195 protein-coding genes, 5 tRNA genes and 5 pseudogenes are annotated in these 192804 nt (G+C 69.8%); 85 read left to right on the top strand and 120 right to left on the bottom strand.

What is annotated here, in order from left to right; translation table 11 throughout:
• Together A5696_RS18605 and A5696_RS18610 are read right to left on the bottom strand one after the other, a co-directional pair.
• A partial coding sequence (locus tag A5696_RS18605; RefSeq protein WP_231964377.1) for a wax ester/triacylglycerol synthase family O-acyltransferase occupies positions 1-583 on the bottom strand: 583 nt, incomplete at its 3' end.
• A gap of 10 nt (positions 584-593) precedes the next feature.
• The gene (locus A5696_RS18610; RefSeq protein ID WP_067882264.1) at positions 594-1844 is read right to left on the bottom strand and encodes a S9 family peptidase; all 1251 of its coding nucleotides are present in this window, start codon (positions 1842-1844) and stop codon (positions 594-596) included.
• A 238-nt stretch (positions 1845-2082) separates the two neighbouring features.
• On the opposite strand from A5696_RS18610, the gene A5696_RS18615 reads away from it, so the two are divergent.
• On the top strand, positions 2083-2349 hold the full coding sequence (locus A5696_RS18615) for a hypothetical protein (protein ID WP_067882267.1): 267 nt from the start codon (positions 2083-2085) through the stop codon (positions 2347-2349).
• An 82-nt stretch (positions 2350-2431) separates the two neighbouring features.
• Here A5696_RS18615 and A5696_RS18620 read toward each other — a convergent pair whose 3' ends face one another.
• The 3 genes from A5696_RS18620 to A5696_RS18630 form a co-directional block, all read right to left on the bottom strand.
• Positions 2432-5182 carry an AMP-binding protein gene (locus A5696_RS18620; RefSeq protein WP_231964378.1) on the bottom strand — a complete coding sequence of 917 codons (2751 nt, stop codon included), beginning with the start codon at positions 5180-5182 and terminating at the stop codon, positions 2432-2434.
• A gap of 42 nt (positions 5183-5224) precedes the next feature.
• A complete protein-coding gene (locus A5696_RS18625; RefSeq protein WP_067882273.1) occupies positions 5225-5707 on the bottom strand; it encodes a flavodoxin family protein in 483 nt (160 codons plus the stop codon).
• 92 nt (positions 5708-5799) lie between these two features.
• A complete protein-coding gene (locus A5696_RS18630) occupies positions 5800-6786 on the bottom strand; it encodes a GNAT family N-acetyltransferase (protein ID WP_369803370.1) in 987 nt (328 codons plus the stop codon).
• Between the two features lie 215 nt (positions 6787-7001).
• On the opposite strand from A5696_RS18630, the gene A5696_RS18635 reads away from it, so the two are divergent.
• The 5 genes and pseudogenes from A5696_RS18635 to A5696_RS18655 form a co-directional block, all read left to right on the top strand.
• Positions 7002-7265 carry a hypothetical protein gene (locus A5696_RS18635; protein ID WP_067882279.1) on the top strand — a complete coding sequence of 88 codons (264 nt, stop codon included), beginning with the start codon at positions 7002-7004 and terminating at the stop codon, positions 7263-7265.
• Positions 7266-7349: 84 nt separating this feature from the next.
• Positions 7350-9200 (top strand): long-chain fatty acid--CoA ligase, encoded by a 1851-nt coding sequence (locus A5696_RS18640; protein ID WP_067882282.1) that lies wholly within the window; start codon positions 7350-7352, stop codon positions 9198-9200.
• Positions 9197-10546 carry a nicotinate phosphoribosyltransferase gene (locus A5696_RS18645; RefSeq protein WP_067882284.1) on the top strand — a complete coding sequence of 450 codons (1350 nt, stop codon included), beginning with the start codon at positions 9197-9199 and terminating at the stop codon, positions 10544-10546. The genes A5696_RS18640 and A5696_RS18645 overlap by 4 nt, the downstream gene beginning before the upstream one ends.
• A gap of 90 nt (positions 10547-10636) precedes the next feature.
• The gene (locus A5696_RS28040; RefSeq protein WP_067882287.1) at positions 10637-11761 is read left to right on the top strand and encodes a Vms1/Ankzf1 family peptidyl-tRNA hydrolase; all 1125 of its coding nucleotides are present in this window, start codon (positions 10637-10639) and stop codon (positions 11759-11761) included.
• Between the two features lie 61 nt (positions 11762-11822).
• Positions 11823-12467 (top strand): annotated as a pseudogene (locus tag A5696_RS18655) (dienelactone hydrolase family protein); the annotation flags it as partial.
• 57 nt (positions 12468-12524) lie between these two features.
• Here the strand turns inward: A5696_RS18655 and A5696_RS18660 are convergent.
• Positions 12525-13328 (bottom strand): HPF/RaiA family ribosome-associated protein, encoded by an 804-nt coding sequence (locus A5696_RS18660; RefSeq protein WP_067882293.1) that lies wholly within the window; start codon positions 13326-13328, stop codon positions 12525-12527.
• A gap of 76 nt (positions 13329-13404) precedes the next feature.
• Positions 13405-13686 carry a DUF1876 domain-containing protein gene (locus A5696_RS18665; RefSeq protein WP_067882296.1) on the bottom strand — a complete coding sequence of 94 codons (282 nt, stop codon included), beginning with the start codon at positions 13684-13686 and terminating at the stop codon, positions 13405-13407.
• Positions 13687-13956: 270 nt separating this feature from the next.
• Here A5696_RS18665 and A5696_RS18670 point away from each other — a divergent pair, with 270 nt between their 5' ends.
• Positions 13957-14604, top strand: coding sequence for a TetR/AcrR family transcriptional regulator (locus tag A5696_RS18670; RefSeq protein ID WP_067882299.1), 648 nt, complete (start codon positions 13957-13959; stop codon positions 14602-14604).
• Here A5696_RS18670 and A5696_RS18675 read toward each other — a convergent pair.
• The 5 genes from A5696_RS18675 to A5696_RS18695 form a co-directional block, all read right to left on the bottom strand.
• Positions 14591-15817 carry a lyase family protein gene (locus A5696_RS18675; protein ID WP_067882302.1) on the bottom strand — a complete coding sequence of 409 codons (1227 nt, stop codon included), beginning with the start codon at positions 15815-15817 and terminating at the stop codon, positions 14591-14593. The genes A5696_RS18670 and A5696_RS18675 overlap by 14 nt on opposite strands.
• On the bottom strand, positions 15814-16341 hold the full coding sequence (gene pcaG, locus A5696_RS18680) for a protocatechuate 3,4-dioxygenase subunit alpha (protein ID WP_067882306.1): 528 nt from the start codon (positions 16339-16341) through the stop codon (positions 15814-15816). Before pcaG ends, A5696_RS18675 begins: the two co-directional genes overlap by 4 nt.
• Positions 16334-17089 carry a protocatechuate 3,4-dioxygenase subunit beta gene (pcaH, locus tag A5696_RS18685; RefSeq protein WP_067882309.1) on the bottom strand — a complete coding sequence of 252 codons (756 nt, stop codon included), beginning with the start codon at positions 17087-17089 and terminating at the stop codon, positions 16334-16336. The genes pcaG and pcaH overlap by 8 nt, the downstream gene beginning before the upstream one ends.
• 61 nt (positions 17090-17150) lie before the next feature.
• Entirely contained in the window at positions 17151-17636 is a 486-nt protein-coding gene (locus A5696_RS18690; RefSeq protein ID WP_067882311.1) for a hemerythrin domain-containing protein, read from the bottom strand.
• The gene (locus A5696_RS18695) at positions 17633-18571 is read right to left on the bottom strand and encodes a Rieske 2Fe-2S domain-containing protein (RefSeq protein ID WP_067882659.1); all 939 of its coding nucleotides are present in this window, start codon (positions 18569-18571) and stop codon (positions 17633-17635) included. Before A5696_RS18695 ends, A5696_RS18690 begins: the two co-directional genes overlap by 4 nt.
• A 302-nt stretch (positions 18572-18873) precedes the next feature.
• On the opposite strand from A5696_RS18695, the gene A5696_RS18700 reads away from it, so the two are divergent.
• The 6 genes from A5696_RS18700 to A5696_RS18725 all read left to right on the top strand — a co-directional run bounded on the left by A5696_RS18700 (position 18874) and on the right by A5696_RS18725 (position 23319).
• On the top strand, positions 18874-20154 hold the full coding sequence (locus A5696_RS18700) for a Rieske 2Fe-2S domain-containing protein (RefSeq protein WP_231964510.1): 1281 nt from the start codon (positions 18874-18876) through the stop codon (positions 20152-20154).
• The gene (locus A5696_RS18705) at positions 20151-20678 is read left to right on the top strand and encodes a 3-phenylpropionate/cinnamic acid dioxygenase subunit beta (protein ID WP_067882317.1); all 528 of its coding nucleotides are present in this window, start codon (positions 20151-20153) and stop codon (positions 20676-20678) included. Before A5696_RS18700 ends, A5696_RS18705 begins: the two co-directional genes overlap by 4 nt.
• Complete coding sequence (locus A5696_RS18710) at positions 20675-20917, top strand: dihydrodiol dehydrogenase (RefSeq protein ID WP_067882320.1); 243 nt, start codon at positions 20675-20677, stop codon at positions 20915-20917. Before A5696_RS18705 ends, A5696_RS18710 begins: the two co-directional genes overlap by 4 nt.
• Positions 20901-21698, top strand: a complete 798-nt coding sequence (gene hcaB, locus A5696_RS18715) for a 3-(cis-5,6-dihydroxycyclohexa-1,3-dien-1-yl)propanoate dehydrogenase (RefSeq protein WP_067882323.1) — start codon at positions 20901-20903, stop codon at positions 21696-21698. The genes A5696_RS18710 and hcaB overlap by 17 nt, the downstream gene beginning before the upstream one ends.
• On the top strand, positions 21682-22404 hold the full coding sequence (locus A5696_RS18720) for a class II aldolase/adducin family protein (protein WP_067882326.1): 723 nt from the start codon (positions 21682-21684) through the stop codon (positions 22402-22404). Before hcaB ends, A5696_RS18720 begins: the two co-directional genes overlap by 17 nt.
• An 84-nt stretch (positions 22405-22488) precedes the next feature.
• On the top strand, positions 22489-23319 hold the full coding sequence (locus A5696_RS18725; protein WP_067882660.1) for a polysaccharide deacetylase family protein: 831 nt from the start codon (positions 22489-22491) through the stop codon (positions 23317-23319).
• On the opposite strand, the gene A5696_RS18730 is transcribed toward A5696_RS18725, so the two are convergent.
• The 4 genes and pseudogenes from A5696_RS18730 to A5696_RS18740 all read right to left on the bottom strand — a co-directional run bounded on the left by A5696_RS18730 (position 23307) and on the right by A5696_RS18740 (position 26831).
• Positions 23307-24098, bottom strand: a complete 792-nt coding sequence (locus A5696_RS18730) for an IclR family transcriptional regulator (protein WP_067882329.1) — start codon at positions 24096-24098, stop codon at positions 23307-23309. The genes A5696_RS18725 and A5696_RS18730 overlap by 13 nt on opposite strands.
• 21 nt (positions 24099-24119) lie before the next feature.
• Positions 24120-24476 (bottom strand): hypothetical protein, encoded by a 357-nt coding sequence (locus A5696_RS28440; RefSeq protein WP_231964520.1) that lies wholly within the window; start codon positions 24474-24476, stop codon positions 24120-24122.
• A 136-nt stretch (positions 24477-24612) separates the two neighbouring features.
• Positions 24613-25227 (bottom strand): annotated as a pseudogene (locus tag A5696_RS29215) (permease); the annotation flags it as partial.
• Positions 25194-26831, bottom strand: coding sequence for an acyl-CoA synthetase (locus tag A5696_RS18740; RefSeq protein ID WP_067882332.1), 1638 nt, complete (start codon positions 26829-26831; stop codon positions 25194-25196). The pseudogene A5696_RS29215 and the gene A5696_RS18740, both read right to left, overlap by 34 nt.
• 71 nt (positions 26832-26902) lie before the next feature.
• Between A5696_RS18740 and A5696_RS18745 the strand changes: the two genes are divergently transcribed.
• Together A5696_RS18745 and A5696_RS18750 are read left to right on the top strand one after the other, a co-directional pair.
• Positions 26903-27742 (top strand): SGNH/GDSL hydrolase family protein, encoded by an 840-nt coding sequence (locus A5696_RS18745; protein WP_067882336.1) that lies wholly within the window; start codon positions 26903-26905, stop codon positions 27740-27742.
• Complete coding sequence (locus tag A5696_RS18750) at positions 27739-28404, top strand: DedA family protein (protein WP_067882342.1); 666 nt, start codon at positions 27739-27741, stop codon at positions 28402-28404. The genes A5696_RS18745 and A5696_RS18750 overlap by 4 nt, the downstream gene beginning before the upstream one ends.
• A gap of 8 nt (positions 28405-28412) precedes the next feature.
• On the opposite strand, the gene A5696_RS18755 is transcribed toward A5696_RS18750, so the two are convergent.
• The gene (locus tag A5696_RS18755) at positions 28413-29033 is read right to left on the bottom strand and encodes a TetR/AcrR family transcriptional regulator (RefSeq protein WP_067882344.1); all 621 of its coding nucleotides are present in this window, start codon (positions 29031-29033) and stop codon (positions 28413-28415) included.
• A gap of 152 nt (positions 29034-29185) precedes the next feature.
• On the opposite strand from A5696_RS18755, the gene A5696_RS18760 reads away from it, so the two are divergent.
• Complete coding sequence (locus A5696_RS18760) at positions 29186-29629, top strand: anti-sigma factor antagonist (protein WP_067882346.1); 444 nt, start codon at positions 29186-29188, stop codon at positions 29627-29629.
• 31 nt (positions 29630-29660) lie between these two features.
• A complete protein-coding gene (locus tag A5696_RS18765) occupies positions 29661-30758 on the top strand; it encodes a glutamate--cysteine ligase (protein WP_067882349.1) in 1098 nt (365 codons plus the stop codon).
• Here the strand turns inward: A5696_RS18765 and A5696_RS18770 are convergent.
• The 3 genes from A5696_RS18770 to A5696_RS18780 are packed head-to-tail and all read right to left on the bottom strand — an operon-like array spanning position 30745 to position 33312.
• The gene (locus A5696_RS18770; protein WP_067882352.1) at positions 30745-31515 is read right to left on the bottom strand and encodes a sulfite exporter TauE/SafE family protein; all 771 of its coding nucleotides are present in this window, start codon (positions 31513-31515) and stop codon (positions 30745-30747) included. The two genes, A5696_RS18765 and A5696_RS18770, sit on opposite strands and share 14 nt — an antisense overlap.
• 58 nt (positions 31516-31573) lie before the next feature.
• Complete coding sequence (locus tag A5696_RS18775) at positions 31574-32506, bottom strand: catalase family peroxidase (RefSeq protein WP_067882355.1); 933 nt, start codon at positions 32504-32506, stop codon at positions 31574-31576.
• A 17-nt stretch (positions 32507-32523) separates the two neighbouring features.
• Positions 32524-33312, bottom strand: a complete 789-nt coding sequence (locus A5696_RS18780) for an SDR family NAD(P)-dependent oxidoreductase (RefSeq protein ID WP_067882358.1) — start codon at positions 33310-33312, stop codon at positions 32524-32526.
• Positions 33313-33435: 123 nt separating this feature from the next.
• Here A5696_RS18780 and A5696_RS18785 point away from each other — a divergent pair, with 123 nt between their 5' ends.
• Positions 33436-34971: a long-chain-fatty-acid--CoA ligase gene (locus tag A5696_RS18785; protein WP_067882361.1), complete on the top strand. Its 1536-nt coding sequence runs from the start codon at positions 33436-33438 to the stop codon at positions 34969-34971.
• Positions 34964-35752 carry an MBL fold metallo-hydrolase gene (locus A5696_RS18790; protein WP_067882364.1) on the top strand — a complete coding sequence of 263 codons (789 nt, stop codon included), beginning with the start codon at positions 34964-34966 and terminating at the stop codon, positions 35750-35752. The genes A5696_RS18785 and A5696_RS18790 overlap by 8 nt, the downstream gene beginning before the upstream one ends.
• Here the strand turns inward: A5696_RS18790 and A5696_RS18795 are convergent.
• Positions 35747-36574 (bottom strand): enoyl-CoA hydratase/isomerase family protein, encoded by an 828-nt coding sequence (locus A5696_RS18795; protein WP_067882366.1) that lies wholly within the window; start codon positions 36572-36574, stop codon positions 35747-35749. The two genes, A5696_RS18790 and A5696_RS18795, sit on opposite strands and share 6 nt — an antisense overlap.
• Positions 36575-36623: 49 nt before the next feature.
• The gene (locus A5696_RS18800) at positions 36624-36917 is read right to left on the bottom strand and encodes a hypothetical protein (protein WP_067882661.1); all 294 of its coding nucleotides are present in this window, start codon (positions 36915-36917) and stop codon (positions 36624-36626) included.
• A 488-nt stretch (positions 36918-37405) separates the two neighbouring features.
• Here A5696_RS18800 and A5696_RS18805 point away from each other — a divergent pair, with 488 nt between their 5' ends.
• Positions 37406-37711: a WhiB family transcriptional regulator gene (locus A5696_RS18805; RefSeq protein WP_255382361.1), complete on the top strand. Its 306-nt coding sequence runs from the start codon at positions 37406-37408 to the stop codon at positions 37709-37711.
• A 180-nt stretch (positions 37712-37891) separates the two neighbouring features.
• On the opposite strand, the gene A5696_RS18810 is transcribed toward A5696_RS18805, so the two are convergent.
• The 6 genes from A5696_RS18810 to A5696_RS27730 all read right to left on the bottom strand — a co-directional run bounded on the left by A5696_RS18810 (position 37892) and on the right by A5696_RS27730 (position 42530).
• On the bottom strand, positions 37892-39445 hold the full coding sequence (locus A5696_RS18810; protein WP_082969061.1) for a GMC family oxidoreductase: 1554 nt from the start codon (positions 39443-39445) through the stop codon (positions 37892-37894).
• A 126-nt stretch (positions 39446-39571) separates the two neighbouring features.
• Entirely contained in the window at positions 39572-39892 is a 321-nt protein-coding gene (locus A5696_RS18815) for an amidase family protein (RefSeq protein ID WP_067882375.1), read from the bottom strand.
• 4 nt (positions 39893-39896) lie between these two features.
• On the bottom strand, positions 39897-40820 hold the full coding sequence (locus tag A5696_RS28450; protein WP_067882378.1) for an alpha/beta hydrolase fold domain-containing protein: 924 nt from the start codon (positions 40818-40820) through the stop codon (positions 39897-39899).
• Between the two features lie 305 nt (positions 40821-41125).
• Complete coding sequence (locus A5696_RS18825) at positions 41126-41569, bottom strand: nuclear transport factor 2 family protein (protein WP_067882381.1); 444 nt, start codon at positions 41567-41569, stop codon at positions 41126-41128.
• Positions 41570-41631: 62 nt separating this feature from the next.
• Positions 41632-42216 (bottom strand): TetR/AcrR family transcriptional regulator, encoded by a 585-nt coding sequence (locus A5696_RS18830; RefSeq protein ID WP_067882384.1) that lies wholly within the window; start codon positions 42214-42216, stop codon positions 41632-41634.
• 224 nt (positions 42217-42440) lie between these two features.
• A tRNA-Val gene (locus tag A5696_RS27730) sits at positions 42441-42530 on the bottom strand.
• Between the two features lie 331 nt (positions 42531-42861).
• Between A5696_RS27730 and A5696_RS18835 the strand changes: the two genes are divergently transcribed.
• Positions 42862-43314 (top strand): DUF1931 family protein, encoded by a 453-nt coding sequence (locus A5696_RS18835; protein WP_067882387.1) that lies wholly within the window; start codon positions 42862-42864, stop codon positions 43312-43314.
• Positions 43315-43625: 311 nt separating this feature from the next.
• On the opposite strand, the gene A5696_RS18840 is transcribed toward A5696_RS18835, so the two are convergent.
• The gene (locus A5696_RS18840) at positions 43626-45233 is read right to left on the bottom strand and encodes a CdaR family transcriptional regulator (RefSeq protein WP_231964379.1); all 1608 of its coding nucleotides are present in this window, start codon (positions 45231-45233) and stop codon (positions 43626-43628) included.
• Between the two features lie 496 nt (positions 45234-45729).
• On the opposite strand from A5696_RS18840, the gene dnaK reads away from it, so the two are divergent.
• The 9 genes from dnaK to A5696_RS18880 all read left to right on the top strand — a co-directional run bounded on the left by dnaK (position 45730) and on the right by A5696_RS18880 (position 55609).
• Positions 45730-47613, top strand: coding sequence for a molecular chaperone DnaK (gene dnaK / locus A5696_RS18845; protein ID WP_067882393.1), 1884 nt, complete (start codon positions 45730-45732; stop codon positions 47611-47613).
• Positions 47614-47619: 6 nt separating this feature from the next.
• Positions 47620-48144 (top strand): nucleotide exchange factor GrpE, encoded by a 525-nt coding sequence (locus A5696_RS18850; RefSeq protein ID WP_067882396.1) that lies wholly within the window; start codon positions 47620-47622, stop codon positions 48142-48144.
• A gap of 6 nt (positions 48145-48150) precedes the next feature.
• Positions 48151-49065, top strand: a complete 915-nt coding sequence (locus tag A5696_RS18855; RefSeq protein ID WP_067882399.1) for a DnaJ C-terminal domain-containing protein — start codon at positions 48151-48153, stop codon at positions 49063-49065.
• Entirely contained in the window at positions 49062-49379 is a 318-nt protein-coding gene (locus A5696_RS18860; RefSeq protein ID WP_067882402.1) for a chaperone modulator CbpM, read from the top strand. Before A5696_RS18855 ends, A5696_RS18860 begins: the two co-directional genes overlap by 4 nt.
• Positions 49361-51985, top strand: coding sequence for an ATP-dependent chaperone ClpB (clpB, locus tag A5696_RS18865; RefSeq protein ID WP_067882405.1), 2625 nt, complete (start codon positions 49361-49363; stop codon positions 51983-51985). The genes A5696_RS18860 and clpB overlap by 19 nt, the downstream gene beginning before the upstream one ends.
• Before the next feature lie 13 nt (positions 51986-51998).
• Positions 51999-52448 (top strand): thioredoxin, encoded by a 450-nt coding sequence (trxA, locus tag A5696_RS18870; RefSeq protein ID WP_067882408.1) that lies wholly within the window; start codon positions 51999-52001, stop codon positions 52446-52448.
• The gene (locus A5696_RS27230; RefSeq protein ID WP_082956400.1) at positions 52445-52711 is read left to right on the top strand and encodes a UBP-type zinc finger domain-containing protein; all 267 of its coding nucleotides are present in this window, start codon (positions 52445-52447) and stop codon (positions 52709-52711) included. Before trxA ends, A5696_RS27230 begins: the two co-directional genes overlap by 4 nt.
• 8 nt (positions 52712-52719) lie before the next feature.
• A complete protein-coding gene (locus A5696_RS18875; RefSeq protein WP_067882412.1) occupies positions 52720-54417 on the top strand; it encodes a cyclic nucleotide-binding domain-containing thioredoxin-disulfide reductase in 1698 nt (565 codons plus the stop codon).
• 157 nt (positions 54418-54574) lie between these two features.
• Positions 54575-55609 carry a hypothetical protein gene (locus A5696_RS18880; RefSeq protein ID WP_067882415.1) on the top strand — a complete coding sequence of 345 codons (1035 nt, stop codon included), beginning with the start codon at positions 54575-54577 and terminating at the stop codon, positions 55607-55609.
• A 592-nt stretch (positions 55610-56201) separates the two neighbouring features.
• Here the strand turns inward: A5696_RS18880 and A5696_RS18885 are convergent.
• Positions 56202-56273, bottom strand: a tRNA-Val gene (locus tag A5696_RS18885).
• A 176-nt stretch (positions 56274-56449) separates the two neighbouring features.
• Here A5696_RS18885 and A5696_RS18890 point away from each other — a divergent pair.
• The 4 genes from A5696_RS18890 to A5696_RS27735 all read left to right on the top strand — a co-directional run bounded on the left by A5696_RS18890 (position 56450) and on the right by A5696_RS27735 (position 57044).
• A tRNA-Gly gene (locus A5696_RS18890) sits at positions 56450-56522 on the top strand.
• Between the two features lie 29 nt (positions 56523-56551).
• Positions 56552-56625: transfer RNA gene (locus A5696_RS18895), tRNA-Cys, on the top strand.
• A 13-nt stretch (positions 56626-56638) separates the two neighbouring features.
• Positions 56639-56713 (top strand) — tRNA-Val (locus A5696_RS18900).
• Positions 56714-56876: 163 nt separating this feature from the next.
• Positions 56877-57044, top strand: a complete 168-nt coding sequence (locus A5696_RS27735; protein ID WP_156738480.1) for a hypothetical protein — start codon at positions 56877-56879, stop codon at positions 57042-57044.
• A gap of 26 nt (positions 57045-57070) precedes the next feature.
• Here A5696_RS27735 and A5696_RS18905 read toward each other — a convergent pair whose 3' ends face one another.
• The 4 genes from A5696_RS18905 to A5696_RS18920 all read right to left on the bottom strand — a co-directional run bounded on the left by A5696_RS18905 (position 57071) and on the right by A5696_RS18920 (position 61027).
• Entirely contained in the window at positions 57071-58528 is a 1458-nt protein-coding gene (locus A5696_RS18905) for a PecA family PE domain-processing aspartic protease (RefSeq protein WP_067882662.1), read from the bottom strand.
• A 223-nt stretch (positions 58529-58751) separates the two neighbouring features.
• Positions 58752-59045 carry a hypothetical protein gene (locus A5696_RS18910; RefSeq protein WP_067882420.1) on the bottom strand — a complete coding sequence of 98 codons (294 nt, stop codon included), beginning with the start codon at positions 59043-59045 and terminating at the stop codon, positions 58752-58754.
• Between the two features lie 151 nt (positions 59046-59196).
• Positions 59197-59697 carry a hypothetical protein gene (locus A5696_RS18915; protein WP_067882423.1) on the bottom strand — a complete coding sequence of 167 codons (501 nt, stop codon included), beginning with the start codon at positions 59695-59697 and terminating at the stop codon, positions 59197-59199.
• Positions 59698-59851: 154 nt separating this feature from the next.
• On the bottom strand, positions 59852-61027 hold the full coding sequence (locus A5696_RS18920) for a glycosyltransferase (RefSeq protein WP_067882426.1): 1176 nt from the start codon (positions 61025-61027) through the stop codon (positions 59852-59854).
• Between the two features lie 88 nt (positions 61028-61115).
• Here A5696_RS18920 and A5696_RS18925 point away from each other — a divergent pair, with 88 nt between their 5' ends.
• Complete coding sequence (locus A5696_RS18925; RefSeq protein ID WP_067882429.1) at positions 61116-62042, top strand: cation diffusion facilitator family transporter; 927 nt, start codon at positions 61116-61118, stop codon at positions 62040-62042.
• On the opposite strand, the gene A5696_RS18930 is transcribed toward A5696_RS18925, so the two are convergent.
• From A5696_RS18930 to A5696_RS18950, 5 genes are all read right to left on the bottom strand, one after another.
• Positions 62036-62914: an alpha/beta fold hydrolase gene (locus A5696_RS18930; protein WP_231964380.1), complete on the bottom strand. Its 879-nt coding sequence runs from the start codon at positions 62912-62914 to the stop codon at positions 62036-62038. The genes A5696_RS18925 and A5696_RS18930 overlap by 7 nt on opposite strands.
• A 59-nt stretch (positions 62915-62973) precedes the next feature.
• A complete protein-coding gene (locus A5696_RS18935) occupies positions 62974-63687 on the bottom strand; it encodes a hypothetical protein (RefSeq protein WP_231964381.1) in 714 nt (237 codons plus the stop codon).
• Between the two features lie 51 nt (positions 63688-63738).
• Entirely contained in the window at positions 63739-64098 is a 360-nt protein-coding gene (locus A5696_RS18940) for a DUF732 domain-containing protein (protein WP_067882435.1), read from the bottom strand.
• 12 nt (positions 64099-64110) lie between these two features.
• A complete protein-coding gene (locus tag A5696_RS18945) occupies positions 64111-65049 on the bottom strand; it encodes a cytochrome c oxidase assembly protein (protein WP_067882437.1) in 939 nt (312 codons plus the stop codon).
• A 473-nt stretch (positions 65050-65522) separates the two neighbouring features.
• On the bottom strand, positions 65523-65855 hold the full coding sequence (locus A5696_RS18950; protein WP_369803367.1) for a DUF732 domain-containing protein: 333 nt from the start codon (positions 65853-65855) through the stop codon (positions 65523-65525).
• Positions 65856-65956: 101 nt separating this feature from the next.
• Here A5696_RS18950 and A5696_RS18955 point away from each other — a divergent pair, with 101 nt between their 5' ends.
• The 3 genes and pseudogenes from A5696_RS18955 to A5696_RS18965 form a co-directional block, all read left to right on the top strand.
• Positions 65957-66694, top strand: coding sequence for a Clp protease N-terminal domain-containing protein (locus A5696_RS18955; RefSeq protein ID WP_067882439.1), 738 nt, complete (start codon positions 65957-65959; stop codon positions 66692-66694).
• Positions 66695-66715: 21 nt separating this feature from the next.
• Entirely contained in the window at positions 66716-67225 is a 510-nt protein-coding gene (locus A5696_RS18960) for a hypothetical protein (RefSeq protein ID WP_067882441.1), read from the top strand.
• Positions 67213-67725, top strand: a pseudogene (locus tag A5696_RS18965) (GNAT family N-acetyltransferase); the annotation flags it as partial. The gene A5696_RS18960 and the pseudogene A5696_RS18965, both read left to right, overlap by 13 nt.
• Here the strand turns inward: A5696_RS18965 and zapE are convergent.
• Positions 67709-68795 (bottom strand): annotated as a pseudogene (gene zapE / locus A5696_RS18970) (cell division protein ZapE). The pseudogenes A5696_RS18965 and zapE sit on opposite strands and share 17 nt — an antisense overlap.
• Between zapE and A5696_RS18975 the strand changes: the two are divergent.
• From A5696_RS18975 to msrB, 4 genes are all read left to right on the top strand, one after another.
• Entirely contained in the window at positions 68794-69537 is a 744-nt protein-coding gene (locus A5696_RS18975) for a pyrimidine reductase family protein (protein WP_067882446.1), read from the top strand. The pseudogene zapE and the gene A5696_RS18975 overlap by 2 nt on opposite strands.
• A gap of 24 nt (positions 69538-69561) precedes the next feature.
• Positions 69562-71121: an alpha/beta fold hydrolase gene (locus A5696_RS18980; RefSeq protein WP_067882449.1), complete on the top strand. Its 1560-nt coding sequence runs from the start codon at positions 69562-69564 to the stop codon at positions 71119-71121.
• A 74-nt stretch (positions 71122-71195) separates the two neighbouring features.
• Positions 71196-72506: an arabinofuranan 3-O-arabinosyltransferase gene (gene aftC / locus A5696_RS18985; RefSeq protein WP_067882451.1), complete on the top strand. Its 1311-nt coding sequence runs from the start codon at positions 71196-71198 to the stop codon at positions 72504-72506.
• Positions 72507-72517: 11 nt separating this feature from the next.
• A complete protein-coding gene (msrB, locus tag A5696_RS18990) occupies positions 72518-72928 on the top strand; it encodes a peptide-methionine (R)-S-oxide reductase MsrB (RefSeq protein WP_156738484.1) in 411 nt (136 codons plus the stop codon).
• 64 nt (positions 72929-72992) lie between these two features.
• Here msrB and A5696_RS18995 read toward each other — a convergent pair whose 3' ends face one another.
• The 5 genes from A5696_RS18995 to hemE form a co-directional block, all read right to left on the bottom strand.
• Positions 72993-73841: an endonuclease domain-containing protein gene (locus A5696_RS18995; protein ID WP_067882455.1), complete on the bottom strand. Its 849-nt coding sequence runs from the start codon at positions 73839-73841 to the stop codon at positions 72993-72995.
• Between the two features lie 109 nt (positions 73842-73950).
• On the bottom strand, positions 73951-74706 hold the full coding sequence (locus A5696_RS19000) for a class I SAM-dependent methyltransferase (protein WP_067882457.1): 756 nt from the start codon (positions 74704-74706) through the stop codon (positions 73951-73953).
• The gene (gene hemQ, locus A5696_RS19005; protein ID WP_067882459.1) at positions 74703-75410 is read right to left on the bottom strand and encodes a hydrogen peroxide-dependent heme synthase; all 708 of its coding nucleotides are present in this window, start codon (positions 75408-75410) and stop codon (positions 74703-74705) included. The genes A5696_RS19000 and hemQ overlap by 4 nt, the downstream gene beginning before the upstream one ends.
• A gap of 5 nt (positions 75411-75415) precedes the next feature.
• On the bottom strand, positions 75416-76768 hold the full coding sequence (locus tag A5696_RS19010; RefSeq protein WP_067882461.1) for a protoporphyrinogen oxidase: 1353 nt from the start codon (positions 76766-76768) through the stop codon (positions 75416-75418).
• Entirely contained in the window at positions 76765-77847 is a 1083-nt protein-coding gene (gene hemE, locus A5696_RS19015; protein WP_067882463.1) for a uroporphyrinogen decarboxylase, read from the bottom strand. Before hemE ends, A5696_RS19010 begins: the two co-directional genes overlap by 4 nt.
• A gap of 52 nt (positions 77848-77899) precedes the next feature.
• Here hemE and A5696_RS19020 point away from each other — a divergent pair, with 52 nt between their 5' ends.
• From A5696_RS19020 to A5696_RS19030, 3 genes are all read left to right on the top strand, one after another.
• Positions 77900-78706, top strand: coding sequence for an enoyl-CoA hydratase/isomerase family protein (locus tag A5696_RS19020; RefSeq protein ID WP_067882665.1), 807 nt, complete (start codon positions 77900-77902; stop codon positions 78704-78706).
• Positions 78707-78825: 119 nt separating this feature from the next.
• Positions 78826-79410, top strand: a complete 585-nt coding sequence (locus tag A5696_RS19025) for a DUF3000 domain-containing protein (protein ID WP_231964505.1) — start codon at positions 78826-78828, stop codon at positions 79408-79410.
• Between the two features lies 1 nt (position 79411).
• Positions 79412-80707, top strand: a complete 1296-nt coding sequence (locus A5696_RS19030; protein ID WP_067882466.1) for a ribonuclease D — start codon at positions 79412-79414, stop codon at positions 80705-80707.
• A 165-nt stretch (positions 80708-80872) separates the two neighbouring features.
• On the opposite strand, the gene dxs is transcribed toward A5696_RS19030, so the two are convergent.
• Complete coding sequence (gene dxs / locus A5696_RS19035; RefSeq protein ID WP_067882468.1) at positions 80873-82798, bottom strand: 1-deoxy-D-xylulose-5-phosphate synthase; 1926 nt, start codon at positions 82796-82798, stop codon at positions 80873-80875.
• A gap of 175 nt (positions 82799-82973) precedes the next feature.
• Here dxs and A5696_RS19040 point away from each other — a divergent pair, with 175 nt between their 5' ends.
• Together A5696_RS19040 and A5696_RS19045 are read left to right on the top strand one after the other, a co-directional pair.
• Positions 82974-83417 carry a CBS domain-containing protein gene (locus A5696_RS19040; RefSeq protein ID WP_067882470.1) on the top strand — a complete coding sequence of 148 codons (444 nt, stop codon included), beginning with the start codon at positions 82974-82976 and terminating at the stop codon, positions 83415-83417.
• 52 nt (positions 83418-83469) lie between these two features.
• Positions 83470-84762, top strand: a complete 1293-nt coding sequence (locus A5696_RS19045) for an ArsB/NhaD family transporter (protein WP_067882472.1) — start codon at positions 83470-83472, stop codon at positions 84760-84762.
• A gap of 3 nt (positions 84763-84765) precedes the next feature.
• Here A5696_RS19045 and A5696_RS19050 read toward each other — a convergent pair whose 3' ends face one another.
• On the bottom strand, positions 84766-85959 hold the full coding sequence (locus A5696_RS19050; RefSeq protein ID WP_067882474.1) for a class I SAM-dependent RNA methyltransferase: 1194 nt from the start codon (positions 85957-85959) through the stop codon (positions 84766-84768).
• Complete coding sequence (locus A5696_RS19055) at positions 85956-87950, bottom strand: APC family permease (RefSeq protein WP_067882476.1); 1995 nt, start codon at positions 87948-87950, stop codon at positions 85956-85958. Before A5696_RS19055 ends, A5696_RS19050 begins: the two co-directional genes overlap by 4 nt.
• 130 nt (positions 87951-88080) lie before the next feature.
• On the opposite strand from A5696_RS19055, the gene A5696_RS19060 reads away from it, so the two are divergent.
• Both A5696_RS19060 and A5696_RS19065 read left to right on the top strand, forming a co-directional pair.
• Entirely contained in the window at positions 88081-88764 is a 684-nt protein-coding gene (locus A5696_RS19060) for a TrkA family potassium uptake protein (protein WP_067882478.1), read from the top strand.
• The gene (locus A5696_RS19065) at positions 88761-89435 is read left to right on the top strand and encodes a TrkA family potassium uptake protein (protein ID WP_067882480.1); all 675 of its coding nucleotides are present in this window, start codon (positions 88761-88763) and stop codon (positions 89433-89435) included. Before A5696_RS19060 ends, A5696_RS19065 begins: the two co-directional genes overlap by 4 nt.
• Here A5696_RS19065 and A5696_RS19070 read toward each other — a convergent pair whose 3' ends face one another.
• Together A5696_RS19070 and A5696_RS19075 are read right to left on the bottom strand one after the other, a co-directional pair.
• The gene (locus A5696_RS19070) at positions 89436-90071 is read right to left on the bottom strand and encodes a DUF3159 domain-containing protein (RefSeq protein ID WP_067882482.1); all 636 of its coding nucleotides are present in this window, start codon (positions 90069-90071) and stop codon (positions 89436-89438) included. It lies immediately after the preceding gene.
• Positions 90068-90436 carry an OB-fold nucleic acid binding domain-containing protein gene (locus A5696_RS19075; protein WP_067882483.1) on the bottom strand — a complete coding sequence of 123 codons (369 nt, stop codon included), beginning with the start codon at positions 90434-90436 and terminating at the stop codon, positions 90068-90070. Before A5696_RS19075 ends, A5696_RS19070 begins: the two co-directional genes overlap by 4 nt.
• 136 nt (positions 90437-90572) lie before the next feature.
• On the opposite strand from A5696_RS19075, the gene A5696_RS19080 reads away from it, so the two are divergent.
• Positions 90573-91271: a hypothetical protein gene (locus A5696_RS19080; RefSeq protein ID WP_067882485.1), complete on the top strand. Its 699-nt coding sequence runs from the start codon at positions 90573-90575 to the stop codon at positions 91269-91271.
• 4 nt (positions 91272-91275) lie between these two features.
• On the opposite strand, the gene A5696_RS19085 is transcribed toward A5696_RS19080, so the two are convergent.
• Together A5696_RS19085 and dut are read right to left on the bottom strand one after the other, a co-directional pair.
• On the bottom strand, positions 91276-92016 hold the full coding sequence (locus A5696_RS19085; RefSeq protein WP_067882487.1) for a DUF3710 domain-containing protein: 741 nt from the start codon (positions 92014-92016) through the stop codon (positions 91276-91278).
• Entirely contained in the window at positions 92016-92492 is a 477-nt protein-coding gene (gene dut, locus A5696_RS19090; RefSeq protein ID WP_067882489.1) for a dUTP diphosphatase, read from the bottom strand. Before dut ends, A5696_RS19085 begins: the two co-directional genes overlap by 1 nt.
• Before the next feature lie 25 nt (positions 92493-92517).
• Between dut and A5696_RS19095 the strand changes: the two genes are divergently transcribed.
• Complete coding sequence (locus A5696_RS19095; RefSeq protein ID WP_067882491.1) at positions 92518-93003, top strand: DUF3093 domain-containing protein; 486 nt, start codon at positions 92518-92520, stop codon at positions 93001-93003.
• A gap of 9 nt (positions 93004-93012) precedes the next feature.
• On the opposite strand, the gene A5696_RS19100 is transcribed toward A5696_RS19095, so the two are convergent.
• Entirely contained in the window at positions 93013-93315 is a 303-nt protein-coding gene (locus A5696_RS19100; RefSeq protein ID WP_003919098.1) for a DUF4193 domain-containing protein, read from the bottom strand.
• A gap of 182 nt (positions 93316-93497) precedes the next feature.
• Here A5696_RS19100 and cei point away from each other — a divergent pair, with 182 nt between their 5' ends.
• Positions 93498-94148, top strand: coding sequence for an envelope integrity protein Cei (gene cei, locus A5696_RS19105; RefSeq protein WP_067882493.1), 651 nt, complete (start codon positions 93498-93500; stop codon positions 94146-94148).
• A gap of 5 nt (positions 94149-94153) precedes the next feature.
• Here the strand turns inward: cei and A5696_RS19110 are convergent, their stop codons facing one another.
• On the bottom strand, positions 94154-95047 hold the full coding sequence (locus tag A5696_RS19110; RefSeq protein ID WP_231964506.1) for an inositol monophosphatase family protein: 894 nt from the start codon (positions 95045-95047) through the stop codon (positions 94154-94156).
• 104 nt (positions 95048-95151) lie between these two features.
• Between A5696_RS19110 and ppgK the strand changes: the two genes are divergently transcribed.
• The 3 genes from ppgK (at position 95152) to A5696_RS28715 (ending at position 98385) form a co-directional block, all read left to right on the top strand.
• The gene (gene ppgK, locus A5696_RS19115) at positions 95152-95958 is read left to right on the top strand and encodes a polyphosphate--glucose phosphotransferase (RefSeq protein WP_067882497.1); all 807 of its coding nucleotides are present in this window, start codon (positions 95152-95154) and stop codon (positions 95956-95958) included.
• Between the two features lie 179 nt (positions 95959-96137).
• Positions 96138-97703 (top strand): RNA polymerase sigma factor, encoded by a 1566-nt coding sequence (locus A5696_RS19120; protein WP_082956405.1) that lies wholly within the window; start codon positions 96138-96140, stop codon positions 97701-97703.
• Positions 97704-97734: 31 nt separating this feature from the next.
• Positions 97735-98385 (top strand): cutinase family protein, encoded by a 651-nt coding sequence (locus A5696_RS28715; RefSeq protein ID WP_067882501.1) that lies wholly within the window; start codon positions 97735-97737, stop codon positions 98383-98385.
• A 116-nt stretch (positions 98386-98501) separates the two neighbouring features.
• On the opposite strand, the gene A5696_RS19130 is transcribed toward A5696_RS28715, so the two are convergent.
• Positions 98502-98918 (bottom strand): nuclear transport factor 2 family protein, encoded by a 417-nt coding sequence (locus tag A5696_RS19130; RefSeq protein ID WP_067882503.1) that lies wholly within the window; start codon positions 98916-98918, stop codon positions 98502-98504.
• Positions 98915-99397, bottom strand: a complete 483-nt coding sequence (locus tag A5696_RS19135; RefSeq protein WP_082956407.1) for a DUF4352 domain-containing protein — start codon at positions 99395-99397, stop codon at positions 98915-98917. Before A5696_RS19135 ends, A5696_RS19130 begins: the two co-directional genes overlap by 4 nt.
• Positions 99398-99480: 83 nt before the next feature.
• Between A5696_RS19135 and A5696_RS19140 the strand changes: the two genes are divergently transcribed.
• Positions 99481-99897 carry a RidA family protein gene (locus A5696_RS19140; protein ID WP_067882506.1) on the top strand — a complete coding sequence of 139 codons (417 nt, stop codon included), beginning with the start codon at positions 99481-99483 and terminating at the stop codon, positions 99895-99897.
• Here the strand turns inward: A5696_RS19140 and A5696_RS19145 are convergent.
• Positions 99843-100205, bottom strand: coding sequence for a DUF952 domain-containing protein (locus A5696_RS19145; protein ID WP_067882508.1), 363 nt, complete (start codon positions 100203-100205; stop codon positions 99843-99845). The two genes, A5696_RS19140 and A5696_RS19145, sit on opposite strands and share 55 nt — an antisense overlap.
• Positions 100206-100337: 132 nt before the next feature.
• Here A5696_RS19145 and A5696_RS19150 point away from each other — a divergent pair, with 132 nt between their 5' ends.
• Positions 100338-100523, top strand: a complete 186-nt coding sequence (locus A5696_RS19150; RefSeq protein ID WP_067882666.1) for a hypothetical protein — start codon at positions 100338-100340, stop codon at positions 100521-100523.
• Positions 100524-100588: 65 nt separating this feature from the next.
• The gene (locus A5696_RS19155) at positions 100589-101551 is read left to right on the top strand and encodes a YihY/virulence factor BrkB family protein (protein WP_067882510.1); all 963 of its coding nucleotides are present in this window, start codon (positions 100589-100591) and stop codon (positions 101549-101551) included.
• Here the strand turns inward: A5696_RS19155 and A5696_RS19160 are convergent.
• Entirely contained in the window at positions 101538-101777 is a 240-nt protein-coding gene (locus A5696_RS19160) for a DUF3039 domain-containing protein (RefSeq protein ID WP_067882512.1), read from the bottom strand. The genes A5696_RS19155 and A5696_RS19160 overlap by 14 nt on opposite strands.
• Before the next feature lie 45 nt (positions 101778-101822).
• Here A5696_RS19160 and A5696_RS19165 point away from each other — a divergent pair, with 45 nt between their 5' ends.
• The 3 genes from A5696_RS19165 (at position 101823) to A5696_RS19175 (ending at position 104200) form a co-directional block, all read left to right on the top strand.
• The gene (locus tag A5696_RS19165) at positions 101823-102260 is read left to right on the top strand and encodes a DUF3099 domain-containing protein (RefSeq protein WP_156738481.1); all 438 of its coding nucleotides are present in this window, start codon (positions 101823-101825) and stop codon (positions 102258-102260) included.
• Positions 102261-102409: 149 nt separating this feature from the next.
• Positions 102410-103369, top strand: a complete 960-nt coding sequence (sigB, locus tag A5696_RS19170) for a sigma-70 family RNA polymerase sigma factor SigB (RefSeq protein ID WP_067882516.1) — start codon at positions 102410-102412, stop codon at positions 103367-103369.
• Between the two features lie 135 nt (positions 103370-103504).
• On the top strand, positions 103505-104200 hold the full coding sequence (locus tag A5696_RS19175; RefSeq protein WP_067882518.1) for a metal-dependent transcriptional regulator: 696 nt from the start codon (positions 103505-103507) through the stop codon (positions 104198-104200).
• A 58-nt stretch (positions 104201-104258) separates the two neighbouring features.
• Here A5696_RS19175 and A5696_RS19180 read toward each other — a convergent pair whose 3' ends face one another.
• Positions 104259-105314: a DUF4192 domain-containing protein gene (locus A5696_RS19180; protein ID WP_067882521.1), complete on the bottom strand. Its 1056-nt coding sequence runs from the start codon at positions 105312-105314 to the stop codon at positions 104259-104261.
• A gap of 113 nt (positions 105315-105427) precedes the next feature.
• Between A5696_RS19180 and sthA the strand changes: the two genes are divergently transcribed.
• Positions 105428-106834: a Si-specific NAD(P)(+) transhydrogenase gene (gene sthA / locus A5696_RS19185; protein WP_156738486.1), complete on the top strand. Its 1407-nt coding sequence runs from the start codon at positions 105428-105430 to the stop codon at positions 106832-106834.
• A 13-nt stretch (positions 106835-106847) separates the two neighbouring features.
• On the opposite strand, the gene A5696_RS19190 is transcribed toward sthA, so the two are convergent.
• The gene (locus tag A5696_RS19190; RefSeq protein ID WP_369803368.1) at positions 106848-107672 is read right to left on the bottom strand and encodes a serine protease; all 825 of its coding nucleotides are present in this window, start codon (positions 107670-107672) and stop codon (positions 106848-106850) included.
• A gap of 141 nt (positions 107673-107813) precedes the next feature.
• Here A5696_RS19190 and A5696_RS19195 point away from each other — a divergent pair, with 141 nt between their 5' ends.
• Genes A5696_RS19195 through A5696_RS19205 form a run of 3 tightly spaced genes read left to right on the top strand, consistent with a single transcriptional unit; the run spans position 107814 to position 110584 of the window.
• Positions 107814-108785: a proteasome assembly chaperone family protein gene (locus A5696_RS19195; protein ID WP_067882527.1), complete on the top strand. Its 972-nt coding sequence runs from the start codon at positions 107814-107816 to the stop codon at positions 108783-108785.
• 47 nt (positions 108786-108832) lie between these two features.
• Positions 108833-109864, top strand: a complete 1032-nt coding sequence (locus tag A5696_RS19200) for an alpha/beta fold hydrolase (protein ID WP_067882667.1) — start codon at positions 108833-108835, stop codon at positions 109862-109864.
• Positions 109865-109897: 33 nt separating this feature from the next.
• Positions 109898-110584, top strand: coding sequence for a PhzF family phenazine biosynthesis protein (locus A5696_RS19205; RefSeq protein ID WP_067882529.1), 687 nt, complete (start codon positions 109898-109900; stop codon positions 110582-110584).
• A 5-nt stretch (positions 110585-110589) separates the two neighbouring features.
• On the opposite strand, the gene A5696_RS19210 is transcribed toward A5696_RS19205, so the two are convergent.
• From A5696_RS19210 to A5696_RS19220, 3 genes are all read right to left on the bottom strand, one after another.
• Positions 110590-111084 (bottom strand): peroxynitrite isomerase, encoded by a 495-nt coding sequence (locus A5696_RS19210; protein WP_067882531.1) that lies wholly within the window; start codon positions 111082-111084, stop codon positions 110590-110592.
• A gap of 9 nt (positions 111085-111093) precedes the next feature.
• Entirely contained in the window at positions 111094-111573 is a 480-nt protein-coding gene (gene nrdR / locus A5696_RS19215) for a transcriptional regulator NrdR (RefSeq protein WP_067882533.1), read from the bottom strand.
• A gap of 101 nt (positions 111574-111674) precedes the next feature.
• Positions 111675-112172: a LysM peptidoglycan-binding domain-containing protein gene (locus tag A5696_RS19220; RefSeq protein ID WP_067882535.1), complete on the bottom strand. Its 498-nt coding sequence runs from the start codon at positions 112170-112172 to the stop codon at positions 111675-111677.
• Positions 112173-112464: 292 nt separating this feature from the next.
• Here A5696_RS19220 and lexA point away from each other — a divergent pair, with 292 nt between their 5' ends.
• Positions 112465-113154, top strand: coding sequence for a transcriptional repressor LexA (gene lexA, locus A5696_RS19225; RefSeq protein WP_067882537.1), 690 nt, complete (start codon positions 112465-112467; stop codon positions 113152-113154).
• A 21-nt stretch (positions 113155-113175) separates the two neighbouring features.
• Here the strand turns inward: lexA and A5696_RS19230 are convergent, their stop codons facing one another.
• From A5696_RS19230 to A5696_RS19260, 7 genes are all read right to left on the bottom strand, one after another.
• Positions 113176-115353, bottom strand: coding sequence for an LGFP repeat-containing protein (locus tag A5696_RS19230; RefSeq protein WP_067882539.1), 2178 nt, complete (start codon positions 115351-115353; stop codon positions 113176-113178).
• Positions 115354-115839: 486 nt separating this feature from the next.
• Complete coding sequence (locus A5696_RS19235) at positions 115840-117000, bottom strand: acyl-CoA dehydrogenase family protein (protein ID WP_067882541.1); 1161 nt, start codon at positions 116998-117000, stop codon at positions 115840-115842.
• Positions 117001-117092: 92 nt separating this feature from the next.
• Positions 117093-118529 (bottom strand): GTPase HflX, encoded by a 1437-nt coding sequence (hflX, locus tag A5696_RS19240; RefSeq protein ID WP_067882543.1) that lies wholly within the window; start codon positions 118527-118529, stop codon positions 117093-117095.
• 46 nt (positions 118530-118575) lie between these two features.
• A complete protein-coding gene (dapF, locus tag A5696_RS19245; protein WP_067882545.1) occupies positions 118576-119448 on the bottom strand; it encodes a diaminopimelate epimerase in 873 nt (290 codons plus the stop codon).
• Positions 119449-119452: 4 nt separating this feature from the next.
• Complete coding sequence (gene miaA, locus A5696_RS19250) at positions 119453-120376, bottom strand: tRNA (adenosine(37)-N6)-dimethylallyltransferase MiaA (protein ID WP_067882547.1); 924 nt, start codon at positions 120374-120376, stop codon at positions 119453-119455.
• On the bottom strand, positions 120373-121056 hold the full coding sequence (locus A5696_RS19255; protein WP_067882549.1) for a hypothetical protein: 684 nt from the start codon (positions 121054-121056) through the stop codon (positions 120373-120375). The genes miaA and A5696_RS19255 overlap by 4 nt, the downstream gene beginning before the upstream one ends.
• A 29-nt stretch (positions 121057-121085) precedes the next feature.
• Positions 121086-122048 (bottom strand): DMT family transporter, encoded by a 963-nt coding sequence (locus A5696_RS19260; RefSeq protein WP_067882668.1) that lies wholly within the window; start codon positions 122046-122048, stop codon positions 121086-121088.
• A gap of 444 nt (positions 122049-122492) precedes the next feature.
• On the opposite strand from A5696_RS19260, the gene A5696_RS19265 reads away from it, so the two are divergent.
• Positions 122493-123830, top strand: coding sequence for a DUF349 domain-containing protein (locus tag A5696_RS19265; protein ID WP_067882551.1), 1338 nt, complete (start codon positions 122493-122495; stop codon positions 123828-123830).
• Between the two features lie 100 nt (positions 123831-123930).
• Here the strand turns inward: A5696_RS19265 and A5696_RS19270 are convergent, their stop codons facing one another.
• The 6 genes from A5696_RS19270 to A5696_RS19295 form a co-directional block, all read right to left on the bottom strand.
• Positions 123931-124533 carry a hypothetical protein gene (locus A5696_RS19270; RefSeq protein WP_369803369.1) on the bottom strand — a complete coding sequence of 201 codons (603 nt, stop codon included), beginning with the start codon at positions 124531-124533 and terminating at the stop codon, positions 123931-123933.
• Positions 124530-126038 (bottom strand): tRNA (N6-isopentenyl adenosine(37)-C2)-methylthiotransferase MiaB, encoded by a 1509-nt coding sequence (miaB, locus tag A5696_RS19275; protein ID WP_067882554.1) that lies wholly within the window; start codon positions 126036-126038, stop codon positions 124530-124532. Before miaB ends, A5696_RS19270 begins: the two co-directional genes overlap by 4 nt.
• Before the next feature lie 144 nt (positions 126039-126182).
• On the bottom strand, positions 126183-126695 hold the full coding sequence (recX, locus tag A5696_RS19280) for a recombination regulator RecX (protein WP_067882556.1): 513 nt from the start codon (positions 126693-126695) through the stop codon (positions 126183-126185).
• Positions 126667-127716 carry a recombinase RecA gene (gene recA, locus A5696_RS19285; RefSeq protein ID WP_067882558.1) on the bottom strand — a complete coding sequence of 350 codons (1050 nt, stop codon included), beginning with the start codon at positions 127714-127716 and terminating at the stop codon, positions 126667-126669. Before recA ends, recX begins: the two co-directional genes overlap by 29 nt.
• 262 nt (positions 127717-127978) lie before the next feature.
• The gene (locus A5696_RS19290) at positions 127979-128185 is read right to left on the bottom strand and encodes a DUF3046 domain-containing protein (RefSeq protein ID WP_067882560.1); all 207 of its coding nucleotides are present in this window, start codon (positions 128183-128185) and stop codon (positions 127979-127981) included.
• Between the two features lie 10 nt (positions 128186-128195).
• Positions 128196-129362 carry a glycosyltransferase gene (locus tag A5696_RS19295; protein ID WP_067882562.1) on the bottom strand — a complete coding sequence of 389 codons (1167 nt, stop codon included), beginning with the start codon at positions 129360-129362 and terminating at the stop codon, positions 128196-128198.
• A 52-nt stretch (positions 129363-129414) separates the two neighbouring features.
• Between A5696_RS19295 and A5696_RS19300 the strand changes: the two genes are divergently transcribed.
• On the top strand, positions 129415-129846 hold the full coding sequence (locus tag A5696_RS19300) for a limonene-1,2-epoxide hydrolase family protein (RefSeq protein WP_067882564.1): 432 nt from the start codon (positions 129415-129417) through the stop codon (positions 129844-129846).
• On the opposite strand, the gene A5696_RS19305 is transcribed toward A5696_RS19300, so the two are convergent.
• From A5696_RS19305 to pgsA, 4 genes are all read right to left on the bottom strand, one after another.
• A complete protein-coding gene (locus A5696_RS19305; RefSeq protein ID WP_067882566.1) occupies positions 129843-130652 on the bottom strand; it encodes a hypothetical protein in 810 nt (269 codons plus the stop codon). The genes A5696_RS19300 and A5696_RS19305 overlap by 4 nt on opposite strands.
• A gap of 18 nt (positions 130653-130670) precedes the next feature.
• The gene (gene pspA / locus A5696_RS19310; protein WP_067882568.1) at positions 130671-131501 is read right to left on the bottom strand and encodes a phage shock protein PspA; all 831 of its coding nucleotides are present in this window, start codon (positions 131499-131501) and stop codon (positions 130671-130673) included.
• Positions 131502-131622: 121 nt separating this feature from the next.
• A complete protein-coding gene (clgR, locus tag A5696_RS19315; protein ID WP_067882570.1) occupies positions 131623-131949 on the bottom strand; it encodes a transcriptional regulator ClgR in 327 nt (108 codons plus the stop codon).
• Between the two features lie 103 nt (positions 131950-132052).
• Positions 132053-132643 carry a CDP-diacylglycerol--glycerol-3-phosphate 3-phosphatidyltransferase gene (pgsA, locus tag A5696_RS19320; RefSeq protein ID WP_067882572.1) on the bottom strand — a complete coding sequence of 197 codons (591 nt, stop codon included), beginning with the start codon at positions 132641-132643 and terminating at the stop codon, positions 132053-132055.
• A 56-nt stretch (positions 132644-132699) separates the two neighbouring features.
• Here pgsA and A5696_RS19325 point away from each other — a divergent pair, with 56 nt between their 5' ends.
• Entirely contained in the window at positions 132700-133215 is a 516-nt protein-coding gene (locus A5696_RS19325; protein ID WP_156738482.1) for an amino-acid N-acetyltransferase, read from the top strand.
• Positions 133216-133280: 65 nt separating this feature from the next.
• On the opposite strand, the pseudogene A5696_RS19330 reads toward A5696_RS19325, so the two are convergent.
• Positions 133281-135903 (bottom strand): annotated as a pseudogene (locus A5696_RS19330) (DNA translocase FtsK 4TM domain-containing protein).
• Here A5696_RS19330 and A5696_RS19335 point away from each other — a divergent pair.
• The 3 genes from A5696_RS19335 to A5696_RS19345 are packed head-to-tail and all read left to right on the top strand — an operon-like array spanning position 135902 to position 137913.
• Complete coding sequence (locus A5696_RS19335) at positions 135902-136216, top strand: putative quinol monooxygenase (protein ID WP_067882577.1); 315 nt, start codon at positions 135902-135904, stop codon at positions 136214-136216. The pseudogene A5696_RS19330 and the gene A5696_RS19335 sit on opposite strands and share 2 nt — an antisense overlap.
• Positions 136216-137037 carry a mycofactocin-coupled SDR family oxidoreductase gene (locus A5696_RS19340; protein WP_067882579.1) on the top strand — a complete coding sequence of 274 codons (822 nt, stop codon included), beginning with the start codon at positions 136216-136218 and terminating at the stop codon, positions 137035-137037. Before A5696_RS19335 ends, A5696_RS19340 begins: the two co-directional genes overlap by 1 nt.
• A gap of 3 nt (positions 137038-137040) precedes the next feature.
• Positions 137041-137913, top strand: coding sequence for an SAM-dependent methyltransferase (locus A5696_RS19345; protein WP_067882581.1), 873 nt, complete (start codon positions 137041-137043; stop codon positions 137911-137913).
• A 73-nt stretch (positions 137914-137986) separates the two neighbouring features.
• On the opposite strand, the gene A5696_RS19350 is transcribed toward A5696_RS19345, so the two are convergent.
• The 9 genes from A5696_RS19350 to A5696_RS19390 form a co-directional block, all read right to left on the bottom strand.
• Positions 137987-139663: a ribonuclease J gene (locus A5696_RS19350; RefSeq protein ID WP_067882582.1), complete on the bottom strand. Its 1677-nt coding sequence runs from the start codon at positions 139661-139663 to the stop codon at positions 137987-137989.
• 19 nt (positions 139664-139682) lie between these two features.
• Positions 139683-140585 (bottom strand): 4-hydroxy-tetrahydrodipicolinate synthase, encoded by a 903-nt coding sequence (gene dapA / locus A5696_RS19355; protein WP_067882584.1) that lies wholly within the window; start codon positions 140583-140585, stop codon positions 139683-139685.
• A 117-nt stretch (positions 140586-140702) separates the two neighbouring features.
• A complete protein-coding gene (thyX, locus tag A5696_RS19360; protein WP_067882670.1) occupies positions 140703-141464 on the bottom strand; it encodes an FAD-dependent thymidylate synthase in 762 nt (253 codons plus the stop codon).
• Positions 141465-141474: 10 nt separating this feature from the next.
• Complete coding sequence (locus A5696_RS19365) at positions 141475-142536, bottom strand: restriction endonuclease subunit S (RefSeq protein ID WP_067882586.1); 1062 nt, start codon at positions 142534-142536, stop codon at positions 141475-141477.
• Positions 142533-143912 (bottom strand): N-6 DNA methylase, encoded by a 1380-nt coding sequence (locus A5696_RS19370; protein ID WP_067882588.1) that lies wholly within the window; start codon positions 143910-143912, stop codon positions 142533-142535. Before A5696_RS19370 ends, A5696_RS19365 begins: the two co-directional genes overlap by 4 nt.
• Positions 143912-145120: a winged helix-turn-helix domain-containing protein gene (locus A5696_RS19375; RefSeq protein WP_067882671.1), complete on the bottom strand. Its 1209-nt coding sequence runs from the start codon at positions 145118-145120 to the stop codon at positions 143912-143914. The genes A5696_RS19370 and A5696_RS19375 overlap by 1 nt, the downstream gene beginning before the upstream one ends.
• A 57-nt stretch (positions 145121-145177) precedes the next feature.
• Positions 145178-145879, bottom strand: a complete 702-nt coding sequence (locus A5696_RS19380; RefSeq protein WP_067882590.1) for a DivIVA domain-containing protein — start codon at positions 145877-145879, stop codon at positions 145178-145180.
• A gap of 88 nt (positions 145880-145967) precedes the next feature.
• A complete protein-coding gene (locus tag A5696_RS19385) occupies positions 145968-146453 on the bottom strand; it encodes a dihydrofolate reductase (protein WP_067882592.1) in 486 nt (161 codons plus the stop codon).
• A 7-nt stretch (positions 146454-146460) separates the two neighbouring features.
• Positions 146461-147261 carry a thymidylate synthase gene (locus tag A5696_RS19390; RefSeq protein ID WP_067882594.1) on the bottom strand — a complete coding sequence of 267 codons (801 nt, stop codon included), beginning with the start codon at positions 147259-147261 and terminating at the stop codon, positions 146461-146463.
• Positions 147262-147303: 42 nt separating this feature from the next.
• Here A5696_RS19390 and A5696_RS19395 point away from each other — a divergent pair, with 42 nt between their 5' ends.
• On the top strand, positions 147304-148038 hold the full coding sequence (locus A5696_RS19395; RefSeq protein WP_067882597.1) for a dienelactone hydrolase family protein: 735 nt from the start codon (positions 147304-147306) through the stop codon (positions 148036-148038).
• Here A5696_RS19395 and A5696_RS19400 read toward each other — a convergent pair.
• Entirely contained in the window at positions 148033-149277 is a 1245-nt protein-coding gene (locus A5696_RS19400; protein ID WP_067882598.1) for a glycosyltransferase, read from the bottom strand. The two genes, A5696_RS19395 and A5696_RS19400, sit on opposite strands and share 6 nt — an antisense overlap.
• A 457-nt stretch (positions 149278-149734) precedes the next feature.
• Between A5696_RS19400 and A5696_RS19405 the strand changes: the two genes are divergently transcribed.
• Positions 149735-150232: a PAS domain S-box protein gene (locus A5696_RS19405; protein ID WP_067882600.1), complete on the top strand. Its 498-nt coding sequence runs from the start codon at positions 149735-149737 to the stop codon at positions 150230-150232.
• Here A5696_RS19405 and A5696_RS19410 read toward each other — a convergent pair.
• Genes A5696_RS19410 through A5696_RS19420 form a run of 3 tightly spaced genes read right to left on the bottom strand, consistent with a single transcriptional unit; the run spans position 150181 to position 153244 of the window.
• Positions 150181-151287 carry an acyl-CoA dehydrogenase family protein gene (locus A5696_RS19410; RefSeq protein WP_067882602.1) on the bottom strand — a complete coding sequence of 369 codons (1107 nt, stop codon included), beginning with the start codon at positions 151285-151287 and terminating at the stop codon, positions 150181-150183. The two genes, A5696_RS19405 and A5696_RS19410, sit on opposite strands and share 52 nt — an antisense overlap.
• Positions 151284-152480, bottom strand: a complete 1197-nt coding sequence (locus tag A5696_RS19415) for an acyl-CoA dehydrogenase family protein (protein WP_067882604.1) — start codon at positions 152478-152480, stop codon at positions 151284-151286. The genes A5696_RS19410 and A5696_RS19415 overlap by 4 nt, the downstream gene beginning before the upstream one ends.
• Positions 152477-153244 (bottom strand): SDR family oxidoreductase, encoded by a 768-nt coding sequence (locus tag A5696_RS19420; RefSeq protein WP_067882606.1) that lies wholly within the window; start codon positions 153242-153244, stop codon positions 152477-152479. The genes A5696_RS19415 and A5696_RS19420 overlap by 4 nt, the downstream gene beginning before the upstream one ends.
• 78 nt (positions 153245-153322) lie before the next feature.
• On the opposite strand from A5696_RS19420, the gene A5696_RS19425 reads away from it, so the two are divergent.
• Entirely contained in the window at positions 153323-153670 is a 348-nt protein-coding gene (locus A5696_RS19425; protein WP_067882609.1) for a PE-PGRS family protein, read from the top strand.
• Positions 153671-153683: 13 nt separating this feature from the next.
• Here the strand turns inward: A5696_RS19425 and A5696_RS19430 are convergent, their stop codons facing one another.
• Together A5696_RS19430 and A5696_RS19435 are read right to left on the bottom strand one after the other, a co-directional pair.
• Positions 153684-156890, bottom strand: coding sequence for a carboxyl transferase domain-containing protein (locus tag A5696_RS19430; RefSeq protein WP_067882612.1), 3207 nt, complete (start codon positions 156888-156890; stop codon positions 153684-153686).
• Positions 156887-158431 (bottom strand): class I adenylate-forming enzyme family protein, encoded by a 1545-nt coding sequence (locus A5696_RS19435; RefSeq protein WP_197517019.1) that lies wholly within the window; start codon positions 158429-158431, stop codon positions 156887-156889. The genes A5696_RS19430 and A5696_RS19435 overlap by 4 nt, the downstream gene beginning before the upstream one ends.
• A 39-nt stretch (positions 158432-158470) precedes the next feature.
• Here A5696_RS19435 and A5696_RS19440 point away from each other — a divergent pair, with 39 nt between their 5' ends.
• Positions 158471-159304: a thioesterase family protein gene (locus A5696_RS19440; protein ID WP_197517020.1), complete on the top strand. Its 834-nt coding sequence runs from the start codon at positions 158471-158473 to the stop codon at positions 159302-159304.
• Position 159305: 1 nt separating this feature from the next.
• On the opposite strand, the gene A5696_RS19445 is transcribed toward A5696_RS19440, so the two are convergent.
• The 3 genes from A5696_RS19445 to dapB are packed head-to-tail and all read right to left on the bottom strand — an operon-like array spanning position 159306 to position 160950.
• On the bottom strand, positions 159306-159764 hold the full coding sequence (locus A5696_RS19445; protein ID WP_067882616.1) for a flavodoxin family protein: 459 nt from the start codon (positions 159762-159764) through the stop codon (positions 159306-159308).
• On the bottom strand, positions 159761-160216 hold the full coding sequence (locus A5696_RS19450) for a hypothetical protein (RefSeq protein WP_067882618.1): 456 nt from the start codon (positions 160214-160216) through the stop codon (positions 159761-159763). The genes A5696_RS19445 and A5696_RS19450 overlap by 4 nt, the downstream gene beginning before the upstream one ends.
• Positions 160213-160950 carry a 4-hydroxy-tetrahydrodipicolinate reductase gene (dapB, locus tag A5696_RS19455; protein WP_067882620.1) on the bottom strand — a complete coding sequence of 246 codons (738 nt, stop codon included), beginning with the start codon at positions 160948-160950 and terminating at the stop codon, positions 160213-160215. Before dapB ends, A5696_RS19450 begins: the two co-directional genes overlap by 4 nt.
• Before the next feature lie 102 nt (positions 160951-161052).
• Between dapB and A5696_RS19460 the strand changes: the two genes are divergently transcribed.
• Positions 161053-162417 carry an HNH endonuclease signature motif containing protein gene (locus A5696_RS19460; RefSeq protein ID WP_067882673.1) on the top strand — a complete coding sequence of 455 codons (1365 nt, stop codon included), beginning with the start codon at positions 161053-161055 and terminating at the stop codon, positions 162415-162417.
• Between the two features lie 20 nt (positions 162418-162437).
• Here the strand turns inward: A5696_RS19460 and A5696_RS19465 are convergent, their stop codons facing one another.
• Both A5696_RS19465 and A5696_RS19470 read right to left on the bottom strand, forming a co-directional pair.
• Positions 162438-163520 carry a dihydrodipicolinate reductase gene (locus A5696_RS19465; protein ID WP_067882623.1) on the bottom strand — a complete coding sequence of 361 codons (1083 nt, stop codon included), beginning with the start codon at positions 163518-163520 and terminating at the stop codon, positions 162438-162440.
• On the bottom strand, positions 163517-164533 hold the full coding sequence (locus A5696_RS19470; protein WP_067882624.1) for a Rieske 2Fe-2S domain-containing protein: 1017 nt from the start codon (positions 164531-164533) through the stop codon (positions 163517-163519). Before A5696_RS19470 ends, A5696_RS19465 begins: the two co-directional genes overlap by 4 nt.
• A 129-nt stretch (positions 164534-164662) precedes the next feature.
• On the opposite strand from A5696_RS19470, the gene A5696_RS19475 reads away from it, so the two are divergent.
• Together A5696_RS19475 and A5696_RS19480 are read left to right on the top strand one after the other, a co-directional pair.
• Entirely contained in the window at positions 164663-165226 is a 564-nt protein-coding gene (locus A5696_RS19475) for a TetR family transcriptional regulator (protein ID WP_067882674.1), read from the top strand.
• Positions 165227-165286: 60 nt separating this feature from the next.
• Positions 165287-165745: a GNAT family N-acetyltransferase gene (locus tag A5696_RS19480; RefSeq protein WP_067882675.1), complete on the top strand. Its 459-nt coding sequence runs from the start codon at positions 165287-165289 to the stop codon at positions 165743-165745.
• 4 nt (positions 165746-165749) lie between these two features.
• Here A5696_RS19480 and A5696_RS19485 read toward each other — a convergent pair whose 3' ends face one another.
• Genes A5696_RS19485 through A5696_RS19495 form a run of 3 tightly spaced genes read right to left on the bottom strand, consistent with a single transcriptional unit; the run spans position 165750 to position 169928 of the window.
• Positions 165750-167528 (bottom strand): SDR family oxidoreductase, encoded by a 1779-nt coding sequence (locus A5696_RS19485; protein WP_067882626.1) that lies wholly within the window; start codon positions 167526-167528, stop codon positions 165750-165752.
• A 3-nt stretch (positions 167529-167531) separates the two neighbouring features.
• Positions 167532-168440, bottom strand: coding sequence for a metal-dependent hydrolase (locus A5696_RS19490; protein WP_067882627.1), 909 nt, complete (start codon positions 168438-168440; stop codon positions 167532-167534).
• Between the two features lie 15 nt (positions 168441-168455).
• Positions 168456-169928 carry an NAD(P)/FAD-dependent oxidoreductase gene (locus tag A5696_RS19495; protein WP_255382334.1) on the bottom strand — a complete coding sequence of 491 codons (1473 nt, stop codon included), beginning with the start codon at positions 169926-169928 and terminating at the stop codon, positions 168456-168458.
• Between the two features lie 213 nt (positions 169929-170141).
• Between A5696_RS19495 and ald the strand changes: the two genes are divergently transcribed.
• Entirely contained in the window at positions 170142-171257 is a 1116-nt protein-coding gene (gene ald, locus A5696_RS19500) for an alanine dehydrogenase (protein WP_067882629.1), read from the top strand.
• A gap of 30 nt (positions 171258-171287) precedes the next feature.
• On the opposite strand, the gene A5696_RS19505 is transcribed toward ald, so the two are convergent.
• The 5 genes from A5696_RS19505 to A5696_RS19525 form a co-directional block, all read right to left on the bottom strand.
• The gene (locus A5696_RS19505) at positions 171288-172310 is read right to left on the bottom strand and encodes a nitronate monooxygenase (protein ID WP_067882630.1); all 1023 of its coding nucleotides are present in this window, start codon (positions 172308-172310) and stop codon (positions 171288-171290) included.
• A 4-nt stretch (positions 172311-172314) separates the two neighbouring features.
• Entirely contained in the window at positions 172315-173676 is a 1362-nt protein-coding gene (locus A5696_RS19510) for a pitrilysin family protein (protein WP_067882632.1), read from the bottom strand.
• On the bottom strand, positions 173657-175939 hold the full coding sequence (locus tag A5696_RS19515) for a polyribonucleotide nucleotidyltransferase (protein WP_067882634.1): 2283 nt from the start codon (positions 175937-175939) through the stop codon (positions 173657-173659). Before A5696_RS19515 ends, A5696_RS19510 begins: the two co-directional genes overlap by 20 nt.
• Before the next feature lie 316 nt (positions 175940-176255).
• Positions 176256-176525 carry a 30S ribosomal protein S15 gene (gene rpsO, locus A5696_RS19520; protein WP_066909705.1) on the bottom strand — a complete coding sequence of 90 codons (270 nt, stop codon included), beginning with the start codon at positions 176523-176525 and terminating at the stop codon, positions 176256-176258.
• A 129-nt stretch (positions 176526-176654) separates the two neighbouring features.
• On the bottom strand, positions 176655-177626 hold the full coding sequence (locus A5696_RS19525; protein ID WP_067882636.1) for a bifunctional riboflavin kinase/FAD synthetase: 972 nt from the start codon (positions 177624-177626) through the stop codon (positions 176655-176657).
• Between the two features lie 92 nt (positions 177627-177718).
• Between A5696_RS19525 and mntR the strand changes: the two genes are divergently transcribed.
• Entirely contained in the window at positions 177719-178423 is a 705-nt protein-coding gene (gene mntR, locus A5696_RS19530) for a manganese-binding transcriptional regulator MntR (RefSeq protein ID WP_067882639.1), read from the top strand.
• Positions 178424-178501: 78 nt separating this feature from the next.
• On the opposite strand, the gene A5696_RS19535 is transcribed toward mntR, so the two are convergent.
• The 6 genes from A5696_RS19535 to A5696_RS19560 all read right to left on the bottom strand — a co-directional run bounded on the left by A5696_RS19535 (position 178502) and on the right by A5696_RS19560 (position 184395).
• Entirely contained in the window at positions 178502-179725 is a 1224-nt protein-coding gene (locus tag A5696_RS19535) for an acyl-CoA dehydrogenase family protein (RefSeq protein WP_067882641.1), read from the bottom strand.
• A gap of 3 nt (positions 179726-179728) precedes the next feature.
• Complete coding sequence (locus tag A5696_RS19540) at positions 179729-180919, bottom strand: lipid-transfer protein (RefSeq protein ID WP_067882643.1); 1191 nt, start codon at positions 180917-180919, stop codon at positions 179729-179731.
• 105 nt (positions 180920-181024) lie between these two features.
• The gene (locus A5696_RS19545; RefSeq protein WP_067882645.1) at positions 181025-181828 is read right to left on the bottom strand and encodes a crotonase/enoyl-CoA hydratase family protein; all 804 of its coding nucleotides are present in this window, start codon (positions 181826-181828) and stop codon (positions 181025-181027) included.
• A gap of 10 nt (positions 181829-181838) precedes the next feature.
• Positions 181839-182726 carry a tRNA pseudouridine(55) synthase TruB gene (gene truB, locus A5696_RS19550; protein WP_067882647.1) on the bottom strand — a complete coding sequence of 296 codons (888 nt, stop codon included), beginning with the start codon at positions 182724-182726 and terminating at the stop codon, positions 181839-181841.
• Positions 182723-183421 carry a 4'-phosphopantetheinyl transferase gene (locus tag A5696_RS19555; RefSeq protein WP_067882649.1) on the bottom strand — a complete coding sequence of 233 codons (699 nt, stop codon included), beginning with the start codon at positions 183419-183421 and terminating at the stop codon, positions 182723-182725. Before A5696_RS19555 ends, truB begins: the two co-directional genes overlap by 4 nt.
• Positions 183418-184395 (bottom strand): metallophosphoesterase, encoded by a 978-nt coding sequence (locus tag A5696_RS19560; RefSeq protein ID WP_067882651.1) that lies wholly within the window; start codon positions 184393-184395, stop codon positions 183418-183420. Before A5696_RS19560 ends, A5696_RS19555 begins: the two co-directional genes overlap by 4 nt.
• 162 nt (positions 184396-184557) lie before the next feature.
• Between A5696_RS19560 and A5696_RS19565 the strand changes: the two genes are divergently transcribed.
• Complete coding sequence (locus tag A5696_RS19565) at positions 184558-185133, top strand: DUF3558 domain-containing protein (protein WP_067882652.1); 576 nt, start codon at positions 184558-184560, stop codon at positions 185131-185133.
• A gap of 25 nt (positions 185134-185158) precedes the next feature.
• Complete coding sequence (locus A5696_RS19570) at positions 185159-186838, top strand: CocE/NonD family hydrolase (RefSeq protein ID WP_067882653.1); 1680 nt, start codon at positions 185159-185161, stop codon at positions 186836-186838.
• Between the two features lies 1 nt (position 186839).
• Here the strand turns inward: A5696_RS19570 and A5696_RS19575 are convergent, their stop codons facing one another.
• Together A5696_RS19575 and A5696_RS19580 are read right to left on the bottom strand one after the other, a co-directional pair.
• Positions 186840-187403 carry a DUF1802 family protein gene (locus A5696_RS19575; RefSeq protein ID WP_067882654.1) on the bottom strand — a complete coding sequence of 188 codons (564 nt, stop codon included), beginning with the start codon at positions 187401-187403 and terminating at the stop codon, positions 186840-186842.
• Positions 187400-187669: a DUF2277 domain-containing protein gene (locus tag A5696_RS19580; RefSeq protein ID WP_067882655.1), complete on the bottom strand. Its 270-nt coding sequence runs from the start codon at positions 187667-187669 to the stop codon at positions 187400-187402. The genes A5696_RS19575 and A5696_RS19580 overlap by 4 nt, the downstream gene beginning before the upstream one ends.
• Before the next feature lie 43 nt (positions 187670-187712).
• On the opposite strand from A5696_RS19580, the gene A5696_RS19585 reads away from it, so the two are divergent.
• Together A5696_RS19585 and A5696_RS19590 are read left to right on the top strand one after the other, a co-directional pair.
• The gene (locus A5696_RS19585; protein WP_067882656.1) at positions 187713-188462 is read left to right on the top strand and encodes an enoyl-CoA hydratase; all 750 of its coding nucleotides are present in this window, start codon (positions 187713-187715) and stop codon (positions 188460-188462) included.
• 9 nt (positions 188463-188471) lie between these two features.
• Positions 188472-189035, top strand: coding sequence for a hypothetical protein (locus tag A5696_RS19590; protein ID WP_067882657.1), 564 nt, complete (start codon positions 188472-188474; stop codon positions 189033-189035).
• Here the strand turns inward: A5696_RS19590 and A5696_RS19595 are convergent.
• From A5696_RS19595 to infB, 3 genes are all read right to left on the bottom strand, one after another.
• A complete protein-coding gene (locus A5696_RS19595) occupies positions 189032-190042 on the bottom strand; it encodes a bifunctional oligoribonuclease/PAP phosphatase NrnA (protein WP_067882677.1) in 1011 nt (336 codons plus the stop codon). The two genes, A5696_RS19590 and A5696_RS19595, sit on opposite strands and share 4 nt — an antisense overlap.
• Positions 190017-190499, bottom strand: coding sequence for a 30S ribosome-binding factor RbfA (gene rbfA / locus A5696_RS19600; RefSeq protein WP_067882658.1), 483 nt, complete (start codon positions 190497-190499; stop codon positions 190017-190019). The genes A5696_RS19595 and rbfA overlap by 26 nt, the downstream gene beginning before the upstream one ends.
• A partial coding sequence (infB, locus tag A5696_RS19605) for a translation initiation factor IF-2 (RefSeq protein WP_067882678.1) occupies positions 190499-192804 on the bottom strand: 2306 nt, incomplete at its 5' end. The genes infB and rbfA, both read right to left, overlap by 1 nt.

Consider the following 192804-nt stretch of genomic DNA (forward strand, 5'->3'; position numbering starts at 1 on the left):
GCAACGAGCGCACCGGGGCCACCACGCGTGACGCCAGCCCGCCCGCCGCCGCGCGGGGCGAGGAGGCATGACGGCGGTCGGCGTAGAAGGGCGGCATCGACCGGCGTTGCGGGTCGGTGCTCAGCGCGTCGGCGATCATCTGGAAGCCGGCCACGCCGTCGATGACGGTGTGGTGCACCTTGATGTAGAACGCGAAGCGGCCACCGTCGAGGCCGTCGATCAGGTACGACATCCACATCGGCCGGCACCGGTCGAGCCGCTCGGCGTCCAGCTCGCCGATGAGCCGCCAGAACTCGTTGCGGTCCGCCGACACGGTCCTGCGCCGGCAATGTTGGCTGAGGTCAAGATCTTCCGCCTGGCGCCAGACCCACACGCCGCCGGTGTCCACGCCGCGGTGCGGGTACCGGCACAGCCTGGGGTCGATCGGGTCGTTGCCGGCGAGCGCCTCACGGTACAGGGCGTCGACGTAGTCCGGGCCCGCGTCCTGCGGCGGCGTCAGGATCAGCACGGCGCCGACGTGCATCGGGCTGGCCACCATCTCCGCGGCCATCATCGCCACGTCCAGCGGGTCCAGCGGATCCATTTCCGCGCGCCTAGGCCGGGCGGTCGCGCCGCGTCGACGGTTCGTCGAGGAGTCCGGACTGCCGCAGCGCGTCCCGGACGAAGTTCTGCACCGGGCGCGACCGGAAGAATCCGGTGTGACCGCCGGGATACCAGACGATTTCGGGTTTACCCCAGTGTTCCCAGAGGCGCACCACCTGCTCACGCGGATGCACGACCCGGTCGGCGACGCCGGCGTAGATGAACCGGCCCCGCCTCGGCACGAGTGGCGTCAGCGACAGCGGCGACGTCATCCGGCCGATGGGTTCGGCCAGTTCCATCGTGCGCCGGCGCGGGTCGTGCTCGCTGAGGCCGGAATGGCGCCCCAGCAGCTGCACCAGGTCCGCCACCGGCACGCCGAGGATCGCGCACGTGAGGCCCTTTTCGAGGCTCGCGACCAGCGCCGCGATGTAGCCGCCGAGCGAAAGGCTGTTCAACCCGATCGGCGACTCGGGCTCCTGCAACCGGATCCAGGACAGCAGCCGCCGGATGTCCCACACCGCCTGACCGGTGGCGTGCACGTCGTCGAGGATGTCCTCGCCGGGAAAGATGGCGCTCTTGGGCAGGCCGCGGGCCCGGGGGCCGTGCATCGGCAGAACCGGCATCACGACGTTCAGGCCGAGGTCGTCGTGCAGCTTCCAGGACCGAAACAGCGCGAGGTCCAGCGCGGCCCGACCCATTTCCGTGCCGTGCACGCACACCAGCCAGGGCCGCGGTTCGGGGTGGCGGAGCACCAGGGCGTATTCGCGGTCGTTCGAGGTGTAGCTCATCCACCGCTGCGCGCCAGGTTCGCCCGGCCGCGGCAGGTACCCGCTGTCGAAGGAGATTCGATAGAGAGATCGGGTGCGCCCCTTCACCTTTCGGACCGTGACGTCGGAGAGCGGCGGCGGCGCGCCGAAGAATCGCTTCGGGTGATCGAGCCATCCCCGCTTGCCGTAGAACTCCAGCCCCGCGAGCACCTCACCGGTGATGCGCTCGAACACCTCGGGCCGGCTGACCGGGCGGCGGGCCTTGAGACCCATCAGGACGATCTCGTCACGAAACGCCTGTGCGGCCAGGGCGAGGGTGGGGCGTGCGATGGGAAGTTCGCCGGGTGTCCCGTCGAGGTAGTCGCGCCACGACTGCGCGACGTACCGACCGGTGCCGGTGAGCGGTTCGACGGCCTTGCCCAGGCCATTGACGACCGGCGGATTCCAGCGCGGAGCGCCCGGTCCGCCGGGACCATGGCTGTCGGGTGTGGCCATGGCGGCACGCTAACACCCGGCCGATCGGGCGCGTTAGGGACCTACGGCCCGGCCGAAGGCGCGAAAGTCCTTGACCGGCAGGCGCAGATCATCGGGCGGTTCGGGACGAATGAAGGGGCGCGCAGGGACTTTAGTCACTCGTGCCGGTGGCCTCAGCGTCGTACGGTCGGTGCGTCGGCGCAGCGCCGACGACCGCCCACCAGGACCTCAAACCAGGACCTCAAACCAGGAGTTGACCATGACAGCACCCGAAAAATCCGAGCCGCGCTGGGCAGAACTCTCCGACGACGTGCTCGAATCCGTCGACAGCGGCCGCAAGCAGGCCATCGAGGCCGTCCGCAAGTTCGTCGACCAGATCAGTCCCGTGCTCCCGGAGCAGTCGCGCCGCAAGACCGTCGTCGACGCCGCCCTGGACCTGGCCGAGGAGTTGAGCGCGGCCCGCATCGAGTTCTTCCGCAGCGTGGTGCACAGCGCCGGTCAGGCGGTAAGCAAGCACGGCGAGTGAACCGGCGTCTCGACGACGGTTCAACCATGGCCGGGCGGCTGCGACGAGGCACCGCCCGGCCATTTGGTTTTCTGGGTGTGGATCATTCGACGTCCGCCTCCCCCGACAGATCCAGGACGACCTTGCGCGCGGCGCGCTGCAAGCCGACCGCAGCCGTCCAGTCAGCGCCCGAAGACCGGATCGGCCCGGCAACCGCGATGTCGACGGCTCCCCTCCGCGGAAAGTGGTGTTCCGGCCGCAGTATCGTCCGGGTTCCGCGGATGGCCATCGGGACGACGGGCACGCCGGTTTGGGCGGCCACCGCGAACGCCCCCATGTGGAAAGGCCGCAAACCTGGCGCACGGGCCAGCCGGCCCTCGGGGAAAATGACGAGCGACTGCCCGGCTCGCACCAGGGCGGCGAGCCGGCCGACGTCGGCCACCCCGTGTTCGCGCTCATGTCGCTCCACGAACTGGTGGCCGAGCCTCCTGAGCACGAATCCATTGAGCCCCTGGTGTTCAAGCACTTCAGCCGCGACGAACCGGTACCGCTCCGGCAGCACCGACGCCAGTGCCAGCGGGTCGATCCAGCTGGGATGGTTGGCCACCGCGATGGCGGTGCCCGCGGGCAGGTGGTCGAGGCCGTGCACGGTGATGGCCGTTCCGGTGAGCCGGGCCAGTAGCCGCACCGCCGCCCGGGCCACCTTCCAGCGCGACCGCGGCCGCGGCAGCACCAGCAACGACACGACCACCGCCAAGCCGAGGACCGTGTATACCGCCCACGCGTAGGCGGCGAAGCACATGGCACCCGCGGCGCGCCCGGCGCGGCGCATCGAAGGCGCCGCGCCGCGCAGCCGAAGGCGGGCCAATTCCCACCACACCGCTCGCGGGCGCGCGCCCACCTTCCCAGCCTGATAGAGCTGCCGGCTCGCCGCCCGCCGGATCTTGCCGCTCGAGGTCTTCAGCACCGTGCGCGGCGGCGCCAGTACCACGTCGTCCGGTGCCACGCCCAGCAAATCGACCGCGGTGGAGGCGATTTCGGAGCGCAATGCGGCGCGGGCGTCGTCCCCGACGGCTCGGGTCTCGGCCATGACGACCAGGCGTTCGGCGCCCCCCGCCGAGTCCGGCGAAGCGAACACCGCGACGCACCCCTTGCGGACGCCCGCCAGGTTGCCCACGGCCTCTTCGAGCTCCGCCGGGTGCAGGTTGCGCCCGGCCCGGATGATCACGTCCTTGACCCGGCCGGTGATGTAGAGGTCGGCGTCGGCCATGTACCCGAGGTCGCCCGTGTCCAGCCAGTCGTCGTGGAACAGCGCCCGCGTCGCGGGCGTGTTGTTGAGATAGCCGGCGGTGGCCGACGGACCGCGGAACTCGACGCGGCCTTCGCGGCGGTCGCCCAGCTCGTTGCCGGCGGCGTCGACGACGCGGATCTCGTGGCCCGGCAGGGGCCGGCCGCACGCGACAAAACGCAAGTCCCGCTCGCCCGGCGTCGCCGGCTCGGCCCGCCCGGAGCGCACGAACGCGTCCCGACGGATTCGGTCGATCAGCGGGCCGCGCCCCAACGGCGGGAAGGCCAGCCCCACGGAGGACTCGGCCAGCCCGTACACGGGTGTCATGGCCTCACGGCGAAAACCGTAGGGGGCGAACCGATCACCGAACCGCTCGATGGTCGTGGCGCTGACCGGCTCGGCGCCGTTGTAGGCCAATCGCCACGAGCTCAGATCGAGCCCGTGGATCTCGTCGTCGCGGATCTTGGTGAGGCACAGCTCGTAGGCGAAGTTCGGGCCGGCCGACATGGTCGCCCGGTTGGCGTGGATCTGCCAGAGCCACCCCGAGGGTCGGATCAAAAACGACTGCGGGCTCATCACCACCAGCGGGACGCCGAAATACATGCAACCGAGCCACGCGCAGATCAGACCCATGTCGTGATACAGCGGCAGCCAGCTGACGAAAGTGTCCGACCCGGAAGCCGCCGCGGCCCGACCCATCACGCGGATGTTGGCCAGCAGGTTCCGATGCGTCAGCGCGACCCCCTTGGGCGCTCCGGTGCTGCCCGAGGTGTACTGCACCAGCGCAAGATCGTCGGGCCGCGGCGCCGGGAAGGACGGGAGCGGGTCTTCGCCTGCGCCGGAGAGCGATTCGGGGACGACGACGTGGCGCAGGCTTTCGACGTTCGCGCGCAACAGGTGCCCGAGGGTGACTGCCTCCGGCACGGTGACCAGCAGGGTGGCGCGGGCGTTGGCGAGGATGCCGGTCGTGCGCCGCAGGTGGTCGGCCAGCTGCGAGGGCCGCGCCGGTGGGTAGACGGGAACCGGGACGGCCCCCGCGAGCACCACCCCGGCGAAGGTGACGAAATACGCGCGGCACGTGGGCAACATGATGGCCACCGTCTCGCCCGGCATCACCTCGTGCGCGATCAGGCCGGCCGCCAGGGCAGCCGCCTCCCGGTACAGCGCGGCATAGGTGACGTCGGTGCCGTTCGGGGGGCCGTCGGCGTCGTCGAGGACGCGGATGTGCGTGCGGCCCGGAGTCGCGCCGACGTGCCAGGCCAGGGCCTCGTTCAGGGTCGCCGCCGTTTCGGGCAGCAGGCCGGCCGGCCCGGTGACCGGCGGTGACACCGGGCCCCGGTCCGTTTCCGCGGCGGGGCGGCTCCGCGCCACGGCCGCCACGAGGTCACGCGGCGTCTCCGCGGTCGCCAGGATGTGCGGCGGCAGCACCACCCCGAACTTGTCCTGCACGCGCAGCAGCAACTCGCCCAGCTCCAGGCTGCCGATGCCCAGGTTGTCGAAAGCGCTGTCGAGCGTTACCGGGGGCGGTGTGGCGTGCGGGTGCACCTCGGCAACGAGGCCGCGCACCAACGCGAGGATGTCAGCGGGGCACTCTTGAGTTGCCATCGGTCACGACGCGGCGGCCGACCCCCCGGCCCGTTCGCGCATGCGGGCCGCGAAGGCCGCGGCCCGATCCAGGTCGTGGTCGTTCGGCCGTCCCCTGTTGATCCCGCCGATGAAGCCGAACGGCCCGACGGTGTCGAAGCCCCGGCAGGAAAACGAACCGATCACCTCAAAGCCCTTGGCTTCCAGGTGGTTCCGCACCGGCTTGTGGTAGTCCAGCAGCGGGATTTCCCGGGCGCCGCTGGTGAAGAAGGTGAACGCGCGCACGCCTGCGACGGTCGGCAGGCGTCGCATCAACTTGCGCAGCCTGTCGTCGACCGCCATGTAGTAGATCCCGGAGCCGAAGCCGACGAGGTCGTATTGGTGCAGGGCTTCGGGGTCCACCGACTCCGGTTCGACGACCTCGGCGTCCAGCACCTCAGCCATCCGCTCGGCCACGCGGCGGGTGTTGCCGTGCGATTTGGACACGCAGACGATGAGCGACTTCATAGGCCCATGCTGGCCGCGCACCGCACCGCCCGGAAGGGCGCAAAGGCACGAAACGCGCGGGGCATAAGTCACCTCGGGGTCACCCGGTCGCCTCAGTCGAACGCGTGGATCACCTGGCGCGCCACGCGCTGAATCTTCAGGCGCGTCTGCCGATCGAGGGGCAACCGTGCGGCGTCCGGAATTTTGCCGGTCGTGGTGATCACCCCGGGTTCCTCATGCTCCCACCGGGCGTTGACCTTGTCGCCCAACACCCGCGCGGGCGGGTTGTCGGCGAGCACCCGGGCGTGAAAGCGCTCGATGCCGTCGACCCGCGCGGCGACCGCCAGCGCGACGAGCAGCAGAGTCCCGATCCCGCGGTTCTGATAGGCGTCCGCCACCGTGAGCGCGACCTCCGCCGAGGTCGGGTCGTCCTCGTCGCGGATGAAGCGGGCGTCGGCGACGACCGGCCCGTCCGCGCAGGTGGTGACGACCCAGACGAAATGGTCGAGGTAATCGACCTCGAACAGGTAGGCCAGCCCCGACGCGCTGGGGGCGCCACCCTGGTAGCGCCGGTACAGCGTCTCCCGCGAGAATGCGCCTTCGCTGGTGAACCGCTCGGCGTCGCCCGGCAGCACGGGGCGCAGCAGGAACCCGGTGCCGTCTTTGGCCGACACCGGGATGGGGTCGATGTAGGCGATCAACCGCTGGCGCGCCGTGCGCACCATCCGGTCGGCGACGACGGGCGTGGCCAGCATGCGCTCGAAGGCGCCGTGATAGCCGATGTAACCCCGCACATCGTCCTTCGCGATCACCGTGGCCGTCCTGGGTTTGCCTCGCAGCAAAGCGATTTCGCCGATGATCGTCCCGGGTGACAGCTCGGCGACCGTCACCTGGCCGCGCGGTCCGGCGTGCCGGATCTCCACCCGGCCCGACGTGATGATCGCGAACGACAACGCGTTTTCGCCCTGGCGCATCAACACCTCGCCGGCGGACGCGCGCAGCGGTTGCAGCTGAGCGGCCAATGGCGCGAGGTCCCGCGCCGGAATGCCGGCGAACACGTCCAGCTCCGACAACTCCCCGCGGCCCGTCATCACCCCGATGTACGGTACGCGACCGGCGCCGCGCCCGCCCGGGCAATTCGCGGGTAAGCGCGGTGACAAAAGGCCCTGTCGCGCCGGGACTTCGGCAAGTCCCACGCGAGACCAAAGCACCGCGGCAGTCGTGCTGTTGGCCTCTAGGGCGCGGCCATGCGCGGTGGTCGGATGGACCGATACGGCTAAGCCGGGGAGACGACGGAGACGACGGGGAGACGACGATGTACGCAGCGACATGGCGGCCCCATTGGCCACAGCGCAGGCCGGCGAGCACGGTCTATCAGCTGACCGATTGCCTGCACGACGGGCATACCGCACGGGTGGCCGCCGACGAGATCACGAGCACGGTCTCCGGGTGGTTGGCCGAACTGGGCGCCCACAGCCCGTTGGTCGACGACCTCGAGCGCGCGGTGCGCGGCGGCGATTGGGCCGGCGCGAGTGCCATCGGTGAGCGCTTGTCCATTCGGGTCGCTGTCGCCGGCTGAGCGCCCCGCCGGCGAGCCACCATTCCGGGACTTTCGACACTATCCGCGACACACGGGCCCACAGCAGGATCGGGGGTTGACACCATGAACACGCCCCTCGCCTCGCTGGAGAGGCCCGACCTCAGCAAGATCGAGAACCGCGCGCCTTCGGTGGCGCACCTGTTCCTCGACCGCGTCTCCGCGACCCCGGACGCGGAGGCGTTTCGCTATCCGCAGGACCACAGCTGGGAGAGCGTGACCTGGCGGCAGGTCGGTGACCGCGTCCACAACATCGCCGGCGGGCTGATCTCGCTCGGGATCGCCTCGGAGGATCGGGTGGCGCTGGCGTCGTCGACGCGCTACGAGTGGGTGCTCGTCGATTTCGCGGTGATGTGCGCCGGCGCGGCGACCACCACGGTGTACCCGACCACCAACGCCGGCGACGTCGCGTACATCGTCGCCAATTCGGGAAGCCGGGTGGTGGTCGCCGAAAACCAAAGCCAGGTCGACAAATTGCTGCAGCACCGCGCCGAACTGCCCGACGTGGGCAAGGTGGTGATCATCGACGGCAACGGCGACGGCGACTGGGTGATGACGCTGGCCGAACTGGAGCAGATGGGCAAGCAGCTGCTGGCCGACTCCCCCGATGTCATCGACGAGCGCGTCGCGACCATCGGTCCCGACCAGCTCGCCAGCCTCATCTACACCTCCGGGACCACCGGGCGGCCGAAGGGCGTGCGGCTCACCCACGGCGCCTGGACGTACACCGCGGCGGCCATCGACGCGCTGGGCATCCTCGGCCCCGACGACCTGAACTTCCTGTGGCTGCCGTTGGCGCACGCGTTCGGCAAGGTGATGCTGGCGCTGGCGCTGCAGATCGGCTACGCGACCGCGATCGACGGCCGCGTCGACCGGATCGTCGACAACCTGGCGACGCTGCGGCCCACCTTCATGGGCGCGGCCCCACGCATCTTCGAGAAGGCACACGCCCACATCGAGGACATGGTCGCCCGGCGGGGCAGGCTCAGCAAGCAGGTGTTCGACTGGGCGATCGGGCTGGGTGTGAAGGTGTCGGAAACCCGGCAAGCCGGCAAGAAGCCGTCGGCGCTGGCCGCGCTGGCCTACCAGGTGGCCGACCGGGTGTTCTTCTCCACGATCCGCGAGCGGTTCGGCGGCCGGCTGAGGTTCTTCGTCTCCGCGGCCGCCGCCCTGGACCGTGACGTCGCGCGATGGTTCGACGCCGTCGGCATCATCGTGCTGGAGGGCTACGGGCTGACGGAGACCGCGGCGGCGTCATTCATCAACCGCCCCGACGCGTACCGGTTCGGAACCGTCGGATGGCCGTTCCCGGCCACCGAGGCCAGGATTGCCGACGACGGCGAAATCCTGCTCAGGGGGCCGGGTTTGATGACCTCGTACCACGATCTCCCCGACGCCACCGCCGAGGCGCTCGACGCCGACGGCTGGTTTCACACCGGCGACATCGGCGAGATCGACGACGACGGCTACCTGCGGATCACCGACCGCAAGAAGGACATGTTCAAGACCTCACAGGGCAAGTACGTGGCACCGTCGGCGATCGATGCGAAATTCAAGGGCCTGTGCCCGTACGCCAGCGAACTGCTCGTCTACGGCGAGGGGAAGCCATATTGCGTCGCGCTGGTCAGCCTCGACGGCGAAGCGATCGCCGAGTGGGCAGCAAGGAACGGCCTGGCCGGCAAGTCGCTCGCCGAGATCGCTTGCGACGACAAGACGCAGGAACTGATCGCCGGCTACGTCGATGCCCTCAACCTGGAGCTGAACCGCTGGGAGCAGATCAAGAGGTTCACCATCCTCGACCGCGAGCTCACCGTCGAATCCGGCGATCTCACGCCGAGCCTGAAGCTTCGCCGCAAGGTCGTCATCGAAAAGTTCGAGGACCGCCTCAGCGACCTCTACGACCGCCCGTCGGGATGAGCAACCGCGCGCCCGACGAACCGGAGCGCTTTTCCGCCCTGTTCACCGACCTTTACGAGGTCACCATGGCACAGGCCTACATGGCCGAACGCATGACGGGAACGGCCGTCTTCGAGGCCGTGTTTCGCAAGCTGCCGCCCGGGCGATCGTTCGTGATGGCCGCCGGCCTGTCCGATGTGCTCGACTTCCTCGAAGCGTTCCGGTTCCAGCCGGAGGACATCGACTACCTGCGCGGGTTGGGCTTGTTCGCCGACGAATTCCTCCGCTGCCTCGCGGCGCTGCGTTTCACCGGCAACGTGTGGGCGGTGCCGGAAGGGACGATCGTCTTTCCCAACGAGCCGATCGTGCAGGTGATCGCCCCGATCGTGGAGGCTCAGCTCGTAGAAACGTTCGTGGTCAACCAAATTCACCTGCAAAGCGTCATCGCGAGCAAGGCCGCCCGCGTGTTCGAAGCGGCCCGCGGCCGGCAGGTGGTGGATTTCGGTGCGCGGCGCGCGCACGGCACCGACGCGGCGCTCAAGGCGGCGCGGGCCGGCTACCTCGCCGGCATGGCGGGCACGTCGAACCTGCTCGCGGCCCGTAGGTACGGAATCCCGGCGTTCGGCACCATGGCCCACAGCTTCATCCAGGCGTTCGACAGCGAGCCCGACGCGTTCGAGGCGTTCGCCCGGCTCTACCCGGACACCACGCTGCTCGTCGACACCTACGACACGTTGCGCGGCGTGGACCGGGTCATCGAGCTGACGAGGAAGCGGGAGCGCCTCCCCATCGCCGGGATCCGGCTCGACTCCGGGGATCTCGGCGCGCTGTCGCGGGCGGCCCGGGAAAAGCTCGACGCGGCGGGATTGACCAGGGTCGAGATCCTCGCCTCCTCGGGTCTCGACGAGTACCGCATTGCCAAGCTGCTCGACGACGGCTGCCCCATCGACGCCTTCGCGGTCGGCACCAAATTCGTTGTGGCCCAAGATGCCCCCGCCCTCGACATGGCGTACAAGCTGGTGGAGTACGACGGCGTGGGGCGGACCAAGTTCGCCAAGGGCAAGGTGATCTATCCGGGGCGCAAGCAGGTGCGGCGGCTCAATCACGGGACCTTCGGCGGCGACACGATCGGGCGGGCCGACGAAGACCTCCCCGGCGAGCCGCTGCTGGTGCAGGTCATGAAAGACGGCCGGCGCGTTCACGATGCCGGGCTGCAGGCGGCGCGAATCTGGGCACGCTGGCAGCTCGACCGGCTGCCGCCCTACCTTCGTTGGCTGGACGCCACCGGCTGGTCCTACCCCGTGGACGTCAGCCCCGGGATCGCGTCCGAGCTGACACGGCTCCGCCGCGCCGCCTCGGTGACCTAAGACCCGCAGCTGGGGGCTAATGACCCTGCCGCGGGCCGCGGTGGGTTCATACGGTTGCCAGCATCGTGGCGCGACGGCGAAAGGGATGGCATGCGATCGGATCGCCTCAAGTGGCTGGTAAAAGCGCAGGGGCCGTTTGCCTCGGTCTATTTCGACGACTCGCACGACACCCAGGATGCCGTCGAGCAGCTCGAGACCACCTGGGACGACATCCGCAAGCAGCTCGAGGACCTGGGCGCGGCCGCGGCGCTCATCGACAACATCGAGGGGGCCGTGCTGCACAACCGACCGGCCGTCGGCCGGCGCGGCCGCGCGGTGATCGCGACCGGCGATGAGGTGCTGATCAACGAGCCGCTCGACGGGCCGCCGCCGGCGATGGTGGTTCGCCTGTCCGATTACCCGTACGTCGTGCCGCTGATCGAGTTCGAGATGCAGCGCCCCACCTACGTTTTCGCCGCCGTCGATCACACCGGCGCCGACATCACCCTCTATCAGGGCGACACCGTCAGCTCGACGAGCGTCGAGGGCGACGGGTATCCGGTGCACAAGCCGGCCAGCGCCGGCTGGAACGGCTACGGCGACTTCCAGCACACGACCGAGGAAGCCATCCGCATGAACTGCCGCGCGGTCGCCGACGAACTCACGCGACTGGTGGACGGCGCCGACCCCGAGGTGGTGTTCCTGTGCGGCGAGGTCCGTTCGCGGGCGGACGTCATCGCGCAGTTGCCACGGCGGGTGGCCGACCGGATTTCGGAGTTGCACGCCGGGTCCCGCAAGAGCGGAATCGACGAGGATGAGGTCCACCGGTCGACAGCCGCCGAGTTCGCTCGGCGCCGCGAAGCCGGGCTGGCCGGGCTCGCCGATCGGTTCCAGGCCGAACTCGGCCGCGGCTCGGGCCTGGCCGCCCAGGGCGTTGCCGCCGTGTGCGCGGCGCTGCGCGAGGGCGACGTCGACACGCTGCTGATCGGCGAACTGGGCGACGCGACCGTCGTCTCCGGCCGGGCGCTCACCACCGTGGCGCCCGATGCCGACGCGCTGTCCGACTTCGGCGAACCGGTGCAGCGGGTGGCGCGGGCCGACGAGGCGTTGCCGTTCGCCGCGATCGCGGTGGGTGCCGCGCTGGTGCTGGCCGGCGACCGGATCGGGCCCGCGGAAGGCGTCGCCGCGTTGCTGCGATATGTCGCGAGCGACGCGGTCGGCCGCCGGGGCGCATGACTTCCTTTGGAACAGACTTCCTTTGGGAACAGAGCAGTGTCAGGAGCGTGCAATGACTCAACGTGACGAAGAAATCCAGGTGAGCACGGGGCCGGTCTCCGTGGCCGGCCACCTCGTCATCCCTGAGCATCCCAAGGGTGTCATCGCCTTCGCGCACGGCAGCGGAAGCAGCCGGCACAGCCCGCGGAATCGATTCGTCGCCGAGGTCCTCAACAAGGCCGGATTCGCCACCGTGCTCTTCGACCTGCTGACGCCCGGTGAGGAACGCGACCGCGCCAACGTCTTCGACGTAGGGTTGCTTGCGCGCCGACTGGTCGACGTCACGGCCTGGCTGGCGGCCCAACCCGACACCGCGTCACTGCCGGTCGGCTACTTCGGGGCCAGCACCGGCGCGGGCGCGGCGCTGGTGGCGGCCGCACACCCGGGGGTCAAGGTGGCGGCCGTGGTATCCCGCGGCGGGCGGCCCGATTTGGCCGGTGAGGCGCTGCGCAGCGTGCATGCCCCGACCCTGCTGATAGTGGGCGGACACGACCAGACGGTGCTGCGGCTCAACCGGCAGGCGCAGGCCGTGATCCCGGGCGAGTGTGAGGTCGCCGTCATTCCGGGTGCCACCCACCTCTTCCAGGAGCCGGGCGCGCTCGGGCGAGTGGCCGCGCTGGCCAGCGACTGGTTCACCGACCGCCTGGCGGTACAGGTTCAGGTTTAGGGCGGCGGTCCCGGATGGGGGGGTTTTCCGGGACCGCCGCGGCTCGGGAGTGGCTCCTCAGTCGGCCGGTGTGATCAGGCCGTAGTGCCCGTCGTAGCGGTGATACAACACGGTGCCGCGGTCCCGGGCGGCGTCGACGAAGAACAGGAACGGCAGGCCGAGCAGGCCTATCCGCTCGATCGCCTCGTCCACGGTGAGCCGCGGAGCCGGCTGCGGGCTGATGGTCAGCGGCAGGTCGAACGGCGCCAGTTCGTCCGACAGTTCCGGAATCACCTGCGCCAGGCGATATTCCGTGGGACCGTGCCGGTACAGCACACTGTCCTGCTGGCTGCCGCGCTCCGTGAAGAGGTGGAAGTCGTAGTCGAGCAGCTCCATCTCGAGCGCGGCCTCGTCGATGGTGCAATCGGGGAGGCTGTACGACTTGTGCCGGATGATGCGGCGTTCGCTTTCGGGCCTCGGAAAGTAGTTCGGCCGGTGGGTGGGTTCGGATTCATGGCGCCATTCGTGCGGGGCGGCCTTGGGCATGCCGCCTCGCCTGGCTTCCCAGTTCTCGGCGGCGCGTTCGAGTCGACGACGCAGCCGCGCCTCGAGCCGATCGATCGCCTCCCGCTCGGTGACGCCCTCCACCTGGGCGCGGATCGGCCGGCCGTTGACGTCGAGGTTCGCCTGCGCGATGACGCGGCGGGCCACCGCCGGATCGCCGTGCTCGCTCAGCCGCACGTGCGCGTGCAGCACCGGTTCATGGGCGAAGCGTCCGAGCTCGCCGATCTTCGTCCGCGCGTAGTCTTCGGCCTCGGGCAGCTGACCATGCGTCGTCACCTCGACATCCAGGACGGCCGGTAAATCGGGTCGGTGTCTCATGATTCGTTGCTACGCTCCTTCCAAATCGTTGCTGTAGGGCCGAAGGTCACCGCGGGCGCGGTACTCGGTCGCACGTTCAGCGGTGCAGACCGGTGACCGGCTGGTGGGTGTTGGCCTGGATATCGGTGGAAGTCAACGCCATTAGCTGATTGGACAAATCCGACAGGGCTCGGGCAATCGCCAGTTCGTCGCCGATCCGGGCCACCGGCTCGTCGGCGGGGTCAAGTCGCGCCAAACCGATCCCGACGAAATCCTTGCCAGCCCACGACAGCCGGGCCTTCGCCCGGGTGCGCTCTTCGTGCTCTTCGATCAGCACATCGATCCGGCAGGTCTTGCCGCCGTCGTCCTTGCCCGTCATCGCCGGTCTCCTTGTCTTGGCGATTGATTTGCCCGATTAGATGCGACCATCACGTGCCGGTCGGTAAGTAGGGGCGAAAGTCATCAGGTTCCGGGCAAAGGAAACCGCCAGAGGCCGAAGCGCGCCGTAAAGAAATCCCGAATTAGTCGACGATTAAAGAACCACCGATATTAATCGATAATATTGCTGGTTTTAATCAATAATTTCGTTGACATATATCGACGCGTCCATAAAGTAACTGACGTGTCCTACCCCAGGCAGGGCGAGTAGATGCACGCCTCTCGAGGCCGCCGTGCGTCGCACCATTCGGGTGACGATCGCGAACAAGCCATCCTGGCCACCGCCGAGCGCCTCCTGCAGGAACGACCGCTGGCCGACTTCTCCGTCGACGACCTGGCGAAAGGTGCGGGCATCTCCCGTCCCACCTTCTACTTCTACTTCCAATCCAAAAATGCGGTGTTGCTGTCGCTGCTGGACCAGATGAACGGCAAGGCGCACGCGGCGCTGACCGCGCTGGGCGGCAAGCTGTTCGGCGACCCCGCGACGCATTGGCGGGCGCGCATCGAGGCCTTCTTCGAGGTGTCGGGATCGCATCGGGCGGTCGCGGTGGCCGGGGCCGCGGCGAAGGCCACCAACCCCGAAGTCCGGCAGCTGTGGTCGACGCTCATGCAGAAGTGGATCTCCCACACCACGGCGGCGATCAAGGCCGAACGCCGGCGCGGCGCCGCCCCGGAGACCTACCCGGCCGAGGATCTGTCCGTCGCGCTGAACATGCTGAGCGAGCGGGTGATGGCCGCGACGTTCACCACCGAGGAGCCGGCGATCCCCGAAGACCGCGTGATCGACACGCTGGTGCACATCTGGCTGGCCAGCATCTACGAAGCCGACGGCACGGCGCTGGCCACTAGCGGCCCCTGAGTATCCGCCGCGCGCGGTCGATGCTCTCGTCGACCAAGCGGTCCGTTTCGCCGAGATAGCCGGCCGACGGGGCCCTGCCCGCCAGCTCGGCGATCGCCCGTTGCTCGCCGAGAACGTCGGCGCTGCTGAGGTTTTCGGCCATCCGCGCGGCGTCGACCCGCAGTCCGGCCAGCAGCTCTGCGCACTGGGAACCCGCAACGAGCGTGCGCCGGCCCAGGGTGCGCAGCGTGTCCCACTCGGCATGCCAGGGACCGTCGGGCCGTTCGTCGTTGGCCAGCGCCGCGGCGGTGTGCAGGGTGGCCGCCAGTTGCGGCGCCGCGAGCGCGGCCCGCCGGATCAGGATCGACAGGACCGGGTTGCGCTTGTGCGGCATCGACGACGATCCCCCGCGGTTCTCGCCTGCCGGCTCGGCGAGTTCGCCGATCTCGGGACGGGCCAGGGTCACCACGTCCGAGGCGACGCGGCCCCAGGCGTCGGTGCAGCCGACGAAGGCGTCCGCGGCCGCGGTGACCGGCGTGCGCGTCGTGTGCCACGGCGGGCGGACGGGCAGCGCCAAAGCGATTGCCGCGCTTGCCACCAGCCGATCGGAGAGTTCACCCGGATCGTTGGCCGCGCCCATCAGCGTCGCCAGCTCGGTGGCGGCGGCCCGGGTCCCGGCCGCACCGCCGACCTGAATCGGGGTGACCAGCCCCTGCAGCCGCTCGAACGCGTCGGCGACCCCGTTCAGCCAGACGGCCGCCTTGGCGCCGAAGGTGGTGGGCGCCGCGTGCTGGGTGAGGGTGCGGGCCACCATCGGGGTGCCCCGGTGGGCCGCGGCGAGGGCGGACAGCGCCGAAAGTTGTTGTGTCAGTTGCGCGGTGAGCTCGTCCGCGACGGCGCGCACGCCCAGCATGAGGGCGGTGTCGAGGACGTCCTGGCTGGTGAGTCCGCGGTGGATCCACGGCGCGACGGCCGGGGCGGCGCGACCGCGCAGCAGTTCGACCAGCCCGATGACCGGGTTGCCGCCGCCCTCCGCGGCGACGGCGAGCGACTCGCGGTCGTCGTCACCCACCAGGGTGGACAGGTCTGCGCCGGAGCCTGCGCCGGGCGCCAGGCCGGCGGCGGCCAGCGCGCCCAGCCACGCGGATTCCACCGCGACCATCGCGGTCAGCAGCGACCGGTCCGTCATGTGCTCGCCGGCCCGCTGGTCGCCGGGCCACAGGAGATTGGTCATCGGCGGTACTCCAGGAACACGGTCTCGTCTGGCCCCTGCAGGTGGATATCGAAACGGTATGCCGCGCCGCCGCTTTCGGGGATGCACACCAGAGGTGCGAGCGCCGGGTCGGCGTTCACGGCGTCGTGGGGCAGGTAGGCGCGGGTGAACAACCGGTCCAGCAACCCGCGCGCGAAGACGGCGATGGCGAAAAACGGGGCTCGCCCGCGGTCCGAGCCGGGCGCGACGGTGGTGAAGCCGTAGTACCCGGCCGCGTCTGTCGCGCACCGGCCCCAGCCGGTGAACGCCGTATCGTCGCGGCGCAGCGACCCGGGCTGCGCCGGGATGCGCCCGTCGCCGTCGCGCTGCCAGAGTTCGACCAGCGCGTCCGGGACCGGCTCCCCTGCGCCGTCGTACACCGTGCCGTGCAACCGGACGGCCCGCGGATGCTCGGCGCCGACCAGCTCGCCGTCACCGGGATATGGCAATCCGAGGCTCAAGAAGGGGCCCACCGTTTGCCCCGGGGTGCAAGGCAATTCAGCCATCTTCGTCAGTCCAGGTTCGACGGGCGCCGCACAGCACGATGTCCCAGCGGTAGCCTGTCGCGTACTCGGGCTGGGTGACGCCGTGGTCGTAGCGGGCGATCAGCCGTTGCCGGGCGGCCGGATCGGGGATCGATTGGAAAATGGGATCCAGGTCGAACAGCGGATCGCCCGGGAAGTACATCTGGGTGACCAGCCGCTGCGTGAAAGCCGTTCCGAAGACCGAGAAGTGGATATGGGCCGGGCGCCAGGCGTTGTGGTGATTGCGCCACGGATAGGGGCCGGGCTTGATCGTCAGGAAGCGGTAGGACCCGTCGGCTCCGGTGAGGCAGCGGCCGGCGCCGACGAAGTTCGGGTCCAGCGGGGCCGGGTGCTGGTCGCGCTGGTGACGATAACGGCCGCCCGCGTTGGCCTGCCAGATCTCGACCAGCTGCCCCGCCACCGCAGCGCCGGCGTCGTCGAGCACCCGCCCGGTCACGATGATCCGCTCCCCGAGCGGCTCACCCGGATGGCCGGCCGTCAGGTCGGCGTCGAGCGGGCCGACGTCTCCAGGGCCGAAGCACGGTGCCCCGCGTTCGAGCTCGTCGGGGTCGACGACGAGTGGGGGCCGGTTGGGGTGGCGCAGGACGGTGCTGCGATAGGGCGGGTAGTCGAGCCGCGGCAGCGTCGGATCCCCGGCGGCCTCACCGCGGCTCAGGGCGGCAATCTCCGCCGTGATGTCCTCCTGGGACGCGACAGCCTCGGCGCTCATCAGCCGTGAGGCTACTCCCGATCGCGCGGCTGACCCCCCGTCAGCCGCGTGATGTCGTCCGTTAGAGACCCCGGACCAACGCGGCCCGGCCCTTGGTGCGCATCCGGTGCAGCGCGGAGCTGCGGTACTGCTCCATCTTGGCGGCCATCTGGTTGCCCAGCTCCTCGAGCTCGGCGTCGGTGATCTTCACCTCGGGCGGAGCCGGAATCAGGTCGCGCTCCTCCTCGTCGGCGTGCGCCTCCAGCACGGTCTTGAAGGAGTTCCACTCGACCTCGTAGTCCGGCGCGCTCTGCGGCGTCTTGAGCAGCACGGAAAGCTGGTCCACCACCTGACGATGCTCGGCGTGCGCGACGGCGATCAACTTGCTGGCATCCTTGAGCGCCGGGTAGTACAGGTCGTCCTCGATGCGGAAGTGGATGTCGAGTTCGACGAGGAAGTCATCGAAAAGGGCATGCCTCTCTTCGCTGTTCACCGGCGCCTCGCTGATCTTGCGGCCGAGGCCCTTGATCACGATGTGGTGTTCCTTCAACACGTCATAGGCGTTCACTTCGCTACCTCCTCGGCACGCACCTCAACCATTCCGTCGACCAACCTGGCCTCGTAGCACGGCAGCGGGGCCGCCGCCGGGCCCCGCAGGACCTCTCCCGACTCGGCCGCGAACCACGAGCCGTGCCAGGGGCACACGACCCGGCCGCGGTCGACCCAGCCGTCGGCCATCGGGGCCGCCAGGTGTGGGCAGAACTCACCGAACGCCGACACCTCGCCCGGCTTCGTCTGGCAGACAACCACTCCCACGCCGTCGACCTCGACGCGCACCGGCTTGCCGTTCAGCGAGTTCGCCGGCAGCACCGGGGTCCACTCCGTGGTGCGCAGCCGCTCGCCCGACTGGTCGATCCCGATGCCGGACTCGAACACCAGGGCCCCGCCGAGGTAGCTGCCAGAGAGGGTGATGGCGTAGCCGAGCGTGGTCAGGGCGATGCCGCGGCCGTGTCGGCCGTGCCGGCGGTCCCACCAGGACTGCGCGTAGAGCCCGGTGGCGACCAGGTTCACCAGGCCGTGCACCAGGCCCACCCGGCGGTCCTCGGAGTGGGTGTGTTGCCAGTCGGTGGTGCCGGTGATCGCGGACCCGATGCTCGCCAGGATCCCCACCCCCAGCGCGCGGGTGGCAAACCGGGACGCGTCGCGCACCTCGCTGGGCCGCTGACCGGGCAGCAGGCTGAGCGCGTCCAGCGCCACCGTCGTGCCCAGCGCCCCGCTCGTCAGCGACGCCAGCGGCGGATGAACCGGGTGCCCGAGCCAGACGCCGTGCAGCGCGTTGGTGACGGTGTTGCGCGCGCCGCCCAGCGCGTTGTAGCCGAAGCTGAGCAGGTGCTCGAACCGATAGCTCGGCCGATCCAGCCACTCCTGCCGCCCGATTGCTGACAACACTCGCGGTCCGAGTCCCCGCAACCCACGGCCGGCCCCCCGGGACCGATCCACCATGACACCTTCCTTCCTCAGATGCAGCACTATACGGCAGCAATCCACGCAAAATCGGCGATAACCCGTGTGTTAATTCGCGCTCACAGGCGCACCGGGTCCGACGTGACCACCGTAGCCGCGGACCGTGAATCCTCGGTTGTCAGGCACCTGTGAGTTAGCCAAAAGGATGCTCCGAAGTCGCTGGCCGTGGGCATTGACCAGGCGCGCCGGGTGCGCGATTCTACTTAGCGGAAGTAATTTCTGTACAGCAGAGGATGCGGGTGACGGATTTTCGCAACGTTTTCGACCAGGTCCGGCGGGGGATGATCCCCGCCCACATCTACAACGACCGCGAGTTGTTCGCGCGGGAGCGGGAGCGATTGTTCAGCCGCGCATGGACGTTCGTGGGCCACGAATCGGAGGTCCCGCACGACGGCGACTACGTGGTGCGCCGGGTGCTCGACGATTCCTTCATCATCAGCCGCGATGCCGACGGACGGGTGCGTGCCCTGTTCAACATGTGCCTGCATCGCGGCATGCAGCTGTGCCGAGCCGAGATGGGCAACGCCTCCAACTTCCGCTGCCCGTACCACGGCTGGACCTACCGCAACGACGGCCGGCTCACCGGGCTGCCGTTTCATCGCGAGGCCTACGGCGGCGACGAGGGGCTGCCCCGCGACGCCCAAAGCCTGCTTCCCGCACCGAGTTTCGCGAGTTACAACGGCCTGTTGTTCGTCAGCCTGGACCCGGCGGCCGAACCGCTGGAGGATTTCCTCGGCGACTTCAGGTTCTACCTGGATTTCTACACCAAGCAGAGCGCCGGCGGCCTGGAGGTGCGGGGGCCGCAGCGCTGGCGGATCAAGGCCAACTGGAAGATCGGCGCCGAGAACTTCGCCGGCGACATGTACCACACCCCGCACACGCACGCGTCGATCGTCGACATCGGCCTGTTCCGCGAGCCGAAAGCCCAGAAGCGCAAGGACGGAGCGACCTATTGGGCGGGTCGCGGCGGTGGCACCACCTACAAGCTTCCGCCGGGCGACTTCGACGAGCGGATGCGCTACGTCGGCTATCCCGACGAGATGATCGCCCGGATCAAACACACCTGGACACCCGAGCAACGGCGGGTGGTCGGCGAGGACGGGTTCATGATCTCGGCGGCCACCTGTTTTCCGAACCTGAGCTTCGTGCACAACTGGCCCAAGTTGCCCGGCGGCCAGCAGGTGCTGCCGTTCATCTCGATCCGGCTGTGGCAGCCCATCAGCGAGAACGAAACCGAGGTGTGCTCGTGGTTCGCGGTGGATTCCGCCGCTCCCCTGCAATACAAACGTGATTCGTACCAGGCATATTTGATGTGCTTCGGATCGACCGGAATGTTCGAACAAGACGACGTGGAGAACTGGGTGTCGCTGACCACCACCGCGGGCGGGTCGATGGCGCGCCGCCTGCTGCTCAACAGCCGGATGGGCCTGCTCTGCGACGATCGCCCCGTCATCGAGGCGCTGCCCGCCGAGTCCTTCCACGGTCCGGGGCGCGCCCAGGTCGGCTACAACGAGTACAACCAGCGCGCGCTGCTCGGCTTGTGGGCGGACTACCTGTCATGAGAAAAGCCCTCCCATTCAACGACTTTCGCCACCTTCAGGCCCATCAGTTCCTGGTCGACGAGGCCTACCTGCTCGATGCCCAGGACTACGAGGCGTGGCTGAACACCCTGACCGACGATATCCGCTACCTGATGCCGGTCCGGGTCACCACGGCGCGCGGTGCCGGGTTCGACGCCGAGCCGGAAAGGGGGCCGGGGATGGCGCATTTCGACGAGGACAAGTACTCGCTGCGCCAGCGGGTCGCCCGCTTTGCCACCGAGCACGCCTGGACCGAGGATCCGCCGTCGCGGCTGCGGCACTTCATCACCAACGTGCGCACGTTCGTCGAAGATGACGCGCACCTGGCCGTCGAATCGGCCGAGTTGCTCTTCCGCAGCCGCGGCGACGTCAACGACGCCGCGCTGGTGTCCTGCGGGCGCGAGGACCTGCTGCGGCGCTGCACGGATGGCTGGAAGCTGGCACGCCGCACCATCTTTGTCGACGAGTCGGTGCTGCGGATGCAGAACCTGGCGGTGTTCCTGTGAACGAACCCCTCACGGTGGCAAACGAATTCGCCGAGGTCGAGGTGCGGCGGGTGGACACCCGCAACGGGTCGCGGTTGCTGATCAGCGCCCCCAAGACCGGGCGGTCGATCAGCCTGGACGCGCTCGAGCTGGAGGCGCTGACCTGGCAGAACGCCCGCACGCTGGCCACCATGGTCGGCAAGGCCGGCGCGCCGCTGGTGCCCGACGAGCCGGAGGTCGGCGATGACCGGCTGGCTTGAGGGCAAGCGCGCCCTGATCGTCGGCGCCGGATCAGGCATCGGCCGCGCCGTGCTGGACGCGTTTCGTACCGAGGGAGCCAAAGTTGCTGCGCTGGAACGCGATTCGGCAAAGTGCGAACGGTTGCGGGACGAGTTGGCCGGCGTCCCGGTGGTCGACGGCGACGCGGTCACCCGTGCGGCCAACGAGCGCGCCGTCGCCGCCGCAGTGGACGCCTTGGGCGGGCTGGACACCCTGGTCAACTGCGTCGGGGTCTTCGATTTCTACCGGGGCGTCGGCGACATCGACGCCGGTGACCTGTCGTCCGCCTTCGACGAGATGTTCCGCACCAATGTGCTGAGCCACCTGCAGTCGGTCAAGGCGGCCCTGCCCGCGCTGCAGGCCGGCACCGGGTCGTCGATCGTCTTGTGCGAGTCCACGTCGTCGTATCACCCCGGGCGCGGCGGCGCGCTGTACGTGTCGTCGAAGTTCGCCGTGCGCGGACTGGTGGCGACGCTGGCCCGCGAACTGGCGCCGCGGATCCGGGTCAACGGCGTGGCGCCGGGCGGCACGCTGGGCACCGATCTGCGCGGCCTCGCCAGCCTGGGCCTCGAGGGCGTCCGCCTGGACGACACCCCCGATCGGGCAAGCGATCTGGCGGCGCGCACCCCGCTGGGCGTCGCGCTCACCGGAGAGGACCACGCCTGGAGTTTCGTGTTCCTGGCGTCCGACCGGTCCCGCGGCATCACCGGCGAAACCGTCCACCCCGACGGCGGATTCGGGCTGGGTGGAACGCGTGTTTGATCAACAGCGCGCCTTGGTGGCGCAGGCCTGCCGGGTCGCGGCGGCGCGCGGTCTGGTCGACGGCATCCTCGGCCACCTGAGCCTGCGCGTCGATGACGACCGGCTGCTCGTCCGGTGCCGCAGCGACACCGACACCGGGGTGGCGTTCACCCAACCCGGCAACATAAGGCTCATCAAATTCGACGGAAGCGCCGGCGCCGCAGGCGAGCTCGACGGCTACCGGGTTCCCAACGAGCTGCCCATCCACGTCGAGACGATGCTCGCCGATCCGGCGCACCGGGCCGTCGCGCACCTGCACCCGCCCGCCGTCGTCGCCGCCGACCTCGCCGGGATCACGCTGAGGCCGATCTACGGCGCCTACGACATTCCCGGCGCGTGGCTCGCGCGCGGCGGCGTGCCGGTCTACGAACGCGCAGTGCTGATCCGAACCCCGGCGCTGGGCAAGGACATGGTGGCCGCGATGCACGGCCGGCCGGTGCTGATCCTACGCGGGCACGGAATCACCAGCGCCGCCAACACCATTCAGCAGGCCGTGCTGCGGGCGATCGGCGTGAACGAGCTGGCGCGGATGTCGTTGCGGGTGCGCGCGGCCGGCGCCGCGCTGCGCGACATCGACGACGCCGACTGGGACGACCTGCCCGACCTGGGGCCGGGATTCAACACCGACGCGGCCTGGCGACACGAGGTCGCGCGGCTGGGTGACTGAAAGCCAATGTCACAGGTTCATATCCGGCGCGCGCCGCGCGACCGGGACGGCGCGCGCCGGCATTAGCCTGCCCGGGTGAGCGAACTGGACCGGCGGCGATTCCTGGTCGCGGTGGCCGCGACGGTCGCGGTCACCGGGATCTCGTGGTCCTCCGCCGGGGGCTCCAGGGAGACGGTGGCCCACGCCGAGGTGCCCGCGCCGCGCCCGGCCGCCCCGGGGTTGCCGCCGATGCTGTCCCCGCCGGATCCCCGGTCGCGCGTCGCGTTGCCCGGTGGCGGGGTGCTGAGGAAGCTGCCCGGCAACGGCGACCTGCTGGCGTGGACGGTCGATGACGGCGCCGACACCGAGGTGGTGCGGCTCTACACACAGTTCGCCAAGGACACCGGGGTGCGGCTCACCTATTTCGTCAGCGGCGCCTATCACTCGTGGACCGACAATGCCGCGTTGCTTCGGCCGCTGGTGGAATCGGGGCAGATTCAGCTGGCCAACCACACGTGGACGCATCCCGACCTGACGATGCTGTCGAAGGCCCAGATCGCCGATGAGCTCGGTCGCACCGACCAGTTCCTGCGGAGCGCCTACGGAGTGGACGCCACCCCGTACTTCCGGCCGCCCTATGGCCATCACAACGCCGTGGTGGACTCGGTGGCCGCCGAGCTCGGCTACCACGCGACCACGCTGTGGTCCGGCGACATACGCGATTCCGCGGTGCTGTCCGAAAACCAGATCGTCAGGACGGCGTACGAGGCCTTCGCCCCGCAGAACATCGTGATCGGCCACCTCAATCACCCGGCGGTCACCCGTGTTTACGGACAGTTGGTGGACATCATCCGGGAACGCAGGCTGCGCACCGTCACGCTCAACGACGTCTTCCTGCGACCCGAGATCCCGCGCCGGATATCTCAGCCGACCTGATCGCCAATCTCCTTGGCGGCCTTGACAAGAGCGGCGGCCACGGCCGGGCAGCGCGCGCCGTCGAGCCGATTCTGCGGTGCCGCGGCGTTGAGCGCGAGCCGCAGGCCCGGCGCCCGGGTCGGGATGGCCACCGCCACCGAGGCGACGCCCTCCTCGCTCTCCTCGCGATTGACCGCGTAGCCCCGCTCCCGGATGCGCGCCAGCTCGGCCTCCAGTTCGGTGCGGCTGCCAATCGAGTGAGCGGTGACGCGCTCCAAGTCCTCCGCCGGAAACAACTGGGACAGTTCGGCTTCCGCGAGCTGGGCGAGCATGACCTTGCCCGTCGAGGTGCAGTGCGCCGGCATGGTTCGGCCCAGCCGCGAGGCCACCCGCACGGCCGCGGGCCCCTCGACCGCGGCGACGAAACGGACGTTCGCGCCGTCGAGCATCCCGACGTGAATCGATTCCCGCAGTTGCTCGCTCAGGCTTCGCATGATCGGCGCGGCGCTGCGCTGAAGGTCGAGGCGGCCGAGGATCGCAAACGCCACGCCGGTCAACGAGGGACCCGGCAGGTACGCCTTGGACACCGGGTCTTGCCGGACGAACCCGCGATAGTTCAGCATCGCCAGCAGTCGGTGCGCCGTCGAGGCCGCGACACCCAGGTATCGGGTGGCCTCGGTCAACCGGATCTCCGGCCGCTCCCCCAGCAACAGCAGCAGCTTCAGCGCGTTGTCGACCGACTCGATCGGATACTGGGGCGCAAGCGAATCGGCGGCGTCCTGCTGCCTCTTGTTCGCCATGACAGTGACGTTACTCGCCACTCAGAGCGCGCTGAGGACCGTCGCTCCCAGTAGGCCCGCCGCGATCACCGCGACGGTGGTGGCCGCGGTGGCCTTCCACCCGAAGCTGCGCGCAACCATCGCGATTCCGGGTGCGCTGACCGCGGGCAGCGTGATCAGCAGCGCGCCGAGCGTCCCCGACGAGACGCCGAGCAACGCCAGTCCGTGCAGGATCGGGATCTCCCCCGCCGTCGGGATGACGAGCAACGTGCCGACCACCGCCGCGAGCACCACCATCAGCAGACCCGTCAGCGGGCCCCGGTGCGGGAGGCCGGTCAGGGTCAGCAGCCAGCCCCGGAAAGCCCCGACCAGGAGCACCAGAATCGCGTACTCGGGCAACAGGAACAGGCCCAGCCGCAGCAGCGCGCGGGCGAATCCGACGGCCGGCGGTGCCGCCGCCGCGGCGGTCGGCGGCGCCCACCACGGCCCGTGTCAGCGTCCACTGCCAGGGAGCGACGAAGAGCAAGAACACGAGCACCGCCGGATTCAGCAACGGGTTGCCGAGCCAGTAGGCGACGGCGGCGACGCGGCCGATCCCGTTGCGCCGCAACGTGACCGCGACCGGGGCGGCGCAGCAGGTGCACATCATCGACGGCATACCGGCCACCCCGCCGGCCAGCGCGCTCGTCAGCGGGCCGCGCCTATTCAACAGGCGCGGCAGCCACGCCCGCGGCAGCAACGCCTGCACCGAAGCGCTGAGGAGCAGCGCCACCACCAGCGCCTGCCAAATCGACAGCAAATAGGCATGGAAAAACGTCGTGGCGGCGTGCCAGGTGGGCGCGTCCCCGGCGCGCACCCCGCCGACCGACAGGATGTTCGACGCCGGCCAGCGATGGGTCCGGTGGGCCTTGAGGGCCTTGGCCGCGTACGGCGTCCACTTGGCCCAGGTCAGCCCCGCCACGAAGACGGCCAGCGTGACGGCGACGCCGATGGTGGCGGCGGCCCGCCCCGGTGTGCGAATCGCGTTGACACTCAGCGGTGCGGCCACGGTCACCGACGCTAACGCAGTTGTCACGGCGGTCACGGCGTGGGGTCGGACACACTTCGGCCACCCGGTCAGCTGCCCTGCGCCACTTGCGCTTTCGCCCACCGGTAGTCGGCCTTGCCGGATGGCGAGCGCTGCAACCGGTCACAGAACACGATCGCCTTCGGCAGTTTGTAGCGCGCGATGTGGCGGGCCGCCTCGGCGATGATGCCGTCGGCGTCGACGGGCGCGCCGTCGGAAAGTTGAACCAGCGCGACGACTTCGTTGCCCCACCGGGCGCTGGGCCGGCTCGTCACCACGACGTCGTAGACGGCGGGGTGCTCGGCGATCGCGGCCTCCACCTCCTCGGCGAAGATCTTCTCGCCGCCGGAGTTGATCGTGACCGAATCGCGGCCGAGCAGCTCGATCTGGCCGTCGGCGTGCCAGCGGGCCCGGTCGCCGGGCACCGAGTGCCGGATGCCCCCGATCACCGGGAACGTGCGCGCCGTCTTCTCCGGATCGCCCAGGTAGCCCAGCGGGATCGGTCCCTGCTGGGCCAGCCACCCGATCTCGTCGTCGCCCGGCGACAGGATCCGGGTGAGGTCCTCGCTGACCACCACGGCGCCCGGATTGGGCACGAAGCGCCCGGTCGCGCCCTGCGCCCGGCTGGAGGCCTGGATCATCTGCGCGCCGGATTCCGACGCGCCGCCCGCGTCCAGGATCGTCACCTGGGGTAGCAGCTCGACGAAGCGCTGCTTGAGCGGGGCGCTGAGCGCGGCCCCGCCGGTGACCAGCGCCAGCAGCCCGGACAGGTCGTAATCGCCGGCCTCGAGTTCGTCGGCCAGCGGCCGCCCGAAGGCGTCGCCGACCATCGACAGCGACATCACCCTTTCTCGGCTGGCCAGCGCCAACGCCTCGGCCGGATCGAAATGCGTGGTCGTCGGCGCCATCACGAACGGCCGGCCCCCGCACAGGCTGATGAAGGCGGCCCACTGCGCGGCGCCGTGCATGAGCGGCGCCAGGGTCATCGAGCCCGGCCCCGCAAGCCGCGACCGCTCGACGATCTCGTCCAGGCTGGACACCGCCTCGCCGGTGCCCAACGCCCGCCCGCCCATGGCGTTCACGTAGATGTCGTGCTGCCGCCACAGCACCGCCTTGGGCATCCCGGTGGTGCCGCCGGTGTAGAGCACGTACAGGTCGTCGGGCGACGGCACCACGTCGAGCGGCTCGTCGGACACCGACGCCAGCAGCTCGTCGTAGCGCACCGCACCCGGCAGCGGGTCGTTGCCCGACCCGTCGTCGACGTGGATCAGCCGCACCGGACCGGGCATCCTGGCCAGCGCCTCGGCCAGCGTGGGCGCGAACCGCGCGTGATACATGACGGCCTCGGCGCCGGCGTTGCCGAGCAGGTACACCAGCTCGTCGGCCACGTAGCGGTAGTTCACGTTGAACGGGGCGACCCGCGCGCCGTACGCGCCGAGCATCGCCTCGAGGAATTCGTTGCAGTTCGCCAGGTACAGCCCGAGGTGGCTCTGGCCCGATTCGTAGGGCGCGAGCTCCGCGCGTTCGCGATGCGCGCCCAGCCCCCACCCGTGCAGCGCCCGGGCGAAGCGTCGGGCACGTTCGGCGGTTTGCGCGAAGGTGAAGCGCCGATCGCCGAACACGATGCAGTCCCGGTCCGGGTTGGCCGCCGCGACCGCCGCGAACACCTGGGCAAGGTTGAATTCCACAGAATCTCCTAACCTGAAGCCAGCGCCACGCTACAACGACGGAAGCGGCGATAGCGGTTAGTCTCTGCATCGTGTGCGGGGCTACCCAGACCGGATACAGCCGATACGTCGCCATCGGGGACAGCCAGACCGAGGGGTTGTGGGATGGCAACGACGCGATCGGCTGCCTCGGGTTTGCCGACCGGCTCGCGGCGATGATCGATTCGCACTACCCGGGCCTGCACTACGCCAACCTGGCGATCCGCGGCAAGCTGGTGGCCGACGTGCTGCGCGAGCAGGTCCCGCCGACGCTGGCGATGCGACCCGACCTGGTCACCGTGTGCATCGGCATGAACGACGTGATCCAGCCGGGAAACTCGTTCGGCCGTGCCCTCACCGACCTCGCGGAGCTGTATGCCGCGCTCGCCGGATCGGGTGCGACGGTGGTGACCACCACCTTCCCGAACGTCGCGCAATTCCTGCCACTCGGGCGGCTGGTGTCCGGGCGGCTCACCCGCATCAACGACGCCATCCGGGCGGCCGCCGGCCGATACGGCTTCCGGCTGGTGGACCTCTACGACGTGCCTTCGATGCGGGACCTGGACACCTGGGACATCGACCGCGTGCACGCGTCCACCAAGGGACACATCCTGTTCGCCGAGGCCGCCGCCGAGGCCCTCAATTTGCCTGGCAGCAACCATGATTGGGCCGAAGCGAGCGGCAGCCCGACGCGGCTGTCGTTCAAATCCCGCACCTATGGCCAGCTGCGCTGGACGCAGCAGAAGTTCATGCCGTGGGTGTGGCGCCGGCTGCGCGGCATGTCTTCGGCCGACGGGCGGGTGCCCAAGCGTCCGCGGCTCGAGCCGCTCAGCGCGCCCAGCGAGGACATAGCGGCGCGGTTCCTGCGCCGGTCAGGCATCCTTGACCCATGAGTGTGGAGGCTCTGCTGCAGTCCATCCCGCCACTGCTGGTCTACCTGGTGGTCGGCGGTGTGGTCGGCGTGGAAAGCCTGGGCGTTCCCCTTCCCGGCGAGATCGTGCTGGTCAGCGCCGCGCTGATGTCGTCGCACCATGACCTGGCCGTCAACCCCGTCGGTGTGGGCGTCGCCGCGGTGATCGGTGCAGTCATCGGCGACTCGATCGGCTACGCGATCGGTCGCCGGTTCGGCCTGCCGCTGTTCGACCGGCTCGGCCGGCGGTTCCCCAGGCACTTCGGGCCCGGACACGTCGCGCTCGCCGAGAAGCTGTTCAACCGCTGGGGGGTTCGGGCGGTGTTCTTCGGCCGCTTCATCGCGCTGCTGCGGATCTTCGCCGGGCCGCTGGCCGGCGCGCTGAAGATGCATTACCGACGGTTCCTGGCGGCCAACGTGTCGGGGGCGATCTGCTGGGCGGGCGGCACCACCGCCCTGGTCTATTTCGCCGGCGTGGCCGCCGAACGCTGGATGCAGCGGTTCTCCTGGGTCGCGCTGGTCGTCGCGATCGTGTGCGGCCTCATCGCCGCCTTCGCGTTGCGGGAGCGCACGTCGCGCATGATCGCCGAGCTCGAGGAAGAGCACTACCGAAAAACCGGCACCACGGCCGCCGACGCCGCCTGAGGCCGCGGCTAACCGACCGCCTCGCCGACGTCCTCCGGCGCCACCGGCCGATGCTCCTCGATCAGCGCGCAGGCCATCCTGCGGGCCCGCACGGCGGCGTCCAGGTCACCCACCGCGGCCAGCACGATGGCGCCCTTCATCAGGATGTGCCACGACGAGGCGAAGTCCTCCACGTCGATCAGCCCGGCCGCGACGGCGCGCTGCCGCACGATGTCGCGGACGTGTTCGATGTGGACGATGCAGGCCTGCCCGGCCGGGTGATCAACCCCCAACTCGAGCAGCACGTTGATGAACGAGCAGCCTTCGTATGCGTCGTGGTGCTGGAACCATTCGTGCAGGACGTCGAACATGGCGAGCAACTGCTGCTCGGGCGTCGCGCCCCGCTGCCGCGACTGCTCCTCGATCAGGCCGTGCGTCCAGACCTCCTCCCGCCGTTGCAGCACGGCCAGGACGAGGTCGTCCTTGGTCGCGAAATGACGGTAGAGGGTGGCCCTGGCCACGCCGGCCCGCTCGATGACCTCGTCGGTGCCGACAGCGCGGATCCCGCGCCGGCTGAACAACTCGTAAGCCGCGGTCAGGATCCGTTCACGGGCCGAGGCGACCTGCGTCGGGACATCGTGGCTGGTCATACGCGCCTTACCATACTCTTAGGCGCCCGCATGTAGACAGACCGCCCTGTCTCGTTATACAAATGAGATTCGCACGTCGCGAAGAATTCGTCTTAAGTCAGCAGGACGGGCACCATCCCGACGCCCCGCGTCGGTCGATTAGGGAGTCCACCATGAGCCCCGTTATTGTTGCCGAACAGATGTCCAGCCCACCACCTCTGACGCTCAGCACGCGGCTGGTTTACGAGCTGGGCGATCCCCACAGCACCCTGCGGGCGACCACCGACCGCAACGGCGCGGCCGTGCTGATCAACGCCGGCGGCGAGGTCGACGCCTGCAACGAGCACACCTGGCGCCGGCTGGTCAGCGAGGCGGCCGGCGTGGTCATTCCGCCCGGCCCCTTCGTGGTCGACGTGACGGGGCTGGATTTCATGGGCTGCTGCGCCTTCGCGGTGCTCGCCGACGAGGCGCAACGGTGTCGAGACCGCGGCATCGAGTTGCGCCTGGTGAGCCACGAGCCGATCGTCGCCCGGATCGTCGACGCGTGCGGGCTCAACGCCATCCTGCCCATCTACCCGACCGCGGACGCCGCGCTGGCGTCGGCCGCTCGCTGGTGAGCTGAGCGACTCCGGATTTTCAGGGCCTGACTTGGGGCCCACCGTCGGTGTGGAGGAGGAGTTCCTCCTCGTCGACCCGCGGACGGGCGAACCGGCCCCCCGCAACGCCGCCGTCGCCGCGGAGGCGAAGCGGCGGGGCGTCGAGCTGCAGCTGGAACTGAGCAGCTGCCAGGTGGAGACCGCCACCGGCGTGGCGGCGAGCAGCGCGGAACTCGCCGAGGAGCTCGACCGGCTGCGGCGCGCCGCGGCGCAGGCCGCCGAGGCCGCCGGCGTTCGGCTGCTGGCCTCGGGCCTGCCGCCCGCCACCCCGCACGAATTTCCCGTCACCGACACGCCGCGCTACCGCCGGATCGGCGCGCAGTTCGGGATGATCGCCCACGAGCAGGGCATCTGCGGATGCCATGTGCACGTGCAGGTGCCCGACCGCGCGGCCGCCATCCACGTCAGCAACTGGCTGCGGCCGTGGCTGCCGTCTTTGCTTGCGCTGTCGGCCAATTCGCCGGTGTACCGCAACGCCGACAGCGGTCACGCGAGTTGGCGCAGCGTGCTGTGGCGACGCTGGCCGGCCGCCGGGCCGCCGCCGTTCTTCCCCACGCCCGACGACTACGACCGCGCGGTGGCCATGCTGGTCGACACCGGGGTGATCCTGGATCGGGACATGATCTATTGGGACGTGCGCCCATCGGCGGACTTCCCGACCGTCGAGGTGCGCGTCGCGGACGTGCCGGCGACGGTCGAGGAGACCGTGCTGCTCGCCACGCTGGTCCGGGCAGCGGTGATGACGGCGCTGAGCGCGCGCGACGAAGGCCCCCGAGAAGGTGACGTGCTGGGGCGCCTGCCGCCCGGTGCGCTGCGGGCCGCCTACTGGAAGGCCGCCCACGACGGGCTGGCGGGGCGCTCGCTCGATCTGATCCACGGCCGCGGGGCGGTGCCGGCGCACGAGCTGCTGGGCGCGCTGGTGCAGCGGGTGCGCCCGGCGCTGGAGGCGCTGGGCGAATACGACCGCGCCGCAGCCGAACTGGACCGCATCGCCGCCCGGGGCAACGGCGCGATGCGGCAGCTGCGGGCGTGGCGGAGGCGCCACGACGTGCTGGACGTGGTCGCCGAGGCCACCGTCAGGCCACGCTGAGCAGGCGATACAGCCCGATCAGCCCGACCACCACGATGGTGGAGCGCAACGCGGTCGGCGACAGCCGGCGCCCGTAGCGCGCCCCGACCACTCCCCCGAGCAGCGAGCCCGCCGCGATCAGCCCGGCCACCGGCCAGCTGATCCGGTGGTATGCCACCAGCGAATAGCTCACCGCCGCAACGACATTCACCACCAACGTCAGCAGGTTCTTGGCCGCGTTCATGCGCTGCACCGACTCGGGCAGCAGCGCGCCCATGATGCCGACCAGCAGGATGCCCTGCGCGGCGGTGAAGTAGCCGCCGTAGACCCCGACCGCGAAGGTCCCCAGCACCAGCACCGCCATCCGGGCCGGCGTGATGTGTTCGGGCGAACGCCCGGCCTCCTCCGCGCGCCGGGCGGCCCAGGACTGCAGCTTCGGTCCGATCACCACCAGCACCAGGGCCAGCACCAACAGCACCGGGACGATCTCGGTGAACACCTTCGCGGGGAGATGCAGCAGCAGGAACGCGCCCAGTACCGCGCCGGCCAGCGACGCGGGCAGCTGCCAGCGCAACCGGTTCCACTGCCCGGCCAGCTCGGCGCGATACCCCCAGGTGCCCGACACGTTGCCGGCCACCAGGCCGACCGCGTTGGACATGGTGGCGGTGACCGGCGGGTAGCCGAGCGCGACGAGCGTCGGGAACGTGACCAGGGTGCCCGAGCCGACGAGGGCGTTGATGGCGCCGGCGGCGAAACCGGCCAGGGCGATCAAAACCATATGGGAGAGCAGCACTTCCGCACAGCCTAGTCGGCCGGCGGGCCGATCGCCCTATCCGTCAGACGTGAGGTGCCTCTCGTCCACGGTCGACGCCGGTGCGCAGCTTGACCGACGCCGAGTACGCGAGGCTGCGAAAGCGCAGCACCGGGTCGTCGGAGGGTTCGATGCCGTCGGTCACCCGCATCGGGTCGAACACGACGATGTCGCCGCCGTGCTCGCGCTCGGTGTCCAGGCCGGTGATCTCCAGGGTGCCGACGAGGACGGTGTCGGAACTGCGCCAGGCCGCCGACGGGTCGACGGTCGAGTCCTCCGGCCCGGCGACCTGCACGCGGAAGTCGAACAGGACCGGGCCGCCCGCTAGCCGGTGGTTGAGCTCGCGGTGCAGAAAGTCGGGATCTTTGCCCTTGGCGGCCGACGCCGACAAAAACTGCTGACCCGCCGCCGGGACCAGGTGGTAGCGCACGAATCGTGAGCTGCCGTCGGCGGCGACCCAGCGGAACGCGTGCAGCCCGTGGTACTCGGTGGTGGCGTAGCTTGCCGGAATCCTGTTGGCGTCGCGCAGGATCGGCAGCGCGCCGATCAGCCGCGGGTGGGTGAGGAAGTATCCGGCCATCCGCAGCGGCATCGCCGGACCGGGCCGCATGGCCTTGAGCAGGTCGACGAACCCGTCAGGCGTGCCCGAGACGAACAGCCGCGCGGTCTGCGTCGACACGTCGGTGGTGGAGCCGTCGGGCAGCGTCAGCTTCACCGCCATCCCCCGCACCCCGGGCAGGCCGTCCGGCTGCTTCGGGTTGCCCGACCCGTTGGAGAACCGGAACAGCGCCGGCACCGGCGAACCGTCGAGGTGCCTGGCGCGGGAGAGCGTGGCCGCGTCGGGGGTGGCGGTGAACCTGCCGCGGTACAGCGTGCCTTTGGCGTGCAACGCGCGAGCGCCGGGCTGCGCGCCGCCGGTGCCGCGGATCGCGTCGATCGCCTCGTCGGGAGTGACCATGCGCGAATCTTAAGGCGCTAGTCGGGGAAGCCGAAGAGTTTGACGACGCCGTGATCGCGACCCGCGGTGTAGCCGCCGTCGACGGCGATGGCCTGGCCGCTGACGAACGAGGCGTCGGGCGACAGCAGGAACGCCGCCATCGCCGCCACCTCCTCGGGTTGGCCCAGGCGCTGCAGCGCGTGCTCCTCGGTGATCGAGGCCAGCGGGCCTTCCATCCCCGGCAGCCCGAAAACGTTTCGGGCCATGGGGGTTTCGATGAAGCCGGGGCAGATGGAGTTGGCGCGGATTCCGCTCGGCCCGTAGTCCAGGGCGATGTTCTTGGTCAGCAGGACGACGCCGCCCTTGGCCGCGTTGTACGAGCTCCCGCCCGCCGTGCCCTCCAGGCCCTCGATGCTGGCCACGGTGACGATCGAGCCGCGTTCGCCGTCGACGCGGGGTTGCTCGATCATCTTGGCCAGCGCCGCCTTGGCCATCAGGAAGGTCCCGGTGAGGTTGATCCCGATCACCCGATCCCATTCCTTGCGGTCGAGCAGGTGCACCGGGCCGCCGCCGGCCACCCCGGCCGCGTGGAAGAGGCCGTCGAGGCGGTCGGGCACGGCGGCCAGCACCGCGGCGATGGCGTCCTCGTCGGTGACGTCGGCGGTGACGAACCGGAACTGCGGGCCGAGGTCGGGCGGGTCGGCGAGGTCGGCGCCGACGACGGTGCCGCCCTCGGCCAGCAGGCGCCGCGCGGTGGCCAGCCCGATGCCCGACGCCGCGCCCGTCACGACGAAGGTGCGGGACCGCGCTCGATCGGCGTTGATCATGGCAGTGATAGTGGCACAGACGCCGCAGGGTGTGCGTCAGCGGCGTCGCGTGTGGCCCCAGGGCGGGAAAGCCGAATTTCCGCCGTGTGCGCACACTCAAAGCCCTCAGGGCACACTCATTGTGTGGAACACACACGCACCGCGACCGAAACGCTCGCCGGGTTCGTCGAGCGACACGCCCACCGACGACCCGACGACGTCGCGATGCGCTTCGGCGATCGGCAGTGGTCCTGGGCGCAGTGGGCGTCACGCATTCGGCGCGCGGCGGGGGCGCTCCTCGAGGCCGGCGTACGCCGCGGCGACTGCGTGGCGTTCCTCGACAAGAATCACCCGGCCTGCCTGGAGATCCTGTTCGGTGCGGCGTCGATCGGCGCGGTCACCACCGTCGTCAACTGGCGCCTGACCGGCGACGAGCTCGCCCACGTGCTCGAGGACAGCCGTCCCCGTTTGCTTTTCGTCGGCGCCGAGCTGCGTCCGGTGATCGAGGCGACCGCTTCCGCGGAACGGATCGTGGTGGTCGACGACGAGTACGAATCCCTGCTCGCCGCGGCAACTCCGGTGGCGCCCGAGGCCGTCGACGAGGACGACATCGCGCTGATCATCTACAGCTCCGGCACCACCGGGCGGCCAAAGGGTGTGCTGCTGAGCCAGCGGGCCCTGGCCAACCACGCGGCCAACCTCGCACCGGCGTTCCCCTTCGACGACGGCGACGCAAACCTGGTGTGCATGCCCCTGTTCCACGTCGGTGGCATCGGCTATGCCCTGTTCGGCATCCGGGCGGGCGCCCCGACGATCATGACCCGCGAGCCCGACGCCGCCGCGTTGATCGGTGCCGTGCGGGCCGGCGCGACGCACGCGTTCTTCGTGCCGCCGGTGATCGCGCGATTCCTTCAGGCCGGCGACACGGCGACCGCGGCCGTCGCCGGCCTGCGCTACATCGTGTACGGGGCCGCGCCCATGCCGCTGCCGTTGCTGCACCGCGCGCTCGAGACCTGGCCGGAGACGAACTTCGTGCAGGTGTACGGGCAGACCGAAGTGTGCGGGGCGGTCACCGCGCTCGGCGACGCCGACCACCGCGACCCCGACCGGCCGCATCTGCAACTGGCGGCCGGAAAGGCCGTGCTGGGCTGCGAGATTCGGGTGGTCCATCCCGAGACCGGTGACGTGCTGCCGCCCGGGGAGCCGGGCGAGATCTGGGTGCGCAGCAACCAGAACATGACCGGCTACCTGAATCGGCCCGACGCGACCGCCGAGACGATCACCGCCGACGACTGGGTGCGCACCGGCGACATCGGGCGCCTGGACGCCGACGGCTACGTCTACATCGAGGACCGGCTCAAGGACATGATCATCACCGGCGGCGAGAACGTGTACGGGCCGGAAGTGGAGAGCGTGTTGATCGAGCACCCCGCCGTCGCCGACGCGGCGATCATCGGCGTTCCCGACGACTACTGGGGTGAATCGGTCAAGGCGATCGTCGTTCCCAGCGCGGAGGTCGATGCCGATGACATCATCGCGTTCTGCCGCCGGCACCTGGCCGGTTACAAATGCCCGCGGACGGTGGACTTCGTGCCGTCGCTGCCGCGTAACCCCAGCGGTAAGATCCTCAAAGCAGCGCTGCGGGAACCATTTTGGCGAGGGAGGGCGCGCAATGTTTGACGCGGGGCGGCGCGATTGCGCGATCAGCGTGCTGGGCGGTCCCACGACCGTCGTCGACATCGCGGGCCGCCGGCTGGTGATGGACCCGACGTTCGATCCGCCGGGCGAACACGCCTACCTGACCAAGCTGACCGGGCCCGCGGTGGGCGCCGAGGAGCTGGGCCCGGTGGACGCCGTCCTGATCAGCCACGATCAGCATCCCGACAACCTCGACGACGACGGCCGCCGGATGGCGCTGGCGGCGCCGCTGGTGCTGACCCATCCCGGCGCCGCCGGGCGGTTGGGGCCACCGGCGGTCGGTGTGCCGGCGTGGGAGTCCTACGACCTGCCCGGTGGATCGGGACGCCTTGCGGCGCAGGCGGTTCCGGCGGTGCACGGCCCGGCCGACGGGCAGCGCGACGCCGGCGGCCACGTCAACTGCGAGGTGACGGGGTTCGTGCTGTCCGGGCCGGGTCTGCCGACCGTGTACCTCAGCGGCGACAACGCCTCGTTGAGCGCGGTCAAGGACGTCGCCGACCGGGTCGGCGCGATCGACGTCGCCGTGCTGTTCGCCGGGGCGGCGACCGTGCCGGCCAAGGAGCGGGGCCGGCCGTTGACGCTGACCTCGGCGCGCGCGGCCGCGGCCGCCGAGGTGCTCGGCGCGAAGGTGGTGATCCCGGCCCACGTCGACGGCTGGGCCCATTTCAGCGAGGGCGTCGACGACTTCGCCGCGGCATTCGACGCAGCCGGGATCGGTAACCTGCTGCGGGTGGCCGCCCACGGCGAGTGGATCGACCTATAGCCGCCCCTCGGCGCGCAGCTCCGGATGCACCCAGTCCGGCGAGCGCCGCTCCTTGAAGGCGCGGAAGCCCTCCCGGGCCTCGGCATCGCTGAGGCTGGCGGTCATGCCGATGCGGTCGTACAGGCCGAGGTAGTTGTCGATGCTGGACTTGATCACGCCGCGGGCGCGCGGCGCGGTCCGGCAGGCTTGGGCCAGTAGATCTTTCGCCGCGGTGAGCAGGGTCTCGTGCGGGACCACCCGGGTGACCAGGCCCCAGTCGAGGGCTTCGACCGCGGTGAGCACCCGGCCGGTGAACATCAGGTCACGGGTGCGGACCGGCCCGATCAGCCGGGCGAGCATCTGGCTGTAGTAGGTGTCGGCGTAGCCGCGGAACAACTCGGGCACCCGGAAGGTGGCCCGCTCGCTGACCACGGACAGGTCGCTGCACAGCGCGATCTGCATGCCGCCGCCCTGGCACAGCCCGTTGACCGCCGAGACGACGGGCTTGGCCGAGGTCCGCACCGCGTCGAACGGCGTGACGTCCATGCCCAGGGCGGAGCCGAAGGTCATCCAGTCGTCGGTTCCTCCCCCGCCGCCCATGTCGCCGCCGGGCGCGAAGATCTCGCCCGTTCCGGTGATCAGCAGCCCGGCCAGGTCAGGGTCCTCGTTGACCCGACCTACGGCGCAACGAATCCCGAAGTACATCGCGGGCGTGAAGGCGTTCTTGGCTTCCGGGCGGTCGATCGTGCACAGCGCGATCGGCCCCTGCCGCTCGAATCTCAGGTACGGGGTGCCCAGCCAGTCGCCCTCGGGAGGGCGGGGGCTACTGTCCTGGGTGGCCACGGGGCTCCTCTCGTCGGCGTGACATCGCGCCCCAAGACTGTAACGCCCGCTATGCGTACTGCAGCGTCGCGGTTCGGATGGTCTGCGCGGCGTCGGCGACCAGGGTGGCCAGCTGGTTCTGCAGGGCGGACGTGGCCTCGGCCACCGATTTGTCGCAGAAACGACAGTGGATCTTGAACTGCGGCTGGTCGTCTTCGTCCGGCCAGAAGCGGCGCGCGCCGACTTGGGCACCGGGGTCGAATTGAACCGCCTGATGCGGGGCTTCCTTCACGATCCTGCCCACGGGGTGGCGCTGCGGGCATTCGAGCTTCAGCACGCCGATCCCCTCTTGGTTGGCTGCCATGTTCGCCATCCTTTGCGTCTTGGTCCGGTACTGCCGATTGCACATTAAAGCGTTGCAGCGGCGGGAACAGTCGATCACGTTTGGACACGGCGTCGCACCGCTCGGGTCGCACTTTGCGCGGGGCGGGAACCGCCGGCGCAGAAACGCGACCTCCTCGTCGGTGGATCCGCAGGAGCTCCGGCTGCGGGGGCGAACGTCCAGGGGGCCGTTTCTTAACGGCGTGCCAACGCTGGCTGACGGGCGCACGACGTCACGGGCGCGTCCTAGCCGGTTCACCGGAAAAAGGTACATGCGTGCCACAAAAACGTTGCGCAATCGATACCGAATCGCTTAACTTGAGCACGGGGGGATTCACGTCACACGCGCGGGCACGATGTGGCGCATATCCCGGCATGGCCAGGGAGGCGGTCGCAACATGATGCGGCCGGCCTGAAGGAAGGGATAGCTCGTTGTCAGGACCAGAACCGGCCGCGCGGCCGGTCAGCCTTGTGCCCGTACACCGCACGTCGCGCACCGTCGACGACGATCGCGGTTGGGTCTCGAAGGCGCTGTGCCGAAAAATGGATCCCGACGAGATGTTCGTCCGGGGGGCTGCACAACGTAGGGCCGCGGTGTTGTGCCGCCACTGCCCTGTGCTGCAAGAGTGCGGGGCGGATGCGCTCGACAACAAGGTCGAGTTCGGGATCTGGGGAGGCATGACCGAGCGCCAGCGCAGGGCATTGCTCAAGCGGCACCCGGAGGTCGTCTCGTGGACTGACTTCTTCGACAAGCGCAACTCCCGCTCCGTCGGGTAGGCGGCCCCGGCCGCCGCAAGCCTGGCGGCGTTTGAATTCCTCGTTACGAAATTATTACAGCTGGCGGCGGTGCTCATTTACGATGCGCCACGGCACATGAAGGTCATCGAGGGCCGTTTGGGGCTGCCTGCCTGATTGGACGAGTCGCCGCCCCGCCGGCTGATGCGTGGCGACCCCGGGTCAGATTCGGTGCGCGGCTTGGATGAATTGTGCGGCGCGTTCGCCGATGACGACGCAGGGCGCCATGGTGTTGGCGGTGCTGATGCGGGGCATGATCGATGCGTCGGCGACGCGCAGGCCCTCGATGCCGTACACCTTGAGGTGTCCGTCGACCACCGACATCGGGTCGCGGCCCATCTTCGCCGTACCGCACTCGTGCCAGTAGGTGGTGACGGCGTCACGCAAATAGGTCTCCAACTCGGCGCCGCGCAGGTCGCCCGGCATGACCTCGCGCACGACGAACGGCCGCAGCTCCGGGGAGTTTCCGATCTCGCGCAGGGTTTCGACGCAGGCGATGGCGGTCTTGAGGTCTTCGGGGTCCGCGAGCGCGTTGGCTTCGATTCGAATGGGATCGGTCGGGTCGGGACCTGACAGCCTTAGCCGACCGCGGCTGTACGGGTGCGCGGGCGAGCCGAACAGGACCCAGCTGTTTTGCGGGAGGCCGTATTCCGCGGCGTTTTCCGCGGTGGCTTTCGGGAATGGGCCTGAACATGCGAACAGGTCCGGCCCCTGGGCGTCGGCCGCCCCGGAGTCCCAGAACATCGTCGCCCCGACCTGAGTGCTGCCCTGGATGTTCTCGGGAAACTCCCACACGCAGTCGAACCCGAAGTGGTCCTGAAGGTTGCGCCCGACGCCGGGCAGGTGCTGGCGCACGGTGAGGCCTACTCGGCGCAATTCGTCTTGGTCTCCGATGCCGGACTGCATCAGCACCTTTGGTGTGTGAATGGCGCCGAGCGACAGGACGACCTCGGCGTCGGCGGCTACCCGGTGCACGGTGCCGCCATGGACGACCTCGACACCGGCGGCCCGGTTGCCTTCCAGGATCACGCGGGTGACCAGTGCGTGCGGGACCACGGCCAGGTTCGGCTGCTGCCGGCGTGGGGCGGTGTAGGTGCGAAACACCGACAGGCGTTCCTGGTCGCGCCAGCGCAGGTCGGCGATGGCGGCGCCGCGGGTCTCCTCCATCAGGGGCCCGTTGGGGCTTTGGTAACTGGGGATCCCCAGTGCCCGCGCCGCTTCCAACGTCGCCGCCGCGAGCGGATGCGCGCCGGGTGCCGGTTGTACGAACACCGGGCCGCCCCTGCCCCGATGGTTTGGCTCGCCGGTGCCGCGCCAATCCTCGATCCGCCGGTACAGATCGAGGGTCGCCTCGTATCCCCAGACCGGTTCACCGGATTCGGCAGCGTAGTGGTCCCAGTCGCTGCGGTGTCCGCGCGCCCAGATCATCAGGTTGATGCTGGATCCGCCGCCGAGCACTTTACCCATCGAAAACGCGATCGCGCGGCCATGAAGCCGCGGGTCCGGCTCGGAGATGAATCCCCAATCGCGTTCGCTGCCAAGGTTGGACGGCCATTGGTTTGCGTCGGTCACGCTGGGGACGTCGTCGCTGCCGCCGGCCTCCAAAAGTAAGACCTTGATGTCGGGGTTCTCGGCCAGCCGGCCGGCGATCACCGATCCTGACGACCCAGCACCACACACGACGATGTCGTAACGCGGCTCCAACACAGTATCCACAAAGACCTCCTGACTCACCAGCTGGGTATATGGGCAGATACCTAGATTCACGCACGGAAAAGACGCGCGGTTCAATCACACTCGAAAAATGTGCCGCGGCCACTGAACGCGTACGCCCGCAACGCTTTACGCGGGTACCGCCCGCGGGTCGAACCGCGGCGGCCACGATGGCCAATCGGCCGCGGATTGGTAGGCGTGGCCGACGCGCAGCACGGTGGCCTCGTCGAAGGGCCCGCCCACCACCTGCAGACCGATCGGTAGCCCGGCGGCGGTGAAACCGCAGGGCACCGACAACGCCGGCAGGCCGGCAAGGTTCGCGGGGGCGGAGTATCGGATGTACGCCTGCACCGGGTCCTCGGTGACCCCGTCCGGCCACGTCACCTCCGGCTTGCCGGCGTCCATCGCCGCGACCGGCACCGTCGGCAGCGTCAGTTCGAACGGTTGCATGTGCTCAGGCCGCCGCCGTCTGGAGCCCGAGCGTGGCGCGCAGCCAGCGGCCCATCTCGGCGATCGCGCGGTCGACCTCCTCGACGCGGCCCGCCCCCATGATGAAGGAGTGCTGCCCCTCGTCGACCCGCCGGACGAGGACGTCATTGCCCGCGTCCTTCGCGCGCCGGGAGAAGGCGACGGCGTCGGAGGCGAGCAGTTCGTATTCGCCGTAGTACACCGCCGTCGGGGGCAGCCCGGACAGGTCGGCCCCGAGCAGATGCACTCGCGGATCGGTGAATTCCAGGCCGGTTCCATCAAGCCAGCACGACCGGAACAGTTCCAGTAGTCCGCGCGTGAGCAGCTTGTCCCGCTCGGCGTTGGTCTCGATGGATTCGCCCGACAGCGTGACGTCGGTCCACGGCGAGATGGACAGCACGGCGCCGGGCAGCGCCTCACCCCGATCACGCAGCCGCAGCGCGAGTTCGACCGCGAGATAGCCGCCGATCGAGTGGCCGACACTGCCGATCTTGTCGGGCCGGTAGCCCTGGTCGAGCAGCCAGCGGTAGGCGGTGTCCACGTCGTCGACCTGCGCCGGGTACTTGTGCTCCGGGGACCGCCGGAAGTTCAGCACCAGCGACCGCACGCCGGCCGCTTTCGCGATGTGCGCGGCAGCTTTTCGGTCCGAATGCATGGACATCAGCACGCTGCCGCCCATGTGCGTGTGCAGCAGCACCGATTCGGGGTCGCTGTCGAGCGGTATGCACCACAGGGCCTCGACTCCGCCGGCGTCCACCTCGGCGTAGGTCACGCCTTCGGGCTCCTTGGTCGCCAGGTGGATGTTCTCGGTGACGTCACGGATCGTCTCCAGCTCGAAGTTGGGATTCGAGGATCGCCGGCCGATCTCGGCGTAGAAGTCGGCGAACTCGACCGCCTGCTGGCTTGCCATGCTTTTTCCTTCCGTCGGACTATAGAATAACGATCACTATATAACGATCGCTATCCCATGGCTAGTCCCTGAGCGATCCCGGAAAGTGTCTGCCGCGCTTCCGATTCGGTTCCCGCCGCGGACGCACTAGGTGGTCACTTGCCTGCCTGGCCCCGCCGTTGCTGATGGTCAGCCGCAAAGAAGGGTCCCCGGCGGGAACCGCGTAGCCGCGGCGTACCGGACGGCCGAATTTAAGGTGGATCGCCTTCGCCCCCGGCAGTCACTTCGCGGCCCACTCCGCCGCCGGGTTCGCGACGCTACCTCGATTAGGAGAAGTACGCGTCGAACGCGCCGACGTCGGTCAAATGCGCTGTGACCTCTGAGATCTTGTCGCCACGGATGGTGAGCACGTTGACCACGTCCTGGTCGAGCCGCTTGCCATTGTGCTCACCGGTGTCGTGCAACGTGACCGCGACGGTGTCCAGGCCGAAAGCGAATCCCTTCGGGGAGATATGCAGCCCGTACTGGGCGAAGGTGTCGGCCAGCCTCGTGACGTCGTCGATTCCGGTCGCCCGGCCAGACACCACGCTGGAACCCGGGATCGTCCAGGCAACGTCGGGCGTGGCGTGTTCGGCGATCCCCGCATGGTCGTCGTGCACGATGGCCGTCGCGAACGCGCCGACGATGGCACGCTGGCGCTGCGTGGCCGCAGCGTCATCGTCCGGCGTGGCGCTCGAATTGCCGCCCGGGACAACGCAAATCAAGGCCATGGCGACAGCGGGGCCTGCCAGGACAGGTTTCCAAGCACTCGGAGCCCGCATGCCGTCCCTCGTTATTTGCGCTTGCCGGGTGAAATGAGCCTGCCCGCGGTCTCACTCGCGGCGTCAAGCACCTCTGCCTGCGTGGCGGGGTCGGACATCGCGCGCGAGATCGACACCGCCCCCACCATCAGCGCGACGACGCTCCACGCCCGGCGCTCCCGGTCGGCACCGTCGAGCACCTCGGCCACCCGCCCCGCCAGCGCCGCGATCTTGTGTTCGTAGGCTTTGCGAGTGGACAGCCCCGCCCGTGCCACATCAGCACTCAGCGTCGGCATCACACAGCCGTCGCCCGGGTTTTCCACGTGGTAGGCGCTGAGGTACTCCGCGAGAAAGTCCTTCAGCTTCGACAGGCGCTCGGCCTTAGTTCCGGACTCCGTCTCGGAAACGAACGGCTCACCGACGGCGGCATCGATGATCGCCTCGAGCATCGCTTCCTTGTTGGCGAAGTTCGAATAGAACGCCCCGGAGGTCACGTCCGCCGCGGCGGCGAGCCCGTCCACCCCGATCCCGTTGAAGCCGGCGACCTTCATCGACCGCGTGCCGGCCCGCAGCAGCGCGGCGCGCGCCTTTATCTTCTGGTCTGCCGGATATCTCATAGCAAGACCTTTATAGCATAACTATCGCTATCATATGATCGAATGGCCGGACGCCAGGATTCGTCAACGGTCTTTGCGGTCCGACCATCGCCTCGCGCCGGCGTGAGCTTCCGCCGACGGCCGGCACGAAGCGGCAGGTCAAGACACATGGATTTTGCCCGTTCAGATGCGATCTGGAACCCGCCAAGATCGCAGAACGCGTGCCTGACCTGTACTGATGCGTGTGGTCCCGGCTGGGATCGAACCAGCGACCTTCCGCGTGTGAAGCTGAAGCGATGTCGGAAGCGAGACGTTCATGCTGGACGAACTGGACCAATCTTTGGGGTTCAGAACACGCGATACGAGCGGCGCGGCGGATGCGCAGCGGATGAATTCTTGCCTTCCGGCCTAACCCGCGCCACACCGGCCCAGCGGATCGATAACACCGTAGAGGCACCGTAGAGGGTGGGCACCCCGGAACAACGTGCCCGCCGCAGTGGCTGCCCGCCACTCGTCCGACGTGCATTGCCTGGTGCGCCTTGACCTGTTAGGCCGAACCGGCCCGGCGAGATTGCGCCTGCGGGTCCGGTTCGGTGTCACCGACGACCTGCCAACGTTGAGTTTGGCCCGCCCGGGCGGTCTTGATCGTTGGAACGGAGGTATCGAGTGACTCATCCGTCGGGTATTCCGGTGTTCGAAAGGTTCTTTCGCTCGGTCGCAGGCATCAAGATCGACAAAAACGACGTCCGTCGCTTCCGGGAGTTCGTCGATGAGCAGATCGATGACATTGCTGTCGCCGGGCGCAACTCGGCCAAGTGGAACAGGCGTGACATGGTTATGGTGCAGGACCTTCCGATCACCAAGGGCGTCCAGGAGCGAATGCGCGAATTCGATAAGCTCCAGGAGGCCGAGGAGATCCGTGAGCTGCTGCGCCAGGTGACGCGGCAACCACCGGGGGACGTCGCGTTCGCTGAGGACACAGAGCGGCTGCTGCCAGAGTTGTTCGGCGGGTTGAGTATCGCGCTGGCCCGTTCCTTTCGCGTGGTCGACGCGACGGTGTCCAACCCGTCGACTGAGCACTGGAATCGGGTGTTCACGCTATTTCGGCTGGTGTTCTGACGTCCGGCGGTCTCTCGCTTGTCGTGACTGACCCAGGGGAGGGAAGTCGCGGGCCCGCAATCGTCTCGACAGTGCAGACGTTCGGCCGCGCGGTTGAGGCATTCTTGCTCCGCCGCCGTACAGAACAGTGGGTAAGTTCAAGTTTCGTGTCACGTTGCCGGGCTACCTGCGTGCGGGCGGCATTGAGGCGTCTCGGCGTATGGCGTGCTGAAAGTTCATGTGCTGCAAGCGGAAGGCGCCAAGTCAAGCAGGATCATCGTGAGTGAGTCGGCCAACGGACCACCTCAGACACCGTTGCGCCGGGCTGCCGGTCAGCCATCGGGGTTGAGGAATCGCCACGCCCTTGTCGCGGCATGGAGGTTGAACCGGGTATCGACGTTGCGGAGGTCGTGGCCGGTGAGTTCGGCGATGCGCGCCAGCCGGTAGCGCAGCGTGCTGCGATGGATGTGCAGTGCTGCTGCGGATTCGTCATAGTTTCCGCCGCATTCCAGATAATCGCTGAGGGTCGGGACCAATTCGGAGTTCTTGCTCTCGTCGTAGTCCAGGAGTGTGCCCAGCCATTCGCGCACGAAGGCTTCGACCGTGCCGCCGCCGTGGGCAGCGTCGATGAGGCGGTAGAAACCAAGCTCGTCGAACGCCGCTGCGCCTTCCGGATTGGCCGAGCGCAGCCGGATGTTCAGGGCGCGAAGCGCCTCGGTGAAGGACCGCGGCAAGTCATCGGGCACTTCGCAACGAGTGCCGATGCCGATCACGGTGGGCGTCCCGTCGAGACGCTCATTGATAGCGTTGTGCAACGCGCGCGGGTCCGGGCGTCCGTCAGTGAGCAGGACAATCAGAGTCCCGTGGCGCCCTTGCAGGTAGTTCAGATGCAACGCGGTCACAGCGCGCCCGGCGGCGGTTGCCAGTCCGTTCTCTGCGCGACCGCCACCTTGGACCACCACCACATAGTGCGGGCGCCGCAGGTCATGGCCCAGGGCATCGGCGCGAGCGTAGGCCCCATCCCGGTCGGTGCCGGCCAACAGATCGTCGACCAACTCGCGTCGCAGATTGAGCTCGATCTCGGCGAGACTTCGCTTGTGGGAAAGCTCCGACGCTAACACCGTAGTGCCGTAGCGCAGGGCGAACAGGCTGTCCTCGGCCACCGTGTTGTCCGGGTCGTGGAACGCCAGGACCCCAAGAATCTCAGCTCGGGGCTGGACGAGCATGAGCACCCGGCCCCCAATCCGCGCCGGACCGTTCTGTGCCGATAGCTCGTGTAGCAATAGCTCGCGCTCGTCGGTGGTCTGTTTGGGGTACGGGTGGAGTTGTTTAGGGCCGCCCCAGCAGCGTAGGTTGCCAAACCTGTCCTCGAGCCCCACCGGCAATGCCGCCAGGTCATAGAGCGCATTCACGATGCCCTGCTCGCCCATTCCCGCCGCCGCGCTCAGAACCTCGTATATGTTCGTTCGCACTTGCAACTCCGAAACCGTTGTGGCGAGTTCGCGATTGGTTTCCTCCAGATCGCTGTTGGCCTGTCGCAGCTGCCCCGCGTGACCGACTTCGCGCTCGTGCATTGCAACGTATGCCAAGGCGGCACCGGCTTGTTGGGCAAGGATTCTCAGCAACAGGATCTGATTTTCCGGCGGTGCACTGACGGCACTAAGCACCAGGCAACCGTAGACGGTGCTGAGGTGGCTCAGCGAAAGCGCCCACCCCCACCCTCCGCCTTGTACATCGACCGGTCCATCGCAGCCGGACACGCGAAGGTGCCGTTCGATTTCGGGATGTTCGGGTTGGGAGGCTGGAATGCGAACGAACCCATCATCCGCGGACCGGTAGCTGGCGGCGACCTGACAGGACGCCAGGTCGCCAACGGCCGCGGCGGCCGCCTGGAAGATCTCGCCGACGTCGCAATCACTAAAGGCGACGCGCGAGAGCACAGCCAGACTCGCTGGCGAAACCTGTCCGGCTTGCCAGCTGCGTCCTCGTGGTCTCGGTGATCCGCCGTTCATGTTGAATTGGCCGTGCCGAGCTACTCCAGCTCTCGGGCAAAGGCGGAGTGTCCGCTGATGCGCTACTGGCGATGGCGTACCCACCGTAAGCGATCCGAACTGGTGTTCCCAGTCCAGAAGTGTCCACCCCGCAGCTGGTACCGACAGCCTACGCCCATTGTGGTGCCGCCAGGACGAATCACAGCCGAAAATTTCGGCTGTCCAGGCGCACGCGACAGTCGCTGCAGATTGCCACACTCCTTATTTGGGAGCGAAGTACGACACGGGTCTCGGCTCGTGATCACGGCCGGCCGATGTCAGCGCCGCGGTGAAACACGTTCCGGCCTAGGCGAATAGGTGGTTTTGATGTGTCGTGGTCACCGACTTTGAGATAGCCGATCGCGCGCTGCAAATCCTCACCAGCGACAACCGAAGGGGATAGACGATGGCAACAGCGGTAGGCATCGATCTTGGGACAACAAACTCTGTAATCGCCGCCTGGCAGGGCGGGGAACCGATCGTGATACCCAATGCCGAAGGGGCGCGCACCACTCCCTCGGTGGTGGCGTTCACCGAAAGCGGCGAGCGCCTGGTCGGGCAACTGGCTCGGCGCCAGTCGATTATGAACCCAAAGGGCACCATCTATTCGGCGAAGCGATTCATCGGCCGCCGCTTCGATGAGATATCGGAGGAAGCCAAGGCGGTCAGCTTCGATGTCGTCGAGGGTGAGGGTGGCGCCGCTCGATTCGACGTGCGCGGCAAGCAGTATGCGCCTGAGGAGATCAGCGCACAGGTGCTGCGCAAACTCGTTGACGATGCCAGCAAGTTCCTCGGTGAGCGGGTCAAGGAGGCGGTGATTACCGTTCCGGCGTATTTCAACGACGCCCAGCGCAACGCCACCAAGGATGCCGGCCGGATCGCCGGCCTCGACGTGCTGCGCATCATCAACGAGCCCACGGCCGCGGCACTGGCCTACGGGCTGGACAAGAAGGGGCACGAGACTGTGCTCGTTTTCGACCTCGGCGGCGGCACGTTCGACGTCAGCCTGCTCGACGTGGGTGATGGGGTGGTCGAGGTCCGCGCCACGGCCGGTGATTCGCATCTGGGTGGCGACGACTTCGACCGTCGGCTCGTCGACTACCTCGCCGAGGAGTTCCAGCGTGAGAACAACATCGATCTGCGGAAAGATCCGCAGGCGCTGCAGCGGCTGTTCGAGGCGGCCGAGAAGGCCAAGGTCGAATTGTCGTCGGTGGCGCAGACCCAGGTCAATCTGCCGTTCATCACCGCCGACGCCAGCGGACCGAAGCATTTGACCACCGCGATCATGCGATCGAAGTTCGAGGACCTGACCGCGGACCTGGTTGAGCGAACGATGGGCCCGGTCAAGCAGGCGATGAGTGACGCCAAGGTGAGCGCGAACGACATCGACGAGGTGATCCTGGTGGGCGGTTCCACTCGTATCCCCGCAGTCCAGGCTTTAGTCCGCCGGCTCACCGGCGGCAAGGACCCCAACATGAGCGTGAACCCCGACGAGGTCGTTGCGCTCGGCGCCGCGATCCAGGCCGGTGTGCTCAAGGGCGAGGTCTCCGACGTCCTGCTGCTCGACGTCACGCCGTTGTCGCTGGGCGTGGAGACCGCTGGCGGGCTGATGACCAAGATCATCGAGCGCAACACCACCATTCCGGCACGCCGCAGCGAGGTGTTCACTACCGCCGCGGATAACCAGCCGGCCGTGGATGTGGTTGTCCTACAGGGTGAACGGGAGCTGGCCGGGGACAACCGGGTACTCGGTCGATTCAAGTTGGAGCACATCCGCCCGGCCCCCAGGGGTGAGCCGCAGATCGAGGTCATCTTCGATATCGACGCCAACGGCATCCTGCACGTCACGGCACGCGATAAGGACACCGGTGCCGAGCAGGGCATCACCATCAGCGAGCAGTCGAACCTCGATAAGAGCGAGGTGGAGCGGATGCTCGCCGAGGCCGAGGCCAACCGCCGTGAGGACGAGCAACTGCGCAAGGCCGTCGAGGCGCGCAACGCGCTCGACTCGGCGGCTTACCAGGTGGAGCGCCGGCTTGCCGAACTGGGCGATTCGGCGGCGCCGCACGATCGCGCACGGGCCGAGATGCTGGTCGCCGACGCGCGCCAAGCCGTCAAGGAAAATGCACCGATGGACCGGGTGCAGTCGCTGACCTCGGAACTGCAGCAAGTGCTTTATGGGCTGCAACCCACGCCGTCCGGTGGCGGCAACGGGCAACCGACAGGCGACGGCCAGGGCTCGCCGGTGCGCGATGACGACGTGGTCGACGCCGAGTTCGATCGGGGATGAGCCGTGATGGTCAGCCCCGTAGAGCGTTCCAAGACCGAAGAGGACGGTGGCCGGGTCGACGAAAGCCCGCCCGAAGCGGTTGCTTCTCAGTCTGATTCAGACAAGGAGCGCGCCCAACTCGAGGACCGCTGGCGGCGCGCTGTCGCCGATCTGGACAATGTGCGCAAGCGGTATGCCCGCGAACTGGACCGCGAACGAGCAGCGGAAAGATCCAGGGTGGCCGGCGCGTGGCTGCCCGTCGTGGACAACCTGGAGTTGGCGATCAGTCATGCTGGCGACCGGTCCGACGCGGTCCTCGACGGCGTGCGGAGCATTCTCGAGCATGCGCTACAGATCCTGGAGCAGCTCGGCTATCCGCGCGATGCGGAGGCAGGGGTGCCCTTCGACCCCGAGCGTCATGAGGTGGTCAGTGTGGTGGACCAGCCGGACAGCGCGCCGGGGACGGTTCTCGAAGTGCTTCGACCGGGCTACGGCGAAGGTTCGAGGCAACTGCGGCCGGCGGCCGTGGTGGTCAGCCGACGCGGGGAGTGACGCTCCGTGGCCCGCGACTACTACGAAGTGCTCGGGGTGTCGCGGGACGCGACCGCCGATCAGATCCAACGGGCGTTCCGCACATTGGCCCGCAAGCATCATCCCGACGTCAATAAGGACCCTTCGGCCGAAGAACGGTTCAAGGAGGTCAACGAGGCTTATCACGTGCTGTCGGACCCTGAAACCCGCAAGCGCTACGACCGATTCGGCGAAGACTTCCGGAAGGTGCCCGAGGACTGGGAGGAGCGGGTGGGCGCCGGTGCCGGTGGCGTCCGCGGCGCAGGGCCCTCCGGCGCGCGGGTGCGCTACGGCCAGGGCTTCGGCGGCGCCGGCGGCATCAACATCGAAGACCTTTTCGGCGACATGTTCGGCGGCAGTGGCGGATTCGGACCGATTCCGGGCGCCGACCAGGAAGCGGTGCTGGAGCTGACCGTTGAGGAGGCCTATCGGGGCGGCAAACGGCAGATCTCACTGGATGGCCGCAACTACGGGGTCAACATTCCCGCCGGTGTCATCGACGATCAGCGGATACGGCTGGCGGGAGAGGGCGGCCGAGGTAGCGGCGATGGACCGGCCGGAGATCTGTACCTGCGGGTGCGCATCAAGTCGCATCCCCGATTCCGGCTCGACGGACGCGACGTCACCGTCGATCTGCCGCTGTCACCGTGGGAGGCGGTGCTGGGAACCACTGTCGCTATTCGAACTCCCGGCGGGGAAGCGAAAGTCAAGGTGCCGCAGGGGTCGTCGACCGGTCGGCGGTTGCGGCTGCGCGGCGAAGGCATGCCCAACCCGCGCGGTACCGCCGGCGACCTGTACACGGAAATCAAGGTGATGGTGCCGCCCAAACCCACGGCGCGGGAACGCGAGCTGTTCGAGCAACTAGCGGCGGAGTCCACCTTCGACCCGAGGAGGCGACGATGACCACCTCTCGCTACGTCCTAGCGCGGCGGCCCCGAATTCAACTCGACGTCTTCGCAACACGCTGCGCGTTGCATCCCGACATGGTGCGTCGACTGGTGGCGCTCGGCCTCATCGCCTGCCAGCAGGATGCCCGCGGCGATCTCTGGTTCGAACCGTCTGCGTTGGCGACGGTCGCCCGCATCCAGCGGTTGAGGACCGGTCTGGGACTGAACTACGCGGCGATCGGGCTCGTGCTCGATCTGCTGGACCACATCGAAGAGCTGGAATCCGCTTCTCGCCGAGGGAGGACCCCGCCGTGGACGTCAACAAGCTGACGCAGAAGTCACAGGAGGCGTTGGCCGAAGCGCAGAGCATTGCGACCCGAATGGGTCATACCGAGGTCGACGGCGAACACCTGTTGATGGCGCTGATCGACCAGCCCGAGGGGCTCGTACCGCGGCTGCTGGATCAAACGGGCGCCGACACTGCGGCCCTGCGCGCGGACCTGGAACGCGAGCTGAATCGCCGGCCGAAGGTAAGCGGCCCGGGCGCCGCGCCGGGTCAGGTGTCTGTCACCCGGCGCCTGGCGACGTTGTTGGAGGCCGCCGAGCGAGAAGCCAAGCGGCTCAAGGATGAATACGTGTCGGTGGAGCACCTTGTCATCGCCCTCGCCGAGGAGGGCTCGGCGAGTGCCGCCGGACGGATTCTGGCCTCCCATGGTGTTACGCGGGAATCGTTCCTCGGCGCGCTGACCAAAGTCCGCGGCAACCAGCGGGTCACGTCAGCGTCGCCCGAGGGGGCCTACGAGGCGCTGGAGAAGTACGGCCGCGACCTGGTCGCCGAGGGCCGCGCCGGCAAGCTGGACCCGGTGATCGGCCGAGACTCCGAGATCCGCAGGGTGATTCAGATCCTCAGCCGTAAGACAAAGAACAATCCGGTGCTCATCGGCGACCCGGGAGTCGGCAAGACCGCGATCGTGGAGGGCCTGGCCCAGCGGATCGTTCGCGCCGATGTCCCGGAAGGCCTGCGGGACAAAACCATTTTCTCCCTCGACATGGGTTCGCTGGTGGCAGGTGCGAAGTACCGGGGTGAATTCGAGGAACGGCTGCAGGCGGTGCTGTCAGAGGTGAAGGCGGGCGAGGGTCGAATTCTACTGTTCGTCGACGAGTTGCATACCGTGGTCGGCGCCGGGGCAACGGAGGGGTCGCTGGACGCCGGCAACATGCTCAAGCCGATGCTGGCCCGCGGCGAGCTGCACATGATCGGTGCCACCACCCTCGACGAATACCGCAAGCACATTGAAAAGGACGCCGCCCTGGAGCGCCGGTTCCAGACCGTGCTGGTCGACGAACCTGACGTCGAGGACACCGTTTCGATCCTGCGCGGGCTTCGCGAACGCCTCGAAATCTTCCACGGGGTGAAGATTCAGGATGCCGCGCTGGTCGCGGCGGCCACCCTGTCGCACCGCTACATCACCGACCGCTTCCTGCCCGACAAGGCGATCGACCTCGTGGACGAGGCGTGTGCGCGACTGCGCACCGAAATCGACTCGATGCCAGCCGAGTTGGATGAGATCACCCGTCGGGTCACCCGCCTCGAGATCGAGGAGGCGGCGCTGGCCAAGGAGACCGACGCGGCCAGCAAGTCCCGGCTGGAGGAACTTCGCAAAGAATTGGCCGATCTGCGCGCAGAGGCCGACGCCCGGCACGCCCAATGGGACGCCGAACGGCAGGCGATCCGGCGGGTACAGGAACTGCGCGGGCAACTCGAGCAGCTCCGGCACGAGGCCGAAGAAGCCGAGCGCAACTATGACCTCAACCGGGCGGCTGAGTTGCGCTACGGCCAGATCACCGAACTGGAACGCAAATTGCAAGCGGCCGAAGAACAGCTGACGTCCAAGCAGGGCGAAAAGCGGTTGCTGCGCGAGGCCGTCACCGAGGACGAGATCGCCGAAATCGTGGCCGCGTGGACCGGCATCCCGATCGCGCGATTGCAGGAAGGCGAACGTGAAAAGCTGCTGCGGCTCGACGAAATACTGCACGAGCGGGTGATCGGCCAGGATGAGGCGGTCCAGCTCGTCGCCGATGCCGTGATTCGGGCCCGCTCTGGAATCCGGGATCCGCGCCGCCCGATCGGGTCGTTCATCTTCCTGGGACCCACCGGGGTCGGTAAGACCGAACTCGCGAAGACGCTGGCCGCGGCACTGTTCGACAGCGAGGACAACATGGTCCGGCTTGACATGAGCGAGTACCAGGAGCGGCACACGGTGAGCCGGTTGGTCGGTGCGCCACCGGGATACGTCGGCTACGAGGAGGGCGGCCAGCTCACCGAAGCGGTGCGTCGCAAGCCCTACTCGGTGGTGCTGCTCGACGAGATCGAAAAGGCGCACGCCGATGTGTTCAACACCCTGCTGCAGGTGCTCGACGACGGCCGGCTCACCGATGCACAGGGCCGTCAGGTCGACTTCCGCAACACGGTGGTCATCATGACCTCCAACATCGGATCGCACTACCTGCTTGACGGCGTCACCGCGGACGGCGAGATCAAGCCCGACGCGCGCGACCGGGTGATGGCCGAGCTGCGCGGACACTTCCGGCCCGAGTTCCTCAACCGCGTCGACGACATAGTGTTGTTTACTCCGCTGTCGATGCCGCAGCTCGAACGGATCGTCGAGCTGCAGCTGGCCGAGCTGCGGGATCGATTGGCGGAAAGGCAAATCGAGCTTGACATCAGCCCGGACGCTCGCCGGATGATCGCCGAACACGGCTACGATCCGGTGTACGGGGCGCGGCCGCTGCGCCGCTACATCGCCCACGAGGTGGAGACCAAGATCGGCCGGGCGTTGCTACGCGGCGGTATCGCGGGCGGTGGCAAGATCCGCGTCACCGTGGACAATGGCGAACTCGCCGTGGCCTATTCGGAACCGGCCCTGGCGGCCTGAGGGAGGAGGCGCCATGGAAACAGACATCGTGACATGCCCGCACTGCGGAAAACGCAACCGCGTACCCGCGGCGGCCGCTGGGAAGCCCCGGTGCGCCAACTGTCGCCAGTGGCTGCCGTGGATCGCCGCGGCCGGTGACCCGGACTTCGCCGAGGTTGCCGAAAAGTCCTCGGTTCCAGTACTTGTCGACCTGTGGGCGACCTGGTGTGGACCGTGCCGCATGGTGAGTCCGGCGCTGGAGCAGCTCGCCAGCGAACGCGCCGGACAACTCAAACTGGTCAAGGTCGATGTGGACAAGGCACCGGCGATTTCGCAGCGGTTCACGGTGCGGGCGGTACCGACACTGCTGCTCCTTGACCACGGGCAAGTACTGGGGCGGCAATCGGGTGCCGCTCCCGTTGCGGCGCTGCGCAATTGGCTTGACCAGGCACTGTCAACGACAACCAAGGAGGCGCGATCATGACGTCGACATTCATCGACCCCGACTTGGCGGCTATTCGCCGGGTCACTCCGAGAACTCCCGATGGCTGCGAGGAATGTTTGCGTCTGCATACCCCGTGGCTCCATCTTCGGTTGTGTCTGAGTTGCGGGCACGTCGGGTGTTGCGATTCGTCTCCGATGCGCCACGCCCGTAAACACGCCCGCACGGTTGGCCATCCCATTGTGCAATCGTTCGAGCCCGGTGAGTCGTGGCGTTGGTGTTATGTTCACGAAATCTACGTCTGAGGTGGCTGATGTCTGACGTAACGTCCGTGGAATCGTCGGTCCCGGCATCCCAGGAGTGGGAGGAGACCCCGGACCTGTTCGGTGCATACCCACGGTTGACCGAGGACCAGATCGCGACACTGCTTCCCGGCGGCAGCAGGCGGCGGGTCGGGGTTGACGAGGTCCTGGTTCGCGAGGGGATGCGATCCGACGAGTTGTTTGTGGTGTTGTCGGGCAAAGTCGCAATCGTGACCGACGACGATTCGGGTGAGCGGCGGCTGCTGCGCGTGCACGGAGCCGGTCGATTCCTGGGGGAGCTCGGTGATCTGGAAGGCCAGCCAGCGTTCTACACCGCGATCGTTGTGGTCGATGGCGAGGTGTTGGCGGTTCCCACCAGTCGCGTGCGTGCCCTGGTCGCCCACGACCAAGTTCTGAGCGACCTGATTTTGCGTGCATATCTCGTGCGTCGTTCCCTGTTGATAGGGCAGCGCGTCGGGTTCCGGATTATCGGGTCGTGTTTCTCGCCCGACACCGCCCGTTTACGAGAGTTTGCCGCCCGCAACCGATTACCGCACCGATGGCTGGATCTGGAACGTGACCCCAACGCTGAACGGCTGCTGCACCGTTTCGGCATTCCGCCCGAGGACACGCCGGTGGTGATCTGGGGCACCAGGGTGCTGCGCAATCCCAGCAATGTCGAGCTGGCCCGGGTGGTGGGCCTCACCGTGCCCGACGTCATCACCGACGAACGCGACGTGATAGTAATCGGCGCCGGTCCGGCCGGTCTCGGTGCCGCCGTGTACGGCGCTTCAGACGGGTTGCGGACTTCGGCGATAGAGCGGATCGCCGTCGGCGGCCAGGCCGGGACGTCGTCGCGCATTGAGAACTATCTGGGCTTCCCGGCCGGAATATCCGGGTCTGACCTCGCTGAACGTGCATTTTTGCAGGCCGATAAGTTCGGCGCGCGAATTTCGGTGTCCGCAGAGGCCACCGGTCTGGAATCTGACGGCGGACAGCTCCAGATCAGGTTCGCCGACGAGACCGTGGCCGTCGGCCGCTCCGCGGTGCTGGCGACCGGAGCACGTTACCGCCGCCTGGCCGCCTCGGGGATCGATGCATTCCATGGCAACGGCGTGTATTACGCCGCAACCTATCAGGAAGCGCTGCTGTGCGGTGACGGCCCAGTCGTCATCGTCGGGGCCGGTAACTCCGCCGGGCAGGCGACCGTGTTCCTGGCGACTCAGGTGTCGCGGGTATATCTGCTGGTGCGGGGAGACTCCCTCGACAAAAGCATGTCGCGCTACCTCGTCGACCAGATCGTTCAGCAGCCGCGGGTGACGGTCCGTCTCAACACCGAAGTCGGCGAAGTCCACGGCGACGAAGCATTGAATTGCGTTGTGGCCGAGAATAATCAGACCGGTGAGCGCGAGTCTATCAGGGCGCGCGCACTTTTCGTGTTCATCGGGGCGGACCCGAACACCGAGTGGTTGGCCGGCACGGTCGCGCTCGACCGCCACGGTTTCATCGAGACCGGGCAGGCCGCAGCGAATCACATGGCCGGCGCAGACGGGCTCGCGACGGCCCGCCGCCCGGTCTTCTTGGAAACCAGCGTGCCGGGTGTCTTCGCCGCCGGAGACGTACGCAGCGGGTCGGTGAAGCGAGTGGCATCCGCGGTCGGCGAGGGAGCTATGGCAATCCGCCAAATCCACGAGTACTTCGGGATCTGATCGGCTGTCGCCCCGGGGTGACCGGCCACCAGCCAACCGGGATGACGGGCCGAGGGCAGCCAATCGGGTCAGACGCGCAGACTCTCAATGTCGTGCCGGACTCAGTACGGTCACCAGGGACGTTTGGCCGTGTGGGGTACGGGTATGCCGGGGACCAATGCCAGGCGCCCCGTCATCGATCTTGCTAGTCGCCGATCCCGGTGTTCCGGAGGCGATCGCCGAACGCCTTTCGGATTCGCTCCCGAGTGCGCTGACGGGCTGTGCTGCCGCAGATGGCAAGTGGGACGTGTCCGTGCGACGCGACTTCTATCCGGTCGACGAGCATACCGAGGTCTTAGAGGTGATACGCATCATTGACCCGGCTGGCGCGCCCGAGGACATCGTTATCTACCTGACCGATCTACCGCGACGCGTCGGGACGACGCCGGTGATTGTTGATATCAGCTTGAACGACCGGTTCGGACTGATTTCTATCCCTGCAGTGGGCGGTGTGTTCATCGATCGCCGGGTGAGGAACCTGGCACAAACAGTCGTGACCGAGCTGACGTGCCAGTCGGGGAGGCAACACGGATCCATGAAGCGGCTGACGCGGACCCAGGTCGACGGTGTTGTCCGATACGTCGCGCCGACCGCCCTGTCACGTCTGCACCTTCTGATGGGAATGGTTTACGCCAACCGTCCGTGGCGATTGGCTGCTGGTTTGTCCAAGGTGCTGATGGCGGCGTTCGCCACCGGGGCTGTGAGCCTGGCATATCCGACAATGTGGCAGTTGTCCGACACGATGGGCCCGTGGCGGTTGAGCGTGGCGACAATCCTGGCGAGCGCAGCGATGATCGGGTGGCTCATCCTCCACCACAAATTATGGGAACGGCCGCCGTCGGCCGGCGGACGTGAACGCGCGGTGTTGTACAACACAGCGACTGTCATCACCCTGACCATCGGCGTCGCCATTCTCCACATCGGGCTGTTCATCCTGCTGCTGGTGACCGCCTGGTGGACGCTTCCGCCACATATGGTCGCCCGCGAGATCGGACACCCCGTCGGTCTCTCATCCTTATTGCTGATGGCCTGGCTGGTGGCAGCGGTAGCAACATTGGGCGGTGCCCTGGGATCGGGGATGGAGGACGATGAGGCCGTCAAGGCCGCGGCATATGGGGTTCGGCAACGTCAGCGATTCGACAAATCGAACTGATGCACGTCCCAGGGCAGTGCGGGGTCTCCGCCCGCCACCCCCACCGCCCTGGTCGCCGACGCCGACCACGCCAACCGTGGTGTCATGGGCCTCGAGTGGCTGGACCCCTTACCAACCGGGCTGGCGCGATTCCGGTTGCAAGACATGCGCTACCGGTGGCGCAAACGCACATTCTTGCCGGCGAACTGGAAGACCGTCATCGACGCTTTCATCGAGGGGCTACCACGCGCCCGGCACCCATCCGCAGACCATGCGATCGGCGGAAGGTCCACGGCCGTCCGCCGAGCCCGCACCGCCACAGGAGTACGTCTACGCTCCCTACACCCCAACCATCACGTACGAGAACCACTCCCGGTTCGTCTACACGCAGCGTCCCGAGTACGCCGGCCGCGCAAGGGCCGCGGCCCGATCGTCGCCTTGCGCCCAAGTGAGCTTCCGCTAACGCCCTTCACGAAACGGCGGGACCAGACCCATCGTCCGCCGGTCATCCGCCGCGAGCTACCAACAAATTGCGGGGATTTTCGCCCGTTCGGACGCCATCTCGAGCCCACCAAGATCACAGAAACGCGTACCTGACCTGCACCGTCTCAAGTGGTCCCGGCTGGGATCGAACCAGCGACCTTCCGCGTGTGAAGCGGACGCTCTTCCACTGAGCCACGGGACCGGGCGCCGGAAGGCAACGACGTCGAAGGGTAGCACGACGCGGACATCGCCGATCGCGCCACGTGCGTCGTCGGGCGCGCTAGCCTAGAGCGGCAACGTAACCAAGAGATTTGTGCAGGCCCGCTCGGGTGGACTATCGTCGTCCTTCGCAACGGGCGACGATCTCGCCCGTTGCGCGCGGACGTAGCGCAGTTGGTAGCGCATCACCTTGCCAAGGTGAGGGTCGCGGGTTCGAATCCCGTCGTCCGCTCGAGGGTGCAAGTGGCATCAATCCCCAGCGGTGGAGTGGCCGAGTGGTGAGGCAACGGCCTGCAAAGCCGTGCACACGGGTTCGATTCCCGTCTCCACCTCCAGATTTGACCCCCGGCGCGATTAGCTCAGCGGGAGAGCGCTTCCCTGACACGGAAGAGGTCACTGGTTCAATCCCAGTATCGCGCACCACGGTTCAGCACTGGCGAGCCCCGGGTGTGCCGGGGTTGCGTCGGCCCGGCGAAGCGGCGAATCATCACAACCATGACAGCGCGCCCCAAAGGGAGCCAGGCCACAGCATCAGCTGTTGCACTGGCGTTGATGGGTGAGCGTGCCCCTTAGACGTGTTGACGAATTGAAGCCCGGAGACCGGATCCGCATGAAGATCGGGCACGCCACCGTCGTAGCGACTGAACCCCTGGACGGGGACCGCACTCTGCTCACCTTCCTCTACGGGACGCAAAGGCCTGCCGACAACTCCGTCACCGTCGACGTCCTGGACGACGACGAATGGGGTTGGTGAGACGAGCGGCCCGCCCGAGGCCGCGCTCAGGTGTCGAAGTAGATCGTGCCGACGCCGCTGGGGCTGTACGAGAGGTATGTCGGTATCACCGAGAAGGGCAGATTGCCGGTATTGAAGGCGCCACCGTTGAACGTGCTCGACGTGACGTAGGGGGCGGTGGGTGATGAACCGACCGTCTCGGTGTACAGCGGGACCCCGCCGGCGGTGTCGACCTGAATGGTGTCGCCCATAGGTACGTACGAGCCGATCGGCGGGCTTCCCGGGAGCAGGTTTTGCGGGACCACCCCGTAATTGCCGCCAGAATCGACATACGCGCTGACGGTGTGGAAAGACCCGCCATTGATCGATATCGCGAGTTTGGTGACCGGCGCTCCGGAAACCGATGCGCCGACGGGCAGCGGGTTGGCGCCGAACTGCAGTACCCCGGCGGGCTCGTTGAGGAGCACGCCCTGACCGAGGACACCCGGCAACGCCTGCACGGGACTGGTCGGGAGCGGGCCCCCGGTGTTCAACCCGATGCCCATGATGGCGGGCACGTCGGAAAGCGGAATGGCGGTGGTGACGCCGAAATCCGTCTCCGTTGCGGAGGTGACGACGTCGACGGTGGTGGGCGCGGTGACGATTCCGTTTCCGAAATTCACCGGCGCCGTGTACGAGGCGAAGTATTCGGTGCTGAAAACCGGGCTTTGTCCGTACGTGACGCTACCCGACCCGATGCGGGCGCCGAGGCTCGCGACATTGACGTCCGTGGCCGGGACAACAAGACCGGTGGATCCGGTGTCAACCAACACGGACATACTTTGTCCGCCTACGGTCACGTCGATGAAAGGTTGCTGGTCCACCACCTGCAGCGCGATGGTGGAGGGCGCCATCGCGGGTCCGGCCGCGCCGGTGGCGCCGTTGATGCCCCACAGTAAGCCGCCCCTGCCACCGGCGCCGCCGGCCGCGCCGGGCCCACCGGTTCCGCCGAACCCGCCGTTGCCGATCAGGCCGGCGGACCCGCCCGCACCACCGGGCGCCCAGTTGGCGGTGCTGTCGCCTCCTCTGCCGCCGTCGCCGAACAAGAGTCCACCGGCGCCGCCGGGTGTCCCTATCCCTTGAGCGTTGGTCGTCCCGTTGGCGCCGTTGCCGATCAGTGGACGGCCCAGCAGCCCTTGGGCGGGCGCATTGACCGCCGCCAGCGCGGCCTGCAGCGGCGAGGCGTTGGCCGCCTCGGCAGCCGCATACGCGGTTCCCGCTTCCTTCAACGCCTCGACGAACCCGGTGTGAAACGCCGCCGCCTCCGCACTCAGCATCTGAAAGCCTTTGGCGTGGCCAGAAAGTAGCGATGCGATCGCCGTCGACACTTCGTCAGCGCCCGCGGCCACCACCGCCGAAGTCGGGCCCGCCGCCGCTGAGTTGGCCATGCCGATCATCGACCCGATTGTCGCCAGATCGGAAGCCGCCGACGCCACCATCTCGGGTATTGCGACCACGAACGACATCCGCACCTCCCTGAGTCCCAGGTCGGACAGCCCCACAGGCACCGGCGCAGCTCGTCATCGCGGTCGCCCAGGGGCCACGCGGCTGGTGGCTCAATACCTGCACGGTGTCGCCAGGATCCCGCTCACATCCGGCAACCGCCAGGGCACTTGTACCTTTTATTTGCGGGGCGTAGTGCCCGACGGCCGGACGGCACCGACCCGGCCGCACCACGTATCGCCGGGCCTACGGGTTCTCCTCGATGACGCACTGCACGATCGCCTGGGCGGCGCGCTGGTCGAATCCCATCCCCGCGACTTTCTGCGCTTCCGCCGCCGGGGAAACACCCGACTTGAGATCCTGCTGGATAAGCCCGACACGGTTCATGTTCTGCGGGTCGGGTTCGGTGATCGGGAGTTCCGTAATGTTCGCCACGCAGCGCCGATAGCCGCTGAGGTCGGCGTGGGCGGATGGCGCCCCCACCAGCAAGAGCGGGGCGGTAGCCATGCCGACAGCAGCGGCGACATAAGTGAAACGCATGATCGGATAATATCGCCGAACAGGCCGCAAGCAAAGTGCCATTCAACACGGCCACTCCTTGAAATGCCTTGCTGCGCAGAGCAATCCGTTAGATGAAATGCGTTGCGCCGCAACGCTTCGCCGGTTTGCTGCGGGCCGGGGCCCAGGCGCCTCACACCCGGTCGGCCGTCATGTACTCCTCGATCCAGCCCTGGCACGCGCCGCTCGAGATGTCGGCGTGCATGACGCCGGACAGCGACCCGTTGGCCTGCGGCGTGTAGCGCACCACGGCGTGGGCGGGATTCCACTGGATGCTGGTGTCGGGCATCATGCAGTCCCACTGGAAGTCGCTCTCCTGCTTCCAGGACGACCCATCCCAGGTGAATTGCACAGGTTGCGGAACGGTCGGGTTGGTCGGCGGAGGCCCGCTGACGATCGTGGCGACGCACTTTCCGCCCGAACAGCTTGAGCTGAACCCATAGGTCACAGTGTGCTGCACCTCGGGATCACCGACGGCCATGCTGGTCCCGGCCTTGGGGGCGACCATGAAGGTGACCGCGTACTGGCCGTTCCAGGACGGGTTGTCGGCCCAGGTGGGTGAGGCGAACGACAAGGCGACGACGAGCGGCGCGGCGCCTAAACCGACGAGTCCGCTCAGACGGGTCAGGGCCATCGGTTTCTCCTCTGGGTCCGCAGCAACATTGGGACGGAAGCGCCAGCCTCGTGGAGGTATACCCAATCGGCGATTTTATGCCGCGCCATCATGCCGCCGGGCAAAGACAAGGAACTCGCGAACGGCGAGCGCCTCCGGGTTTCCGTGAGCCGACTCAGCCGGCGCGCCCAGCGCGGGCTGCGTCCTCCAGGAGATCGGCCGCGCGGGCGAGGCTGTCGGCGGATGTAGTCATCTGGGCCGCCACCTCGCGGGCGCGGGTCGCGTAGTCCGGGGCGAGGATGCGGCGCAGGTCGGCGACCAGCGTCTCCTCGGTGGTGAGCGTCAACTGGCGCCCCGACCCGACCTTGAGCCGCTCGAGGCCGGCCGCCCAGAACGGCTGGTCAAGCCAGAGCCAGAGCACCAGCGCGGGGATTCCGGCCCGCAGCCCGGCGGCCGTGCTGCCGGCGCCGCCGTGGTGCACGACCGCGCGGCACGCCGGCAGGACGGCCGCGTGGTTGACCGCGCTCACCACCTTGACCTGGTCGAAGCGCGGAACCCCGGCGAAGTCGTTGGGGCCGGCGCAGATCAGCGCGCGCTGCCCCAGCTGCGCGCAGGCCGCGCCGATCATGGCGACCAGCTCCGCCCCCGACGAGATCGGCGTGCTGCCCAGCCCGAAGCAGATCGGCGGCGGCCCCTCGGCGATCCACGACGAAACCTCGTCGTCGGCGTCGGTCGGCGCCCCGAGCGTCAGCGCGCCGACGAAGGGCCGCCGGCCGCCCGGCTCCACCCATTCGGCGGCCGGACTGGGCAGACAGAGCGTGTCGTAGGCCTGGATTTCCAGCGGCTCATCCAACGATCCGGCCTCGGGCAAGCCGAGCGCGCTGCGCTGGGCCGCCGCGACGTCCTTGGTCATGCCCGAATACAGCGCGCCGGTGGACAGCAGACGCGCCGGGAAGAAGTGCAGCGCGGCCAGCGGGATGCCGCAGTACTCGGCGACGGCGGCAGCCAAGTCCTGCTCGTTGAAGCCCGCCAGGAGCAGGTCGGCGCCCTTCGCCAGCTCCGTGAGCGTCGCCGTCTTCTCCGTCCAGACCCGCGTCAGATGCTCCATGACCGCGGGCAGCGCGCCGATCGGATCCTGGGTTGTGCGGACGAACTGCGCCGCCGAGTCCATCTGCTCCCGGGTGTCCGGTCCGTAGGCCACCGCGCCGACCCCGGCCGCCTCGACGAAGGCCATCCTGTCGGGCGAGACCGCCATCCGCACGTCGTGACCCCGGCGCAGCAGCTCCCGGCCGACAGCGGCGCAGGGCTCGACGTCGCCCCGACTGCCATACCCGGCCAGCACGAACTTCACCGCCGGAACCTAGCAGGAAACCCGTTGCCGCACAGCACCGCCCGGGGCCGGCTTGAGCCGAACCGCCCGCCCGGGCATATTAGGCGGTATGCATGTGATCAGCGGAGTCCGGGACCCGGCGGGGAGTTTCCCCCTCGCCACCACCGCCGACGACGCGAACGAGCGTCGCCAGGCCAACCGGGCGGTGGCGGTCAGCGCCGTCGGCCTGGCGGTGACGGGCCTCATCGAGTTGGCCATCGCGCTGGTGTCCGGGTCGGTGGCCCTACTCGGCGACGCGCTGCACAACCTGTCGGACGTGTCGACCAGCGCCCTGGTGTTCGTGGGATTCCGGGCCTCCCGCAAGGTCCCCACCGAGCGGTACCCGTACGGCTACGAACGCGCCGAAGACCTCGCCGGAATCGGTGTCGCCCTGGTGATTTGGGGCAGCGCCGCCGTCGCCGGGTTCGAAAGCGTCACCAAGCTGCTGCGTCATGGCGGCACGGGGCACCTGGGCTGGGGCATCGCGGCGGCGGCGGTGGGCATCGCGGGCAACCAGCTGGTGGCCCGGTACAAGCTGGTGGTGGGCCGGCGGATCCGCTCGGCGACCATGGTGGCCGACGCCAAGCATTCCTGGCTCGACGCGCTGTCCTCGGCCGGGGCGATGCTGGGGCTGATCGGCGTGGCGCTCGGCTGGGGCTGGGCGGACGCGGTCGCCGGGATCGTCGTCACGGCGTTCATCTGCCACGTCGGCTGGGAGGTCACCGCGGACATCGCGCACCGCCTGCTCGACGGGGTAGACGCCGAGATCATCACGACGGCCGAAACCGCGGCCGCCGCGGTGCCGGGCGTCCTGCACGCGCACGCCCGCGCCCGCTGGACGGGGCGCACCCTGCGGGTGGAGGTGGAGGGCTTCGTCGACCCGAACACCCCGCTGGCGCAAGCCGACGGGATCGGTCGCAGCGTGGCCGCGGCGCTGACCCCGCAGATCCCCGAGATGCACAGCTTCACCTGGAGCGCGCGCGCCGCGACTCAGTGAAACGACTCGACGACCTCGATCAGCGCGTCGGGCGCTTCCCAATTCAGCAGGTGCCCGGCGTCGGGGACGCTGACCAGCCGCGCGCCGGGCACACCCGCGGCGAGCCGGCGCGAATGGCTTTGCGGCGTCGTGCGATCCGCGGTGCCGACCATGACCACGGTCGGCACCCCTATCTCGCCGAGCCGCGGATACCGGTCCTCGCGCGAGAAGGCTCGCACGATCGGCAGCAGCGGCCCGTGCTCGTCCAGGTGTTGATTGAACGCCTCCATGAACACCGAGATCATCACGGGCGACGGGCGCTTCCCGCACTGCGCGGCACCGAACAGCGCGGCGACGGTCGGATTGCGCATCAGCCGTTGCAGGATGCCGAGTTGCAGCAGCGGGATCTGCAGCCGGTTCTGCGGCGCGCCGTCCAGGATCCGGCCCGCCCAGGTCGCGAACAACACCAGCCCGCGCAGCCGCCCCTGCACGTGGGCGTGGTCGAGCATCGAACGGATGCTGACGAACCCGCCCATCGAGTGGCCGACGAGCACGCCCTCGCGTACGTCGAAGTGCTCGAGGACTGCGGCGATGTCGGCCGCCATGGGTTCGGATCCGATCCCGTCGGAGCCGAGCGTGGAGCGACCGTGCCCGCGCTGGTCGAAGGCGATGACGCGAAAGCCGCGCGCCTGCAGCTCGTCCCACACGAGGTTCCACTCGACGACGCGGGCGGTGTAGCCGTGGACCAGGATGACCGGCGGTCCCTGCCCGGCGACCAGGGCGCTGAGCACCGTCCCGTCGGGGCGCTCGATGAAGACGTGCTCACCCTCCGGCTCGGCGGTAAGGCGTTCGCGCGGAAACGGATCCGGGTTGCGCGCTATCCGCGCCGCCACCGCCCGCGCGGCACCCCAGCCGACCAGGCCGGCCGCGCCGAGCGCCGCCGCACCGGTTCTCAGGACGGCAGCCCGCTCTTGATGGCCGCATCCTGCTTGCGCCCGAGGTCCAGAACGAAGTCCGGCGGCAGCGGATCGTTTGGCGGGCTTTCGAACTCGAGGACCGTGAACACCTTGCCCTCGGTGAACATCACGATCCCCTTCGACTTCGAGCCGTCGGGAGAAGGCCCCACGGCCATCTGGCCGGCGGTGCCCACGTCGGCCGGTGACGGGGCGGCCTTGACGCTCAACTCCTGAATCCCCTTGGCGCTCTGGTCAAGCGCCTGCGACGCGGCGCCCGCGTCGGGGTAGACGTAGATGGTGTCGTCGACCTTGCGCGAGCCGCCCTGATTCATGAACACACCCTCGACACCGGCCGGGTTCGAAACGGGCAGCGTCTGAAACAGGGTGAAGGTGTCGCCCGGCACCACGATGTCGGTTGGCTTGATCAGCAGGTTGCTGTAGTCGGACGGCTGGGCGGCGGCGCTGACCGACGTCGGCGACGCCGACGACGCGGCGGATGTCGAGGACGTTGCCGACGTCGACGACGACGGGCCCGACGACTTGTTGCTTCCGCAGCCCGTGACGGCCACGCCGACCGCCAGGGTGCTCGCCGCCAAGCCGGCCGCCATCACCGATACCTTCATCTCCGTTGGCTCCTTTTGGGTGCGGTCGGCCCGCGCCGACGTCTCGCGCAACATAGCCGACCGCTCGCGCCACTGCACGGTATTCATGCGGATTTCACGTTTGCCAGAGCGGCGGGCTTCGCAAACCCCGAGCCGCGGCTAGTCGCCGACCGCGCCCTCGGGTTTGGGGCCGCGGCCGTCGCCGGTGATGTATTTGGGGCAGTAGGCGCCGACGGCGATCACCGTGAACTTGGCGGCGCCGTTGCCGGTGAAGCCGTTGCGCTGCTGCAGGTTTCCGATGATCTCGTCCTCGGATGCGCCGGTGTCCTCCAATTGGCACAGCGTCTTGGCGGCCGATACGGCGGCGTTCGGATCCTGGTAGCTGATGCCGGCGAATCTGAGCGCGGACAGGAAGTCGGCGTCGGTGGCCGGGTCGGAGTTGGGGTCCGGGTCGGCATACGCCGGCGCGGCCAGGCCGATCGCGGCGACGGCGATTGCTGCCCCCCACAGAAGTCTCATGGCCTTGCCAGCTTAACGCCGCCGGAACCGCTCGCGCAGTTCGGGATCGTTCTCCCACCACAATCCCGACGGCGCCGCGGTGTCGTCCGCGGTGGCCGCCGCCGCGTCCAGCTCGGCGTCGACCGCGACCGCGTGCGCCTTCTCGTCACGGGACAGCGCGCGCATCAGCACCAGCACGAACGGCCAGCCCACCACGTCGCCCAGGATCCACAGCACGCCGGCGCCGATGGTCTGGTCGAGCCGCTGATCCGGGCCCCAGGTGCGGTGCAGCGCAGCGTAGTACGCCGCGCCGATCAACGAGCCCTGCCAGATGATCAAGCCCAGCACGCCGTCGCCGAGCGCCTCGACGACGGTGATCAGCAACGAGATGCCCTGGGGATAGCGTCGCGGCACGGGGTCGGCTTGCAGCCGGGCGTAGAAATAGCCAAAACCGATAGCCACTAACACGATTCGAGTGGGCGCGCCGATCCATTCGTTGTCCAGCGCCGCGGTGTACCAGGGTGTCAGGTAGAGCAGCCACGGCGTGCCCAGCATCGCCAGCGACGTGGTCAACGGGTGAGCGAGCACGCGCGCGAACCGGCTCGCCAACAGCCGGTCGAGGCGGTCGCGCCCGGCGGCGCCGAGCGCGTCGCGCAGCACGCTGATCGGCTTGCCCTGCGCGAGGAAGAACGGCACGACGTAGAGCAGCAACAGCACCTGCAGCGCGCGCATCCAGAACAGGACGTAGGAGTAGGCGCCGACCGCGCTCATCGTCGCCAGGACCCACACCGCCAGGCCGACCCAGAAGCAGCCGGCCTGCGCGGGCGTTACCGGTCGTTCGGCGGTGCGGCCGCGCCGGTAACACCAGGCGTAGGCGGCGGCCACCACCACGATCGCCGCCGCTGAGGCCAGGTCCAGACGCCAGGTCTGGACCAGGGCGGCCCACGTCAGCGGCCCCGGATCGGCGCGCATAGCCCCCTAGCCTATTGCCGAATGCCGCGTCCACCGCGATCGCCTCCGGGCTTCGCGTGTAGATTGGTTGGGGAAGCCATTCGAGTCGGGATTGCCACCATCGAAATTTTCTCTGTAGATGAGCAGCTCACCATCGATTCGCCCATTCCTCATTAAGGACCCCGCCCGATGAACTCGTCGGAATTGTTTTCACATCGCTACGAGCCCGAGGTCGTGACCCGCAGCGGTCAGGATCTCGAACCGGTTCAACTTCCCACCTTTTCGGACCGCCCCAACAGCGACTCCGCGGCCACGACGCCACGCTGATCGGCGGGGCGCATCGGCAAACTGCGCTCGTTCTCGTGCGAGCGAGCCGGACGCCGGGCCAAAACGGTTGTGTGTCAGCGCTATTCGGGTAACCGGCGCGAATTTGCAGGCGCACCAGGAGTTTCGGGGGCGGCCGGGGTCTCGTCTCGGCCCGACAAGGCGCGCGGCTACCCGCCGCCGTCGACCTTGGTGCTGGTGACCGTCAGCGACTGCGGGCAGTACACGTTGGCCGCGATGGCCGTGAACCTGGCGGCGTTGTCGCCGTGCAGCCCGGGATTCTGGGCCTGGACGGTCTTGACGACGTCGGCCATCTGCGCCCCCTTTTCCACCGCCTGGCACACCCATCGGCCGGCCCCGATGGCCGGGCCGGGGTCGGGAAAGGTGATGCCGGCCGCGTGCAGCGAGGCGATGAACGTGTCGTCGCTGCTGTCGGCGCGCGCCGGCCCGGCCATGCCGACCAGCGCGGCAAGGCTCGTCATCGTCAGGAGCAGCGGTTTCACGGCCCACTGATCGTCGCAGAACGACGGCGGCGGCGCATCTCCTAGTTCTGGCGTCAACCGAAGGTTGACAACACGCGCGACGTCAACCTAGCGTTGACGGCATGTCCGAACCGACGCCCATCGCCTACCCCGTCCGCCTCGACGAGCTGATCAACGCGATCAAACGCGTGCACACCGACGTGCTCGACCAGCTCGCCGACGCGGTCCTGGCCGCCGAGCACCTCGGCGAGGTGGCCGACCACCTGATCGGGCACTTCGTCGACCAGGCCCGCCGCTCGGGGGCGTCGTGGACCGACATCGGCAAGAGCATGGGCGTCACCAAACAGGCCGCCCAGAAGCGGTTCGTCCCCCGGGCCGAGGCCACCACGCTGGACGTCGAGCAGGGCTTCGGGCGCTTCACGCCGCGGGCCCGCGGCGCGGTGGTGGCGGCCCAGAACGCCGCGCACGAGGCCCGCAACGGCGAGATCACTCCCGACCATCTGCTGCTCGGCGTGCTCAGCGACCCGGCCGGGCTGGCGACGGTGTTGCTGAACCTGCAGCACGTCGAGGCCGACACCATCCGGGCCGCGGTAACCCTGCCGCCGTCAGCCGGCGAACCCCCTGAGCTGATCCCGTTCAGCGGTCCGGCGCGCAAGGCGCTCGAGCTGACCTTCCGCGAGGCGCTTCGGTTGGGCCACAACTACATCGGCACCGAACACCTGCTGCTGGCGCTGCTCGAGCTCGAGGACGGGGCCGGCCCGCTGCACCGATCCGGCGTCGACAAGGAGCGCGTCGAGGCCGATCTTGTCGCCGCGCTCGAATCGCTGAGCGCCGGGAAGAACCCCTCCCCTTCGCCGTAGCGCGTGTGCGATCATGCGAGCATGCACCGCTGGCTGGTCGTCGTGTCCGCCTTGCTCGTCGCCGCCGCGAGCCTCGCGGCGCCCCGCGCGTGGGCCGGCGACGCACCGATCGGCCACATCGGCGACACCCTGCGGGTCGACACCGGCGACTACGTCGCCGACGTCACGGTCAGCAGCGTGGCCCCGTGCGACCCGCCCCCGGGGTTCGGCTACACGCGCAGCGGCGTCCCGATCAAGAGCTTCCCGGGGAGCACCCCCAACCGCGCCGACGTGACGGTCCGCGCGATCCGGGTGCCCAACCCGTACATCATGGCGACCGTGTTCAGCTTCGACGGGGTGACCCCCTTCGCCGACGCCTACAAACCGCGCGCCACCGACGCGCCCGACGCGCTGGACAACGTGCTCGCCAACGCGCCGAACGGGGCGATCGTGCGCGGTGGCGTGTATTGGGACGCCTACCGCGACCCGGTGTCCACCGTCGTCCTGCTGGACAAGAAGACGGGTTATCACCTCGCGCAATGGAATCTGTGACACTGGACGTCCGCGTCGTCACGGCGGGTGCGGTGGACGCCGCGCGGCTGGCTGACGTTGCCGCGCAGACCTTTCCGCTGGCCTGTCCCCCCGAGGCGGGCGCGGACGACGTCGCGTCGTTCATCGACACCAACCTGTCCGCCGGGCGCTTCGCCGAATACCTGGCCGATCCGGACCGCGCGATCATCACCGCGGCGCGGGGCGGCCGAATCATCGGCTACGCCATGCTGATTCGCGACGCCACCGACCCCACCACCGCCGAGCTGTCGAAGATCTACGTGTTGGCCGAGCACCACGGCACCGGGGCGGCGGACGCGCTGATGGGCCTGGCGCTGGCCACCGCCGAGGGCTGGGGCGCGCGACAAGTGTGGCTGGGCGTCAACCAGGCGAACCAACGCGCCCAACGCTTTTACGCCAAGAGCGGTTTTACGGTCAACGGCACCAGGACCTTTCAGGTGGGCACCCGCACCGAGAACGACTACCTCATGGTCCGCCGGCTCGGGTCAGCGCCACCAGCCGTGACGTGGCCCGCAGGTACTTCTTCCGATAGCCGCCGGCCAGCATCTCGTCGCTGAAGATCCTGTCCAGCCGCTCCCCCGAAGCCACCACCGGGATGCCGGCGTCATACAACCTGTCGGTGAGCGAGACCAACCTCAGCGCGACGTTCTGGTCGTCGAGGCGGTGCACGCCGGTGACGAACACCGCCGTCACGCCCTCGATCAGCGTCAGGTAGCGCGACGGGTGCATGGTGGCCAGGTGTGCGCACAACGCGTCGAAGTCGTCCAGCGTCGCCCCGTGCACCTTCGCGGCGCGCGCGGCCACCTCCGCGTCGGACGGCGGCGGCGGGGCCGGCGGCAGGCCACGGTGCCGGTAGTCGGGGCCGTCGATGCGCACCGTGGTGAAAATGCTTGCCAGCGTATTGATCTCGCGCAGGAAATCCTGGGCGGCGAAGCGGCCTTCGCCGAGTTGCTCGGGCAGGGTGTTGGAGGTCGCGGCCACCGACACGCCCCGCTCGACCAGCGACGAGAGCAGCCGCGAGATCAGGGTGGTGTTGCCGGGGTCGTCGAGCTCGAACTCGTCGATGCACACCGCCGTGTAGTCGGCCAGCATCTCGATGCATTCGACGAAGCCGAACACCCCGGCGAGCTGGGTCAGCTCGCCAAAAGTGGCGAACGCCTTGGGAGTTGGCGGCTCGGGTCCCCCGCCAGGCAACTGGTAATAGGCCGAGGCCAGCAGGTGGGTCTTGCCCACGCCGAAACCGCCGTCGAGATACAACCCCACCCCGGGCACGACGGCCCGCTTCCCGAACAGCTTTCGCCGGCCGGCCCGGCGCTGCACGGCCTGCCGGCAGAAGTCCCTGCACGCCTCGACGGCGGCGGCCTGCGACGGCTCCGCGGGATCGGGTCGGTAGGTGGCGAAGCTCACGTCGGCGAACGTTGGCGGCGGCCGCAATTGGGCGATCAGTCGCTCCGGAGACACGCTCGGATGCCGGTCCACCAGGTGCGCCACCCGGGCAGCGGCGGACCCATCCATGCACCGAACAGTAGCGGCGTGCTGCAATCAAGCTCATGCTGACGCAGCTGGGGTCGACGCGTGAACTCGACGACGCCGAACTCTCCCGGCTGTACGGCTACCCCGACCGCGACGGCACCTGGCTGCGGGCGAACTTCATCACCAGCCTCGACGGCGGCGCCACCGCCGACGGCAGCAGCGGCGCGATGGGCGGGCCCGGCGACCGGCAGATCTTCAACCTGCTGCGGGAACTGGCCGACGTCGTCGTGGTGGGCGCGGGCACGGTGCGGATCGAGGGCTACTCCGGCGCGCACCTGGCCGTCGCGCAACGCCAGGAGCGGCAGGCCCGGGGCCAAAGCGAGGTCCCCCAACTGGCGATCGTCACCGGGTCGGGTCGCCTCGAGCGCGACCTGGCGGTGTTCACCCGGACCGAGGTGCCGCCACTGGTGCTCACCTGCACCGCGGCGGCCGACGAGACCCGCAGCCTGATCGGCGACCTGTGCGAGGTGCTCGACTGCTCCGGCGCCGATCCCGGGAAGGTCGACGAGGCCGCCCTGCTGCGGGCGCTCGCGGCGCGGGGAATGCGCCGCATCCTGACCGAGGGCGGGCCGACCCTGCTCGGCGCGTTCATCGAGGCCGACCTGCTCGACGAGCTGTGCCTGACGATCGCGCCGTACCTCGTCGGCGGCCTGGCGCGGCGCATCGCGGCGGGCCCGGCGCAGGTGCTGACCCGCATGGGCCGCGCCCACCTGCTCACCGACGACGCCGGCTACCTGTACGGCCGCTACGTCAAGGTTTGAAAAGTCGAAGCTACTGTGGTCGGCATGAGTCGGCAGATCGCGTCCGCCACGGTGCTCCTCGCGGTGACCGCGCTGGTGGCCGGCTGCGTTCCCGGGCTGGCCGCCGACCCGCGCTTCGCGACCAATTCCGGCGCCCGACCGCAGGGCGTGGCCCCGAGCAAGCCGAAGCCGGCCGGTCCGCCACCGATCGCGGCGCCCAAGAACGACCTGGCCTGGCACGACTGCACGTCGAAGGTCTTCTCCGATGCGGCCGTCCCGGCGGCGCCGGGCGTGCAGCTGGATTGCGCGACCTACGACAGCGACCTCGACCCGGTCAACGGCCAGGGCGGGACGTTGACAATCGGTGTGGTGCGGGCGCGCTCGAACCAGACGCCGCACGACGCGGGCCCGCTGGTCTTCACCACCGGCTCGGACCTGCCGTCGTCGACGCAGTTGCCGGTGTGGCTGTCGCACGCGGGCGGCGACGTGCTGCAAACCCACCCCATCGTCGCCGTGGACCGGCGCGGCATGGGCATGTCGAGCCCGATCGACTGCCGGGATCAGCTCGACCGCCAGTCGATGCGCGACCAGGCGCAGTTCCAGCCCGGCGACGACCCGGTCGCCAACCTCTCCGACATCTCCAACACCGCCACCACGAACTGCACCGACGCCATCGCGCCCGGCGCGTCCTCCTACGACAACTCGCACGCCGCCTCCGACATCGAGCGGCTGCGCACGCTGTGGGACGTGCCCGCCGTCGCCCTGGTCGGGGTCGGCGACGGCGCCCAGGTGGCGCTGGCCTACGCCGCGTCGCGCCCCGACCGGGTCGCCCGGCTGATCCTCGACTCCCCGATTGCCTTGGGCGTCAACGCCGAAGCGGCCGCCGAGCAACAGGTCAAGGGTCAGCAGGCCGCGCTCGACGCGTTCGCCGCGCAGTGCGTCGCGGTCAATTGCGCGCTGGGGCCCGACCCCAAGGGCGCCGTCAGCGCGATGCTCGCCGACGCGCGCGGCGGCAAGGGCCCCGGCGGCGCACCGGTGGCCGCTGTCGCCGACGCCATCACCGTCGCGTTGGGCTTCCCGGCCGGAGGCCGCGTCGGCGCCACCACGAGCCTGGCCAACGCGCTGGCCGCCGCCCGGTCCGGCGACGCCGGCCAGCTGAACAACCTGATCAGCCACGCCTACGCGGTCACCGACTCGGACGGCCAGTTCGTCGGCTCCTGCAGCGACGCCATCAACCGCCCCACGCCCGACCGGGTGCGCGAGCTCGTCGTCGCGTGGGCGAAGCTCTATCCCCAATTCGGCACCGTCGCCGCGCTCAACCTGGTCAAGTGCGTGCACTGGCCCACGATTCCGCCGCCGGCGCCGCCGAAGAGCCTCAAGGTCGACGTCCTGTTGGCCGGCGTGCAGAACGACCCGATCGTCGGCACCGAGGGGGTGGCCCAGACGGCGGCCACCATCATCAACGCCAACGCGGCCAGCAAGCGGGTGATGTGGCAGGGCATCGGTCACGGCGCCAGCATCTATTCGCCCTGCGCGGTCCCGCCGCTGATCGGCTACCTCAACAGCGGCAAGCTACCCGGCACCGACACCTACTGTCCCGCCTGAGTTTCGGGGGCGCTCAGGCTCAATTGCCCGCCTCACCTTGCCCGCGACGCGGCCGCATCGTCGCCGGGCGGCCGGTGTACCGTGCGCTGGTGACCGCAGCTGACTCGACCCGAACCGGCCTGCGCGAGGGGATCCTGGCCGCCTTTCGCCCCCGCACCAGCGCACCGAGCGTCGCGACGATACTGCGATCGGTGCTGTGGCCGCTGGCGATCATGTCGGTGCTGCACCGCAGCATCATCCTGACCCTCAACGGCAACATCACCGACGACTTCAAGCCGGTCTACCGCGCGGTGCTGAACTTCCGGCACGGCTGGGACATCTACAACGAGCACTTCGACTACGTCGACCCGCACTACCTGTACCCGCCCGGCGGCACGCTGCTGATGGCGCCGTTCGGGTACCTGCCGTTCACGCCGTCGCGGTATTTGTTCATCCTGATCAACACCGTGGCCATCCTCATCGCCTGGTACCTGCTGCTGCGGATGTTCAAGTTCACCCTCTCCTCGGTGGCGGCGCCCGCCCTGCTGCTGGCGATGTTCTGCACGGAAAGCGTGACCAGCACCCTGGTGTTCACCAACATCAACGGCTGCGTGCTGCTGGCGGAGGTGCTGTTCCTGGGGTGGCTGCTGGACGGCAAAGTCGGGCACCAGTGGTGGGCCGGCCTCGTCATCGGGCTCACCCTGACGCTCAAACCCGTGCTCGGACCGCTGCTGTTGCTGCCCTTGCTGAACCGGCAATGGCGGACGCTGGTGCCCGCCATCGCGGTCCCCCTCGTCGTCAACCTGGTCGCGTGGCCCCTCGTCAGCGACCCGATGGACTTCGTCACGCGCACGCTGCCCTACATCGGCGGCACCCGGGATTACTTCAACAGCTCGATCGAGGGCAACGGGGTGTACTTCGGCCTGCCGACCTGGCTGATCGTGTTCCTGCGGATCCTGTTCACGCTGCTCGCGATCGGCGCGCTGTGGCTGCTGTACCGCTACTACCGCACCCGGGACCCGCTGTTCTGGTTCGCCAGCTCGTCGGGCGTGCTGCTGCTGTGCTCCTGGCTGGTGCTGCCGCTGGCCCAGGGCTACTACTCGATGATGCTGTTCCCGTTCGTGATGACCGTGGTGCTGCCCAACTCACTCATCCGCAACTGGCCCTCCTGGCTGGGGATCTACGGCTTCCTGACGCTGGACGACTGGCTGATCTACAAGTACATGCGGTACGGGCGCGCGCTGCACTACCTGAAGATCACCTACGGCTGGTCGCTCCTGCTGATCGTGACGTTCACCGTGCTCTACTTCCGCTACCTGGACGCCAAGGCCGAGGACCGGCTGGACGACGGCATCGATCCGGCGTGGCTGACGGCGGAACGGGAGAAGGCTAGCGTGGACGCATGACCTCTCCTGACTTGTCGCGTCCGAAGGTGCAGCTGTCCGACGACGAGTGGCGCCGAAAGCTGAACCCGCAGGAGTTCGAGGTGCTGCGCCGCGCCGGCACCGAGCGGCCGTTCACCGGCGAGTACACCGACACCAAGACCGAGGGCGTGTACCAGTGCCGGGCCTGCGGCGCCGAATTGTTCCGCAGCACAGAGAAATTCGAGTCGCACTGCGGCTGGCCCTCGTTCTTCGACCCGGCCAACTCCGACGCGGTGATTCTGCGCCCCGACCACTCGATGGGAACGACGCGCACCGAGGTGCTGTGCGCGAACTGCCACAGCCACCTGGGTCACGTGTTCGCCGGCGAGGGGTACCCCACCCCGACGGACCAGCGGTACTGCATCAACTCGATCTCGCTGCGGCTGGTGCCGGCGGGCTCGTAGCTACCCCTGCGTTCCCGCGACATATAACCAGTTGCGACGACACGCCGAAGCGCGTCGCAACCGTTTATATCTCGCGGCATCCGCGGCGGATGAGTGCATCGCGCACGCGTCGCACGACGTCTGCCGGCTTGTCCTCGGCGATCACCCGGATGACGATCCAGCCCAGCGCTTCGAGCCCGCGTATCCGCCGCTGGTCTCGGGCGTATTGGCGTCGGTCGCTGCGGTGCTGGTCACCGTCGTACTCGGCGGCGACTTTGTATCTTTCCCAGCCCATATCGAGCACGCCGACCGTTCGCCAGTTCTCGTTCACCGGTATCTGTGTCTCGGGAGCCGGCAGTCCGGCATCGATCAGCAGGAGTCGTAGCCAAGTCTCCTTTGGCGAGGCGGCGCCCGCGTCGACAAGCGGGAGTGCCGTGCGCAGCCGTCGCAGACCCCGCGCACCCGGGTACCGTTTGGCCAACTGCGACACGTCCTCGACACAAAACGGTGTTGCCCGCATCAAGGCGTCGAGTCGCGCCACCGCCTCGCCGGTGGGCAATTGCCGGGCCAGGTCGAACGCCGTGCGCGCAAGGGTGGTCACGGGCAGACCCGCGACCCGGGTGACCTCATCCGGTTGAACTCGCTGATTACGGGTGACCACGCCGATCGGCGCGTGCTGGTTACGCCAGATCAACTCGATGGGCGCGTCGTCGTCGATCCAGCGCGAGCCGTGCAGTGCCGCCGCGGCAAGGCCAGCCACCACGCCGCGTCGGCCCGACCACAGCCACGCCGCAACCGAGCGCGCTCGCAGCGACGGCGTGACATGAACCGGCAGGTGAACGCCGGGATATACGGCCCGGAACCCGCTGCGCAATTGGTAGGGAGTCAGGAGCCCCCGCCGCACCGCCTCGCTGCCGACAAACACCTCGTCCACAACCGTGGGACGTCAATGCTTGTGCGTCCGGATCCCCCAGACATAAACCGTTGCGACACATCTCGGCGTGTCGTCGCAAATGTTTACGTGTCGCGACAAGCCCCGGTGGCTAGCCCACGCGCGTGGCGTGGCATTCCCAGAACGGGGCGTGCACCCGGCCGCCCTCCAGCCACGGCTCCATCGCCCGGAACCGGTCCAGCAGCGCCTGCACCTGATCGGCCATGTCCGGGTTGCGCGCGGCCATCATCTCGATCGTCTGGGTGCTCAGGTTGACCAGATAGGTCGTCGGGCCGAGGTAAGTGATCTCCCACCCCGCGGGCGGCAGCACCTGACGAAAATCGTCCTCGGACAACGACCGCATCATTTTGAAGCCGTTGACGTCGTGCTCGCCGAACTCGAACATGTACAGCCGCGCCCCCGGCCTGGTCGCCCGGTGCAGCGCCCGCGCGTACGCATTCTGCATGTCGCGGTCGGTGCTGAAGGTGTGGTAGAAGGCGCAGTCGACGACGGTGTCGAACCGGTTGTCGAAGCCCTCCAACTTGGTGGCGTCGGCCAGCTCGAAATTGACCGTCACACCGGCCTTTTCGGCGTTTTCGCGGGCCCGCTCCAGGGCACCCGCGGACCCGTCGATGCCGGTCGCCGAGTAGCCCTTCGACGCGTAGTAGATCGCGTGGTGGCCGGGGCCGGTGCCCGGGTCGAGCACCTCGCCCTTGACCGCGCCCAGCGCAACCAGCCGCCGGACCACCGGCTGCGGGCCGCCGATGTCCCACGGCGTGGCCGCGGGCAGCCCGTGCGACAGCCGGTCGTCGCGGTACATCTCCTCGAAGCGGGTGGGATCCGTCGGGTCGAACGGCGCGGTTGTCATGGCAGCGCCGCCACCAGCTGCTCGACCGGCACCCGCGGCCCGGTGAAAAACGGCGTCTCGGCGCGGGTGTGCCGGCGCGCGTCGGTGGCGCGCAGCTCGCGCATCAGGTCGACGATGCGGTCCAGCTCGGGCGCCTCGAAGGCCAGGATCCACTCGTAGTCGCCCAGCGCGAACGCCGGGACGGTGTTGGCGCGAACGTCCTTGTACTCGCGCGCGGCCATGCCGTGCTCGGCGAGCATGCGACGACGTTCCTCGTCGGGCAGCAGGTACCACTCGTAGGACCGCACAAAGGGATACACGCAGATGTAGGCGCCGGGTTCCTCGCCGGCCAGGAACGCCGGGATGTGGCTCTTGTTGAACTCGGCCGGCCGGTGCAGCGCCACGCTGCTCCACACCGGCGCGCTGGCCCGCCCCAGCGTGGTGGTGCGCCGGAAGTCGGCGTAGGTCGCCTGCAGCGCCTCGACGCGTTCGGCGTGGGTCCAGATCATGAAGTCGGCGTCGGCGCGCAGCCCCGCCACGTCGTAGAGGCCGCGGACGACGACCCCGCGCTCCTCCTGTTGCTTGAAGAACCGGGCCGCGTCGTCGATCGCTTCCTTCCTCGTGTCACTCGAGTCCTCGCCCAGCACGCCGGGCCGCACGGAGAACACCGAGAACATCAGGTAGCGCAGCTGCGAGTTCAGGGTGTCGTAGTCGAGTTTGGCCATGGCACCTATCGTGCCACTTTCGCCCGGAGTGCCTCGACCGCGCGGCCGGCCGCCCCGACGCAGGCCGGTACACCGATCCCGTCGAGGTAGCTGCCGGCCACCGCCAGCCCCGGCGGCAGCCCGGCGCGCACCTCTGCGACCACCTCGGCGTGGCCGGGACCGTACTGCGGCATCGCCTCGATCCAGCGCTGCACGCGGGCGTCGACGGGGTCGACGGTCAGCCCGAACACGTCGACCAGGTCGCTCAGCGCCCACCCCAGCAGTTCGTCGTCGGCGACGCCGGCGGCCACATTGTCACCGAACCGCCCGAACGACAGCCGCAACAGCTGGGTGTCGCCGCGCGTGCCCCACTTGCGCGACGAGAGCGTGATCGCCTTGGCGCGCAACGGTTCCCCGCTGGCCACCAGCACGCCCGAACACTGCGGGAACGGCGTGTCGGCCGGCACCGCGAGCGCCACCACCGCCGCCGACGCGCTTTCGATCCGCCGCGCGGCGGCGCAGCTGCGCGGCGCGATTTCACCGACCAGCGACGCCAGCCGCGGGGCCGGGATGGCCAGCACCACCGCGTCGGCCTGCCACCGGGCGCCGGTGTCGTCCACCAGCGCCCAACCGGGCCCGGCCGGCTCGAGCCGCCGCACGGCGGCGCGCACCCAGCGCGGGCGGGCGCGCGCCACGAGCTCGTCGACGAGCACCCGGTAGCCGCCGTCGACCGCCCCGAACACCGGCGCGCCGGTGTTCGGGGGCAGCCCTTTGCGCACCGCGTCGGTCAGGCTGGTCGCGCCGCGGTCGAGGGCCGCCGCCACGCTGGGGGCCGCCGCGCGCAGGCCGATGGTCGCCGCGGAGCCCGCGTACACCCCGCTCAGCAGCGGGTCCACCGAACGGGCCACGACCTGCGCGCCGAACCGGTCGCCGACCAGTTCGGCCACCGCGGGATCGCTGCCCGGTTGCCAGCTGAACGCGCGGGTGGGTTCGGCGTCGATGCGCGCGACCGTGGCCTCGTCGACCAGCCCGGCCACCGAAGCCGACGACGACGGGATCCCGACGACGGTCCCCGCCGGCAGCGGGTGCAACCGCCGCTCGCTGAAGATCAGCGGCCGGGCCCCGGTGGTGCCCAGTTGGCGATCCGACAGGCCCAGCTCGGCCAGCAGCGCCGGCATCTCGGGCCGGCGCAGCACAAACGCCTCGGCGCCCACGTCCATCGCCTGCCCGCCGACCCGCTCGGTGCGCAGGATCCCGCCGAGCCGGTCGGCGGGCTCGAACAGCGTGATCGTCGCGTCCTCCCCGACCGCCGCGCGCAACCGGTACGCGGCCGTGAGACCCGAAATGCCGCCGCCCACAACACAATACGAGCGGCTCATAGCGAGTGGACCAGCGCGACCAGGTCGGTCAGGACGGCGGGATCGGTCTCGGGCAGCACCCCGTGACCGAGGTTGAACACGTGACCGGTCGCGCCGGCGTCGATCGCACGGCGCCCGTCGTCGATGACGGCCCGCGCCGCGCGCTCGACCACCGGCCAACCCGCCAGCAGGACGACCGGGTCGAGGTTGCCCTGCAGCGCCGTGCCGGGCTCCACCCGGGCGGCGGCGTCGGCCAGCGAGGTGCGCCAGTCCACCCCGACGACGGCGGCCTGGCGGGGCTGCATGCCGCACTTCAGCGCCGACGACATCGCGCCGAGCAGCTCGGCGGTCCCTACCCCGAAGTGCGTCATGGGCAGGGCGTATTGCGCCAGCGTGGCGAACACCCGCGAGCTGTGCGGCAGCACGTACTGGCGGTAGTCGGCCAGCGACAGCGTGCCGGCCCACGAGTCGAACACCTGGATCGCGTCCACCCCGGCCTCGATCTGGCCCTGCAGGAACGCGACGGTGAGGTCGGTCAGCTTCTCCATCAGCGCGTGCCAGCTGTGCGGCTCGGCCAGCATCATCGCCTTGGTGCGGGCGTGGTTGCGGCTGGGGCCGCCCTCGACGAGGTAGGACGCCAGCGTGAACGGCGCGCCGGCGAAGCCGATCAGCGGAACGTCGCCCAGCGCGGCCACCAACAGCGAAACCGCCTCGCGGATCGGCGCAATCGCCTGCGGGTCAAGCGGTTTCATCGCCTCGATGTCGGCGTCGGTGCGCACCGGGTGCGCGATCACCGGCCCGACGTCCGCGACGATGTCCAGTTCGATACCCGCCGCGCGCAGCGGCACCACGATGTCGGAGAACAGAATCGCCGCGTCGACGCCGTGGCGGCGCACCGGCTGCAGCGTGATCTCGCAGGCGACCTCCGGCTCGAAGCAGGCCGCCAGCATGCTGTGCCGCTCCCGCAGCGCCCGGTACTCGGGCAGCGAACGGCCGGCCTGCCGCATGAACCACACCGGCACGCGGCCGGGCTTGCGTCCGGTGACGGCGGCCAGATACGGCGACTCCGGCAGGTCGCGTCGGGCGTCGGGAACGTTCATCGGCCTCAATGCTGCCACGAGGCCCCAGCGGCGCCTGCGTAACATCGCGGTGGTGCCGATCAGCTACGACGAGTTCCCCAGCCTCCGCTTCGAACCCGGCGATAACGGCGTGCTGACCCTGGTGCTGGACTCCCCCGGGCTGAACTCGGTCGGGCCGCAGATGCACCGCGACCTGGCCGACGTGTGGCCGGTGCTCGACCGCGACCCCGCCGTGCGCGTCGTGCTGGTCCGCGGCGAGGGCAAGGCCTTCTCCTCCGGCGGCAGCTTCGACCTGATCGACGAGACCATCGGCGACTACGAGGGCCGGATCCGCATCATGCGCGAGGCCCGCGACCTGGTGCTCAACATGGTCAACTTCGACAAGCCCGTCGTCTCGGCGATCCGGGGACCCGCCGTCGGCGCGGGCCTGGTGGTGGCGCTGCTCGCCGACATCTCCGTCGCGGGCCGCACCGCGCGGTTCATCGACGGGCACACCAAGCTCGGGGTGGCCGCGGGCGACCACGCCGCGATCTGCTGGCCGCTGCTGGTCGGCATGGCCAAGGCCAAGTACTACCTGCTCACCTGCGAGACCCTGCTCGGCGAGGAGGCCGAGCGCATCGGCCTGGTCTCCACCTGCGTCGACGACGACGAGGTGCTGGCCACCGCCACCCGGATCGCCGAGAACCTGGCGCTGGGCGCGCAAAACGCCATCCGCTGGACCAAGCACAGCCTCAACTACTGGTACCGGATGTTCGGCCCGGCCTTCGAAACGTCGCTGGGCCTGGAATTCATCGGTTTCGGCGGCCCCGACGTTCGGGAGGGCCTCGCCGCGCACCGGGAGAAGCGCCCGGCCCGATTCACCAAAGGAACCGCGCCCTGAGCAGGCGATACGGCCTCCTCGAGGCCCCGATGAGCGCCGGTAACGGCTTGGTCGCGACGGGCGCGGGACTCGGCGCGCCTGTTTCGGCGTGTCGGGTGATGGGTCTAGCGTCGAACGCTGTGACAGCCTCAGCCGAACCGGCACCCTTCCGCGAGGCGGTGGCGGCCATGAACGCCGTGACCGTGCGGCCGGAGATCGAGCTGGGCCCGATCCGTCCGCCGCAGCGCCTGGCGCCCTACAGCTACGCGCTGGGGGCCGAGGTCAAGCATCCCGACCTCGAGATCGTCCCGGAGCGCTCCGAGGGCGACGCGTTCGGCCGGCTGATCCTGCTCTACGACCCGGAGGGCGCCGACGCCTGGGACGGCTACATCCGCCTGGTCGCCTACATCCAGGCCGACCTCGACCCCACCGAAGCCGTCGATCCCCTGCTGCCCGAGGTGGCGTGGAGCTGGCTGGTCGACGCGCTGCAGGCGCGCCTCGAACAGACCACCGCCCTGGGCGGCACCGTCACCGCCACCACGTCGGTGCGCTACGGCGACATCTCCGGGCCGCCCCGCGCCCACCAGCTGGAGCTGCGGGCGTCCTGGACGGCGACCACCCCGGCGGTCGGGGCGCACGTCGAGGCGTTTTGCGAAGTGCTCGAGCACGCCGCGGGCCTGCCGCCGACCGGGGTCACCGACCTGAGCTCGCGGTCACGCGCCTGACATGGGCGAAGCGGGGGCCGCTAGGCCCGACGACACCGCGCCCGACGACGCCGCGCCTGAACCCTGCCCGCTGCTGCAGCCTTCCGACGGGGTCCCCGATCTCGCGGTGAGCGTCAACGAGATCGAGGCGGCCGCGCGGCTGCTGGACCGCGGGCGCGGGCCGTTCGCGGTGGACGCCGAGCGGGCGTCGGGTTTCCGCTACTCCAACCGCGCCTACCTCATCCAGATCCGGCGGGCCGGGGCGGGCACCGTGCTCATCGACCCGGTCAGCCACGGCGCCGACCCGGTGACGGCGCTGCGGCCGGTCGCCGAGGTGCTGGGCAGCGACGAATGGATCCTGCACTCGGCCGACCAGGACCTGCCGTGCCTGGCCGAGGTCGGCATGCGACCCCCCGCCCTGTACGACACCGAGCTGGCCGGGCGGCTCGCCGGCTTCGACCGGGTGAACCTGGCCACCATGGTCGAGCGGCTGCTGGGGTTCGGCTTGGCCAAAGGCCACGGCGCCGCCGACTGGTCCAAGCGCCCCCTGCCCGCAGAATGGCTCAACTACGCGGCCCTGGACGTGGAATTGCTCATCGAGCTGCGCGCAGCGATCTCCGAGGTGCTCGCCGGGCAGGGCAAAACCGCTTGGGCCGCAGAGGAATTCGACTACCTGCGGGCCTTCAAGGGCGGCGACGCCGCCGGTGACGCCGCGCTCGCCCGGCGGGACCGCTGGCGCCGGACGTCCGGGATCCATCGGGTGCGCGACCGGCGCGGCCTCGCCGCGGTGCGCGAACTGTGGACCGCGCGCGACCGCATCGCCCAGCGGCGCGACATCGCCCCGCGCCGCATCCTGCCGGATTCGGCCATCATCGACGCCGCCCTCGCCGACCCGAAGACCGTCGAAGAGCTTGTCAAGTTGCCGGTGTTCGGCGGGCGCAACCAGCGCCGCAGCGCCGAGGTCTGGCTGGGGGCGCTGGAGGCGGCCCGGCGCAGCCAGGAGCCGCCGGAGGACGCCGAACCGCCCAACGGGCCGCCGCCGGCGGCGCGGTGGAGCAGGCGCAAACCGGAGGCCGCCGCCCGGCTGGAGGCGGCCCGGGCGGCGCTGGGTGAGCTGTCGGAGCGGGTCGGAGTCCCGACGGAGAACCTGGTCTCACCCGACCTGGTGCGACGGCTGTGCTGGGACTGGCAGCCCGCCGCGGACCCCGATGAGGCCGTCGACGAGTTCCTGCGGGCAGGGCAGGCGCGGGCGTGGCAGCGCGAACTCGTCGATCCCGTGCTGGCCCGGGCGTTGCAACCACCGGCCGACGACAGCTAGCACGCCCCCGTCCTGGGCCACAGCCGTTCAGCGTGAATCCTCGGCTTTGCGTGTGTATCCAGGGCGGAAAATTCGCCCGGATCCCGCCACCAGCTCACACCCAAAGCCCAGGATTCACACCCAAAAGGCCTGCAGCCGCCCGGCGACAATCGCGACCAACGCGCCCTAGTCGAGGGGCTCCCGGACCTCCGCCTCGGAGACGGACGTGCCCAGCGCCGCCGCCCAACCGGTGATGCGGCGGGCCACGTCCTGGTCGGTCAGCCCCAGGTCGGCGAGCACCTCGCCCCGAGACGCGTGCTCGTAGAACCGCTGCGGCAGCCCCACGTCGCGGCAGGGCGTGTCGACCTCCGCGCGCCGCAGCGCCGCCGAGACGGCCGACCCCACCCCGCCGTTGACGCCGTTGTCCTCGAGGGTGACGACCAGTTTGTGCTGCGCGGCCATCTCGACCACGCCGTCGGACACCGGCAACACCCAGCGCGGGTCGATCACCGTCACGCCGATGCCCTGGTTGTGCAGCCGCTTGGCCACGGCCAGGGCCATCGGCGCGAACGCGCCGACCCCGACCAGCAGCACGTCGTGGTTGAGCCCCGTCGCCGGCACCGCCAGCACGTCGACGGCCGAAACGCCCGACCCGCGCCGCTCCAGGGCCGGAATGTCTTCGCCCACATCGCCTTTGGGAAAGCGGATGGCCGTCGGGCCGTCGTTGACGTCGAGGGCCTCGCCGAGCTCCTCGCGCAGGCGGGTCGCGTCGCGCGGTGCGGCCACCCGGATGCCGGGCACGATGTTCAGCATCGACAGGTCCCACATGCCGTTGTGGCTGGCACCGTCGGAGCCGGTGATGCCGGCCCGGTCGAGGACCATCGTGACGGGCAGCTTGTGCAGCGCCACGTCCATCATGATCTGGTCGAAGGCCCGGTTGAGGAAGGTCGAATAGATCGCCACCACCGGGTGCATGCCGCCCATGGCCAGTCCGGCCGCCGACGTGATCGCGTGCTGCTCGGCGATGCCGACGTCGAACAGCCGGTCCGGGAACTGCTGCCCGAACGCCGTCAGCCCGGTGGGGCCGGGCATCGCCGCGGTGATGGCCACGATGTCGCGGCGCTTGCGCGCGTAGCCGATGAGCGCCTCGGAGAACGTGGCCGTCCAGCCCGGGCCGGGAATCTTGGTGGCCCGGCCGGTGACCGGGTCGATCACGCCGCAGGAATGCATCTGCTCGGCCTCGTCGTCCAGGGCCGGCGCGTAACCCATGCCCTTGCGGGTGACGACGTGCACGATCACCGGGCGACCGAAGCCGCGGGCGTGGCGCAGCGCGGCCTCCACCGCGCGTTCGTCGTGGCCGTCGACCGGGCCGACGTACTTCAGGCCGAGGTCGGTGAACAGCAGCTGCGGGGACAGCGAGTCCTTGATGCCGGCCTTGACGCTGTGCATGAAGCGGTAGGCGATCTGGCCGACTAGGGGCAGCGAGCGCACCGCGTCGCGCCCCCGTTCCAGCACGTGCTCGTAGGCCGGCTGCAGGCGCAGCGTGGCCAGGTGGTCGGCGACGCCGCCGATGGTCGGCGCGTAGCTGCGGCCGTTGTCGTTGACGACGATGATGACCGGCCGGTGCGAGGCGGCGATGTTGTTCAGCGCCTCCCAGCACATGCCGCCGGTGAGCGCGCCGTCGCCGACGACGGCGACCACATGACGGTTGCGGTGCCCGCTGAGCTCGAACGCCTTGGCCAGGCCGTCGGCGTAGGACAGCGCGGCGCTGGCGTGGCTGGACTCCACCCAGTCGTGCTCGCTCTCGGCGCGCGACGGATAACCCGACAGGCCGCCCTTTTTGCGCAGGCTCTCGAAGTCGTGGGCGCGGCCCGTCAGCATCTTGTGCACGTAGGCCTGGTGGCCGGTGTCGAAGATGATCGGGTCGTGCGGCGAGTCGAACACACGGTGCAGCGCCAGCGTCAGCTCGACGACGCCGAGGTTGGGCCCGAGATGTCCCCCGGTGGCAGCCACCTTGTGGATCAGGAACTCGCGGATCTCGGTCGCCAGATCGCGGAGCTGCCGTTGGGACAGGTACTGCAGATCAGCGGGCCCGCGGATCTGTTCCAGCATCCCGTCAGTCTACGCAGCGTTCGCACGGGAGACCGGAGTCCGCGTCCGGTCCTTGGTAGCCTCGGACCGCGGTGCGCCGGGAAGCCTGGTCGGCACGTTGTCCCCGAACCCGGAGTGCGCCGTGATCCTTGCCGTCGACCGACCGCGTCGACCCCCGCAGTCGTATCGTCGCACCATGCGCGCCGAGCAGATCGCCGAAGACTTTCCGATCGTCAGCATCGACGGGGACGCGCTGGACGCCGCGCGGCTGCTCGCCGAGCACCGGCTGCCGGGCCTCTTGGTCACCGACACGTCGGGAAACCCCTACGCGGTGCTGCCGGCTTCGCAGGTCGTCCGCTTCATCGTGCCGCGGTACGTGCAGGACGACCCCTCGCTGGCCGGGGTGCTCAACGAATCTACGGCCGACCGCTGCGCGGAGAAGCTGAGCGGCAAGAAGGTACGCGACGTGCTGCCGGACCACCTGCTCGACGTGCCGCCGGCCGACGCCGACGACACCATCATCGAGGTGGCGGCCCTCATGGCGCGGGAGAGAAGCCCGCTCGTCGCGGTGGTCAAGGACGGTACGTTGATCGGGGTCATCACGGCATCGCGGGTCCTCGCCGCGGCGCTGAAGCCTTGATTCCGGTGGATGTGGCGATCGAGCGGCTACGGGCGGAACCACGGGACAACCGATGAGCTTGATCGCGATCGTCGTGTTCGTCGTCGCCTACGCGCTGATCGCCAGCGACCGCGTCAACAAGACCGTCGTGGCGCTCACCGGCGCCGCGATCGTCGTCGCCTTGCTGCCGATCATCAACTCCGATGACGTCTTCTATTCCCACGAGACCGGAATCGACTGGGACGTCATCTTTTTGCTGCTGGGCATGATGATCATCGTCAGCGTGCTGCGCCAGACCGGTGTGTTCGAGTACGTCGCGATCTGGTCCGCCAAGCGCGCCCGCGGCTCCCCCCTGCGCGTCATGATCCTGCTGGTGCTGGTCACCGCGATCGGGTCGGCCCTGCTCGACAACGTCACCACGGTGTTGTTGATCGCCCCGGTGACCCTGTTGGTGTGCGACCGGCTGGACATCAATGCGGCGCCGTTCCTGATGGCCGAGGCGTTCGCCTCGAACATCGGCGGCACGGCGACGTTGATCGGTGATCCGCCCAACATCATCATCGCCAGCAGGGCGGGCTTGACGTTCAACGACTTCCTGCTGCACCTGACACCGATCGTGATCATCGTGATGGCCGTCCTGATCGCGTTGCTGCCGCGCCTGTTTCGGGGTTCCTTCTCGGTCGACCCCGAGCGCGTCGCCGACGTCATGTCGCTGGAGGAGAAGGAGGCGATTCGCGATCGCAGGCTGCTCATCGCGTGCGGCATCGTGTTGGTGGCGGTGTTCGCCGCGTTCATCGCCCACTCGGCGCTGCACATGCAGCCCTCCATCGTCGCGCTGCTGGGCGCCGGCATCCTGATCCTGGTGTCCAGGCTGGAGCATTCGGATTACCTGTCCAGCGTCGAGTGGGAAACGCTGCTGTTTTTTGCCGGGTTGTTCATCATGGTCGGGGCGTTGGTCAAGACGGGCGTCGTCAAGACACTGGCACATCTGGCGATCACCGCCACCGGCGGCAACGCGCTGCTGGCCACCATGGTGATCCTGGTGGCATCGCTGGCGATCAGCGGCGTCGTCAACAACGTTCCGTACGCCGCGACGATGGCGCCCGTCGTCGCCGACCTGGCGCCGGCCCTGGGCGGACACGTCAACGCCGGCGCCTTGTGGTGGGCGCTTGCGCTCGGCACCGATTTCGGCGGCAACCTCACCGCCGTCGGCGCCAGCGCCAACGTCGTCGTGCTCGGGATCGCCGCGCGCGCCGACAATCCCGTCTCCTTCTGGGAATTCACCCGCAAGGGCGCATTGGTGACGGCGATCTCGGCGGCGCTGTCCGCCCTGTACCTGTGGCTGCGGTACTTCGTGTTGAGCTGAGCGCTAACAGGTCAGCAGCGCAACGGATTCGGTGTGATGGGTCAGCGGGAACGCGTCGAACACCTTGATCTTCTCGACGGCGTAGCCGTGTGCCCGGTACAGGCCGACGTCCCGCGCGAAAGAGGCCGCCTCGCAACCGATGTGGACCACGCGCGGCACCCGGGCGGCGGCCAGGAGGTCGATGATCTCGCGGCCGGCACCGGCGCGCGGCGGGTCCAGCACTGCGACCCCGGCGCTCCCGCGCTGTGCGGTCAGCGCGCGGCGGACCGAGTCGGTGACGACGTCCACCTGGGGCAGGTCGAACAGCGCGGCGCGCGCGGCGCGCGTCGCCGAGCGCGAGGTGTCGACGGTCAGCACCCGCCCCGACTCCCCCACCGCGTCGGCGAGCGCCGCGGCGAAAACCCCCGCGCCGCCGTAGAGATCCCAGACGGTCATGCCGGGACTCGGTTGCGCCCAGTCGAGGACCAGAGCGCTGTAGACCCGGGCCGCGTCCCGATGCGCCTGCCAGAAGGCCGTGACCGGCACCCGCCAGCTGCGCTCACCCACCCGTTGCACCGCCTCGTAGCCGCCCTCGACCACCGTGGTGTCGGTCCGCTTGCCCTGCCGCAGGGTGCGCACCACGTGCCGCTCGCCCTCGTCGTCGACGGCGACGTGCAACTGGGCGCGCGGGGGCCAGTCGGCCCGGGACAATCCGTCCAGCATTGCGGGCGGCAGCTGCGCGCAGCGCAGGTCGGTCACCAGCCCGTCGCTGTGGTAGCGGTGGAAGCCGGGCCGGCGGTCCTCGCCCACCTCCAGCCGGACCCGGGTGCGCCAACCGGTGGGCCCGGCATCCGGCGACAATTCCTCGGCGCCCGTTTCGGGGACGCTCCAGTCGTGCCCGCCCAGCCGGGACAGCTGGTTGGCCACGACCTGGGCCTTGACCGCGCGGGCCGCCTCGGGCGTGGCGAACGCCAGATCGCAACAGCCGGCGCCGTCGGCCCCCGCGATCGGGCACAGCGAGGCGACGCGGTCGTCCGACGGCTCGATCACCTCGACAACCTTTGCGTGCCAATAGGAGTCGCGCTCGGAGGTGATGCGCACCCGCACCCGCTCGCCGGGCAACGCGTAGCGGACGAACACGACGCGGCCGTCATGATGGGCCACACAGCTGCCCCCGTTGGCCGGGGGGCCGGTGACCAGCGTCAGCTCGGTGCTCAATCGAAGATCCCGCGACGGGCGTCGCCGGGCGCCGCGTGCGGGTGGAAGGCCTTCAGCCGCTCCGACGAATTCAATTGCCAGGGAACCGAAGTCACCATCACGTTGGGCATGAACAACAACCGGCCCTTGAGCCGCAGCGCGCTCTGGTTGTGCAGCACCTGCTCCCACCAGTGGCCCACCACATACTCCGGGATGAACACCGTGACCACCGTGCGCGGCGACTCCCTGCTGACCCGCTTGACGTAATCGAGGATGGGCCGGGTGATTTCACGGTACGGCGAGGCGATGACCTTGAGCGGCACGCTGATGTCGCTTTCCTCCCACCTGTGCACCAGGTCGCGGGTTTCGGCGTCGTCGACGCTGACCGTGAGGGCCTCGAGCGCATCGGGACGGGTGGCGCGCGCGTAGGCCAGAGCGCGCAGCGTCGGCAGGTGCAGCTTGGACACCAGCACCAGGGCGTGGTTGCGGCTGGGCAGCACCACGTCGTGTTGGGCCGCCTCCTGCTCCTCCAATTCCAGGCTGACGGTGTGGTAGTGGCGGTGAATCATTTTCATGACGATGAACAGCAGGCTCATCGCGAAAAGGGCGATCCACGCACCGGCGAGAAACTTGGTGGCCAGCACGACGAGCAGCACCGCGCCGGTGGACAGCAGGCCGACCGTGTTGACCACCCGCGAGCGCATCATCTTGCGCCGCACCCGCGGATCGGTCTCGGTGCGCAGCAACCGGGTCCAGTGCCGGACCATGCCGATCTGGCTCAGCGTGAACGAGATGAACACGCCCACGATGTAGAGCTGGATCAGCGCGGTGACCTCGCCGCGGAACGCGATGATCGCCAACAGGGCCGCCCCGGACAGGAACAGGATTCCGTTGGAGAACGCCAATCTGTCACCGCGGGTGTGCAATTGGCGCGGCAGGTAGCTGTGCTGCGCCAGGATCGAGCCGAGCACGGGGAACCCGTTGAACGCGGTGTTGGCGGCCAGCACCAGGATCAGCGCGGTCACCGTGGCGATCAGCAGGAACCCGATGTGAAAGCTGCCGAACACGGTTTCGGCCAGCTGCGTGACCAACGTCTTCTGGTAATAGTTCGGCGGGGCGCCGGTCAGCTGCCTGGCGGGATCCTCGACGAGTTTCACCCCGATCTTCTCGGCCAGCACGATGATGCCCATCAGCAGGGTCACCGCGATGCCGCCCAGCATCAGCAGGGTCGTGGCAGCGTTGCGCGACTTGGGCTTCTGAAACGCCGGCACCCCGTTGCTGATCGCCTCGACCCCGGTCAGCGCCGCGCACCCGGACGAGAACGACCGCGCCACCAGGAAAGCCAACGCGAAGCCGACGATCTGGCCGTGTTCGGCGTGCATCTCGAAACCGGCCGATTCGGCCCGCAGCGGATTGCTCAGCACGAAGATCCGGAACAGACCCCAGCCGATCATGACCAGGACGCCGATGATGAACGCGTAGGTCGGGATGGCGAAGGCCAGCCCGGACTCGCGGACGCCGCGCAGGTTCAGGGCCATCACCAACAGGATCGCGCCGACGCAGAACCACACCTTGTTCTCCGCGACGATGGGGATCGCCGAGCCGATGTTCGACATCGCCGACGCCGTCGAAACGGCAACGGTCAGAACGTAATCCACCATCAGGGCGCTGGCCACCACGAGGCCGGCGGTGTCGCCGAGGTTGGTGGTGACCACCTCGTAGTCGCCGCCGCCCGACGGGTAGGCGTGCACGTTCTGTCGGTAGCTGGCCACCACGACCAGCATCACCGCGGCCACGGCCAGGCCGATCCACGGCGTCAGCGCATACGCGCTCACCCCGGCCACCGAGAGCATCAGGAAGACTTCCTCCGGCGCGTAGGCCACCGAGGACAGCGCATCGGAGGCGAACACGGGCAAGGCGATCCGCTTGGGCAGCAGCGTGTGACTCAGCCGGTCGCTGCGTTGCGGCCGCCCGATCAGCAACCGGCGCGCAGCGGTCGAAAGTTTGGACACGAGAGCCAAGAGTAAGCCCACCCGAGCTTGCTAGCGTTTCGTAGGCAAGAATGTTCGCGGACGGACCGAATCGGCTGGCCAGCCCGGGTTGCCGATTGAACAGCGCAGGACGCACCCGAGAGGACCCCAAGTGCGCGTGGTTGTGATGGGTTGCGGCCGGGTGGGCTCTTCGCTGGCCGACGCGCTCTCCCGGATCGGCCACGACGTGGCCGTCATCGACCGCGACAGCACCGCGTTCAACCGGCTGAGCCCCGAGTTCTCCGGCGAGCGGGTGCTGGGCCAGGGATTCGACCGGGACGTGCTGCTCAGCGCCGGCATCGAGGACGCCGACGCGTTCGCCGCGGTGTCGTCCGGGGACAACTCGAACATCATCTCGGCCCGGCTGGCCCGGGAGACGTTCGGCGTGCGGCGCGTCGTCGCCCGGATCTACGACGCCAAACGCGCCGAGGTTTACGAGCGCCTCGGCATTCCGACGATCGCCACGGTCCCGTGGACCACCGACCGGCTGCTCAACACGCTGACCCGGGAAAGCGAGACCGCCAAGTGGCGCGACCCGACCGGCACCGTCGCCGTGGCCGAGGTCGATCTGCACGAGGACTGGGTGGGGCACCGGGCCACCGACCTGGAGCAGGCCACCGGCGCCAGGGTCGCGTTCCTGATCCGGTTCGGCACCGGTGTGTTGCCCGAACCCAAGACCGTGATCCAGGCCGGCGACACGGTCTATATCGCGGCCATATCCGGCCGCGCCGCCGAGGCGGTCGCCATCGCGGCGCTGCCGCCCAGTGAGGACCTCGAGGCGGGACCGCGCAAATGAAAGTAGCTGTCGCCGGGGCCGGCGCCGTCGGCCGATCGGTCACCCGCGAGCTCGTGGCCAACGGCCACGACATCACCCTGATCGAGCGCAACCCCGAACACGTCGACATCGACGCCATCCCGGCAGCGCACTGGCGGCTCGGCGACGCCTGCGAACTGAGCCTGCTGCAGTCGGTTCACCTGGAGGGCTTCGACGTGGTGGTCGCCGCGACCGGCGACGACAAGGCCAACGTGGTGCTCAGCCTGCTGGCCAAGACCGAATTCGCGGTGCCGCGGGTGGTGGCCCGGGTCAACGATCCCCGCAACGAATGGCTGTTCACCGACGCCTGGGGCGTCGACGTGGCGGTGTCCACGCCGCGCATGCTGGCCTCGCTGATCGAGGAGGCCGTCGCCGTCGGTGATCTGGTGCGGCTCATGGAATTCCGCCGCGGTCAGGCCAACCTGGTGGAGATCACCCTGCCCGACGACACCCCGTGGGGCGGCAAGCCGGTGCGCCGGCTGCAGCTGCCGCGGGACGCCGCGCTGGTGACGATCCTGCGCGGCCCGCGCGTCATCGTGCCGGAGGCCGACGAGCCGCTCGAGGGTGGCGACGAGCTCCTGTTCGTCGCGGCCGCCGAGGCCGAAGAGGAGCTGCAGAAGCTGCTGCTGCCGGCCACCGAGGCGGCCGACTGATCAGTCGGCCGCCGTTTCGGCGCCCGCCTTCTCGCGGGCGGGCATCGCGCGCTGCGCGGCCCTGATCGCCGCGTAGGTCGCCAGCGCGGCCAGCAGCGTCAGCGGCCAGCCCATGCCGATGCGCGCCACGCCCAGCCAACCGGTCTGGTCGGCGTCGTAGAGGATCCGCTGGACCACGAACCGGGCGCCGAATACCAGCACCCAGCACAGCGAGGCGAAGTCGAACGCGTAGACGGCGCGGGGCACGTCGCGCCACGCCCGGTCGCGGCCGGTGGACCAGCTCCAGGCGTAGCCGACGAGCGGCCGGCGGATCAGCACCGACGCCGCGAACACCACGGCCCACAGCAACGACATCCAGATGCCCAGCAGGAAATAGCCCTTCGACTGCCCCACGGCGTAGGCGATCAGCGCGCACACGGCCACGCCGATGAACCCGGAGAACGCCGGCTGGGTGGACTCGCGGCGAAGCAGCCGCCACAGCAAGACGAGCGCGGCCGCGGCCAGCGCGGCGCCGATGGCGGGCAGCAGACCCGACAGGCCGGACACCACCACGAAGACCACCACGGGCAGCGACGAGTAGACGACGCCACTCACCCCGCCCACCTGTTCCAGCAGGCGTTCCTTCGGGTTGGTCACCGCTGAATTTCGTAGTGCGGGTTGTAGATCGCCTTGGTCCCGTTGTCCAGCTTGCCCAGCCGCCCGCGGACGCGCAGCGTGCGGCCCGAGTCGATGCCGGGAATGCGGCGCTGGCCCAACCACACCAGGGTGACGGTGTCGGTGCCGTCGAACAGTTCGGCGCGGACCCCGCCGGAACACCCCTTGCCGTTCGTCTCCACGCTGCGCAGCGTGCCGACCATGGTGACCTCCTGGCCACGCTCGCAGTCGATCGCGCGCTGCGCGCCGGTACTTGCGACTTCGTCGGACAATTCTTCGGAGTCGAGCTGCTCCGGGTCCTCCGTCAACCGACGGGTGAGCCGGCGCAAATATCCTTGGGCCCCCATGGCCACTCCTGACAGTGCTGTAAAAGCCTCGGTGCTTCCTCCATGCCAACGGACACCGTAGACCTCTTGGTTCCCCGGTGCCAATCGAATCAAACGGGAAGTTGGACCGGTGCGCACGGCCGGGCAATATCGAGGGATGGCGGTCGAGTTGCGGGGTGTCGCGACGGTGCTGCTGCCGGGCACCGGCTCCGACGACGACTACGTCTACCGGGCGTTTTCTCGCCCGCTGCGCGACGTCGGCGCGACGCTCATCGCGCCGCCGCCCCGGCCCGATCGGTTGATCGACGGCTACCTGTCCGCGTTGGACGACGCCGCGCGCGACGGCCCCATCGGGGTCGGCGGTGTCTCGATCGGCGCCGCGGTGGCGGCCGCGTGGGCGCTGGCCCATCCCGAGAGCACCGTGGCCGTCCTGGCGGCGCTGCCGGCCTGGGCCGGCGCCCCCGGCACCGCACCGGCGGCGCTGGCCGCGCGGCATTCGGCGTCCCAGTTGCGCGCCGACGGCCTGGCGGCGACGACGACGCAGATGCGCGCCTCCAGCCCGCCGTGGCTGGCCGACGAGCTGGCCCGATCCTGGCGCGCCCAATGGCCCCGATTGCCGGACGCCATGGAGGAGGCCGCCGCCTATGTCGCGCCCAGTTGCGCGGACCTGACCGGGCTGGTGCCACCGCTGGCGGTGGCGGCCGCCCTGGACGACCCGATCCATCCGCTGCAGGTGGCCGTCGACTGGGTCACCGCGGCACCGCGCGCGGCGCTGGTGACGGTGACGTTGGACCAGATCGGCGCGGACCCCGCCGCGCTGGGCGCGGCCTGCCTGGCCGCCCTCGCCGAGCTGTAGGGAGTCAACCGCCGGTCGTGGTGCGCAGCTGCTGCATGGCCGATCCCTCGGCGCTGCGGCGCGCGGCCGGCTCGTTCGGCGGCTGTTCCTGCGCCTGCTGCTGCTGCGCGGCCGCGGCCGCCCGCAGCTGTTCGGCCATCGGCTCGGGCAGCTGGACGGGCAACGGCGTGCGCACCGGCAGCGGCGTATCGCCACGGCGAACCACCGTGTCCGCCAACGCCGCTCGCGCCTCCTGCTCCAGCGCTGCCATCGTCTCGTGCGAGCCGTTGACGACGCAGCGGATCATCCAGCGGTAGCCGTCGACGCCGATGAACCGCACCACGCCGGTGGCGGCGCCGACCACCTCGCGGCCCCACGGGCCGTCCTTGATGCTGACCTTGGCCGAGTCGTTGCGCAGCGACTCGGCGAGCTCGCCGGCCACCTCCCGCCACAGGCCACCCGTCTTGGGCGCGGCGTATGCGGCGATCGTGAAACGACCGTTGGGCGTGACGACCCACACCGCGCTCGGCACCCCGGTCTCGGTCAGCTCGACCTGCAGTTGGCCGGCCTCCGGCATGGGAATCAGGACCGAACCGAGGTCGAGCCGCGCCAACTCGGCGACCGCGGGATCGTCGAAGTCGTCGATGTCGAACGGGCCCTCGAGCTCTTCGCCGTCCTCGCCGGCCGGCTCGGGGGGAGCCTGGGCCCCGACCTCGTCCGTGGGGTCGCCGCCGCCTTTGTCTGAGCGTCTACCGAATGCAGCCATCACAAACTCGCATGTCCTCCGGAGGAACCGTGACCACCATCGCCACGGGATGTTTCGGCCAGCCCGGCCTCGTCGAACGACGACACCTCGACCAGCTCGGCCAACTCGACGCGCTGCACCAGCAATTGGGCGATCCGGTCCCCCCGATGCACCACGATCGGCTCGACCGGATCGAGGTTGATCAACGCGACCTTGATCTCGCCGCGATAACCGGCGTCGATGGTGCCCGGGCTGTTCACGATCGAAAGCCCAACGCGCGCAGCCAATCCCGAACGCGGGTGCACCAGCCCCACCATCCCGAACGGGATGGCGACCGCGACCCCCGTTCGCACCAGGGCGCGCCGCCCCGGGTCCAGGGTGACGTCTTCGGCGCTGTAGAGGTCGACCCCGGCGTCGCCGTCGTGGGCGCGAGCGGGCAGCGGGAGTTCGGGGTCGAGGCGGACAACTTTGACTTGCAAGGCCAGACTGGTCGACACGGGGCCACAGACTACCCTTGACCGCGTGTCCTCTACGCGCGTCGCGCCGCACAGCGTGCGATATCGCGAACGGCTGTGGGTGCCGTGGTGGTGGTGGCCACTGGCTTTCGGGCTGGCCGCGCTGATCGCCTTCGAGGTCAACCTCGGTGTTCGCACCCTGCCCGACTGGCTGCCGTACGCAACGCTGTTCGTGGTGGCCGCGGGTGCGCTGCTGTGGCTGGGCCGGGTCGAGATCCGCGTCACCGAGGACTCGTCCGCGGCGGGCGGCGTGCAGCTGTGGGCCGCCGACGCGCACCTACCGGTCAACGTGATCGCCCGGTCCGCCGAGATAGCGCCGTCGGCGAAGTCGGCGGCTTTGGGCCGCCAGCTCGATCCGGCGGCCTACGTGCTGCACCGGGCGTGGATCGGCCCGATGGTGCTGGTGGTCCTCGATGACCCGGACGATCCCACGCCGTACTGGCTGGTGAGCTGCCGTCACCCGGAGCGGGTGCTGTCGGCGCTGACACGCTGAGCGCAGCTATCAGGCTGCGCAGTCGGTACAGATCATCACGCCGTTCTTCTCACTGGCGAGACGGCTGCGGTGTTGCACCAGAAAGCAGCTCGAGCAGGTGAACTCGTCGGCCTGCTTGGGGATGACGCGGACGGAGAGCTCTTCCCCGGAAAGGTCGGCCCCCGGCAACTCGAAAGATTCAGCTGATTCGGATTCGTCGACGTCGACCACGGCCGAGGCCGCCTCGTTGCGTCGCGCTTTGAGCTCCTCCAGCGAGTCTTCCGAGACATCGTCGGTCTCGGTGCGCCGCGGAGCGTCATAGTCGGTAGGCATATTCTCCCCTGCCCTATCCCCTCTAACAGGCCTCGTTTATCTCAAGCAACGCTTTGTACCAGCGTCGAACGCATCCACCAAACGATTCGTGCCCGTATCACGCCCCATTAACGTGTGAGTTACGTCACACACCCGGATTGACCCTTGCCTCGAGTCTCAAACGATGCATTTAGAGTGCACATGTGGTCGCACAAATTACCGAGGGTACCGCTTTCGACAAGCACGGTAGGCCATTTCGGCGGCGCAATCCCCGGCCCGCCATCGTGGTGCTCGCGCTCCTGGTGGTGGCCACCGGCGTGGTGTGGACGATGGCCCTGACGCGGCCGGCCAAGGTGCACGAGGCCGTGCTGTGCAACCCGCCGCCGCAGCCGGCCGGGTCGACGGCACCCCAGCTCGGCGAGCAGGTGTCGCGCAGCGCCATGGCCGACGTCACGCCCGCCAAACTCGCCGACACCAAGGTCCGGGTCCTCAACGCCAGCGGCCGCGGCGGCCAGGCCGGCGACGTCGCGGGCGCCATGAAGGACCTCGGCTTCGCGCAGCCCACCGCCGCCAACGACCCCGTCTACGCCGGCACCAGGCTGAACTGCCAGGGTCAGATCCGCTTCGGCACGGCCGGGCAGGCCACCGCGGCCGCCGTCTGGCTGGTGGCGCCGTGCACCGAGTTGTTCAACGACAACCGCGCCGACGATTCCGTCGACCTGGCCCTCGGCACGGAGTTCACCGCGCTGGCCCACAACGACGACGTCGACGCGGTGCTGGCCAGCCTCAAGCCCGGCGCCACCGAGCCGACTGATCCCACCCTGCTGCAAAAGATCCACGCCAGCAGCTGCTGAGGCGCTCAGTCCGGCAGCGGCTCGAGGCCGTCGAAGCGGTCCAGGGCCGCCAGCAGCTCGTCGGCGATCCCGGGCGCGGCGGCCACCACCAACCCGGCGCTGCCCGACGGGCCGTCCGGCTCGGTCACCAACACGCGGGCCCCGGCCTCGGACGCGATCAGCGCACCCGCGGCGCGGTCCCAGACCTGCAGCCCGTGCTCGTAGAAGGCGTCCAGCCGGCCGGCCGCGACCATGCACAGGTCCAGCGCCGCGGAACCGATGCGACGGACGTCGCGCACCACCGGCAGCAGCTGCGCCACCAACGCCGCCTGGCTCGCGCGGCGGCGCCGCGAGTAGCCAAAGCCGGTGCCCAGCAACGCCATCGACAAATCGTCGACCGCGGCGCACCGCAGCGATTCGGTCCCCCGCTCGTCGATGACGTGCGCGCCGAGCCCGGCCGCGGCCGAGTACACCCGGCCGGCGACGACGTCGGCGACCGCCCCCGCCACCGACACGCCGTCGATCTGGGCGCCCACCGACACCGCGTAGGCCGGGATGCCGTAGACGAAATTCACCGTGCCGTCGATGGGATCGAGCACCCAGGTGACCGCCCCGGCGGGACCGTTCGCGCCGTCGGCGGGCCCACCGCCCTCCTCGCCGAGTATCGGGTCACCGGGCCGCAGCTCGGCCAGCCGATCGCGCAGCAGCCGCTCGGTCTCGGTGTCGACCACGGTCACCGGATCGGTGGGGGTGGTCTTCGACCGCACGGCGCCGCTGCCCGCCGCGGACAAGCTCGCGGCCCGGCCGCCGAACACCTCGGCGCGGCGGCGCCGCACGAATTCTGCGGCCTCGGCGGCCAACTCTTCGGCCACCGAACGCAGCTGCGCGGGCTCGGCCTGCTTTTCGGGGGGGCGCGTCACGTAGTCCATCGCAGCACAGCCGCCACCGCCGCGCAGACCCGCCAACCGGCGTGGCCGCCCGGGCTAAGGTGGGCGGACAGGCCAATTCTCGCCGAGGAGTCTCGATGACCAGCACCGACTCGACCACGGACACGCCACCCACAACGCTCACCGGCAAGCCGCAACGGCGCGGGTTCGGCATCGACGTCGGCGGCAGCGGCATCAAGGGCGGCATCGTCGACATGGACACCGGGCTGTTGATCGGCGAACGGATCAAGCTGTTGACCCCGCAGCCGGCGACGCCGTCGGCCGTCGCCAAGACCATCGCCGAGGTGGTCCACGGGTTCGGCTGGACCGGCCCCCTGGGGGTGACCTATCCCGGCGTCGTCACCCACGGCGTCGTGCAGACCGCCGCCAACGTCGACAAGGCCTGGATCGGGACCAACGCGCGCGACGTCATCAGCGCCGAACTGGACGGCCAGGAGGTCGTGATCCTCAACGACGCCGACGCGGCCGGGCTCGCCGAGGAACACTACGGCGCGGGCAGGAACCAGTCGGGCCTGGTGGTGCTGCTGACGTTCGGCACCGGGATCGGCTCGGCGGTCATCCACAACGGGACGCTGATCCCCAACACCGAGTTCGGGCATCTCGAAGTGGGTGGCAAAGAGGCCGAGCAGCGGGCGGCGTCGTCGGTCAAGGAGCGCAACGGCTGGAGCTACGAAAAGTGGGCCACGCAGGTCACCCGGGTGCTGGTGGCCATCGAGAACGCGATCTGGCCGGACCTGTTCATCGCGGGCGGTGGCATCAGCCGCAAGGCCGACAAGTGGCTGCCGCTGCTGCAGAACCGCACCCCGGTGGTGGCCGCCGCGCTGCAGAACACCGCGGGCATCGTGGGCGCGGCGATGGCGGCCACTTCGGATGTGACTCACTGAATTTTGGCCGGTAGGCGGGTACAAGCGGCCGCTGTCGTTACAATGGTGCTCGGCGACCGCCCAGAACAAAGCGTGCAACCACACGCACGCCGATATCAACGCCGACATTCGACATAGCAGACACTTTCGGTTTCCCATGCCCATACCCACCGAAAGTGCGTCCAAACGAAGGGGTGTAAGTGGCAGCGAGCAAGGCAAGTGCGGCAACCGACGAGCCGGTGAAACGCACCGCCACGAAGTCTCCGTCGTCCCCCGCTAAGCGATCGGCAGCGAAGGCCGCCAACGGCGCCGCCCCGGCGAAACGGGCCACCAAGACTGCGCCGCGGGCCACCAAGCCCACCAAGGGGCACGAGGCTTCGGCTCCCGGCGCGGCCGGCGAGGCCCCGAAGAAGACCCGCTCCGCCGCCAAGGCGGCCGCCAAGGCGCCGTCCGCCCGCGGCGCGAAGGCCGCCGCCAAAGCCGCTCCCGACGAGGCCGACGCCAACCTGGAGGTCCTCGACACCGACGGAGCGGTCGAGGATCTCGACGCCGAACCCGACCTCGACGGTGAGCCCGTCGAAGATCTCGACATCGACGCCGAGGACCTCAACCTCGACGACCTGGAAGAAGACGTCGCCGCCGAAGGCGAGGACCCCGAACTCGAGGCGGCCGAGGACGGCGAGGACGACGCGGCCGCGGCGCCCGCCGCCAAGACCGCCAAGGCCGCCGAAGAGGACGAGGATATCGCCGAGCCCTCCGAAAAGGACAAGGCGTCGGGCGATTTCGTCTGGGACGAGGACGAATCCGAGGCGCTGCGGCAGGCCCGCAAGGACGCGGAACTCACCGCGTCCGCGGACTCCGTTCGCGCGTACCTCAAGCAGATCGGCAAGGTCGCGCTGCTCAACGCCGAGGAAGAGGTCGAGCTCGCGAAGCGGATCGAAGCCGGCCTGTACGCCACCCAGCTGATGACCGAGCACGCCGAGCGCGGCGACAAGCTGCCCGCCGCCCAGCGCCGCGACATGATGTGGATCTGCCGCGACGGCGACCGCGCCAAGAACCATCTGTTGGAAGCCAACCTGCGCCTGGTGGTTTCGCTGGCCAAGCGCTACACGGGCCGCGGCATGGCGTTCCTCGACCTGATCCAGGAGGGCAACCTCGGCCTGATCCGGGCGGTCGAGAAGTTCGACTACACAAAGGGATACAAGTTCTCCACCTACGCCACCTGGTGGATCCGTCAGGCCATCACGAGGGCCATGGCCGACCAGGCGCGCACCATCCGCATCCCGGTGCACATGGTCGAGGTGATCAACAAGCTGGGCCGCATCCAGCGCGAGCTGCTTCAGGATCTGGGCCGCGAGCCCACGCCCGAGGAGCTGGCCAAGGAGATGGACATCACGCCCGAGAAGGTGCTCGAGATCCAGCAGTACGCGCGCGAGCCCATCTCCCTGGACCAGACCATCGGCGACGAGGGCGACAGCCAGCTCGGCGACTTCATCGAGGACAGCGAAGCGGTGGTGGCCGTCGACGCGGTGTCGTTCACCCTGCTGCAGGACCAGCTGCAGTCCGTGCTGGAGACGCTGTCTGAGCGCGAAGCCGGCGTCGTACGGCTGCGCTTCGGCCTCACCGACGGCCAGCCCCGCACCCTCGACGAGATCGGGCAGGTGTACGGCGTGACCCGCGAGCGCATCCGCCAGATCGAGTCCAAGACGATGTCGAAGCTGCGCCACCCCAGCCGTTCGCAGGTGTTGCGCGACTACCTCGACTGAGTGACACTCCGGTTGACTACGCCGACCAGACGTGAGTTCCCGCCAGATTGCTCGATTCCTTGGTGCCGCAGTCCTAACCACGGCATCTGTCAGCATTCCTTCCGCCGCAACCGCAGCCCCATGCCCCGACATAGAGGTGGTCTTCGCCCGCGGCAGCGATCAGCAGCCTGGCGTTGGCTGGGAAGGGCAGGGATTTGTCGATTCGCTGCAGCCGCAGGTCGGCGGGAGGTCCGTCGGGGTGTATCCGGTCAATTACCCCGCGCGGGGCAATGATTTGGCCAACTCCGCCTCCGCCGGCGCCATAGATGCGCGCGCCCATGTCGAGTACATGGCGGCGAACTGTCCGAACACCAAGATGGTGCTCGGTGGATATTCGCTGGGCGCGGTAGTGATCGATCTCATCACCGCAGCCGGTGTGCCGCCTCAGGGCTTCATCCCCGCGCCGATGCCGCCGGAGGTCGCTGACCACGTTGCCGCGGTCGCCCTCTTCGGAAATCCGTGGGTCAAATCGCCGGGGGCGCCGCTGGCCGACAACAGCCCGCTGTATGGGGCTAAGACCATCGACTTGTGCAATCCTGGGGATCCGATTTGCTCCGACGGACGGAATACGTCGGCGCACAATCACTATGTGCAGTCCGGGATGGTCGATCAGGCCGCGACCTTCGCCGCAAGCCGGCTCTAGCCGAACGCGGACCGGCTCCATTCGCGCTGCGCGAATAACGGCCGCCGATCCCACACCGGCATCGGCGGAAACACCCATCGACGCCTACGCGTTCACAACCTCCCCACGAAGAACACCTAGTGCGCGACTACCTCGACTGACCCGCTGGGGTCGTAGTACAGCTCCTGGCGGGCGATCCGGCCGTCGCGATAGCGGTAGATCACGACGTACGTCGAGCGCAGGCGTTGCCCACCGTGGGCCCAGTCGAATTGGACGCGCACGAACGCCGCGTCCGCACCGGGTGTGATGGCGTATTCCGCCGCTTCGTAGCGGATTTGGGCGCAGTCCGCGATGGTGAGCGCGATGAACTCGAGCGCGCGCTCGACGCCGTCGATGCGGACAGGCCAATCGAACAGCCGCGCCGTCGGGCTCACGTACACCACGTCGGGCTGATAGAGGTGCCGCGCGACCGCCGGGTCGCCGGCCGCGAAAGCCCTCGCGAAGCACGCCTCCTGCGCTACGAGCGCGTCCTGCGAGATGCCGCGCGCCGTCATCGGAGCGCCCCGAGCACCTGGACGGTCGCGCCGGAGGAACATACCCGGTCGTGGACCTCGACGGCGGCGGCGAGCATCCCTTTTGGGACGTCGAACGCGCACGTGACGCGAGCCTGCTTGCCGGGATTGATTTCGATCGTGTCTTCGCCGCCGCCGGCGGTCACGGCGTCGTCGTAGGTCTTGCCCGCCAGGTCGTTGAGCTCTTCGTTCTGGCAATACATGGCTCGCAGCTCGTCGCCGATGTTGCGGACAGTGATGTCGACGAGCACGAAAGCGCCTTGCGCGGTGTGGATTCCGATGCCTGGTGTGCCGACGTTGACCCGGTGCACGGTGAACGCGAACTTCCCATCGCGGACCTCATGGTTCAACGAGACGGTCGGAAACGAACCTTCTGCCGGGCTGTGACAGCCGGTCACCGCGGTCGTCACCGCCAGTACAGCGACAGCGCGCGAGGGCACGGGTGCGGGTGTTTTGCCCACAGAGCACTCCTACCACCGCCGGCTTCCCGCCACAATGGTTGCCGGGCAAGTGAAGTCGTGCGCTGCGGTCGTACTATGATCCCATGCCGGCAAACCGCACTCTGATCTCCTCCGGCTCCGACTTCGAGTCGGCGGTCGGTTATTCGCGCGCGGTGCGGATCGGCCCGCACGTGGCGGTGGCCGGAACGACCGGCGCCGGACCCGCCGGCGATATCGCCGCGCAGACGCGAGATGCGTTGCGGCGCATCGACATCGCGCTTCAGCAGGCCGGCGCGGCGCTCACCGACGTGGTGCGCACCCGCATGTACGTGACCGACATCTCCCGCTGGCGTGAGGTCGCCGCGGTGCACGCGCAGGTCTTCGGCGGCATACGGCCGGTGGCGACCATGGTGGAGGTTTCCGCACTGATCGCGCCCGAGTTGCTGGTGGAGATCGAGGTCGACGCCTACGTGGCGGAACCCGGCTCCGGAGGAAACACGCCATCGGGACCCGGCGGATAGGCGGTGACGTCGATCACAGCGTCGGCCGGCAGCGGGCCGTACAGATGCGGGAACAGCATCGAGTCCGGATCCGTTGCCACTCCGGGTTCCCAGCGCACGGGCGAGTCCAGTCGGGCCGGATCGATGTGCAACAGGACCAGATCGTCGCGGCCCCGGTAGAGCCGGTTGGCCGGCAGGTGCACCTGCTCGGGCGTCGACAGATGGATGAATCCGGCGCCGGCGTCCGGGTGAATTCCGCCGCGATCACGGGCGCGGGACCACTCCTGGCGGCCGCACAGGTGCACCAAAAGGCCGGGGGTGAGGGCCACAGCGCTCACCTTAAACGGGCACGTCGGCAAAACCGCGGTGGCTCGTGAGAAACGACACACCCGATAACGATCGGGGAACAAGGCGAAAACGCCATACGTCTGAGACAGTGAATGTACGAGAACGGAGAAGCCATGAATGCAACTCTGACCAGTCCCGAGCTGACCAGAGCGGACCGCTGCGATCGTTGCGGCGCCGCGGCTCGAGTCCGCGCCAAGCTGCCTTCTGGGCTTGAGCTTCTCTTCTGCCAGCACCACGCAAACCAGCACGAGGCCAAGCTGGCCGAGCAGGACGCCGTGCTGGAGGTCAGCGCGAGCTAGTCCCGCGGAACTCACCCATCGGCAATGTGGGCGGTGCGGGCAGCCATCGGTAATGCTGGACGGGTATGAGCGATCAGGTCGCAAAGCCGTCCCGCCACCACATCTGGCGAATCAGTCTGAGGACCCTGGCTAAAAGCTGGGACGACTCGATTTTCTCCGAGTCGGCGCAGGCCGGATTCTGGTCGGCGCTGTCCCTGCCGCCGCTGCTGCTGGGGCTGTTGGGGACCCTGGCCTACGTGGCGCCGCTGTTCGGGCCGGACATGTTGCCCACCATCGAACATCGGGTGATCTCGACGGCGCACAGCGTGTTCTCCCCCAGCGTGGTCAACGAGATCATCGAGCCGAGCATCCGGGATATCGCCAACAACGCCCGCGGAGAGGTGGTTTCGCTGGGTTTTCTGATCTCGCTGTGGGCGGGGTCATCGGCGATCTCGGCGTTCGTCGATTCCGTCGTCGAGGCGCACGACCAGACGCCGTTGCGGCATCCCGTGCGCCAGCGGCTGTTCGCGCTGTTCCTGTACGTGGTCGGGTTGCTGGTGGTGGTGGTGACCGCCCCGCTGGTGGTGCTGGGCCCGCGCAAGATCTCCGAACACATCCCCGTCGGCCTCGCCAACGTGCTGCGTTACGGGTACTACCCGGCGCTGATCCTGGGCCTGATGGTGGGGGTGATGATCCTGTACCGGGTGTCGCTGCCCGTGCCGCTGCCGTCGCATCGCCTGATCTTCGGCGCGGTCCTGGCCACGGCGGTCTTCGTGATCGCCACCCTGGGCCTGCGGATCTACCTGAGGTGGATCACCAGCACCGGCTACACCTATGGCGCGCTGTCCACGCCCATCGCGTTCCTGTTGTTCGCCTTTTTCGGCGGTTTCGCGATCATGATCGGCGCCGAGCTCAATGCCGCCATCCAGGAGGAGTTCCCGGCACCGAAGACGCACGCCCACCGGCTGCGCAACTGGGTGCTGGCGCGGACGCGGGGCCGCAAGCAGACGGTCGAATCGCCGCCGAGCGGCGTGATCAGTCCCTCTTGAGCCGCTCGTAGATCCGCTTGCAGTCCGGGCACACCGGCGAGCCCGGTTTCGCCGCCCGGGTGACCGGAAACACCTCGCCGCACAGCGCCACCACATGGCTGCCCATGACCGCACTCTCGGCGATCTTGTCCTTCTTCACGTAATGGAAGTACTTCGGGGTATCGCTGCCGGTCCCGTCGTCGACGCGTTCGTCGGTTTCGGTGCGTTCGATCGTCTGGGTACGCATGCCTCACATTGTGCCTCCTGACTCGCCATTACCGGAACGGATCTGTTGTGGGAGAGTGGAGGTATGAAGCACGGCGAACAGCTAGGCTTCGACGGCTTTGACGACACCGGCCGCCCGGTCCTGATCACCACCGCCGCCCCCTCGTACGAGGAGGAGCATCGCGCGCGGGTGCGTAAGTACCTGACGCTGATGGCGTTTCGGATTCCGGCGCTGATCCTGGCGGCCGTCGCGTACGGCGCCTGGCACAACGGTCTGATCTCCCTGGCGATCGTCGCGGTCTCGGTGCCCTTGCCCTGGATGGCGGTGCTGATCGCCAACGACCGGCCGCCTCGCCGCTCCGACGAACCGCGGCGCTTCGACGAGGCCCGCCGGCGGACTCCCCTGTTCCCCCGCGCCGAACAGCGGGCGCTCGAACCGCGGCGGGCGCCCGGCACGCAAGCTCACACGCCGACCTGGGAGCAGCACGACCCCGGTTCCCGGTAACCGGCCGCCGCGCGCACTTCTCAGGACATTCTCAGGTCGTCGGCACATTTCTGCACGTCAAGGCGTGTGAGATCGCGGCGGGGCGGGAACTCCCAGGCTGGGTCCGTCGTTGAACCACATGACAGTACAAAGCCGAACGGGAGGTCGCTATGGCGAATGCCGGCACAAGCAGGATCGACGGCGATCTGGACGCTCAAAGCCCCGCAGCGGACCTGGTGCGCGTATACCTCAATGGCATCGGTAAGACCGCCCTGCTCAACGCGGCAGGCGAAGTCGAGCTGGCCAAGCGCATCGAGGCGGGCCTGTACGCCGAGCACCTGCTGGAGACCCGGAAGCGCCTCGGCGAGAACCGCAAACGCGATCTCGAGGCCGTCGTGCGCGACGGCGAGGCCGCCCGCCGCCACCTGCTGGAAGCGAACCTGCGCCTGGTGGTTTCGCTGGCCAAGCGCTACACGGGCCGCGGCATGCCGCTGCTGGACCTCATCCAGGAGGGCAACCTCGGCCTGATCCGCGCGATGGAGAAGTTCGACTACACAAAGGGTTTCAAGTTCTCCACGTACGCGACGTGGTGGATCCGTCAGGCCATCACCCGCGGCATGGCCGATCAGAGCCGCACGATCCGGCTGCCTGTCCACCTGGTCGAGCAGGTCAACAAGCTGGCGCGGATCAAGCGCGAGATGCACCAGAACCTGGGACGTGAGGCCACCGACGAGGAGCTGGCCGCCGAGTCCGGCATCCCGATCGAGAAGATCAACGACCTGCTCGAGCACAGCCGCGACCCGGTGAGCCTGGACATGCCCGTCGGCTCCGAGGAAGAGGCCCCGCTGGGCGACTTCATCGAGGACGCCGAGGCCATGTCCGCGGAGAACGCGGTGATCGCCGAGCTGCTGCACACCGACATCCGCAGCGTCCTGGCCACTCTCGACGAGCGCGAGCACCAGGTGATCCGGCTGCGCTTCGGCCTGGACGACGGGCAGCCGCGCACGCTGGACCAGATCGGCAAGCTGTTCGGGCTGTCCCGCGAGCGCGTCCGCCAGATCGAGCGCGACGTGATGTCCAAGCTCCGCAACGGCGAGCGCGCCGATCGGCTGCGGTCGTACGCGAGCTGAGGCCCGCGCCCAGAAGCAAGTAGCAAGACGGTATGCCCGCTGCGTCACACGCGGCGGGCATACTGCTTGCCGGGGAGGCGTTGCACCCATTCGCGCAGCTTGCCAAGTAGACTCGGCGTCAATGGAGGGTGCTGGATGAACGAGCTGGTCGATACCACCGAGATGTACCTGCGAACCATCTACGACCTCGAGGAAGAGGGCGTGACGCCGCTGCGCGCCCGGATCGCCGAACGTCTCGAGCAGAGCGGTCCCACCGTCAGCCAGACGGTGTCCCGGATGGAGCGCGACGGGCTGGTCCACGTCGCCGGCGACCGCCACCTGGAGCTCACCGACAAGGGCCGCGCGCTGGCCGTCGCCGTCATGCGCAAGCACCGCCTGGCCGAGCGACTGCTCGTCGACGTGATCGGGGTGCCGTGGGAAGAGGTGCACGCCGAGGCCTGCCGGTGGGAGCACGTGATGAGCGAGGATGTCGAACGCCGGTTGGTGAAGGTGCTCAACAACCCCACCACCTCCCCGTTCGGCAACCCGATCCCCGGCCTGTTGGACCTCGGCGTCGGCCCGGATTCCGGCTCCGACGAGGCCAACCTGGTCCGCCTGACGGAGCTGCCCGCCGGATCGCCGGTCGCGGTGGTCGTCCGGCAGCTCACCGAACACGTCCAGGGGGACATCGACCTGATCACCCGCCTCAAGGACGCCGGCGTCGTGCCCAACGCGCGGGTGACCGTCGAGACCAGCCCGGGCGGGGGCGGGGTCACCATCCTGATTCCGGGCCACGAGAACGTCACCCTGCCGCACGAGATGGCCCACGCCGTCAAGGTCGAAAAGGTCTGAGCCACCCCGGCCCGGCGGCGACCCGCTTCCCCCGGCTGCGCCGCGCTCGCGCTCGCCACTACCCCGCCCGGCGGCCGAACGCCCGTCGCGGCGGCAACCGCACCCCCAGCCGCTTGGCCAGCCGATAGCCGGTGACCGCCAATTCCCGGATACTCTCCGGTCGCACACCCGACTGCAACGCCTGGTCCAGCATCCCGGCCATCCGATGGCCGGGGTCGCAGCGCAGCGCGGCGTCCAGCGACACGCCGGCGAGCGGTCCGTCCCCGCGGGCGTACGCGCTGAACGCGAGCAACACCAGCGCCTCCACCCGCCACGGCGCGGGCAGCGAACGTGCCAGCAGCGCCCACAGCGACTCCGCGTCGCCGGCGCGCTCACCGACCGCCAGCGCGTACAGGGTGTCGCGCACCTGCACGTCGGTCAGGGCGCAGCCCAGCGCCGCGAGCTCGGCGCCGGACGGCGTCTCGCCGCCCGCGACGCGCGCGGCGGCGGCCAGCGCGTGCCGCACGTCGCGGCGGGCGCAACCCGCCGGATCGGCGCGCTGCGCCGCCTCCCGCTTGGCCGCCCGCCGCCGCAGCGCGTCGGCCAAGCCGGCGCTGCGCGCCGCGTCGACCGCGATCACGGCCTGCAGCTCGGCGCGCCGTCGGTAGAGCCGCCTGCCGTCCAGCACCGCCGCGGCGGCCAGCGGCGACGCCGAGGGGTCGTCGATCGCGCCGCCGGCGCCGCAGCCGTCCACGCAATGCCACCGGCCGCCCCGCTCGACCCGGTCCACCACATGCGCGGCCCACAGCCGAATGTCGTGCTGCGCCAACGCCTCTGCGAGCGCGGCGCACAGCTGCCGGTGTTCGTCGTTGCACCCCGGGCAGTGCGCCCCGTCGGCGTCGACGATCACCGCGATCGCGGCCTCGGGTTCGGCGGCGGCGGCGATCTCGGCGAGATGCCCCACCCGGTCGGCGACGTCCTCGGACAGGTCGACCCGCATCACGCATCCCAGGCCGCCGCCGTCCAGCGACACCAACACCAGTGAATTCTCCGGAACGAAGCCGAGAACGGCCGGTAGCGCCGCGATCAGCGCGCCGGGGCGGTTGAGTTCGAAATCAGCTCGATGCGTCGTCATGGGCACCAACGCTGACGCCCGGCACCGTCAGGCCGTGCGCCCGCGCCGCGGGCGGGCGGCTCGTCTGTGGAGAAAGTCTGGACTGTGGGCCTTATCGTCTATCCATGGGTTCGATGCAGGAGTACGACATGGTCGTCATCGGTTCGGGACCGGGCGGCCAGAAGGCCGCCATCGCCTCGGCCAAGTTGGGCAAGTCCGTCGCCATCATTGAACGCGGCCGGATGCTCGGCGGCGTGTGCGTCAACACGGGGACCATCCCGTCAAAGACGTTGCGGGAGGCGGTGCTTTACCTCACCGGGATGAACCAGCGCGAGCTGTACGGGGCCAGCTACCGCGTCAAGGACAGGATCACGCCGGGCGACCTGCTGGCGCGGACCCAGCACGTGATCGGCAAGGAAGTCGACGTGGTGCGCAACCAGCTGATGCGCAACCGGATCGACCTGCTGGTCGGGCACGGCCGCTTCGTCGACCCGCACACCGTCGTCGTCGAGGACCCGGGCCGCCGCGAGATGACCACCGTCAGCGGCGAATACATCGTCATCGCCACCGGCACCAGGCCGGCGCGGCCGTCCGGTGTCGAGTTCGACGAGGAACGCGTGCTGGACTCCGACGGGATCCTCGATCTCAAGACGCTGCCGGCCTCGATGGTCGTCGTGGGCGCCGGGGTGATCGGCATCGAGTACGCCTCCATGTTCGCCGCGCTGGGCACCAAGGTGACCGTGGTGGAAAAGCGGGACGACATGCTGGACTTCTGCGACCCCGAGGTCGTGGAGGCCCTGAAGTTCCACCTGCGCGACCTGGCGGTGACGTTCCGGTTCGGCGAGGAGGTGACCGCCGTCGACGTCGGCTCCGCCGGCACCGTCACCACCCTGGCCAGCGGCAAGCAGATCCCGGCCGAAACGGTCATGTACTCCGCGGGACGCCAGGGGCAAACCGATCACCTCGACCTGCACAACGCCGGCCTCGAGGTGGAGGGCCGCGGGCGGATCTGGGTGGACGAGAAGTTCCAGACCAAGGTGGAGCACATCTACGCCGTCGGCGACGTGATCGGCTTCCCGGCGCTGGCCGCGACCTCGATGGAGCAGGGCCGCCTGGCCGCCTACCACGCGTTCGGGGAGGCGTGCGAGGGCATCACCGACCTGCAGCCGATCGGCATCTACTCGATCCCGGAGATCTCCTATGTCGGGGCCACCGAGGTGGAGCTGACGAAGAACTCGGTGCCCTACGAGGTGGGGGTGGCGCGGTACAAGGAGCTGGCCCGCGGCCAGATCGCCGGCGACTCCTACGGGATGCTCAAGCTGCTGGTGTCCACCGAGGATCGCAAGCTGCTCGGGGTGCACATCTTCGGCACCAGCGCCACCGAGATGGTGCACATCGGGCAGGCCGTGATGGGTTGCGGCGGCACGGTGGACTACCTGGTGGACGCGGTGTTCAACTATCCGACCTTCTCCGAGGCCTACAAGGTCGCCGCGCTGGACGTGACGAACAAGATGCGGGCGCTGTCGCAGTTCCGCCGCTGAGCGCGCACTGTCCCTAGCAGCTGTCGTCGAGGTCGTTGGGCACCGGGTCGCCGGGACCGCCGGCCTCGGCGCGGGCCAGCAGTTGCGCGGTCTGGACGTCGAACGGCGCCGAGTACGAGACGTTGGCCGCGCACCCGCCGCGCTCGAATCCGCCGATCACCCCGGTCAGCGTGGTGCCGCTGACCCACGGCGCGCCGCTGGTGCCGTCCACCAGCCCCTCGCACACCAGCGAGGGAAACCCGTTGTCGTTGACCGACGTGATGGCCTGGCAGCCGATGGGCGAGCCGCCCACCCCGGCCGCGTACCCCAGCACGGTGACGTGACTGCCCGGCGGGGGCGCGGTGCCCAGCGTCAGCGCCAAGCCGACGCGCGACTCGACCGAACCGCCCGTGTCGTTGCTCACCCGCGCGATCGCGTAGTCCGCGTGCGGGTCCTTGCCCGCGGTCCAGCGCGGGTCGAGGTAGACCGCGTCGGCCTTCCACATGTCGCCCGGAGCGGGCGCGGCGTCACCGACGAAGCCCGGGACGAAGGTGATCTTGGCCGCCCCCGCCAGGCAGTGCGCCGCGGTCATCACCAGGTTTCCGCCCGCCGAATGCAGGACGGCACCCGTGCAGACGTGCAGCGGGCCGTCGTTGATGAAGATCGCCCCGACGCGCCGGTCCGGGTCGACGGGACGAGCGACCGCCCGCTGCTGCGGCTGGCTGAGCCGCTGCACCGGCGCGGTGGCCACGTCGGCCGAGACGACGGGGCGCGCGGCATGGTCGGCGGGCCTGGTGCACGACGTCAGAAACGTCACCAGGCCGACCCCCGAGCACAGCAACACCGTCGATATGCGCATTTGGTGTCCATCATGCCTGACCATGGGGTGGCGGGCAGCGTCGAACCCGCCGGAAAGGTTGCCGCCGGAGTTGGGGTGCCCGTCGATTCGGGGGACACTTGTTAGGGCACCCTGGAGTGATTCCCGAGAGGAGGGAGCCCGATGGCTCGCCATCACAGCGCGGACGACGACGACTATCAGCCCGGGCAGCCCGGCATGTACGAGCTGGAATTCCCGGCGCCCCAGTTGTCGACGGCCGACGGCCAGGGCCCCGTTCTGGTGCACGCCCTGGAGGGCTTCTCCGACGCGGGTCACGCGATCAGGCTGGCCGCCACCCACCTGCGGGCGGCGCTGGACGCCGAGCTGGTGGCGTCGTTCGCGATCGACGAATTGCTGGATTACCGCTCGCGGCGGCCGTTGATGACCTTCAAGACCGATCACTTCACCCACTACGACGACCCGGAGCTGAGCCTCTACGCGCTGCGCGACAGCGTCGGCACCCCGTTTCTGTTGCTGGCCGGCATGGAGCCGGACCTGAAGTGGGAGCGGTTCATCACCGCGGTGCGCCTGCTGGCCGAGCGCCTGGGCGTACGGCGAACGATCGGCCTCGGCACCGTCCCGATGGCCGTCCCGCACACCCGGCCGATCACGCTGACGGCGCATTCCAACAATAAGGAGCTGATCTCCGACTTCCAGCCCTGGATCTCGGAGATCCAGGTGCCGGGCAGCGCGTCCAACCTGCTGGAATACCGCATGGCCCAACACGGTCACGAGGTCGTCGGCTTCACCGTGCACGTCCCGCACTACCTCACCCAGACCGACTACCCCGCGGCCGCGCAGGCGCTGCTCGAGCAGGTGGCCAAGAGCGGGTCGCTCGAGCTGCCGCTGTCGGCGCTGACCGAGGCCGCCGAGGAGATCCGGGCCAAAATCGACGAACAGGTCCAGGCCAGCGCCGAGGTGGCTCAAGTGGTGGCCGCGCTCGAGCGACAGTACGATGCCTTCATCGACGCTCAGGAGAACAGGTCGTTACTAACGAACGACGAGGACCTGCCTAGCGGCGACGAGCTTGGTGCCGAGTTCGAGCGATTCCTTGCCCAGCAGGCAGAGAAGAAGAACGACGACGACCAGACTTGAGCCTCTTCAAAACGCCCATAGCCCGGGCCGACACCAAGGTTGGCGAGATGACCGAGCGGAAGCGCAAGAGCAACCTTCGCCCGGTGCGCGAGGTGACGGCCCCCACGCTCGAGTTCCGCACCATCCACGGCTACAAGCGGGCCTACCGGATCGCCGGCTCGGGGCCGGCGATCCTGCTGATCCACGGCATCGGCGACAACTCCACCACGTGGAATGCCGTACAGGCCAAGCTCGCCCAGCGGTTCACGGTCATCGCGCCCGACCTGCTCGGCCACGGCAAATCCGATAAACCGCGCGCCGACTACTCGGTGGCCGCGTACGCCAACGGCATGCGTGACCTGCTGTCCGTGCTCGACATCGAGCGGGTGACGATCATCGGCCATTCGCTGGGCGGCGGGGTGGCCATGCAATTCGCCTACCAGTTCCCGCACATTGTCGAGCGGCTGATTCTCGTCGCCGCGGGCGGCGTCACCAAGGACGTCAACGTCGTCTTCCGGCTGGCCTCGCTGCCGATGGGCAGCGAGGCGCTGGCGTTGCTGCGGCTGCCGCTGGTGCTGCCCGCGGTACAGCTGGCGGGGCGGCTGGCGGGCCTGGCGATCGGGTCGACCGGCCTGGGCCGCGACCTGCCCAACGTGCTGCGCATCCTCGACGACCTGCCGGAGCCGACGGCCTCCGCGGCGTTCAGCCGGACCCTGCGCGCGGTGGTGGACTGGCGGGGCCAGATCGTCACCATGCTGGACCGATGTTATCTGACCGAGGCCATCCCGGTGCAGATCGTCTGGGGGACAAAGGATGTGGTGGTCCCGGTCCGGCACGCGTGGATGGCACACGCCGCGATGCCCGGCTCCCGCCTGGAGATCTTTCAGAACTCGGGCCACTTCCCGTTCCACGACGACCCCGCCCGCTTCATCGACATCGTCCAGCGCTTCATCGACAGCACCGCCCCCGCCGAATACGACCAGGCCGCACTGCGCGGCCTGCTGCGCACCGGGGGCGGCGAGAAGACCGTCACCGGCCCGGCCGACACCCGCGTCGCCGTGTTGAACGCCATGGGATCCGACGAGCGCAGCGCCACCTGACAATTGCGTTGACCCGGCTCGTACAGTCGGGTCATGGGTATCGATGTGACGGTGGTGCGTGTGTTCACCGATCCGGAGGGGAATTTCGGCAATCCGCTCGGCGTGGTCGACGCGAGCCAGGTCGGCGGCCCGGACCGGCAGCGGCTGGCGACCCGATTGGGTTACAGCGAAACGGTTTTCATCGATATCCCGGCCGCCGGCGCGACCACCGCGCAGGCGAGGATCTACACCCCCCGCACGGAGCTTCCGTTCGCCGGTCACCCGACCGTCGGCGCGGCGTGGTGGCTGCGCGAAAACGGCCGGCCGATCAAAACGCTGCAGGTGCCGGCGGGCCTGGTCCAGGTGAGCTATCCGGGCGAACTGACGCGAATCAGCGCCCGCTCGGAGTGGGCCCCGGAATTGGCCATTCACGAATTCGGTTCCGCCGACGACGTTTTGGCCGCCGACCCGGCCGACTTTCCCGTCGACGTCGCGCACTACCTGTGGGCCTGGGTCGATCGGCCGGCCGGCTCGGTGCGTGCGCGGGGGTTTTTCGCAAACCTCGGCGTGCCGGAGGACGAGGCGACCGGCTCGGCGGCGATGCGGATCACCGACTACCTCAGCCGCGACCTGCACATCACGCAGGGCAAGGGGTCGGTCATCGACACCACGTGGAACGCCGAGGGGTGGGTGGGCGTGGCGGGGCGCGTCGTCAACGACGGTGTCCGGCAGGTCGACTGAGCGACTCAGACCCGGCGGTGCAGCACCGCGTCGAGGTGATCCTGTAAGGGCTGCCCCACCGCGCCCATGCGCACCTTGTAGGACAGCTCGTCGCCGTCGATGCGCAGCGACCGGCCAAGCGCCGTAACCTCTTTGGCGGTCGGGGTCAGGCCGATTGTCCCGCCGGAACCCGTCGACAGCTCGACGTCGATGCGGTCGCCGGTCACCGAATAGGTGCCCACCTCGATTTCGGTGATGCCGCTCGGGTGGGCCAGCACCAGCTCGACCTCGCCCGGCCGCGGCGCCCGCAGATATCCCGTCTCGGCGTGCAGCGGCTTGCCGTCGGTGACCGCCTTGGTCTTTTGCGAATAAGCCAGAAACGGCTTGCCCACATGGGAGAACACGACTTCCTCGAAATAGTCGAAGGGCTGGATCGTCGGGTACTTGCCCGAGCCCCGACCGGCCCAGGTCCCCAACAACGGCGCCAGCGCCTCCAGATCGGGGTGCAGATCGGGCGGCATAACGACAGCCTAGCGAGCGGCCGGCTCCGGATCCGTCGACAGTTTGCGGTGCGCGCGCAGCGCCTCGATCTCGCGCTCGAAATCCTCCGCGGACGAGAACGACCGGTACACCGACGCGAACCGCAGGTACGCCACCTCGTCCAGATCGCGCAACGGGCCCAGGATGGCCAGGCCGACCTCGTGGCTGGGCACCTCCGGCGACCCCGCGGCGCGCACGGTGTCTTCCACCTGCTGGGCAAGCAGATTCAGCGCGTCGTCGTCGACCTGGCGGCCCTGACATGCCCGACGGACCCCGCTGATGACCTTTTCCCGGCTGAAGGGCTCGGTGACGCCGCTGCGTTTGACCACGGCCAGCACCGCGGTTTCGACGGTGGTGAAACGTCGCCCGCACTCGGGGCAGGACCGGCGGCGCCTGATGGCCTGGCCCTCGTCGGTCTCCCGCGAGTCGATCACCCGGGAGTCGGGATGACGGCAGAACGGACAGTGCATGACCGCTCCTTCGCCGTGCTCACATCCGGGGTCGCAGAACACCCCGAGCGTACCCGTGCGCTCCCCGGCTTGGGACGGACACCTTTCGCCGATTCGCCGGGTCAGCCGACCGGCGCGATCAACGTCTGGCCCGCGGCCAGCGAGGGTGAGTTGAGGTCGTTGAGTTCGCGGATCCGCTCGGCGACCTGGCGGGCCGGCGCGTCGGGCGCCACCCGGTGCGCGACATCCTGCAGGGACTCCCCGGGCTCGACCCGCACGACGGCCAGCCGATCGGGGACCGCGGCGGTCGCTCCCGCGGAATCGCCGTTGACCGCCTGCCCGATGTTGGCGACCAGGCCCAGCCACAGGGTGATGGCCGCGGCGACCAGCGCCAGCCCCACCGTCGTCGCCAGCGTGACGGGCCGACGCGTCCGGTGCGGGGCAACCGACATCGCCACACCGGTGCCGTGGTAGCGCGGCGCCGCACCCGCCGGCCTGGCCGGGCCGGGCCGGTGAAAACGCGCAAGGCCGTCCCGGCCGTGGCGGAGACCCTGCGCCGGCCCGTTGACCGGGCGCCGGACGCCGGACGTACGCGGCGCGACTGTGTGGATGATGGTCATCTGCGTTCCTCCGGTCAACTCATTCTCGCTCGTGTGTTCGACTATAGTCGCTCGTGTGTTCGATAACCGAACATTTGAGCGAAGCGTGTCGGACGAGCAAAACGCTAGAGCACCCCACCGACAACTTTCGGGGCGCGACCTCTGACATGGCGTTGAGATACCCGATCGATCGAAGAGTTACACCTTTGTTATTCGGCCGCTCCGGGGGTGTTTCGGCGGGCCGCCGCCGCAGCACGACACGCGAGTCGAACACATGTTTGATTCTTCGCCCCGGTGCGGCTACATTCGGTGCATGAGCGACAGCAACGACACCCCATCAAGCAGCTCGCCCCCCGCAGATTCCTCGCTGACCGAACGGCAGCGAACCATTCTCAACGTCATCCGCGCGTCGGTCACCAGCCGCGGCTACCCGCCGAGCATCCGGGAGATCGGCGATGCCGTCGGACTGACCTCGACGTCCTCGGTGGCGCACCAACTGCGCACGCTGGAGCGCAAGGGATACCTGCGCCGCGACCCGAACCGGCCGCGGGCCGTGGACGTCCGGGGCGCCGAGGACGCCACCGACGCGGCGCCGGTCACCGACGTCGCGGGCTCGGACGCCCTGCCCGAGCCCAGCTACGTCCCCGTGCTGGGGCGCATCGCCGCCGGTGGGCCGATACTCGCCGAAGAGGCCGTCGAGGATGTTTTCCCGCTGCCCCGCGAGTTGGTCGGCGAGGGCACGCTGTTCTTGCTCAAGGTGGTGGGCGATTCGATGGTCGAGGCCGCGATCTGCGACGGCGACTGGGTCGTGGTGCGCCAGCAGCACGTCGCGGACAACGGGGACATCGTGGCCGCCATGATCGACGGCGAGGCCACGGTCAAGACGTTCAAGCGCGCGGGCGGTCAGGTGTGGCTGATGCCGCACAACCCGGCGTTCGACCCGATCCCGGGCAACGACGCCACCGTGCTCGGCAAAGTCGTCACGGTGATCCGCAAGATCTAGCCGCGCTCGGCCGGCCCTGACTCAGTCGGCCTTGTGGAAGCCGTTGGCTTGCGCGACTTCTTCGCTGGACAGCCACAATTCGGCCAGGGTGTCGTGATAGAGGGGGCTGCCGGGCGTGTAGTACAGGCCGAAGCTCGCGCTGGCCTTGATCGGATAGCCGTCGGGCACCTGGTACGGGTCGTCCAGCGGCAGGCGGATCGTCGGGCGCCGACCGGGTGCCGACGCCCCGCCGGCCGCTGAGGCCACCTCCGACGGCTCCTCGTCATCCGCGGCAGCGTGCCGACCGACGCGGGATTCCGCGGCGGCCACGGCCGCCGCCTCGGGAACGACCGTGCGGGACGGCCCGGCCTCCTCGGCGGCGGCCCCCTCATGGCCCACCTCCTCGTGGCCCGTCCCCTCGTAGCCGGCCTCCTCGTAACCGGCCTCTTCGTAACCGGCCTCCTCGTAGCCGGCCTCTTCGTAGCCCGCCTCCTCATGGTCGGCGCCCTCGTAGCCGGCCTCCTCGCGGCGGTCCTGCACGGGCACGTCGGGATAGCCCACCTCCGACAGTGCCGCCGCCGAGACGATGGGTATGGAATCCGTGTCCACCGCGTCGGGATTCTCGTCTTCGGCGACTGCATCCTCGAATTCGGTTGCGCCGTGGTCGGATTCGCCTTCGCCGTACCCACCGGCCGCTCGGCTCCAGCTGACCCGCCCCGCGGATTCGGCGTCGGCGTGCGGCTGGCCTTCGGCCGCCGCGACGTCTCCGACCGGGAAATGGTCGGTCGCGAGGTCGGCGTCTTCGCGCTCCCAGTGCCCGTCAAGCGGGCCCTCGTAACCGGCATGGACGTCGCGCTCGGGTTCGTAGGCGGCGGTGACGGGGCCGCGGCGGGCGCGGCGCCGGCGCATTCCCACCGCCGTCAGCGCCAACAGGGCGATCAGCAGCAGCACCCCGACGGCGGCCGCCACCCACCACCAGCGCCAGGCGAACTTCTTGCCGTGCGAGGGCATCGCCGCGGTGCTCGGCTGGTTCTGCCCCGAGACCTGCAGGCCGGACAGCAAGGGAGCCAGGTTCGACGGGTCGGTGCTGAACGAGTTCTTCGCCCGGTTCCACGAGATCTTGCCGCCGGTGAACTGCTGCGAAACCACGTCGCCGTCGACGGCCTGATCGCCGACCGGGGCACCGAGCTTGCCGTTGGGGCCGCGGAGCTTGTCCCACGCGGCCTTCATCGCGCCCCGCACCACGAACGCGCCGTGATCGGGGGTCCAGAAGATCACCGGCTTGTCGGCCGCCGCGAAGGTGGCGACGCGGCTGGAGGGGCCGATGCCGCCGTCGGACTCGTTGGCGGTGGGGTAACCGAGGTCGCTGCCGGCCGGCCCGCCCAGCGACTCGTACTTGGCGAGGATGTCGCTCTCGAGGGCGTTCGCACCGGTGGCCGGGTTGAAGAACACCTTGCCGCCGGCGAAGTTCTGGGCGATCCCGTCGCCGCCGATCGGGTAGTTGCCGCCCTGCTTGGCGCCCAGCGGGCCGGTGGCGCCACCGGCCGCCCGCCAGGCCATGTTGATGGCCGCGGCGGGGTCGATCGCGACCTGCAGGCCCTTCAGTTGGTCGCCCAGTTGCGCAGGGTTGGTGCTGAACTCCTTGGTCTTCCTGTTCCAGGAGATCTCGCCGCCGCTGAACTTCTGGGACGTGACCTCACCGTTGTACGTCTCGTCGCCGGTCGGTGCCCCCAGCACCCCGCCCGAGCTGCCGAGCTTGTCCCACGCGGCGTTCATCGCGCCGCGCACCACGAAGGCGCCGTGGTCTGGGGTCCAGAAGATCACCGGCTTGTCGCTGGCCGAGAAGGTGGCCACCCGGCTGTCCGGTCCGGCCAGGCCGGGAACCTCGTTGATCGTCGGGAACCCGAGGTCGCTGCTCACCGGCCCGCCCAACGCCTCGTATTTGTCCAGGACCGGGCCGTACACGAATTTGGCGCCGGTGTCGGTGGTGTAGAACATCTTGCCGGCGTCGAAGTCCAGCGCGAAGCCGTCGCCGGCGGGGTACACGTCGCCCTTGCGCGGGCCCAGCGGGGAGGTGTCGCCACCGGCCTTCTCCCACGCGGCCATCATCGCGGCTTCGGCGTCGCCGATCGGCGATGCGGCGGCGGACGGCGCCAGCAAGGCGGCCGTGAACACCGTGGTCACAATGCCGACCAGCGCGCGCCCGACCAGCTTGTGCATTCGACCTCTCTGCCCGTTCACCAAGCCTCCGATGGATAGGGCCCTATCCCTGGCCATGACCGCACCTTGCAGACCCCGCGAGCGGGTCATACCCGAACCGCTGGGAAGCAACACTCTGACGAACCGCATTATCGCCGGGCCCGCATAACTTTGCCCCGGCCGACAAGCAATGCGAAGTCAAATTGGAAATAGTACGGAAAAGGAGACCGCGCCGATGTCGAAATGATGCCGGAGCGCGCCCGGACGGTGATCGACCACGCTCACCAGCGCCGCGGTCGCCGGCGTGGCGATGTGTGACTACGCAGTCGATATACGAGAAACACATGCGCCGACGGTACGCGAGGCCCTTGGTTGATCAGCGAACTACCCGGCGGAATGGCCGATTCGGCCATTCTTTGTTTGGCGGGCCGGCCGGCCGGTGGCACGCGTGTTGCGGCGTGCCGTCCGCGCCGGAAGACGCGATTGTGTTGCACCGCAACGCGTTTCCTAGACGCCGAGGCTGCGGCCGACGATCTCCTTCATGATCTCGGTGGTGCCGCCGTAGATCGTCTGCACCCGGGCGTCGAGATAGGCTCGCGCGACCGGGTATTCGCGCATGTAGCCGTAGCCGCCGTGCAGCTGCAGGCAGCGGTCGATCAGGTGCACCTGCTTCTCGGTGGCGTACCACTTGGCCATTGCGGCCTGTTCGGCCGTCAGCTTGTGGTCGAGGTGCAGGCGGACGAACTCGTCGACCATCATCCGCACCACGGTGGCCTCGGTGGCCAGCTCGGCGAGGACGAAGCGGCTGTTCTGGAAGCTGCCGATCGGCTTGCCGAAAGCCTTGCGCTCCTTGACATATTGCAGCGTCTGCTCCAGCACGCCTTCCATCGCGGCGGCGGCCATGATGGCGATCGAGATCCGCTCCTGCGGCAGGTTCTGCATCAGGTAGATGAATCCCATGCCCTCCTCGCCGAGCAGGTTTTCGGCCGGGACGTGCACGTCGGTGAACGACAACTCGGCCGTGTCCTGCGCGTCGAGCCCGATCTTGTCCAGGTGCCGGCCGCGTTCGAATCCGTCCATGCCGCGCTCGACCACGATCAGCGAGAAGCCCTGCGCGCCTTTGTCCGGGTCGGTCTGGGCGACCACGATCACCAGGTCGGAGTTGATCCCGTTGGTGATGAACGTCTTTGCGCCGTTGAGCACGTAGTGGTCGCCCTGCTTGACCGCGCGGGTCTTGATGCCCTGCAGGTCGCTGCCGGTGCCCGGCTCGGTCATGGCGATCGCGGTGATGATCTCGCCCGTGCAGAACTTGGGCAGCCAGCGTTGCTTCTGCTCGTCGTTGGCCAACGCCAGCAGGTACGGCGCAATGATGTCGTTGTGCAGGCCGAAGCCGATCCCGCTGTAGCGGCCGAGCGTGGTCTCCTCGGTGATGATCGTGTTGTACCGGAAGTCGGGGTTGCCGCCGCCGCCGTACTCCTCCGGCACCGCCATGCCCAGAAAGCCCTGCTTCCCGGCCTCCAGCCACACGCCGCGGTCGACGATCTTGGCCTTCTCCCATTCGTCGTGGTAGGGCGCCACGTGGCGGTCGAGGAAGGCGCGGTAGGACTCACGGAACAACTCGTGCTCAGGCTCGAAAAGCGTGCGCTCGTACTTGATGGCAGCACTCATGGACGACCTCCGCTTGAACCTCGGCGACTGGGACCCTGCCGCCCAAGATATACCAACCAGCCGGTTGGTCGGCAGTGGGTGGGGCCGCGTGCTCAGTCGGCGGCGAACTCGCGCAGGCTGGCCGCCAGCGCCACGGGAACGCGGGCCCGGATGCGGGTGCCGTCGGCGTTGTGCTCCTCCTGCTGGACGCGCCCGCCGGAGTGCAGCCGGGCGACGAGGTCACCGCGGTCGTAGGGGATCACCACGTCGACGGCCGTGTCCGTTGCGACGGCCAGCTCGGTCATCCGCCGGCGCAGGTCGTCGACGCCCTCGCCGGTGCGCGCGGAGACGAACACCGCGCCGGGCAGCGCGTGGCGAAGCTTGGCCAGCGTGAGGTCGCTCGCGGCGTCGACCTTGTTGACGACGAGCAGCTCGGGCGGCGGGCTGCCGTCATGGGAGGCGATGTCCGCAAAGATCTCCGAGACGACCTGGCGGACCGCGTTGATCTGCGCCATCGGGTTGGCGTCGGAGCCGTCGACCACGTGCACCAGCAGATCGGCGTCGACGACCTCCTCCAGCGTCGAGCGGAACGCCTCGACCAGCTGGGTGGGCAGGTGCCGGACGAACCCGACGGTGTCGGTGAGCACGGCCGGCCGCCCGTCGGCGAGTTCGGCGCGCCGGGTGGTGGGTTCCAGGGTGGCGAACAGCGCGTCCTGCACCAGCACCCCGGCGCCGGTCAGCGCGTTGAGCAGGCTGGACTTGCCGGCGTTGGTGTAGCCGACGATGGCGATCGACGGGGTGTCGCTCGCCAGCCGGCGGCTGCGCTGGGTGTCGCGGGCCTGCTTCATCTCCTTGATCTCGCGGCGCAGCTTGCTCATCCGTTCCCGGATGCGGCGGCGGTCGGTCTCGATCTTGGTCTCACCGGGACCGCGCAGGCCCACGCCGCCGCCGCTGCCGCCGGCGCGGCCGCCGGCCTGCCGCGACATCGACTCGCCCCAGCCGCGCAGCCGGGGCAGCATGTACTCCATCTGGGCCAGCGACACCTGCGCCTTGCCCTCCCGGCTGGTGGCGTGCTGGGCGAAGATGTCCAGGATCAGCGCGGTGCGGTCGATGACCTTGACCTTGACGGCCTTTTCCAGCGCGGTCAGCTGCGCCGGGGACAGCTCGCCGTCGCAGATGACGGTGTCGGCGCCGGTGGCCAGGACCACCTCGCGCAGTTCGGCGGCCTTGCCGGAGCCGATGTAGGTCGACGGGTCGGGCCGGTCGCGGCGCTGGATGAGTCCCTCGAGCACCTGCGAGCCGGCGGTTTCGGCGAGGGCCGCGAGCTCGGCCATGCTGGCCTGGTTGTCGGCGGCGCTGCCCTCGGTCCACACGCCCACCAGGACGACGCGCTCCAGCCGCAGCTGGCGGTACTCGACCTCGGAGACGTCGGCGAGTTCGGTGGACAGCCCGGCGACCCGGCGCAGCGCCGAGCGGTCTTCGAGGGCGAGTTCGCCCGTGCTGGGCTCGAGATCCGGCTGATCGTAAAAGGGAGTTTCGGGATGTGTCATAGGCAATTAGCAATAGTGCACGCTGAATCGGTGCAGCGCACCCGATTTAACGCTCCTGGGCGCGCCACCATTCCTCGCTGATCTCGCCGCGGGCCACCAGCACCGACGGCCCGCGCAAGTAGCTCGTGGCGTCGGTGATGGTCACCACGACGTCGCCGCCGGGGACGCGCACCGTGAGGGTCCCGGTGTCGGCCCCCGCATCGGCCAGCGCGGCGACGGCGGCTGCGACCGTCCCGGTGCCGCACGAGCGGGTCTCCCCCACGCCGCGTTCGCGCACCCGCATCCGGACCAGCCCGTCGACCGGTGCCGTGAGCACCTCGACGTTGACGCCGTCCGGGAACTGGGCGCGGTCGAACTGCACGGGTGCTGCCACGTCCAGCGCCGCCAGACCCTCGGCGTCCAGTTGCGGGTCGACGCAGGCCAGGTGCGGGTTGCCGACGTCGACCGCCAGGCCGGTGAAACGCCTGCCGCCGATCGTGGCCTGCCCGCTGCCGACCCGGTTGGCCTTGCCCATGTCGACGGTGACGTCGGCGTCGGTCCCGCCGACGTGGTGCAGTGTGACCGGCCGCGGGCCGGCCAGCGAGCCGACGACGAACTCATCGCGCGGTTCCAGGCCGCTGGCGCGCAGGTAGTGGGCGAAGACGCGCACGCCGTTGCCGCACATCTGCGCGGTCGACCCGTCGGCGTTGCGGTAGTCCATGTACCAGTCGCCCGCGCCGACGCCGTCCGGCAGGCGCTCGAGGACACCCACCCGCACGGCGGCGCCCGCCGTGGTGATCCGCAGCACCCCGTCGGCGCCGAGCCCCCGGCGCCGGTCGCAGAGCGCTTCCACCCGGGCGGCGGTGAGCGCCAGGTCGGCGTCGAGGTCGGGCAGCAGCACGAAGTCGTTCTGCGTGCCGTGGCCCTTGGCGAACATCACCAGGTCAGGATACGTGCCGCCACGCTCCCAAAGCGCCGTCGACGAGGCGCGCCCCGTCCGCGGCGTCCAGCCAGGTCACCCGGTGATCCCGGCGAAACCACGACCGCTGGCGTCGCACGTAGCGCCGGGTGCCCGCGTAGGTCTGCTCCCGCGCGTCGCGCAGGTGTTCGTCGGCGCCGCCCGCGTCGAGCGCCGCGAGCACCTGCGCATAGCCCAGGGCGCGGGCGGCGGTGACGCCGTCGCGCAGGCCTTCCGCCAGCAACCCGCGGACCTCGTCGACCAGGCCCCGATCGAACATCGCGTCGGTGCGCCGGGCCAATCGCTCATCGAGAATGGTTGTGTCGCAATCCAATCCGATGATGGCGGTGTCCCAGCGCGGGGCGCCGATGCGCGGCGCCGAGGCGGCGAACGGGCGGCCGGTGAGCTCGACGACCTCCAGGGCGCGCACGGTACGCCGGCCGTCGGTGGGCAGGATCGCCGCGGCCGCCGCCGGGTCGCGGCGGGCCAGCTCGGCGTGCAGTTCGCCCACCCCGACCTCGGCGAGCCGCCCCTCCCAGCGGGCCCGCACGGCGGGGTCCGTGGCGGGAAACGACCAGTCGTCGAGCAGGGACTGGATGTAGAGCATCGAGCCGCCCACGATCACCGGGACCGCGCCCTGGGCCGCGATCGCCTCGACGTCCGCGGCGGCGGCCCGCTGATAACGGGCGACGGTGGCCGTCTCGGTGACGTCCAGGACGTCGAGCTGATGATGGGTGATGCCGCGGCGCTCCGGGACGGGCAGCTTGGCGGTACCGATGTCCATGCCGCGGTACTGCTGCATCGCGTCGGCGTTGACGATCTCCCCGTCCAGGCGCTCGGCGACGTCGAGCGCCAGCTGCGACTTGCCCGTGCCGGTGGGCCCGATGATCGCGAGGGGCCGCTGGTTCATAGCTGCCAGAAGCCGGCGAAGTAGCCCACGCCGTAGGGCGCTCCCCGGTAGAGCTCCTTCGCCGAGCGCGGCCCGGGCTCCGCCAGACCGGCGAGCACCTGGAACGCGACCCGTCCCAGGATCTGCGGTGGCAGCGCGGCCAGGGCGGCGACGTCGCCGTTGGCCAGCGCGTCGTCCAGGGCCGCTTGCGCCTCGGCGTCGTCCGGGTGGTAGCCGCCGGGCGCGGCCGGTGTCAGGGTGTTCGCCCCGTCGGCCACCACCAGCACCCCGACCGCGTCCGGGCTGCGGTCCAGCTCGGCGCGCAACTGCCTGCCGCGGGCCAGCGCGGTGGCGGTGTCGTGGTCGCTGCGATAGACGCGAACCCGCGCACTGGCCTCGGGACGCGCCCGCCCCCGCACCCAGCCCGCGAGCAGCGCGCACAGTGGAAGGTCGCCGGCGGCGTCGGCCTGCGGCGACAGCCCCACCCTGACGTCGACCCCGAACCCGGCGAAGGTGCCACCGGAGTCGGGCCCCAGCGCCTCGTCGGCCCTGCCCGTGCCGACGGCGACCCAGCGTGGCGGCAGCAGGGCCGCGGCCCCGAGCACCGCCGCGGTCAGGTCGGCCACCTCGGCGGAAGCCGCCCCGGCCAGCTCGGGCACGAGCACCGGCGCGGAGGGAACAATCGCGATGGCGCCCAGCACGCCACAAACCTAGCGGGATCCGGACCCCACTAGGTAATCGTCGGGCTGCCGTCCGGCGCCGTGACCGGGATCGACTCCTCCGGCGGCGGATCGGCGGGCAGCGGGTCGGCTTTCAGGTCCCGCCCCGTCCCGGCCACCATCGAGGCGGCCTCGCCCCGCGCCAGCGCCACCGTCGCGATGAACACCAGCGCCACGGACGAGATCAGCGCCAGCGCCGCGGGCCCGCTGGCCCGGAGCGTCTCGCCGAGCACGAGGACCCCGAGCACACCGGCCACGACGGGCTTCGCCACGGTCATGGTCGGCAGGGACGCGGTCAGCGCGCCGGCGCGGAAGGCGGATTGCTGGAAAACCATGCCGCACAGCGCCACCAGGAGCCAGGGAACGAATTCCGGCATGCGCAGCACCGCGCCGGGGCCGTGTTCGGCCTCCTCGACGACCCCCTTGGTCAGCACCGCGAACAGCGCCAGCGACGAGCCCGCCACCACCGCCAGCAGCACCGCCGCGATCGGACGGCCTTTCCAGATCCGCGCCCCCACCACGCACAACACCAACGCCGGGCCCATCACCGCGGCCACGATCAGCCACGTCGACACCGAAGCCCGCTCCTGACCGGAGCGCGGGTCGCCCACGATGATGACCACCGCCAGCGCCGCGGCCAGCACGACCGCCCACACCCATTCCCAGCGGGTCACCCGGTAGTTGGTCAGCCGCGCGTAGATCGGCAGCGCGAACAGCAGCGCGGTCACCTGCAGCGCCGTCACCAGCACCACCGATCCCCACGCCAGGGCGCCGGCCTGCAAGCTGTAGTTGACGATCGCCGCGAGGCCGCCCAGCCACCAGCGCTTGTCGCGCAACGACATGCGGAACAGCTCCAGGTGGCCGACTTCCTTGTCGGTGATCTCGTGCGCCGAGCGTTGGCGGATCACGTCGCCGACGGCGGAAGCCAGCGCCGCGCACAAGGCAATCAGCGCCGCGACATCGACTTTCGTCATGCGAACCCCCTCACCGGCATTTCCGACCAGCATTCCCGTTGACGATGCGTGTACACGTGCAGTTCGATCAGAGTTCACGACCACTGTAGTGCGACCGCGCCGGGCGCACGGCCCTCAGCGGCCCCGACGGTGGATCAATAGTGCGCCCGCAGCAAACCTTTGTACAGCGCGGCGACGGCTTGCCACCGGCCGGCGGGCCCCACCAGAACCACCACTCGCCCCCGCTACGCTACCGGGCGGCGCGACCGCGCCCTACGGCCGAAGCGGCTGTGGAATCGAACCGTTACGCGGCGGCGGCCGCCGCCGACGGGGACGCCGGCAAAAGGTAGGCGCGCGCCGTCGGCCAAGCTGCTTGAATACTGTTGGAACAGGTTGACTAGGCGCCGCTGAGCGCGGCAGGCGCGCGGGACACTGACCGCGCGAACGAAGGGTGGTGACGAGCGGATGACGGCCGACGAGCCAGGCGGCGACGCTTCACCCAAGCCCGTTCCACGCCCGGGACCCCGTCCCGGTCCCCGGCCGGTGAGCCCGGGGCCGCGACCCACGCCCTATGCGGCGGCGGCCCACCCGGCCAGTGACCCGCACCGGTTCGGACGGGTCGACGACGACGGCACGGTCTGGCTGATCAGCTCGGCCGGCGAGCGCGTCATCGGCTCCTGGCAGGCCGGCGATCGCGAGGCCGCCTTCGCCCACTTCGGGCGCCGATTCGACGACCTGAGCACCGAGATCACCCTGTTGGAGGAGCGGCTGGCGTCGGGCAGCGGGGACGCGCGCAAGATCCGGGCCAACGCCTCGGCGCTGGCGGACACGTTGCCGACCGCAACCGTCCTGGGCGACGTCGACGCGCTCTCGGCCCGGTTGGCCGGCCTCCTCGAGCACGCGGAGGCGACCATCGCCGAGGGCCGCTCGAAACGCGAGGAGCATCGGGCGGCCCAGACCGCCCGCAAGGAGGCGCTGGCCGCCGAGGCCGAGGACCTGGGCGCCAATTCCACGCAGTGGAAGGCCGCCGGTGACCGGCTGCGGGCGATCCTCGACGAGTGGAAGACGATCAGCGGCCTGGACCGCAAAGTCGACGACGCGTTGTGGAAGCGCTATTCGGCGGCCAGGGACGCCTTCAACCGGCGGCGGGGCGCCCATTTCGCCGAGCTGGACCGGGAGCGGTCGGGGGTCAAGCAGTCCAAGGAGCGGCTCTGCGAGCGCGCCGAAGAATTGTCCGATTCGACGGACTGGACGGCCACCAGCGCGGAATTCCGCAAGCTGCTCACCGAGTGGAAGGCGGCCGGACGAGCGACCCGGGAGGTCGACGACGCCCTGTGGCGCCGCTTCAAGGCCGCCCAGGACTGCTTCTTCACGGCCCGCAACGCCGCCACGGCGGAGAAGGACGCCGAGTTCCAGGCCAACGCCACCGCCAAGGAGGCTCTGCTGGCCGAGGCGGAGAGGATCGACACCAGCAACCTCGACGCCGCGCGGGCGGCGCTGCGAACCATCGCCGACAAGTGGGACGCGATCGGAAAGGTGCCGCGGGAACGGTCCGCCGAGTTGGAGCGGCGCCTCCGCGCGATCGAGAAGCGGGTGCGCGACGCCGGCGAGGCCGACTGGTCGGATCCCCAGGCGCAGGCGCGGGCCGAGCAGTTCCGGATCCGTGCCGAGCAGTACGAACAGCAGGCCCGGAAGGCGGCGGCGGCCGGCCGTACCAAGGAGGCCGACGAGGCCCGGGCCAACGCCGAGCAGTGGCGGCAGTGGGCCGATGCGGCCGCCGAGGCGCTGACCCGCAGGCCCTAGCGGCGATCGCGAGCGCGGCGTAGCCGGGCGAAGCGGGTCGCCACCATCAGCCGGCGGCGATCGCGAGCGCGGCGTAGCCGGGCGAAGCGGGTCGCCACCATCAGTCCTGGCCTTCGGTCGGTGGCGGCGTCCGGTCCTCCGGATCGCCCAGGCTGTCCAGCAGCGTCATCGACTGCTGCTGCGCGGCGAGCTTGCGCCGCTGCTCCTCGGCCGCCAGTTGCACGACGGTGCGCGCCCACACCACGCGGGCCCAGTGAAACGTCAACAGCATCACCGTGATCCACGCGACGATCAGGCCCACGCCCGGTCCGGGATGCCCGGCGGCCACGGTTTGGCGCGACCACACCGCCAGCAGCCCGGCGGCGGAGGCGATCGCCGAACCCGCCAGCGCCACCCAGGCCAGCGCCCAGCGCCGCGTGATCAGCGCCAGGATCGAGAAACCCACGCCGAACACCAGCGCCAGCCAGGCGAACACCCGCGACGGCAGCGCCACCGCGGCGGCGCCGGCGCCATGCGTGGAAAACAGCACGTCCCAGCCCCGCACGTCGCCGGTGTGCGGCAGGATGAACGATCCCAGCAGCACGAACACCAGGATCGCGACCACCAAAGCCCTTGCGCCGGGATCGATCTCCCCCGCCACCCGGCGTTCGGCGGCGTCGATTTCGCTGCGCAGGGCGTCGATGTCGGCGTGTTCTTTCTTCATCGGGCACATCCCAGGGGTTCGAGCGATTGGACGGACGGCCCGACGGCGGGCATGCCGAGGCCGATCGTGCGGGGGCGCCGCCCGGCGGCATGCGCGTCACCCGCCCGGGTGCGGCGGTGACTGCGGATGCCCGCGTCGGCGATGAGGTGGTGCGGGGCCGCCCCGGTGACCACCGTGGTGACGACGTCGCCCGGGCGCACGTCGCCGGCGTCTTCGGGGGCGAAGTGCACCAGGCGGCCGTCGCGGGCCCGGCCGGTCATCCTGGACGTGCGGGCGTCCTTGCGTCCTTCACCGGTGGCCACCAGCAATTCGACGGCCTGACCGATCAGCGCACGATTGCCCTCCAGCGAGATCTGCTCCTGCGCCTCGACCAGCCGCTCGTAGCGTTCCTGCACAACCGCTTTCGGCACCTGCCCGGCTAGGGCGGCGGCGGGGGTGCCGGGCCGCTTGGAGTACTGGAAGGTGAACGCGGCCGCGAACCGGGCCTGCCGCACGACGTCGAGCGTGGCGGCGAAGTCCTCTTCCGTCTCACCGGGGAATCCGACGATCAGGTCCGTGGTGATCGCCGCGTGCGGCATCGCCGCCCGCACCCGCTCGATGATGCCCAGGTAGCGCTCGGCGCGGTACGAGCGCCGCATCGCGCGCAGCACCCGGTCGGAGCCGGACTGCAGCGGCATGTGCAGCGCCGGGCAGACGTTCGGCGTCTGCGCCATCGCCTCGATGACGTCGTCGGTGAACTCGGCCGGGTGCGGCGAGGTGAACCGCACGCGTTCCAGCCCGTCGATGCGCCCGCAGGCCCGCAGCAGTTCGGCGAACGCGCCGCGGTCGCGGGGCAGCGCCGGGTCCGCGAAGGACACCCCGTAGGCGTTGACGTTCTGGCCCAGCAGGGTGATTTCGAGCACGCCGTCATCCACCAGCGACCGCGCCTCGGCCAGGATGTCGTCCGGGCTGCGGTCGACCTCCTTGCCGCGCAGCGACGGGACGATGCAGAAGGTGCAGCTGTTGTTGCACCCGACGGAGATGGAAACCCATGCGGCGTAAGCGGATTCGCGGGCGGTGGGCAGCGACGACGGGAACTGCTGCAGCGCCTCGGCGATCTCCACCTGCGCGACCCTGTTGTGCCGGGCCCGGTCGAGCAGCGTCGGCAGCGATCCGATGTTGTGCGTGCCGAAGACGACGTCGACCCAGGGCGCCTTGCGCAGCAGCGCGTCCCGGTCCTTCTGGGCCAGGCAGCCGCCGACCGCGATCTGCATGTCCGGGTTGCCGCGCTTGCGCGGGGCCAGGTGGCTGAGGTTGCCGTACAGCTTGTTGTCGGCGTTCTCCCGGACGGCGCAGGTGTTGAAGACCACCACGTCGGCGTCGGCACCGTCGGCCGCGCGCTGATAGCCGGCCGCCTCCAGCAGCCCCGCCAGCCGCTCGGAGTCGTGGACGTTCATCTGGCAGCCGTAAGTGCGTACCTGGTAGGTACGCACCGCCGAAACATCTCGGGCCGCCGTCGAAGTCACGGGGCCATGCTACGGCGACCCGGGCTTACGGGATTAACCCGCAGGTCGTGGCGATCGCCGGCGCGGCGGGAGCCGGGCGCAGTCCCCCGCAAACGGGTGGGGTCCCCGCGGAGCTGGGGAGTCCCCCGGGTCGCACCGTCTGACCTAGACGCGGCGGCGTTCCCGTTCGGCGGCCAGCTCGGCGATGACGACTTCGGCCGCCAGGTTCTGGCTGTAGCCGCGGCGGGCCAGCATCCCGACCAGCCTGCGGCTCACCTTGGCTTCGTCGGCCAGCGTCTCGCGGCGCAGCTTGGCCCGCACCAGCTGCTCGGCGCGGTCGCGTTCTGCCCCGGCGTCGATTCCGCCCAGCGCCGCGGTGATCACGTCCTTGTCGACACCCTTCGTGTGCAGCTCGGCGGCCAGGGCGCGGCGGCTCTTTCCCGCCTTCGCCCGCCGGGATGCCACCCACTGCTCGGCGAACCCGGCGTCGTCCACCAGGCCGACGGCGGCCAGCCGGTCGAGCACCCGAGCGCTGACGTCGTCGGGGTATCCGCGTTTGGCCAGCTGACCGGACAGCTCGGCGCGGGTGCGCGCCCTCGCGGTGAGCAGGCGCAGGCACAGCGCCCGCGCCTGCTCTTCGCGGGCCGGCTCAGAAGTCGACGGGAGCGGGGAGGACATCACCGGAGGGGTCATCGGTCACCACCGCGCCAATGCCGAGCTTTTCCTTGATCTTCTTTTCGATCTCGTTGGCCACATCGGCGTTTTCCATCAGGAAGTTGCGGACGTTCTCCTTGCCCTGGCCGAGCTGCTCGCCCTCGTAGGTGAACCACGACCCGGACTTGCGGATGAAGCCCTGATCCACACCCATGTCGATCAGCGAGCCCTCACGGCTGATGCCCTTGCCGTAGAGGATGTCGAACTCGGCCTGCTTGAACGGCGGCGACACCTTGTTCTTGACGACCTTGACCCGGGTGCGGTTGCCGACCGCGTTGGTGCCGTCCTTGAGCGTCTCGATCCGGCGCACGTCCATGCGCACCGACGCGTAGAACTTCAAAGCCTTTCCGCCCGTGGTGGTTTCGGGGCTGCCGAACATCACCCCGATCTTTTCGCGGAGCTGGTTGATGAAGATCGCCGTGGTCCCCGAGTTGTTGAGCGCGCCGGTCATTTTCCGCAGCGCCTGGCTCATCAGGCGGGCCTGCAGGCCGACGTGGCTGTCCCCCATCTCGCCCTCGAGTTCGGCGCGCGGCACCAGGGCCGCCACCGAGTCGATGACCAGGATGTCCAGCGCGCCGGAGCGGATCAGCATGTCGGCGATCTCGAGGGCCTGCTCACCGGTGTCGGGCTGGCTGACCAGCAGCGAATCGGTGTCGACACCGAGTTTCTTGGCGTAGTCCGGGTCCAGGGCGTGCTCGGCGTCGATGAACGCCGCGACGCCGCCGGCGGCCTGGGCGTTGGCCACCGCGTGCAGCGCGACGGTGGTCTTACCCGAGGACTCCGGGCCGTAGATCTCCACGACCCGGCCGCGGGGCAGGCCGCCGATGCCCAGGGCCACGTCCAGTGCGATGGATCCGGTCGGGATGACCGAGATCGGTTGACGCATCTCGTCGCCGAGACGCATCACCGAGCCCTTGCCGTAGCTCTTTTCGATCTGGGCCATCGCCAGCTCGAGAGCCTTCTCGCGGTCGGGGGCTTGCGTCATGGTGCCTCTTCCTATCGTCGTTGTGTTCGGATGACCGGTATCGGTCGGTTGGCCGTGACACTAGGCGCGGGGTCCGACAAGTCGATTCCTCCGAACGATCACCACAGTAGCCGAACACGTGTTCGATTCAAGCGGACACGCCGGACGCGGGGCTTCCGTGTGCGTTGAGGGCTTTCGGTGTGCAACCAGGGCGGGCCGGGTCGGCGTGTCGTCGCCGTGGCCTCACACCCGAAGCCGCGGATTCACAAGCCAGGCCGCGCAGTCACCACTGGTCGCGGGGGACGTCGAAGTCGGCGCACAAGGCGCGCCAGACGTCGCGGGGTTCGATCCCCTCCTCGATCGCCTGGGCCGCGGTGCGGCCGTCGAGGCCGCTCAGCACGTGATCTTCGAGCACAGACGGGCCGTAGGTGGCACCGAATCGCAAGACAACCCGCTCGTTGAACTCCGTCAGCCGCACGTCAGCCAACATACCCAGCCGGCTACCCGGCAAGCGCCAGCGCTTGGTGGCACACCCGCACCGGGTCCGCGACGTCGGCGATGCCGGCGGCCGCTCGTTGCGCGGCCTCCCGGTAGCCGGGCGACGACAGCACCTCGCCGACCGCGGCCGCCAGGGCGTCGGCCGCGAGCGGCCGGACCAGCAGCCCGCTCCCCTGGCGCACCACCCGGTTGGCCATCTCCCATTGATCCCCGCCGCCGGGGACCACCACCAGCGGCACCCCGGACAGCAGCGTCTTGGCCACCATGCCGTGGCCGCCACCGCAGATCACCAGGTCGGCGTGCGTCAACAACTCGGCCTGGCATCCCAGCCCGACCACCGCCCACGGCGGGACCGTCAGCTCCGCCCCGCCCAGCCGCGACACCACCAGTCGGGATCCGGCCGGCAGCGTGTCGCCGGGCGTCAGGCATTCCAGCGCCACCTCGGCCAGGCCGGCGGTCCCGGTCAGCGCGGTCGACGGCGCGACGACCACCACCGGCCCGGAGCCCGGCGGGATGGGCAGCACCCGATCGGTCGGCTCGAAGTGCAGCGGCCCCACCACGACGGCCTCCTCGGGCCAGTCCGGGCGCGGCACCTCGAGAGCGGGCAGCGTGGCGATGAGGCGGCGCAGCGGCCCCGGGTCGACGGCGGGCAGCCCGATCTCGAGCCGGGCGGCGGCGCGCTGCTTGATGCCGGCGCGCCAGGACCGCCCCGTCAGCGCGCGCATCGTGGCGTCCCGCAGCCGGCCGCGGAAGCCGGTGCCGGGCGCCAGCCCGCTGCCGATCGGCGGCAGCCCCTTCGACGGCAGGTACAGCGGGTGCGGGTTGAGCTCGATCCACGGAATGCCCAACAGCTCGGCGGCCATCCCGCCACCCGCGGTGATGACGTCGGAGACCACCAGGTCCGGCGCCAGCTCGCGCAGCGCCGGCACGTTGAGCACCGCCATCCGGGCCGCTCGGCGATGGATCCGGGCGCCGGCGTCGACGTCCTCGTCGACGGCCGCCAGCCCGTCCAACTCGACGGCCTCGATCCCGACGCCGCGGGCGGCGTCGAGCCACTCCGCCCCGGTGAACAGCGTGGGCTCGTCGCCCGCCTCGGCGAAACGCCGGCACAGCGCGATGGCGGGGAACGAATGCCCGGGATCCGGCCCGGCGACCACGGCGACGCGCATCGGCCCTACCCTGCCACACGGCCGGACCGCCACATGCGCCTACGCTGGCAGCATGACCGAGCTCACTGGCACGGGCGTCGCGAACGCTCGCACGGTCGAGGGCTTCCTGAACGCGTTGCAGGACGCGGATTTGGAGGCCGCCGACGCCGCACTGGACGACAACCTGGTTTACGAGAACGTCGGGCTGCCGACGATCCACGGGCGCGCCAGGGCGATGAAGCTGTTCGCAATGATGGAGGGCCGCGGGGCCTTCGAGGTGAAGATCCACCGCATCGCCTCCGACGGCGCCGCGGTGCTCACCGAACGCACCGACGCGCTCATCGTCGGACCGCTGCGGCTGCAGTTCTGGGTGTGCGGCGTGTTCGAGGTCCACGACGGGCGAATCACGTTGTGGCGGGACTACTTCGACTTCTTCGACATGTTCAAGGCGACGCTGCGCGGCCTGGCCGGGCTGCTGGTGCCGTCGCTGCGGGCTTCGTTCTAGCGCCTGGGCAAGCCGCCGAGCTCGTCGAACGCCTGCGCCCAACCCATCAGTCGATCGGTCGCGCCGACCAGCTCGTCGCGGTAGCGCTGCTGCGCGGGGGCCGCCCCGTCCCCATTCGCCGAGGACACCAATTGCGCTGCGGCGGTGACCATTTCGTTGTACTGACGCACGCCGGCACTCAACTGCGCGGTGAACGCGTTGATGGTGGGCACCAGGTACGACCGCGACGACTCGGCGTACTGCGCCGCGCGCTCCATCGACACCACCTCGGCGGCGGTGGCCGCCATCGCCGCCGACGTCTTGGTCGCGGCGGCGCTCAGGTCACGGATTTCGTCGGCCGGCAGCATCGAGCCGCGCTCGATCACGCCCAACAGCGAGAAGAACCCGCGTTCGGAAGCGCCCAGCGCGTACATCGAGGGGCGGGCCGCCGAACCGGGCGGCGGCAGCCGGCGGGCGCCGGTGGGCCGCTGCGCCGGCAGCGGCTCCGACCGCAGCCATCGGTAGCGAAGCAGCAACAGTGTCGCCGGAATCGCCAGCACCACCGCAATGGCGCCGGTGACCTGCAGCAGCAGCGCGAACCAGCCCCACGCCGCGAGGAGCCCCGTGACCGCTATCCAGAACACGCAGCCGGCGGCACAGACCAGGCCCCACCGCAGCGCGCGGCGACGTCGGCGCAGCAGCCGTGCCCGCGGGTCGGCGGCGGCACTGATCTTTCGGGCCACCAGGTCGGAAACGTCTGCGGCGGTGTCGAATCCGCGCTGCACCAGCGCGCGCCACGGCCGGTGTTGGGTCGCTTTCACCGCCATCGCCGGCTCCCCGCGGCGTTACTGGCCAAAGGGCTTCTCGGCGACTTGCCCGCCCGCGGTCTCGGCGGGTGCGGGAGTGGCCGGGGCCGCCCCCGGAGTCGCGGGCGTCCCGCCCGCCGGCAGCGCTTCGCCGCGCATCGACGCGCGGATCTGCTCCAACCGGGAGTGCCCGGCCATCTGGATGCCGGCCTGCTCGACCTCGAGCATGCGGCCCTGCACGGAACCCTGCGCGAGTTCGGCGGAACCGATCGCGTTGGCGTACCGTCGCTCGATCTTGTCGCGCACCTCGTCGAGGCTCGGGGTGTTGCCCGGCGCGGCGATCTCGCTCATCGACCGCAGCGACGCGCTGACCTGTTCCTGCATCTTGGCCTGCTCGAGCTGGCTGAGCAGCTTGGTGCGCTCGGAAATCTTCTGTTGCAACACCATCGAGTTCTGTTCGACGGCCTTCTTGGCCTGCGCCGCGGCGGACAGCGCCTGGTCGTGCAGGGTCTTGAGGTCCTCGACGCTCTGCTCTGCGGTCACGAGCTGGGCCGCGAACGCCTCGGCGGCGTTGTTGTACTCGGCGGCCTTGGCGGCGTCCCCGGCGCCGGTGGCCTGGTCGGCAAGGGTCAGCGCCTGACGGACGTTGACCTGCAGCTTCTCGATGTCGGCCAGTTGCCGGTTGAGCCGCATCTCGAGCTGGCGCTGGTTGCCGATCACCTGGGCCGCCTGCTGGGTCAGTGCCTGGTGTTGGCGCTGGGCTTCCTCGATGGCCTGCTGGATCTGCACCTTGGGGTCGGCGTGCTCGTCGATCTTGGAGTTGAACAGCGCCATCAGGTATTTCCACGCTTTGACGAACGGATTGGCCATCAGTCGGGTCCACCTTCGTTTCTTGTATGCCGGACAAGCGCCCTGCCGCTCAATTTATCGGGTCGGGCCCGATCGCCCCACCCCTGGCGCCAGCCCGGTGACGACGAGCGCCGGAAAGGCCTCAGGCCACGGCCAGCGACGCCACCGGCGGGATGACCACCTTGGTGCTGGCGTCGATGGTGGGGCCGCTCGGCGGGGTGTAGGCCGCGCTCTCCTCGCTGGCCATCCGCTCGCCGGCGCCGGTCAGCACCGCCGACAGCGGCATCTCCAGCGCGTCGCAGATCGCGTTGAGCAGCTCGCTGGACGGCTCCTTGCGGCCGCGCTCCACCTCCGACAGATAGCCGAGGCTCACCCGCGCCGAATCCGAGATCTCGCGCAGCGTCCGGCCCTGTGACGTTCGGGCCCGGCGCAGCACATCGCCGATGACCTCGCGCATCAATGGCGCCATCCTGCTCTCCTTCGTCCAGTCAGCCCTGCTCAGCACGTATCAACCCCAGATTCAGCAGGCACTCATTACGGTCAACGCCGCGAGCCGTGAAGTTGGTTCCCGCTCAGCCGGCCTGCTGGCGAACGGCCCGGGCGGTGGACACCACGTAATCCACGCCGGTCACCACCGTCAGGACGATCGCGATGCCCATGAGGACGGCCGCCACCACCCGGAAAGGCCCCGACAGCGGCAGGATGAACAAGCCGATCGCCAACGCCTGGACGACGGTCTTGAGCTTGCCGCCCCAACTCGCCGGGATGACCCCGCGGCGTATCACGGCCAGCCGCAGCAGCGTGACCCCCACCTCGCGGGTCATGATCACCACCGTTACCCACCACGGCAGGTCCCCGAGCATCGACAGGCCGATCAGCGCCGACCCGATCAGGGCCTTGTCGGCGATCGGATCGACGAACGCACCGAACTCGGTCGCCATCCCGTAGTTTCGGGCCAGCAGCCCGTCGAACCGGTCGGTGATGCAGGCGACGGCGAAAATCACGAAAGCGACTATCCGCCCGGCGATTTGGTGGCCGTCCGCGGAAAACAGCGCGAGCAGGAAGATGGGGACCAGCACCAGGCGGAGCAGGGTCAGCACGTTGGCGAGGTTCGCGATGCGGGCGCGGCTTGCCACCGGCGGTGTTTGCGGCTGGCCCGACACCGCCTAAGAATAACGGTTGACCAGCGCTCCTCTCCCGGTTGCCGATACTGTTACCCGTGACCGAAAGCTCACGGGACCCCCGGCCGGTGGTCCGGCGCGCGCGAACGTCCGACGTCCCCGCGATCAAACAACTCGTCGACACGTACTCCGGGCGCATCCTGCTGGAGAAAAACCTCGTCACGCTCTACGAGGCCGTCCAGGAGTTCTGGGTGGCCGAGTACGAGGGCAGGGTGGTCGGCTGCGGGGCGCTGCACGTGCTGTGGTCGGACCTCGGCGAGGTGCGCACCGTCGCCGTCGACCCGGCGATGACCGGCCACGGCATCGGCCACGCGATCGTCGACCGGCTGCTCGAGGTGGCCCGCGAGCTGCAGCTGGAGCGGTTGTTCGTGCTGACCTTCGAGACCGAGTTCTTCGGCAAGCACGGGTTCACCGAGATCGAGGGCACGCCCGTCACCGCCGAGGTGTACGAGGAGATGTGCCGCTCCTACGACATCGGCGTCGCCGAATTCCTGGACCTCAGCTACGTCAAGCCCAACATCCTGGGCAACTCCCGGATGCTGCTGGTGCTCTAGCCCGGCGAGCAGACACAAAAGCCCGCGACACGCCGAGGAATTGGGCGCTTTTGCGTCTGTTCGCGCTACTCCGGGTCGCCGTCGCCGCTGCCGCCGCGGATCAGGGCCAGCGTTCCGGCCAGCTCGTCGGGCTTGACCAGCACCTCGCGCGCCTTGGACCCTTCGGACGGCCCGACGATGCCGCGGGTCTCCATCAGGTCCATCAGCCGGCCGGCCTTGGCGAAACCGACGCGCAGCTTGCGCTGCAGCATCGAGGTCGAGCCGAACTGGCTGGACACCACCAACTCGACGGCCTGCAGGAACACGTCCATGTCGTCGCCGATGTCGGGATCGACGTCGGTGCGTTCGCCGGTCGGCTTGGCGGCGGTGACGCCCTCGGTGTATTCGGGTTCGGCCTGGTCTTTGCAGGCGCTGACGACGGCCTGGATCTCCTCGTCGGAGACGAACGCGCCCTGCAAGCGGACGGTCTTGCTGGCGCCCATCGGCAGGAACAGCGCGTCGCCCATGCCGATCAGCTTCTCCGCGCCGGCCTGGTCCAGGATGACCCGGCTGTCGGTGAGCGACGACGTGGCGAACGCCAGCCGCGACGGCACGTTCGTCTTGATCAGGCCTGTCACCACGTCCACCGACGGGCGCTGGGTGGCCAGCACCAGGTGGATGCCCGCGGCGCGGGCCTTCTGCGTGATCCGCACGATCGCGTCCTCGACATCGCGCGGCGCCGTCATCATCAGGTCGGCCAGCTCGTCGACGATCGCCACGACGTAGGGATAGGGCCGGTATTCGCGCTGGCTGCCCAGCGGCGCCGTGATGGCGCCCGATCGCACCTTCTCGTTGAAGTCGTCGATGTGGCGCACCCGCGAGGCCTGCATGTCCTGGTAGCGCTGCTCCATCTCCTCGACCAGCCACGCCAGCGCGGCCGCGGCCTTCTTCGGCTGGGTGATGATCGGGGTGATCAGGTGCGGAATGCCTTCGTACGGCGTCAGTTCCACCATCTTCGGGTCGATCAGGATCATCCTGACCTCCTCCGGGGTGGCGCGGGCCAGCAGCGACACCAGCATCGAGTTGACGAAGCTGGACTTGCCGGAACCGGTGGAGCCGGCCACCAGCAGGTGCGGCATCTTGGCCAGGTTGGCCGAGATGAAGTCGCCCTCGATGTCCTTGCCCAGCCCGATCACCAGCGGGTGGTGGTCGCGGCGGGTCGACGGCGCCGTGAGCACGTCGGCCAGCCTGACCATCTCCCGGTCGGTGTTGGGCACCTCGATGCCCACGGCGGACTTGCCGGGGATCGGCGCCAACATGCGCACGCTCTCGGTGGCCACCGCGTAGGCGATGTTCTTCTGCAGCGCGGTGATCTTCTCCACCTTGACGCCGGGCCCCAGCTCCACCTCGTAGCGGGTGACGGTGGGCCCGCGGGTGCAGCCGGTGACGGCGGCGTCGACCTTGAACTGGTTGAGCACCTCGGTGATGGCGTCGGCCATCACGGTGTTGGCGGCGCTGCGCTTTTTCGGCGGGTCGCCGGCCACCAGCAGGGTCAGCGAGGGCAGCGTATAGGGGCCCTCGACGACGCGGTCGACGATCCGGGTTTCCGGCTTCTTGGCGCGACGCCGGCTTCGCCCGGGCTCCGGGATGGTGGGCGTGTCGTCGGCGATCGGCTCGCCGAGCGCGGCCGGGGCGGGGGCCGCGGACGGCCAGGCCTGCGACTCCGGTTCACCGGACTCGTCGTAGTACCCGTCGGAGAAGTCCTCGCGCGGCTGCTCGTCGTCGTCGAACTCGTCGGCTTCCTGGTCATAGGGGTCATAGGCGTCGCCGCCGACCAGCCGGCCGCCGAACATGGCGCGGACGGCATCGGGCACCTCGCGGATGGTGGTGCCGGTCAGCAACAGCAGGCCGAACATGAAGCCGATGAACAGCAGCGGCGCGGCGATCCAGGGCGTCAGCCCGTCCGACAGCGGCCCGCCGATGGCGAAGCCGATGAATCCCGCGGCGCGACGGCGCAATTCGGGGTCCCCGGGCGAACCGGACCACAGGTGCCGCAGGCCGAGCGCCGACAGGGCGAGCAGGCTTGCGCCCAGGATCAGCCGGGGCCGGGCATCGGGATTGGGCTGGGTCCGCATCAACGTGACGGCCACCGCGGCGGTGACGACGGGCAGCGCCAGGACGCCCGCGCCGATGAAGGTTCGGATCAGCGTGTCGACCCACGCGCCGATCGGACGGGCGGCGTCGAACCACGAGCTCGCGGCTACCACGACGGAGACGCCGAGCAGCGCCAGCGCGATCCCGTCGCGGCGGTGTCCGGGGTCGATGTCGTGGGCCCGCCCGATGGAGCGGGCCGCGCCGCCGGCGCCCCGCGCCGTCAGCAGCCAGGCGGCGCGCACGGCCCGCCCGCAGGTCAGCCCGGTGGCGACGAGCAGCGAGCGGTTGCGGCGTCTGGCGGGCCTGCTCGCCGCCCGGCGGGGCGCCGGGCGCGGCTTCCGGGGCCCGCCGCTGCGCGAACTGGCCTTTGACCTGCTCGTTCGGCTACCGGAGCGGGCGGCGGTCTTACTGGGCATGGGGCCAAGGGTAGTCGCAAACACCTCATCTACACCACCCGCCACACTGGCAACGACCGCCGGGCGCCGACCGCGGCGGGCGGTGCCTGAGTAGGGTGGCGAATGCCCACCCCCTCAGGCACCCAGGAGGCCCCCGCATGCCCGTCGTCGTCGTCGCCACCATGACCGTCAAACCCGAATCGGTCGACACCGTCCGCGACATCCTCACCAACGCGGTTTCCGAAGTGCACGACGAGCCGGGATGCCAGCTGTACTCGCTGCACCAGAGCGGCGAGACGTTCGTGTTCGTCGAACAGTGGGCGGACGAAGAGGCGCTCAAGACGCACAGCACCGCGCCCGCGATCGGCAAGATGTTCGCGGCGGCGGGCGAGCACCTGGCCGGGGCGCCGGACATCAAGATGTTGCAGCCGGTTCCCGCCGGCGACCCGGCCAAGGGGCAGCTGCGCGCCTGATGGCCGGGCCACTGACGGGCAAAGTCGCGCTGGTCACCGGCGCCGCGCGCGGTCAGGGCCGCGCGCACGCCGTGCGGCTGGCCGCCGACGGCGCGAATGTGATCGCGGTGGACCTGTGCGAGCAGATCGCCAGCGTCCCCTACCCCCTGGCCACCCCGGACGACCTGGCGGCCACCGTCAAGCTCGTCGAGGACACCGGCGCGCGCATCGTCGCCCGCCAGGGTGATGTCCGCGACCGGCCGTCGCTGTCCACCGCGCTGCAGGCGGGCCTGGACGAGTTCGGCCGCCTCGACATCGTCGTGGCCAACGCCGGGATCGCGCCCATGCAGTCCGGCGACGACGGCTGGCGCGACGTGATCGACGTCAACCTCACCGGCGTCTACAACACCATCAAGGTCGCGATACCGACGATGACCAAGCAGGGCACCGGCGGATCGATCGTGCTGATCAGTTCGGCCGCGGGGCTCGCCGGCATCGCCAGCATCGACGCCGGCTCCGTCGGTTACGCCGCCGCCAAACACGGGGTGGTCGGGTTGATGCGCGTGTACGCCAATCTTCTTGCCCCACAAAACATTCGGGTCAACTCCATCCACCCGTCCGGCGTCGACACCCCGATGATCAACAACGAGCTCACCCGGCAGTGGCTGGCCGATTTGATCGCCCGATCCGATGTACCCCCGGACATGGGCAACGCGCTGCCGGTGCAGGTGATGCAGCCCGAAGACATCGCCAATGCTGTGGCGTGGCTGGTGTCCGACCAGGCCCGCTACCTCACCGGCGTCGCGTTACCCGTCGATGCGGGCTTTTTGAACAAGAAGTAGGCCATGGCACGAAATCCCGCTGCGCAGACCGCCTTCGGCCCGATCGTGCTGGCGGCGGTCGAACGCAACGAGCCGCCCGGCCGCCGGCTGGTCGACGACGACCTCGCCGAATTGTTCCTGCCGCGCCCGCTGCGCTGGCTCGTCGCCGCGACGCGATGGGCGCCCGCCCGCCGCCTGATGGTCCGCGGATCGGAGTACACCGGCCCCGGGCTGTGGGCCAACCTCGCCTGCCGCAAGCGGTTCATCGCCGACAAGCTCGAGGAGGCGCTGCCCGACATCGACGCGGTCGTCATCCTCGGCGCCGGTTTCGACACCCGCCCCTACCTGCTGACTCGGCGGGTGCGCCGCCCGGTCTTCGAGGTGGACCTGCCGGTCAACATCGCCAGGAAGGCGAACACCGTTCGGCGGGTGCTGGGCGGATTGCCGATGTCGGTTCGGTTGGTGCCGTTGGACTTCGAGCGCGACGACCTGCTCACCTCGCTGGCCGAGCACGGCTACCGCACCGACTACCGGGCATTCTTCATCTGCGAGGGCGTCACCCAGTACCTCACCGAAGACGGGGTCCGGCGCACCCTCGAAGGCCTGCGCGCGGCCGCCCCGGGCAGCCGACTGGTGTTCACCTACGTGCGCCGGGACTTCATCGACGGCACGAACCGGTACGGCACCCGCACGCTGTACCGCAATGTCCGTCAGCGCCACCAACTGTGGCACTTCGGCCTGCAGCCCGACGAGGTCGCGGAGTTCGTCGCCGAGTACGGCTGGCGGCTGGTTGAGCAGGCCGGTCCCGACGAGCTCGTCGAGCGTTACGTGGCACCCACCGGCCGGAAACTCGCCGCCTCCCAACTGGAATGGTCGGCCTACGCGGAAAAGATCTAGGGCGCCGCGACACATAAACCCTTGCGACGACACGCCGAAAACCGTCGCAGCGCTTTATGTCTCGCGAGGCGGCTCAGACCTCGATGACCGTCGGCACGATCATCGGCTGCCGACGGTAGGTCTCGCCGACCCACTTGCCCACCGTGCGGCGCACCCCCTGGGCGATCCGGACGGGGTCGGTCACGTCGGCGGCGACCAGCTGCTCCAGCTCCGCCTCGACCTTGCGCACCGCGGGCTCGAGCGCCTTGGGGTCCTCGGAGAACCCGCGCGAAAACAGTTGCGGCGCGGCGGCGGGACGGCCGGTGCCGCGCTGCACCACGACGGTCACCGCGACGAAACCCGACGACAGGATGAGCCGCTCGCCCAGGGTGATGTCGCCGACGTCGCCGGTGATCAACCCGTCGACGAACATCTTGCCGACGGGCACCGCCCCGGCGATGGCGGCCTTGCCGGCCACCAGGTCGACGCTGACGCCGTTCTCGGCCAGCATGATCGACTCCTCGGGCACCCCCGCGCGCGCCGCCAGCTTGGCGTTGGCCCGTAGCATCCGCCAGGTGCCGTGCACCGGCATCACGTGGCGCGGCCGCACCCCGTTGTAGAGGAACAGCAGCTCGCCGGCGTAGGCGTGACCCGAAACGTGCACGCGCACTTGCTGGTTGGTGACGACGCGCGCCCCGATCTTGGCCAGCGAGTCGATGACCCCGTACACCGCCTCCTCGTTCCCCGGGATCAGCGAGGATGACAGGATCACCAGGTCCTCGGGCGTGAGGGTGATGCTGCGGTGCTCGCCGCGCGACATCCGGGACAATGCCGACATCGGCTCGCCCTGGGTGCCGGTGGTGATCAGCACCACCCGCTCGGGCGGCATCATCTCCGCGGCGGAGATCTCGATGAGATCGGAATCGTCGACCCGCAGAAAACCCAGCTCCCGGGCGATGCCCATGTTGCGCACCATGGATCGCCCGACGAACGACACCCGCCGGCCCAACGCCACCGCCGCGTCGATGATCTGCTGCACCCGGTCCACGTTGGAGGCGAAGCAGGCCACGATGACGCGGCCGTCGGCGCCCCGGATCAGCCGGTGCAGGGTCGGGCCCACCTCGCTTTCCGAGGGCCCGACACCGGGGATCTCGGAATTGGTCGAGTCGCACAGGAACAGGTCCACGCCCGCGTCGCCCAGCCGGGACATGCCGGGCAGGTCGGTGGGCCGGCCGTCGAGCGGGAGCTGGTCGAGCTTGATGTCGCCGGTGTGCAGCACGGTCCCCGCGCCCGTGTGCACCGCGATGGCCAGCGCGTCGGGGATGGAGTGGTTGACGGCGAAGTACTGGCACTCGAACACGCCGTGCGTGCTGCGCTGCCCCTCGGCGACCTGCACGAAGACCGGCTTGATGCGGTGCTCGCGGCATTTGGCGGCGACCAGCGCCAAGGTGAACTTCGAGCCGACGACCGGGATGTCGGGGCGCAGCCTGAGCAAAAACGGGATCGCCCCGATGTGGTCCTCGTGCGCGTGGGTCAGCACCAGGGCCTCGACGTCGTCGAGCCGCTCCTCGATGTGGCGCAGATCCGGCAGGATCAGGTCGACGCCGGGCTCGTCGTGGGTGGGGAACATCACCCCGCAGTCGATGATCAGCAGGCGGCCCAGGTGCTCGAAAACGGTCATGTTGCGGCCGATTTCGTTGATGCCGCCCAGCGCGGTGACCCGCAACCCGCCCGGACTGAGAGGACCCGGCGGGGTGAGGTCTACATCCACTGGTAAACCGTCCTTTGGCTCACCGAAGCACCGACGCCGCGCGCAGGTCGGCGGCCAGCGCCTCGCTCTGCGCCGCCGTCGCCGGCATCTGCGGCAGCCGGGGGTCGCCCGCGTCGAAGCCCTGCAGGCGCAGACCCGCCTTCGACATCGTCACCCCACCGAGCCGGGCCATCGCGTTGCACAGCGGTGCGAGGCCGACGTTGATCTTCCTTGCGGTGGCGATGTCCCCGGAATTGAAGGCGGACAACAACTCCCGCAACTGCCCCGCCGCGACGTGGGCGATCACGCTGATGAAGCCGGTCGCACCCATCGCCAGCCATGGCAGGTTCAGCGCGTCGTCCCCGGAGTAGTAGGCCAGGCCGGTCTCGGCCATGATCTGGCCACCGGCGTGCAGATCGGCCTTGGCGTCCTTGATGCCGACGATGTTCGGGTGGGCGGCCAGCGCATGGATGGTCTCGGTCTCGATCGGTATCACCGAGCGCGGCGGGATGTCGTAGAGCAGCACCGGCAGGTCGGTCGCGTCGGCGACCGCCGTGAAATGCGCGACGAGCCCGGACTGCGGCGGCTTGGAGTAGTACGGCGTGACCACCAGCAGGCCGTGTGCTCCCTCGGCCGCGCAGGCCTTGGCCAACCGGACGCTGTGGGCCGTGTCATAGGTGCCCGCGCCGGCGATGACGCGGGCCCGGTCGCCCACCGCCTCCAGCACCGCCCGCAGCAGCTCGAGCTTCTCGTCGTCGGTGGTGGTCGGCGACTCGCCGGTGGTTCCGGAGACCACCAGGCCGTCGCACCCCCCGTCCACCAGCCGGTTTGCCAGCTGCGCCGCCTTCGCGGTGTCCAGGGAGCCATCGCCCGCAAAGGGAGTGACCATCGCGGTCAGCAGGGTTCCCAGCCGTGCCGGGGCGTCGAATCCGACGGTGCTCACGGTCTTCAGGTTACCTGGCGGTACCAAGGCCTTTTGTTACCGCCGCGAGCGCGCGTGTTTGTACGGCGACACGCCGCAAATCGCGTACAACCGTGCACCCTCGCGCCGATCCGCCAGTTAGGCCTCGGTGGCCAACGGACTCGTCGCGACCTCGGTCCCGTCGGCCAGGGTGGACACCTCGAAGTCGGCGAACACGGCCGGCGCGACGCCGACGAGCTGGCGCAGGCACTCGATGGCCAGCCGCCGGATCTCCACGTCGGCGTGCTCGCTGGCGCGCATGGCGATGAAGTGCCGCCACGCCCGGTAGTTGCCGGTCACCACGATGCGGGTCTCGGTGGCGTTGGGCAGCACCGCCCGCGCGGCCTGGCGCGCCTGCTTGCGCCGCAGGATCGCGCTCGGCTGGTCGGCGAACTTGGCCTCCAGCCGGGCCAGCAGCTCGGTGTAGGTGGCCCGGCTGGCGTCGGCGGCCTCGGTGAGGATCCGCCGCAGTTCGGGGTCGTCGTCCATCCCGGGCGGGACGACGATCCGCGAGTCGCCCTCCGGCACATAGCGTTGCGACAGCTGCGAGTAGGAGAAATGCCGGTGCCGGATCAGCTCGTGCGTGCACGATCGCGAGACGCCGGTGATGTAGAACGACACGCTCGCGTGCTCGAGCACCGAGAAGTGCCCGACGTCGATGATGTGCTTGATGTAGCCGGCGTTGGTCGCCGTCTTGGGGTTGGGCTTCGACCAGCTCTGATAGCAGGCCCGTCCGGCGAATTCGGTGAGCGCAGAGCCGCCTTGGACGTCGGGGCCGTCGGTGGCCCACGGCACGTCCGGCGGCGCCAGGAACTCCGTCCTGGCGATCAGCTGCACGCGCAGCGGGGCGGTCTGGGCCACGGCGCTCACCTTAACGCGACGGCCGCACGGCGAGCTCACCCGATATCAGCGGCGGGAGCACGGCGTCGCGGAAGGCCGCCAACCGCAGGTTTTCGGCGCGCCGCGCGTGGCACAGTTCGCCGAGGCCGGTGGTCGTCCGCGCCGCCGCGGGCGCCAGCCGACGGACGTCGCGGACCAGAACCTCCAGCAGGTCGCGCGGTTGAATCCGCTGGTGGCTGGCCGAGGTCCCGGCGACCCGGCGTTGCAGCGTCTCGGTGACGGCGGGTTGCCGCAGCGCCGACCACAGGGCCGACGCGTCGACCCCGACCGGTCTGAGCACCACGAATTCCGTGCTGGCCAAGGCCATTTGCGACGGCACGGCCGGCACGTTCCAGATGCGCGGGATCCTGGGATTGAGCTTCGCGAACAAGACGCACGGCTGCGACAGGAGGAACTTGGCGCTGCGCACCGATCCGGCGGACACGACGGCGGGGTTCGCGCCGTTGTCGAACGCCGGCAGGCTGAAGTGGGCGACGACGTCGCCGAACCCGGCCGGGCCGACAAGCGCCGTCGACCGCTCGGCCAGGCAAGACAACGGGACGTGCTCGGGCACCGCCTCGACGATGGCCACCATCAGGCGTTCGGCGGCGGCGATCACGCGTTCGTTGGCGGCGATCTTGTCGTCGACGGCGCCGAGCACCTCGGCGATCCGGCGGCGGTGCGGCGCCGCGACGGTCGCGACCGAGACGTCGCGCAGGATCCGCTGGTTGAGCAGGGGCTGGCCCGACCCGGTCCGCTGTTCACCCAGCCCGCAGGTGTGCAGCGCGTAATACCAATACCGGGTGTCCGCGGGCTCCTTGGCCCGGCAGACCAGCGCGTTGTCGGTGACCCAGACGTCGGAGTCGCAATACCGCAGACTGCCGCAATACGATCCGACACGGCCCAGCACGATGAGCGGGCCGGTCGCGTTGCGTTGTGCCGCATAGCCGATCGCCCCGTTGGCGCCGTAGACGCGGAAGCACCCGTCCGGCGCCCGACGCGGCGGGCTGGTGCCGTTGCTGAACTCCAGGTGGTCGCCGAGCCTGACCCTCACCGCAGGCGCTCCAGCTGTTCGCGCACCACCATGTCCAGTCGCGCGGATTCGTCGAGCGCCGCCAGCAGGTCGCCGGTCAGCCGGGCGACCTTCTGCTCGACGGGCTCCCCGTCGTCGGCGGCGGCGGGCGGACCCACATACCGTCCGGGGGTCAGGGCGTAGCCCGCGGCCCTGATCTCGTCCAGCGACGCCGATCTGCAGAAGCCCGGAACGTCATGGTAGGTAAGGCCTTTGGCGGCGGCCGACTGCGATCCACACCAGGCGTGGTAGGTGTCGCCGATGCGGGCGACGTCCGCGTCGCTCAGCGCGCGCTCCGCCCGATCAACCAGGTGGCCGAGCCCGCGGGCGTCGATGAACAGCACCTGGCCGGACCGGCCGCCCTTGTCCCGCGCGAAGAACCACAGGCACACCGGGATGCCGGTGCTGCGAAACAACTGCCCGGGCAACGCCACCATGCACGTCACCAGGTCCGCCTCGACGATCCGGGCTCGAATGTCACCCTCCCCGAGCACATTCGACGACATCGAGCCGTTGGCCATCACGACGCCGGCCTTGCCGCCCGGCGCCAGCTTGGACAGGATGTGCTGAATCCAGGCGTAGTTGGCGTTGGTGACGGGCGGAATGCCGAAGCGCCAGCGCGGGTCTCGTTCGTCGCGGGCCCAATCCTTGATGTTGAAGGGCGGATTGGCCAGCACGTAGTCCATCTGCACGCCGGCGTGCAGGTCGTCGGCGAACGTGTCGGCCCAGCGCGCACCCAAGCCGGTGTCGTCGATGCCGTGGACGGCGAGGTTCATCTTCGCCATCCGCCAGGTCTGCTCGACGCTTTCCTGGCCGTAGATCGTCACTTTCGCGGGATCGCCGTCGCGCGCGGCGACGAACCGCCCGGTCTGCACGAACATTCCGCCCGATCCGCAGCACGGGTCGTACACCCGGCCGCTGGACGGTTCGAGCACCTCGACGATCACCCGCACCACGCAGGGCGGGGTGAAGAATTCGCCGCCCCGCCGGCCTTCGGCCCGGGCGAAATTGCCCAGGAAGTACTCGTACACCTCGCCCATCAGGTCCCGCGCGGGGCGGCCGCCCTCGGAATCGAATTGCGCGCCGTCGAGCAGGCGCACCAGCTCGCCGAGCCGGCGCGCGTCGAGGTTTTCGTACAGCCGCGGCAACCCCGTGGCCGCCATGGCGTCGTCGACGAGCCGGCCGATGTCCGGCGATTCCGCGTTGCGCGCCAAGGATTTCCACCGCGGCGCGTCGGCGTGCCGCAGGAACACCAGCCCGAGGACGGCGTCCTTGTACTGGCCGGCCGACAGGCAGCCGCGCAGCTTGTTGGCCGCCTTCCACAGCGTGCCTTCGAGCTCCTTGTCCGTGGCCCGCATCACGCGGCCGCCCGCAGGTCACGGGCCAGGTCGCCCCGGGTGGACACGCTGAAGCCGCCCAGGCCCAGCCACGACGCCATGGACCGCAGCTCGCCGGCCAGCGCGTCGACCACGCGCGGTCGCGGGGTGTCGGGCTCGCCGAAGGCACCGAGCACGCGCAGCGAGCCGGCGGCGCGGTCGGCCTTGAGGTCGACGCGCGCCACCAGCCGCCCGTCCAGCAGCAACGGCCACACGTAGTAGCCGTACCGGCGCTGGGCGGCCGGCGTGTAGATCTCGAGGCGGTAGACGAAATCGAACAGCCGCTCGACCCGGGGCCGGAAGAAGATCAGCGGGTCGAACGGGCACAGCAGCGCGGTGCCGCGGTCGGCCCGCGGCACCGTCCGGCCCGCCCGCAGGTACGCCGGCGCGGTCCAGCCGTCGACGTCGACCCGCTCGATCTCCCCTGCGGACAGCAACTCGGCGATCGCCGGCTTGACCTGCTGGGCCGACAGCCGGAAGTAATCCCGGATGTCGGCCTCGGTGCCCACGCCCAGCGCGGTGGCGGCCCGCAACGTCAGCTCCCGGACGGCCTCGCCGTCGTCCACCTCGCGGGCCAGCACGCTCGCCGGCAGCACCCGCTCCACCAGGTCGTAGTGCCGCGCGAAGCCGACCCGGGTGGCCGTCGTCAGCACGCCCGAGGCGAACAGCGCCTCGGCGACCCATTTGGTGTCGCTGCGCGTCCACCACCTGCCCTTCTCGCGCCGCGGCTCGGCCTCCAGGTGCTCCTCGATCTGCCCGGCGGTGCTGGGCCCGAGCTCGGCGACGGCGGCGACGACGCGCTCCGCGAGCTCGGGGTTGGCCTTGACGATGTGGGTGCCCCAGCGGCCGTGCCGGTATTGCCGCATCCGCCAGCGCAGCAGCGGCCAGTCGTCGACGGCCATCAGCGCGGCCTCGTGCGCCCAGTACTCGGCCAGCAGCCGCGACGGGCGCGGCCCCCAGGCCGCGCGGTCCAGCACGTCGCGGTCGTAGGGGCCGAGTCGGCTGAACACCGGCGCGTAGTGCGCGCGTACCGCCACCGACACCGAATCCAGTTGCAGCACTTGAATTCTCGAGATGAGCCGCTTGAGATGCGCGCGGGTGATCGGCCCGGCGGGCCGCGGCTCGCTAAATCCTTGGGCCGCAACGGCAATTCGGCGGGCCTGCGCGGCGGACAGCCCCGGGGTCCGGATCGACACGCGCCGAGAATACCGGCTCTGCGGCTGCTCCCGGCGGCGACGCGACCGGGCTCAGCCCGCGCGGGCTTTGCCGTCCGCCGCCACCAGCGCGCCGGCCTCCGGCGGATTCTTGCGTTCGTCGTAGGCCGACTCGAGCGCGGCCGGGACCGGTTCCAGGTCGCGGTAGACGGCCATCAATTCCTCGAGGATCTTGATCCGGTGCCGGCTCGCCTCGTCGACCGCACGCTGAGCCCGCTCGCGATAGTGATCGGCTTCCTGCTTGGCGTCGCCGAGGAGCTGCTCACGCGCCTTCTGGGCGTCGGCTCGCATGCCGGCCAGTTCGTCCTCGAGCTGCTGTTTGGCCTCGGCGTACTCGGCCTCCATGGCCTTGCGCTGCTCCGCCATGTCGGCCAGCACCTCGTCGCGCCTGCGTTGGGCGGCCTCGGCCTCGGCCTCGGCCGCCGCGATCAGCGCTTCCGCCTCGGCGCGCGCCTCGGCCTGCATCTCCGAAGCCTCGTCGACCGCGCGCCGCAGCATCTTGGCCATCCGCTGTTGCACCGCGTGGGGCGAGGTGGACGTCTCGGTGAGGAGGGCGATCTCCTTGCGCAGGGCGGCCGCCTCCTCGCCCGATTCCCTCAGCCTGGCCCGCAGGCTCTCGACGTCGTCGCGCAGCAACTGCTGCTTGGTGGCCAACATCTCGATGTGCGCGTCGACCGCGCCGGGGTCGTAGCCCCGGAACATGCGCGTGAACGTCTTCGCGGGTTCGGTTATCACTGCCAATTCCCCCTCCTGGCAACGTCTGGTGAAAAACCCCGGCGACACCGACCCCGCGTCCGAGTATGGCACGGGCGCCGATCCGGGCTCAGGCCCGGCGGTAGCTGTGGAACCGGTACCGCGGCCCCGCGCGGCTGACCTGCCACTCCCCCGTCTCGCCCAGCCACGACTCGTCGAGCACCGGGGCCAGCGCGTCCTCGTCGTCGCGCACCAGGTCGATCTCGACCTCGGTGACCTCGCAGCGGGCGGCCAGCGGCAGCGCGAGCGCATAGACCTCCGCGCCGCCGATCACCCACGCGTCGGGCTCGGTGAGCGCGGCCTCGAGCGAACCGGCGACCTCGGCCCCGTCGGCCCGGTAGTCGGGCTGCCGGGTCAGCACCACGTTGCGGCGGCCGGGCAGCGGACGGACCCGGGCCGGCAGCGACTCCCAGGTCCGCCGGCCCATCACCACCGTGTGCCCCAGGGTGATCTGCTTGAACCGGGCCAGGTCCTCGGGCACCCGCCACGGGATGTCACCGCCGCGCCCGATGACGCCCGACGTCGACTGAGCCCAGACCAGGCCCAGGGAGGTCATGTACGGCTCATACGGCGACGGGGGCTTTGATCGCCGGGTGCGGGTCGTAGTTCCTCACGACGACGTCGTCATAGGTGTAGTCGAAGATCGAATCGCGTTGCGCCAGAACGAGTTCCGGATACGGCCGGGGCTCACGGGCCAGCTGGGTGCGCACCTGTTCGACGTGGTTGTCGTAGATGTGACAGTCGCCGCCGGTCCAGACGAACTCGCCCACCGACAGTCCGGCCTGGGCCGCCATCATGTGGGTGAGCAGCGCGTAGCTGGCGATGTTGAACGGCACCCCGAGGAACAGGTCCGCGCTGCGCTGGTACAGCTGGCAGCTCAGCCGCCCGTCGGCCACGTAGAACTGGAAGAACGCGTGGCACGGCGGCAGCGCCATCCGCGGGATGTCGCCGACGTTCCACGCCGACACGATGATCCGCCGCGAATCGGGATCGGTGCGCAGCAACTCCAGTGCGGCGCTGATCTGGTCGACGTGCTCGCCCGACGGGGTCGGCCAGGACCGCCATTGCACGCCGTAGATCGGTCCGAGATCGCCCGTGTCGCTTGCCCATTCGTCCCAGATGGTGACGCCGTGCTGGTGCAGCCACGCGACGTTGGAGTCGCCGCGCAGAAACCAGAGCAGCTCGTAGACCACCGACTTGAGGTGCACCCTCTTGGTGGTCAGCAGCGGGAAGCCGGCCGACAGGTCGTAACGCAGCTGCCGGCCGAACAGGCTGCGGGTTCCGGTGCCGGTGCGGTCGGATTTCACCGCGCCACTCTCGAGCACGAGGCGGAGCAGATCCTCGTAGGGGGTGGGGATCGACACGCGGTCAGCTTACTTCGGTGCGTAAGGAGTAGAACGGATCCCATGCCGAAGATCACCGACAGCGTCACCACTCCCGACGGCTCCTGCCCCGTCCGCCTGTTCACGCCCGAAGGCCCGGGCCCCTGGCCCGGCGTGATCATGTACTGCGATGCCGGCGGGGTGCGCGACACCTTCGACCAGATGGCCGCCAAGCTGGCCGGATTCGGTTATGCCGTCCTGCTTCCCGACGTGTACTACCGCAGCGGCGACTGGGCGCCGTTCGACATGGCCACCGTGTTCGGCGACGCCAAGGAACGCGGGCGCCTGTTCGCCATGATCGGCAGCATCACACCCGACAAGATGGCAGGCGACGCGGGCGCCTTCTTCGACTACCTGGCCGCGCGGCCCGAGGTGTCCGGGCAGCGCTTCGGCGTGTGCGGGTATTGCATGGGCGGCCGGACCTCGTTGGTGGTGGCCGGGCGCCTCCCCGAGCGCGTCGCCGCCGCCGCGTCCTTCCACGGCGGCGGGCTGGTGAGCGACGGCGCGGACAGCCCGCACCTGCTGGCCGACCGGATGACCGCCAAGGTCTACGTGGGCGGCGCCGAGAACGACGCGTCGTTCACCGCCGATCACGCCGAGCAGCTCGACAAGGCGCTGACGGCGGCGGGCGTCGAACACACCATCGAGTGGTACCCGGCCGGCCACGGGTTCGCGGTCCCCGACAACCCGCCCTATGACCCGGCCGCCGACGAGCGGCACTGGGCGGCGATGACGGAGCTCTTCGGTTCGGCGCTATAGCGCCAAGCCGGTGCCGCCGCTTGCGCCGAGCGTCTCGAGCAGCAGCGCCGCGGCCACCGTCGCCCCGTCGGTGCGGATCTCGCCGGCCAGCGCGCCGGCTCGCGCGCGGGTGTCGGGGGCCAGGGCGGTCGCCAGCGCGCAGGACAGGGCGTCCGTCGTCGGCGCCGCCCCGCACAGCGCGGCCCCGACGCCCAGCTGGGCGACCCGGCGCGCCCAGTACAGCTGGTCGGCCCCCTGCGGCACCACCACCTGGGGCGCGCCGGCCCGCGCGGCCGCCGTCGTCGTGCCCGCGCCGCCGTGGTGCACGACGGCGGCGACCCGGGCGAACAGCGCCTGCTGGTTGACCTCGCCCACGGCAACGCAGTCGTCGCCCCGGTCGATCGGCGCCAGGCCGGCCCAGCCCCGGGCGAGCACCGCGCGGCGGCCCTGCGCCCGGATCGCCGCGATGGCCGCCCGCGAGGTGGCCTCGAGCGCGGGCACGGGCATGCTGCCGAACCCCACGTACACCGGGGCGTCGCCGGCGTCCAGGAACTCCACCAGCTCGCCGGGCAGCGGGCGGGTGTCCTGCACCAGCCAGGCGCCGGTTTGGACGACGTCGAGATCAGCGGGCAAGGGCCACGGGCCCAGGGTCGGGTCCGCCGCCAGCCAGGGACGCTCGGCGATGGCGTGGTCACGGACGTTGTCGACCGGCGGCAGGCCGATCGATGCTCGGTGCGCGTTGAGCGTGGCGCCGAAGTGGGCGTTGGCGTTTCGGCCATCCAACTCCCACAGCACCCGGTTGTCGACCGCGCCGGGCGGCAGCGGCGCGGTCCAGAACGACGGCGGCGGGTGGTGCGGTGACGGCAGATCGGTCGGGTGATAGCTCGCGTAGACGTAGTGAATGCCCAGCATTTCGGCCGCCGAGCGCGCGCCGGCCGCGGCGGGCAGCAGGCCCGCCGCCACCAGGGCATCGCAGTCCTGCGCCGCCGCGGCCACCGCGTCGAACTGCGCTGCGATCAGCTCGTCGACGTGCCGCCGCAGGTCCGCCTCCGACGGCGGCGTCGCCGCGGCCGTCAGCGCGCGCACCGACTCCCCGAACGGCACCAGCGGCACGCCGAGACCGGCCGCCCGTTCGGCGAACTCCTCGTCCGGGGGCGCGCAGATGCGGACCTCGGCGCCGAGGGCCCGCAACTCGACGGCGAGACCGAGCAGCGGCTCGACGCCGCCGCGCGAATCGTATGTCGAGAGCAACGCACGCATTTGGCTACTGTGCGGCAGCGCCCAGCGCCCGGCGAACCCACGATGGCCACCCGGAGCACTTTGCCGGACGAAATGGTTTTGATCTTTCTGAGCGAAACGCCGGGGCAAGGCGGTCGCCGGCCCGAGTTAGCGAATCCCGCCAGGAGGAAGTTGCTGCCCGCGGTTATCGCCGGTGACCGGGGCTTTCGACGGGTAGCGGTGATGCGTCCTTGAGTTTGCTGAACTGGCGCCCTGCGGAGACGAAATGGCACTGTGCAGCTAATAACGCGCGCAGCGAAATCTCCGCTGATGCGGTGGAAGACGCGCCGGCTTAATTAGGCATGTGGCAAATAGCTAATGCCGCCTGCGAACTGTGGACTTATCACGCCACTTCCCATACCATTTGCTGTCATCGCATTCTAAGTGCGCGCAATTTCCCGCATCGGAGCGAAATGCCAGGGCGACGACGGGGGTAGGCGTGATCGGGAAGATTCCCACAGCCGTCAACGGTCGACGAATCGAGCGTCGAAGCCCGCGGCCCCCGGATCACCTGCCGATCGACGAACTGCACCGCATGCCGGCTTTGGTCGTCCTGAACAGGCTGCCGGCGCCGGCCCTGGCGGTTGACCGCCTTGGAACCATCCTGTTCGCCAACGGCTCGTTCTGCGAAATGGTGGGCCACTCTCCCGACGAGCTGCTCCAGATGGAGTTCGAACACCTCTTCCGCGACCTGCCGGCCGACGATCACTGGGTCGCGCTGATCGGCACGGGCGCCGAGCGGCTCGTCGAGCTGCGGCACAAATCCGGCCACTCGGTGTGGGCCAGCATGAGCAAGTCGGCGATGCGACGCCGCGACGACACCGTCGCGCTGGTCACCTTCCACGACCGCACCGAGGAGCGCTGGACCAACAGCGACACAGCGGGTCAAGAGTCCGGCAGGTCCACCAGCTGGGCCAGCCGGGTCCGGTGGCTATAGGCGGTGCCGAGCGCCAACTGGTCGCTCTTGGCGCGCTTGAGGTACAGGTGCGCCGGATACTCCCAGGTCATGCCGATGCCGCCGTGCAGTTGCACGCATTCCTCGGCCGCGTGCACGGCGATGCCGCTGCAGTAGGCCTGCGCGATCGCGGCCGCGGTGGGCGCGTCGTCATCGCCGCGGGCGCACGTGTCGGCCGCGTACCTGGCAGCCGCCGTCGCGGCGCCGACCTCGAACCACAGGTCCGCCAGCCGGTGTTTGATCGCCTGGTAGGAGCCGATCGGGCGCCCGAACTGCTTGCGCTGCTTGACGTAATCCAGGGTCGTGTCGAAACACCACTGCGCCAGCCCGAGTTGCTCGGACGCCAGCAGGGCCGCCGCCGTCTGCAGCGCTTCGGCCACCGCGGACTCCCCCGCTCCGACCGGTGACGACGGGGCCCGCGAAAAGCTAACGCTGGCAAGCGGTCTCGTCATGTCCAGCGCCAGCACCGGCGTCACCTGCACGCCTTGCGCCGTCCGGGGCACGGTGTGCAGCTCGAGCCCGTCCGGCCCCGCTGCGGGCACCACCAGCACGTCGGCCTCGGCTGCGCCCGCGACGCTGCCGACCAGTCCGCTCAGCCCGTCGGCCCCGGCGGTGACGCCCGCGACGGCGTCGCCCGGCGCGGTGGAGAGCGGCAGCACCAGCGCGGCGGTGAGCTCGCCCCGGGCCAGCGCGGGCACAGTCTCGCCGTCGCCGGCGCTCAGCAGCGCGACGGTGGCCAGCACCGCGCTGGACAGGAACGGCACCGGCGCGACGGCCCGCCCGATCTCCTCCATGACCACCGCGGCCTCGCGCGCGCCCGCGCCGGCGCCGCCGAGCGACTCGGGCACCAGCAGCCCCGCCACCCCGAGTTCGGCGGCGAGGGTCCGCCAAAGTGCTGAAAAGTCCTGTGGCTCAGGGCCGTAGGCTCGGGCGACCAGTTCGGGTGGGCAGCGGTCGGCGAACAGCTGGCGGACGCTGTCGCGCAGCGCCTCCTCGGTGTCGGAGTACAACAGATCGAGCGTGTCCTTGTCGGTCATCGGGGCAGGTCCTTCCACGCGACGTCCTTGTCGACGCGGTGTTCGCCCGGCAGACCGAGGATCCGCTCGGAGATGGTGTTGCGCAACACCTCCGACGTGCCGCCCTCGATGGAGTTGCCACGGGCCCGCAGGTAGCGGTATCCGGGCCCGCGGCCGATCAGGTCGACCGTTTCGGGCCTGCGCATGGTCCAGTCGTCGTAGCTCAGCCCGGCCTCGCCGTGCAGCTCGATCTCGAAACCCGAGATGGCCTGGGCCAGGCGGGCGAAGGCCACCTTCATGCCCGCACCCTCCGGCCCGGGCTGCCCGGTGCTGGCCTGCTGCCGCAGCCGCTCGCCGGCCAGCCGCAGCACCTCGGCGTCGACCCACAGCCGCATGAGCTCGTCGCGCATGGCGGGGTTGCGCAGCGCCGGCTCGCTTCGCCAGGCCCGGGTGACCTTGCCGATGTGGCCGCCCTCCCGCGGCGTTCCCGCTCGGGTGCCGATGGCGATGCGCTCGTTGTTGAGCGTGGTGGTCGCGACGCGCCAGCCGCCGCCCTCCGGGCCGAGCCGGTTGGCGTCCGGCACCCGTACGTCGGTGAGGAAAACCTCGTTGAATTCCGCCTCGCCGGTGATCTGACGCAGCGGCCGGACCTCGACCCCGGGCTGGGTCATGTCGCACAGGAAGTACGTCAGGCCGGCGTGTTTGGGCACCGTCGGATCGGTGCGCGCGACCAGGATGGCCATGCTCGCGTGCTGCGCCTGCGACGTCCACACCTTCTGCCCGTTGACGATCCAGTCGTCCCCTTGCAAACCGGACGCGCGCACCGCGCGGGTCGACACGCCGGCCAGGTCCGAGCCGGCACCGGGCTCGCTGAACAGCTGGCAGTAGATCTGTTCGCCGGTGAACAAGGGGCGCAGGAACTTTCGCTTCTGGTCGTCGGTCCCGAACGCCGCGATCGTCGGGGCCGCCATGCCCATGCCGATGTAGTTCTTGACGGTGCCGCCCACCGGCGCGCCGGCGGCGGCGAGCTCGGCGTCGACGAGTTCCTGGGCCTTGCGCGGCAGGCCCAGCCCGCCGAAGCCCTCCGGCAGGTGCACCCACGCCAGCCCCGCGTCGTATTGCGCCGCAAGGAATTCCCGCGGTTCGGTGACGGCAGGGTCGTGCTCGTCGAGCAGCGCCCGGACCCGCGCCTTGAGGTCGGCCTCGGGACTCATGGGGCCTGGAACCCCTGCGCGGGCCCCAGCAGCAGGCCGCCGTCGATCACCAACGTCTCCCCGGTGATCCAGCTCGCCGCGTCCGAGACCAGGAAGGCGACCGCGCCCGCCACATCGGCCGGCTCACCGATGCGCCCGAGCGCGATCGTCGCCGCCAGCGGGTCCTCGTGGTCCTTCCACAGCGCCTCGGCCAGCCTGGTGCGCACCACACCCGGCGCGATCGCGTTGACCCGGACGCGCGGCGAAAGTTCCAGCGCCAGTTGCTTGGTGGCGTGGATCAGCGCGGCCTTGGTGGCGTTGTACATGCCCATCGCCGGCGACTGGTGCAGGCCGCCGATCGAGGCGGTGTTCACGATCGCGCCGCCGTGCTCGCCCATCCACGACTTGACCACGAGCGACGTCCACAGCAGCGGGGCCCACAGGTTGACGTCGAAGATCTTGGTGAACCTGGCGTGGTCCTGGTCGATCAGCGGACCGTACGCCGGATTCGTTCCCGCGTTGTTGACCAGGATGTCGACGCGGCCGAAGCGCTCCAGCGTGAGATCCACACAGCGTCGCGCGGCCTCCTCGTCGACGGCGTGCGCGCCGACGCCGACGGCCTTCTCGCCGACCTGCGCCGCCGCCGCGTCCGCTGCCTCCTGTTTGCGGGCGGTCAGCACCACGTCGGCGCCGGCCGCCGCCAGCTGCTGCGCGATCGCCAGCCCGATCCCCCGCGACGCGCCGGTGATAATGGCCGTGCGGCCGGTCAAATCCTGTGAGGTCATCGCGGTGTGCCTTCCCGTTCGCTGCCCGGTTCGCTACAAGGATGTTTTACACACGTGTCTGGGTGGTATGCGACCCGCATGTTCACGAAATTAACCCTCGCGAAAAGACTGGTGGTGGGCGGGGCGGCCGCCGCGGCGATCGCGGCCGCGCCGATCGCCATGACCGATCCGGTTGCCTCCGCGGCGCCGGCCGCCCCCGCGCCCACGCACGTCGTCATCAAGGACGACCCGGGCGGCGGCGGCTGCGACGCCAACGGCAACTGCGGCTCGGGCGGGCAGAACCAGGGGCCCGGCGGCGGCCCCGGCGGGCAGGGCTGCGTGCCGGGTGTCGGCTGCGGCTCCGGCGGGCAGTTCGCCGGGCCCGGCGGCGTTCCTGGCGGCACGGGCTGCCTGCCGGGCGTCGGCTGCGGTTCGGGCCACGGATAACACGCGTCGACCCTCAGCCTCCCGGTAGCCTGGCGATCCAGGCCCGGGAGTCCGCGGGGTCGATGACGTCGTCGAGTTCGAACGTGGTGGCCGACCGCAGCGCCTTGCCGTGCTGGTAGGCCGCCGCCACAAGCTTGTCGAAGAGCTGTTCGCGCGCAACGGGATCCGCCTCCGCGGCGAGCTCCTTGCTGAAACCGAGCCGCACGGCGCCCTCCAGGCCCATGCCGCCGATCTCGCCGGTCGGCCAGGCCACCGTGAAGCGGGGCGCGCGAAAGGAGCCACCGGCCATCGCCATCGCGCCCAGGCCATAACCCTTGCGCAGGATGATCATTCCCAGCGGCACCGTCAGCCGGGCGCCGAGGACGAACATCCGGCCGAAGCGGCGGACGGCGGCCTCCCTCTCCGCGTCCGGACCCACCATGAATCCCGGTGTGTCGCAGAGCGATATCACCGGCAATTGGAACGACTCGCACAGGGCCAGGAAGTCGCCCGCCTTGTCGGCGGCCTCGGCGTCGATGGCGCCGCCGAGGTGGTGGGTGCTGTTGGCGATCAGCCCGTATGCCACGCCCTCGACGCGCACCAGCGCGGTGACGATCCCGACGCCGTAGTCGGGTCGCAGCTCCAGCACCGAACCGACGTCGACGACAGACGCGATCGCGCGGTGCACGTCGTAGGCGCGTAATCGGTTCTGCGGCACCACATGTCGGGCGAGCCGCGGATCGGGCGCCGCCCAGTCGCCGAGCGGACCACGGAAGTAGGACAGATATTGTTTGGCGAGCGCCACCGCGTGCGGCTCGTCGCGGGCCACCACGCTGACGACGCCGTTGTGCCGCTGCACGTCGACCGGCCCGATCGCCTCCGGCGGGTACACGCCCAGCCCGCCGCCCTCGATCATGGCCGGCCCGCCCATGCCGATGTTGGCGTCGGGCGTCGCGATGATCACGTCGCACACCCCGGCGAGCGCGGCGTTGCCGGCGAAGCAGCGGCCGGAGACTATCGACACCAACGGCACCCGTCCGTTCAGCGCGGCGAGCATCCGGAAGGTCGGCACGTCGAGCCCGGCGGCACCGCCGACGTCCGTGTCACCGGGCCGGCCGCCGCCGCCTTCGGCAAACAGCACCACCGGCAGGCGTTTTCGGGTGGCGAGCTCGAAGACGCGGTCGGTCTTGGCGTGGTTGCGCATGCCCTGCGTTCCGGCCAGCACGGTGTAGTCGTAGGACACCACGACGGCCGCGGCGCCGCCGATGGTGGCAAGCCCGGCGACCAGGCCGTCGGCCGGGGTGTTGGCGATCAGGTCATCTTCGGAGCGCCGGCTGCGCTGGGCGGCGATCGCCAGCGCGCCGTACTCGACGAAGCTGCCCGGGTCCACCAGGTCGGCGATGTTCTCACGGGCGGTGCGCCGGCCTCGCTCGTGCCGCTTGGCCACCGCCGCCGGCCGGCCCTCGTCGAGGGTGAGCAGGTGCCGGTGTACCACCTCGTCGAGGTCGGCGCGGGGCCGGTCGAGATCCATTACTGCCGAGTGGAACTCGTCGTCGGCTCCGGCCCCCGTGCGGGTGAACACGACCAGGGGATCGCCGGTTCCGACGACCTGGCCGGGCGCCACCAGGCTTCGCACCGTCCGCAGCGTGTCGGGCGCGGCGAGCACATGCTGCATCTTCATCGCCTCCAGGACGACGACCTGGCCGCCGGCGGCGATCTCCTCGCCTTCGGCCGCCACCTCGACCACGGTGCCGGCCAATTGTGCGCGCAGCGCCTCCTCCCCGGGGTAGAGCTCGACCGGTGCCGCACGGACGTCGTGCTGGTGGGACAGCGCGGCGGCGGCCAGCTCGGGCAGCTTCTCGTCGACGAAGTCCGTCGTCACCCAGCCGGCTTCAAGCTGGCTGTCCGACAACAGTTCCCGCAGCAACTCGAGGTTCGTGCGAACCCCCTCGATGCCGAATTCGCCCAGGGCGGTGCGGGCCTTGCGCACCGCCGCCTGCACCGAGGACCCGTGCACGTGGACGACGACCTTGGCCAGCAGCGAGTCGTACCGCGGGCTGATGACCAGGCCCGGCCGGCCATAGGTGTCGACGCGCACGCCGGGACCGCTCGGCGGCGAGAACACCGTCAGGGCGCCCGCGGCCGGCGCCACCGTGCCGTCGGCGGCGAGGGTCTCCGTGTTGACCCGGGCCTGAATCGCGATGCCGCGCGGGGCGGCCGGCTCGCCGATGACTTCGTTTCCGTCCGAGGCGATTCCGGCGGGGAGACCGAGCTGGTAGTGGGACGCTCCGCGGGCGATGGCCAGCTGCGCGGCCACCAGGTCCACGCCGGTGGTTTCCTCGGTTATGGTGTGCTCGACCTGGATGCGGGGGTTGACCTCGAGGAACACGAACTCCTCGCCGGCGACCAGGAATTCGACGGTGGCCAGCCCGCGCAGCCCGACCCTGGCGCACAGGCGCGCCGCCGCCCGGTGCAGGGCGCGGCGCAGGTCGTCCGAAAGCCCTTGGGCCGGAGCGATTTCCACCAGCTTCTGGTAGCGCCGCTGGACGCTGCAGTCGCGGTCGCCGAGCGCCAGCGCGTGCGTCTGGTGGCCGGCCGGCGCGCCGACGACCTGAACCTCGATGTGCCGGGCCGCGGGCAGGACCGCCTCGGCGAACAGCGCGGGGTCACCGAAGCCGAGGTGCGCCTCGGCGGCGCACTGCTGGTAGGCGTGGTCGACCTGATCGGCGCCGGTCACCTTCCGCATGCCCCGGCCGCCGCCGCCGGCGAGGGCCTTGATCATCACGGCGCCGCCGCGGGCCGCCAGAAACGCCTTGATGTCGCCGACGCCGCTGGGCCCTTCCGTGGCCGGCAGCACCGGTACGCCGGCCGCGACCGCCGCGGCCCGGGCCGACGCCTTGTTGCCGACCAACTCGAGAACCTCGGCGCCGGGCCCGGCAAACGTACAGCCGGCCGCCGCGCAGGCACGGGCGAATTCGGCATTCTCGCTGAGGAATCCGTAACCGGGGTGGATCAGCTCGGCGCCGGACTTCTTGGCCGCCGCCAGCAGCTCGGCATGATCCAGGTAGGCCGCCGGGCCGGCGCCCGGCAGCGGAATCGCCTCGTCGGCGGCGTGCACGTGGGGGCTGTCGGCGTCGTCCTCGGCGTACACCGCGACCGTACGGACGCCCAGTTCCGTTGCGGTGCGGATGATCCGGAGCGCGATCTCGCCCCGGTTGGCGATCAGCAGGGGGGCGCTCATCGGAGCGGGTCCCCCCAGCGCACCTGCCCGCGCAGCTCGCCCTTGAGCAGTTTGCCGCCGGCATTGCGCGGCAACGCCTCCCCCAGCACGGTGACGTACTGCGGGACCTTGAAGTCGGCCAACTGTTCGCGGCAGTGGTCCAGCACCGCCCGCACATCGATCTCGCCGTCGCCGGCGACGAGGACGGCGCCGACCTTCTCCCCCATGACGTCGTCGGGCACGGCCAGCACGCAGGCGTCGGCGACGTTGGGCGCCGAGAGCAGCGCCGCCTCGACCTCGACGCTGGAGATGTTCTCGCCACCCCGGTTGATGATGTCCTTGAGCCGGTCGACGATGTGCACCCGCCCGGCGTCGTCGACGCGGACCACGTCGCCGGTGTGCAGCCAGCCGTCGGCGAAGGTGGCGGCACTGGCGTCCGGCCGGTTCCAGTAGCCCGCAGTGATATTGGCGCCGCGCGCGACCAGCTCGCCCACCCCCGGCTCGTCGCCGCCGAACGGGACCAGGCCGAGGTCCACCGAAGGGACGGCGAACCCGACGGAGTCGGCGTGCTCGACGGCGTCGCGGTCCGGCAGGACGGTCATCAGCGAGGCGGACTCGGTCATCCCGTACCCGTTGAACACCGTGGCGTGCGGGAAGGTCCGCTTGACCGACCTCACCAGCGACGGCGCGATGGGAGCTCCCCCGTAGCCCACCCAGCGCACGCCCGACACGTCGGCCCCGGCAAGGGCCTTGTGCCGCAACATCAGCGCGTAGATCGCCGGGACGGTCACCATGACCGAGATGCGCTCCGCGGCCAGCGTGGCGATCAATTCGTCGAGGTTGAGCGCGGGCATGATCACCGACGCGCCCCCCAGCCGCATCGCCGCCAAAAGCTGTGAATTGCACCCGGTCACATGGAACAGCGGCACCGAGATGAGAGTGCGCATCCCCTCGCCGAGGTCCCTGGGCTGCTCCAGGCAGCGGATCGCGTTCTCGGTGTTGGTCACGAACGCCTCGTGGGTGGTCGGCACGCCCTTGGGGTGTCCGGTGGTGCCCGAGGTGTAGAACAGGGCGGCCGTGTCCGTGTGGCCGAGGCCGTGGGTCACGTACGGCTTGCCGTCGGGCAGCGGCGCGTCCGGGGGCAGGTCGACCCGCGCGCCGGAGTCGGACAGGACGAACTCCACCTCGGGTCGCGCCGAGCGCGTATTGACCGCCACCGCAACGCCGCCGGCCATCACCGTGCCCCAGAACGCCAGCACCCAATCGATCCCCGCCGGATAGCGCACGGCGACGCGTTCGCCCGGGGTCAGCCCGTCGGCGCGCAGGCCGCCGGCGACCCGGGCCGCGCGCTCCCACAGCTGCCGATAGGTAAGCCGGCCGGCGCCGAGCTCGACCACGGCCTCGCTCTCGGGGCGGTTGTCGACCTGCTCGGCGAGCATGTCCAGCAGGGTGGCGGGCAGGCGGTCGTAGCGCGGGATGCCGTCGGCGTCGCGGGACACGCCCACTGTCGGGTCTGCCGGGAATGGGTTGTGGCGGCGCGAGATTTCGATCACTTCAGGCATGCCCGGTCCTTGCTATCCCCCTGTCCTATCGTGATAGCGGTGACGATCGAGGATTCCGCCATCATGCCCGAGGCATTCTTCACTGTCGACGGCGACTCCTACCTGCCGGGCGCGATGACGCGGGGACCGTGGGGCGCGGCACTGGGCGGCCAGAACGTCGGCGGCCTGCTGGCGTTCGGCATCGAGCGATCCGGGCTCGATCCGGACCTGCAGCCCGCCCGGCTGACGGTCGACCTGTTGCGCCCGGTCCTGCCCGAGCCGGTGCGGATCGAGACGTCGGTGCAGCGGGAAGGCCGGCGCATCAAACTCGTCGACGCCGCGCTGCTGCAGGATGGGCGGACCGTCGCGCGGGCCAGCGCGCTGTTCCTGCGGCGAGGAGACCACCCCGCCGGTCAGGTGTGGTCCGGCCCGGTCGAGATGCCGCCGCTTCCGGCGGACTCCGACGGCTTCCCGACCGACTTGCCGTTCCTCATCTGGGGGTACGGCGCCACGCTTTCGGGCAGCCCCGGCATCGCGGCGGGCGAATGGGAACAGGCCCACTCGCAGAAGTTCGCGTGGACGCGGTTGTTCCGCCCGATGGTGCAGGGCCACCCGCTCACACCCTTCACCCGCCTGGCGTTCGTCGGCGACATCACGAGTTCGCTGACTCATTGGGGCACTGGCGGTTTGCGCTACATCAACGCCGACTACACCGTCACCGCGAGCCGCCTGCCGGACGGCGAGTTCCTCGGCCTGGCGGCCCAGAGCCACTACGGCACAGCGGGTGTCGCGACCGGCACCGCGACCCTGTTCGATCGGCACGGGCCGATCGGCTCCAGCACGGCGCTGGCGCTGGCCCAGCCCGCCGAGGCGTTCCAGCCGGCCTATCGGTAGCTCATCCCTCCATAAGCCGCGCGGCGACCGTCGCCCCGAGTTCCCAGCACGCTTCCAGGTCGGCCTTGCCGGGCTTTCCCGAAACCACCACCGTCTCAGCCGATTTCGTCCACCCCAGCCCGGTCGTGATGGCCTCGATGCCGCGCTCGGCGCCCTCGGTGCCCTCGTTGCCGTGCAGGTAGACGCCGAACGGCCGCCCCCGCGTCGCATCGAGGCACGGGTAGTAGCAGACGTCGAACGCGTGCTTGAGGGCGCCGCTCATGTAGCCCAGGTTGGCCGGCGTGCCCAGCAGGTAGCCGTCGGCCTCGAGCATGTCGGCCGGCGACAGGGTGAGTGCGGGCCGTCGCACCACCTCCACCCCCTCGATCTCGGGGTCGGTCGCGCCGGACAGCACGGCCTCGAACATCTCCTGGGTATGCGGGGACGGCGTGTGGTGCACGATCAGCAGCGTCTTGCTCATGGCTGGGCCTGGAGCTGGACCGCGGTCTTCATGGCCTCGCGCGCGCGCCGGCGATCGCCCGCGTAGTCGTAGGCGCGGGCCAGCCGATACCAGCGCCGCCAGTCGTCGGGGTCGGCCTCCACCTCCGTGCGCACCGTCGCGAACAGCGCGTCGGCCGCGCCGCGCTCGATGCGGCCCGAGGGCCGCCGCGGCAGCGCGCTGGTGTCGAGTTCCATTCCGTCCGCGGCGATCAGCCGGGCCAGCCTCTGGTGCGCGAACCCGGCCCGCAGCGTGGCGACCATCGCCCACAGCCCGATGACCGGCATGATCAGCACCGCCGCGCCCAGGCCGACGGCGGCGGCGCGGCCCGACGCGATCATCGCGGCGGCCAGGCGGCCCAGCAGCACGAAGTAGGCCAGCATCGCCACGCACAGGAAGGCGATCAGCAGCTGGGTGCGCCGCGTCTTGGTCATTGGAGGTCGAGCAGGGGCTCGAGGCCCACCGTGAGGCCGGGGCGTTCGGAGATCCGCCGCACGGCCAGCAGCACGCCGGGCACGAACGACGTGCGGTCCAGGCTGTCGTGGCGGATGGTCAGCGTCTCCCCGTCGGTCCCGAACAGGATCTCCTGGTGGGCGACCAGCCCGGCGAGGCGCACCGAGTGCACCGGAATCCCGTCGACGTCGGCTCCGCGGGCGCCGGGCAGGCTGCTGCTGGTGGCATCGGGGTTGGGCGGCAAGCCTTTTCGGGCCTCGGCGATCAGTTTCGCGGTGCGGGCCGCGGTGCCCGACGGTGCGTCGGCCTTGTGCGGGTGGTGCAGCTCGATGACCTCGGCGGAGTCGAAGAAGGGCGCGGCCTGCTTCGCGAAATGCATCGACAGCACGGCGCCGATCGCGAAGTTGGGCGCGATCAGCACCGACGTGTCGGGCTTGTCGTCCAGCCACTCCTGTACCCGGTCGAGACGCTCCTGGGTGAACCCCGTCGTGCCCACGACGGCGTGAATGCCGTTGCGTATCAAGAACTCCAGGTTGCCCATCACCACGTCGGGATGGGTGAAGTCGATGACGACCTCGGTGCCGCCGTCGGTCAGCAGGCTCAGCGCGTCGCCCTCGTCCACCTCGGCGGACAGCGTCAGGTCGTCGGCGGCCCGCACGGCCGCCACCATCGTCGACCCGACTTTGCCCTTGGCTCCCAACACCCCTACGCGCATGGTTTCACCCTAGTCCGCTCGGTTTTGTCCACAGTTCGATGTTCATCCACAAGGCCGCCTTTGCCGACCGCCAGCGTCGGACCTGCGCAATACAATTCGAACATGGGTTCGATCGACATGCCGGCGGACATGGCCGCCGAATTGGACGCGCTTGACGCGGCCGTGGCAGCGATCGCCCAACGAAATCTCGATGGCCTGCCGCCCGCGGTCCGACTGCGCGCGCTGGAGCGGCGGGAGACGGCAATCCGCCGCCAAGTCGCGGCGAACCACGATGCGATCGCCGGCCTGGCGAAGGAGGACCCCGCACACGTGGGCGGGACCGTGCACAAGGTGGTGGCCGACTGGCTGCGGATCAGCCCCGCCGAGGCCAACCGCCGGCTTCGGGACGCCAGACAGCTTTCCCCGCGTCTCACCCCCACCGGTCAGGAACTGCCACCGGAGCTGCCGGCCACCGCGGAGGCGTGGCGCGACGGCATGCTCGACGGTCAGCACCTGCGGGTGATCCAGACGTTTGTCCGCGACCTGCCCGACGAGACGCCGGTCGACACTGTCGAGAAGGCCGAGCGATTCTTGGCGCGGCTGGCGACGACGTTGCGCCCCGACCAGCTGGAGAAGGCGGCGCACCGGTGCTCGCTATTGATCAATCCGGACGGGAAGTACTCCGACGCCGACCGCGCACGCCAGCGCGGCTTCACCTGGTGTGGCCAACGGGCCGATGGGATGAGCCTGGGCAAGCTGGTGGCGTCGCCGGAACTGCGCGCCAACCTCGACGCGTGGCTGGCGCGGTTCGCGGCGCCGGGAATGTGCAACCCCGACGACGAAAGTCCCTGCGTCGACGGCGAACCCGATGAAGAGCGCGCCCGCAGGGACACCCGCAGCCATGCCCAGCGCCAACACGACGCGCTCAACGCATTGGTGCGTGGCCGGCTGGGTGATCCTAAGCTGGGCCGGCACAACGGATTACCGGTCACCGTCATCGTGTCGACCACGCTGCGGGAGCTGTTGTCGGGCGCGGGCCGGGCGGTGACCGGCGGCGGCACGTCGGTGCCGATACGCGACCTGATCCGGATGGCCAGCCACGCCTATCACTATCTGGCCGTGTTCGACGAGCACTCGGAGCGGCCCTTGTATCTCGGGCGAACGCGCCGCATCGCCTCACCGGATCAGCGCATCGTCCTCTACGCGAAGGACCGCGGCTGCACGCACCCGGGCTGCGACGTACCCGGCTACTGGTGCGAGGTGCACCACGTCGACGAGTGGGCGACGGGGGGCCGCACCGACGCCGACAAGCTGACCTTCACCTGCGCGCCCGACCACAAGCTGCTGGAAATGGGCTGGACGACAAGGAAACTGCCCGACGGCCGCACCGAGTGGATACCGCCTCCCCAGTTGGATCGCGGGGCGCGCACCAACGACTATCACCATCCCGAGCGCCTGTTCGACGATGATGACGACGAGGCCCCTTGACCGCCTTGACGGCGCGCCCCCTACCTCTTGAACCGCCCCGCGAACCCGCGCAGCGGCAGGTCCGCGCTGGTGATGAGCCCCGGCGGCGCCGCCACCACCGACTTGATCGAGGCGAGGGCCGGCATGCCGGTCACGGTCATCCCGATGGAGGCGAAGTTGTCGGGATTCGACAGGTCGACGCCGGGCTTGGGGAAGATCATGTGCTTGTTGTAGATGCACGGGTCGCCCTTGATCTGGGTGATGTAACAGCCCTTGATGTTCCAGCTCGGATCGGTGTGCGGGGTCATCTGCCACTCCAGGTGCGTCTCGACGCGCGGCACCCCGTTCACCATGCCCTGGTATTTGATGTAGTTGCCGCCCAGCGAGCCCTTGGGCAGCGTGTACCAGCCCAGGTCGACGTCCTTGGTGCAGGCGCCCAACTCGTAGCTGAACTTCACCTCGTCCAGGGGCAGGTCGAAGCAGTCGGCCATCATCAGCACGCTGTCGGCAAAGACGCGGGTGTATTTCTCCAGCTTCGCCGGGATCTCCGGGTCGTCGACCGGCTGGCCGTAGCCCACCTCGATCCAGGTGTCCTTGGAGTGGTGGCAGGAGACGTCGACGGACTCGATGGTGGTGACGTTCTCGATGTCGGCGACGTCGGCCGAACACACCACGCCCAGGATCTGGTTCAGGCCCGGGTTCATCCCCGTCCCGTAGAACGTCGAGCCGCCCGTCTCGCACGCCTCGGCCAGCAGCCGGGTCACCGGCTTGCCCGACGGGTGCGGATGGTTCTTGTCGCGGTGCCAGCCGGTGATCCAGTCGGCGGTGGTGACGATGTTGATGCCCGCCTCCAGCACCTGTACGTAGAGGTCCTCGTCGGGGAACACGCCGTGGAAGGTGAGCACGTCCGGCCTGGCGGCGAGGATCTCCTCGATGGTGCCCGTGGCCTTCACCCCGTTGGGCTCGATGCCGGCGAGCTCGCCGGCGTCGCGGCCCACCTTGTCGGGCGAATAGCAGTGCACGCCAACGAGTTCCAGGTCGGGCTGGGTGGCGATCCGCTTGATCATCTCCGAGCCGACGTTGCCGGTGGCCACCTGGAAGACGCGGATGGGTGCTGTGCTCATTCCGTCGTGCCTTTCTGCGCTGCGATTGCCTCGGGATAAAACTGCCTGGCCCACTCGCGGATCGCGGTGAAACCCGCGTACTCGTCGGCGGCCAGCGCGGGCAGGTCGGAGTAGCGCTGGTGCTGCCAGATCTCGATGTCCTGCTCGAACTGCCGGATCACTTCCCGCCCGAATTCGGCCGCCTTGCGCTCGGCACGCGCCGGGTCCTTGCCCGCGCCGATCTCGGGGCGGCCGATGTAGACCATGAACCGGACGTCGGAGGTGCTCTCGTCGACGGGCGTGACCGCGGAGATGGTGCGGTTGTCGACCATCCCCCAGCTCTTGGTGACGGCGATGCCCAGGCCGCCGTTGACGGCCTCCACGCCGCTCTTGACGTCCCCGATCCGCTGGCCGTCGTCGCCCTCGAAGGTGATGGTGAAGTCGACGAAGGACACCGGTTCGGCGAAGTCGTGGCGGGTGAACACCGGCACGATCGGGGTGTTGTGCACGAACTTGAAATGGGCGAAGTCCACCCCGTTCTCGAGCACGTACTGCGGGTGCAGCTCCAGGCCCGGGCGATACAGCCGCTGCTGCGGGTAGTAGTCGCCCGCGCCGCGGCCGTCCTCGAACGAGGCGAACACGTCGGGCGCGTCGAAGTACGGGTCGCGGCGCTCGGCGTCGTGCCAGATGTAGACCGACGCGTTGCGCTCCACCACGGGGTAGGTGCGCATCCGCCTGCCGCGGTTCGGCCGGTCCTGGTACGGGATGCAGACGTTGCGGCCGTGGGAGTTCCACTGCCACCCGTGGAACGGGCACTGCAGCGCCTCGCCGACCACCTTGCCGCCGTAACCGAGGTGCGCGCCCAGGTGCTCGCAGTAGGCGTCCATCACCACGAGCTCGCCGGACTCGGCGCGCCAGGCGACCATCTCCTGGCCGAAGTACTTCATCCGGTGCACGCCACCGAGCCCGATCTCGTCGGACCAGGCGACCTGGAACCAGCCCGTCGGCTTCATCGACAACGGTGGTTTGGCCATCTGAGCGCCCCTCCTCGGGTCATGACAGAATCACAGTACCCTCTATGAAAATGATAGACTAGCCGGATGCCCGGAACGCAGGCCGCCGAGCGGCGCCCCAACCGGCGCGGCCACGCGACGCGCGAGAGCATGCTGGAGGCCGCGCTGAAGTCGCTGGCCTCGGGCGAGCCGGGCTCGGTGTCGGCCAACCGCATCGCCAAGGACATCGGCGCCACCTGGGGCGCAGTGCAATACCAGTTCGGCGACGCCGACGGCTTCTGGGCCGCCGTGCTGCACCGCACCGCCGAGCGGCGCGCCGCCACGTTCGCCACACCGGCGCAACCCGAGGCGCCGCTGCGCGAGCGCGTCGGCGCCATCATCGGCACCCTGTACCGCGGCCTGGCATCGGCGGATTCCCGCGCGATCGAAAACCTGCGCGCCGCGCTGCCGCGCGACCCCCGCGAGCTGGAGCGCCTCTACCCGCGCACCGCCGCCGAGTTGTTCTCCTGGGGCAAGAGCTGGCTCGAGACCTGCCAGAACGCCTTTGCCGGCCTGGACGTCGACCCGGACCGGGTGCGCGAGGTCGCCGCGCTCATCCCGGGCGCGATGCGCGGCCTGGTGTCGGAGCGCCAGCTGGGCTCCTACGCCGACCTCGACCTGGCCCGGCGGGGTCTGACGAACGCGCTGGCGGCGTATCTGGAGTGTCGGCCTTAGCCTTAGCGTGTGCAGGCCGGCGACATCACCATCCGGGAAGCCACGCCCGACGATTTCGCCATGGTCGCGGCGATGCACTACCCGGTGTGGCGACAGTCGTGGGCGGGGATACTGCTGCCCCAGGTGCTCGACATCCTGGGACCGCCGAAACGCTGGGTCGCCGAGATCTACCCGCAGAGCCTGAGGCGCGCCGGCTGGCGCATGTGGGTCGCCGAGGCCGACGGCCGCACCCTCGGCGTCGCCATCTTCGGGCCCGACTCCGACCAGCCCGACGACCTTCTGGTGGACGCGCTGTACGTCGCGGAGGACAGCCAGCGGCACGGCATCGGCGGCCGCATGCTCGAGGCGGTCCTGGGCTCACACCCGGCCGGCGACGTGATCCTGTGGTGCGCCGAGCGAAACGACAAGGCGCGCCGCTTCTACGAGAAGAACAACTTCCACGTCGACGGCCGCACCCTCGATTGGGAACCCCTGCCCGGCATCAAGGTGGCCCACGTCGGATACCGCCTCAAGCGTTGAGCGCCTAACGCTGCCGAATGTCGAAGCGCGCGAACAGCCGAAGCGCCGACGGGCTGATCCGCCGCAGGGCGTAGCCGACCCGCGACTCGGCGGCGACGGGCAGCACGGCGGGGCCGGTCCCGACCGCCTTGACGATCGCCCTGGCCACGGCCTCCGGCGTGTAATTGCGACGCCGGTACGCCGCGTCGGCCTTCTGGCGCGCGAGTTCCTGTTGCTCGGCGGTCATCCCCGCGTACACCGTGCTCTTGGCGATGTTGGTGTTGACGAATCCCGGGCACACGGCGGTGACGGAGATGCCCTCGTCGGCGAGGTCGGCCCGCAGCGATTCGCTGAACGCCAGCACCGCCGCCTTGGTGGTGCCGTAGGCAACCATGGATTTCGACGGGATGAACGCCGCGGCCGACGCCAGGTTGATGATCGTTCCGCCCTCGCCGCGCTCGACCATCTGCGCCCCGAAGGCCCTGCTGCCGGCGATGACGCCGCCGACGTTGACGGCCATGATGTCCGCCCAATCGGCGGGGCTGGTCTCCAGGAACCGGCCGGCCATCCCGATGCCGGCGTTGTTGACCAGGATGTCGACGACGCCGTGGTCGTTGAGCACTTGTGCCGCAAGCTCATTCATCGCGGCCTCGTCGCTGACATCGGCCCGGTACACCGCCGCCTCGGCGCAGGCCGCGCGCACGGCGTCCGCGGTTTCGTCGGCGCCGGCGAGATCCCGGTCGACGATCACCACCTTGCGGGCGCCGTGGCGCGCCAGTTCCACCGCGGTCGCCCTGCCGATGCCGGCCCCGGCGCCGGTGATCAGCGCGAGCTTGCCCCGCACCTCCCCGCGACCGCCGCGCACCACCGCCGTGCCCAAGGCGCCGGATCCGCCCCCGTCATCGACGTGCTGGTCGACCCATTCGGCGGTCAGCCGGGCGATGACCTCGGGCCGCGACGTGACCACCCAGTGGCCGCCCTCGATCGGAATCACCCTGCCGCCGGCCGGGATTGAGCCGGTGAACCGCTGCAGCGCGGGCGTCACGAAGACGTCGCGGCGCGGCACCAGGGTTTGGACCGCGACGGTGGTCCGCGGCAGCCGCGGCCCCGGCGACAGCATCGGCCCGGGCATGTTCGCGCGGTACAGCTCGAGCCCGCTGACGTAGTCGGCGATGGATCGCGGCGGCCGCTCGCGCCGGCTGCGGATGCTCGACCGGCCGATGCGCTCCAGGGCCTCGTGCACCTTGATGCCAACCCGCAGGCGAAACGCGAGCTCCGGCAGGCCCGGGCACAGGAAGAACGCGATGTAGAGCGATCCCAGCAGCTGTCGGGCGACCTGAGCCACGGCCCGCGGCGTGCGCGCCGAGCGCAGAAAAGCGCCCGCGTACCCCAGATGCGGGCCCGAAATGGACGTGAACGAGCCGACTTTGGCCATCACCGCGTCGTCGGTGACGGCGTCCCACGCCTGGATCGAGCCCCAGTCGTGGGCCAGCAGGTGCACCCGCCCGACGCCGAGGCTGTCGATCACCGCGCCGATGTCGGACCCCAGCTGCGCGAAGGCGTAGCCGGAATGCTTTGCGGGATGGGATGATTCGCCGGCACCGCGGACGTCGTAGGCGACGACGTTGTAGCGGCCGGGGTAACGCTCACCGAGCTCGTGCGCCACCCCGTCCCACAGGTGGTGGTTGTCGGGCCAGCCGTGGATCGCCAGGATGGTCGGGCGCGCCGCGTCGATCCCGGTGTACCGGTGGACCGCCAGGGTGACGCCGTCGGAGGCGGTGACGCTGAAAGTCGTTGCGGGCATGGGTCAGCGCGACGCCCGGGCGGCGCGCGAGACCGCCAGGTAGTCGACCGCCGGCCCCAGCCCGCCCAATTGGGACGGGTGGAACCCCGGCAGGTAGTAGTTGCCGACCACCCGCACGAACCGCAGCGGCCCGGGCACCAGTCCCCGCCGCGCCGCGCGCACGTAGTCGCGCCAGCGCGGCTTGCTGCCCGGCGGCAGGTACGGGTCCACCGAGTAGAGGAACCGGACGCCGCGAATCCACAGCAGCAGGATCCCGGGCGTCACCACCATCTGGGCGCGCACCTGCCGCCAGTAGCCGGCCCGCAGGTGCTTCATGGTGTCGAACGCGACGGCCTTGTGTTCGACCTCTTCGGCGCCATGCCAGCGCAGCATGTCCAGCATCACCGGGTCGGTGCCGATCGCGTCGTGGGCCGGCGAGTCGAGCACCCACTCGCCGAGAATGGCGGTGTAGTGCTCGATCGCCGCGACGAACGAAACCTGTTCCAGCAGCCAGCGTTGCCGGCGTCGCCGGCCCCACCGCGGCCTGGGCCCCAACAGCTTCTCGAACAACCACCTGATCTGGTCGGTGTACGGGGTCAGGTCGACGCCGGCGGCGGCGAAGTGGGCGAGCACGCCCGCGTGCGCCTGGGAGTGCACGGCCTCCTGGCCGATGAAGCCCTGGACGTCCAGGCGCAGCTGGTCGTCCTTGATCAACGGCAGCGCCCTCTTGAAGGCGTCGACGAAGAACTCCTCGCCCGCGGGCAGGAGCAGGTGCAGGACGTTGAGGACGTGCGTGGTGAACGGCTCGCCGGGCACGTAGTGGAAGGGCAGCTTCGCCCAGTCGAACTCGACGTCACGCGCCTCGAGGACCAGCCGCTCGTGCTCGAGCGCGGCCCCGTGCGGACCCGCCGCCTGGTCGTCGACGGTGAACATCGTGGGGCCCTCCCCTCAGCGCGCGGCCACGCGCCTGCGCAAGTCGTACTCTCGCAGATCCGTCTTGGCCAGCATCGCGCGGTGTTCGGCCGGTGTGAACGGCCACACCTCGGGCACCCCGTCCTTGTTCAGGTACCAGCTGTCGCAGCCGGTGGTCCACACCGTGTCCGGCATCGCGGCGCGCAGCTTCGCGTTGTAGCTCTCGGTCGCCGACTGCGTGGGCTCGACCGTGTCGAATTCGCCGCGGCGCCACGCCTGGATCCAGCCCAGGATGTGTCCGGCCTGGTGCTCGGCCACGGCGGTCAGCGAATGGTTGCCCACCGGGCTGTGCGGCCCCAGCATCATGAAGAAGTTGGGGAAACCGGGCATGGCCACGGTCCGGTGGGCCCGCGGCCCGTCGCGCCACACCTCGTCGGCGTCGATGCCGTCGCGGCCGGTCAATCGCATCGGCCGGAAGAACGCGTGGGTGTCGAACCCGGTGCACGCGACGATGATGTCCACCTCGTGCAGCTTGCCGTCGTCGGTGACGATGCCCCGCGGTTCCACGTGGTCGATGCCGTCGGTCACCAGCTCGACGTCGTCGCGCTGGATCGCGCGGTAGAACCCGCCCGACACCACCAACCGCTTGCACATCGGCTGGTATGAGGGCGTCAGCGCCGCACGCAAGTCGGGGTCGCGCACGCGGCGCAGGCTGGCCCGGCACAGCGCCCCCATCGCCCTGCGCCGCAGCCCGGGTTTGGTCAGCGCGACCGCGAAGGTGTCGAAGACCAGGCTGTACGCCCGGTACGCCAACCGATCCAGCCACGGCATCACCCGATGGGTGACACCGGCGAACCGGGAGTATCGCGGGTTGGGCATCGGGACTATCCACTGCGCGGTGCGCTGGAACAGCGCCACCCTGCCCGCCACGCCGGCCAGCCCGCAGACGAGCTGCACGCCGGTGGATCCGTTGCCGATCACCGCGATCCGGCGCCCCGCGACGTCGATGGAATGGTCCCAGCGCGCGGAATGGAAGACGGGGCCGGCGAAGGCGTCCAACCCGGCGATCGACGGCATCCTGGGGTGGTGCAGCACGCCGGTCGCCGAGATCAGGAAGTCGACGGCCGATTCGTCGCCGGCGTCGGTGCGCACCACCCAGCGGTCGTCCTCGAAACGGGCGCTGACGATTTCGGTGCCGAACCGGATGCGGTCCCGCAGCCCGAATTCGTCGGCGACGCCGCGGAAGTAGGCCTGGATCTCGCCGCCGGGCGAAAACATGTGCGTCCAGTTGGGCTTGGTCGCGAAGGTGTACTGATAGACCCGCGACGGCACGTCGCAGGTCAGCCCGGGGTACGTGTTCTCCCGCCAGGTGCCGCCCACCTCGTCGGCCTTCTCGTAGACCGTGACATCGGTGATCCCGTTGCGCAGCAACGCGATTGCCATGCACAGCCCGGACATGCCCGCTCCCACGACGGCCACGGCCGGATCGCGCCCCGTCGGGGTCGTCACGGGCCGGCTACCCGGCCCGGGCCGCCGCTCGGCATCGGTGCCGTGACCCGGTGGTCATCCATTTGCCGATCATAAGCGCGTCGAGCCACCGCGCAACGGGCCGAATCGGGGAACCGCGGCCAGCGTGCCAACGGCGTCGAGCAGCGCCCTCCGCCTCCCCGGCGCCGGTGCCCGGTGTTTGCGGCCCCGGCGGAGTTTCTCCACACTTGAGCCATGCGCGTCGGCGTCCCAACCGAGATCAAGACCAACGAGTTCAGGGTGGCGATCACCCCCGCCGGCGTCGCGGAATTGACCCACCGCGGCCACGAGGTGCTCGTCCAGACCGGCGCCGGAGACGGCTCGGCCATCCCCGACGCGGAATTCAAGGCGGCCGGGGCCGAACTGGCCGACACCGCCGAGCAGGTCTGGGCCGACGCGGACCTGCTGCTCAAGGTCAAGGAGCCGATCGAGCCCGAATACGGCCTGCTGCGCAACGGGCAGGTCCTGTTCGCCTACCTGCATCTGGCCGCCTCGCGCGCCTGCACCGACGCGCTGTTGGCCTCCGGCACAACGTCGATCGCCTACGAGACGGTCCAGGCCGACGACGGCTCGCTGCCGTTGCTGGCCCCGATGAGCGAGGTCGCCGGCCGGCTCGCGGCGCAGGTGGGTGCCTATCACCTGATGCGCACCCAGGGCGGGCGCGGCGTTTTGATGGGCGGCGTGCCGGGCGTCAAGGGCGCCGATGTCGTGGTGATCGGCGCCGGCACGGCCGGCTACAACGCCGCGCGGGTCGCCGGCGGCATGGGCGCCAGCGTCATGGTGTTCGACGTCAACATCGGCAAGCTTCGGCTCCTCGACGCCGAGTTCGGCGGCCGCGTCGGCACCCGCTATTCCTCCGCGTACGAGCTGGGCGGCGCCGTCAAACGCGCCGACCTGGTGATCGGAGCCGTACTCGTGCCCGGCCACAAGGCGCCCACACTGATACCGAATTCCCTTGTCGCGCAGATGAAGCAGGGCGCGGTGCTGGTGGACATCTCCATCGACCAGGGCGGCTGCTTCGAGGATTCGCGGCCCACCACGCACGACGACCCGACGTTCGCCGTGCACGACACCCTGTTCTACTGCGTGGCGAACATGCCCAGCGCGGTGCCCAAGACGTCGACCGTCGCGCTGACCAACGCCACGATGCCGTACGTGCTCAAGCTCGCCGCCCAGGGCTGGCGGGCGGCGTGCCGGTCGGATCCCGCTCTGGCCAAAGGGCTTTCGACGCACGACGGGATGCTGCTGTCCGAACAGGTCGCCGACGACCTCGGCCTGCCGTGCACCGCTCCGGCTGCGGTCGTCCTCTGACAGTGTTCGCCGGGCCCTGCCCGGCCACCGTCACCCGCCGAGGCCGGCGACGATGTCGGCCACCGAGCCCGGGCGGGCCTCCCGGAACGACGTCCCGGCCCACAGCGCCATCCCGTTCGGGTCCTCCCGCTCGGTGGCGGCCTCGCGGATCGGCAGCGTCATCTGGTTGACCTCGGGGTAGCCCAGCGGGGCCACGTTGTCGAGCAGGCGGATGAATTCGTTTTCCAGGCCGCGGGCGTACCGGCCCGAGAACGCACGGGAGACGATGGTTTTGGCGAAGAGCTGGTTCTTCATGGCGGTGCGGTGCGCCTGGCTGGTGCCCGCCTCGTCGCTCAGCAGCAGCGCGGTGCCGACCTGCGCGGCGACGGCCCCCCGGCGCAGCACGCCTGCGACGTCCTCGGCGGTGCCCAGCCCGCCCGCCGCGATGATCGGGACGTCGCGGTGCGCCCGGTGGATCCGGTCGATCAGGTCGTGCAGCGACTCGGTGCCGGGTTCCATGTCCGGCGCGAAGGTGCCGCGGTGCCCGCCGGCGCCGGGCCCCTGCACCACCAGGCTGTCGGCGCCGGCGGCGACGGCGATCCCGGCCTCGTAGGCCGATGTCACCGTGACCATCACCAACAGCCCGTGCGCGCTGAGGCGCCGGATGACGTCCGGCGGCGGCACGCCGAAGGTGAACGACACCAGCTCCGGATGGACGTCGGCGACCACCTCGAGCTTGCGCTCCCAGTCGTCGTCGTCGCCGAACTCCGGCCGGCCCACCTCGCACTGGTAGTGCTCGGCGATGCCCTCGAGCTCGTCGGCGTAATAGTCCAGCGCGATCCAGTCCGCGACGCTGGGCTGGGGCACGAACAGGTTGACGCCCAGCGGGCCGGTGGTCATGGCGCGGGCCGCCGCGATGTCCTCGGCGAACCGCTCCGCGCTCACGTACCCGCCGGGGATGAAGCCGAGGCCGCCGGCGTTGGACACCGCCGCGGCCAACGCCGGGGTGCCCGGGCCGCCGGCCATCGGCGCACCCACGATGGGCACCGCGATATCCCAAAAGCCGAGAACCACGGCGCTAATGTACCATCGCCCGAAGTTGTTGGGGCAGCGATCGTTTGGAGGCGTACGGGCCCAGGACGGCGGCGCCGTAGCGCCTGCCCAGCAGCCGGCGGGCCACCGCGTTGACCTCCTCGACGGTCACCTCGTCGATGCGTTGCAGGGTGTGTTCGATGCTGCGGTGCCGGCCGTAGTTCAGCTCGCTGCGGCCGATGCGGCTCATCCGGGCGCTGGAGTCCTCCAGGCCGAGCACCAGGCCGCCGCGCAACGACCCCTTGGCGATGCGGCATTCGGCCTCGGTGATGCCGTCGCGGGCCACCGCGTCGAGCACGGCGCTGGTGACCCGCATCACGTCGGGGAACCGCTCGGGCAGGCACGCGGCGTACACCGACAGCGCGCCGCTGTCGGCGAAGATGTCCACCGCCGAGTAGACCGAATAGGCCAGGCCGCGCAGCTCCCGAACCTCCTGGAACAGCCTGGAGCTCAGGCCGCCGCCCAGCGCGGTGTGCAGCACCGACAGGGCCCAGCGATGCTCCCAGCCGCGCCCCGGGGTGCGGACACCCAGCGACACGTGGGTCTGCTCGGCGTCCCGGTTGATCAGCGTCAGCCCGGGTTTTCCGGTGATCCGCCCGGCGCCCTTGCGCGGCGCGACGGGCTGCCGGCCGCGGACCAGGTGCTTGCCGAAGTGCTCGCGCACCAGCGCGACGACGTGGTCGTGGTCGACGTTGCCGGCCACCGCGACGACCATCCGCTCCGGGGTGTAGCGCCGCACGTGGAACGAGTGCAGTTGCGAGCGCGTCATCTCCGACACGGAACGCGCGGTGCCGATCACGGGGCGGCCCACCGGGTGGTCGCCGAAGAGCGTCGACAGGAAGATGTCGCCCAGCGCGTCCTCCGGGTCGTCGTCGCGCATGGCGATCTCCTCGAGGACGACGTCGCGTTCCAGCTCGACGTCCTCGGCGGCGCACCGGCCGTTGAGCACCACGTCGGCGACCAGGTCGACGGCCAGCTCCAGGTCGCTGTCCAGCACGTGCGCGTAGTAGCAGGTGTGCTCGCGCGCGGTGAACGCGTTCAGCTCCCCGCCGACGGCGTCCATCGCCTGCGCGATGTCCACGGCGGTGCGGGTCGGGGTCGACTTGAACAGCAGATGCTCGAGGAAGTGCGCCGCCCCGGCCACGGTCGCGCCCTCGTCGCGCGATCCGACCCCGACCCAGACCCCGACCGACGCGGAGCGCACGGCGGGCAGGTGCTCGGTGACCACCCGCAGGCCGCCCGGCAGCGTGGTGCGCCGGACGGCCTTGTGGTCGGCGTTCACCCCGGCGAGCTGCGCGCCCCGGCGCAGGGACGGCGCGGGGGGTTTCCTAGACGGAGCTGGCGGCATCGGCAGGAGCGGGCGCGGCGGGCGGCGTGTCCGCCGAGTCGGCTGACTCCGCCGAGTCCTCGTCGGCCACCAGCACCAGGGAGATCTTGCCCCGCTTGTCGATGTCGGCGATCTCCACCCGCAGCTTGTCGCCGACGTTCACCACGTCCTCGACCTTCGCGATGCGCTTGCCCTTGCCGAGCTTGGAGATGTGCACCAGGCCGTCGCGGCCCGGCAACAGCGACACGAAGGCACCGAAATCCGTTGTCTTGACCACGGTTCCGAGGAATCGCTCGCCCACGGTCGGCAGCTGCGGGTTGGCGATGGCGTTGATCCGGTCGATCGCGGCCTGCGCCGAGGGCCCGTCGGTGGCGCCGACGAACACGGTGCCGTCGTCCTCGATGGAGATCTGCGCGCCGGTCTCCTCGGTGATCGCGTTGATGACCTTGCCCTTGGGCCCGATGACCTCGCCGATCTTGTCGACCGGGACCTTGATGGTGGTCACCCGAGGGGCGTACGGGCTCATCTCGTCGGGCGAGTCGATGGCCTCGGCCATCACCTCGAGGATGGTCAGCCGGGCGTCCTTGGCCTGCGCCAGCGCGCCGGCCAGCACCTGCGACGGGATGCCGTCCAGCTTGGTGTCCAGCTGCAGCGCGGTGACGTAGTCCTTGGTGCCGGCGCACTTGAAGTCCATGTCGCCGAACGCGTCCTCGGCGCCCAGGATGTCGGTCAGGGTGACGAAGCGACGCTCGGTCTTGCCGTCGACCTCGACCTCGTCGGAGACCAGGCCCATCGCGATGCCGGCGACCGGCGCCTTGAGCGGCACCCCGGCGTTCAGCAGCGCAAGGGTGGACGCGCAGACCGAGCCCATCGACGTCGAACCGTTGGAGCCCAACGCTTCCGACACCTGGCGGATGGCGTAGGGGAACTCCTCGACGCTGGGCAGCACCGGGATCAGGGCCCGCTCGGCGAGCGCGCCGTGGCCGATCTCGCGCCGCTTCGGCGAACCGACCCGGCCGGTCTCGCCGGTCGAGTAGGGCGGGAAGTTGTAGTGGTGCATGTAGCGCTTGGAGGTTTCGGGCCCCAGCGAGTCGATCTGCTGTGCCATCTTCACCATGTCCAGCGTGGTGACGCCCATGATCTGGGTCTCTCCGCGCTCGAACAGGGCGCTGCCGTGTGCGCGCGGCACGACGGCGACCTCCGCCGACAGCGCGCGGATGTCGGTGATGCCCCGGCCGTCGATGCGGAAGTGGTCGGTCAGGATGCGCTGGCGGACCAGCTTCTTGGTCAGCGCGCGGAACGCGGCGCCGACCTCCTTTTCCCGGCCCTCGTACGTCGCAGCGAGCCGCTGGGCCACCTCGGCCTTCAGCTCGTCGGTGCGCGCGTCGCGCTCGGCCTTGCCGCCGATGGTCAGCGCCTTGGCCAGCTCGTCGGTGGCCACCGAGGCCACCGAGTAGTAGACGTCGTCGCCGTAGTCGGGGAACACCGGGTAATCCCCGGTGGGCTTCGCGGCCGCGTCGGCCAGTTCCTGCTGCGCGGCGCACAGCACGGCGATGAACGGCTTGGCGGCCTCCAGGCCTTCGGCCACAACGGTTTCCGTCGGCGCGGGGGCCCCGCCCTCGACGAGCTCGATGACGTTCTCGGTGGCCTCGGCCTCGACCATCATGATCGCGACGTCTTTTGTGTCACCGTCGCCGACTATGCGCCCGGCCACCACCATGTCGAACACCGCGCGCTCGAGCTGCTCGACCGTGGGGAAGGCGACCCAGGTGCCGTCGATCAGGGCCACCCGCACGCCGCCGATGGGACCGGAGAACGGCAGGCCGGCCAGCTGGGTGGAGGCCGACGCGGCGTTGATCGCCAGCACGTCGTACAGGTCGTTGGGGTCCAGGCTCAGGATCGTCACCACGACCTGGATCTCGTTGCGCAGGCCGCTCACGAACGACGGGCGCAGCGGGCGGTCGATGAGCCGGCAGGTCAGGATCGCGTCGGTGGAGGGGCGGCCCTCGCGGCGGAAGAACGAGCCGGGGATGCGCCCGGCGGCGTACATCCGCTCCTCGACGTCGACCGTCAGCGGGAAGAAGTCGAAGTGCTCCTTGGGGCTCTTGCTGGCGGTGGTCGCCGACAGCAGCATGTTCTCGTCGTCCAGGTACGCGACGACGGCTCCGGCGGCCTGCTGGGCCAGCCTGCCGGTCTCGAAACGGACGGTGCGGGTGCCGAAGCTCCCGTTGTCGATGGTGGCGGTCGCCTCGAAGACGCCCTCTTCAATTTCAGCTACAGACATGGGTGTCCGTACGGCCTCTCTGGGTATTCGCTTTTTCGCGCGCCCTGATGCGACCCGGAGAACGAGAGTCTGAATGCGGCTACGGCCATCGATCGAAGCGGCCGACCTGCCCCAGATCCGGAGAGCCCGGCAGCCACTACCGAAGACCGCCCGATGCAGACTGTGCTGCTCCGTCGGACACACGCAGTGACGCGCTGGAACGGCTCACGCGGATCTGCGCAAACCGCACCGTTTGCTCGGGCCGAAAGAGGCCCAGAACGGTCCCACTCTACACGGGCGAACACAGCCCGCGGCAAGCCTCGGGCTTTGCCCGGCCTCAGCGGCGCAGGCCCAGCCGCTCGACGAGCGAGCGGTACCGCTCCACATCGATCTGGGAGACGTACTTGAGCAGCCGCCGCCGGCGCCCCACCAGCAGCAGCAGTCCGCGCCGCGAGTGGTGGTCGTGCTTGTGCACCTTGAGGTGCTCGGTGAGGTCGGCGATTCGCCTGGTCAGCAGGGCGACCTGGGCCTCCGGGGACCCGGTGTCGGTGTCGTGCAGGCCGTACGAGCCCAGGATTTCTTTTTTCTGCTCGGCAGTAAGCGCCACGAAACTACTCCATCAATCGGTCCGCGATCATTGGGTATCAAGGCGCGGCCACCGCGAACCGCAGCACGCGCCGATGTCGTCCGGCAGTCTAGCAGCGGGGCGGTGGCGGACTCGAATCGTCGGGGGCGCTCACTCCGTGAGCAGCGTGCGGGCCCGTTCGGTGTCCTCGCCCATCGCCGCGACGAGGCCCTTGATCGTGTCGAACCTGCGCTGCCCGCGGATGCGCGCGACGAAGTCCAGCGCCACGTGCTGCCCGTACAGATCGGCGCTGGTGTCCAGGACGAACGCCTCGACGGTGCGGGTGCGCCCGGAGAAGGTCGGGTTGGTGCCGACGGACACCGCGGCCTGGTAGCGCTCCCCCGGGATGACGGTGCCCGCCACCGGCCCGTGCCCCAGCACCGTGAACCACGCCGCGTACACGCCGTCGGCCGGGATGGCCGAGTACATCGGCGGCGCCACGTTGGCGGTGGGGAAGCCCAGCTCCATGCCCCGCCCCTCGCCGCGGACGACGACGCCCTCGACGCGATGGGGGCGGCCCAGCGCCTCCGTCGCCGCCACCATGTCGCCGGCGTCCACGCAGGACCGGATGTAGGTGGACGAGAACGTCACGGTCTCGTTGCTGTGGTGCTCCGACAGCAGGGACATGGACTCCACCGCGAAACCGAACCGCTCGCCGGCGCGGCGCAGGGTCTCGACGTTGCCGGCGGCCTTCTTGCCGAACGTGAAGTTCTCCCCCACCACCACCTCCACCACATGCAGGTTCTCCACCAGCAGCTCGTGGATGTAGCGCTCCGGGGTGAGCTTCATGAAGTCGCTCGTGAACGGCATCACCAGAAAGACGTCGATACCCAGCTCCTCGACGAGCTCGGCGCGCCGCGTCAGGGTCGTCAGCTGCGCGGGGTGGCTGCCGGGATAGACCACTTCCATCGGGTGCGGGTCGAACGTCATCAGGACCGTCGGGACGTTGCGGGCGCGGGCGGCCTTCACCGCGTGCGCGATCAGCTCGGCGTGGCCGCGATGCACCCCGTCGAACACCCCGATGGTGACCACGCATCTGCCCCAGTCCGTGGGAATCTCGTCTTGGCCGCGCCACCGCTGCACGACCGCAAGCCTACGGCGCCGCGCCGCGACATGGCGCGCCAGATCGCCGGTGGCACGCCGCGCCGGGCCAGGTTTGCCTAAACTTTCTGCTTGTGAGGGCTGACGATGAGCCTGGCGGTATCACCGCGGTCGGCCAGGACTACCTGAAGGTCATCTGGAATGCCCAGGAATGGTCCACGGACTCCGGGCCCGCGAAGGTCAGCACCAAAATGCTGGCCGACCGGATCGGGGTGTCGGCCAGCACGGCCTCGGAGTCGATCCGCAAACTCGCCGAGCAGGGCCTGGTCAACCACGAGAAGTACGGCGCGGTGACGCTGACCGAGGCGGGGCGGCGGGCGGCCCTCGAGGTGGTGCGCCGCCACCGCCTGCTGGAGACCTTCCTGGTCAACGAGCTCGGCTACGCCTGGGACGAGGTGCACGACGAGGCGGAGGTGCTCGAGCACGCGGTGTCGGACCGGCTGGTCGCCCGCATCGACGCCAAGCTGGGTTACCCCCGGCGCGACCCCCACGGCGATCCCATCCCCGCCTCCGACGGGCAGGTGCCCACGCCGCCGGCCCGCCAGCTGTGGGCGTGTGGCGACGGCGACACCGGGACGGTGGCCCGCATCTCCGATTCCGACCCGGAGATGCTGCGCTATTTCGCCGACGTCGGCATCCGGCTGGACTCGCGGCTGCGCGTGCTGACCCGCCGGGAATTCGCCGGCATGGTCTCGATCGCGATCGAATCCGCCGACGGCGCCGAGTGCACCGTCGACCTCGGCAGCCCGGCGGCGCGGGCGATCTGGGTGGTCGCCTAGGTCGTCAGCCCGCGAGCGTGACGGGGCCGCGATTTCCGGCGCGGATCTTCGCAGTGCGGTTACGCCCGCGATCCGGTGTCAGCTCAACAGCCCCTTGGCGATGTGGGTGACCTGAACCTCGTTGCTCCCGGCGTAGATCATCAGCGACTTCGCGTCGCGGGCCAGCTGTTCGACGCGGTACTCGGCCATGTAGCCGTTGCCGCCGAACAGCTGCACGGCCTCCATCGCGACGTCGGTGGCCGCCTCCGAGGAGTACAGCTTGATGGCCGACGCCTCCGCCAGCGTCAGCGGCTTGCCCGCCCGCTGCCGCTCGATCGTCTGAAACACCATGTTCTGCACGTTCATCCGCGCGATTTCCATCTTCGCCAGCTTGAGCTGGATCAGCTGGAACTGCCCGATGTTGCGGCCCCACAGCGTGCGGGTCTTGGCGTAATCCACGCACAGCCGGTGGCATTCGTTGATGATGCCCAGCGCCATCATCGCGATCCCGATGCGCTCGGCGGCGAAATTGTCCCGGGCGCTTTCGCGGCCGTCCCCGCCGGCCTGCTCGCTCCCGCCGAGCAGGCGGTCGGGGGTCAGCCGCACGTTGTCGAAGAACAACTCGCCCGTCGGCGAGGACATCATGCCCATCTTCTTGAACGGCTTGCCCTGGGTGAGGCCCGGCATCCCCGCGTCGAGCACGAAGATCAGCACCGGCCGGTTGCGCCGATCGACCGTCGCATCCCCCTCGTCGAGTTTCGCGTAGACAACCAGAACGTCGGCGTAGGGCCCGTTCGTGATGAACGTCTTCTGGCCGTTGAGGAGGTAATCCTCCCCGTCGCGCTTGACGTAGGTCTTCATGCCGCCGAACGCGTCCGAGCCGGAGTCCGGCTCGGTGATGGCCCACGCCGCGATCTTCTTCAGCGTCATCAGGTCGGGCAGCCAGCGTTCCTTCTGGGCCAGCGTGCCGCGGCTCATGATGGTCGCCGCGCCCAGACCGAGGCTGACCGACGCGGTGCTCAGCAATCCGATGCTGACGCGGGCGATTTCGGACACCAGCACCGCGACCATCGATCCCTGAGCACCGAAACCGTCTGTGCTGCCGACCCTTTCGGGCTGTCCGGTACGCTCCCGGTCCAGCATCTTCTGGACCGACTCGGCGGCCATGACGTCGAGACCGAACTGGCTGAACAGCTTGCGGGCGATCGGATAGGGGGACAGCGCCCCGGATTCCAGCTCGTCGAGGTGCGGGCGTATCTCCTTGTCGATGAACTGGCGAACGGCGTCCCGGACCATCAGGTCCGTGTCGGACCACTCGATCACGGTTCAGCGTTCGGCGCGCTGGTAGGCCGTGACGACGGCGGCGCCGCCCAGCCCGATGTTGTGCTGCAGCGCCGCGGACACGTTGTCGACCTGACGCTTGTCCGCGGTCCCCCGGAGCTGCCAGGTCAGCTCGGCGCACTGCGCCAGGCCGGTCGCGCCGAGCGGGTGGCCCTTGGAGATCAGCCCACCGGACGGGTTGACGACCCAGCGGCCGCCGTAGGTGGTGTCGCCGTTGTCGATCAGCTTGGGCGCCTCGCCCGGGCCGCACAGACCCAGGGCCTCGTACAGCAGCAGCTCGTTGGCCGAGAAGCAGTCGTGCAGCTCGATCACCTGGAAGTCCTCGGGGCCCAACCCGGACTGCTGGTAAACCCGTTGGGCCGCTTGGACATTCATGTCATAGCCGATGAGGTTCTTGGCGCTGCCGTCGAACGTCGACTCGAAGTCGGTGGTCATCGCCTGGCCGACGATCTCCACCGCCCGGCCGGCCAGCCCGTGGCTGTCGACGAAGCTCTCCGAGGCCACGATCGCCGCGCCCGACCCGTCGGAGGTCGGCGAGCACTGCAGCTTGGTCAGCGGGTCGGAGATCATCCGCGACGCCAGGATGTCGTCGAGCGTGTAGGACTCCTGGAACTGCGCGAACGGGTTGTTGGTGGAGTGCTTGTGGTTCTTGTAGCCGATCTTGGCGAAATGCTCTGCGGTGCTGCCGTATTGGCGCATGTGCTCGCGCCCGGCGGCGCCGAACATCCACGGCGCGACCGGCATCGCGAACTCGTCGATCTCGGCCATCGCCTTGACGTGCCTGCCCATCGGCGACTCGCGGTCCTGCGCGCCGCCGCTGAGCGCGCCGGGCTGCATCTTCTCGAAGCCGAGCGCGATGGCGCAGTCGACGATCCCGCCGCGGACGGCCTGCGCGGCCAAAAACAGCGCCGTCGAGCCGGTCGAGCAGTTGTTGTTGACGTTGACGATCGGGATTCCGGTCATGCCCAGCTCGTAGAGCGCCCGCTGCCCCGACGTCGAGTCGCCGGCGACGTAGCCGACGTAGCCCTGCTCCACCTCGCGGTAGTCGATGCCCGCGTCGGTCAGCGCGTTGGTGCCCGACTCCCGCGCCATGTCCGGGTAGTCCCAGCCCTCCCGGCGGCCGGGCTTCTCGAATTTCGTCATGCCGACGCCGACGACGTAAACCTTGTTGGACATAGTGCGCCTTCCGCAGATGTGGGGCGAGTTCACACCCGTCTGGTCCGGAGCTTAGCCGGGTCGACGTGGTCGCTGGAACCCCCGTCGCTGCCAGGGCGCCCGACGTCAGGCGGGGTCGACGAAGACCGGGTCCTCCCCCGACATTCCGGCCACCACGGCGGCCAGCTGATTGGGCTTGCCGAGCAGACCGACTTGCAGCTCGGTTTCGCGTTTGAGGGCGGCCGCGGCGTCGTTGCTGAGCCACGTTTCGTCGTAGAGGCGCTTGGCAGCGCGAACGGCATCGGGAGATTTGCGCGCGATCTCGTCCGCGAGTGCCAGCGCCGATCCCAGCGGATCGTCACTGTTTCGCGTGACCAGTCCGAGTACCAAAGCCTCGCTGCCTGCCACGATGCGACCACTGAAGGTCAGCTCCTTGGCCACGTCGATCGGGACGAGTCGCGGAATTGTCTGCGTGATGCCCATGTCGGGAACCAGCCCCCACTTGACCTCCATGATGGACAGGTTCGCGTCCGGTGCGGCGATCCGGATGTCGGCGCCCAGCGCGATCTGCAGGCCGCCGCCGAAGCAGTTCCCGTGGATCGCGGCGATGACCGGCGCCGGCACCAGGGACCAGTCGTAGGCCACGCGTTGCGCGAAGTTGGCCACCCGGTCGCCGTCGCGTTGCAGCAGCACCCCGGTGCCACCCTGTCCGGACATGAAGCTGGCGACGTCCAGGCCCGAGCAGAAGCTCTTCCCCTCGCCGTGCAGCACCACCGCGCGAACCGAATTGTCTTCTGCCAGCTGCGCTGCCGCGTTCATCAAGCCCTCGAACATGGCTTGGTCAAGCGCATTGTGTTTGTCGGTGCGCACCATCGTCACGGTGGCTACGCCACCGTCCGCGATGCGCACGCGGACCCTGTCTTCGCTCACCCGTACGAACCTACCGCGAGAGCGTCGCCGGGCGGAGGACCACCACCGACTTGGTCCTCGGGCCCTCGTCGCGCAGCAGGGCGATCACCCGGCCCTCGGCGTCGGCGGCGGCGTAGATGTCGTCGATCCCGGCCGGCGGCAGGGACCGGCCGTTGCTCGCCGCCTCGGCCTCCTCGGCGGACAGGTCGCGGCGCGCAAACAGCAGCAGGCACGCCTCGTCCAGCGACCAGTTCAGCCGGGGCCGTTCGGCCAGGTCGTCCAGCGAGCGCGCCCGGTCCAGCCCGAAGCGCCCGACGCGGGTGCGCCGCAACGCCGTCAGGTGCCCGCCGACCCCGAGCGCGGCCCCGAGATCGCGGGCCAGCGCGCGGATGTAGGTCCCCGACGAGCAGTCGACCTCGACGTCGACGTCGACGAAGGCGCCCTCCCGCCGCACGGCCAGCACCTCGAACCGGTCGATGCGCACCGGCCGGGCCGCCAGCTCGACGGCCTGACCCTCGCGGGCCAACCGATACGCGCGCCGGCCGCCCACCTTGATCGCGCTGACCGCCGACGGCACCTGCTCGAGATCGCCGCGCAGGCCGTCGACGGCGGCCGCGATCGCCGCGTCCGTCACGCCCGACGCCGAAACGCATTGCACCACTTCGCCTTCGGCGTCCTCAGTGGAGGTGGTCTGACCCAGCCGGATGGTGGCGGCATACGACTTCGACGCCGCGGTCAGCAGGCCGAGGATCTTGGTGGCCCGCTCGACGCCGATCACCAGCACGCCGGTGGCCATCGGGTCCAGCGTCCCGGCGTGCCCGACCCTGCGGGTGGCGAAGATCCGCCGGCACCGCCCGACGACGTCGTGGCTGGTCATTCCGGCCGGCTTGTCGACCACCACGATGCCCGGTTCGGTCAAAGCACGATCCCGGTGAGCACCAGCCCCCGCTCGACGGACCACCGGCCCCGCAGCGAGGTCAACGGCGGACCCGACAGGGCCGTGCCGTCGACCAGGATCTTGGAGACGAACACCCCGGAGGTCCGCCCGCCGGGCGGGTCGAGGTCGAACACGATGTGGGCGTCCTCGAAACCGAGCCACCGCTCGGTCAGCGGGAACCAGGCCTTGTACGTCGCCTCCTTGGCGCAGAACAGGATCCGGTCCCAGTGCAGGCCATCGGGCAGCGCGGCGATCTCGTGGCGCTCCTCGTCCAGGGCGATCGCGCCCAGCACGCCGTCGGGCAGCACGTCGTGCGGTTCGGCGTCGATGCCCACCGAGCGCACCGCGGGGGCGCGGCCCACCACCGCGCCGCGGTAGCCGGTGCAGTGGGTGAGGCTGCCGACCACGCCGTCGGGCCAGCACGGCTGGCCCTTGTCACCCTTGAGGATAGGCACCGGCGGGATGCCGAGCTCGCTCATCGCGACGCGGGCGCAGTGCCGGGCGGTGATGAACTCGTTGCGCCGCTTGGCGACCGACTTGGCGATCAGCGGCTCCTCTTCGGGCAGCGGGGCCAGGCCCGGGGGGTCGGAAAACACCTCGGCGTAGGCGAGGTCCTCGGACCCCGAAGAGAGCAGGGCGTCGGGCAATACCGACGACACCAGCGTGCGGCCCGTCATCGGGATTGCCGCTGCCGCACTCGTTCCCGGAACTGCTCGGCCTGCCGGCGCATCTCGGGGGTGATCACGAAGTGACCGCCGAAGTCGTTGAGATAGCCGGGCGCGTACCGGGGATCCGGCAACACCTGGCGCAGCCAGCTGTACGGCTTGCGCCGGCGCCACTCCCGCGGATAACCCACCGACACCTCCTCGAATCGCACGCCGTCGTACCAGGTGGTGCGCGGGATGTGCAGGTGCCCGTAGACCGAGCAGACGGCGTTGTAGCGGGTGTGCCAGTCGGCGGTCCTGGTGGTTCCGCACCACAGCGAGAACTCCGGGTAGAACAGCGCGTCGCAGGGCTCCCGCACGAGGGGGAAGTGATTCACCAGGACCGTCGGTGTCATCCAGTCCAGCTCTTCGAGGCGGGCGCGGGTGGCGGCCAGCCGGTCCCGGCACCAGGCCTCGCGGGTGGGGTACGGCTCGGAGGAGAGCAGGAATTCGTCGGTGGCCACCACGTTGCGCGCCCGGGCGATGGCCATGCCCTCGGCTTTGCTCGCCGCGCCCTCCGGCAAGAAGGTGTAGTCGTACAGCAGGAACATCGGCACGATCGTGGCCGGGCCGCCGCGCTCGGTCCACACCGGAAACGGGTGCTCCGGGCTGACCACGCCCAGCTCGTCGCACATGTCGACCAGATAGTCGTAGCGCGCCCTGCCGAAGACCTGCACGGGGTCGCGGCTGGTGGTCCACAGCTCGTGGTTGCCCGGCACCCAGATCACCTTCGCGAACCGCCGCCGCAGCAGGTCAAGCGCCCACCGGATGTCGTCGGTGCGTTCGGCGACGTCGCCGGCGACGATCAGCCAGTCGTCCGGCGACGACGGGTGCAGCGATTCGGTGACCGGCTTGTTGCCGAGGTGGCCGGTGTGCAGGTCGGAAACCGCCCACAGCGTCGGCTGCGCCCCGTTTGCCGATTCGTCCCCCCTTTGTTGCCCAGCCACGACTAACCAGCCTAGCCAACGCGCCGCGACGAGCCGGTTTCCACCGGGCCCTTGCCCGCCCCGATTAGAACGTGTTCTCTTTTTACTGTGACGCCGCCAACACGACTTGTACACTCCCGGCAAGAAGGGCCGAGGCAAGACCGGGTGGGGGTAGCAGGCATCGTGTTCGCCAATCTGCGGGTGATTTCGGCGCTGGGCGCGCTGGCCACGGCGGTGGCGGTGGGGTGGCTGAGCGCCCCGCCGGGGCCGGGCGGGGCCGGGCCCGTGCAGCTGCGGTCGACCGCCCAGCCGATGGAGACCACGATGAAGAGTCCCATCGTCGCGACGACCGACCCGCGCCCCTTCGACGCGTGCGAGGACATCCCGTTCGACGCCGTACAGCGGCTCGGGCTGGCCTTCACACCGCCCGAACACGAGGACGGGCTGCGCTGCCACTTCGACGCGGGCAACTACCAGCTGGCCGTCGAACCCATCGTCTGGCGCACCTACGAACAGTCCCTGCCCGCCGACGCCGTCGAGACCACGATCGCCGGTCACCGGGCCGCGCAGTACTGGGTGATGAAGCCGACGTATCACAACAGCTTCTGGTTCTTCTCGTGCATGGTGGCGTTCAAGACCAGCTACGGGGTCCTCCAGCAGGCCCTGTACTACTCGACGGTCTACTCCAACCCGGAAGTCGACTGCATGTCCACCAACGTGCAGCGCGCCAACGACCTCGCGCCGTATTACAAGTTTTAGCCGGACAGGCGCCTAGCCTGGGGTCGTGACCACCACCCCCGCGACGACCCCCGCGGCCTCCGCCCGTCCCGCGCAACGCCGGCCGAGCCGCGCGAGCCGCGCCGGCGACGCCGCGCTCGGCCGGGCGCTGGGCCTGCCCCGGGCGACCACCGACTACACCGTGGAGCGCGTCGACGTGCCGATGCGCGACGGGGTGCACCTGGCGGCCGACCACTACGCGCCCGACACGCCCGGCCCCACCGGCACCCTGCTGGTCCGCGGGCCGTACGGCAGGGCCTTCCCGTTCTCGCTGGCGTACGCCCGGCTGTACGCCGCGCGCGGGTATCACGTGCTGCTGCAGAGCGTGCGCGGGACGTTCGGGTCGGGCGGGGACTTCGAGCCGATGGTCAACGAGGCCGCCGACGGCGCCGACACGGTCGCCTGGCTGCGCGAGCAGCCGTGGTTCACCGGCCGCTTCGCCACGCTCGGCGTGTCGTATCTGGGCTTCACCCAGTGGGCGGTGCTGCAGGATCCGCCGCCGGAGCTGGCCGCGGCCGTCATCACCGCGGGCCCGCACGATTTCAACGCCTCGGTGTGGGGAACCGGCTCGTTCGCCCTCAACGACTTCCTGGGCTGGAGCCACCTGGTCGCCAACCAGGAGGACCCCGCACGCATCCGGCAGGCGCTGCGCCAGCTGCAGGCCCGGCGCAAGGTGGCGGAGGCGGCCGGCGGGCTGCCCCTCGGCGCCGCGGCCCGGGCGCTGCTCGGCGCGGGCGCGCCGTGGTTCGAATCGTGGGTCGAAAACCCCGAGGGGGCGTTCTGGGACTCGCTGCAGTTCCGCGAGGCGCTGGACCGCGTGCGGGTGCCGGTGCTGCTCATCGGCGGCTGGCAGGACATCTTCGTGCGGCAGACGCTGCAGCAGTACGCGCAGCTGCGCGGCCGGGGCGTCGACGTCGCGCTCACGATGGGGGCCTGGACGCACACCCAGCTGCTCGGCAAGGCGCTGCCGGTCAGCGCGCGCGACACGCTGGACTGGCTCGACGCCCACCTGGGTGGCGCGCCGCTGCGCCGGCCCAGCAGGGTGCGCGCGTGCGTCACCGGCTCGGGTTGGCGCCACCTCCCCGACTGGCCGCCGGCCACCACCGAACGGGCGCTGTATCTGCGGCCGGGCGGGCACCTGGGTGAGACCGCACCACCGAAGCTCAAGGGATCGGCGCCGGCGACATTTCGCTACGACCCGGCCGACCCGACGCCCACCATCGGCGGCCCGCTGCTGTCCACGAACAGCGGCTACCGCGACGACAGCAAGCTCCCCCTGCGCGGCGACGTGCTCGCCTTCACCAGCCTCACGCTGACCGACGACCTGTATGTCTACGGCAACCCGGTGATCGAGCTGGCGCACGGCTCGGACAATCCCCATGTCGATCTGTTCGTCCGGGTGAGCGAGGTCGACGCACGTGGCCGCTCCCGCAACGTCAGCGACGGCTACCGGCGGCTGAGCGGCAAGACGAAAACCGTCCGGGTCGAACTGGACGGGATCGCTCATCGCTTTCGGGCGGGCTCACGCATCCGGGTCCTGATCGCGGGCAGCTGGTTTCCGCGCTTCGCGCGCAACCTCGGCACCGACGAACCGTTGCTGACGGGCTCGCAATCCACGCCGGCCACCCACACCGTGCACTACGGGCGCTCCCGGCTGCTGCTGCCCGTCGGGCCCGCCCTCCCGTGAGTCAGCCGACCGCGTCGCGCACCCGGCGGACAACCCGGTCCAGCTCGGCCTCGTCGCAGACCGGCGCGGCCAGCCGAACACCCGCCGGCGCAAGCTCCACCCAGCTTTTGCAGCCCGCGAACTCGGGGATGCGCTCGATGCGCACCGGCTCGGCCAACGGGATCACCGAGACCACCAGCACGGCCAGCTTGTGCCTGGGGCGGAAGTCGAGCCGGTCCGCGCGCACCGACTCGGCGGTCCAGATGTGCAGGTCCTCGATCGCCGCAAGGCCATCGGGTCGGTTGACCTCTTGCGCCGCAACGACTTTCGCCGCCGCCCGCAGCACCAGGTGATCGTCGGCGCTGTCGTGCGCCCCGGCGTCCAGCAGGTCGCGATGCTCGGGCCGGACGCGCTCGGCGTGGCTGTGCGCGACCGTCGGGAACAGCAGGAACTCGCGTGCGGCCAACTCGAACCGCTTCTCGCCGACGCCGCCCTTGCGCAGCAGCACCCGCTGGCGCCCAGCGAGCAGCGCGTGCACCACCGCGCCCCACTCCTTGAGCGCGGGCACGGTCGCGCTCCGGGTCACGTCGCCCGCGCGAGGCGGGCCAGCACCTCGGGCCGGCGCAGCGGCGGGACGGTCTTCGGCGGCTGGCGGCGCGGCGGCAAGGCGGCCAGCAGTCGGGTCGTCGCCTCGGTGACCTCGGCGACCGCGGCCTCGAAAGCGTCGGCGTTCGCGGCCGACGGGTGTGTGATGCCGCTGACCTTGCGCACATACTGGCGCGCGGCCGCCGCAACCTCCTCCGGCGTGGCCGCCGGCTGCAATCCGCGCAGTTCGGTGATGTTCCGGCACATGGCTCCACGATAAGGGCAGCACGCCACCCTCTACGGTGAACACATGACCGACGACATCCTGCTGATCGAGACCGACGAGCGGGTGCGCACGCTGACCCTCAACCGGCCGCAGGCGCGCAACGCGCTGTCCGCCGCGCTGCGGGACCGGTTCTTCGGCGCCCTGGCCGACGCGGAGACCGACGACGGCGTCGACGTCGTGATCGTCACCGGCACCGATCCGGTGTTCTGCGCGGGACTCGACCTCAAGGAGCTGGGCAGCGAGGCGGCGCTCCCGGACATCTCGCCGCGGTGGCCGCCGCTGACCAAGCCGGTCATCGGCGCGATCAACGGCGCGGCGGTCACCGGCGGGCTGGAGCTGGCCCTGTACTGCGACGTCCTGATCGCCTCCGAGCGGGCCCGCTTCGCCGACACGCACGCCCGGGTGGGCCTGCTGCCGACGTGGGGGCTCAGCGTGCGGTTGCCGCAGAAGGTGGGCATCGGCCTGGCCCGGCGCATGAGCCTGACCGGGGACTACCTGTCCGCCGCCGACGCGCTGCGCGCCGGCCTGGTCACCGAGGTGGTGCCGCACGACCGGCTGCTGACGGCCGCGCGGGAGGTGGCGGCGTCGATCGTCGGCAACAACCGGGACGCGGTGCGGGCGCTGCTGGCCTCCTATCACCGGATCGACGACTCGCAGACCGGCGGCGGGCTGTGGCTGGAGGCGATGGCGGCCAGGCAGTTTCGCACCAGCGGCGAGGACATCGCCGCCAATCGCGCGGCCGTCCTGCAGCGCGGGCGGGCGCAGGTGCGTTAGGAGGACGCGATGCGCGGCAACACCCTGCGGGCCCTCGGCGGCCTGGCCCTGGCGGCATCCACGATCGCGTCGGCGCCGCGCGCCGCGGCGCTGCCTCCCGGCTTCCCCGACCTGAACAGGTTCACCGCCGTTTCCGCGGACGGGTACGCGACGCCTCGCCAGGGCGGCGGGGCCCGCATCAGCTTCTCCGCCACACCGACCCTGGTGTGCGACTTCTACGGCGGGCCGGCGCCCGTGCCCCAACCGTCGCAGGACATCAAGTGCAGCGGCGACGCGCCCGGAATGGACGACGTGCCGTTCCCGGGCGGGGGTCATCCGAAACCGGGCGACTGCGTGGTGGGCTCGGTGAACTTCAAGGGACCCGGCTACGAACTGAGCCGCATGACCTACGGCGGGTGCGACGGCAACCCGCCCGCCCTGCAGTCGGGCGGAAAACCGCTGGGCGCGGGGCAGAAGCTGTCATACCTCAACGTGACGTGCGCGGTCGGCGCCGACAACCTCGTCGCCTGCCTGGACACCACCAGCGGGGAGCACGGATTCGTGTTGCAGCCGTCGGGCAGCTGGGCGTTCTAATCCAGGGCCGCGCGCAGCGACGCCACGGCGTCGTCGATCGAGCCGGCGGTCGAGTAGCCGGCGGCCAGCCGGTGGCCGCCGCCGCCGAACTGTGAGGCCACCGCCGCCAGATCCACGTCGGCCTTGGCCCGCATCGACACCGACCACTGCCGCGGGTCGACCTCCTTGAAGACCGCCGCCACCTCCGCCTGCTGCGTCGTCCGCACGATGTCGACGATGCTCTCGACCTCCTCCGGGCGGGAGTCGATCCAGTCCCGGTGCCCGACGACGGCGTAGACCAGCCCGCGTCCACCGGCCGCGTCGGGCAGCAACTCCGCCGAGGCCAGCACCCGCGAGAGCAGCGGCAGCCACCCGAACGGGTGGGTGTCCATCAGCGTCCGACTGATCGCGGCGTTGTCGACGCCGACGTCGACCAGCCGGGCCGCCAGCCGCAGCGCGCGGGCGCTGGCCCAGCGGAACGACCCGGTGTCGGTCGTCAGCCCGGCGTAAATGCAGTGCGCCACGTCCACGTCGATCGGCTTGCCCCACGCGTCGAGGATGTCGGCGACCATCATCGTGGTGGAATCAGCCGACACGTCGATGAAATTCGCGCTGCCGAACATCTCGTTGGACGCGTGGTGGTCGATGACCAGCACCCGGCGGCCGGGGCCGGCCAGGTCGCTCAGCTCCCCCAGCCGCTTCACGCTCGGAACGTCAACGGTCACAACCAAATCCACGTCGCGGCTCATGCCGTCGGGGCTGACCAGCAGGTGGCAACCGGGTAGCGACGCCAGCGATTCCGGCAGCGTCGCCGGCGCGGCGAAGCTCACCTCGACACCCTTGCCGCACTTGTCCAGCACCAGGGCCAGCGCCAGCCCCGCGCCGATGGTGTCGGCGTCGGGATGCACGTGGGCGACCACCGCGATCGTCGCGGCGGCCGACAGCAGCTCGACGGCGCCGGCGGCGTCCACGCGCGTCCCGACGGGCGGGACGCCGGCCAGCTCAGTCTTGGGGTTGATCGTCGTCACCGGCGTTCCCGTCGCGCGCATCGCTTGACCCCCCGGCACGGTATGGATCGGCCTCCCCGGCCGGCTTGGCACCCGAGCGCACCCGCGCCAGGTCGGCGTCCGCGGCGCGGGCGCGCTGCAACAACTCGTCCATCCGCTGCACGCTGTCGGCGGTGGTGTCCCTGGTGAACGTGAGGGTGGGGGTGAAACGCACGCCGGTGCCGGCCCCGACCTTGGTGCGCAGCGCGCCCCTGGCCCGCTCCAGCGCGGCCGCGGCGGCGGCGTAGTCGGGCTCGTCGTCGAGCGTGCGCCCCATCACCGTGTAGAACACCGTCGCGTCGTGCAGGTCGGCGGTCACCTTCGCGTCGACGATGGTGACCCCGTCCAGCCCCGGGTCCTTGATCTCGAACTCGATCGCCGAGGCGACGATGGTGAAGATCCGTTTGGCCAGCCGGCGCGCGCGGGCGGGGTCAGGCATTACGCGCGCTCCTTCTGGACCAACTCGTAGGACTCGATGATGTCGCCTTCCTTGATGTCGTTGTAGCCCAACGTCATACCGCATTCGAAGCCCTCGCGGACCTCGGTCACGTCGTCCTTCTCCCGGCGCAGCGAGGTGATCGTGAGGTTGTCGGCGACCACGATGTTGTCCCGCAGCAGCCGCGCCTTGGCGTTGCGGCGCACCACCCCCGAGCTGATCATGCAGCCGGCGATGATGCCGACCTTCGAGGAGCGGAACAGCGCACGGATCTCGGCGCGGCCCAGCTGGTTTTCCTCGTAGATCGGCTTGAGCATGCCGCGCAGGGCCTTCTCGATCTCGTCGATCGCCTGGTAGATCACCGAGTAGTAGCGGATCTCCACGCCCTCGCGGTTGGCCAGCTCGGTCGCCTTGCCCTCCGCGCGCACGTTGAAGCCGATGATGATCGCGTCCGAAGCCGACGCCAGGTTGACGTTGGTCTCGGTGATGCCGCCGACGCCGCGGTCGATGACGCGCAGCGCCACCTCGTCGTCGACCTGGATGCCCAGCAGGGCCTCCTCCAGCGCCTCGACCGTACCGGCGTTGTCGCCCTTGAGGATCAGGTTCAGCTGGCTGGTTTCCTTCAGCGCCGAGTCCAGGTCCTCCAGGCTGATCCGCTTGCGCGAACGCGCCGCCAGGGCGTTGCGCTTGCGCGCGCTGCGCCGGTCGGCGATCTGGCGGGCGATGCGGTCCTCATCGACGACCAGGAAGTTGTCACCGGCGCCGGGCACCGACGTGAAGCCGATGACCTGCACCGGCCGCGACGGCAGCGCCTCCTCGACGTCCTCGCCGTGCTCGTCGACCATGCGCCGGACGCGACCGTACGCGTCGCCGGCGACCACGGAGTCGCCGACGCGCAGCGTGCCGCGCTGGATCAGGACCGTGGCGACCGGTCCGCGGCCGCGGTCCAGGTGCGCCTCGATCGCCACGCCCTGGGCCTCCATGTCGGGGTTGGCCCGCAGGTCCAGGGCGGCGTCGGCGGTCAGCAGCACCGCCTCCTCCAGCGCCTCGATGTTGGTGCCCTCCTTCGCCGAGATGTCCACGAACATCGTGTCACCACCGAATTCCTCTGGCACCAAACCAAACTCGGTGAGCTGACCGCGAATCTTCTGCGGGTCGGCGCCCTCCTTGTCGATCTTGTTCACCGCCACCACGATCGGCACGTCCGCCGCCTGCGCGTGGTTGATGGCCTCCACCGTCTGCGGCATCACGCCGTCGTCGGCGGCCACCACCAGGATGGCGATGTCGGTCGCCTTGGCGCCGCGGGCACGCATGGCGGTGAACGCCTCGTGACCCGGGGTGTCGATGAACGTGATCGGCCGCTCGTTGCCGTCCAGGTCGACCGAGACCTGGTAGGCGCCGATGTGCTGGGTGATGCCGCCGGCCTCGCCCTCGCGCACGCTGGCTTTCCGGATGGTGTCCAGCAGCCGGGTTTTACCGTGGTCGACGTGACCCATCACGGTCACCACCGGCGGCCGGGTCTGCAGGTCCTCCTCGCCGCCCTCGTCCTCGCCGTAGGTCAGGTCGAAGGACTCCAGCAACTCGCGGTCCTCGTCCTCCGGGCTGACAACCTGGACGTTGTAGTTCATCTCGCTGCCCAGCAGCTCGAGGGTCTCGTCACCGACCGACTGGGTGGCCGTCACCATCTCGCCGAGGTTGAACAGCGCCTGCACCAGCGCGGCCGGGTTGGCGTCGATCTTCTCGGCGAAGTCGGACAGCGATGCGCCGCGGGCCAGCCGGATGGTCTCGCCGTTGCCGTGCGGCAGCCGCACGCCGCCGACGACCGGCGCCTGCATGTTCTCGTATTCGGCGCGTTTCGCCCGCTTCGACTTGCGGCCGCGCCGGGGCGCGCCGCCGGGACGGCCGAACGCGCCGGCCGCGCCGCCGCGCTGGCCGGGGCGCCCACCACCGCCGCCACCGCCGCCCGGACGGCCCCGGAAACCTCCCGGACCGCCGCCGGGTGCGGCGCCGACACCGCCACCGCCGCGGTAGTTGCCGCCGCCACCGTCGGAGCGACCGCCGGGACCGCCCGGCCGGGGCGGCATGCTGCCGGGCGACGCGCCCGGTCGCGGCCCGCCGGGCCGCGGCGCGCCGGGGCGGGGCGCCATCGGCCGGGGAATCGGCCGGTCGACGGGTTGCGCCGACGAGAACGGGTTGTTGCCGACGCGCGGAGCGCGCGGCTTCGGCATCGGACCGGGACGCGGGCCCGGCATGCCCGGTTGCGGGGCCGGCTGGCCGGCCGGCTGCGCGGTCGACGGCGGCTCCGGCC

It is taken from the genome of Mycobacterium sp. E2699 (assembly GCF_001666745.1).
Lineage (GTDB): Bacteria > Actinomycetota > Actinomycetes > Mycobacteriales > Mycobacteriaceae > Mycobacterium.

Bases quoted from the DNA above. Each gene is read 5' to 3' on its own strand.
- A5696_RS19305 (WP_067882566.1), bottom strand. From the start codon at position 130,652: ATGGCGGTGAAAGCGACCCAACACCGGCCGTGGCGCGCGCTGGTGCAG.
- A5696_RS18615 (WP_067882267.1), top strand. From the start codon at position 2,083: ATGACAGCACCCGAAAAATCCGAGCCGCGCTGGGCAGAACTCTCCGAC.
- rbfA (WP_067882658.1), bottom strand. From the start codon at position 190,499: ATGCCTGACCCCGCCCGCGCGCGCCGGCTGGCCAAACGGATCTTCACC.
- A5696_RS18875 (WP_067882412.1), top strand. From the start codon at position 52,720: ATGTCTGACGTAACGTCCGTGGAATCGTCGGTCCCGGCATCCCAGGAG.
- nrdR (WP_067882533.1), bottom strand. From the start codon at position 111,573: ATGCACTGTCCGTTCTGCCGTCATCCCGACTCCCGGGTGATCGACTCG.
- A5696_RS19420 (WP_067882606.1), bottom strand. From the start codon at position 153,244: ATGACCTCACAGGATTTGACCGGCCGCACGGCCATTATCACCGGCGCG.
- A5696_RS19480 (WP_067882675.1), top strand. From the start codon at position 165,287: ATGGTCGCGGCGATGCACTACCCGGTGTGGCGACAGTCGTGGGCGGGG.
- sthA (WP_156738486.1), top strand. From the start codon at position 105,428: ATGCAGGAGTACGACATGGTCGTCATCGGTTCGGGACCGGGCGGCCAG.
- A5696_RS18610 (WP_067882264.1), bottom strand. From the start codon at position 1,844: ATGGCCACACCCGACAGCCATGGTCCCGGCGGACCGGGCGCTCCGCGC.
- A5696_RS19470 (WP_067882624.1), bottom strand. From the start codon at position 164,533: ATGGCCAAACCACCGTTGTCGATGAAGCCGACGGGCTGGTTCCAGGTC.
- A5696_RS19300 (WP_067882564.1), top strand. From the start codon at position 129,415: ATGACCGAGCTCACTGGCACGGGCGTCGCGAACGCTCGCACGGTCGAG.
- A5696_RS19040 (WP_067882470.1), top strand. From the start codon at position 82,974: ATGCGCGCCGAGCAGATCGCCGAAGACTTTCCGATCGTCAGCATCGAC.
- A5696_RS18660 (WP_067882293.1), bottom strand. From the start codon at position 13,328: ATGAGACACCGACCCGATTTACCGGCCGTCCTGGATGTCGAGGTGACG.
- lexA (WP_067882537.1), top strand. From the start codon at position 112,465: ATGAGCGACAGCAACGACACCCCATCAAGCAGCTCGCCCCCCGCAGAT.
- recX (WP_067882556.1), bottom strand. From the start codon at position 126,695: ATGTCCTCCCCGCTCCCGTCGACTTCTGAGCCGGCCCGCGAAGAGCAG.
- A5696_RS18915 (WP_067882423.1), bottom strand. From the start codon at position 59,697: ATGGCCCTGACCCGTCTGAGCGGACTCGTCGGTTTAGGCGCCGCGCCG.
- A5696_RS19490 (WP_067882627.1), bottom strand. From the start codon at position 168,440: ATGTTCACCGTCGACGACCAGGCGGCGGGTCCGCACGGGGCCGCGCTC.
- A5696_RS19175 (WP_067882518.1), top strand. From the start codon at position 103,505: ATGAACGAGCTGGTCGATACCACCGAGATGTACCTGCGAACCATCTAC.
- A5696_RS18880 (WP_067882415.1), top strand. From the start codon at position 54,575: ATGCCAGGCGCCCCGTCATCGATCTTGCTAGTCGCCGATCCCGGTGTT.
- A5696_RS18780 (WP_067882358.1), bottom strand. From the start codon at position 33,312: ATGATCAACGCCGATCGAGCGCGGTCCCGCACCTTCGTCGTGACGGGC.
- A5696_RS18760 (WP_067882346.1), top strand. From the start codon at position 29,186: ATGAGCCCCGTTATTGTTGCCGAACAGATGTCCAGCCCACCACCTCTG.
- A5696_RS18625 (WP_067882273.1), bottom strand. From the start codon at position 5,707: ATGAAGTCGCTCATCGTCTGCGTGTCCAAATCGCACGGCAACACCCGC.
- A5696_RS18750 (WP_067882342.1), top strand. From the start codon at position 27,739: ATGAGTGTGGAGGCTCTGCTGCAGTCCATCCCGCCACTGCTGGTCTAC.
- clgR (WP_067882570.1), bottom strand. From the start codon at position 131,949: ATGGCGCCATTGATGCGCGAGGTCATCGGCGATGTGCTGCGCCGGGCC.
- A5696_RS19425 (WP_067882609.1), top strand. From the start codon at position 153,323: ATGTTCACGAAATTAACCCTCGCGAAAAGACTGGTGGTGGGCGGGGCG.
- A5696_RS19555 (WP_067882649.1), bottom strand. From the start codon at position 183,421: ATGACGGGCCGCACGCTGGTGTCGTCGGTATTGCCCGACGCCCTGCTC.
- A5696_RS19295 (WP_067882562.1), bottom strand. From the start codon at position 129,362: ATGCGCGTCGCCGTGGTCGCCGGGCCGGATCCCGGGCATTCGTTCCCC.
- pcaG (WP_067882306.1), bottom strand. From the start codon at position 16,341: ATGGCTGAATTGCCTTGCACCCCGGGGCAAACGGTGGGCCCCTTCTTG.
- A5696_RS18935 (WP_231964381.1), bottom strand. From the start codon at position 63,687: ATGAATACCGTGCAGTGGCGCGAGCGGTCGGCTATGTTGCGCGAGACG.
- A5696_RS18790 (WP_067882364.1), top strand. From the start codon at position 34,964: ATGTTTGACGCGGGGCGGCGCGATTGCGCGATCAGCGTGCTGGGCGGT.
- A5696_RS19460 (WP_067882673.1), top strand. From the start codon at position 161,053: ATGGGTTCGATCGACATGCCGGCGGACATGGCCGCCGAATTGGACGCG.
- A5696_RS19435 (WP_197517019.1), bottom strand. From the start codon at position 158,431: ATGCCTGAAGTGATCGAAATCTCGCGCCGCCACAACCCATTCCCGGCA.
- A5696_RS19230 (WP_067882539.1), bottom strand. From the start codon at position 115,353: ATGCACAAGCTGGTCGGGCGCGCGCTGGTCGGCATTGTGACCACGGTG.
- A5696_RS19445 (WP_067882616.1), bottom strand. From the start codon at position 159,764: ATGAGCAAGACGCTGCTGATCGTGCACCACACGCCGTCCCCGCATACC.
- A5696_RS19270 (WP_369803369.1), bottom strand. From the start codon at position 124,533: ATGAAGAAAGAACACGCCGACATCGACGCCCTGCGCAGCGAAATCGAC.
- A5696_RS19260 (WP_067882668.1), bottom strand. From the start codon at position 122,048: ATGACGAAAGTCGATGTCGCGGCGCTGATTGCCTTGTGCGCGGCGCTG.
- A5696_RS19150 (WP_067882666.1), top strand. From the start codon at position 100,338: ATGAATGCAACTCTGACCAGTCCCGAGCTGACCAGAGCGGACCGCTGC.
- A5696_RS18825 (WP_067882381.1), bottom strand. From the start codon at position 41,569: ATGGCCTTGATTTGCGTTGTCCCGGGCGGCAATTCGAGCGCCACGCCG.
- A5696_RS19210 (WP_067882531.1), bottom strand. From the start codon at position 111,084: ATGCCGCCCGATCTGCACCCCGATCTGGAGGCGCTGGCGCCGTTGTTG.
- A5696_RS19000 (WP_067882457.1), bottom strand. From the start codon at position 74,706: ATGACAACCGCGCCGTTCGACCCGACGGATCCCACCCGCTTCGAGGAG.
- A5696_RS19205 (WP_067882529.1), top strand. From the start codon at position 109,898: ATGGGTATCGATGTGACGGTGGTGCGTGTGTTCACCGATCCGGAGGGG.
- A5696_RS19385 (WP_067882592.1), bottom strand. From the start codon at position 146,453: ATGACCTCCCTGGGCCTGGTCTGGGCTCAGTCGACGTCGGGCGTCATC.
- A5696_RS19140 (WP_067882506.1), top strand. From the start codon at position 99,481: ATGCCGGCAAACCGCACTCTGATCTCCTCCGGCTCCGACTTCGAGTCG.
- hcaB (WP_067882323.1), top strand. From the start codon at position 20,901: ATGACCGGCTGGCTTGAGGGCAAGCGCGCCCTGATCGTCGGCGCCGGA.
- A5696_RS18860 (WP_067882402.1), top strand. From the start codon at position 49,062: ATGACCACCTCTCGCTACGTCCTAGCGCGGCGGCCCCGAATTCAACTC.
- A5696_RS18775 (WP_067882355.1), bottom strand. From the start codon at position 32,506: ATGGTCACTCCCGACGAGGCGATCGACGCGATCCGCGGCACCGGCGGC.
- A5696_RS19515 (WP_067882634.1), bottom strand. From the start codon at position 175,939: ATGTCTGTAGCTGAAATTGAAGAGGGCGTCTTCGAGGCGACCGCCACC.
- A5696_RS19290 (WP_067882560.1), bottom strand. From the start codon at position 128,185: ATGTTGGCTGACGTGCGGCTGACGGAGTTCAACGAGCGGGTTGTCTTG.
- recA (WP_067882558.1), bottom strand. From the start codon at position 127,716: ATGACGCAAGCCCCCGACCGCGAGAAGGCTCTCGAGCTGGCGATGGCC.
- A5696_RS19590 (WP_067882657.1), top strand. From the start codon at position 188,472: ATGCGCGGCAACACCCTGCGGGCCCTCGGCGGCCTGGCCCTGGCGGCA.
- A5696_RS19195 (WP_067882527.1), top strand. From the start codon at position 107,814: ATGGCTCGCCATCACAGCGCGGACGACGACGACTATCAGCCCGGGCAG.
- A5696_RS18980 (WP_067882449.1), top strand. From the start codon at position 69,562: ATGAGTCGGCAGATCGCGTCCGCCACGGTGCTCCTCGCGGTGACCGCG.
- pcaH (WP_067882309.1), bottom strand. From the start codon at position 17,089: ATGAGCGCCGAGGCTGTCGCGTCCCAGGAGGACATCACGGCGGAGATT.
- A5696_RS19190 (WP_369803368.1), bottom strand. From the start codon at position 107,672: ATGCGCATATCGACGGTGTTGCTGTGCTCGGGGGTCGGCCTGGTGACG.
- A5696_RS18670 (WP_067882299.1), top strand. From the start codon at position 13,957: ATGCACGCCTCTCGAGGCCGCCGTGCGTCGCACCATTCGGGTGACGAT.
- A5696_RS19450 (WP_067882618.1), bottom strand. From the start codon at position 160,216: ATGACCAAGACGCGGCGCACCCAGCTGCTGATCGCCTTCCTGTGCGTG.
- A5696_RS19335 (WP_067882577.1), top strand. From the start codon at position 135,902: ATGCCCGTCGTCGTCGTCGCCACCATGACCGTCAAACCCGAATCGGTC.
- A5696_RS18800 (WP_067882661.1), bottom strand. From the start codon at position 36,917: ATGGCAGCCAACCAAGAGGGGATCGGCGTGCTGAAGCTCGAATGCCCG.
- dapB (WP_067882620.1), bottom strand. From the start codon at position 160,950: ATGCGCGTAGGGGTGTTGGGAGCCAAGGGCAAAGTCGGGTCGACGATG.
- A5696_RS19180 (WP_067882521.1), bottom strand. From the start codon at position 105,314: ATGACGACGCATCGAGCTGATTTCGAACTCAACCGCCCCGGCGCGCTG.
- A5696_RS19485 (WP_067882626.1), bottom strand. From the start codon at position 167,528: ATGCCCGCAACGACTTTCAGCGTCACCGCCTCCGACGGCGTCACCCTG.
- A5696_RS19580 (WP_067882655.1), bottom strand. From the start codon at position 187,669: ATGTGCCGGAACATCACCGAACTGCGCGGATTGCAGCCGGCGGCCACG.
- A5696_RS19510 (WP_067882632.1), bottom strand. From the start codon at position 173,676: ATGCCGCCAGCTCCGTCTAGGAAACCCCCCGCGCCGTCCCTGCGCCGG.
- dnaK (WP_067882393.1), top strand. From the start codon at position 45,730: ATGGCAACAGCGGTAGGCATCGATCTTGGGACAACAAACTCTGTAATC.
- A5696_RS28450 (WP_067882378.1), bottom strand. From the start codon at position 40,820: ATGGCAAGCCAGCAGGCGGTCGAGTTCGCCGACTTCTACGCCGAGATC.
- A5696_RS19130 (WP_067882503.1), bottom strand. From the start codon at position 98,918: ATGACGGCGCGCGGCATCTCGCAGGACGCGCTCGTAGCGCAGGAGGCG.
- A5696_RS19475 (WP_067882674.1), top strand. From the start codon at position 164,663: ATGCTGGAGGCCGCGCTGAAGTCGCTGGCCTCGGGCGAGCCGGGCTCG.
- A5696_RS19080 (WP_067882485.1), top strand. From the start codon at position 90,573: ATGGCGGTCGAGTTGCGGGGTGTCGCGACGGTGCTGCTGCCGGGCACC.
- dxs (WP_067882468.1), bottom strand. From the start codon at position 82,798: ATGCTGGAACAGATCCGCGGGCCCGCTGATCTGCAGTACCTGTCCCAA.
- A5696_RS18925 (WP_067882429.1), top strand. From the start codon at position 61,116: ATGCATGTGATCAGCGGAGTCCGGGACCCGGCGGGGAGTTTCCCCCTC.
- hemE (WP_067882463.1), bottom strand. From the start codon at position 77,847: ATGAACGTTCCCGACGCCCGACGCGACCTGCCGGAGTCGCCGTATCTG.
- A5696_RS19415 (WP_067882604.1), bottom strand. From the start codon at position 152,480: ATGAGTCCCGAGGCCGACCTCAAGGCGCGGGTCCGGGCGCTGCTCGAC.
- ald (WP_067882629.1), top strand. From the start codon at position 170,142: ATGCGCGTCGGCGTCCCAACCGAGATCAAGACCAACGAGTTCAGGGTG.
- A5696_RS19155 (WP_067882510.1), top strand. From the start codon at position 100,589: ATGAGCGATCAGGTCGCAAAGCCGTCCCGCCACCACATCTGGCGAATC.
- A5696_RS18815 (WP_067882375.1), bottom strand. From the start codon at position 39,892: ATGCAACCGTTCGAACTGACGCTGCCGACGGTGCCGGTCGCGGCGATG.
- A5696_RS19075 (WP_067882483.1), bottom strand. From the start codon at position 90,436: ATGGGGGCCCAAGGATATTTGCGCCGGCTCACCCGTCGGTTGACGGAG.
- A5696_RS19540 (WP_067882643.1), bottom strand. From the start codon at position 180,919: ATGTCCAACAAGGTTTACGTCGTCGGCGTCGGCATGACGAAATTCGAG.
- A5696_RS19030 (WP_067882466.1), top strand. From the start codon at position 79,412: ATGGGCGAAGCGGGGGCCGCTAGGCCCGACGACACCGCGCCCGACGAC.
- pspA (WP_067882568.1), bottom strand. From the start codon at position 131,501: ATGGCCAATCCGTTCGTCAAAGCGTGGAAATACCTGATGGCGCTGTTC.
- A5696_RS18645 (WP_067882284.1), top strand. From the start codon at position 9,197: ATGAGCAACCGCGCGCCCGACGAACCGGAGCGCTTTTCCGCCCTGTTC.
- A5696_RS19265 (WP_067882551.1), top strand. From the start codon at position 122,493: ATGACGGCCGACGAGCCAGGCGGCGACGCTTCACCCAAGCCCGTTCCA.
- hflX (WP_067882543.1), bottom strand. From the start codon at position 118,529: ATGACACATCCCGAAACTCCCTTTTACGATCAGCCGGATCTCGAGCCC.
- A5696_RS19410 (WP_067882602.1), bottom strand. From the start codon at position 151,287: ATGACCGACAAGGACACGCTCGATCTGTTGTACTCCGACACCGAGGAG.
- A5696_RS19370 (WP_067882588.1), bottom strand. From the start codon at position 143,912: ATGCGGGCCACGGACAAGGAGCTCGAAGGCACGCTGTGGAAGGCGGCC.
- A5696_RS19340 (WP_067882579.1), top strand. From the start codon at position 136,216: ATGGCCGGGCCACTGACGGGCAAAGTCGCGCTGGTCACCGGCGCCGCG.
- A5696_RS19160 (WP_067882512.1), bottom strand. From the start codon at position 101,777: ATGCGTACCCAGACGATCGAACGCACCGAAACCGACGAACGCGTCGAC.
- A5696_RS19465 (WP_067882623.1), bottom strand. From the start codon at position 163,520: ATGAGCACAGCACCCATCCGCGTCTTCCAGGTGGCCACCGGCAACGTC.
- A5696_RS18665 (WP_067882296.1), bottom strand. From the start codon at position 13,686: ATGACGGGCAAGGACGACGGCGGCAAGACCTGCCGGATCGATGTGCTG.
- A5696_RS18635 (WP_067882279.1), top strand. From the start codon at position 7,002: ATGTACGCAGCGACATGGCGGCCCCATTGGCCACAGCGCAGGCCGGCG.
- A5696_RS27230 (WP_082956400.1), top strand. From the start codon at position 52,445: ATGACGTCGACATTCATCGACCCCGACTTGGCGGCTATTCGCCGGGTC.
- A5696_RS19085 (WP_067882487.1), bottom strand. From the start codon at position 92,016: ATGGCTGCATTCGGTAGACGCTCAGACAAAGGCGGCGGCGACCCCACG.
- A5696_RS18910 (WP_067882420.1), bottom strand. From the start codon at position 59,045: ATGCGTTTCACTTATGTCGCCGCTGCTGTCGGCATGGCTACCGCCCCG.
- A5696_RS19400 (WP_067882598.1), bottom strand. From the start codon at position 149,277: ATGCGTGCGTTGCTCTCGACATACGATTCGCGCGGCGGCGTCGAGCCG.
- A5696_RS28040 (WP_067882287.1), top strand. From the start codon at position 10,637: ATGCGATCGGATCGCCTCAAGTGGCTGGTAAAAGCGCAGGGGCCGTTT.
- A5696_RS18730 (WP_067882329.1), bottom strand. From the start codon at position 24,098: ATGGCGAACAAGAGGCAGCAGGACGCCGCCGATTCGCTTGCGCCCCAG.
- A5696_RS18770 (WP_067882352.1), bottom strand. From the start codon at position 31,515: ATGGTTTTGATCGCCCTGGCCGGTTTCGCCGCCGGCGCCATCAACGCC.
- A5696_RS19220 (WP_067882535.1), bottom strand. From the start codon at position 112,172: ATGACCATCATCCACACAGTCGCGCCGCGTACGTCCGGCGTCCGGCGC.
- A5696_RS19395 (WP_067882597.1), top strand. From the start codon at position 147,304: ATGCCGAAGATCACCGACAGCGTCACCACTCCCGACGGCTCCTGCCCC.
- A5696_RS19585 (WP_067882656.1), top strand. From the start codon at position 187,713: ATGACCGACGACATCCTGCTGATCGAGACCGACGAGCGGGTGCGCACG.
- trxA (WP_067882408.1), top strand. From the start codon at position 51,999: ATGGAAACAGACATCGTGACATGCCCGCACTGCGGAAAACGCAACCGC.
- A5696_RS18830 (WP_067882384.1), bottom strand. From the start codon at position 42,216: ATGAGATATCCGGCAGACCAGAAGATAAAGGCGCGCGCCGCGCTGCTG.
- A5696_RS18975 (WP_067882446.1), top strand. From the start codon at position 68,794: ATGCTGACGCAGCTGGGGTCGACGCGTGAACTCGACGACGCCGAACTC.
- A5696_RS18705 (WP_067882317.1), top strand. From the start codon at position 20,151: ATGAGAAAAGCCCTCCCATTCAACGACTTTCGCCACCTTCAGGCCCAT.
- A5696_RS19010 (WP_067882461.1), bottom strand. From the start codon at position 76,768: ATGAGCCGCTCGTATTGTGTTGTGGGCGGCGGCATTTCGGGTCTCACG.
- sigB (WP_067882516.1), top strand. From the start codon at position 102,410: ATGGCGAATGCCGGCACAAGCAGGATCGACGGCGATCTGGACGCTCAA.
- A5696_RS18640 (WP_067882282.1), top strand. From the start codon at position 7,350: ATGAACACGCCCCTCGCCTCGCTGGAGAGGCCCGACCTCAGCAAGATC.
- A5696_RS19065 (WP_067882480.1), top strand. From the start codon at position 88,761: ATGAAAGTAGCTGTCGCCGGGGCCGGCGCCGTCGGCCGATCGGTCACC.
- A5696_RS19235 (WP_067882541.1), bottom strand. From the start codon at position 117,000: ATGAGTGCTGCCATCAAGTACGAGCGCACGCTTTTCGAGCCTGAGCAC.
- A5696_RS18695 (WP_067882659.1), bottom strand. From the start codon at position 18,571: ATGGTGGATCGGTCCCGGGGGGCCGGCCGTGGGTTGCGGGGACTCGGA.
- hemQ (WP_067882459.1), bottom strand. From the start codon at position 75,410: ATGGCCAAACTCGACTACGACACCCTGAACTCGCAGCTGCGCTACCTG.
- A5696_RS18905 (WP_067882662.1), bottom strand. From the start codon at position 58,528: ATGTCGTTCGTGGTCGCAATACCCGAGATGGTGGCGTCGGCGGCTTCC.
- A5696_RS19430 (WP_067882612.1), bottom strand. From the start codon at position 156,890: ATGAGCGCCCCCCTGCTGATCGCCAACCGGGGCGAGATCGCGCTCCGG.
- A5696_RS18700 (WP_231964510.1), top strand. From the start codon at position 18,874: ATGATCCCCGCCCACATCTACAACGACCGCGAGTTGTTCGCGCGGGAG.
- ppgK (WP_067882497.1), top strand. From the start codon at position 95,152: ATGACCAGCACCGACTCGACCACGGACACGCCACCCACAACGCTCACC.
- A5696_RS19100 (WP_003919098.1), bottom strand. From the start codon at position 93,315: ATGCCTACCGACTATGACGCTCCGCGGCGCACCGAGACCGACGATGTC.
- miaA (WP_067882547.1), bottom strand. From the start codon at position 120,376: ATGAACCAGCGGCCCCTCGCGATCATCGGGCCCACCGGCACGGGCAAG.
- A5696_RS18940 (WP_067882435.1), bottom strand. From the start codon at position 64,098: ATGAGACTTCTGTGGGGGGCAGCAATCGCCGTCGCCGCGATCGGCCTG.
- A5696_RS19345 (WP_067882581.1), top strand. From the start codon at position 137,041: ATGGCACGAAATCCCGCTGCGCAGACCGCCTTCGGCCCGATCGTGCTG.
- A5696_RS18850 (WP_067882396.1), top strand. From the start codon at position 47,620: ATGGTCAGCCCCGTAGAGCGTTCCAAGACCGAAGAGGACGGTGGCCGG.
- A5696_RS18675 (WP_067882302.1), bottom strand. From the start codon at position 15,817: ATGACCAATCTCCTGTGGCCCGGCGACCAGCGGGCCGGCGAGCACATG.
- A5696_RS19045 (WP_067882472.1), top strand. From the start codon at position 83,470: ATGAGCTTGATCGCGATCGTCGTGTTCGTCGTCGCCTACGCGCTGATC.
- A5696_RS19200 (WP_067882667.1), top strand. From the start codon at position 108,833: ATGACCGAGCGGAAGCGCAAGAGCAACCTTCGCCCGGTGCGCGAGGTG.
- A5696_RS18955 (WP_067882439.1), top strand. From the start codon at position 65,957: ATGTCCGAACCGACGCCCATCGCCTACCCCGTCCGCCTCGACGAGCTG.
- A5696_RS18960 (WP_067882441.1), top strand. From the start codon at position 66,716: ATGCACCGCTGGCTGGTCGTCGTGTCCGCCTTGCTCGTCGCCGCCGCG.
- A5696_RS18945 (WP_067882437.1), bottom strand. From the start codon at position 65,049: ATGCGCGCCGATCCGGGGCCGCTGACGTGGGCCGCCCTGGTCCAGACC.
- A5696_RS18755 (WP_067882344.1), bottom strand. From the start codon at position 29,033: ATGACCAGCCACGATGTCCCGACGCAGGTCGCCTCGGCCCGTGAACGG.